A 200,640-nucleotide genomic window follows, 5' to 3' on the forward strand; every position below is an offset into this window, starting at 1 on the left:
TGTCGGACTTCATGTGGCAGGAGACGCGCACGGTGCAGGAGCGCATCGACACCGCGCGGCACTTCCGGGTGTTCCCCGGCGAGGGCGTGCACAGCCAGGCGCTGGCCGAGCTGGTGCGCACGCTCGACGGCATGGGCTACCAGGGCGACTACAGCTTCGAGGTCTTCAACGACGACTACCAGCAGTTGCCGCTGCCCTTCGTGGCGCAGCGTGCGTGGGACAGCGCAGTGTGGCTGGCCGAAGGCGTGCTGCAGCGCGCGGTGCCGCTGCCCGGCCACTCGCGGCTGCGGGCGCGGGGCTGACCGCTATCAGCCCCGGGCCGTGCAAGGGGGTCTGCGTTAGGCCGTTCACACCCGACCGTTCGGGCTGAGCCTGTCGAAACCCTGCGCGGCGCGGGGACAGGCTCAGCGTGAACAGATTTGGAACTATCGAACGCTCTGGATCAGCTGTTCGCGCGCCGCTTGAGCCAGCGCATCAGCCCACCCACCACAGGCAGCTTCTCGTACAGCTCTTCGGCCGCATCCCAGTAGTCGCGGTGCAGCGTGACCAGCCCCTGGCTGTCGAACACCAGGTGCGACGCGCCCCGCACCGTCTGCTGCACGCTTTGGTGGAAATTGCGGAACGCGAACACGAAGTCCCACGTGAGAAAGCACTGGTCGCCCTGCACCACCTGGCCGGTGACGACGAAGCGCGGCGCCTGCAGCGACGTGAACATGTGCTCGAAGATGCCCTGGATGGCGGGCACGCCCTGCACATCGTTGAACGGATCCTTGAACCGCGCGGCGGGGCCGTACAGCCGGCCGATGTGCGCGACATCGGCGGGGGACAGCTGCTCGAAGAACGCCACGACGCGGGCCACGGCCTCGGGTGTGGCGTTGGGCGCGCCGCCGGCGGCCTCGGGCTGTGGAGGGGTCGAGAAACTGGTAGTCATAGTCCCGTGAAGCGGCGGACCGCCGGAAAGTAGCAACCATACGGCAACAGCCGCAGCGCCTTCATCACGCGCGTGAAGCGCTTGGGGAAGTGGATGTCGAACTGGCCCTCGCCCCACCCCTGCAGGATGGCGGCGGCGGCCGCGTCGGGCGTGATGAGTGCGGGCATGCGAAAGTCGTTCCCCGCGGTGAGCGGCGTGGACACGAACCCGGGGTTGATCACGCTCACCCCCATGCCCAGGTCGTGCAGGTCCAGGTACAGCGTCTCCGCCAGATTGATGAGTGCCGCCTTGGTGGGCCCATAGGCCAGGCTCTTGGGCAGGCCCCGAAAGCCCGCCACGCTGCTGATCACGCTCAGGTGCCCGGGCTGGCCGCGTGCGGCGGCGGCCAGCATGGCGGGCAGCACGGCGCCCAGCACGTGGAGCACGCCGGTGTAGTTGGTCTGCTGGTGGCGCAGCATGTCGGCCAGGTCGAACTCGGTGGCGCGCATCTCGCGGTAGGTGCCTGCGCAGTAGCACACCAGGTCCACTGCGCCGCCGGCCAGCACCTGCGAGGCCACGTCCTGCACCTGCTGGGGTACGGCCACATCGAGCGGCCAGGCCTCGCTGCCGGGGTGCTCGCGCACGAATTCCTGCAGCGCCTTGTCGTCACGGGCCGACACCACCACGCGCGCACCCCGCGCATGCAGCGCCGAGGCCGTGGCCCGGCCGATGCCGGTGGAGGCGCCGATGAGCCAGGCCCGGCGGCCGTGCCAGTCGCGCTGGGGCGGGTTCAGGCTCATGGCGCGCGCCGGGTGAAGGACAACGTGACCTCGCCCAGCCGCACGCCCAGCTTGCGCATGGTGGCGCGGTTGAGCATGACGCGGTCGTCCATGAGGTACATCCAGTCGTCCATATCGACGTGGTAGATCGAGCCGCCCACCGGCAGCGCGAGCGTGTAGTTCCACTGGAAGGCGTTGCCCCGCGTCTGGCCCCGGGCCTCGCCGATCACGTCGTCCGCCGTGCCGGTGTAGCGCCCGTCGGCAAGGCGCGTGAGGCGCCAGACGCGCCGCTGCGTGGTCCCGTCCGAATAGGTGAAGGCCTCGTCCAGCACGCCCTGGTCGCCCGTCCAGGTGCAGACCATGACCACGGTGAAGCGCTTGACGATCTGCCCGCTGCGGTCCTGGAAGATGCCGTGCGCATCGATGGTGCCGTTGAAATACCGGGCCAGGTCGAGCACCGGCTTTTCGCTGGCGTAGCCCTCCAGGTTCTGGCTGGCGCAGCCTGCCAGCAGCACGGGGCTGGCGGCGGCGGCGGCGAGGATGTGGCGTCGGTTGATTGTCATGGGGTACCTCGCAGGGGAAGGGCTGCGCCCGCCGGGGGGCGGCGCAGGATCAGGGCATACAGGGCGATGGCGGCCATCAGCTTGAGCGCGCAGGGCAGCACCGCGTAAGCCAGGCTCAGGGTCTGCAGGCCGGCCTCGCTGCGGGTGCCGGGCGTGTAGCCCAGGCCCCCGAGCAGGGGCAGCGCCAGGCCGGCCGCCAGCGCCAGGTTGAGTTTGGTGGCCAGATTCCACCAGCCGAAGTACGCGCCTTCGTGCCGGCCGCTGTCGCCCTCGGCGGCGATCACGCCGGCCAGCAGAGCGCTGGGCAGGGCCAGGTCGGTGCCCAGCGCCACGCCCGAGAGCGCGCACACCAGCGCAAACGGCCACACGTCGCCTGCGCCCAACAGCGCCGTGCCGCTGAACGCCGCAATGGCCAGCAGCATGCCCACAAGCCACGTGCGTGCCAGCCCGAAGCGCGCCACGGCGCGCAGCCACAGCGGGATCGACAGCGCGGCACACACAAAATACGTGCCCAGGAACAGCGGCTCCTGCGCGGGCGGGGCCTGCAGCAAGTCCTGAACGAAGAACAGCACCAGCGTGGCCGGTATGGCGCTGGCAATGCCGTTGAGCACGAACACCGCCAGCAGCCGTCGAAACGCCGGGCGCTGCAGCGGACGCCACAGGGCAGCCGGTGGTGCCTGCGGCGCGGTCTGTCCGACCGCGGCGGCATGCATCGCAGGCCGTGGCGCCCGGCTCCAGGCCCACCAGCCCAGGCCCAGCGCCAGCGCAAACACGCCCAGCATGGCCGGCAGCCCCGCCAGCGCGGGCAGCAGCGAGGCCAGCACCACGCCCACCAGGGCCGCGCCTTCGCGCCAGGCCACGATGCGGCTGCGCTGTAGCTCGTCCCCACCCAGGCGCGCGCCCCAGGACTGGTGCGCGATGCCCAGTTGGCTGTAGGCGAGATAGGTCACCACCAACGCCGCAAAGGCCCAGACGGTGAGAGAACCCGCCGCCTGCACCGGCGGAAAGAACAGGCCCGTGAGCCCCAGCGCCATCACGCCCGCCGATACGGCGCCCACCGCCAGCACACCGCGCGCGGAGCGGCCGAACAGGTGGTCTGAAAGCCGTCCGAGCAGCGGGTCGGACACGGCGTCGAGCAGCCGCGCCGCCAGCAGCAGCGCGCCCAGCGTGGCCAGCGACATGCCGAACTCGCGCGCATAGTGGTTGGGCAGCAGCACGTACAGCGGCAGCGCCACGAACGCGAGTGGCAGCCCCAGCAGACCATAGGCCAGGCCCTGGCTGGCCCGCAGCGGCGGTGCGCCCTGCGTCGTGGTCACGGTGGTGACCCTGCGTTGCGTGCCGATGCGATGAGCGCCTGGCGCAGCGCTGGCTCGGACGTCTGGGGCGACAGCCAGATGCCGAAGAACAGCCGCGCAAATTCAGCGTCCGCCACCTCGCCCACCACCCGGCCGCCCATGCGGAACACCGCGCCGGTGCCGGGCTGGTACACGCCCAGCAGGCGGTCGCCGGACTTCACGTCGGGCAGCGCAGCCTGCAGCGCCTGCTGCCAGCGCGCGGCCTGCTCCGGCGTGAAGCTGCCCACGCGGCGCATCTCTTCGAGCGAGCGCTTGGCAATCGCCTCGCCCGAAAAGCCGCGGTGGTAGGTGAGCTCCAGCGCCAGCGGACGGGCTGCATAGTCGTTGGCATCGAACCCGGGTGCCACCCACAGGCGGGCGCGGTAGATGTCGAAGCCCAGGAAGCGCAGCGTGCCCTGGCCCACCAGGCGGGACCCCGCCAGCGCAGTGGCGGCTTCAGGCTCCTGCGCCCAGCTGGTTTGTGGAACAAAAATGGCCGTACCGCTTGCCAGCAAAGCGGCAGCAGCTATATTTTTAATAGCATTCATCGGTAGTGCCCTCGGTACGGCTGCGCTTCAGCCTTTGACCAGCGTGTACTGCACCAGGTCGATGTTGCCCATGGCAAAGGCGGCCTCGCAGTACGCCAGGTAGAACTCCCAGATGTGCATGAAGCGCTGGTCGAACCCGAGCTGCAGGATCTGCGTGCGCTGGGCCAGGAAGCGCTCGCGCCAGCGCTTGAGCGTCTCGGCGTAGTCCTGCCCGAACGCGAACTCGTCCACCACGCGCAGGCCGGCGGCCTCCGCCTCGCGGCGGAATTCGCTCGGGCAGGGCAGGCAGCCACCGGGGAAGATGTACTGCTGGATGAAGTCGGTGGAGCTGATGTAGCGCGCAAACAGGCTGTCGTCGATGACGATGCTCTGCACGCAGGCACGGCCGCCGGGCTTGAGCAATCGCTGCACGGCCTGGAAGTACGTGGGCCAGTATTCGCGGCCCACGGCCTCGATCATCTCGATGGAGCACACGGCGTCGTACGGGCCGTCCGTGATGTCACGGTAGTCCTGCAGGCGCAGGTCGGCCTTCTGCGCGCGGTCGCATTGCGCCATGCGGTTCTGGGCGAATGCCAGTTGCTCCGTGGACAGCGTGACCCCGGTGACCGACGCGTCGAACTCGGTCACCGCCATCTCGGCCAGAGCTCCCCAGCCGCACCCGATCTCCAGCACGCGGTGGCCAGGCTGCACGCCGGCCATGCGCAGCGCGCGGCGCACCTTGGCGTGCTGGGCCGCGCGCATGTCGCCCCCGGCCTGCCCTTCGAACCAGGCGGACGAGTAGTTCATCGTGTCGTCCAGCCACAGCTCGTAGAACGCGTTGCCCAGGTCGTAGTGGGCGTGGATGTTCTTCTGGCTGTTGGCGCGCGTGTTGCGGTTGAGCAGGTGCTTCATGCGGTACAGCAAGCGCCCGGCCCAGGTGCCGTAGATCACGCCTTCGACCTGCTGCCGGTTGGCGATGAAGACCTTGAGCAGGTCGGTGAGGTGCGGCGTGGTCCAGTCGCCGGCGATGTAGCTCTCGGCAAAGCCGATGTCGCCGGACTTGAGCGCGGCGCTGCACACGTTCCAGTTCTTGAGCGTGATGGCCGCGGTGGGCCCGCCCCCGTGGCCGAAGTGCTGCAGCGTGCCGTCGGGCAGCTGCACCGTCAGGCTGCCGTGCTGCAGCCGCTGCAAGAGCTTCAGGGCCGTGCGGGCGGCGGCGGGCGTACCCTGGGGCAGGTCGATGGCCGGGCGGCGGGCGGTGGTGCTGGAGGTGTTCATGGCGTTCATCTCGTGCGGTTTGCGGTGGGTGCGTTCCAAGGGCCGGCGATTCGATGGTTCGGTGGTCAACGTTTCAGCAGTTCAGCGGGTCACGGTGGAGGCAGGCGCTGCGGGCTTGCTGTGAAAGCGCACGCGCTTGAGCCACAGCTGCAGGGCCTGCCAGTGGATGCGGGCGATCACGGCCAGCGTCATGGCCGGGTAGCCCCACAGGGCCCGGCGCAGCGTCTTGTCGGTGATGGGGTGCAGGGTGCCGCTCACGCTGGTCTGCAGCAGCGGGCCCGCAGCGTCGTCGTAGTCGATGCGCACCACGGTGCGGCCAGCGGCATCGGAATCGGTGACGGTCTCGGCGGGCGCTCCGGCCCCCGCGGCCAGGGTGCGCATGAAGCGGAACCGGTAGCCGCCGCTCACCTCGCAGAACGGCGACACGTGGAACACCTTGCGCGCTGCAAGCTCCACGCCGTAGCGCGGCGCATCGAGCAGGTAGCAGTGGCGCTCGCCGAAGGTGTTGTTGACCTCGACCACGATGGCGCGCAGGCTGCCGTCGGCGCGGTGGCAGTACCAGAAGCTCACGGGCTTGAAGGTGTAGCCCAGCACGCGCGGGTAGCAGTGCAGCCAGACCTCGCCGTCCGCGTCTGCGATGCCCTCGGCGCGCAGCAGCTCCTGCACCCAGGCGAGCGCACCGCCCTGCGCGGCACTGCGGCCGTCGCCGTGGTCGGCATCGTGAAAGCTGATGAGGCCCCGGCGGTTGACCGCGAGCGGGCCGGGTGCGCCCGCAGCCGCGCCGGCCCCGCCCGCCAGGCTGCGCAGCGGCAGCATCAGGAAGAACGTGGGGTAGGCGAACGCGTGCCGCTGCGGGCGCAGCCGGGTGTGGCGCACCTGGCCGAAGCCGATCAGGGGTGCGGAAGCGCCCGGCGTGCTCATCAGGCCGCCTTCGCCCATGCGGTGGGCAGGTTGGCGCGCAGTTGCCTGGCCACCGCCAGGCCCGACTGCAGGCCGTCTTCGTGAAAGCCGTAGCCCGTCCAGGCGCCGCAGAACCAGGTGTGGGACTGGCCCTGCAGCTGCTCCACACCCCGCTGGGCGCGGATGGCCGCCAGGTCGAACACCGGGTGGGCGTAGTCGTAACTGCCGATCACGTGCTCCGGCGCAATCTCGCGCAGCGGGTTGAGCGACACGACCACGGGCTGAGCGAACGGCACGGGCTGCAGCTGGTTGATGAGGTAGTGCAGGCACACACGGGCGGATTCGCGGTGGCCTTCGGCGGCGCGCTCGTAGTTCCAGGCGGCCCAGGCACTGCGCACGCGGGGCAGCACGGCCGTGTCGGTGTGCAGCACGGCGCGGTTGGCCTGGTAACGAATGGCGCCCAGCACGGTGCGCTCTTGCACCGTGGGCTGCTCCAGCAGTGCGAGCGACTGGTCCGAGTGCGTGGCCAGCACCACCTTGTCGAAGTGCTCGGTATGCCGGTCGGTGACCACGCGCACGCCGGCTGCGTCGCGCTCCACACGGCGCACGGGGGTGGACAGGCGCTTGTCGGCAATGCCCGCCACGATCTTTTCCACGTAGTGCCAGGCACCGCCCGACACCGTCCACCACTGCGGCCGCTGGCTCACCTGCATCAGCCCGTGGTTGTGGCAGAACCGGATCATCGTCGCCACGGGGAATTTCAGCATCTGGTCGGTCGGGCAGCTCCAGATGCAGCCGAGCATGGGCAGGAAGTACCAGTCGCGGAACGCGTCGCCAAAGCCGTGCTCCTTCAGGAAGTCGCCCAGCGGCTGCATCAAGGCCGCTTCGGCATTGGCTTGTGCGATGCCGGTACACAGCTGGTTGAAGCGCAGCAGGTCGCGCAGCATGCCCCAAAAGCGGGGGTTCAGCAGGTTGGACCGCTGCGCGAACACGGTGGACAGGTTGGTGCCGCTCCACTCCAGCGTACGGCCGCGCAGCGCGCCGGGCACCTGCACCGAAAACGACATGTCGGACTTGGAGGTTTCGACCCCCAACTCGGCCAGCAGGCTGATCAAACCCGGGTAGGTGCGCTCATTGAAGACCAGAAACCCTGTGTCCACGCCGTGCGTGACCGGGTTGCCCCAGGCATCGGGCAGCGTCACGTCGACCGTGTGGGTGTGGCCGCCGAAGTAGTCGCCGGCCTCGAAAAGGGTGATGTCCGCATGCCCGCGCAGCTGGTGCGCGACAGCCAGCCCGGAGATGCCGGAGCCGATGATGGCGATTTTCATGGCCGGCTCCCTCTGGCCGGGTCACGGAATAAAAAGGTTGCGAAGCGTCCCGAAACGAATAAGAGAGGGAGGGAGGAGAAGCGCTCCAGGAGGTCAGTCGGAACCCGGGGGCCCGAAAGGCTTCGCAACACTAAAACTGTACGTCGCGCAATCGTGTTGCGCAAGAAATAGAGTGGGGCTGTCCCGCCGAAGTTCCAGCCTTCGGACAGGTTTTTTTTAAAGAAACGTAAAGAAAGCATGTCAATCACCGTGCGGGGGCCACCGCCAGTTGCTGCTCGATGGCGCGCACCAGGCCCTGGTTGTCGGGCGCGGTCAGGCTGGAGTACTGGTCGACCAGCTTGCCGTCGCGGCCCAGCAGGTATTTGTGGAAGTTCCAGCGCGGGGCGGTGCCCGAGAGCTGGGCCAGTTGGCGAAACAGCGGCGAGGCCTCGGCGCCCTTCACGCTGCTCTTGGCGAACATGGGGAATTTCACGCCGAAGGTGCTTTCGCAGAAGTCCGCGATCTGCTGGTTGCTGCCGGACTCCTGCGAGAAGTCGTTGGACGGAAAGCCCAGCACGACGAGGCCCTTGTCCTTGTAGCGCGCATACAGCTCTTCAAGCCCCTTGTACTGGCCGGTGAATCCGCAGAAGCTGGCGGTGTTGACCATGAGCACGACCTTGCCGCTGTACTGGCACAGGGATTGCGGCTTTTCGTCCTGCAGGCGCAGGAAGGTGTGCTGCAGCGTGGCGGGACAGGCGGCCGGCGCCGCCGCTGCAGCCGCACCGGGCACCGGCTGCGCCGCTGGCTGGGCCCAGGCCCCGGGCCCGAAGGCAGCGGCCAGCACCAGGGCGGCGGCAGGGACGGGTCGTAGCAAAAAGGTGGTCATAGGACTTCCAGCACAGGTCGGTGTGGCCAATTTAACCGCTCCATTATTTTTTGTCCACATGAGTTTTTATTTATACCGATTGGTTACGTCTGGGTGCGGATCCCGGAATCGGTGTGGATCACGCGGCACCTGCATCATGTACGCAGCAGCCGGCCCCATGGATGCGGCCACCATGCCGCAAGGGGATCAAAGTCTGTGGAGAGGGCGCCGCGCACCGCGGCGTACCGGCGCCGCACCGCATGAGCACGAGTGGCGCTGGCCGATGGCGCAGGCCGCAGGTGTATCTGTCCGTCCGTCGGCGCCGGCGGGTCAGCCCAGGCTCAGCAGGCGGTCGAGCGAGAGCTTGACCCGCACATCCTTGAAGGCCACCACGCCCGTGACCTTCCAGGGTGGCATGCCGGTGTCGCGGGGAATGGGCTCGCCCGTGGGCATGCCTTCGCGGTTGGTCACCACGGCCACCTTGGGCGTGGTGGCCGTGGCGCCGCGGCGGATGACGACGCCCACCTCCTGGCTGGCCAGGCGCACGAAGGCACCGGGGGGGTACACGCCCAGGGTCTTGACGAGGGCCGCGCCGGCTTCGTCGACCTGGTGCTCCTCGTCGTAGTAGCTCGCCTGCATGGCGGCGGTGGCCGGCATGGGCGGGCGGGCCGCACGGGGCGCCATGCGCGCGCCGAAGATGTCGGCGCGCTGCAGCAGGCGCGCCATCTGCTGGGCTTCGGTCTTCTTGGCCAGGGGGCCGGGGGTGCGGTGGTGGTGGCAGCGCACCGCCTCCAGCCACAGCGGGTCGGACACGCCCAGGCTGCGCAGCAGGGCCTCGGAACGCGCCGCGTGGTCCTCCACCGCAGAGATCTGTTCGGCGGTGAGCGGGTGGGTCTGCTGGGCGAGCTGGTCCTGCAGCTCGGTCATCGCGATGTTCATGCTCAGCGCCGCCTGCCCCAGCTGCTGCACGCGCACTTCGGGCCAGCGCAGCATCTCGCGCGCGACCACCATGCACACGCAGCTGACCAGCATCGAATGGGTGCCGCTGTACAGGTGGGTTTCCTGCGCCGACAGGTAGATCATGGCCAGCAGCGTCGCGTCCGGCGTCTGCTCGCAGTGGCGCGATAGCTCGTCGTGCAGGGCCTGGAACCGGCCGCCGAAGTCCGTGGCCGACGGCGACCGCAGCAGCTGCGTGGCCCGCAACTGCAGCTCGGGCCAGTCGGGCAGCAGCCGGCCGCCCCGGGCGCGCGCGGCCGAGTCCTCGGCCGCCGTCATCTTCATCGCCGCGATCTCGCCCAGGTTGGTGTCGGCGTTCAGCATGCGCTGCAGCTGCGCCAGGTAGGCGCGGTGGCTGCCGCCGGACTCGTCGGTGTCCACGCACAGCTGGCGGCCCCGGGACACCATCTTGGCCAGCTCTTCGCGAGTGCGGATGATGTACCCCTTTTGTGCCAGCAGGGTGCCGTCGGCGCCGCGCAGCACAAAAGGCAGCGGCTGGCCGAGCTGGATCGATTCGATGTTGAGGCTGACGAGGTTCATGGTGCTCGTTACATTATCTAACGCCCGTCCCCCATCAAACGCATCGCCTGCCGGGTGATTTCCCGGCTTTTCTGCCGAAAGAACCACCCGGAATGTAAGTGCGTGCTATCAACGCGTGGCTGGTGGCGTTTGCGGCGCTGCGGGCGGTGTGTCGTGGTGCCCGCCGCGCAGCCGGCGCATCGTGCGCCCGAACCACTGGCCCACGTCGTCCACACCGGTGAACACGGCCGGGATGACCAGCAGGCTCAGCAGCGTCGAGGTGATCAGGCCGCCGATCACGGCCACCGCCATCGGCGAGCGAAAGCTCGCGTCCGCAGCGCCAATGCCCAGGGCGATGGGCATCATGCCCGCGCCCATGGCCAGCGTGGTCATGATGATGGGCCGCGCCCGCTTGTGGCAGGCGTCGATCAGCGCCTCGAAGCGCGTCAGGCCGTGCTCGCGCCGCGCCAGGATGGCGTACTCGACCAGCAGGATAGAGTTCTTGGTGGCGATGCCCATGAGCATGATCAGCCCGATGAGCGAGGGCATGGAGAAGCTCTTTTGCGCGATTAGCAAGCCCACGAACGCGCCGCCCAGCGACAGCGGCAGCGCCGCCAGAATCGTCACCGGGTGCAGGAAGTCCTTGAACAGCAGCACCAGCACGATGTAGATGCACAGCACGCCGGTGAGCATGGCCAGACCGAAGCTGGCGAACAGCTCGCCCATCATCTCGGCGTCGCCGATGGTGATCTGGCGCACGCCGGCCGGCAGGTTCTTGATGGAGGGCAGCGCCTCCACGGCCTTGGTCACGTCGCCCAGCGGCTGGCCCGACAGCTCGATCTCGAAGTTCACGTTGCGCGCGCGGTCGTAGCGGTCCACCACGGCCGGGCCGCCGCTGAACTCCAGCGTGGCCACCTGGCCGAGCATCACCGGGCCCTTGCTGCCCGGCACCGACAGGCGCTCGAGCAGCGACAGGTCCTGGCGCGCGTCGTCCTGCAGCTTGACCACGATGGGCACCTGGCGGGATGCCAGGTTGAGCTTGGGCAGCGACACGTCGTAGTCGCCCACGGTGGCGATGCGCAGGGTCTCGGCAATGGCGCTGCTGGTCACGCCCAGGTCGGCGGCGCGGGCGAAGTCCGGGCGCACCGCAATTTCAGAGCGCACCAGGCTGGCGGTGGACGAGATGCTGCCCAGGCCGGGGATGGTGCGCAGGTCTTTTTCGACCGCGAGGGCCGCCGTGGTCAGCGCCTGCGGGTCGTCGCCCGAGAGCACCAGCACGTACTTCTCGCCCGAGCCGCCCAGGCCCACCTTGCTACGCACGCCCGGCAGCGTCTCCAGCGCGGCGCGGATGTGGTTCTCGATGCCCTGCTTGCGCGGCCGGTCGCCGCGCTCGGCCAGCAAGATGGTGAGCGTGGCCTTGCGCGTCTCGGCGCCAGCGCCGCCCATGAAGGGGTCGGCACCCGCCGAGCCGCCGCCGATGGTGGTGTACACGCTTTTGACATGCTCGACCTTGGCGATGCGCGCGCGCGCGTCTTCGGACACGACGCGGGTCTGCGCCAGCGTGGCGCCGGGCGGCAGCTCCAGGTACACCTGGGTCTGCGAGTTGTCGTCCGGCGGGATGAAGCCCGTGGGCAGCAGCGGGATCAGCGCGAGCGAGCCGATGAAGAACGCGCCGGTGGCCAGGAAGGTGATCCAGCGGTGCTTGACGCACCAGGACGCCCAGCGCAGGTACACCGTCATCCAGCGCGGGTCCTTGTGCTCGTCCACGATGGGTTTGAGGATGTACGCCGCCATCATGGGCGTGAGCACCCGGGCCACCACCAGGCTCGCGAACACCGCGAGCGACGCCGTCCAGCCGAACTGCTTGAAGAACTTGCCCGCGATGCCGCTCATGAAGGCCGTGGGCAGGAACACCGCAATCAGCGTGAACGTGGTGGCCACCACCGCCAAGCCGATCTCGTCGGCCGCCTCCATGGCCGCCTGGTAGGGCGTCTTGCCCATGCGCAGGTGGCGCACGATGTTCTCCACCTCCACGATGGCATCGTCCACCAGAATGCCCACCACCAGCGACATCGCCAGCAGTGTGATCACGTTGATCGAAAAGCCCAGCAGGTGCATGCCGATGAACGCGGGGATCACCGACAGCGGCAGCGCCACGGCCGACACGAACGTGGCACGCCAGTCGCGCAGGAAGAGCCACACCACCAGCACGGCCAGCAGGGCGCCTTCGTACAGCAGGTGCATGGAGCCGTCGTATTCCTCCTGCACCGGCTGCACGAAGTTGAAGGCCTCGGTGATTTCGAGGTCGGGGTGCTGCTCGCGCAGCTCCTTGAGCGCGGTCTGCACCGCGCCGCCCACTTCCACCTCGCTCGCGCCCTTGCTGCGCGCCACCTCGAAGCCCACCACGGGCTTGCCGTTGAGCATGGCCAGCGCGCGCGGCTCGGCAATGGTGTCGGAGACCGTGGCCACCTGGTCGAGCCGCACATGGCGGCCGTCGGACAGCGCGAGCGTGAGGCCCGCAAGTTCCTGCGCCGACTGCACGGTGGCCAGCGTGCGCACGGGCTGCTCGCTGCCGCCCAGGTCGGTGCGGCCGCCGGCGCTTTCGGTCTGCACCAGACGCAGCTGGCGCGACACGTCGGCCGCCGACGCGTTGAGCGCCTGCAGCTTCACCGGGTCGAGCGACACGTTGACCTGGCGCTGCACACCGCCCACGCGGTTGACCGCGCCCACGCCGCGCACGGCCAGGAGCTTCTTGGCGACGGCATCGTCCACGAACCACGACAGCGCCTCGTCGTCCATGCGGGTGGAGGCCACGGTGAAGGCCAGCACCGGCTGCGCGGCCAGGTCCATCTTGGTCACGATGGGGTCGCGCACGTCGCCAGGCAGGTCACCGCGCACGCGGGCCACGGCAGAGCGCACATCATCGAGCGCCTCCTGCGTGGTCTTCTCCAGCCGGAACTCGGCCGTGATGGTGGCGCCACCGTCCTGCACCTTGGTGTAGATGTGCTTCAAGTCCTGCAGCGTGGCGATGCTGTTCTCGATCTTGCGCGCCACGTCGTTTTCGAGCTGCGCAGGCGAGGCGCCCGGCAGCGCCACGGTCACGGAGATCGTGGGCAGGTCGATGTCCGGAAAGTTCTGCACCTTCATGGCGTTGAACGACAGCAGGCCGCCGAACGTCAGCAGCACGAACAGCATCAGCGCCGGTATCGGGTTCTTGATGGACCAGGTGGATACATTCATGAAGAACGCTCCTTAATTGATAGCTGCTGGCGCTTGATCAGCAAGCGCCAGGTGCATTTTTGGCTTGAATTCCCGCGCCGAGGAGGTGCGCGCGGGCTGTGCAGGTGCCGCGGGCGAAGACGGCGCAGCCGCCGGGGCCGCCACGCGCACCAGGTCGCCGTCGTTCAGGAAACCCGCCCCGCGCACGGCCACCGACGCATTGGCCTCCAGGCCCGACACCACCTCGACCCGGTCCGCCACGCGGCGGCCGGTCTGTACCTTGCGCATCTGCACGCGCTGCTCGGCGCCCACCACGAACACGTAGGAGAACCCGTCGCGCACGACCAATGCCTCCTGCGGCACGGTGAGCGCATCGCTCTGCCCCAGCGCGAACTCGCCGCGCGCGAACATGCCCGCGCGGAAATCGCTGTTCGCCGGCAAATCGACGTACACCAGCGCATTGCGCGTCTGCGGGTCCACCGTGGGTGCGACCATGCGCACCGTGCCTTCGGCCGTGGCACCACTGGCTGCCGTCACGCTGACCTTGGCGCCCGGCGCGATGCGGCGCAGCTCGGTCGACGTGACCTCGGCACGCCACTCCAGCCGGCCCTTGCGCACCATGCGGAACAGCTCGGTGCCCGCGCTCACCACCGCACCCACGGTGGCGGTGCGGGCCGAGATCACGCCACTGTCGGGCGCCACCACCTGCGTGTACTTCAGACGCAGCTGCTGCGCGTTCAGCGTGGCCTTGGCGGCCTCCACCCGGGCCTGCGCCGTCTTCTCGGCGGTGGTGTATTGCTGGATCTGCTGCTGGCTCAGTGCACCCGTGGCCTGCAGCGAGCGGGCGCGGTCGGCATTGGCCGCCGCCTCGGCCGCATTGGCCTGGGCTTCGAGCAGGCTTGCGCGCATCTGGGCCACATCGGCCTGCACCGTTTCGGCCGAGAAGGTGGCCAGCACCTGGCCGGCCTTGACCACGTCACCCACGTTCACGCGCACATCGGTCAGCCGCAGGCCGTTGCTTTCGGCGCCGATGCTGGCCTCTTGCCAGGCGGCCACATTGCCGTTGGCGGCCAGGCGCAGCGGCACTGCCGTGCGCTGCGGCTGGGCCGTGCTCACGGTGAGCGCGGGGCGGGGCTGGTTGGCCTTGGGCTCATCGGCAGCGCGCGACGCGCCCGAGAAAACCAGGGCCCCGCCCGCGGCCAGCACACAGGCGGCGATCACGGCGAAGGCCGTGGGAGAAAACGTGAAACGTTGCGTTGGCGTTGTCATTTTTGTCTGTCCGTTCATCCAGTCGGTGTCAGGAAAAGGAGGCTGGCGATCGGCCGGCCTCCCCGTGGTTTCAGTCACTCAGCGCGCGGCGGTGGCCGCAGCAGTGGGTGGGGCTGCGGCGAGGGCTGTTTGCCCGTCCCACCCTCCGCCTGCGGCGCGGTACAGCGCGATCCAGGCCACCTGGCGTTCATGCTGCAGCGCGACCAGCGCGTTCTCGGCCGCGAGCGACGTGCGCCGCGCGTCCTCCAGCTCCACGAGGCTGGCCAGCCCGCCGCGCCAGCGCGCCTCGGTCGCATCGAACGAGGTGCGGTAGCCCGCCGCCGCCGTGCGTGCGCTGGTGTTGCGTTCGGCCGTGCTCTGCAGCCGCACCAGCGCCTGCTCCACCTCGCTCACGGCCTGGCGCACCTTGGCGCGGTACAGGGCCGCGGCCTCGTCGTAGCGAGCCTGCGCCGCATCGACCTGCGCGCCACGCCGGCCGCCGTCGAACAGCGGCACGCTCAGCGCCAGCGGGCCGATGGTCCAGGTGTTCAGGTCGGTGGTCACGCCGCCGGTGCGCACCCAGGCCGTGCCCACGGAGCCGCTGAGCGACAAACGCGGGTAACGCTGCGCCTGCGCGCTGCCCACCTCGGCGCTGGCCGCCGCCACTTCGCGCTCGGCGTTGTACACGTCGGGCCGCTGGGCCAGCACCTGCGCGGGCAGGGCCGCGATGCTGAACAACGTGTCGGGCGCCGCAGGCGCGGCGGTGGACAGGCGTGCGCGCAGCGCGGACTCTTCCCAGCCGGTCAGGGCCACCAGGGTCTTCACGTCCACATCGCACAGCATGCGCTGCTGCGATGCGCGGGCCTGGGCTTCGGCGGCGCTGGCGCGGGCCAGCGCTGCGGTGGCGGGGGCGGTGAAGCCCGCGCGCTCGCTCAGGTCGGACAGGCGCGAGGTCTCGCCGCGCGACTGCGCGTCGCGCTCGGCCACGCGCAACTGCTCCAGGCAGGTGCGCAGGCTGCTCGCCTGCAGCGCGACCTCGGCGGCCACGCTCACGCGGGCCTCGTGCCACAGCGCCTGGGCACCCGCCAGCCGCTGGTCGGCCGCAGCCTTGGTGGCGCGGTTAGCGCCAAACACGTCGATCTCCCAGCTCGCCTGCAGCCCGGCCTGCGCCGTGGTGGCAATGCCCGCGAGCTGTTCATTGAAGCCCCGGCTGGCATTGCCCTGGCCGTCGAGCGACGGCAGCAGCGCAGCGCGGCTGCTGACCTGCGTGGCCCGGGCCTGCGCGATGCGCGACTGGGCCTGCGCGACGCCCGGGCTGATGGCCTGTGCCGCGTCGATCAGCTCGACCAGCAGCGGGTCGCCCAGCTGCGTCCACCACTGCGCCAGGTCCCCAAGCGAGCCCTGGTGCGGCAACGGGGCCTGCCACGCCACAGGGGGCGGTGCGGGCACTTGCGCCGGCGGTGGCGAGATGGCACAGGCGCCCAGGGCCAGGGGCAGGCAGGCGGCCCATAAAAGTCGGGTCTTGCTGGTGGTCATGTGTTGGATGCCTTCTTGTGCGAAGTCCTCGGAGTCTGTGAAGTACCGCGGCGTGCAGGGCGCACCGGGGGTGCGTCGGCCTGCCGCCGTGCGATGTCGCCGCGCACCATGTCCAGGGCGTAGCCGGTCAGCCGCTCCACCCACTGCTCGACGGCCGCCTCCGTGGCCAGCTGCGGCGTGATGCCCTGCAAGGCGTCGCGCTGCGTCCACATCTGCATCACCAGGCCGGCCAGCGAAAAAGCGAGCCGGTGGATGTCGTCGTCCACCTCGGTCACGCCCATGTGGCGGCGCAGCACCTGCACCAGGGCCAGGTGGGGCGCGCGGCACTCGCGCTCGAACAGCTCGGGCCAGACGTGGGTCGGGTCCAGCAGCTCGCGGATGTGCAGGCGCACCGACTGGGTGACCAGATCGTCGTGCTTGAGCGGCTCCAGAAACCCTGCGAAGTAGCGGCTCAGGGCCTCGCCCAGGTCCAGCGCCGGGTCGGCAAACACCGGGATCAGGTCGCTGCCGCTGCCAAAGGGTTCGTAAAACGTGGCGGTGTACAGCTGCGCCTTGTCACCGAAGTGGTAGGCAATGGCCGCAACGTTGGTGCCGGCAGCCTCGGCAATGGCGCGCACCGAGGTCTGGGCAAAGCCCTTTTCAGAAAACAGCTGCAGGGCCGCGCGCAGCAGGCGCGCACGCGTGTCTTCGCCGTCGCTGCGGGCGGCGCGCTGGGCTGCAGGAATGACGTGGGCACCAAAACTCATGGCCCCGGATTAAACCACCAGAATTCAAACAGTTGTTTGAATTAATGAATTTTTCAGGCCGGCGGCGCCCCGGCAACTTGCAACCATTTGTCACCGCCCGCTGTCGCTGGGGCAACGCCGGGGTCGGCGGTCTACATCCCCAGGCCCGCGCCGAACACGGCCAGCCAGAGGGCGAACACGGCGTCGCGCTCGGCCTGCAGCGCGGGCGGCGCGACCTGCGTGGGTGCCTCGTCCAGGCGCGCCACATGCTGGACGCGGCGCAGTTCGCGGTACGCATCGGCCGCGGCCGTGCCCACGCCCGGTGGCAGCAGCCCCACCTGTTCGGCGTGCCGCAGCAGCGCGATATTGCCCACGTTGCCGCGCAGCTCGGGGTGCGCAGCCGACTGCGACAGCACCAGGTACTGCACCGCAAACTCGGCATCCACCATCCCACCGGGGCTGTGCTTGACGTCGAACCGCCCGTCCTTGGCAGGGTGGGCCGAGCGCACGCGCTCGCGCATCAGCACGATCTCGTCGCGCAGGGCCACCGGGTCGCGTTCGGAAGTGATGACGGCTTCGCGCACCGCGTCGAAGCGCTCGCGCAGCGCATCGCTGCCCATCACGAAGCGCGCGCGCGTCATGGCCTGGTGCTCCCAGGTCCAGGCGGTGTTGCTGCCGCGGCGCTGCTGGTAGTTGGCGTACGCCTCGAAGCTCGTGACCAGCAGGCCCGAGCTGCCGTTGGGGCGCAGCGCGGTGTCGATCTCGTACAAATCGCCTTCGCTGGTCTTCACAGTGAGCCAGTTGATGAGCTTGCGCACGAAGGCGGCATACACCTCGGGGGCGCGCTCGTCGTCGTCATCGAACACGAAGACGATGTCCAGGTCGCTGCCGTAGCCCAGCTCCTTGCCGCCCAGCTTGCCGTAGCCGATGATGCCGAACTGCGGGCTGTCGCGGTGGCGGTTCTTGACCCGGCTCCAGCACCAGTCGGCGGTGATGCGCAGCACGCTGTCGGCCAGCGCGGACAGGTCGTCCGCCACCTGCTCCACCGTGATGCGCCGCTCCACGTCGCGCGCGAGGGTGCGGAAGGTCTCGGCGTGCTGCGCGCGGCGCAGCAGGTTGAGCAGGGTCTCGTCGTCGTCTTCGCCGGTGGACTGCAGCGAGGCCAGGCGCACGGCCAGCTCGCGCTCGAAGTCTTCCACCACGAAGCGCTCGGACAGCAGCGCGTCGCCCGCCAGCTCGTCGATCACGCCGGGGTGCTGCAGCATGTAGCGGGCGGGCCACTTGGCGGCGCCCAGCAGGTGCAGCAGGTGCTCGTGCACCGAGGGGCGCTCCAGCAGCAGGGCGAGGTAGCTCTCGCGCCGCAGCAGTGGCTCCAGCCAGCCGACCAGGCGCACCGCCGCGTCTTCGTTCACCTTGCCTTCGGCCAGCCAGCGCGCGGTGCGCTGCACCAGGCGGAACAGGCGCGTGCGCGCTTCGTCGCGCAGGCCCTCGACCCGCGGGTGGTTGCGCCATTCGGCCACGCGCTCCCGAAAGCCGGGGGGCAGTTGTTCGAGCAGGCCTTCCAGTTCAGGCGGCGGTGGCGCAGCCGCCCGGGGGCCGCCGCAGCCGCCGCCGTTGCACTGCTTCTTGCCGCTACCGCCCAGCAGGGTGTCGAACTCCTGCGCCACCAGTTCGCGGTGCGCGTCGAGCTCGTGCAGGAAGGCGCAGCAGTCGGGGTAGCCCAGGGTGTAGGCGATCCAGGCCAGGTCGTCGTCGCGCGTGGGCAGCACGTGGGTCTGCTGGTCGTCCAGGTACTGGATGCGGTGCTCCACGCGGCGCAAAAAGACATAGGCGCGGGCGAGCGCATCGGCCGTCTCCTGCGGCATGAGGCCGGCCTGCGCGATGCGCGGCAGCGCGTCCAGCGTGGGGCGGCGGCGCAGCTCGGGGAACTGCCCGCCGCGCACCACCTGCAGCAGCTGCACGGTGAATTCGATCTCGCGGATGCCGCCGCGCGAGAGCTTGACGTCGTTGGCGCGCTCGGGGTGGCCGGCGCTGCGCTTGGCGGCGTGGTCGCGGATCTGGCGGTGCAGGGACCGCAGGGCGTCGAACACGCTGTAGTCGAGGTACCGGCGGAACACGAAGGGCAGCACCACGCCACGCAGCGCCTGGACCTCGGTGCCCCCGATGCAGTCGCGCGGAGCGACCACGCGGCTCTTGAGCCAGGCAAAGCGCTCCCATTCGCGGCCATGCAGTTGCAGGTATTCCTCCAGCGCCGGCAGCGAGACCGCCGACGGCCCCGAGTTGCCGTTGGGCCGCAGGGCCAGGTCCACGCGGAAAACGAAGCCATGCTCGGTGGTGTCGCCCACCAGGCTGTAGATGGACTTGACGGCCCGCGCGAAGTATTCGTGGTTGGAGATGCGGCCGCGGCCCTCGGGCGTGCCGGCGGTTTCGCCATCGTGTTCGTACACGTAGATGAGGTCGATGTCGCTCGACACATTGAGCTCGCGCGCGCCCAGCTTTCCCATGCCGATGATCCACAGCTGCACGGGCTGGCCCTCGGGCCCGCGCGGCGCGCCGTGGCGCTCATCGAGTTCCTGGCGGGCCTGATGGCAGGCGCGGTCGAGCGCCAGTTCGGCCAGCTCGGTCACCGCGCGGGTGACGTCGGCGAGCGAGGCCCCCTCATCGCAATCGAGCTGGATCAGCCGCTCCATGACCAGCTGGCGCACCACGCGCAGGGCGGTGCCGGTGTCCGCGCCGCGGGCGCGCAAGGCGTCGTAGGCCTGCTCCATCGTGGCCAGCACCGGCGGGCCAGGGGGCAGCAGGGGCAGGTCGTCGGCGTAGCGGCGGTGCAGGCGCTGGTAGAAGCGGGAATGGCTGGCCAGCGGCCCCTCGGGGCGGGCCAGGCAGCAAAGGTCAGCGGCGGGCGATGGCATGGCAGACATGGCCGGGGACCACATACATAAGGACACTCGTTGGTAAGGAACCCACGCCGGGGCCGCGGGTCATAATTCCTGCCACATTCAATTCCAACATGATTGCTCCCACCACGCACCCCACCCGCCTGCTGAAATTCGTGGCTGGTCTCGCACGGTGGTCACTGGGTTTGCTGCTGGCCTTCTGGCTGCTGGTGACCATCGCGTGGGGCGCACTTCATGGCTGGATTGTGCCGCGAATCGGCGAATTCCGCCCACAGCTGGAGGCGCATGCCGCACGGGCTCTGGGGGTTCCGGTCAAGATCGGCGCGATCTCCGCCAAGACCGAGGGGCTGATCCCGTCCATCGAACTGTCGGACCTGGCGTTGCTCGATGCCGCTGGCCGCACCGCACTGCGGCTGCCCCGGGTGGTGGTGGCGCTGTCGCCGCGGTCGCTGCTCAAGGGCGGTTTCGAGCAGCTCTATGTCGAACAACCCGAGCTCGATGTGCGGCGCGACACCCAGGGACGTATCCATGTGGCGGGCCTGGACTTTACGCAGGAGCAGGGCGACAGCAGCGCCGCGGCCGACTGGATCTTTTCGCAGGGCGAAGTGTTCATCCAGGGCGGCACGGTGCGCTGGACCGACGAGCAGCGCGGCGCCCCCGAGCTGGCTTTGGAGAAGGTGGACCTGGTGCTGCGCAACGGCAACTGGCACCACCACATGCGGCTGGATGCCACGCCACCCGCAGGCTGGGGCGACCGGTTCACGGTGGTGGGCCTGTTCCGCGCGCCACTGCTGAGCGCCCGCGACGGCAACTGGAAGCACTGGAACGGGCAGGTGTTCGCCCACTTCGCGCGGGTCGATGCGTCGCGGCTGCGCCACTATGCCGACGTGGGCGTCGAGGTGGCCCAGGGCCGCGGCGCGCTGCGCGCCTGGGCGGATGTGCAGCGCGGGCAGATCGTGGGCGGCACGGCCGACCTCGCGCTGGCCGACGTCAACGCCACCCTGGGCCCGCAGTTGCAGGCGCTGGTGCTGCCATCCATCCAGGGGCGGATGGGCGGGCGCCGGCTCAACGGCGGGTTCGAGTTTTCCACGCAGTCCCTGCAGTTTGAGACCGACGACGGCCTGGCCTGGCCCGGCGGCAACCTGCGGCTGGTCTACACCGATGCCACGGCCAAGGCACCGGCCCAGGGCGAATTCCGCGCGGACCGGCTGGACCTGGCGGCTCTGGCGCAGATCGCCAGCCGCCTGCCCCTGGGCGAGACGGCGCACACCGCGGTGCGCACCTACACGCCGCAAGGGCAGGTGGACGAGATCCAGGCCACCTGGAAGGGTCCACTCGAGAAGCTGCAGCAATACCAGGTGCGCGGACGCATCCGCGGCCTGGCCTTGGCGGGCGACACCAGCAGCGGCGCACCCACGCACCTGGGCCTGCGCGGCGCCACGGTGGACCTCGACATGACCCAGGGCGGCGGCAAGGCGGCGCTGACCATTGCCTCGGGCGCGCTCCTGCTGCCCGGGGTGTTCGAAGACCCGGTGCTGCCGCTGGACCGCCTGAGCGCCGACGTGCGCTGGCAGCTCGAAGGCAGCCGCATCGCGGTGCAGGCCAACGACGTGCAGTTTGCCAACGCCGACGCGCAGGGCGAGGCCCGCGCCACCTGGCACACCAGCGACGCGGCCAAGGTGTCGCACCAGTCGCGCTTTCCGGGCGTACTGGACCTGAGCGGCACGCTGCACCGCGCCGACGGCACGCGCGTACACCGCTACCTGCCGCTGTCCATCCCTCCCGACTCGCGCCACTATGTGCGCGACGCAGTGGTGGCGGGCAGTGCCAGCAACGTGCAGTTCCGCGTGAAGGGCGACCTGCACCACCTGCCCTTCAACGACCCCAAGCTGGGCGAGTTCCGCATTGCCGCCCGGGTGAAGGACGTGACGTACGCCTACGTTCCGCCCAGCCTGCAGCCCGCCGGCACCCTGCCCTGGCCAGCGCTGACCGACCTGTCGGGCGAGCTGATCTTCGAGCGCTCGTCCATGCAGGTGCGCAGCGCCACCGGCACGTTTGCCGGGCGACAGGGCCTGAAGCTGTCCAAGGTGGACGCCAAGATCCCCGACTTGGCCCACACCGTGGTCGCCGTGAGCGCCGATGCCCGCGGACCCTTGCCTGAAATGCTGGCGCTCATGGCCACCTCGCCGCTCGGCCGCATGACCGGCGGCGCGCTCGACCAGGCCAGCGGCACGGGCACTGCGGACCTGCAGCTGCGCCTGTCGCTGCCCATCAGCGACATCAACAAATCCAAGGTGCAAGGCAGCGTCACGCTGGCGGGCAACGACGTGCGCATCACGCCCGACACCCCCACGCTGAGCCGTGCGCGCGGCGCGGTGCAGTTCACGGAAACGGGCTTTTCATTGCAGGGCGTGCAGGCGATGGCGCTGGGCGGCAACGTCAAGCTCGAAGGCGGCATGCGGGCGCTGCCGCCCAACGCACCCGCCACCGAGTCCGCCGTGCAGTTGCGTGCGCAGGGCACGGCCACGGCCGAAGGCCTGCAGCAGGCGCCGCAGCTCGGCCTGCTGTCGCAACTGGCGCGGCGCGCCACGGGCAGCGCGCCATATGCGATGGCGCTGTCGTTTCGCCGCGGCGTGCCCGAGGTGCAGGTGACGACCAGCCTGCAGGGCCTGGCGCTGGCGCTGCCGCCGCCCCTGGGCAAGGCGGCAGACGCGAGCCTGCCCCTGCGGTTTGAAACCCAGGTGATGCGCGAGTCGCTGGTGGGCCTGACGCAGGGCAGCCACGGCCATGGCACCAACGGCAGCAGCAATGGGAGTGGCAGCACCAACACCGGCACCAACGCCAACGCCAACGGTGTGGACGCCCCGCCGCTGCGCGACCAGATCACCGTGGACCTGGGCGCGGTGGGCTCGGCCATGTATGTGCGCGACATCAGTGGCCCCCAGCCCCGGGTGCTGCGCGGCACCATCGGGGTGGGCCTGTCGGGCGGCGAATCGGCCCCCATGCCGGCGCAGGGCGTGGCCGCCAACATCAACCAGGGCAAGCTCGATGTGGACGCCTGGGAGGATGTGCTGACACAGGCCACCTCGGGCCCCTCCAACACATCCCCCACCGCCGGCACTGCCGGCACCGACACAGCAAGCCGTTCGGCCACCGCAGCAACCGCCGCGGCCCCCAGCGCCCAGACCGCCACGCAGGACTACATGCCCACCACGCTCGCCCTGCGCGCGCGCGAAATCACGCTGCAGGGCCGCACGCTGCACAACATCGTGGCCGGGGCTTTGCGCGACGGCACCACCTGGCGCGCCAACCTGGATGCCACCGAACTCAACGGCTACCTGGAGTACCGCCAGCCCGGCTCCGCCGACCACCCCAACGGCCGCCTGTTCGCGCGGCTGTCGCGGGTGAACATGCCGCAAAGCGACGTGAACCAGGTGGAGTCGCTGCTGGACGAGCAGCCTGGCGCCCTGCCGGCGCTCGACATCGTGGTGGACGACTTCGACCTGCGCGGCAAGCGGCTCGGGCGGGTGGAGATCGAGGCGCAGAACCGCGGCGGCGATGGTTCGCAGCGCGAATGGCGCCTGTCCAAGTTCAACATCACCGCGCCCGAGGCCGTCCTGACCGCCAGCGGCAACTGGGCGGTGCTCAACGCGGCGGGCTCGGGCCCGCGCGAGGCCGATCGGCGCACGGTGCTCAACTTCCGGCTGGACATCCGCGACTCGGGCGACCTGCTGACCCGCATGAGCATGCCCGGCGTGATCCGGCGCGGCAAGGGGCGGCTGGAGGGCCAGGTCGCCTGGGTGGGCGCGCCTTTCAGCCCCGACTACCGCTCCATGACCGGCCTGATCAACGTGAACATCGAAACCGGCCAGTTCCTCAAGGCCGACCCGGGGCTGGCCAAGCTGCTGAGCGTGCTGAGCCTGCAGTCGCTGCCGCGGCGCCTGACGCTCGACTTCCGCGATGTGTTCAGCGAGGGCTTCGCGTTCGACTTCGTGCGCGGCGACGTGCGCATCGAGCAGGGCGTGGCCACCACCAACAACCTGCAGATGAAGGGCGTGAACGCCGCCGTGCTGATGGAAGGCAGCGCCAACATCGACCACGAGACGCAGGACCTGCGCGTGGTGGTGGTGCCCGAGATCAACGCCATGACAGCGTCGCTGGTGGCCACCGCCATCAACCCGGTGATCGGCCTCGGAAGCTTCCTCGCGCAGGTGTTCCTGCGCGGGCCGCTCATCGAGGCCGCCACGCAGGAGTTCCGCATCGACGGCACCTGGTCCGACCCGCGCGTGGTGCGCGTGCCGCGCCGCGCGCGCGATGCCTTGCCCGGTGCTGAGGCCCCGCCGCGCAGCAGCCCCCCGGCAAAACCAGGAGAAGTGTCATGATGCAAGTTGCAGCGATTCAGATGGTGTCCGGCACCCGGCTCGAGGACAACCTGGCCGCCGCGCGCGCCCTGCTGGAGCAGGCGGCGCACGGCGGTGCCGAGCTGGCCGTGCTGCCCGAATACTTCTGCGTGATGGGCCACAAGGACACCGACAAGCTGGCCCTGGGCGAAGCCGCCGGTGAAGGCCTGATCCAGCGGTTCCTGGCCACCGCGGCGCGCGAGCTGAAGCTGTGGGTGGTGGGCGGCACGCTGCCCCTGCAGACGGCCACGCCTGAGCGCGTGCGCAACACCACGCTGGTGTTCGACCCCAGCGGCGCCTGTGTAGCGCGCTACGACAAGATCCACCTTTTCTATTTCGACAACGGACGCGAGCAGTACCACGAAGGCCGCGTGATCGAAGCGGGCGACAGGCCCGTGCAGTTCGACCTGCCATCGCGCGGCGGCCACACCTGGCGCGTGGGGCTGTCGGTGTGCTACGACCTGCGGTTTCCGGAGCTGTACCGCGCGCATGCCAGCGCCGGGGCCGACCTGCTGCTGGTGCCCAGCGCCTTCACCCACACCACGGGCCAGGCGCACTGGGAGGTGCTGCTGCGCGCCCGCGCGGTGGAGAACCTGGCTTATGTGCTGGCCCCCGCGCAGGGCGGCGTGCACGAGAACGGACGCCACACCTGGGGCCACACCATGCTGGTGGACCCCTGGGGCGTGGTGCTGGCCGAACAGGACCAGGGCGCGGGCGTGGTGCAGGGCACGCTGGACCCTGAGCGCCTGCGCAGCGTGCGGCTGCAGCTGCCCTCCCTGTCGCACCGCGTCCTGTGAAGCTGGGGCCACGCACCCTGTTGCGGCGCTGGCGGGGCGCCTGGCGGCGCTGGTCGCTGTGGACGCTGCTGGTGCTGCTGGTGATCTCCATGCTGGCCACCATGGTGTGGCTGGCGGGGCGCTATGAGGCCAGCCAGGTGCAGAGCCGGCTGGAGCGCGACACGGCCGACGCGGTGTCGGACATCCGCGTGGCGCTCACGCGCAACCTGCAGAGCCTGCAGGCCCTGCACGCGGGCGAACCAGGCCAGCTGGCCTGGGAGGTGGATGCGGCCGAGCTGCTGCGCAGCCGGCGCGAGCTGGTGCGCATCGAATGGCGCGACGCCAACCTGCGGATGCGCACCCATGCGCAGTCGCCCTACCGGCCCGTGGCCTGGGATGCGCGCATCCGCGAAGGCCACCAGTCCGACGCTGCCATCGCCTGCACCAACGCGCGCCGCCTGAGCAGCCCTTCGTACTCCAGCAGCTACTTCCAGCCCCACGGCGACGGCCTGGGTTCGGAAATGATGGAGCTGTGCCTGCCGCTGACCGGCGGGGGCAGGCACACCGGCTTTCTGGTGGCCACGTATTCGCTGCAGGACGTGCTGGTGAACCTGGTGGCGCACAACCTCACGCGCAGCCAGGAGGCATCGTTCACCGAGGCCGACGGCACGCGCCTGGCGGTGCTGGGTGCGGCGCGCAGGGGCTCGCGCATGTTCACCGCACAGCACCTGCTGGACCTGCCCGGCACCACGCTCGTTCTGCGCATGGACACCTGGCACAGCGCGCCCAGCCTGTTCCCCAACGTGCTCACCGCGCTGGTCACGGCCATGTCCATCGCGCTGGTCACGGTGATGGTGGTGCTGGTGCGCGACAACCGCCGCCGGCTGCGCGCCGAGCGCGACCTGGCCGATGCGCTGGCGTTTCGCAAGGCGATGGAAGACTCGCTCGTCACCGGTCTGCGCGCGCGCGACCTGGAAGGCCGCATCACTTATGTGAACCCCGCGTTCTGCGCCATGGTGGGTTTCAGCGCGCAGGAGCTGCTGGGCCAGAGCGCGTCCGCCCCCTACTGGCCGCCCGAGCTGGTGGACGAGTACCGCCAGCGCCAGGCCATCCGCCTGTCCGGCCAGCACATACCGCCGCGCGAGGGGTTCGAGTCGGTCTTCATGCGCAAGGACGGCACGCGCTTCCCGGTGCTCATCATCGAGGCGCCGCTCATCAACGCCCAGGGCCAGCACACCGGCTGGATGAGCGCGTTCCTCGATATCAGCGAGCAACGGCGGGTGGAAGAGCTCTCGCGCGCATCGCAGGAGCGCCTGCAGGCCACGGCCCGCCTGGCCACCGTGGGCGAGATGGCCTCGCTGCTCAGCCACGAGCTCAACCAGCCGCTGGCCGCCATATCGAGCTATGCGACGGGGTCGATGAACCTGCTGGAAGCGCCCGCCGGGGCCGGCAGCACGCCAGCGCCTGAAAGCCTGCAGGACGTGCGCATGGCCATGCAGCAGATCGCCCGCCAGGCCGAGCGGGCCGGCAAGGTGATCAAGAGCGTGCACGACTTCGTGCGCCGCCGCGACCAGGCGCGCGAGGCCGTGTCGGCCCAGCAGCTGATCGACGCCATCCTGCCGCTGGCCATCTTGCAAGCCCGCAAGCTGGCCGTGCGCGTGAACACCACGGTGGAGCCCGGCCTGCCGCCCGTGCTATGCGACCGCACCATGGTCGAGCAGGTGCTGCTCAACCTGGCGCGCAACGCCATGCAGGCCATGGACGACCCCGAGATCCGCCACCGCGTGCTCGACATCCGCGTGCGTCGTGCGGCCTCCAACCAGCACAGCGGCTGGATCGAATTCGCCGTGACCGACGTGGGCACCGGCATCCCGCCCGACGTCGCGACCCGCCTGTTCACGCCGTTCTTCACGACCCGGCCCGAAGGCATGGGCCTGGGCCTGTCGCTGTGCCGCACGGTCATCGAGCAACACGGCGGTTTTCTCGGCTTTGCCCCCCATGAGCCGCGTGGTACGGTATTCACTTTCACGCTCCCCGTCTCCCAACCCGCGCCCCCACCCTGATGGAACCCATCACCAACGCCACCGTGTACATCGTGGACGACGACGCCAGCGTGCGCGAGGCCCTGGCCTGGCTGCTGCGCTCGCGCAGGCTGCCCAGCGAGTCGTTCGACAGTGCCGAAGCCTTCGACGCGATGCTCAAGACCCGCCCGGTGCAGCGCCAGCCCTGCTGTCTGCTGCTGGACGTGCGCATGCCCGGCATGAGCGGGCTGGCGCTGTTCGACCTGCTGGCAGTGCGGGGCGACCTGGCGACCATGCCGGTGATCTTCCTCACCGGCCATGCCGACGTGCCCACGGCGGTGGACACCGTCAAGCGCGGTGCATTCGACTTTTGCGAAAAGCCGTTTTCCGACAACGCGCTGGTCGACCGCATCGAGCAGGCCCTTGCCCAGTCGGCCGCACGTCTGACCCAGCTGCGCGAGCGCAGCGACCTGCAGGTGCGGCTCGCCGACCTGACCGAGCGGGAACGCGATGTGATGGACCTCGTGGTCGCGGGCCTGCCGAACAAGCTGATCGCCGATCAGCTCGACATCAGCGTGCGCACGGTGGAAGTCCACCGCTCGCGCGTGTTCGACAAGATGCAGGTGAAGTCAGCGGTCGAGCTGGCCAACCTGCTGCGCGCAGGTCAATGAAGCCGCCGGCCCTGCACTGAGCTGCTGCGGCGTGCGCAACCCCAGGCTGGTAAGCCTGGGTCGTTGCGCCTGGGGCTGTCAGCCCCGGGGATCAACCGCGGGGGCGTTCGCCCACGAAGATCTCGACGCGCCGGTTGCGGGCCCGGCCGTCGGCCGACTCGTTGGTGGCGATGGGGTAACGCTCGCCCATGCCATCGATGGCGATGCGGCGGCCGTCCACGCCCCGCGCAGCCAGGTAGCTGCGTGTGCTGGCCGCGCGGTCCACCGACAAGGGGTTGTTGATGGCATCGCTGCCGGTGTTGTCCGTGTGGCCCACGATGCGCACGTCCGTATTGGGGTTGTTGCGCAGCCCGGCGGCGAACTGGTCGAGCACCGGTGCGAAGTTGGGCTGAATGTCCGAGCGGCCCACGGCGAACGAAATATCGCTCGGGATGTTGAGCATGAGCTGGTTGTCGGCGGTCTGGGTCACGGCAATGCCGGTGCCCTGGGTCGCACGCTCCATCTCGCGCTTTTGGCGCTCCATGTTCTGCGACCAGATGTAGGTGCCCAGTGCGCCCACGCCGGCACCCACCACGGCACCGGTGCCAGCGCTGCCGCCGGTGGCCGAGCCGATCACGGCACCCGCCAGAGCCCCCACGCCTGCGCCCGTAGCGGTGCGGCGTTGGGTATCGTCCATGTTGGCGCAGCCGGTGGCCAGGATGACGACGGCGGCGGTGGCGCCCCAAAGAATGTTTCTGCGCATGTGTGTGCTCCTTGAATGATCAACGGGAGCTGGGCGCTGCGGGAGTTCCGGTCGCGGGCTGCAGCCTGTTTTTGGCGGCAAGCCTCGGTAGCGCCCAGCTGATCCGCCATCTTGGAGTGGCGCGCGGAGGCACACCATCGGCACAGGGGCCCCTTGGTTGTAGGACTGCGTCGCCTGCCTCCCCGCAGGGGTCAGCGCAGAGCGTTAGGAAGAACCGGGCGGCGGCGCAGGCGGCTTGGGGCCGGGCGCCTCACTCGGTGCAGGTGCAGGTGCAGACGTGTCCTGACCCGGTGGCTTGAGCTCGCCCCCCTTGCGCCCCGAAAACATGGTCCACCAGACAATTGCCCCCAGCAGCACCAGCGCAAGCAGCGCTTCAAGCAAAATCAGCCCCATGACATTGACACTCCTGCGCCTTGTATCGACGGCGCTGATTGTAGGAACGCTGGTGGCCTGCTCCAGCCCTCCGCCCGCAAGCCCCTCCCGCACCCCGGCCATCCCGGCGCCCTTTCCGTCCTTGCCGCCCGGCGCGGTGGTGCTGCCGGGCGACAACGGCCCGCTGCCCCCGCCCATGGCCCAGCCCAAGAGCCGCTGGGTGCCCGTGCGCTGGGCCGAGCTGCCGGGCTTTACCGACGACGCGCTGCACGAGGCCTGGAACGCCTGGATCAAGAGCTGCGAGCGGCCCGCGCCGCCCTTCACCGCGCTGTGCAGCGACGTGCGCCAGTTGAGCATCGCCACCGCCGAAGAGCAGCGCGCGTGGCTCATCGCGCGGCTGCAGCCCTACCGGGTGGAGGCCGCGGATGGCAATGCCGACGGCCTGCTCACCGCCTACTACGAACCGATGATGGACGGCACCCGCCAGCCCGGCAACGGCTTCAACGTGCCCATCTACCGCACGCCCGCCGGGTTGGCCGCGCGCAAGCCTTGGTACACGCGCCAGCAGATCGAGTCGATGCCCGAAGCGCAGGCCGCGTTGGCCGGCCGGGCCATCGCCTGGCTGCGCGACCCGGTGGAATCGATGGTGCTGCACATCCAGGGCTCGGGCCGCTTGCGCATCACCGAGGCCGACGGCTCGGTCTCGCTGGTGCGCGTGGCCTATGCGGGCACCAACGACCAGCCCTACCAAAGCATCGGCCGCTGGCTGCTGGACCAGGGCTACACGCGCGACGCGACCTGGCCCGGCATCCGCGCCTGGCTGGCGGCCAACCCGCAGCGCACCAACGAGCTGATGTGGACCAACCCGCGCTATGTGTTCTTCCGCGAGGAGCCCTTGAACCCGCTGGACGCGGGCTTCGGCCCGCGCGGCGCGCAGGGCGTGCCGCTCACGCCCGGCCGCTCCATCGCCGTGGACCGCCAGAGCATCCCGTACGGCACGCCGGTGTGGCTGGCCTCCAGCGGCCCCCAGGTGCAGCTCAACCGCATGGTGATGGCGCAGGACACCGGCAGCGCGATCCTGGGCGCGGTGCGGGCCGACTTCTTCACGGGCTGGGGCCCGGAGGCCGGAGACATTGCCGGGCGCCTGAAGCAGAACCTGCGGCTGTGGGCACTGTGGCCCAAATAATGGTCAAAAATGCCTCTATCGCTTGTCTGACAAGCGTCAGCAGCTATTGAAACAGGAGCATCCGTGCGCGTGACCCTGCCCCAGCTGTGCACCGTGCTGCTCGCCCAGTCCATCGAGCAGGTGGATGCCGGGCGCACCCTGGTCAGCCAGGCCGACTGGGACGAGGCCACGCGCACGGCCGTGGCTGCCGCTCGCCAGCGCGGCGCGCAGCGCGTGGGTGCGGGCGACGTGGTGCTGGAGCGTGCCGACACCGTCGCCCGGCGCGCCAGCGGCCGGGATGCCGTCATCGCCGCCCTGCACGAGCCCGGTGCCGCCGGGCGCTGGCTGGCACGCGGCCTGCCGCTGCTGGCCCTGGTGATGGGCCTGGCCATCGACCGCATCGCCAACGCCCACCGGGTGGACCTGCTGTCGCCACCGCTGCTGATCGTGCTGGCCTGGAACCTGTGCGTGTACCTGCTGATGGGCTGGCGTGCCTGGCGCCCGCCCGCCACGGGGCTGCCGCTGCTGCAGGGCCTGGGGCAGCTCACCCGCCGCCTGGGCTCGGGCCGGGGGCGCGGGCTGGCAGCGCGCATCGCGGCGGACTTCCATGCGCGGTGGTGGGCCCACACGGCCGACCTGCAGGTGCAGCGCGCCGCCCGCGTGCTGCACCTGTGCGCGGCAGCCTGGGGCGCGGGCATTGCGCTGTCGCTGCTGCTGCGCGGGCTGGTGGTGCGCTACCAGTTCGGTTGGGAGAGCACTTTTCTCGACGCCACGCAGGTGCATGCCATCGTGTCGGTGCTGTTCTGGCCGCTGGCTGTGCTGTTCGGCACGGCTCCCTTCACGCTGCAGGAGATCGCGGCCACGCAGAACTTTGCCGGCGAGGGCGCGGGCGGCAGCCGCTGGGTGTGGATGTACGTGGGCCTGCTGGCCCTGGTGGTGGTGCTGCCGCGCCTGGCGCTGGCGGCCTGGGCGCGCTGGCGCGAGGCCCGCTGGCAAGCCCGCATCGACCCGGGCGACGCCGCATTCGACGCGCTGCGCGCCGCCCTGCCGGGCGACCTGCTGATCGGCCTGCACGGGCCCTTGGCCGAGGTGCTGCAAACCGCCGCGGTGCAGACCCCGCAGGGCGACCGCCTGCAGTTCGGCGATGCCCGCCAGCCGGTGGACGCGGTGCTGGCGTGGACCACCGACGCCCCACCGCCCGCCTGGCAGGGCGCGCCCCTGCTGGCAATGCGGTGGGAAGCCTTTGGCGCCAGCTGGGTGCTGGAGCCCGCACTCTTTGACCGGCTGGCCGCCGCGCTGCCCGCGCAGCAACACGCCCTAGGCCGCCTGCGTGCGGCCTGGGTGGAGCGCAACGAGCTGCGCTTTCGCCAATCGCTGCAAGCCCTGGCCCGGCACCTGCGCGAGGTTGCGCAACCCGCACCAGGCGGTGAGACGGGCGACGCCACCGCCCAGTCCGCGCTCTACGCCCAGCAGGTGCAAACGCTGGACGCCGCGCTGCGCACGCTACACGGCCAGCCGCCTGCGCCCAGCCTGCACGAATCCAACGCCCCGCACGGCCAAGCGCTGCTGCCCGCCATGCGCCGCACCAGCAACACCGCCCTGGCCGTAGGCACATCCGCCGGCGCCGCAGCGGGCGCGGCGGCAGGCGCCAAGGCCGGTGCGCTGATCGACATCGGCACCGGCGGCCTGACGCTGGGTGCGGGCACCGCCCTGGGCGCGCTGCTGGGGGGCACCACCGCCTGGGTGCTGCGGTCCCTGCAGAAGAAGGACGATGGGGACGCGCTGCTGCGCCACGCGGTGGAGGCGGCCTGCACGCACTACCTCGTCATCGCGCACCTGGAGCGGGTGCCGCCGGCCGATGCCGCCCGGCTGGCCGAGCGCTGGCGCGCCGAGGTCACCGGCACGGTGGCCGCGCACAGCGATGCATTGGCTGCAGCGCTGCGACGCACGGGGCCGGGGGATGACGCGATGCAAGCGGTGCAGGCGCTGCTGCACACCATGCTGACCGGGATACTGCGGCGCAGCTTTGCAGCCGGAGGTGACAGTACTGCGGCCACGGTGGTGCCGGGCAACACGGCCTGAAATTCAAGCCTTTTTGGCTGCTACCGCTGGGTAGGCAAGCGCTACCAGCTATTAATTCAGTAGCAAACGGAAACCATCCCTCACGGGCATGGAGTTCTGGCGGCCTCTGTCTCCACGCGCGGTGCCGCCACGGCCGGCGGCTCGGGCGGCTTGGCGGGCGGCACGCTCACGGTGCGCAGCTGGTCGCCGTCGATGCGGTATTCGTACTCGCGGGTGGAGCCGATCATGTCCGTCTTGAAGGTGCTGCTGGCCATGGTGGCCGCGTACACCTGGGGCCGCACGACCTGGTAGCGGTACACGGTGGTGGAGCTGCCGGTGGAGGTCTTGCAGGTGGACTCCAACAGGGTCTGCTTGAACTGCAGGGTGCAGCGGCCCGAGGTGTCCTCGGCTTGGGTGCCGTCCTGCACGTACAGAACGATCTTGGTGGCGCGCCAGCAGCCGAGCAGGCCGGCGGCGCTGGGGGCGCTCTCCGAACTTGCGGCACTTGCAGCACTTGCAGCGGTCGCGGCTTGGGGCGTTTCGGTGGCCTGTGCGCACGATGCGGCAACGACCAGACACAGCAGCAGGCTGGGCGTGAAGCGCTTCATGCGGCGCTCCCCGGGGTCGAGGCATTGGCGCTGAGCGCCAAATACGCACCCATGTCGTCCACCGCACTGCGCTCCAGCACGCCCACCGACACCTCCACGCCCGCGGCCTTCAGGATCTCGATCCCAGCGCCGGCATTGCGCGGGTCGGGGTCGAGCATGGCCACCACCACCCGCTGAATGCCGCGCGCCACCAGCGCCTTCGCGCACGACGGCGTGCGGCCATGGAACGAGCACGGCTCCAGCGTGACGTAGGCGGTCACGCCGGCCAGATCGCCGGGCGACTGGGCCAGCGCCATGGCCTCGGCGTGGTGCTGGCCGGGCGGCTGGGTGAACCCGCTCGCCATCACCGCTCCGTCCTTCACGAACACGCAGCCCACGGGCGGGTTGGGCAGGCAGGCTGGCAGGGCTTTGCGGCCCTCGGCCAGGGCAAGGCGCATGAAATCTTCGTCGGATGCGGACATGGTCGAAAGCGTTGGACAAGGAAGGCGGGCCCGCATGCCGGGGCCGCGCCGCTCAGGGTAGGTATTGTGAGTCAGCCGCGGTTCGGGCCTTGCCGAGCCGTCACGACTCGACCGCCCAGCGCGTCACCCGCGGCGGCGCGTCGCCCACATGGAACGCGAGCTTGCGGTCGCGCAGCGCCACGTCGGACGCCGTCACGCGGTCGAAGCGCCGCAGGTGTTCCGTCCACGACTCGTCCTCGATGCGCTCCACATAGCGCGCGGGCTGGCTGATGTCGTGCAGCAGCTGCCAGGCCAGCGCGCCCTGGCGCAGGCGGCTGCGGCGGCTCTCTTGCATCACCGCGCGGAATTCGGCGGCACGCGTGGGGTCGATGAAATACTCGATGGTGACCACCACGTGGCCGGTGCCGGGCGGCGCGTCGGCCACGGGCGCCTTGAAGGCGCGGGAGGGGCTCAGGTCCTCCTCCATGCTGCGGTCGGCCACCAGGCGCTGCACCAGCAGCATGGCCACCACGCCGGTGCCCGCGGCGATGCCCAGGCTCACGTGCACGTCGCTGAGGGTGGCCACCTGGCCCCACACCGCGGCGCCCAGCGCGGTGGCGCCCATGATGGCCATCTGGTAGATCGACATGCCGCGTGCGCGCACCCAGTTGGGCAGTGCGAGCTGGGCCGATACGCTCAACGAATTGGCCGTGGTGATCCACGCCATGCCGGCCACGAACATCGCGGGCACGGCCACATACACGTTGGGCGCCACGGCCATCACGCCCGTGGCCGCGGCCTGCAGGGCCGTGCCGCGGATCACCAGCACATCGCGCGCCATGGCCTGGCGCAGGCGCGGCAAGAACATCGCGGCGGTGATGGCCCCCGCACCCATGCTGGCCAGCAGCAGCGTGAAGGTGCCTGCACCGCCGCCCTCCAGGCCGCGCGCCAGCAGCGGCAGCAGGGCCAGCAGCGCGGTGGCGTGCAAGAAGAAGATGGAGATGCGCCACAGCACGGCGCGCATGCGCGGCGACTGCCGCACGAACTGCAGGCCCACGCGCATGGCGCTGGGCAGCCTTTCGCGGCCCAGCGGACTGGGCACGTGGGTGCGCTTCCAGCGCATGATGACCAGGCCCGAGATGATCGACAGCACGGCATTGAGCACGAACACCCAGGCGCTGCCCGCACTGGCGATGATGGCGCCGGCCAGCAGCGGGCCGATGATGCGCGACGCGTTCATCGCCACGCCGTTGAGGGCCAGCGCGGCCGGCAGCTGCGGGCGGCTGACCAGCTCGGGCACGATGGCCGCGAACACCGGCCAGCGCATGGCCAGGCCGATGCCGTTGGCAAAGGTGAGCATCAGCAGCAGCGGCGCCGTCATGCCGCCGGCCATGACGAACACGCACAGCACCAGCGCCACGGCGGCCACCCAGAACTGCGTGGCGATGAAGTAGCGCCTCCGGTCCAGGATGTCGGCCAGCGCACCGCTGGGCAGGCCCAGCAAAAAGACGGGCAGGGTGGAGGCCGACTGCACCAGGGCCACGAGGATGGGCGAGCTGGTGAGCGTGGTCATGAGCCAGGCGGCTGCCACGTCGTTCATCCACATGCAGGTGTTGGCCGCCACCCAGGTGAGCCACAGCATGCGGAACACCGGCACCGACAGCGGCGCCAGGGGCGACAGCGAGGCCGCCTGGCTCAGCTGCGCGGCGGCGCTCTGGTCGAGCTGGGCGGCAACGGATTCTTCGGTGCCCTGCGCGGTCGCGGCGTGGTCTGCGGCGGCCGCGTCGTCGGTCGGCCCGCGCGCTGCGGCATCGGCAGCGGGGGTCAGGTCAGGAGCGGGGGTGGGCGCAGTACTGCGCGTGCTTTCGTGGGACGGCAAAGGTGGCATGTCCTGCCATTGTGCGACGGTTGGCGCGGCCATGGTGCGTGCGGCGCCGAATAGCCACCTTGGCAGAGCGCCGCACGGTCACCACACGGCACGGTCACACCGCATCGCGCGGCGAATCCGGCGCACTGCTCGCGGGCTCCATCGCCGGTTGGCTCGCCGGTTTTGTCTGCCGCATCAGCAGCCAGGCCATGAGCCCCAGCGCGCCGACGCCGGCCAGCAGCACACCCCAGAGCACCCAGCTGCGCGTGGGCAGGCCGTCGCTGGCTGTGGCAGCCGCCACCAAAGGGCCGTCCGCGGGCTTGCCGCCGGTGATGTCGGCGCGGGCCACATCGGCCATCGCCAGGGGCAGGGTGTTCTCCTGCTGGGGCTGGTAGCCCGGTACCAGGCTCGCCAGGGGCAGGAACGCGCTCGCTGCCGCACTGGCGCCGGGTAGGCCAGCCGCCAGGGTGAACGGCCCCTGCCCGCTGGCCAGGAAGACCAGTTGCGCTGGCTCGAACTGCAGCGCGATGTCGGGCGCGGCGGCAAAGCCGGCCGATTTGGCGTCGGCCTCGATCTTGACGTCACGCACCGAGGCGCCGCCCAGTTCGACCGGTGTGTTGGTCTGCTCCTTGCCGCCCGTGGACATGCGGTAGACCGTGGCGCTGGCCAGGTGCGCCCAGGGCCGTTCGCGGTCGTTGCGGCCCAGCACGCGCACCGGCACCAGCACGTTGCTGCCCTGCAGCGTGATCTTGAGCGCAGCGACCGGTGTGGCGAACGGCAGGGCGAACACCAGCTCGCGCGGGTTGTTGCCCAGCGGCGGCACGGCCATGCTGGCGCTGACGCGCTCGCGCGGGCCCGCGCCGCGCGAGGTGACCAGCGTCGCACCGCGGAATGTCACCGCGGCATCGCCCCAGGTCACGCGCAGGTAGTGGTCCTTGAGGTCGGCCCGTTGCAGGTCGATGTGCTCGCTGCCCAGGCGGCCCGGTGCCGCTGGGGATGGGGTTGTGCCCGCCGCGTCGGCGCGGTACAGCACCGTCTCGGCCAGCGGCCGCCAGTTCTTCAGGTCCCGGCTGGCCTGCACCGTGAAGGTCACCGGTTGGCCGGCGGGCAGATCGGCGTCCAGCGCCATGCGCGCCACGGGCAGTGGGATGCTGCGTGCGTCCAGCAGCGCGCCGCGCACGGATTGCGCACCGCCAGGGGCAGCCGTGCCCGCCGTGTCGATCTGCACCACGCGCCGGCCCTGCTGCTCCTCGATGCGCAGCGACAGGCCTTCCAGCCCGGCCTGCCCTGGTGTGCCGGGCCCGCCCAGGATGGGATAGGCCGGCAGCACCACCGATTCCTCCGGCGCACTGGCGGCCGCCACGCCGGCCAGCGCCATGGGCACCGGCTGACCTGCGCCGTTGAAGAGGCGCACGTCGGCATAGCCTGGGCTCTGCAGGCGCACCAGCACCTCGGCGGGCAGCATGACGCGCTGCAGCGGCGCATCGGCCGCCAGCGTGACAGGGATGCGGATGGCGTAGGCGGCCGGGCTGTTGGCATCGGCCGCCGCCTGGGTCGCGCCCGCGGCCAGGCACAGGGCGGCAGCGGCCAGCCAGGCGGCTACGGGCCGCGGCAGGTGGTGACGGGGAGACTTCATGACAGTGATTCCTCTTGCGCCGGGGCCACAGGCGCCGCAGGCGCGACCGGGGGGACCGGCGCGACCGGCGGAGCATCGGGCGCCGCACGGGGCGCGGCCTTGGGCGGCAGCGGCGCGAAGTAGCCCACCACCAGCATCAGCACACCCACCGCGATGAAGGCAATGATGCGTTCGGCACCACCGGCGTTGGACAGGTCGATCAGCAGCAGCTTGACCACCACCAGCCCCAGCAGGCCTGCGCCCACCAGCCACAGCGGCCGCTGCACGCGGCGGTGCGCCAGCACCATCATGCTGAGCGCCAGCAGCGTCCACAGGATGGCGTAGCCGGTCTGCACGACGAAGCTGTCGAACAGCGCCGAGGCATCCCAGCGCACGCCGAAGAAGTGGTGGGCCACGCGCAGCCACACCGTGTTGATCGCGATGAACACCAGCAGCGCCAGCGCCACCAGCGCATGGCGGCCGACGACCCAGCCCGCGTGGGCAGGCTGCGGCTGCGCCGACACCAACACCCGCCGCCAGAACACCAGGCCGCCCAGCGCGAGCGCCAGGGTCAGGTCCGTGGGGTTGAGCAGCGGGATGTAGGGCAGTGGCGCGGTGTGGCCCGACGAATGCACCGCGGCCAGCAGCGAGCCCCAGAACACCAGCACCGCCAGCGGCAGCGCTGCCAGCCAGTAGTAGGCCTCGGCATGCGGGTTCAGCGGCCAGGGCAGCGCTGCGCGTGCCGCAGGCCGGTTGCCGCGGCCGGCCCACAGCGCCAGCGCCATCAGCACCGCAATGGCGCTGACCAGCATGACCACGCCAGCCCACGAGGTGCGCCACAGCTCGGCCTTGCCGATGCCGGACCACAGGCAGTCGGCCAGCAGAAAGGTCACCAGCCACGCCGTAGCGGCATGGAACCAGCCGAAGGCCGACATGCGCACTGCGGGCTTGCCGTCCCCAGCGGCCGCCGCCTGCAGGCGGTCGGTCTGCCGCAGCATCCACACATGCAGCGCCAGCACCACCGGCCACACGGCCCAGGCGGGCGTGGCCAGCACGCGGTAGCCGTCGCCCACCTGCGCGACAAAACCCAGCGCCAGCACGGCGATGGTGCCGCGGGCGGGCCAGGTGGCCACAGCCCAGCGCGTGCGCAGGCCCAGCACCATCGACAGCGCAGCGCTGAGCACGATGGCCAGCATGGCCAACAGTTCGGTCACGCGGTCGGAGAACACCGGCACGGGCCACTGGCCCGCCTCCAGGCTGGGCACGCGCCGCGTGATCTCGAACAGCCAGGCCAGGCACCAGAAGGCAAAGCCGTAGAGGTATGCGGGGCTGGAAAGCCGCGATTCGATACCCGCATAAGCCTTGGCCCAGGCCGAGCCACTGTGTGGCAGCGGCTTGCGCAGCCACCAGGCCAGCAGCAGTGCCGGCAGCGCGATCAGCAAGGCGCCCAGGAAGGCCGGGTTGATCAGCGGCAGGGCCGATACGCTGGAGACGCCGTCCATGAAGGCCAGCATCGCCACGCCCTGCAGCACCAGGCCGAAAGCGCGCGGCATCCAGCGGGCCTGGCGCATGCCGACCCAGAAGGCGCCAGCGCCCTCGAGCGCCCACACCGCCGACGTCCATTGCGCGTCCAGCGCCAGCGGCACGGCCAGCGTGGCAAAGCCCACACCGATGGCGATGAAGCATTCGATCAGCAGGCGGTAGCTGCCCTGCGCGCGGCGCACCAGCACCATGGCGGCCAGCAGGTACAGCGCGGCAAAGGCCAGCGCCGAGAAGGCGGTGCCCAGCTCGAACGGTTGCGCCAGCCCGGCCTGCAGGCCAAAGCCCACCAGCGGCGTGCCGAAGACCAGCATGGTGTCGACCGCGTTGCCCAGCCTGGTCGGCGTGCTGCGGGCATACAGGATGGCCGCGAACAGGTAGATGAGTACGAAGACCGCGAGGAAGGGCTGGGTGCTGGCGTACTGGTCGGGCACGTACTTGAGCACGCCCCAGGCCGAGGCCACGCCGAAGGTCGCCACGAAGCCCACCACGTTCAGCACGCGCCACGAGCGCTTGTAGGCGATGAACAGAATGGCCAGGTTGAGCAGGGTGTAGTAGCTGAACAGGCCGACGTGGCTGCCTTGGCCCGTGGACAGCAGGATGGGCGCCGCGAAGCCACCGGCGAACGCCGCCACCGCGAGCGAGCGCGAGTCCTGCAGCAGCGCCAGCGCGCAGCTGGTGGCGCAGACCGCGATCATCAGCGCGAAGGCCAGCGTGGGCGGCAGCAGCCCGTAGAGCCGGAACGCCGCGAACACCGTGAGGTACATCACCGCCACGCCGCCGCCCTGCAGGGCCAGCGCGAACGCGGGCTTGTCGGTGCGCTTGCGGAAACCGACTACCAGCAGCGCGATGGCCACGCCGGCAATCGCGGCCAGGCGGAATTCGACCGGGAACAGGCCCGCCGAGGCTGCGTACCGCGCCAGGAAGGACAGGCCGATGAACAGGATCACCAGCCCGACGCGCACGATGGTGTTGCCGCCGAGGAACCAGTTCTTTGCGGCCAGCACGGCCAGCTCGATCGGGTTGGGCTGGGCGGGCGGCGCGGGAGGACGGGGGCGGGTGGCGGCAGGCGAAGGGGGCTGCGCGAGCGGCGGCGGATTGGCGGGCAGGCCTTGCGGCGTGAGACCGCCCCTGCGGGGCGCGTCGTCCACCTCCAGCAGTTCGTCGTCCGCAGTGGGCGCGGCCGCGACCGGGACGGGGATTTGCGACGGAACAGGCGCGGGGACCGGCACCCTTGCCGTGGCAGCAGGCGCCCGCTCCAGCTCAGCGATAGCCGATGCCGCCGATGCCGCCGATGTGGCTGGCGGCGCAGGGCTGACGACGGGCTTCGCGGCGTGCGCCTGCAGCTCGCTGCGGATCGCAGCGCGGATGGCCCAGCGCAGCGACAACCCGGCAAAAAAGCCCAGGATGCCGCCGATGTACGGCCCCAGCTCACCGTAGCCGTAGCCCGGCAGCACGGAGCCCAGCACCGCGCCCCAAAAAACGCCCCAGAAGATCATGCCGACCCCTCCCTCGTTGGCGCCCCGGTCGACAGGCTGGCGGCCTGTGCTCGAAGGGAGCCGTAGTTATTGATTGATGGACCCACCAGAAAAAACCGCCGTCACTGCGGTGCCACGGCCCCGCGCCCCCGGCCGTGGGCACGGGGCAGGCCGCTGGCGGGGCGTGGTGGTGGTGGATGCAGCGCGCACGAAGCCTGGCTGGCTCCGCGATGCTTCAGCAGGCTTATACAGCACACCATGCTGCGGGAGGGCGCCTTAACGCCTTGTTACGTGGGCGGTACCGGCGGCGCGCGTGGCCGGAGCGCTGCCGCAGCGGCAGCACGCCGGTACGGGATCAAAACTGGCCCTACCGCCTGTCTGGCAAGCGCCAGCAGCTACCAAATACATAGCAAACGTCATTTGGCACGCGCCAGGTGCGTGAGCGGCAGCGCGCTGCTGGCCTTGACCTCGCCCAGCGAGAAGCTGGTGTGCATGTCTTTCACGTTGGGCAGGTTGAGCAGCACCTCGCGCGCGAACTGCGAAAAGCTGTCCAGGTCGCGCGCCACCACCTGCAGCTCGAACGTGCCGGTGCCGCTGATGTAGTGGCAGGCCACCACCTCGGGGATGCGTGCGATCGCGGCCTCCATCTCGCGCGTCAGGTTGCCGGTGCTGCGGTCGGCATCGAGCCGCACGAAGGCCAGCACCCCCAGGCCGATCTTGTGCCGGTCGATCTCGGCGCGGTAGCCCTTGATGAAGCCCTGCTCCTCCAGCGCCCGCACCCGGCGCCAGCACGGAGCCGCCGACAAGCCCACGCGCTGGGCCAGTTCGGCGTTGGTCAGCCGGGCATCGACCTGCAGCTCGTTCAGGATCGCGATGTCGAATTTATCCAAATTGTTCATATCAGCGCGATTTTAAGAAAGATCCTTTCCAAATCAAGGGTAAACCTAGCATGAAAACGAAAGGACATATCCCTTCGGAGTGCATAAACTGTGCTTCAAACCGTTGAAACTCCCTCTGCGCTGCCCACAAGGCGGTGACAGCAGGCCGTCACCCCACAGGAACTACCCATGAACGCCCCGTTGCCCGAACACATTCGCAAGGCCCTGGAAACCGTCACGCTCGATGACAAATATTCTTTAGACAGTGGCCGGGCGTTCATGAGCGGGGTCCAGGCCCTCGTGCGCCTGCCCATGCTGCAGCGCCAGCGCGACGCGATGGCCGGCCTCAATACGGCGGGTTTCATCAGCGGCTACCGCGGCTCGCCGCTGGGCACGTATGACCAATCTTTGTGGGCGGCCAAGAAGCACCTGGCGGCCAACAACATCGTCTTCCAGCCCGGGGTGAACGAGGAACTCGGCGCCACGGCCGTCTGGGGCACGCAGCAGCTGGACCTGTACCCACAGTCCAAGAAGTTCGACGGTGTCTTCGGCATCTGGTACGGCAAGGGACCTGGCGTGGACCGCTGCTCGGACGTGTTCAAGCACGCCAACATGGCGGGCACCGCCAAGCACGGCGGCGTGATCGCGATTGCGGGCGACGACCACATCAGCAAGAGCAGCACGGCCGCGCACCAGAGCGACCACATCTTCAAGGCCTGCGGCACGCCGGTGTTCTTCCCGAGCAGCGTGCAAGAGATTTTGGACATGGGCCTGCACGCCTTTGCCATGAGCCGCTTTTCGGGCGTGTGGTCGGGCATGAAGACCATCCAGGAAGTGGTGGAGTCGTCGAGCAGCATCTCGGTGGACCCGGACCGCGTGAAGATCGTGATGCCCGAGGACTTCGTGATGCCGCCCGGCGGCCTGCACATCCGCTGGCCCGACGCGCCGCTGGAGCAGGAAGCGCGCCTCATGGACTACAAGTGGTATGCGGCCCTGACGTACATCCGCGCCAACAAGCTCAACTACAACGTGATCGAAGGCCAAAACGACCGCTTCGGCATCATCGCCAGCGGCAAGGCCTACAACGACACGCGCCAGGCCCTGGTGGACCTGGGCCTGGACGACGACACCTGCCGCCAGCTGGGCATCCGCGTGCACAAGGTCAACGTGGTCTGGCCGCTCGAAGCCACTATCACGCGCGACTTCGCCCAGGGCCTGCAGGAGATCCTGGTGGTCGAGGAAAAGCGCCAGGTCATCGAATACCAGCTGAAAGAAGAGCTGTACAACTGGCGCGCCGACGTGCGCCCCCACGTGCTGGGCAAGTTCGACGAACCTGAAGGTGATGCCACCGGCGGCGAATGGTCCATGCCCAACCCCAGCCAGAACTGGCTGCTGCGCGCCAAGGCCGACCTGACCCCCGCCATCATCGCCAAGGCGATTGCCAAGCGCCTGAAGAAGCTGGGCGTGTCGAGCGACATCATCGCGCGCATGGATGCGCGCATCGCCGTCATCGAGGCCAGCGAGCGCGCGATGACCGAGCTGAAGGTGGACACCGGCGAGCGCGCGCCCTGGTTCTGCAGCGGCTGCCCGCACAACACCAGCACCCGCGTGCCCGAAGGCTCGCGCGCCGTGGCCGGCATCGGCTGCCACTACATGGCCAACTGGATGCCCGACCGCAACACGTCGACCTTCACGCAGATGGGCGGCGAGGGCGTGACCTGGGTGGGCCAGGCGCCGTTCACCACCGATCAGCATGTGTTCGCCAACCTGGGCGACGGCACGTACTTCCACAGCGGGCTGCTGGCGATTCGCCAGAGCATCGCGGCGGGCACCAACATCACCTACAAGGTGCTCTACAACGACGCCGTGGCCATGACCGGCGGCCAGCAGGTGGGCGAGCGGCCCGAGGGCCACTCGGTGCTGCAGATCATGAACAGCCTCAAGTCCGAAGGCGTGGCCAAGCTCATCATCGTGACCGACGAGCCGCAGAAGTACGACGGCGTGGCACTGGCCGAGGGCGTGACGGTGCACCACCGCGACGAGCTCGACACGCTGCAGCGCCAGTTCCGCGAGATCAAGGGCTGCACGGTCATCATCTACGACCAGACCTGCGCCACCGAAAAGCGCCGCCGCAGGAAGCGCGGCACGCTGGCCACGCCCGACAAGACCGTGGTCATCAACGACCTGGTGTGCGAGGGCTGCGGCGACTGCTCGACCAAGTCCAACTGCCTTTCCGTGGAGCCGGTGGAAACGGAATTCGGCCGCAAGCGCCGCATCAACCAGAGCACCTGCAACAAGGACTACTCGTGCGTCAACGGCTTTTGCCCGAGCTTCGTCACGGTGGAAGGCGGCAAGCTCAAGAAGCCCAAGAAGGAAAAGAAGGGCGACCTGTCGGCGCTGCCGTCCCTCCCTGAACCCGTGCTGCCGGTGGCCGAAACCGCCTGGGGCATCGTGGTCGGCGGCGTGGGCGGCACGGGCGTGATCACCATCGGATCGCTGCTGGGCATGGCCGCGCACCTGGACGGCAAGGGCGTCATCACGCAGGACGCAGGCGGCCTGGCGCAAAAGGGCGGTGCCACCTGGAGCCACATCCAGATCGCCAACCGGCCCGAGGCCATCTACACCACCAAGGTCGACACCGCCAAGGCCGACCTGGTGATCGGCTGCGACTCCATCGTGGCGGCGCACAAGTACACGCTGGCCGTCATGCAGCCGGGCCGCACCTTCGTGGCGCTGAACACGCACGGCACGCCCACGGCGGCCTTCGTGACCAACCCGGACTGGCAGTTCCCCGGTGCCAACTGCGACAGCGCGATTGCCGCCGCAGTCGGTGCGGGTGGCGTGGGCAGCTTCGACGCCGAGCAGGTGGCCACCCAACTGCTGGGCGACAGCATCTACACCAACCCGCTGATGCTGGGCTACGCCTGGCAAAAGGGCCGCGTGCCTTTGAGCCTTGCATCGCTGATGCGCGCCATGGAATTGAACGGCGTGCAGGTGGACAACAACAAGGCCGCCTTCGAATGGGGCCGCCGCTGCGCGCACGACCTGGCGTCGGTGCAGGCACTGTTCCAGGCCGCGCAGGTGATCCAGTTCGTCAAGAAGCCGTCGCTGGCCGAGACCATCGCCAAGCGCGTGGACTTCCTCACCGGCTACCAGAACGCGGCCTATGCGGCCGAATACCACGCCTTCGTCGAGAAGGTCAAAGCCGCCGAGTCCCGCCTGAACATCGGCACGCGCCTGAGCGAGGCCGTGGCCCGATACCTGTTCAAGCTCATGGCGTACAAAGACGAGTACGAGGTCGCGCGCCTGCACACCGACAAAGCCTTCACGGACAAGATCGCCAACATGTTCGAAGGCGACTACAAGCTGGTGCACCACCTGGCGCCCCCGCTGACGGCCAAGAAGAACGACCGCGGCGAACTGGTCAAGCAGCCCTTCGGCCCCTGGATGCGCAGCGCCTTCGGCGTGCTGGCCAAGCTCAAGGGCCTGCGCGGCACGGCGTTCGACGTGTTCGGCAAGACCGAAGAGCGCCGCATGGAACGCGCGCTGATCGTGGAGTACCGGGCCTGCATCGAAGAACTGCTGGCGGGCCTGACGGCCGACAACCACGCCCTGGCGGTGGAAATCGCGCGCATCCCCGAAGAGATCCGCGGCTACGGCCACGTGAAGGAGCGCCATCTGAAGACCGCGCGGCCGAAGTGGGACGGGTTGATGGTGCAGTGGCGTGGCGGCGCGACTGCCTCCACCGAGCGCCGGGCGGCTTGAAGTTCGGCCCGCGGGCTGCATCTGTGACCTGAGGCCCGCGCACCCCGCGGGCCTTTTGCTATGAATTAAGGAGCTGCCAGCGCTTTTCCATCAAGCGCTAGCGGCCATTTTTATTCATATCGATGCAACCACCCTGCCTGCAGCGCCTGTGCAGCAAACACCCGGCGCGGGCTTGGGTCTTCGCCCTTGGGGCGCAGGCGGGGGGCCGCATACAATGTCCTGTTCCGCCTTGGCGGGCGCCCAGGCGCCTGCGTGGGCGGTTTTTGTGTATTTTGACCATCCGTTGTGGAGTGCCACCCGTGTTTATTTCTTCCGCTTTTGCCCAGACCGCACCCGCCGCAGCCGCTGGCGGCGGCGGCATGATGTCCTCGCTGACGAGCATGCTGCCCCTGGTTCTCATGTTCGTGGTCTTGTACTTCGTCATGATCCGGCCCCAGATGAAGCGCCAGAAGGAGCACCGCGCCATGATCGACGCCATCGCCAAGGGCGACGAAGTGGCCACCTCGGGCGGCATCGTCGGCAAGGTGACGCGCCTGTCCGAAGGTTTCCTGCACATCGAGATCGCCAGTGGCGTGGAAGTGCAACTGCAGCGCAGCGCTGTCGTGCAAGTCCTGCCCAAGGGCTCGGTGAAGTGAAGAAGAACAACCCCCTGAGCGACTGCGCTGCCTCCCTCTTCGTCTTGCGCGCTGCGCGCAAGGAGGCGGGCGATGCCGGTGGTCTGGCCACGCCAGCGCCACGGCATGTCTGGCATGGCCAGGCGCAGGCTCATGGGGCTGCTGGCGCGCATGGCGCCATGGACAACTGAGGTAAGAGCGCGATCATGAACCGTTATCCGGTCTGGAAGTACGCGATCCTGGTGATCGTGCTGCTGGTGGGGGCCCTGTACACCCTGCCCAATTTCTTCGGTGAGGCACCTGCAGTGCAGGTCTCGTCGGCCAAGGCCACCATCAAGGTGGACGCCGCCATGCAGCAGCGGGTGGAAGAGACGCTCAAGGCCGCTGGCGTGACGCCCGACTTCGTGGCGCTGGAAGGCAACTCGGTGCGCGCGCGCTTCGACACGCCCGACAACCAGCTCAAGGCCAAGGACGCGCTGCAAAAGGCGCTGGTGCCCGACGCCAACGATCCGTCCTACATCGTCGCGCTGAACCTGGTGTCGCGCTCGCCACTGTGGCTCAAGGCGCTGCACGCCAACCCGATGTACCTCGGCCTGGACCTGCGCGGCGGCGTGCACTTCATGCTGCAGGTGGACATGCAGGCGGCTCTGACCAAGAAGGCAGAGTCGTACGCCGGTGACATCCGCACCGCGCTGCGCGACAAGAACATCCGCCACGGCGGCATCAGCCGCGACGGCCAGAACATCGACATCCGCGTGCGCGACGAGGCCACGCTCACGGCCACGCGCAACCTGATCACGGACCAGTTCACCGACCTGCAGGTCACGAGCACGCCGGACGGCAGCGAATTCAAGCTGCGCGCCGCCATCAAGCCCGAAGCCACCCGCAAGGTGCAGGAGCAGGCGCTCAAGCAGAACATGGTCACGCTGCACAACCGGATCAACGAGCTGGGCGTGGCCGAGCCGGTGATCCAGCAGCAGGGCCTGGACCGCATCGTGGTGCAGTTGCCCGGCGTGCAGGACACCGCCAAGGCCAAGGACATCCTGGGCCGCACCGCCACGCTGGAAGTGCGCATGGTGGACGAAGGCACCGAGGCCCGCTCTGCGGAAACCGGCCGCGGCCCCGTGCCGTTCGGCTCCGAGCGCTACCTGGAGCGCAGCGGCCAGGCCATCATCGTGAAGAAGCAGGTCGTGCTGACCGGCGAGAACCTCACCGACGCCCAGCCCGGCTTCGACGGCCAGACCCAGGAGCCCACCGTGAACCTCACGCTGGACGCCAAGGGCTCGCGCATCTTCAAGGACATCACGCGCGAGAACGTGGGCAAGCGCATGGCCATCGTGCTGTTCGAAAAGGGCAAGGGCGAAGTGGTCACGGCCCCCGTGATCCGCAGCGAAATCGGCGGCGGCCGGGTGCAGATCTCCGGCCGCATGACCACGGCCGAAGCCAACGACACCGCGCTGCTGCTGCGTGCCGGCTCGCTGGCCGCGCCCATGGAAATCATCGAGGAATACACCATCGGCCCGAGCCTGGGCGCCGACAACATCGAGCGCGGCATCCACAGCGTGGTCTGGGGCATGGTGGCGATCGCCGTCTTCATGTGCATCTACTACGCGCTGTTCGGCGTGTTCTCCACGATATCGCTGGCCGTGAACGTGCTGATGCTGCTGGCCATTTTGTCGATGCTGCAGGCCACGCTCACACTGCCTGGCATTGCCGCCATGGCGCTGGCGCTGGGCGTTGCGATCGACTCCAACGTGCTGATCAACGAACGCATCCGCGAAGAACTGCGCGCGGGCGTGTCTCCGCAGGCGGCCATCCATGCGGGCTACGAGCGCGCCTGGGCGACGATTCTCGATTCGAACGTGACCACGCTGATCGCGGGCCTGGCCTTGCTGGCCTTCGGCTCCGGCCCGGTGCGCGGCTTTGCCGTGGTGCACTGCATCGGCATCCTGACCAGCATGTTCTCGGCCGTGTTCTTCTCGCGCGGCCTGGTGAACCTCTGGTACGGCCGCCAGAAGAAGCTCAAGAGCGTGTCGATCGGCCAGGTGTGGAAGCCTGAACCTGACACCGCTGTGGCCAAGACGAACTAAAGGAGGAAGACATGGAATTCTTCCGCATCCGAAAAGACATCCCTTTCATGAAGCACGCGTTGATCTTCAACGCGATCTCCTTCCTCACCTTTGCGTTGGCAGTGTTCTTCCTGCTCACGCGCGGGCTGCACCTGTCGGTGGAGTTCACGGGTGGCACGGTCATGGAAGTGGCTTACAGCCAGCCGGCAGAACTCGCCAAGGTCCGCGAGACAGTGGCGGGCCTGGGCTACCCGGACGTGCAGGTGCAGAACTTCGGCACTGCGCGCGACGTGATGATCCGCCTGCCCGTGCAAAAGGGCGTGACGTCGGCACAGCAGAGCGAGCAGGTTCTGGGGGCGCTGAAGGCAGCCAACCCCGAAGTCACGCTGCGCCGCACCGAGTTCGTGGGCCCGCAGGTGGGCGAAGAACTGGTGCATGGCGGCCTCATGGCGCTGGCCATGGTGGTGGTGGGCATCGTCATCTACCTGGCTTTCCGCTTCGAGTGGAAGTACGGCGTCGCGGCCATCATCGCCAACCTGCACGACGTGGTGATCATCCTGGGCTTCTTCGCGTTCTTCCAGTGGGAGTTTTCGCTCGCCGTGCTGGCGGGCGTGCTGGCGGTGCTGGGGTACTCGGTCAACGAGTCGGTCGTGATCTTCGACCGGATCCGCGAGGCCTTCCGCAAGTACCGCAAGATGACCACCCACGAGGTGATCGACCACGCCATCACCAGCACGATGAGCCGCACGATCATCACCCACGCCTCGACCGAGGCGATGGTGCTGTCGATGTTCTTCTTTGGCGGCCCCAGCCTGCACTACTTTGCGCTGGCGCTGACCATAGGCATCCTGTTCGGCATCTACTCGTCCGTGTTCGTGGCTGCGGCCATCGCGATGTGGCTGGGTGTGAAGCGCGAAGACCTGATCAAGCCCGCCAAAAAGGACGAGGATCCGAACGATCCCCATGCCGGAGCTGCTGTCTGAGCCGCTAATATCTGTCCATGCAGCCCACACCGTCGTCCGTCCCCCAGCGCCGCCTGGCCCGGCAGGCGCGCCAGCGGTTCGTGGAGGGCATTTGCGGCGGACTGCCCGAGCTGCACAAGATCGTCCTGGACTTTCTGACCACGCTGATTTCCCAAACCGGTACGGCCCGCGAGATGCAGGCCCACCGGGACACCTGGATGCTCTACCAGCAGCGGCATGCGGTCTGGACAGACCGCGCCGCCAAGGCCTGGCGCGAGGCGCTGGCACCGCACACCAGCACCAACCGCGGCCAGCTCGCGCCCAACGGGCTGGGCAATCAGTTCGAGCTGCTGAGCGACGATGTGGTCGAGAACAAGATCCTCGCCTCCCGCATGGCGCTCACGCTCAACGAGCAGGTGGGCCCCCAGTTCGATACCCTGCGCCAGCGCACCCAATCGCTGGAAGGCCAGGACCTGGACGGCAACGACATCCTGCGGCCTGAAACGGTCTGCGTGCTGCTGGTGGAGCAGTGGGTGGAAGCCGGCATGCCGCGTACCGACCTGCAGGTGGTGGTTGACCCGCTGCAGCGCGAACTGGCCAACCTGCTGCAAAAGCAGTACCAGGCGGTCAATGTGTTTTATGTGGAGCAGGGCGTCACGCCACAGGCGGACCTGAAGTCGCGCGTGCGCCGCACGGCCAGCGGTGGTGTGGCTGGCGTGGGCAGCGAATCCGGCGCGGGCGGCCTGGCCTCGCAGGCACTCGCCCAGACACGCGACGCCATGGCGGCAGCCGCTGCGGCGCGGGGCGGCATGATGGCCCCGCCCGGCCGCCACATGGGGGGCATGGGAGGTATGGGACCTGCGGGCTCCATGGGTCAATACCCGCAGCAGCGCATGCAGCAGCAGCCCCCCGGTTATCCGCAGCATGGCATGCCCACGGGCTTTGCCACGGGCATGACGCCGCTGGCACGCGCCCGGCAGCGGGCCCAGGGCGTGATGGGCCAGCTGCGCAGACTGCTGACTCAGCCGGCCACCGGCTTTGACATGGTGAACGCGCCTCCGGCCTCGGCCGCGTTGGCCCATGCATTGACCGCGCACCGCGTGCAGGCAGACACGTACTACAGCGGTGTGGCCACCCTGATGGAAGACTACAGCCCCGCGGGCGTGGTCCAGGTGGCCGGCGCGGTGCGCGAGCGTTCCACGGAGCTCAAGAAGAAGGCATCGTCCGCGGGCGAGAAAGCCATCATCGAAGTCGTGGCCCTGATGTTCCAGAGCATCCTGGCCGAAGACCGCATTCCGCCCGCCGTGCGCGTGTGGTTTGCGCGGCTGCAGGTGCCGGTGCTGCGCGTGGCGCTGGCCGAGCCCGAGTTCTTCAGCAACCTGACCCATCCGGCGCGCCAGTTGATCGACCGCATGGGTGCCTGCGTGATGGGCTTTGACGCGACCAGCATCAACGGCAGCGCGCTGGAGGCGGAGATCCGACGTGTGGTGCAGGTCATCGAGCAGTACCCCGAGACCGGCCGCCGCGTGTTCCAGCTGGTCTACGACGAGTTCGAGAAATTCCTGTCCAAGTTCCTGACCGAAAAACAGGCGACATCGCGCCTGGTGAGCGTCGCCCAGCAGGTGGAGCAAAAGGAAACGCTGGCGATCCAGTACACCATTGAGCTGCGCACCATGCTCAAGGACATGCCGGTGCGCGACGAGATCCGCGAGTTTTTGTTCAAGACCTGGGCCGAGGTACTGGCCCTGTCGGCCGTGCGCGACGGGGCCCAGCATGCGGACACCATTGCATTCAAGCGCACCGCCGCCGACCTGGTCTGGGCCGCCAGTGCCAAGCCACACCGCAGCGACCGGGCGCAGGTCATCCAGAACCTGCCCGGCCTGCTGCAGCGGTTGCGACAGGGTTTGGAGCTTCTGGGGGTGAACGGCGCCACGCAGGATGCGCAGATCAAGACCCTGACCGACACGCTGGCCGACGCCTTCTTGTCCAAGACCGCATCGATCCCGCAAGCGCACATCGACGCGATGGCCAAGCGGCTGTCAAATCTGGAAGATTTCATCGGCGACGCGACGCTGGGCGAGATGCCGCTCAATGCCGACAACATCGAGATGATGCTCGGCATCGACGCATCGTCCATCCACGTGGTGGCCGACAACGGCGCCCCGGTGGAGGACAACATGGTGGCCTGGGCCCAGGAGCTGCAACCTGGCACCTGGTACACGCTGGACCACAACGGATCCTCGGCGCAGGTGCAGTACGCGTGGCAGAGCCAGCGCAAGCAGCTGCACCTGTTTGCTGCCGTGGATGGCAGCAGCTACCTGATCCAGCTGCGCCGGCTGGCCGCGTATCTGCAGGCGGGCCTGCTGGTTCCGCAGGACGAGGAAGGCCTGACAGTGCGCGCTACGCGGGATGCACTGGCCAAGCTGGATGCGAACCCGGAGAGGTTGCTGGGCTGATGATGCTGGGGGCAGGGCGAAGTCGCCGCCTTTGCAGGACCTGGAGTGGCTGCCTGTACTGACTGACGGTCAGGCGCAGGCAGGATTTCAGCCAGTCATACCATTGACTGTAAGAGCACGGCGCTGGCGCCTCACATGAACGAACGTCACCGCAGCGATCAAGCAGCGGCCAAACGCTGAAACAAACCGCCCGGCAAGCGCGCTACCCGGCCATCAAGTTCCAGCTCCAGCAAGCCCACCTGCACAGGCGCGGCAGCCATTCCAGTGCGCGCCACCAGCGCATCCACACTGATAGGGTCGAAGCCCAGAGCCTGCAGCAGCGGAGTCTCGGGCGCCACGGTGCTCATCGTGCCACCCACCCCATCGTTGCCGGCGATGTCCGCATCCGTGGATTGTTCAGGTGCCACTGACGCTGCAGTCACAGGTACGGAAGCGGTAAAGCGCAGTTCCTCGAGCACATCCTGGGCAGATTCCACCAGCTTCGCGCCCTGGCGAATCAGCGCGTGGCATCCCCGTGATTGCGGGGCATGGATGGAACCGGGAATCGCGAACACCTCGCGGCCTTGCTCCACGGCCATCCGCGCTGTGATGAGCGACCCGGACGCCAGCGCAGCCTCCACGACCAGGGTGCCCTGCGACACGCCAGAGATGATGCGGTTGCGTTTGGGGAAATTGCCGGGCAACGGCGGCGTGCCCAGCGGGTACTCGCTGACGAGCAGTCCGTTTGCCGCAATGCGGTGCGCAAGATCGAGGTTCCTGCGGGGGTAGACACGGTCGAGCCCAGTGCCCACCACGGCGATGGTGGCCGCAGCGGGAGCCCCTTTAGATGCCACATCCAGCGCACCTTCGTGCGCCGCAGCATCCACACCCAGGGCGAGGCCCGAGACGATGGTCAACCCGGCGCCATGGAGTGCCCGCGAAAACAGCCGTGCGTTGTCTGCGCCCTGGGCCGTCGGGTTGCGGCTTCCAACCACTGCCAGGCAGCGTCCTGCAGGGAACGGGCTTTGCGCCAACAGCCGGGCCGGTCCCATGAGGTAAAGCAGCAACGGGGGGTCTTCGGTCTCCAGCAGGGCCTGCGGGTACCGGCTGTCCCCCAGCGTGACCACCGCGCGGGCAGGCCCTTGTGGATCAGCTTCGTGCAGCCAGCGCCAAGTCAACTCCACCAGCGCGGCCCAGGTGTCCGGCACCGTGCAGAGCGCGCGCGCCTGGGCGGCACTCACATGCTGCCGCAGGTCCGTGTCGGTCTGCTGAAAGATGGTTTGCGGAAGCCCAAAACGCGCCAGCAGGCTGCGCGCAGTGCTGTTGCCCACGCCTTGGCTGAGCGTCAGGCGCAACCATGCGCCGAGTTCTTCACGGTCCATGAAAGGAAGAGGAGGAGGAGCAGCCACTGCTCACCGGCTGCGCACAAAGGCGGCCGGTGGTCGCAATGAAGTCAATCAGCGAGGGTTGACCAGACGGTCTCCAACGCGCACGCCACTGTTGATCTCCAGAAGGAGAGCGTATGAAACGCGATCGAAAGTCCGAAACACCATGGCTGTCCCATTGCTTTCACTGGGAAGCTTGATCACGGTCTTCGAGCTGTCGGTCATGTCCTTGATGCGGTCGCCCTTGGTCAAGAGCGAGAGCACATGCCCTGGCTCGATACCGTGTTCTGTACCCACGTTGATGGCTACCACTTGGTTCTGTGCCGCATACGCCGCAGAAAAACTGCCATAGATGGACACTATGCGCGCCTCGACCTCGATCTCAGGCGCGCGAGGGGTGTAGCTGGTGAAAGCCCGTGCTGGTGCGGGCAGAAGACGATCCCCTGCGCGAATTTCTTCCTTGGTACCAGACAAATCCACCGTCGCAGGAATGTATTCGGACAAACGCCCGCCCTTGCCGTCCGGAATCTCTTCAAACGTCTCTCCGCGTACGAGCTCTGCCTTACCCAGATACTGCGCTTCATAACCCAAGATTTCGCCGGTCTGTGGGTCCTTGAGTGCCACCGCGTCACGGAACACCCGGTAGAAGCGAGGCTCTCCTGCCTCGGCGCGTACCGGATCGGCAGGGTCTCCACGCACATAGGCGCGGTCACCGCTGGACATCAATACACGGTCTTCGGTAGTTGCCACGATTCGGGGCGCGCGCTGCAACATCTGCGCATCCACGATGAGAGGCTCGACCAGGAACGGCTCGATCAGGTGGGGCTTAAGCGTTGGCAATGCCGTGTCAGCCAAGGTGTCGCTGCGTGTACGGGGAGACACGCGCACAGTCTGAGGCTCAGCCGTGGAAGCACCTGGTGGAGTTGTCCTCAGACGTGCATACCCATTACTCTGATCAAGGTACAGAATTTGTCCGGGAAAGATCAAATGGGGATTGCGAATATCTTTCAGATTCATGCCCCAAAGCTCAGGCCAGCGCCATGGCCGCTTGAGGTACATGCCCGAAATGCCCCACAGCGTATCGCCGCGCTTGACGGTATAGGTGTCCGGCGCGTTGACTGCAAGTTCCGCCAGGGAGATGCCCCGCTCGGACACCTGCTGTGCGGTGGCACGCTGCTCTCCGGAAATGGGGTAGTTCTGCGCCTGAGCCGGCAGGGCCACCAAAACAGCGCCAGCAACGATGGTGAGCGCGCCTAGGGCGGTCCGCCGCACGCTGGTGAATGCCGTCATGTTGTTCCTTTTCTCATGCATTGTGAAACGCCCCCCCGCTGACGCCTTGGCCTTCGCGCATGCGAACAACCAGGCAACTAAGTTACAAACCTTTTTAGATTCTCTGCTCAAGCCCTTGATTCGGCAACGATTATTGGCTTGCAATACTGCAGCTGGCCGCAAAAGTGGCGAAAATAGCGACATCTCTTACCTGCATCCATGGCAATCCTTCCCATTCTCTGTTACCCGGACCCCCGGCTTCACAAGGTCGCAAACCCTGTCCAGGCGGTCGATGACCGCATGCGGTCGCTCGTGTCCGACATGCTGGCGACCATGTATGACGCCCAGGGCATTGGCCTGGCAGCGACGCAGGTCGATGTGCACGAACGCCTTGTGGTGATCGATGTGTCCGAGGGGCGCGACCAGCCGCTGGTGCTGATCAACCCCGAGATCGTCTGGGCCAGCGCCGAGAAGCACCTCAATGACGAAGGCTGCCTGTCCGTCCCCGGAATCTATGACGGCGTGGAACGTTTCGATGCCGTGCATGTGCGCGCGCTCGACGCCGACGGCCAGTCGCGCGTGATCGAGGCTGAGGGCCTGCTGGCCGTGTGCATCCAGCACGAGATGGACCACCTCATGGGCAAAGTCTTCGTGGAATACCTCTCCCCGCTCAAACGCAACCGCATCAAGACCAAAATGATCAAGCAGCAGCGGGGTGCCCGCGAGTGACAGGCTGGGCGCTTCGCTTCCTGCGGGGCAGCGGAGTGCTGGCGCTGGCCGCGCTGGTGGGGCAGCTTGCGGGCTGTGCACTGGTAGCCAGCGAAAAGCCTGGCGCGCTGCGTGCCGAGGTGATTGCCCGGCAAGGGCCGCCCACCGCGGTGGTGGCGCTGCCCTCGGGCGAGCGGCTGATCTATTCCGAGCTTCCTGCAGGCTTTGCCGCTTACAACCTGGATTTCGACCCATCCGGCCGTCTGGTGCGCAATGAACAGGTCCTCACGCAGACGCGTTTCGAGACCATTCCCGTCGGCATCTGGTCCGTCCGCGATGTGCAGGGCACTTTCGGCCCGCCCCTGCGCGTTGAGCGGGTGGCACGCTTTGACGGCGACATCTGGACCTACCGCTTTCGGCAGCAATCGGACCCGCGCCTGGCCCACGTCCACCTGGACCGCCAGGGCGTGGTGCGGATGGTGATGTTCACCGACGAGCTGCCCAACTTCGACAACACACGCGACTGACGCACAGCGGCTTCAGCGGCTCCAGCCAGCGCGTACGACCCCTTCGTTTCCATGAGAGTCATCTTTGCCGGCACCCCCGAGTTCGCCCGCGTGGCGCTGGAGCGGCTTCTGGCCGCCGGCTTCACCGTGCCGCTCGTCCTGACCCAGCCGGACCGCCCCGCCGGGCGCGGCATGAAGCTGCAGGCCTCGCCAGTCAAGCAGTGTGCCCAGGCGCATTGCATTGCGGTCGCGCAGCCGCGCAGCCTGCGCCTGGACGGCAAGTTTCCGGAAGACGCTGCGGCGGCGCGGGAAGCCATCTTGGCCGTCCAGGCCGATGTGATGGTAGTGGCCGCCTACGGCCTCATCCTGCCGCAGTGGACGCTGGACCTGCCGCCCCAAGGTTGTCTCAACATCCATGCCAGCCTGCTGCCCCGGTGGCGCGGCGCGGCGCCCATCCACCGCGCCATCGAAGCGGGCGATGCCGAAACCGGTGTCACCATCATGCAGATGGACGCGGGCCTGGACACCGGCGGCATGCTGCTGACCGAACGCACAGCCATCGCGCCTGACGACACCACCTCCACCCTGCACGACCGGCTGGCGGCCCTGGGCGGGCGAATGATCGTCGAAGCACTTGAATTGGCGGCCTGCGGCGGTCTGCAGGCCGAACCGCAGCCCGCCGAAGGCATCACCTACGCGCACAAGATCGAAAAGTCCGAGAGCGCCATCGACTGGTCGCTGCCCGCACAGGTGATCGGCCAGCGCATCCGCGCCTTCGACCCGTTTCCCGGCGCCAGCACCGACTGCGCGGGCGAAGCCATCAAAGTCTGGGACTACAAAATTGATAGCGCCCAGGGTACGCCCAATGCGCGCCAGGGCCAAGTTTTGTCGGTCAGCGACGACGGCGTGACCGTGGCATGTGGTGAAGGCACGCTGCGCCTGACCACCCTGCAGCGCGCCGGCGGCAAGCGGCTGGCCGCCGCAGACTTCCTGCGGGGTTTCGAGTTGACACCGGGCATGGTGCTGGGCGCGGCGCCTATGGCGGCTGCGGCAGCAGCACCCGGATGAGCCGCAGCGCGCGCATTCGCCACACGCTGCGCCACCCCTCCTTTCGCATGGCCGTCGTCGACATGGCCGGCACGTCGGTGGGTATTGCGGCCTGGGGCCTGGTCACTGGCGTGGTCATGGTCAAGAGCGGGCTGTCGGTCAGCATGGCCCTGTTCATGTCGCTGGTCGTCTACGCTGGCAGTGCGCAACTGGCGGTCATCCCGCTGATCGCCGTGGGGGCGCCCTTGTCGGTGGTGTGGCTCACGGCCAGCTGCGTGAACCTGCGCTTCGTTATCTTCAGCAGCATGTGGCGCAACTACTTCGGCCACCTGCCGCTGCGCCAGCGGCTGGCGGTGGGCTACTTCAGCGGCGATGTGATCTACGTGGGCTTCATGAAGCGCTTTCCGGAGCCCCGGCCGCAGCCCGAGCAAGTACCGTATTTCTGGGGAGCGGCCTGTACCAACTGGCTGGCCTGGCAGGTGCCTTCGATTGCGGGCATCCTGCTGGCCAACGCCGTTCCGCTGTCGTGGGGCCTGGGGTTTGCCGGCGTGCTGGCGCTGCTCGGCGTGCTGCTGTCGCTGCTGTTCGACCGCGCGACCTGGCTGGCGACAGGGGTGGCGGCCACCGCAGCCGTGGCGGCATTCGCCCTGCCGCTCAAGCTCAACATCCTGGTGGCCATTGCGGCGGCCGTGGCGGCCGGACTGCTCATGGAGGCCGTGGACCGCCGCCGCCACAAACCCGAAGTGGTGCTACTGCCGGCCGACAGCGTGCTGCCGCCCGAAGAGCTTGAGCACGCGAAGGCGGGCGACATCGTGCCGCTGCGCGAGGAGCGCCACCCATGAGCTTCACCTGGATCGAGCCAGCCATCGCCATCCTGGGCCTCGCGGTTATCACCGTGGTCTCGCGCGCATTCTTCATGATCCCGGACCGCGAGCTGCCCCTGCCCGACTGGCTCAAGCGCGGACTCAAGTACGCGCCGCTGGCCGCGCTGGCCGCCGTCATCGCTCCCGAGATCCTCATGACCCAGGGCGAGTTCATCGACACGTTCATGGACGCCCGCCTGCCGGCGGTGCTTTGCGCCAGTGGCTACTACTTCTGGAAGCGGGGCATCCTCGGGACCATCGTCGTGGGCATGGTGATCTACCTGCCGCTGCACATCGGGCTGGGCTGGTGAAGATAGGCGCCCCCTGAGTCGCTGCGCGACTTCCCCTAGGGTGACGCACCCGGTGGCCTGGCAAAGCCAGATCCACGGGTGCACTGGCACAGACAGGAGTGCGCCCCTCAAGCGCGGTTACTAAAATGGCCGCCGCGAGCCCCCTTTCCTCCTTCCAAATCTCTGCCATGAACATCCTCCGCTTCTCCGATCTGTGCGCCCAGGGCAAGGCCCAAGGCCAGCGCGTCTTCATCCGTGCCGACATGAACGTGCCGCAGGATGACGCCGGCCGCATCACCGAAGACACCCGCATCCGCGCCTCGATCCCCTGCATCCGCATGGCGCTGGACGCCGGTGCCGCCGTCATGGTGACCAGCCACCTGGGCCGCCCGACCGAAGGCGAGTTCAAGCCTGAAGACTCCCTGGCACCAGTGGCGGCGCGCCTGTCGGAACTGCTGGGCCGCGAGGTCACGCTGGTCGCCGACTGGGTCGACGGCGTGACCGTGGCGCCCGGCCAGGTCGTGCTGCTGGAGAACTGCCGCCTGAACGTGGGCGAGAAGAAGAACAAGGAAGACCTGGCACGCAAGCTGGCCGCCCTGTGCGACATCTTCGTGAACGACGCGTTCGGCACCGCCCACCGCGCCGAGGGCACCACCTACGGCATCGCCCAGTTCGCGCCCATCGCCTGCGCAGGCCCGCTGCTGTCAGCCGAGATCGACGCCTTGACCAAGGCCCTGGCGCAGCCCCAGCGCCCCCTGGCCGCCATCGTGGCGGGCTCCAAGGTGTCGACCAAGCTCACCATCCTGAAGAGCCTGGCCGACAAGGTCGACCAACTCATCGTGGGCGGCGGCATTGCCAACACTTTCATGCTGGCCGCCGGCCTGCCCATCGGCAAGAGCCTGGCCGAGCCGGACCTGCTGGACGCGGCGCGCGAGGTGATCGCCGCCATGAAAGCACGGGGCGCGGATGTGCCGATCCCCACCGATGTGGTCACCGCCAAGGCGTTCTCCGCCGACGCACCCGCCACCGTCAAAGCCGCTACAGACGTGGCCGAGGACGACCTGATCCTGGACATCGGCCCACAAACCGCAGCCCGACTGGCCGCCCAGCTCAAATCGGCCGGCACCATCGTCTGGAACGGCCCGGTGGGCGTGTTCGAGTTCGCCGCCTTTGAAAACGGCACGCGCGAGATCGCCAAGGCCATCGCTGAATCCCCCGCGTTCAGCATCGCCGGTGGCGGCGATACCCTGGCGGCCATTGCCAAGTACGGCATTGAAAAGCAGGTGGGCTACATCTCTACCGGCGGCGGCGCGTTCCTGGAAGTGCTAGAGGGAAAGACACTGCCTGCATTCGACATTCTTCAAAAACGAGCCGTTACCTCAAATTGATTTTTGTTACGTATGAAGTCGCAAGCGCATGCGACTGCACGTAAGCAGTCACACGGAACTGTGACCAAAAACAACGAATTGCGAGCGGCAGGGCGCAGTTACCTCAATTTTTTCTTGTTTTTGTTGAGTATCCCGCCCAGAATTATTTTTCAATCGCGTGGGATGTATCTGTTCATGTCCCCGCCTCTCAAAGTCCGTAGGAGGGAATCATGAAATTTTCAAAAGCAGTCAGCTTGGCGGTACTCGCTGGCGCCGTGGCTACGTTGGCGGGTTGCGCCTATCGTTCGCCCATCCCTCTCGCAGAGAACTTTGAACTGACGGTTCAACCGAAGGTGCGCTCCGCAGGCCACTGGGAACTGCTTTCCAACGACGTCGTGGCGCAGACGCTGAGCACGCTCGACAAGGCGGGCACAGCCCCCGGCACCGCGCTGTACGTGGCCCAGCCGCCCAACCCCAGCCCGTTTGACCTGGCGTTCCGCGAGTTCCTGATCACCCGCTTTGTGCAAAGCGGCGCGCCCGTCCTGCAGGACCCTGGCCAGACGCTCACCGTCACCTACAACACCCAGCTCGTGCGCCACAACAGCGCCCGTCCTCACTTCATTCCCGGTCAGTTCACGATGATCGCGGCCGGCCTGATGGCCGCCTACGGCCTGCGCCACGAGCACATCGACACGCAGCTGCTGGCCACGCTGGGCTTTACCGGCCTGGCAGATTACGGCTCCAGCATCAACTCCGGCGGCCCGACGAACACCGAGCTGATCCTGACCACCACCGTCACGCGCGGTGGCCAGTATGTGGCCCGCAAGACCGACGTCTACTACCTGGAAAACGCGGACACGCCGCTGTTCCTGCGTCCGTCTTACTACAAGTACGTCAACATGAAGGTGGTCTCGCAATGAAATCCGCTGCACTTCTGACCGCACTGGCCGCAGCAGCTCTGCTGGCTGGTTGCGCCAACAATGGCACGACCGTCCGCAACGAGCCGACCTACCAGGAAGCCTCGAACAACCAATTCCTGAACAGCAGCCGCGACGCTGTGTCCAAGCTGACCGCAGGGTTTGACCTCACCGCCACCGGCACAGGTCCCGTCCTGGTGGCCACGGTGGTCAACGTGAACGACCTGAGCCGCTCTGCGCCTCTGGGCCGCACCTTGTCCGAGCAATATGCCTCGCACATGGCGGCTACCGGCTTCGATGTGAAGGAAGTCAAGTTGCGCGGCGACGTGTTCGTGCGCGAAGGCGCCGGCGAGCTGCTGCTGTCGCGCGAGATCAAGGACATTGCACGCAATCACAGCGCCTCGCTGGTGCTGGTGGGTACGTACTCGGCTGCAGCCAACTACACCTACGTGAGCCTGAAGCTCGTGCGCACCGAAGACAGCCGCATCATCCGCGGCTATGACTATGCCCTGCCGAACGACCGCGACGTGCAGCGCTTGCTGGCAGTGCAGCGCTAAGCCGCAGCCCGCTGTTCGCTATTCAAAAAGGCCGTTTCGACGGCCTTTTTTATTGCCTGCTCAGCAGGGGCCAGCGCATGCATGACAACGTCGCACACGGGCAGCCGCCAGAAAACCGGCAGCTGCCAGCAGCCCCCACTTAAAATCACGCCCCATGACCTTCACCGACATGCTGCGCGACTCCACGGCGCAGAACAACTCCCTGCTGTGCGTGGGCCTGGACCCGGAGCCCACGCGGTTTCCTGCGGGGTTGCAGGGCGATGCGCACAAGATCTACGACTTTTGCGCCGCCATTGTGGACGCCACGGCCGACCTGGTCTGTGCCTTCAAACCCCAGATCGCCTACTTTGCCGCGCACAGCGCCGAAGATCAGCTCGAGCGCCTGATGCAGCACATGCGGGCCAACGCACCGCACGTGCCGGTGATCCTGGATGCCAAGCGCGGCGACATCGGCTCCACCGCCGAGCAGTACGCCAAGGAGGCCTTCGAGCGCTACGGCGCCGATGCGGTCACGCTCTCGCCCTTCATGGGCTTTGACTCCATCGAGCCCTACCTGGCCTACCACGGCAAGGGCGCCTTCCTGCTGTGCCGCACCTCCAACCCGGGTGGCGACGACCTGCAGACCCAGCGCCTGGCCAGCGTGGAGGGCCAGCCGCTGATGTACGAACACGTGGCGCGCCTGGCGCAGGGGCCCTGGAACAAGAACGGCCAGCTCGGCCTGGTGGTGGGCGCGACCTACCCGCAAGAGATCGAGCGTGTGCGCGCCATTGCGCCCACGTTGCCGCTGCTGATCCCCGGCGTGGGCGCGCAGGGCGGCGACGCGGCAGCCACCGTGCGTGCCGGGCTGCGGGACGGCGGGCCGATCATCGTGAACTCGTCGCGCTCCATCCTGTACGCCTCCAAGGGCGACGACTTCGCGGACGCAGCGCGCACCGAGGCCCAGCGCACCCGCGCCGTGCTCGAAGCCTCGCGCAGCCGCTGAGGCACCGCAATTGGGGGGCCGACGCATGATGAGCACCCGCCCCACCCACCGGCCGACGCCGCACCGCCATGCAGCTTAAATGGCTTGAGGACTTCATCGTCCTCGCGCAGGAACGCAGCTTCACCCGCGCGGCCGAGCTGCGGCATGTCACCCACCCGGCTTTTGGCCGCCGCATCCGGGCGCTGGAGGCCTGGGCGGGCACGCCGCTGGTCGAGCGCACGGGCGGCCCGGTCACGCTGACGCCAGCCGGGCACAGCTTTCTGGAAACCGCAGGCCAGCTGGCCCGCAACCTCGCCCAGTCGCACGAGGAACTGCAAAGCCTGGCCGGCCGGCAGGCCCGCACGGTGACGCTGGCCACGGGCCGCACGCTGGCGCGCACCGTGGTGGCCGACTGGCTGGTGCGCCTGCAGCCGCTGCTGCAAGGCGGCGAGCTGTGCATCCGCACCCGCGCGCTGGCCGACACGGTGGCGCTGCTGGAGCGCAACGAGGCCGACTTCTCGCTGGTGTACCACCACCCGGCGCTGGCCATCCGGCTCGATGCGCGCCAGTTCCTGCACATGACCGTGGCCTCGGACCGGCTGGTGCCGGTGTCGCGCGCCACGGCGCAGGGCCACGCGATGTACCGATTCGGCCCACCAGGCACCACAGATGCCGTGCCCTACCTCGCCTACGCACCGCAGCTGGCGCTGGGCCGGCTGGTGGAGGACCACCTGGCGCACAACCCGCACGCCCCGCGCCTGCAGCGGGTGGTGGAGTGCGATTCGGCCGACGCGCACTACGAATACGTGCAAAAGGGCTTGGGCGTGGCCTGGCTGCCCTGGTCCATGGTGCATGCCGACTGCAAGGCACGGCGCCTCGCGCCTGCCGGGGATGCGCGGATGGAGGTGCGGTTCGACGTGCGCCTGTACCGGCCCAAGCGCCGCCTGGGGCCGCTGGCCGAGGCACTGTGGAAGGCCCTGTCACAGCGGTGATGCCCCGCCGATGCAGCACGAATGCAGCATCGATGCGGCCTAGGTGCCGCTCAGGTACTGCTCAGGTCCGGCGTGGATGCGACACATGCATTGGTGGATTCATCCATCACGCAGGGGTTTTCCCTGCACGCCCGGTACGGATTGGCAATGGTTGGTGCCGTTTCAGCACCAACACAGCAGATCGTATTTTCGACAATGGGTTACGCCGCAGGAAGTTTTACGGCACCACCCGCCCTGGGTGGCCTCGTAATCCTGACCCCGTGGCGGTTTGCAGCAGCCCACAACACCACCGACCCGGACCTCACACCATGCACCACCCGTCTTTGTCCTCCCCCCTGCGCCGCACCGCGCTGCTGTGCACCCTGGCGGCCCTGGCCACCGCCCCCGCCTGGGCGCAGCAGGACGCCTATCCCTCCAAGCCCATCACCATCGTCGTGGGCTACCCGCCGGGCGGCAGCACCGACCTGACCGCGCGCACCGTGGCGACCGAGCTGGGCAACAAGCTGGGCGTCCCGGTGGTGATCGAGAACATCGGCGGCGCGGGCGGTGCCATTGGCGCGCAAAAGGTGGCCAGCGCGGCGCCGGATGGCTACACGCTGCTGGTGGGCGCCAGCAATGAGATCGCCATCAACAAGCTGGTGACCAAGAAGGTGAAGTACGACGTGAAGGACTTCACCGCCATCGGCCTGATCGCCTCGCAGCCGCTGGTGCTGGTGGCGTCCGCCGGCTCGGGCGTGAAGAACGTGGCCGAGTTCACGCAGAAGGTCTCGAAGAACCCCGGCAAGTTCAGCTACGGCAGCTCGGGCGTGGGCACGTCGCTGCACCTGGCCGGTGAGATGGTCAAGGAGCAGGGCAAGCTGTTCATGACGCACATCCCCTACCGCGGCGTGGCGCCGCTGACCAACGACCTCTTGGGCAACAACCTCGAATTCGGCGTGTTCGTGCTCTCGAGCGGCCTGCCGCACATCAAGAGCGGCAAGGTGATCGCCCTGGGCACGACCGAAGCCAAGCGCTCGCCCACCACGCCGGACATCCCGGCCCTGGCCGAGTCGCCCCAGTTCAAGAACGTGGACATCGGCGTGTGGTTCGCGCTGCTGGCGCCCGCCAACCTGCCCAAGCCCGTGTTCGACAAGGTGAAGAAGGCGCTGAACGACAGCCTGCAGTCGCCCGACTTCCGAAAGAAGATGGAAGCCACCGGCTCCACAGTGGCGGCCACCAACGTCAACATCGACCAGTACCTGGCTGCCGAAGTGGCCAAGTACAAGAAGATCGTCGAATTCGCCAAGATCGAAGAATGAACCGCAACGACGACCTCCACCACGGCGCGGTGCCACCGCTCACCTTCGCGCTGCCCGCGCCCGACATCAGCGCCTGGCGCGCCGGCAACACCGGCACCGAAGGCGTGTGGCACTTCGACTCGGGCCAGCCCGGGCGCCACGTGATGATCAGCGCGCTGGTGCACGGCAACGAGCTGTGCGGCGCCTGGGCGATCCAGGGCCTGCTCGAAGCCGGCGTGCGGCCGGAGTCCGGCACGCTCACGCTCGCGTTCTGCAACCTCGAAGCCTTCGACCGCTTCGACGCCGCAAGCCACGATGCCTCGCGCTTCACCGACGAAGACCTCAACCGCCAGTGGCTCGACGAGCGCATCGACGCGGCCGACACCGCGGAACGCCGCCGCGCTGCGGCCTTGCGGCCCTTCGTGGCGCGTGCGGACTGGCTGCTCGACATCCACTCCATGCACGAGCCGTCGGCACCACTGCTGCTCACTGGCATCCAGCCGCGCAATCTGGCGCTGGCGCGCGCCATGCGCTCGCCCGAGCACGTCGTGGTCGACGCGGGCCACAAGGACGGCGTGCGCATGCGCGACTACGGCCGCTTCGGCCTGCCGGGCAACGACGGTGAGGGCGCCGGTGGGGGCGAAGCCGCCGACACCCGCTCGCTGCTGGTCGAATGCGGCTTTCATGGCGACCCCGCCAGCCGCGCCGTGGCGCAGGACCAGTGCGTGCGCTTTCTGGAGCAGTCCGGCGTGATCAGTCCCGCCGCGCTGGCAGCGCAGCTACCCGGCTGGCGCCTGCCCGATGCACCCCGCCAGTGGGCGCTGGATGTGACCGGCCCGGTCGTGGCCACCAGCAGCGCGTTCCGGTTCGTGGCGCCTTACACAGGCCTTGAGGTGTTTGAAAAAGCGGGCACCGTCATCGGCGACAACGACGGCGTGCCGGTGACCACACCGTACGACGACTGCGTGCTGGTGATGCCCTCGGTGCGCCAAGCCCGTGCGGGCGTGACGGTGGTGCGCTTTGCGCGCCGCAAGGCACTGACCTAGCTGTCCCCCCGGCGCCGTCCGTGCGCCTGGGCGCACAGGCGCTCTCGCACACCCCATGGCTGGCGCTTGGCAACGCCTGGCCAGCGCCATCGCCCCGCCGTGCAGCTTCAGGCTGCACGGCTGCCAACCCACCCGCACGCGCCCACGCTGCGGGCGACCTCACCCCATCCCATGCCCGCTGCATGACCCGCTGTGATGAACAGCCCGGCGTCATGGGGACCACTGTTTTCCATGAATACAAGGACATCGCCATGAAAGTCTGGTTGTTGATCTGGGCACTGCTGCTGGCCCCCTTGCATGCCGCTGCCCAAGAGGTGTCCAAGGACGAAATCGTCCTCGGCCAGTCGGCGTCCTTCACCGGCAGTTTTGCCAGCCAGGCGGCGGCGTACCGCGACGGCGCGCTGCTGTACCTGAACGAGGTGAATCGCCGCGGCGGCATCCATGGGCGCAAGATCCGCCTGGTGTCGCTCGACGACCAGTACAAGCCCGAGCTGGCGGTGGAGAACACCCTCAAGCTCATCGAGCAGCACGGTGCCTTCGCGCTGACCCACTACACCTGGACGCCGGTGGCCCGCGCGGTGATTCCGGTGGCGACGAAGTACAAAGTGCCCTTCTTTGCGCCGTACACCGGTGCCAGCGACGTGTACCGCTCCAGCAGCCCCATGGTCTTCACCGTGCGCGCGAGCTTTCATGCCGAGCTGGAGGCGATCATCCGGCACGTCACCACCCTGGGTATCCGCAGGATTGCGTTCGTGCGCTACACCAGCAAGACGGGCGACGAGCTGCTCGCCGAGCTGGAGCCTTTGCTGAAGAAATACGGCGCCACCCTGGTGGGCACCGGCAGCATGGCCAACAACTCTGCCCAGCCGAAAGACGCCATCCGGCAGCTTGCGCCCATCGAGGCCCAGGCCGTGCTGCTGGGCGTGTCCGGCACCGACGCGGTGTCGTTCATCAAAGGCTACGAGGCTGCCACTGGCCGCAAGGCGCAGTACTACGCTCGCAGCCTGGTTGGCGCACGGCAACTGGCGCAGGAGCTGGGCGACCAGGCTTTCGGCATCTCGGTCACCCAGCTGGTGCCCAACCCCTTCAAGCAGGTGGTGGAAGTGAGCAAGGAGTACAACCGCCTGCTCAAGAGCGGTGGGGCCGGCGCCCAGCCCGACTACATCTCGCTGGAGGGCTTCATCGCCGCCAAGGTGTTCTGCGAAGCGCTGAAGCGCACCGGCCCGACACCGACGCGCGCGGGCTTTTTGCAGACGCTGTCCCAGATGAAGGTGGATGTGGGCGGGTTCGAAGTGACCTTCAGCCCCGGCAACCACAACGGCTCCGACTTCGTGGACATGACCATGATCGGGCGCCAGGGCAGGCCTATCAACTGACCGGGCAGGCGGGGGCAGGTTGCGCCGCCACGACGGCACGACGACGCGCCCAATCCGATAGCAAACACGGGGCGGTGCGATGGGTGGCGGGCTATCTTCTCTGGAGCCTGGGCCCCAGCACCACACAGGCAAGCGCCGCCACGATCAGCGCAATGCCCGCCCACTGCCAGGGCGCCACGCCTTCGCCCAGCAGCAGCATCCCCGCGGTGAGCCCGACCACCGGCACCGCCAGGCTGAAAGGCGCCACGCGGTTGGCAGGGTAGCGCTGCAGCAGGTTCGTCCACAGCGCATTGCCCACGGTGTTGGCCGCCCAGCCCAGGTAAGCGACGGCAGCCCAGGCCGACAGCGGCACGCTGGCGAGGGTGTCCCACTGCAGCCAGCGCGCGGCGTCGGGGTCGAACACCGCCGACAGGGCGATGAACGGCACGATGGGTACCACGCTGCTCCAGATCACGAAGGCCAGTGGGTCGTAACCCGGGCTCGCGTTCTGCGCCAGCCGCGCCACGATGTGCGATGCGGCCCACATCGCAGCAGCACACAGCGTCAGCAACAGGCCTGCCAATGTGGTGGCCTGTGCGGCGCTGACTACGGTGCCGTGACCGAGGTGGTTCATCGCAAAACACGCCAGGCCCAGCGCCGCCAGCGCCAATCCCCACAGCAGCGGACGCCCCGGCTTCTCGCGCAGCAGCGCAAATGCGAACAAGGCCGTGAAGAACACCTGGGTCTGCAGCAGCACGCTGGCCAGGCTGGCCGTCATGCCCGTCTTCATCGCAATGAACAAGAACCCGAATTGCCCCACGCCCTGGAACAGACCGAACCACAGCACCCAGCGCCAGTGCACGCGCGGCGGCCGGATCGTCAGCAACAGCGGCAGCGCCGCAAACACATAGCGCGCCACACCCAGCTGAAAGGGGCTGAAGCTGCGCAGCCCCCATTTCATGGCCACGAAGTTCACGCCCCACAACACCACCACGACCAGCGCGATGAGCAGGTCTCGCGCCCGCAGCGGCGGCGCCCCCTGCGCCGTGCCGTGCCCCGTCACTGCGCGCTGCGGGCCGCGTCGATGTGGGCCTGCACGCGCTGCGCCAGCGCGATATCGCCGGGGGTCTCGGGGCTCCATTTGTCGATGGTGCGGGGCTGCTCGTCGGAGTCCACCGCTGTGTAGACCGCCACGCAGTGCAGCACCTCGTGCTGCGGCTCGCCGTGAAGGCCGCCGCTGCGCACCTCCACCGCCAGCTGCATGGCCGTGTCCGTGGTCGCCGCCAGGCGGGCATGCACTTCGACCAGGTCTCCGGGCCGGATGGGGTGCATGAACTGCGCGCCGCCGACGAACTCGGTGATGCACGGCCCCTTGGCCCAGGCGCTGGCGCAGGCAAAGCCGGCTTCATCCACCCAGCGCAGCACGGTCCCGCCGGGCACGCGGCCGGCCTGCGGCAGGGTGCTTTGGGACGCCAGGAAACGCAGGGTGATCGATTGCATGCGGGTGCTCCATCAAAACGGTGCAGGGGGTATGAAGCCATTATCACCAGCCACCCGGCGCGCTGCAGGGGGCGCCGCGTCAGTGCAGCCCGCGCGCGAACGTAGGTGCAGCGCCGGTGGTGCGCAGGCCCGGGGCCGGCGCCACAGCTTGACCTGAGTCAACACCCTGCAGGCCGCACTTGCCTACATTGCGTAGCAACCCTGCGGCCCCGGCCTGCCGCGCCGCCCACCGGCGATGGCCGACCACGCCAGAGCCGGTTTTCACCTTGCACGCCCCGGCGTGCCGCCCTGCCATGTCACTGCTTCACCGACTGAACCTGCTCGAAAAATTCCTGATCCTCGGAACCCTCGGGCTGATGATGAGCGCGCTGCCCACGTATGTCTATGTGGCCGACGCACTGCGCGGCATCGGCCACGCCCGGCAGGAGGCCCGCGGCGTGCCGCCTGCGCAGGCCGTCACGCGGCTGGTGCAGGCGGTGCAGGTGCACCGGGGCCTGTCGGCCGGCATGCTGGGCGGCGACGAGTCGCTGGCGGCACGCCGCCCCGCTGCGCGCGAGGCGGTCGAGGCCGCACTGCGCGACGTGACCGAGCGCTTTGCCAGCGCACAGGTGCCCGCGGCCCAGGCTGCGGCCTGGAGGGACGCACAGCAGGCCTGGCGCACGCTGGAGCAGGCGGTGGCCGCGCGCGGCATCGAGCTGGCGCAGAGCACGGCGCAGCACACGCAGCTCATCGGCACGCTGCTGCAGCTGAGCGCGTCGCTGGTGCACGCCTACGGCCTGCAGATCGATCCCGAAGCGCCCACGCATGCGCTCATCCAGTCGTCGCTGATCCAGGCGCCGCTGCTCGGCGAGAAGCTGGGCCTGCTGCGCGCGCAGGGCGCGGGCGCGCTCGGCCGCGGCCAGCTCAGCCCCGAGGCCAAGGGCCAGATGCTGGTGCTGCAGCAGCGCGTGGGCGAACTGCAGGGCGACACCTTCGGCGGGCTGGACCGCGCGCTGCAAGGCGATGCAGAGCTTCGGCAGGCCCTGGGCAGCGGCACGCAGGACATCCAGGCGCAGATCCAGCAATCGCTGCAGCTGGCCGAGCGCGAGGTGATCAACGCGCCCGAACTCAAGATGGCCTCCAAGGACTACTTCGACGCGCTCACCCGCACCATCGATGCGCTCAACACACTCAACACGCAGTCGCTGGCCAGCCTCGCCCAGGCGCTGCAGGACCGCGTGGCGCGGCTGCAGCAAAGCCTGCTGTGGGTGGCGGTGGCGCTGGCGGTGACGCTGTCGGCCACCTGCGCGATGGCCCTGGTGTTCGTGCGCTCGATGACACAGCCCCTGAAGCAGGCCGTGGGCCTGGCGCGCGCGGTGGCCCAGGGCGACCTGGGCGGCGCGCCCATCGCCCACGGCACGAACGAAGTGGGCCAGCTGCTGCAGGCGCTCCTGCAGATGCGCACGCAGCTCACCGGGGTGGTGCGCCAGGTGCGCAGCGGCTCCGAAAGCGTGGCCACGGCCAGCGTGCAGATCGCGCAGGGCAACACCGACCTGTCGGCCCGCACCGAGAGCCAGGCCAGCGCGCTGGAGGAAACCGCGGCGTCCATGGAGCAGCTGAGCTCCACCGTGCGGCAGAACGCCGACAGTGCGCGCCAGGCCAGCCAGCTGGCCGACAGCGCCAGCACCGTGGCCGTGCAGGGCGGCGAAGTGGTGGCCCAGGTGGTGCACACCATGCAGGGCATCAACGCGTCGTCGCAGAAGATCTCGGACATCATCGGCGTGATCGACTCGATCGCCTTCCAGACCAACATCCTGGCGCTCAACGCCGCGGTGGAAGCAGCGCGAGCAGGCGAGCAGGGCCGCGGCTTTGCCGTGGTGGCCAGCGAAGTGCGCAGCCTGGCCGGCCGCAGTGCCGGGGCCGCCCGCGAGATCAAGGCCCTCATCAGCGCCAGCGTGGAGCGCGTGGAGCACGGCACCGCCCTGGTGGACCGCGCTGGCAGCACGATGAACGAGGTGGTCAGCGCCATCCGCCGCGTGACGGACATCGTGGGCGAGATCAGCACCGCCAGCCACGAACAGTCCTTGGGCGTGGCCCAGGTGGGCGAGGCCGTGACGCAGATGGACCAGGTCACGCAACAGAACGCCGCGCTGGTCGAAGAAATGGCCGCGGCCGCCGGCAGCCTGCAGCTGCAGGCCGAAGACCTGGTACAGGTGGTGTCGGTTTTCAGATTGGGCGACGAAGGCAACGCGCACCTGCCGGCCACCGCGCCTGCATCTCAATTGCTGCAAATTCGATAGCTGCCAGCGCTTCATGGACAGGCGTTAGAGGCCGATTTACCTCAAAATCCGCCCCCTCAACCGCCCGCCACGCCGCGCTCGATGCCTAGCGCGGCCAGCTCCGCATCGCTGAACACCCGCGACCGCGTGTGGAACGCCTTGCCCTCGGGCCCCTCCAGCGAAAAGGTGCCGCCCGTGCCCTCGATCACGTCGATGATGAGCTGCGTGTGCTTCCAGGTCTCGTACTGCGCGCGGCCGATGTAGAAAGGGCAGCCGCCGATGTCGCCCAGGTACACATCGCCCGCGCCCATCGTGATCTCGCCGGGCAGATAGCAGTTGGCCGCGCTGTTGTCGCAGCAGCCCCCTGACTGGTGGAACATGAGGTCAGGCCCGTGCTTGGCTTGCAGAAAGGCCACCAGCTCCAGCGCGGCGGGGGTGGCGATGACTTTGTCGACCATGGGTGTCTCCTTGTTTTGTCACAAGCAATGGGAGCCGTAGCCAGCCCCCACCCCTTGCATAGATTCCATAGTTCTGCACCCACCAGTCCGTTCACGCTGAGCCTGTCGAAGCGCGGCGCAAGGCTTCGACAAGCTCAGCCTGAACGGTGGGGAAGTTTCGGCCAACACCTGCAGCGCTCTGTCGTCGGCCGATCCCGTCGGCGACCGCTGTACCGTCTGCGGCTGCTTTAGGGCCACGGCTGCTACACAAGCCCTTCAGCACCACCCGCAACCCGTTCACGCTGAGCCTGTCGAAGCGCCGCGCAAGGCTTCGACAGGCTCAGCCCGAACGGTGCGTGCCTGTGCCATGTCGATGGGCCTCAGAAGAAGCCGAGCTTGTTCTCGCTGTAGCTGACCAGCAGGTTCTTGGTCTGCTGATAGTGGTCGAGCATCATCTTGTGCGTCTCGCGCCCGATGCCCGACTCCTTGTAGCCGCCGAACGCCGCGTGCGCCGGGTACGCGTGGTAGCAGTTGGTCCACACGCGCCCGGCCTTGATTGCGCGGCCCATGCGGTAGGCGACGTTGCCGTTGCGGCTCCACACGCCGGCGCCCAGGCCGTACAGCGTGTCGTTGGCGATCGCGAGGGCCTCGGCCTCGTCCTTGAAGGTGGTCACGGCCAGCACGGGGCCGAAGATTTCCTCCTGGAAGATGCGCATCTTGTTGTGGCCCTTGAACAGCGTGGGCTGCACGTAGTAGCCGCCTTCCAGGTCGCCGCCCAGGTGGGCCTGGCCGCCGCCGGCCAGCACCTCGGCGCCCTCCTGCTTGCCCAGGTCCAGGTACGACAGGATCTTGGTGAGCTGCTCCTTGCTGGCTTGCGCACCCATCATGCTGTCGGTGTCGAGCGGGTTGGCGTGCTGGATGGCGGCCACGCGCTTCAAGACGCGCTCCATGAACTTGTCGTAGATGCTTTCCTGGATCAGCGCACGCGACGGGCAGGTGCAGACCTCGCCCTGGTTGAAAGCGAACAGCACCAGGCCTTCGATGGCCTTGTCCAGGAAGGCGTCGTCCTTGTCCATGATGTCGGCGAAGAACACATTGGGGCTCTTGCCGCCCAGCTCCAGCGTGGCGGGGATGAGGTTGTTGGCAGCGGCCTGCGCGATCACGCGGCCGGTGCTGGTGGAGCCGGTGAACGCGATCTTGGCGATGCGCTTGCTGGTGGCCAGCGGCATGCCCGCCTCGCGCCCGTAGCCGTTGACGATGTTGAGCACGCCCGGCGGCAACAGGTCGGCGATCAGCCCGGCCAGGATCAAAATGGAAATCGGCGTGGACTCCGCGGGCTTGAGCACCACGCAGTTGCCCGCGCCGATCGCCGGGGCCAGCTTCCACGCGGCCATCAGGATGGGGAAGTTCCACGGAATGATCTGGCCCACCACGCCCAGCGGCTCCTGGATGTGGTACGCCACGGTGTTCTCGTCGATGTTGGAAAGCGCCCCTTCCTGCGCGCGCACGCAGCCCGCAAAGTAGCGGAAGTGGTCCACGGTGAGGGGGATGTCGGCGTTCAGCGTCTCGCGGATGGCCTTGCCGTTGTCCACGGTTTCGGCATAGGCCAGCAGCTCCAGGTTCTGCTCGATGCGGTCGGCGATTTTGAGCAGGATGTTGCTGCGCGTGGCGGCGTCCGTCTTGCCCCAGGCATCGGCAGCGGCATGGGCGGCGTCCAGCGCCAGTTCGATGTCCTCAAAGGTGGAGCGCGCGGCCTGGGTGTAGACCTTGCCGTTCACCGGCGAGATCACGTCGAAGTACTGGCCCTTGACCGGGGCCACGAACTGGCCGCCGATGAAGTTGTCGTACCGGGGTTGGTAGGCGATCTTGGCGCCGGCGGCGCCGGGGGCTGCGTATACGGTCATGTGCGTTGTCTCCAGGGATGTTGTGTGTGGCATCGGCCGGCCGGGCGGGCCGCTCCGATGCACTCCCCTACTCAAGACGCATGCCAGCGCCTGGCACGCAGCGGACCGTTGATTCCATGGGGATTTTTCTGTCGGAGCACTGTCCGGACCGTCACACCGTGCCCGCCCGCCGTGTTCCGCAACGCCACACCTGTCACGAAATGGAACACCCGCACCGCGCGGCACGCCGGCGCCCTTGCCCCGGCCGGGTGGGGGCGCCATACTGGCCGCAGCGGGTGCACCAGACGCCTGCACAGGAGACCAGCGCGTGCGTTCTTCCGCCACCATTCCACCCCTTGTGGCCTTGCGACAGGCCCGCCAGCACCTGCTGGAGTTCGGCCAGTGCCCCAGCGGCCTGCTGGACGAGCGCCTGGCCCGATCGTGGAGCCGCAGCATGGCCGCTGGCCTCGCGCCCACGGGCCGGGCACCGGGCGTGGAGCACGCGAGCAGCGGCACGCTGCGCCATGCGCTGGCCAGCAACCCCGAGCTGCTGGCGCATTCACGGCCGGTGATGGAATACCTCTTCGAGCAGGTGCGCCACAGCCAGAGCGTGGTGGTGCTGGCCGACCGCCGCGGCATGCTGATGCACACGCTGGGCGACCCGGGCTTCGTGGGCAAGGCCGAGCGCGTGGCGCTGACGAGCGGCGCGTCGTGGCACGAAGCGCACCGGGGCACCAACGCCATCGGCACCGCGCTGGCCGAATGCACGGCCGTGGAGGTGCACGGCGGCGAGCACTTTCTGGAGCGCAACAGCTTTCTCACCTGCGCGGCCTCGCCCATCCTGTCGGCCACCGGCGAGCTGCTGGGCATTCTCGACATCTCGGGCGACTACCGCCAGGGGCACGCGCACACGCTGGGCCTGGTCAGCACCGCGGCCCGCATGATCGAAAACCGCCTGCTGGCCGCCGCCTGCAAGCGCAACATCCGCCTGCACCTGCACCGCGACCCCGAAGGCATCGGCAGCGTGGCCGAAGGCATCGTGGCCGTGTCGGGCGACGGCTGGATCGTGGGCGCCAACCGCGCAGCCCTGGCCCAGCTGGGCCTGAGCGCCAGCGATGTGGGCGCCACCGAGCTCGAGCGCGTGGTGGACGCGCGGCTGGACGACCTGCTGTCGCACCACCAGCGCCGCCCGCAGCAGCCGCAGGCCGTGCGCCTGCCCGGCGGTGCCCTGCTGTTCGCGCAGGTGCAGAGGGACCCCGCAGCGTGGCCGGGCACCGCGCTGGCGTCGGCCCGCGGCGCAGTGGCAGCCCCCGAGGCCGCGGCACCGGCACAGGCCGCGGATGCCCTCGCGCAGCTGGACACGGGCGATGCCCGCTGGCGCAGCGCCGCCGACAAGGCGCGCCGCGTGGTGGGCAAGCCGATCCCGGTGCTGATCCAGGGCGAGTCGGGCGTGGGCAAGGAAGTGTTCGCCCGCGCGCTGCACGCCAGCGGGCCGCGGCGCGACGGCCCTTTCGTGGCCATCAACTGCGGCGCCATCCCCGAGAACCTCATCGAGGCCGAGCTGTTCGGCTATGTGGGCGGCGCCTTCACCGGAGCGCGCAAGGAGGGCAGCGCGGGCCGGCTGCGCGAGGCCCACGGCGGCACGCTGTTCCTCGATGAAATCGGCGACATGCCCCTGGCCATGCAAACCCGCCTGCTGCGCGTGCTGCAGGAGCGCAGCGTGACGCCGGTGGGCGCCGGCAAGTCGTACACGGTGGACTTTGCGCTGGTGAGCGCCACGCACAGCCAGCTGATGCAGGCCGCCGAACAAGGGCGCTTTCGGCAAGACCTGTACTACCGCATCAACGGCCTGACGGTGCAGCTGCCCGCGCTGCGCGAGCGCACCGACTTCCTGGCGCTGACGCAGCAGCTGCTGAGCTCGCTGGCCACACCGACCACAGGACCCAGCCCCTGCCCCGGCCGGCCGCGCAGCCTGCAGCTGGCCCCCGACCTGCTGGCCCGCCTGGCGCGCTACCCCTGGCCCGGTAACCTGCGCCAGTACGCCAGCGTGCTGCGCACCGCCTGCGCCATGCTTGACGACGGCGAAGACACGCTGCGCTGGGACCATCTGCCGGACGACCTGGCGCAGGCGCTGGCGGCGCGGGAACAGAAAGAGGAACACGCACACGCAGGCAGCGGGCCCACGGCCTGGCCCACCGGCCAAGCCACCGCAGACGACGACGGGCCCCCGCCCGCGCCACTCAACCTGCGGCAGCTGTCCCACACCGCCATCGACCAGGCCCTGCAGTCCACCCGCGGCAACATGTCCGAGGCCGCGCGCCGCCTGGGCATCAGCCGCCAGACGCTGTACCGCAAGCTCAAGAAAACGCCTGGGTGAGCGGGGCAGCGGGGCTTGCGGAAGAAGCGGCACCGGAGACCTGCAAGCGCGGTAGCGCGGCGACCGCCAGCGGGCGCGTGGTGCGGCGGGCCGGGGCGTACTCGGATGCGCTTGCAAATAGCTACTGTTTTGATAGCTGGTTAGGGCTTATCCAACGATGGGCCTACAACTCGGCATTCTGAACCACCGTGTTGTCGCTCCGTGCACCATCCGGCCGAGTACCGACTTTTCGGTTCGTCTGCTCAACTGAGCGCCTGGGCCACCCTGCCTGCCTGCTCAGGACATCGCCTGCCGCGTCCAGCAACTGGGCAGCCGCGCAGAGATCCCGCAGCGGGCGCTGACTCGCCGCTAGATCAATGCCTTTTTACCTCTACAGCTTCTGTTTGAGATTCGCGACTTCTATGGTGTCTCTGCCGTAGTTCGAACGTGGGCACTGTATTGCACACTGCGCTGAACCAGGGTGGTGGGGTTACCGGTCTTCTGGTCAATGATGGGTTCATGTATAGGACAGGCCAATCGTTAATGGCAGATAAATAACCACTCCCTAGTTACTCACCCTTTGGACAAGTCGGCATTGTGGATGTGGAGTTGCACTCAGGAGGGATGTTGTGAAAAACGGCATCCTGACCTGCCCATACCTTGCCTAAAGCGTGCGGCTCGTCGATAAGCCACATAATCTCTGCGCCCCCTTCGAGATCCACCACTGGGCTCTCACCCAACAAAGATTTTGGCTCAACCCGGTAAAGCCGAACAAAGGCCGGATCCCGGAAGTTAATATGAACCATACGCTGCCATAGTGATGGGCGATGAAATTCCAACTCATAAACTCGATGAGGACTATAATGGACCGATTGAAATTGCGACCGCGCAAAGTAACAACCCATCAAAATTGCAAAGGTCGCAAAAAAGATCCAAAAAACTTTTTGTTTTTTTAAATATCTCAAACAATCCTTAGTTTAATATTTTTAAATTAAAAAATAGTCACCATGAATATTTTATGGTTTGGGGCAAGCGTACCCTATGCAAGTCAGAAACCACCACAAAATCCCCTCCCCGACCATGCTGTTCGCGCCATAACCTGAAGTGCTTGTTATGGACCAAGTAGGTACGCCCTCGCACTTCCTCAATATCCGTAGAATTGACAAATCTCGGCGTCGTAAAAACATCTAGAGTAAACCGAGGAGTCCGTTCTACGCCTTTAAAACCCCAAAAACCAAGTGGCTGAGACAGGAATAAATCATCATTAAAATCATATGCATCTTTTAGATAAAATCCGAGCTCATCTATTTCAATGGAAAATTTTGTACTACTATCAGATGTGACAATGCCTGAGACCGCTACCTTCAGCGTAGATTGTCCCATTGCGGCATAAAAGTCATCCATAGGATCACTAAGTGCCCCTATCGGCTCTTTATTAACCTGGCAAATATTGTCGATTTCTTTGACTGGCCGACTAAGATTCCCAAAGCGCCAGCAAGATTGTGATTTTCCAAAACCCTGCCTACTAATTCGCCCATGAAGCAACTCTAAACCGGCCTTACTCGACCAATTAGTTTGTAAATTACGCAAAGCGGTTTGCACCCTTGCAAATCCAAGCGCCCATTTCATCTTAATCAGCTTTTCGTCTAGCCTCTCTTCATGCAGTTGGTGCAACAGACAGGGAGGTTCCGTACTTCGTTTCATCTCCAGACTCATTTCGAACTTTGAACTTCTGAACCAGCGGTCCATCATTGCTGCCGCCACTGGCCAGCCCATTCGCGAGCGCATAACGTCCGGGATATCACTGAGTTCAAAGAGTGGCACAGAAGGCAATCTTTGCTCTAGTTGTGTTCGCAGTTTGGCCACATCTGTTTTAACAATTTCACTCACGAAAACATTCCCAGTGTAATAAACAATATGGGGAGCGATTGTTAAAGCATTTGCAGAATAATTCCGTTTCCAAAGGTGTTTGTTGTTACTCGGCGTAATTTCGAGGTCAAAACGAAATTAAATATGGCCGCAGATATTTGCCCGTGTGACTATTCTGGTTGGCCGCCAGGTCCTCCGGCGTGCCCACGCCCACCACGGTGCCGCCGCCCGCCCCGCCCTCGGGGCCCATGTCGATGAGCCAGTCGGCGGTCTTGATGACGTCGAGGTTGTGCTCGATGATGACGATGGTGTTGCCCGCATCGCGCAGCTGGTGCAGCACCTTGAGCAGCAGGTCGATGTCCGCAAAATGCAGGCCGGTGGTGGGCTCGTCCAGGATGTAGAGCGTGCGGCCCGTGTCGCGCTTGGAAAGCTCCTGCGCCAGCTTCACCCGCTGCGCCTCGCCGCCTGACAGCGTGGTGGCCGCCTGGCCCAGGCGGATGTACGACAGGCCCACATCCAGCAGCGTCTGCAGCTTGCGGGCAATGGTCGGCACGTCCTTGAAGAAGGCGGCGGCGTCTTCCACCGTCAGCTCCAGGATCTGCGCGATGTTCTTGCCTTTCCACAGCACTTCCAGCGTCTCGCGGTTGTAGCGCTGGCCGTGGCAGATGTCGCAGGGCACGTACACGTCGGGCAGAAAGTGCATCTCCACCTTCACTACGCCGTCGCCCTGGCAGGCCTCGCAGCGGCCGCCGGCCACGTTGAAGCTGAAACGCCCGGGGCCGTAGCCACGCTCCTTGGCGGTGTTGACCTCGGCCATCAGCTCGCGGATGGGGGTGAACAGGCCGGTGTAGGTGGCCGGGTTGCTGCGCGGCGTGCGGCCGATGGGGCTCTGGTCGACGTTGATGACCTTATCGAAGTACTCGATGCCCACGATCTCGTCGTGCGCGGCGGGCTCTTCGTGCGCGCGGTACAGCTGGCGGGCCACGGCGGCGTACAGCGTGTCGTTGACCAGCGTGCTCTTGCCCGAGCCCGACACGCCCGTCACGCAGGTGAGCAGCCCCACCGGAAAGTCCACCGTCACGTTCTTCAAGTTGTTGCCCGTGGCGCCTGCCACGCGCAGCGCCTGCAGGGCGCCCTGGCGCGCGTGGTGCTCGGCCATGCGTTCGGCGCGGCGCTTGCTGGCTTCGGTCTGCGGAAAGCGCGATTTGGCCTTGGCCTCCACCACCGGTGCAGCCTGCTCGAGCACCGGCAGCCAGGGCGTGCGGCGCGGGGGCACGGCAATCGAGCGCGCGCCCGACAGGTACTGGCCGGTGAGCGACTGCGTGTTGCCACGCACTTCGTCGTACGTGCCCTGTGCCATCACGCGCCCACCGTGCACGCCCGCACCGGGGCCCATGTCGATCACATGGTCGGCGGCGCGCATCATGTCTTCGTCGTGCTCGACCACGATCACGCTGTTTCCGATGTCGCGCAGGTGTTTGAGCGTGGCGATCAGGCGGTCGTTGTCGCGCTGGTGCAGGCCGATGCTGGGTTCGTCCAGCACGTACATCACGCCCGTGAGGCCCGAGCCGATCTGGGACGCGAGGCGGATGCGCTGCGCCTCGCCGCCGGAGAGGGTCTCGGCGCTGCGGTCCAGGCTCAGGTAGCTCAGGCCCACGTCGTTCAGGAACTGCAGGCGCGTGGCGATCTCGCGCACCACCTTGTCGGCGATCTCGGCCTTGGCGCCGGTGAGCCTCAGGTCGTTGAACCAGGCATGGGCGGTGTTCAGCGTGGCGTGGCTCACTTCAAAGATGGCACGGGCCTGCTCGCCCTCGCCCAGCCGCACGTGGCGGGCTTCGCGGCGCAGGCGGGTGCCGTGGCATTCGGGGCAGGGCTGGGTGCTGCGAAAGCGCGCCAGGTCCTCGCGCACCACCACCGAATCGGTCTCGCGGTAGCGCCGCGCCATGTTGGGGATGATGCCCTCGAACGGGTGCTTCTTGGCATACACCTTGCCCTTGGAGGCCCCGCTGTCCATGATGTAGCTGAAGGCGATTTCTTCGTCGCCTGAGCCGTGCAGGATGGCCTGCTGCACCGGTGCGGGCAGCGACTCGAACGGTGCCTCGATGTTGAACGCGTAGTGCTTGGCCAGGCTCTCGAGCATCGCAAAGTAGTAGCCGTTGCGCCGGTCCCAGCCCTTGATGGCACCGCTGGCCAGGCTCAGCGTGGGAAAGGCCACCACGCGCGCCGGGTCAAACACATCGCGCTGGCCGATGCCGTCGCACGCGGGGCACGCGCCCATGGGCGAGTTGAACGAGAACAGGCGCGGCTCCAGCTCCGGCAGCGAGTAGCTGCAGACGGGGCAGGCGAACTTGCTGCTGAACAGGTGCTCCTGCCCCGTGTCCATCTCCAGCGCCAGCACGCGGCCGTTGCCCTCGTGCCCGCCCACGCGCAGCACCGACTCGATGCTCTCGGCCAGGCGCTGCTGCAGGTCGGCCCGCACCTTGATGCGGTCGATCACCACGTCGATGTTGTGCTTCTCGGTTTTCTTGAGCGCGGGCAGGTTCTCGTGTTCGTAGATCTGGCCGTCCACCCGAAAGCGCACGTAGCCCAGCGCCTGCATCTGCGCGAACAGCTCGGTGAACTCGCCTTTCTTCTCGCGCGCCACGGGCGCGAGCAGCATGAGCTTGGTGTCTTCCGGCAGGGCCAGTACGGCATCCACCATCTGGCTCACGGTCTGCGCGGCCAGCGGCAGGCCGTGGTCGGGGCAGTAGGGCGTGCCGGCGCGGGCGTAGAGCAGCCGCAGGTAGTCGTGGATCTCGGTCACCGTGCCCACGGTGGAGCGCGGGTTGTGGCTGGTGGCCTTCTGCTCGATGCTGATGGCAGGCGAGAGGCCCTCGATCAGGTCCACATCGGGCTTGTCCAGCCGCCCCAGGAACTGCCGGGCATAGGCCGACAAACTTTCCACATAGCGGCGCTGCCCCTCGGCGTACAGCGTGTCGAACGCCAGGCTCGACTTGCCCGACCCCGACAGCCCCGTGATCACCACCAGCTGGTTGCGCGGGATGTCCAGGTCGATGTTCTTGAGGTTGTGCGTGCGCGCGCCGCGGATGCTGATGCGCTGCTCGCGCAGGGCGCGGGCGAGGTACGTGCCGTCATCAGGTGTGGCGGGTGACGGGGCGGTGTGGTCGGTCACGGGGAGGGGCCTGGTGCAGGAAAACCGACCATGATAGGTCACGGCACTCCTACCTGCGCGGGGGAGTCTTGAGATTGAGAAGGACGTAGCCTCCACCGCATCGACGCGTGTATCAACGCGATCCATCGGTGCATGGGCCGGACGAGAAAGTAACACCTGTCATTTTTTTCTTGTGCGTGCAAGTGGATTCGCACATATTCACGCACAAAACCCGCCTGCACCCTTGTTTGCAAGCCCCGCAATACCTGTCCAGCTTTCATGCCCCTCCAAGATTTTTGCAGTCAGTCCGCAGTAGCACCTCAGTCCTTCACCGTCCAGCGTGAAGATCGCGAGCGGTTGGCCGGGCATGGCGGGCGCGTGATCTGGTTCACGGGGCTGTCAGGGGCTGGCAAATCCACTCTGGCCAATGCGCTGGACGTGGAACTGCACCGAACGGGGAAGCGCACTTACGTCCTCGATGGCGACAACATCCGGCGCGGCCTGTGCAAGGACCTGGGGTTTTCAGATGCGGACCGCGTGGAAAACATGCGCAGGGTGGCCGAGGTGGCGCGCCTCTTCGTCGACGCTGGCGTGGTGGTGCTGGTGGCTTTCATATCCCCGTTCCGCGCCGAGCGCCAGGCTGCACGCGAGCTGTTTGCCGATGGTGATTTTCTCGAAATCTTTGTGGATGTGCCCCTGGCCGTGGCAGAGCAACGTGATACCAAAGGCCTGTATCAGAAGGCGCGCAGCGGCCAGCTGTCCCACCTGACCGGCATCGATTCGCCCTACGAGGCCCCTACCGCGCCAAACTTGGTGCTGCGCACCGACCTGCTGTCGATCCCGGCGTGTGTGGCCCGCATGCTGGAGCTTCTGGAGGCCCGTCCGGCCCACCACTTTTCAGCGCCAAGCGGGTTGGAGCCTGTGCCGCGGAACGCTGACCGGGTACCTCTGCCATGACCATGCCGCGGGATGTTGCGAGCCTTCCCACCGACGAGCCCATGGTGCGTGGGCCGCTGTTTTCGCGCCTGGATATTCCGGTGCCGCTCGCCACGGTGCGGGCGGAGGTGTCACAGCTGATGGCGCGCGCCTGGTTGCCCCATGTCAACCGCGGTGACTACGACGGTGGGTGGGATGTGATGCCGCTGCGCTGCCAAAAGCAGCACGTCGACGCGCACCCGATCCTGCAGGGATTTTCCTTGGCCTCTGCGACCGACCTTTGGGACGATCTGCCAGCGCTGCAGCCGTGCACCGCCATTCGACAGCTGCTGGGCACCATCCGGTGCCCGCTCAAGTCCGTGCGGCTGATGCGGCTGCATGCGGGCGCCAGCATCCGGCCCCACCGGGACCACGGCCTTCACCTGGGCTGCGGCGAGGCCCGCCTGCACGTCCCCGTGTGGACGAACCCTGACGTGCACTTCATCGTCGCGGGCCACGAAATGCCCATGCACGAAGGCGAGATCTGGTACTTCAATGCCGATGAAGAGCACGAGGTCGTCAACAACAGCCGGGCCACGCGCACCCACCTGGTGATGGACTGCGTGGTCACACCGTGGCTGTTGGAGCGCATTCAGGAGGGCGCGCTCTGTGCATGAACTACGGCCGGCTTATCACGCCTTGCTCTGCTCACAGGCAGAGCTGGCGTTGTGCCGCCAGGCGCACTCGGTGGCTGGCCTGCTGGACGCGCTGCGTGCGCTCTGGGGCGTGGCCGAACAAACCGACGCATGGCTTGTGCAGGCCCTCGATACGCTCAACCGCGAGGCTCTTCCCGACGAAGTGGTGGCCCAGATGGCAGGGCTCTGGCTGCCGCACCGTTACCACGCGCGCAGCGGACGCCTGCACTGGTGCCTGCCCGACGGCCCGCCCACCGAACCTTTTCACGACGAGTACCTGAGCCGTTGCTGGCAACGCAGCGCGCTGGACCAGCTCGTCACGCCCCAGTCGTCTCTGCGCGCGTTGGCGGCCTGTGACGGGCGGGTGCCCAGGGCGCTGCCCGCGGGTTTCATTTTTCACCTGTCGCGGTGCGGCTCCACGCTGCTGTCGGGCTGCCTGTCGGAACTGGATGACGCGGTGGTGTTTTCAGAGTCTCCCGTGCTCACCGAGGTGCTGGTGGACCCCGCACTCAGTCCGCAGGACAGGCGGGCGCATCTCCAGTGCCTGATCGACCTGAAAGCGGGTCTGTTCCCCGGCCGCCGCATGGTCGTCAAATGGAATGCATGGGACATCTTTCAGTGGGATCTGCTGCGTGGCCTGTACCCCGCCGTCCCGGCAGTCGCGCTGGTGCGAGACCCTGTGGAGATCCTGGCATCCCACCACGCGCTGGCGGGTCGGCACATGTCGGGCGACCCCTCGCTGGCCTGGGTTGACCGGGTGTTCTCTACGTCCAAAGCAGCCTCGGTGCTGGAGCATCGCATAGGCGTGCTCGAAGGGATGATGCAGGCCATGGGGGCCCTCGAAGGGTCGCCCGCTCTGGCCCGCATCGACTACGCGCAGTTGGACGGCCAGACCATCCGGCAGGTGGCTTCCCTGTTCGGCCTGCGATGCGGTGCAGAGGACTGGTCGCGGATGGAGCAGCGGATGCAGAGCAACGCCAAGTTACCGGGCACCCGCTTTGCGCCTGACCGTGCCCGCAAGGCGGCGGTCTTCAGTGCGGACGAGAGCCTGAGCATTCGGCAGCGGCTGTCTGGATTGCACCGGTCGCTGGTGCCGCAGCCAGAGCAGCGCGCGCCGCAGCGGGAGGTGGCACATGCCTTGTGACATCGACAGCGAGGCGCCCGTGCGCACCCGCCTGAGCCATCCGGACGATGCTGCCTTTCTGTTCGCGCTCTTCGCCGCGAACTGCACGCACCTTCATGCGCTGGGCCTGCCCACCGCAGCCCTGGATGCGATGCTTGCACAGCAATACGCCTTTCGGCAGGCCGACTACCGCCGCCGCTTCCCTTCCGCCCAGACGCTCATCGCACTGGCCGACGAGACGCCTGTCGCCCAGATGATCGTCCACGACGACGGCACCGCCCTCCACATCGTCGACGTCGCGGTGGTGCCGCCTCTGCACGGGCGAGGGTATGGCGCGGCCATGGTCCGGCAAGTTCAAGCCCAGGCACACAGGGATCGTCGTCAATCGGTCACGTTGGCTGTGGACCCTCAAAACCAACGGGCGCTGCGCCTGTACCTGGCGCTGGGTTTCGAGACCGTGGAAACGCACCCGGTTCAATGGCGCATGGCTTGGCACCCCGGCATGTCTTCTGCGGACAGACCAGCGAGCGCGGGCCCCCTGTCAATCTTCCCCACCACGAAAGGCTGAAACAATGGCAAACCCTTACCTCGGCGAGATACGCCTGCTGCCCTATGCCTGGCCCCCCAAGGGCTGGATGCTGTGCCAGGGGCAGACGCTCGCCATCAACAGCAACCAGGCCTTGTTTTCCTTGCTGGGCATCACGTACGGGGGCAACGGCAGCACCACTTTCCAGCTGCCGGATCTGCGCGGACGCTCGATCCGGCATGCCACGCCAGACGAGCCGCCCGGCACGGTGGGGGGACAGGAGTCAGTCACGCTGATGTCGGGCCAGATGCCTCAACACGGCCACAACTTGATGGCCAGCACGGGCAATGGCAACTCCGCCACCTTCGCTGACGCCGCCGTGGCCTGCGCAGTGGCAGGCGGCAACCCTGTCAACCTCTACGCGGATGCTGCAAGTCCTTTGCAGGCCCTTGCGCCCGACTCGGTGAGCGCGCAAGGCGCAAGCCAACCGCATGACAACTGTCAGCCCTCGCTGGTGATGAACTACTGTATCGCCATCTCAGGGATTTTCCCTTCCCGCAACTAACTCATCGAGAGACCGATCATGGATTCCTATGTCGGAGATATCCGTCTTTTTGCCGGAAACTACGCGCCCCGCGGCTGGCTGCTGTGCAACGGTGCCGTGCTCAACATCAGCGAGTACGACACACTGTTCACGCTCATCGGCACGGCCTACGGAGGCGACGGGCAGAACACCTTTGCGCTGCCGGACCTGCGTGGCCGCGTGCCGGTGGGCCAGGGTACGGGACCCGGCCTGACCCCGCGGGTGCTGTCGCAGGTGTACGGCAGCGAGAGCGTCACGTTGTCCACGGCACAGCTGCCGCAGCACACTCACACGCTCAATGCCACTGCCGCGACCGCCACCAGCGCAAAACCGGAAGGCATGCTGCTCGCACAGACCGGCGCGGACAACCTCTACGGGCCCCTGCCCTCCAGCGGTCCACTGCCGGAAACCATGACGGCAAGTACCGTATCGGCCGCTGGCGGCAACCAGGCGCACGCCAACATCATGCCCACCATGGCCATGAACTACATCATTGCCTATGTGGGCATTTTCCCAAGCCGCAATTGAACTAGAAAGACCGTATGGAACAGTTCATCGGAGAGATCAGGGCATTCCCTTACAGCTTCCCGCCCAAGGATTGGGCCTATTGCAATGGTCAAGTCATGACCATCATGAGCAATACGGCCCTGTTCTCGATTTTGGGGGCGACTTATGGCGGAGATGGCAAAACCACGTTTGCTCTGCCCAATCTGCAAAGCCGCGTGGTGGTCGCGCCCGGCCAGGGCCCAGGCCTCAGCACGTGGGTGCTGGGTGAAATGCCAGGGACTGACAGCGTCACGCTGATGCCGACCGAGATGCCTTTGCACAACCATCTCATCACAGGCATGAACAATCCAGGCACTGAGCCGGCGCCCAAAGGCGACGCTTACCTGAGCCGCGATGTGCGCGGAGGCACTGGTGTCATCCAGTACATGCAAACGGGTGCAGCGCCCTCCACGCCCATGTCCTCCAACAGTATCGCTGTCAACGGCGGGACGCAGCCCCATGAGAATCGACAGCCCTTCCTGGTGCTGAGATATTGCATCGCGCTGCGGGGCGATTTCCCCGCCCGCAACTGACGCGGCCTCCCGTACACAGTACCAGTACGCCCTGTGCGCCCCGGCAACGGCCGGGTGCACCCGCCGCCACATTCACATGCCCCAGACCCTGCATTTCATTTCCGGCCTTCCCCGTTCGGGCTCCACCCTGCTCGCAGGCATCCTGCGCCAGAACCCGCGCTTTCACGCGGCCATGAGCAGCCCTGTGGCAGGCCTTGTCAACGGCGTGCTGGAGCAGATGGGGGCAGGCAGCGAGTCCTACGCTTTTTTCGACGCGACCAAGCGAAAGGCCATCTGCCGCGCATTGATCGATGCCTATTACGCTGACAAGACCGAGCCCGTCATCTTTGACACCAACCGCCACTGGACGGCACGCATGCACCAGTTGGCCGAGCTGGTGGGCGGCTTCAAGATGGTCTGCTGCGTGCGCAACCCCGCCTGGGTGATGGACAGCTTCGAGGTCATCCACCGCAAGAACCCGTTCGACTACAGCCGCATGTACAACGCGGGGAGCCGGCACACGGTCTACTCGCGCTGCGAGGTCATGATGTCTGCGGGCGGCTCCGTGGGCAGCGCTTGGACCGCGCTCAAGGAGGCCTACTACGGCGAGTTCTCTGACCGGCTTTTGCTGGTGGATTACGACCTCCTCACGCAGCACCCCCAGCGCACCCTGGAGCTGATCTACCGCTTCCTCGGCGAGGAGTCGTTCCAGCACGACTTCGACAACGTCGAGTATTCCGAGAACGAGTTCGACCAGCACCTCGGCGTCAAGGGCCTGCACGATGTGAAGAAGAAGGTCGCCTTCAAGCCGCGACGCAGCATCCTTCCCCCGGACCTGTTCGCCAAATACCAGGACATGGACTTCTGGCAGGACCAGACCGGTACCTCGGCCAGCATCGTCGCCCCCCGCCGGGCCAACGTTCCCAATACGCACACTACCAAGGACACCCCATGAACCGTGCCCTGCTCAGCGGCCTTTCGACGCTGCTGTTTCCCTTTGCAGCCCACGCCGCGGCCACCTCGGCCGGGGGATACCTGATGCGTGGGGGCTATCAGCCGCGCAGCCATGCGCGCCTGCAGATAGACGCCTTGAGCCCCGCCGTCACGGCGCCCCAAAAGGCCAAGCCATCGGCCCGGCATGCCGCTGCACCGACCGACGTCGCCACCCTGGATATCCTGCAGCAGCCGGTGGCCACCGAACTGGTGGTCATCGACGGCTCCGTCGCCGACAAAGCCACGCTGTACCGGGGCCTGAAGCCCGGCGCGGTGGCCGTGGAGATCGATCCAGCACTGCCCGGCCTGCCCCAGCTGGCCGATGCCTTGCGCGGCCACCGCAACCTGGCAGCCATCCACGTGGTATCGCACGCCAGCGCCGGCGTGCTGCTGCTGGGCAACAGCCGCATCACACCCGAAAACGCCCACGAGGAACTGGCTGCTCTGTCCGCGCTGCGCGAGGCGGTACGGCCCGGTGCCGATCTGCTTTTCTATGGCTGCGATCTGGCGGCTAGTTCGGAGGGCAGCGCCTTGCTGGACATCGTTCGGCAGCAGACCGGCCTGGATGTGGCTGCCTCCAGCAACCCCACAGGCAGCCTTGCGCTCGGAGGAGACTGGGACCTGGAGGTGGTGCGCGGAAGCATCGAAACCACCGTGGCGTTCTCGGACAAGGCTTTGAAGGATTTCTCGCATGTGCTGGTGGCATCGAGCGGCACCAAGACCTTCTCTTCGGGCTGGACGGACAACAACACCAGCCTGAACTCCACGGACTTCATCGTCACCGGCAAGGACAGCGGCGGAAGCCTCATCACCAACATCAGCATCTACGTTGGGCCCCCCAATCCTGCCTACCTGCAGACCGGGTACAACGCAACCACCACAGGCACTTACTTCCAGGTCGCAGCGGACGGCGTGAACACCGGGGCTTTCGAACTCACGGGGCTGGTGGCAGGGGAGTACGGCACAGGTCCTACCGCAGGGCAATTCACCAATGTGCACATCGTCGGCATCAAACCCGACAACACGACGGTGACTTCGACCTCGATCAATGGGACAGCAACTCCGCAGGAAACGTTTTCGTTCGGGGCAGGCCAACTGGCGAACTTCGCTGGCGTCAAGCTCAAGGCTTTCAAGCTGGTGTTCGATACCAGCGGCGCTTCCACTACCAAGCCCTATTTCGAATTCCGCAACTTCACCATCCAGGGGGCCATCGGGCCCGTCCCCTTCGTGTCCGACGGCCGCATCAGCATCTCAGGCGGCTCGGGTACCGGCGGCGCGTACAAGATCGGCGACACCGTCACCGCCACCTGGAACAACACCGCCGGTGGCGACAACAACAGCGGCATCACGGGCGTCACGGTGGACTTCAGCCAGTTCGGCGGCGGCTCTGCCGTGCCGGCCTCCAACAGCGGCAACACCTGGACAGCCACCTACACCATCACGGCGGGCTCCATTGACGCCACCAACCGCAATGTCAGCGTCACCGCCACCAATGCCGGCGGCAGCACCACCACGGCCGACACCACCAACGCCACGGTGGACAGCGTTGCCCTCACCGTTACGGACGGCAGTATCAACATCAGTGGTGCTTCGGGCATTGGGGGCGCCTACCGGATCGGCGATACCGTCACGGCCACGTGGGACAACACGGCCGGCGGCGACAACAACACCGACATCATCAACAGCGTGACGGTGAACTTCGCCCAGTTCGGCGGCGGTGCCGCGGTGCCGGCCACCAACAGCAGCGGCACCTGGACGGCGACCTACACCATCGTGGCAGGGGGCATCGCTGCCAACAACCGCAACGTCGTCGTTACCGCCCAGGACAACGCCGGCAATGCGACAACTACGGGTGACACCACCAACGCCGCCGTGGACAACATCGCGCCGTTCGTCAGCAGCATCGCGGTGAACGGGTCGCCCGGCAGCGGCGCCACCAGCATGGCTTTCACGGTGAGCTTCAGCGAGTCCGTGGCCAACGTTTCCACCGACGACTTCACGCTCGTGGGGACGGGGTCGGCATCCGGCAGCATCGCCAGCGTGTCCGCAAGCACCGGGTCAACCGTCAACGTGAACATCGCCGGCATCAGTGGCACAGGCACCCTCAAGGTCAACCTCAATGGGGGCACCAACATCATTGATGGTGTGGGCAACTCCATACCCGCGTACAACGGCGGCAGCACGCACACGGTGAACGTCCTCACCGCGCCAGGCGCCCCCACGATCGGCACCGCCACGCCGGGCGATGCCCAAGCCTCCGTGACGTTCTCCGCGCCGGCCAGCAATGGCGGCTCCGCCATCACGACCTACACCGCCACGGCCAACCCGGGAGGGGCCACTGGCACATGCGCGGGGCCGGCAGCCTGTACCGCGACAGTCACCGGGCTCAACAACGGCACGGCCTATACCTTCACCGTCACGGCTACCAACGGCGTGGGCACCAGCACGGCGTCTGGCGCATCCAACTCCGTGACGCCCAAGGGCAACCAGACGATCACCTTCGCGAACCCAGGCCCGCAGAGCTTCGGCACCTCGCCCACATTGACGGCGACCGCCTCCTCCAGTCTGGCACCGACGTTCACTTCGTCCACCACAGGCGTATGCACGATCACGGGTGGCGGCACGCTGACGTTCGTGACGGCTGGCTCCTGCACCATCAGCGCAGACCAGGCCGGCAACGGCACCTGGAACGCGGCCACCACGGTGCCGCGTACATTCACGGTCAACGCCATCGTGCCCGGCGCACCTACCATCGGTACCGCCACGGCGGGCGACACCCAGGCATCGGTCACCTTCAGCGCACCGGCCAGCAACGGGGGGGCCGCCATCACAGGGTATACCGTCACCTCCAGTCCGACGGGGATAACGGGCACCGGCGCAGGCTCACCCATCACCGTGACCAGTCTGACCAATGGCGTGGCCTACACCTTCACCGTCACCGCGACGAACAGCGCGGGCGCGGGGCCGGCCTCGGCGGCCTCCAATTCGGTCACGCCGGCATCGCCACAGACGATCACCTTCGCCAATCCGGGGACGCAGACCTACGGCACCAGCCCGAACCTGTCCACCCTGGGCGGGGGCGCTTCCTCCACCTCGGGGCTGCCGGTAACCTTCACCTCGTCCACGACGGGTGTGTGCACCATCACCTCCGCAGGGGTGTTGACCTTCGTCACGGCCGGCACCTGCACCATCAACGCCAACCAGGCGGGCAACAGCAGCTTCCTGGCGGCCACCCAGGTCTCTCGGTCGTTCACGGTCAGCCCCGTTGTGCCGGCCGCCCCCACATCCGTGGTCGCCACGGCGGGCGACACCCAGGTGTCGGTGGCGTTCGTAGCGCCCACCAATACCGGCGGTACGGCCATTACGGGGTACACCGTGACCGCCAACCCGCCCGACGTGGCACCGGTCGGCGGAGCATCGTCGCCCATCGTGGTCACGGGCCTGACCAACGGCCAGGCCTACACCTTCACCGTGACGGCGGACAACGCCGCTGGCACGGGCGCGGCTTCCGCGGCATCCAACTCCGTCACGCCCAAAGCCGTCCAGACCATCACCTTCACCAACCCGGGCACGCAGAACTTCGGGACCACCCCCACGCTGACAGCCACCTCCGACTCTGGTTTGTCACCGACATTCACCTCCGGCTCGCCGGGCTCGTGCTCCATCACTCCCGGCGGTGCGCTGACCTTCTTGACGGCGGGCAACTGCACCATCAATGCAGACCAGGCGGGCAACGGCAGTTATCTGGCAGCGGCACAGGTCACCCGTACCTTCTCCGTGAATGCGCAGTTGGTAGTGTCCGGCGCGGTCCCGGGCATGGCAGGCTTGGCCACTGCCACCCTGTCGGGCGGCGGCGCCGCTTGTACGCTCAACAGCGGCGGCACAGCGTTCATCACGCCTGGCAGTACGCCGGGAGGCTATACGCTTCCCCATGGTGGCTTCCAATTCCTCGCCACGGGCTGCACGAGCAATGTCACCCTCACGCTGAACTATCCGGATCCCCTCCCGGCAGGTGTGCAGTTCTGGAAGCTCGGGCCAGCCACGCCCGGCGCGCTCACCTCCACCTGGTTCGCCTGGACCGGCGCCACCTTGAGCCCCGACCGCCGTACGGTGGTCTACACAGTGACCGACAACGGCGTCGGCGATTCCGACTCTGCGCTGGGCACCATCCGCGACCCGTTCGCGCCCGCCCTGGCCGCACCCGGAAGCGGCGCTGTGGGAATTCCTGTCGACAACCCTTGGGCGCTGGCCCTCATGGCGTCCATCGTCGGCTGGCTGGGAGTGAGATACCGCCAACGCCGCGCCGGCTGAGGCGCTGCACCATTGCCGCACCCATCCTGACAGCCAAGGGGGTGCGGCATGGAGGGCCGGCAACCGGACGCGCATGCCGCCTGAAGAGACGCCGACACGCAGGCCAGCGGGCCGCATTGCTCGGCACGGGCCCGCCGCGCGGATGCGGTGCTTGAGAGGATGCTTGCGGCCACCGCCACAGCACACGTCTGTCACCAGCCCCGCACGCAGCAGCGGGCATTTGGGGCACATAACCCGCGTGAATCAGCCCCGGTCCAGACCGGTTTGGGAGCCCACCGAGGCGATGGGCGAAAATCGCGGCTTCGCTTGCTTTCACCCACGCCCCCATCCGTGCGCCCCGACGTGCCCCAGCCCTTGCCAACCGCCGCTTCCGCGCCCGTGTCTCCCTCCGCCATGACCCCGCTGGAGCGCCGCTCCAGCCTCAGCCTGGCACTCATCTTCGCGCTGCGCATGCTGGGCCTGTTCCTGGTGTTGCCCGTGTTCGCGCTGGAGGCCCGCAAATATCCCGGCGGCGACGACCCGGCGCTGGTGGGCTTGGCGATGGGCATCTACGGCCTCACGCAGGCGATGCTGCAATTGCCGCTGGGCATGGCATCCGACCGGTTTGGCCGCAAGCGCGTGATCGTGCTCGGGCTGCTGGTGTTCGCTGCCGGCAGCCTGCTGGCGGCGCTGGCCGACTCCCTCACCGGGCTGCTGGTGGGCCGTGCGCTGCAGGGCGCTGGTGCCGTGTCTGCCGCCGTGACGGCGCTGCTGGCCGACCAGACGCGCGACGCGGTGCGCACCAAGGCGATGGCGCTGGTGGGTGGCAGCATCGGCCTGATGTTCGCCGTGGCATTGGTGGCGGCACCTGTGCTGACGGCACATATCGGTCTGGGGGGCTTGTTCGGTCTGACCTGCGCCCTGGCCCTGGCAGGCATTGCGGTGGTGCTGTGGTGGGTGCCGCCCGAGCCGCTGCAGCACAAGAACGCTCCCCGCGACCGTCTGGCCGATGTGTGGGCGCACCCCGATCTGCTGCGCCTGAACCTGGGCGTCTTCGTGCTGCACACGGTGCAGCTGTCGATGTGGGTGGCCGTGCCGGCCATGCTGGTGCAGGCGGGGCTGGCCAAGGACCACCACTGGCAGGTATACCTGCCCGCCGTGGTGCTGTCTTTCGCGGCGATGGGCGGGTTGTTTGCGATGGAGCGGGCGGGGCGCTTGCGTGCCGCGCTGCTGGGCGCCATTGCGCTGGTGCTGCTGGTGCAGGTGGGCCTGGGTGCGCTGGCCGCCAGCGGCATGCAGGCCACCCTGTGGGTGCTGGGGCCGCTGCTGTTCGTATTCTTTTGCGGGTTCAACGCACTGGAGGCCAGCCAGCCCAGCCTGGTGTCGCGCATGGCGCCGCCGCTGCTGCGCGGTGCCGCCCTGGGCAGCTACAACACCTTGCAGTCGCTCGGTCTGTTTGCCGGTGGGGCCCTGGGCGGCGCGCTGGTGAAGTGGGCGGGGGCACCGGGCCTGTTTGCGGTGACGGCGGGGCTGACGGCCCTGTGGCTGGTGCTGACCTGGCCTTTGCGGCCCGTGGGGCGCTGACCGGCCCCTCCGGCCGGGCGTTTCGCGTTGTGGCCCGGGCTGGCGACGTTGCGGCACAATGGAGCGTTTGGCGCCTGGACTCCTTCTCAACGACGGGCGCCCTTTAACTTCAAGGTAGGTAGAGCAGCATGGCATCCGTGAACAAAGTCATCATCGTCGGCAACCTGGGCCGCGACCCTGAAATGCGTACTTTCCCCAGTGGCGATCAGGTGGCCAACGTGACGATTGCCACCACCGACAAGTGGAAAGACAAGCAAAGCGGCGAGATGCGCGAAGCCACCGAATGGCACCGCGTGGTCTTCAACGGCCGCCTGGCCGAGATCGCCGGCCAGTACCTGCGCAAGGGCTCGCAGGTGTACGTGGAAGGCTCCCTGCGCACCCGCAAATGGACCGACCAGAGCGGCGTGGAAAAGTACAGCACCGAAATCCGTGCCGACCAGATGCAGATGCTGGGCAGCCGCCAGGGCATGGGCGGCGGTGGCGGTGGCGGCCAGCAAGGTGGCGGCGGTTATGACGACGGCGGTGGCTACGGTGGCGACCAGGGCGGCGGTTACGACCAGGCCCCCCCTCCACGGCGTGCAGCCCCTGCACCGCAGCAGGCAGCCCGCCCACCGGCTCCGGCACAGCGCCCCGCACCTGCGCCCGCAGCGCAGGCACCCCGCGCGGCGTCGGGCTTTGATGACATGGACGACGATATTCCGTTCTGACGACAGACAGGCACAGAGCCAGCAGCCAGTAGGTGGGTGAGTGGCCGGGCGCAACAGCCGCGGCCCTCCCTGCTCTGCTGACTGCAGCGTTTCGCCCCGCAGCTGGGCTCTGACGCAACCGCCAGACGTGCGCGCTGTGCAACGCAGCGCCGGGCAGACCATTTTGCAGGTTCTGCACCCAGCCCCGCTCCCCCTGAAACCTTGACTTTGACCTTGCGTTTGCAGGCCTGGCGCTGCCATGGATGGGGCGGAGCATTGCGCTGCGGGCCTGCGGCCGGGCTACCTGCGTGCGCGGACCGGTCTGTACTGTGGACGTGCTGAAGTCTCACTGAGCTGAGCGGACCAGCCGTGGCCGCTCGGGCCTCAGCAACTCAGTACAAAAACTGACCCACTCCTTACACGAATTCCACTCGCCGCGAAAGGGCATGTTTGTCAAGTTGCGGCAACCATGCTACGCGCGCAACACTTTGAAACATCCCTCACACCTAACTCGCAGATCATCGCGGCCTTGGCGTTTTTATCGCCAATGCGCGCTCCGTTGCAGCCTGAACGGCGAGCCGGCGGACCAAAAAAACACACACAACACACACAGGGAGTTTTCATGGGATTCGTCCGCAAAATCTTGATTTTCATCACCGGCTACGCATGGCTGCTGTTGATTGCAGGCCCCGGCTTGATCGGCATGTCCGTCTGGAGCCAGTGGAAGGCCGACGGCGACCACGCCTACAAGGCGCGCGAGCAGCTCACCTCGGTCGCAGGCACCGTGACGGGCGCTTCTGAAGTCACCGTGACGCGCAAGCGCCGCACCACCAAGAAGTACTACGAAATCACCGTGAAGCCCGAGGCCGGCGGCGAAGACCGCAAGCTGCGCATCGACCACAGCACGCAGCCTGCCCTGGTGGGCAACCTGATCGATGAAAAGGTGACCGCGCTGTTCGACTCCAGCGACAACGACCTCGTCTATGAAATCGTGACGGGTGGCCAACCCGTGATCGCGTACGAAGCCAGCAAGCAGCGCCTGCTGGCCGACGCCCAGTCCAGTGCCAAGTCGTTCAGCGGTGCAGGCATGTGGATCCTGGCGGTCTTCCTGACCCTGGTGGGCGCCGGCGGCGTGTGGGCCAACCGCAAGCTGCGGCGCAGCGAAGACCAGCAAGACGCGCAGGCTGCATCCGCCTGACGCTTTCAGGACGTGGCGGCCCGCACCGGTGCCGGCACCCCGCAAGACACACGAGAGGGAGGGAGGGGGAGCGCCCGGCGCGCGCCCCTCTCACACAGCGTGATCACAGCAACCATAAGTTTCATCACCGGAGGACCTACACCATGAATCCCAACGCACTGTCGCCTCAGACACCCGCCGGCGCACCGCTGGAGCGGCGCGATTTCATCGTCTCGACGTACAAGCACCTGGGCGCCGCCATCCTGGCTTTCGTCGTGCTCTCCGCCGTTCTGATGATGAGCGGCTTTTCGACCACCACAGCGAAGATGCTGATGAGCAGCGGCAACAAATTCATCTGGCTGGGCGTCATGGGCGCCTTCATGCTCGTGGGCTGGCTGGCATCCCACCTGGCCGACAACGCCGAGAACCCGCAGACCCAGCTGATGGGCCTGGGCCTGTACGTGCTGGCCGAAGGCCTGATCTTCGCGCCGATGTTCGGCATCGCCCAGCTGCTGGTGCCTGGCGCCATCGGTGCGGCTGCGTTCATCACGCTGCTGATGGTGGCGGCGCTCACCTGGACGGCGTTCACCAGCAAGTCCGACTTCTCGTTCCTGGGCGGCATCCTCAAGGTAGGCGGCCTGGTGGCGCTGGGCACCATCGTGGCCGGTGCGATCTTCGGCTTCAAGCTGGGTATCTGGTTCTCCGGGATCATGGTGCTGTTTGCCGGCGCCTGCGTGCTGTACGACACCTCGCGCATCATTCACGACTACCCGGCCGACCGCCCTGCAGGCGCTGCGCTGCACCTGTTCGCCTCCATCGCGCTGATGCTCTGGTACGTGCTGCGCATCCTCATCAGCCTGGCGACCAACGACGATTGATACCCCCAGCCGAGCCCGCGCCAGACACGGTGCGGCACCACAGGCTGACAAGGCCGGACACCTGCGAGGGTGCCCGGCCTTTTCTTTTGGCGGCGGTGGACACGCCAAAAATGCCCCTGCCGCTTGTTGTGATTGCCTTTATTGCTACACATTTCATAGCTACCACACCGTAGCCATCGATCACGTCGGCCTGGGCCCACGGCAGTCATTCCCGCCGGGGCCGCCGCTACGCCTGGAAGCGATTTTTAGCAGGCCTTTTTACCCATAGCTGGCACAATTGGATACAGCAGCCCGGCCCCGCACGCAGTGTTTTGGCCGGGCGGTCTCTCGGGCTGGACGGGCATTGCTCTCGCTGTCTTTTGCGCTGGCCTCGGCCACCAGGCGGCTGACAAGTCCACGCTGCCGCAGAGTGCCACGCCCCGAACTCCCGTCATTTCCAGCATCTTCTTTCCAGTCCATCATGCGCAAATTCTCCTGGCTCTCCCTGACATGTGCGGCATTGCTTGCCAGCTGCGGCGGCGGCTCCTCCGACGGGGGGGACGTGGGCCCCGCACCCGGCGTGCAGCAGTACCCGGGCGGCGTCTGGTCCGGCACCGTGGGCACGGGCGCGCTGCAGCGCCAGGTGTTTGGCTACATCGACCCCGGCCCGCTGGGAACTGGCGGTGAGTTCTACCTGGCGCGCGAGGCGGCCAGCTCTGCAGGGTATGACGGCCTGTACGGGCGCCTCAGCGTCGACCGCACCACGGTGCTCGCCACCGGCGTGACCTACTTTTCGGTGCGCGACGGCAAGTTCGCCACCAACGTGACGCTGCGCGGCACCGCATCGGCCAGTGCGGCCACCGGCCGCACCAATGCCATCAGCGGCAACTACAGCGACCCCATCGCCACCGCGGCAGCCACCGGCGCCACGACCACGTTCAAGCTCAACTACAGCGATCTGAACAACCACCCCGCACGCCTGTCGCTGATGGAGGGCACCTACCGCGGCGGCGGCGTGTTCGGGGGCAGCTGGGTGCTGTCCATCACCGCGCAGGGCGCGCTCACGGGCTCCGTCGGAGCGTGCACCGTGACGGGCACCGTGATCCCGCGCGCCAGCGACTCGGCCGTGTACGGCGTGTCCATGAACCTCTCGGGCAACGAGACGCTGTGCGCCGGCGCAGGCACCACGCAGGCGGGCGTGGCCGTACTCAAGTTCGACACGAGCCCCACGGAGCGCAGCGGCATCTGGATGATGACCCGCAACGCCACCGGCCCGTCCAACACCTTCGTGCTGGAAGGCAAGGCCGACGGCCCGAACAACCCCACGCCAGCCCCCACCGCCCAGAGCGCAGCGGGCAACTGGACGGGCACCGTCAGCGGGTCGGGCGCCACGTCGGTGTCCGCTTCGGTGCTGCCCGACGGCGGCTACTTCTTCTACCGCCCGATCGGCGCGGGCTACGACTCGCTATACGGCACGCTGCTCGTCACCGCCGGCAGCAGCCTCGTGAGCTCCAACGATGGTGCGTACTTCAATCACCAGAATCCGCTGGAGACGCAGTACACCGAGTCGATGGTGCTCAGCGGCGATGCACGCACGGGCGTGAGCTTCACCGGCACATATGCCAACCCTGCCCAGGGCAGCGCTGCGACAGCGTTCTCGATGGTGCCGGACACCACCTTCCCGTACAACGCGCTGTTGTCCTCGTCGGTTGCGCGCTTGGCGGGCACGTACAGCAGCCCCTCCATCGGCTTTGGCGGCACCAGCATGACCCTCACGCTCAACGCGCTGGGCGAGATCAAGGGCACCACCAGCAGCGGCTGCGCGCTCACGGGCGTGGTCAGTGCGTATGAAGGCGGCGGCAACAATCTCTACCGCGTGCAGAACCTGGCCTATACCGGTGGCGGCTGCCCGTTCAACAGTTCGCCCAACCAGACGGGTGTGGCATCTGCCCGCTTCGATGCGGCAGGGCAGACCGTGACGGGCCTGCGCGTCCTCACGGCCGCGCGCACATTGACGGGCGTGCGCTTCCAGACGGTCTTCATCGGTACGCGCTGAGCATGGATGGACCGGGGTGGTGGTGCCTGACGTACCCTGCCCCCCAAACTACCACGCCATAAAAAAGACCCCCCATGCTTCGGCGTGGGGGGTCTTTTTTTATTCTGCCTTGACCGGGCCAGTGGGCCATTTGACCCATGGGCTGGCGGCTGGTGTGTCGGCTCGCTGCTCTGAATCGTCGGCCCGACGAGCCAGAGCAGCCTCGCAACCTGCTTGCGCAGAGCAGTGCAGTGCGATGCGACGCGGTGCTCAGTTGCTGGCGTACGGCGAGCGCAGCGGGCTGACCGGGAAAGCCTGCAGGCCGTTGTAGGGCTGGAAGGCGTAGCGCACATACAGCCCGCCGGCGAACTCGCGGTAGTTGCGGGCGTTGTTGAGCGACAGGTGGCCGCCCAGGAACACCTGCGGGTGCATCTGGTACTCCATCGCAGCGCCCAGGTTGTAGCCCAGGCCCGTGCGGGATTGGCCCGGGTAGACGGCGGTGGCACCGGTCTCGCCGAACGCCAGCGCGTCGCTGGCGGCGGCTGCAGCAGCGGTCTGGCGCGACGGGCTGTTGGGGAAATACGGCGCCGCGTCTTCCTTGAAGTACTGCACGCCCACCGAGCCCTTGAGCTGATAGGACAGGCGGCCATTGCGCTGCGCCCATTCGATGGGAATGCCGAAGGACAAGAACTGCTGCGGGCTGAAGTACCCGCCATGGCCGACCGTGAAGTAACGCAGATTGCGCTGGTAGGACAAGCCCGAGAAGCTCAGGCCGGCGGTCAGGTCGGCATTGGACGTGCGGTGCACGTGCCAGTACATGCCGCCACCGGCTTCCACGCGTGCGTTGCTGCGCACGCGGGTGCCGGTCACCCCGTGCAGCGAGCCGTAGCCGTACACGCCCAGTTCGCCGTCGTCCCAGGTCACGTCCAGACGCCCGCCGGTGGCGGACACCCCGCCCCAGCGGTCGCCCGTGCGGGCATCGCGGGCACCCGCGAACGACAGCAGGCTGTCGGTCACCGGCCTGCGCGACAGATCCACGGCCATGGTCAGGTCGTCGTTGATGGGCATGCGGTAGCGCACGCCGCCCGTCACATCCGCCTGGCCGAAGCCCAGGGGCGTGGTGCCGATGTCGACCTTGAGCGCGCTGGTCTCGTAGCCCACGCTCAGTCCGATACCGCTGTCGCTTTGCGAACCTGCAGCGCGCTCGGGCATATCGAGTGCGGTCACGGGACCACCGCCGAACCGGCTGATGGTGCCGTACGGCGAGCCCGGCGATCCGGCGCTGGCACCGGTGGGCGTCACACCCAGCACGACATGGCCGTCGCCCACGCTCATCTTCAGCTGCACCGGTGCCTCGATCTCGGACAGCTGGCTCATGCCCGCCTCGCCCTGGCGGGCACGGGCCGTGGCGCCCACCGAGAAGCTGCTGATCTGGCTTTGCTGGACCTCGCGCAGCTCGTCGCGCGCGGTGCGCGGACGGGTGGGGTCTGGCACCGCGTTCAAGCCGCCCGCGGTGGCCCATGCCGACGGCTGGGTGGCGGCGGGTGCGCGCTGCTGCTGCGGGGCCGCCGGCTGCATGCCAGGGTAGCCGGCATAGCCTTGTGCGGGCGGAATGTAGCCTGCACCAGCATTCGGCTGCGCGGGCACTGCCGCGGGGGCATACGAAGGGAGGTAGGCAGGCGCGGTGCCGCCGCCGGGTGCTGCCGCGGCCGACAGGGAAGACGCCGGTGCCTGGCGCTGCGCTGGCGCGGTGGCCGTGCGGGCATTGGCCGCCGTGGTGTTGCGCCGTGCGCTGGCAGGCGGCGACGCGGTGGTTCTTTCAGCCGCCGGTGCTGCACTGGCCACGTCCGGGTAGTAGCTCGCAGGGGTCATGGGCGGCGCCTGGACCATCATCTGCGCGGGCGGCGCAAACCGGCTGGCGCCTGCGGGATCCGGAATGTAGAGCCCGGCAGGCACATTGCTGCGCGCCACCGGCTGCGGTGCGTACTGCATGGGCGTGTAGCCCACCGGCGAACGCGCCACGGAGCCGGACCCTGCGGCGACAGGCACCGACAAACCGTTGCTGGTGCGCTGCAGGCCTGCACGCTGGGCAAACGGATTGCCCGACCGGGCGGGCCCGGCGGACACGCCGCTGGCAGCCAGCACGGCATCGCGCTGGGCATTCTCTGCAGCGACCGCGGCGGTGAAGAATTCGGTGGCCTTGCTGTTCTTGCCCTGGGCCCGGTACAGCCGCCCCGCAGCGGTCAGCACCTCGGGGTCGCGCGGCGCACGCGCCAGCGCCACGGACAGCAGCGACTCCGCGTAGCCGTAGTCCTTGGCACCGGTGGCCATGGCCGCGGTCTGCAGGATCAGCGGCACGTCGTTGGGCGACTTCTCCAAAAGCCGCGCATACAGCGCCTGCGCCTGCGCATAGTCGTTGTTGGCCGCGTACATGCGGGCCAGCGCGGCCATGGCCAGCGGCTCTTCGGGCTGCTCGGCCAGCAGCGGGGCCAGCGTGTCGTACGCAGCGGCCAGGTCACCGGCTTCACGCAGGCCATCGGCCTGGCGCACGATGTACGCGCGGCGGATGTCGGCAAAGCTCTTGCGCTCGCGATCGTTCATCGGTGCGGTCTGCAGCTGGCGCAAGATGCCGGCCAGCTCCACGTCCTGCTGCGTCTTGAGCAGCGTGGCGGCGTATTGCAGGCGCAGCCCCACATCGGGACGCGGGGTGCGTGCCAGCACTTGGCGCACCATGCCCAGCGCGCGCTGGGGCTCGCCTGCGTCGGCATAGGCCAGGGCCAGTGCACCCAGCAATTCGGTGTCCTGTGTGGCAAACGACTCGGCTTGGGCCAGCGTGGCCAGCGCTTCCGACTGCCGCCCCTCCGCGGCCAGGGCCGAGGCGGCCGACGACTGCACGTGCACCCACACCCGCTTTTGCAGCGCGGCGATGTCGCGTGTGCGGTGCTTCTCGGGAATGCGGTCCAGCAGCGCCAGCGCACCCGGCCAGTCACTGGCTTCAGAGGCCAGCAGCGCGCTGGCATACAGCGCCTCAGGCATGTTGGGGTTGGAAATCAGCAGGCCGTCCATCACGCCGCGGGCTTCCGCCACGGCGCCCATGCGCAGGTACAGGCGTGCCAGGTCCAGTCGCACCCACGGGCTGGCCGGGTCGTTCAGCAGCGCGTCTTCCAGCGCCGCGCGTGCGGCCGCAGTGTCGCCGCGCTCGGTGGCGGCACGGGCCTGGCCCAGTGCCTGCGCTGCGCGCAGGCGGCCCAGGGCGCCGACCTTTTCCTGCTGCGAGGGCGAGAGCTTCTCGACCAATGCCAGCGCTTCGGCCGCCTTGTTGTTCTGGGCCAGCACACCGACCAGGCCGCGCACCGCGTCGGGGTTGTCGGCCTGGCGTGCCAGCACTCGGCGGTAGGCGGCCTCGGCGGCGTCGTACTGCCCGGCCTCGACCAGCAGGTCCGCCAGGTCGGTCTGTGCCGTGACCTCGGCCGGGTTCAGGCGCACCGCCTGCTCCAGGGATTTTTGGGCGGCTGCCGTGTCGCCGCGCTCACGCTCGCTGGTGGCCTGCTCGACCAGGCTCCAATACGTGGCGCTATCGAGCGCCTGCTTCCAGCGGCTGGCCGAGCCCGCACGGGAGGCGCGCTCCAGCAGACCGCGCGCGTCGGCAAAGCGCTCCTGGCGCAAGCGCAGGATGCCCAGGCCGCCCAGCGCATCGCCGTCAGCAGGGCGGGCTTCGAGAACGCTTGAGAAAGCTGTCTCTGCCGCATCGAGCTCGCCGTCGTCCAGCGCCTGGAATCCGGCCGTGGTGCGCTGGCGCAGCGGGTCGGCCCCCGCACCGGGCCGTGCGGTGGTTTGCGCTTGCTTTTGCAGGTTCTGCGCCTGGGTCAGCCGCGTCTGCACGGCCGTGTCGCCGGGGTTGGCACGCAAAAAGTCCTGGTACAGCGGGATGTCGGCCGAGCGCGTGCCCGTCCAGGCCAGCGCCTTGCGCCAGCTTTCGGTGGCGGTCTTGCCCACGTCGGGGCGGCCCGCCAGGCGCGCCAGCTGGCCGATGCCCTCGCGGCGCGTGGCGTCGCGGTAGGTCAGGTGCTGTGCCAGGGCCAGGGCGATCTGCGGGTCTTCGGGCGACTCCTGCGCCAGGCGGCTCAGGCCGCGGCGCGCTTCGTCCCAGCCGCCGGCCGTGGCGCCCAGGGTCTGGTAGTACTCCAGCGCCAGCGGACCGGTGGGCGCGCGGTCGCCCAGCGCGGCCTGGTAGGTGCTCAGCGCCTGGCTGGCCTGGCCGCTACGGGCCTGCTGGCGTGCGGTTTCGATCTGGGGTGCGCTGCGTCCGCTGCGGATGGAATCCTGCAGCCGGCTCACCAGCGGGCTGCGCGGGTGGGCAGCCTGCAGCTGGGTCAGGTAGCGCTGCGCACCCTCGGGACGCTGGGCGTTCAGCTCGACCAGCGCCATGCCGTACAAGGCCTGGGCGTTTTGCGGGTTGATGCGCAACAGCTTTTGCCAGGCCTCGCCCGCACGCTCCGTGTCGCCGCGCTCCTGCCAGTACTGGCCCTGGTCAAGCAGGGTCTGCTCGGCGCCCGTCTGGGCCCAGGCTGCGGGCGCCATCAGCGAGGCCATCAGCCCCAGCGCGAGTGTGTGGTGACGACGGTTTTTGGAGGACATGCCTTCCTTCTCCCATGTGGCCCCGGCCCACAAAGGGGCCGGGAACCAATTGCTTGTTTCAGAACATCAGGGCGGGCATCGGTGCACCGCGCGGCTTCATCATGCCTTTTGCTTCAGGCGTGCCCTGGCGCGTGCGCGCAGTGACAGGTACATGACGATGGCCACCAGCACCGCAGCAGACACCCCCAGCAGGATCAACAGCAGCGGATTGCGCGACAGAAACCACTGCGCGTACAGCACCGGCCCCAGCTGGCCCACATAGTAGTTTTTCTCGGCCAGCAGGCTGTCGACCTGCTTGCCACGAATCACCGTGGTGCTGCCCTGCACCTGCGTGAGCGCATCGGCGTCGAGCAGCGCGTCTACCACCTGCGACAGCCCGGCGGGCTGGTTGCTGGCCACCAGTACCACGCTGCGGCCGCTCTTGAGGGGCGACTCGAAGCCCGCGATGAAGGCGTCGGTGCTGCTGCTCGAGAACGCGACCTGGTTGCGGCGCGTCTGCACACCGGCCTCATCCTCGAAGCCCCACCAGCGCATCAGACGGTGGGCCACATCGGCCAGCTGAAAGCTCTTGGTCTCACCCTGCAGCGCAGCCGGAATGGAGCTGGCCCACTGCTTGAGCAGGGGCTGATTGCCGCCGCCCGACGAGATGACCAGCAGGTCCTTGTCGGAGAGCTTGTCCACCTGCTGGGCCTGCGCCACCGTCACGCCCATCGCGGGGTGGCCGGTCACACGGCCCATGATGCCCATCAGGCCCAGGTAGGTGCCGTACTCCGCCAGGCCCGGCTTGTCCGGCATCACCACCGCGGTGTCCGACAAATCGGCCATGCGGGTGAACGGAAAGCCCGCGTTGCCAAACGCTGCCAGGTCCGGCATGGCGATGAAGTGCTTGAAGCCGGAGATATCGATGGTCGAGTCTGCCTCGACCGAGCCGCGCACGTTGTCCAGCGGGACGTCCTTGCAGGCGCCCTGCTTGACCACGTCGTAGTAGTAGTGCAGCTGCAGTTGCGATTGCGAGGGCAGCTTGAACAGGGGGATGTGGAACTTCTCGCGCTCCGGCCCGGTTTCGCTCAGCGGCATCACCTTGGTCAGCAGGCGGTCCAGGGCGCCGGGCTCCTCGTGCGTCGCGGAACGCAGCGGCAGCGACCGCAGGAACTGCTGGTTCACGTTGATGTTGAGCGTGGACTTGTCGGCGTTGGGGCGCGGGGTGTACCGGTAGCGCAGGTCGACCGGAATGCCCTTCTGGCGCCACGCGAACAGGTCGGGCGGCAAGAAGAAGTTCACGCGGATCAGGTCGGGCGAGTAGCCGGTCACATTGAGCGTCGGGGCCTCGACCAGCTCGCCGAACTTGACCGGACGGTCATTGGCCAGCCAGTGGGGTGCGTCGTAGGGCTTGCGGGGCTTGAGTTCGGTGACGTCGGTGATCCGCGCGACCGAGCCGGACAGGGCCGAAGACCCCACCGCCAGCGCCTTGGCCGCCGTGGCCAGTTCAGCATCGTCCCGGCCCATCACCAGCAGCAGCTTGCCGTTGCGGTCCGCAGGGTGGCTGACCACCGCCACGGTGGGGCCTTGGATGTCGGGCAGCGACAGGCCGGCAGGGACTTGCGCGCGGCCGGCCACCATCACCACGGCGTTGCCGCGTGCCGGCAACTCGCCGACCAAGGACGGAAACTTGGCGCCGCGAAAGCCCGCCAGCGCACCGAACCACGACGACATCGTGCCCGCGGCCTGCAGGGCGGCGGTGTTGGGCGCTGCGTTGAACACGATGGGCAGCTCCAGCGGGCGCACATCGCGGCGGTCGAAGAACGGCTGGGGCAGCAGTGCCAGGTCGTTGGTCTGCGCCACAGGGGCCACCGTCAGCTCCAGCACGCTGTCGTTGCCGATGTTGGCCCACAGGCTCGAGTGCAGCGGGTCCTCGCACTCCATCGTGTAGTGGCCGATGAGCTGCAGGTTCAGCCGGTTGAACTCGGTGATCAGCCGCGGGGGAATGGTGATCTCGCGCTGCAGGTTCTCGCCCGCCTGCTGCGTGGTGACCGGAATGGTCGCGGCCACCTGCTCGTTGACCATCACCTTGATGTGCGACAGGTTGGTCAGCAACGCGGGCGAGTACGAGTAGTTGAGCTTGAGCTTCGCGCCCGTGACCACCTCGTCGTTGCGCACGCTGAAGGCTACGCCGCTGGTGCCGTCCACACCGCGCAACTGCAGCGGGAACAGGGCGCCCAGGTCCTTGAAGCTGTTGCGCTGCACACGCACGCCACCTTCGGACGGCAGCGACCCGGCGGTCGTCTCCGCAGCCGGGGCGGGTGCAGGTGCCGCAGCGAGCTGCGAGACGGGGGCTGCCGTGCCTGCCAGCGCCAGGGCCAGCATGGCGGGGAGCATGCGCTGGCGCGGCAGCCGATCTGTCGGTTGTCGTGTGGAGGTCATGTGTGGAATCTTCGGATACAGAAAACGGGGCGCCTATCGGGGCTTGAGCGACTTGACAGCGGTGGAGGCCAGCTGCCCCATGCCGCGCAGCCCGATGGTGATCACGCTCCCCAGCGAGCGCAGCGGCTTGTCGCGCTGGCCGGTGCCCCAGGTGGCGATCCAGGCATCGGCACGCGCAAACGTCAGCGATGCGAGCTCTGCCTGCTGGGGCAGGGTGAGGTTGTCGAACTTCACGCCCAGGCGGCCTTTGCCGTTGAAGGTGACGACCGCGGGGAAGACACCTTCCTCGTCGGAGCGGAACAGCGACACCGACAGCTTGCTGCCCATGGGGATGTCGCTCTCGGGCGGCACCGTGAGCCCCAGGCCATGCTGGGAGAAGTCTTCGGTCTTGCACACCAGGGTGCGGCCATTTTCAAAGCGGATCACGGCCGGCAGGGCTGCCGCCACGCGCGGCGTGCCGCGGATCTGACGCGTTTCGCTGGCCACCGCCACGCTCGCGCCCAGCAAGATGATGTTGTAGACCGTCCAGACCATGTTGATGACCAGCGTCGTGGTCTCGTCACCGTCCGCGGAGAACAGCTTCCAGATGCCCACCGCGATGCCCACCAGGTTGACCAGCAGCAGCACCACATAAGGCCGCGCGATGGTCCAGTCGAAGTAGGCCTTTTCGATCACGCCGCCCTTGGCCGTTACGTTGAACTTGCCCAGCTTGGGGTTGATGAAGGCCACGATCACCGGGCGCATGATGTACCAGGCCAGCACGGACTCGTACACCTCGTTCCAGAACGAGTGCCGAAAGCGGCCCTGGATGCGGGAGTTGGTGACGCTGGCATGCGCCAGGTGGGGCAGCGCGTAGGCAGTGATCATGAGCGCGGTGGCCTGGAACACATGCGCGTCGAAGAACAGGTACGCGAGAGGCGCCGTCAGGAACACCAGGCGCGGCAGCCCGTAGAAGAAGTGCAGCATCGCGTTCAGGTAGCACAGCCGCTGGCCGAACTTGAGCCCCTTGCCAAACAGCGGGTTGTCGGTACGCGCGATCTGCGCCATGCCGCGCGCCCAGCGGATGCGCTGGCCCACGTGGCCGGACAGGCTCTCGGTGGCCAGGCCCGCGGCCTGCGGCACTTCGAGGTAGGCGGTGTTGTAGCCCAGGCGCGCCAGCTTGAGCGCGGTGTGCGCGTCTTCGGTCACGGTCTCCACCGCAATGCCGCCCACCTCCAGCAGCTCCTTGCGGCGGATGATGGCGCAGGAGCCGCAGAAGAACGAGGCGTTCCACAGGTCGTTGCCGTCCTGCACGATGCCGTAGAACAGCTCGCCCTCGTTGGGCATGCGGTGAAAGGTGTCCAGGTTGCGCTCGAACGGGTCGGGCGAGAAGAACACGTGCGGCGTCTGCAGCATCACCAGGTTGGTGTCCTTGAAGAACCAGCCCATGCAGACCTGCAGGAACGAGCGCGTCGGGATGTGGTCGCAGTCGAAGATGGCGATGTATTCGGAGCTCGTGACCTTGAGCGCCGCGTTGATGTTGCCCGCCTTGGCGTGGTGGTTGTTGTCGCGGATGATGTAGCCCACGCCCAGCTCTTCGCAGAACTCGCGAAAGTCCGGGCGGCGGCCGTCGTCCAGCACGTACACGTGCAGGCGGTCCTGGGGCCAGTCGAGGCTCATGGCCGAGAACACCGTCTGGCGCACCACTTCCAGCGGCTCGTTGTAGCTGGGGATGAAAACGTCCACGCTGGGCCAGGTGCTCACGTCCGCGGGCATGGGCACCGGGCGGCGCTGCAGCGGCCAGGCGGTCTGCAGGTAGCCGATGAGCAGCACGGCGAACGCGTACAGCTCGGCCAGCACCAGGCCGTAGCCGAAGGCGGCGTCCACCCAGTTGGTGAAGCCGATGGTGTCGGTGAAGCGCCAGTAGATGTAGCGCGACGAGGCCGAGATCGACAGCACGATCATCGCCAGCGTCGACAGCCGCCCCGGGGTCTTGCTCAGCAGCAGCGCGGCGCCGAACGAGCCCAGCGAGAACAGCACCTGCCCCTGCAGGTCCAGCGGCACGCTGATAACGAGGCCCATCAGCAGCGCACTGAACACCACCGCCGCCACTCGCGCCAGGGGATGCGTCCAGATCTCCCAAGCCGTGATGGCATGCACCACCGTGCGCCAGTGCGCCTGGGGGCTGTGCGAATCGGCGTCGGCGACTTCGTCCGCCTGGGGGCGCTGGTCGACGCTCATCGCGTTGCTCCCGGCAGCATCGGCAGGCGCAGACGCTCGGCCAGCACCCGGGCGCATTTGCGCAGATCGTCTGCGGCCTGCCCGTGGGCGTCGTACTGCAGCACGCTCTGGTCGTAGGCGAGTGCTTCGCGCACCGCCTGGTCTTCATGGATCACACCCACCAACCGCTCGCCCAGGCCGTCCTGCATGACGCGCGTGATGTCCTTGGCCAGCTGGCGCGCGCTGTCGACCTGATTGACCACATAGAGCGCATCGTCGAAATCGGGGCGGGGCGTGCAGTAGGTGCTCACCAGCCGCTGCATGAGCGCCAGGGCCGCATAGGAGGCCGCGTCGGGCAGGCTGACGATCACCACGGCCTGCGCTGCCGACAGCGCCTGCTGCATGTACACCGACGGGCCGGGCGGCGTGTCGATCAGCACCACGGCATCGGCCGGCAGCTCCAGGCGCTGCAGTTGCTCGACCAGCCAAGTCGGGTGGGCGTCCAGGTGCCGCTCGAAGGCCACCCGGTCCGACTCGTTCACGATGCCGAAGGGCAGCACGTTCACGCCCGACAGGCTGCGCACGCACACGGCGCCCCAGTGCTCACCCTCCAGGCTGGCGCGGGACACTCCGCCCAGCGCGCGCGGGTCGGCGCCGAAATGCAGGCCCAGCGCGTTCTGCGGGTCCATGTCCACCACCAGGAGCGTACCCACGCCCTGGGCTTGCAGGGCCGTGGCCAGGTTGGCCGTCAGCGTGGTCTTGCCGACACCGCCCTTGGCAGAAACGATAGCAATCACCTTCATGGGTACGGGCCTCGGCGCGGTTGCCATACCGGGGCAGCAGGCTCTGGAGCTGGTGCAGCTGCGGCGGGTCCTGCCAGGCGGGCAAACACCGAGGGCAGGTCGGAAGGCAGTGCGCCGGAGTCTGGCGCCGCGGGCTCGGCGGCTGGCGTGGACGAGCGCAGGCCGGCCAGGCCCGCCAGCGGCGAGCGCGATGCCAGCGAAGGCGCAGCCGCGGCTACCGGAGCTGGCGCCACAGGGGCTGCGGCGCGGTAGGCGGGGGCCGGTGCAGCGGAAGCCACAGGCGCCGCGAACACTGCGGTCGCCGTGGGGACGGCAGCAGCCAACGAGGGGCGCGCGTTGAAAGAGGTGAAAGGCGCCACGGGTGCCGTGGGTTCCTGGGGAGCAGCGGTGATGGCGGGGGCCACATGGGCAGCCGCCAACGGAGCAGGGGCGGGTGCAAAGACAGGTGCAGGTGCCGCTACGGGCGAAGGCGACAGTGAAGGTGCCGGCGCACGCTGCACCCACACGGCAGGCTCGGGCCGCTCAGCGGCGGCTGGCTGCGGGGCGTCTTGCCGGGCGGCGGGCGCGGGCGCGTCCGCGGGCACACCGTCACCGCGGCGCACCACGGACGGGATGTCCCCGGCCACAGCGCCCTGGATGGCCGTTACCAGCGGCCAGCGGTCGCGCGACTGCTGGTGCTCTTGCTGGCGGGCCAGTTCCTGGTAGCGCCCTGGCTTGGCACCGAACTGCTGGAAAAGGTTCACGACGTCGTCGGAGGGCTTCATAAGTCAATCACCGTCAATCCGTTGTACATGCCGGGTGGACGAGAGGGTCAGCGCGCCAGCTGGAACTGCACGCAGCCCCAGGCGTCTGCCGGAGCCACCTGCACCACACGCAGCGACCCGGAGCCGGCCTGCTCCAGCCAGCTCTGGTACACCCCCTCCAGAAACCCGCCCGACCATTGGACGTGGTTTACCCCAAATGCAGCAGATACGGGCGAAAGGCTGTGTTGGATGTTCAAGCGCGCAGTTTCTTGCGAAAGCTGCACCCAGCCCCAATCGATCCGCTCCCACACGGCCGTCATGCTGCGCTGCAGTTCTTCCAGCGTGGCCGACGGCGCCAGCGGGTTCGCCGCCGCAAAGCGCGTACCCACACGGAGCATCAGCGCGTGCAAGTCTTCCGGCGACAGCGACGACGCGAATTCATCAGTGAGCGCCTGCAAAAACCCCCTCCACTGCACGGCGCATTGCTGCGCGGCCAGATGCTGGGCGATCTCGGGACTGGGGGCGGAAACGGCGGTAAAGGACATGGCGCAGGCAGAGCATCGGGCCAGCGGGACGCCAGCGCGGGGATTGATCAACTAAGGGTTAACCAGAACTTGTGATTGATACACATGGTTTCAAACACGTCCCGGAATTCTAGAAGCCTGCACAGTGGAATGTGCTTTTTGGCACGCATCCAAAGGTTAACTTGTGCGAACTGCCGTCAACCTTGGCGGGTTTGTAGGTACCAAACCACACGAAAATATGTAAAAACTATTGACTATCAAATTTAATAGTTTTCTACATCGCCCGCAGTATGCAGATGTTTCAGTCCGACGCGCCCGCTATCACCCCGCCGCCCAAGCACACCTCGCCGTCGTACAGCACGGCGCTCTGACCGGGAGTCACAGCCCACTGGGCGTCCTCGAACCGCAGTTCGAACCCCTGCGCGGCAGCGCTGTTCACGCTCAAACCGCAGGCTGCGTCCTGCTGGCGGTAGCGGGTCTTGGCAGCGTAGGCGCCGGGGGTGGGTGCGTGCCCCGCTGTCCAGCTCACGTCCTGGGCGGACAGCTGGTGCGACAGAAGCCAGGGGTGGTCATGCCCCTGCACCACGCGCAGGGTGTTCTTGGCCAGGTCCTTGCGGGCCACGAACCAGGGCTCGTGCTCGCCGCCGCCGCGCTGGGCGCCTTTTTCCTTGATGCCGCCAATGCCCAGGCCCTGGCGCTGGCCCAGCGTGTAGAAACTCAGGCCCACGTGCTTGCCCAGCGTGCGGCCCCGGTCGTCCTGGATCGGGCCGGGCGCATGGCTGATGTAGCGGTTCAAGAACTCGCGAAACGGCCGCTCGCCGATGAAGCAGATGCCGGTGGAATCCTTCTTCTTGGCGTTGGGCAGGCCGATCTCCTCGGCGATGCGGCGCACTTCGGTCTTGTGCAGCTCGCCCACCGGGAACAGCGTCTTGGACAACTGCGCCTGGTTCAGGCGGTGCAGGAAGTAGCTCTGGTCCTTGGAGGGGTCCAGCCCCTTGAGCAGCTCGAACAGGCCAGATGACTCGTTCTGGCGCACGCGGGCGTAGTGGCCGGTGGCGATCTTCTCGGCGCCCAGGCGCATGGCGTGGTCGAGGAAGGCCTTGAACTTGATCTCTGCGTTGCACAGCACATCGGGGTTGGGCGTGCGGCCGGCCTGGTACTCGCGCAGGAACTCGGCGAACACGCGGTCCTTGTAGTCGGCCGCGAAGTTCACATGCTCGATTTCGATGCCGATCACATCGGCCACGGCGGCCGCGTCCACGAAGTCGATGTTGGACGAGCAGAACTCGCTGTCGTCATCGTCTTCCCAGTTCTTCATGAAAATGCCGACCACCTCATGGCCCTGCTGTTTGAGCAGGTGGGCGGTCACGGCGGAGTCCACGCCGCCGGAGAGGCCGACGACGACGCGCTGCTTGGGGGATGCTGTCATCCCTGCGATTGTATTTTTGCCGACGCCTGGGCGCTGCGCGGGCGCGCAGTACGCGTAGCCACCAGCAGGTCATAGAGCTGCTGGGCCGCCGGAGACAGCGACCGCCCCCGGCGCTTGATGAGCCCCATCTGCCGCGTGACCACCGGGTCCACCAGCGGAATGCTGACCAGCGTGGGGTGGTCCTTGCCCGGCATCGCCAGGCTGGGCACCGCCGCCACGCCCAGGCCCGCCTCGACCAGGCCGAGCAGCGTGGTCACGTGTTTGGCCTCGTACAAACACTGCGGCCGGTCGGGCACGTTGGCCAGCGCCAGGTCCATCAGCAGGCGATTGCCCGAGGTCTTGCCCACCGACATGAAGTCGTGCTGGCCCAGCTCCGCCCAGGTGACCTTCTTGCGCCGCGCCAGCACATGGTCGCGCCGGCAGGCGGCCACGAAGCGCTCGGCCAGCACCGGCTTGAACTCGATCTCGGCCTCCTGGCTGCCGATGAAGTTGAGACCGAAATCCGCATCGCCCTGCGCCACGGCCACCAGCACCTCGTTGGCGCTGGCGTCGTGCACCTTGACGCGGATCTTCGGAAACCGCTCGTGGTAGCGCTTGACCACCTGCGGCAGAAAGTAATACACGGCCGACGGCACGCAGGCAATGGTCACCTCGCCCATGCGCCGCGCCGCCACGTCGCCCAGGCCCATGAGCATGCCGTCCAGGTCGTCGAGCCACACGCGCGTCTTGCGCGCGAAGTCGCGGCCCACGGCCGTGAGCGTCACGCGGCGCGTGGTGCGGTCGAGCAGGCGCACACCCAGCGCCTCCTCCAGCTTGTCGATGCGGCGGCTGAAGGCGGGCTGCGACAGGTGGATGGATTCGGCCGCGGCCCGAAAGCTCTGCAGCTCGGCCACGGCGGCAAAGGCCTGGATGTCGGCGAGATCGAATTTCTGGTTCATGGCGGTCCTGCGGTACTGGGCGTTCTGGCGGTAATGGAAAGAGGTGCAGTGGACGCGTTCTGTGTGCCCGAAACCATTGCTCCGTGTGCATCAATGCTTCGCAACATTGCAATTTACAGATGCCATTTCAGCACGTAAAAGGACGCGGCATCTATTGCACAGCATGCATCAATCGTTGCCAACAATGCAATTCACAAACAAGTCGCGGCGCCGCACCATGCGGACCCATGAGCTACAACCTTCCTTGCGTTCTGATGCGCGGCGGCACCTCCCGGGGCCCTTTCTTCCTGGCCGACTGGCTGCCGCAGAACACCGCCCAGCGTGACCGCACGCTGATAGCGGCCCTGGGCTCGCCGCACGAGCTGCAGATCGACGGCCTGGGCGGCGGCAACTCGCTGACCAGCAAGGTGGCCATCGTCTCGCGGTCGGTGCACTCCGACTGCGATGTGGACTACCTCTTCGCCCAGGTCAGCGTGGACGAGGCCCGCGTGGACACCCGCCCCAACTGCGGCAACATGCTTGCCGGCGTGGGGCCCTTTGCCATCGAGCAAGGCCTGGTGCCCGCCAGCACCACCGGCGACGTGACGCGGGTGCGGGTTTACAACGTGAACACCCGCTCGCGCATCGACGTGCAGGTGCAGACGCGCGGCGGCCGGGTGCACTACGAAGGCGACGTGCACATCGACGGCGTGCAGGGCACGGCCGCCCCGGTGCTGATGAACTTCCTCGATGCCTGGGGCGCCGTCACGGGCCAGATCTTTCCGACCGGCCAGCGCATCGACACCATCCACGGCCTGCCAGTGACCTGCATCGACGCCGCCCAGGTGATGGTGCTGGTGCGCGCCGCCGACCTGGGCCTGCGCGGCGATGAAACGCCTGCAGAGCTCGATGCCGACACCGCCCTGCTGGCCCGGCTCGAAGCGCTGCGCTGCGAAGCGGGGCTGCGCATGGGCATGGGCGATGTGTCGGACAGCGTGCTGCCCAAGCCGGTGATCGTCTCCGAAGGCACCGCCCCCGGCAGCATCACCTCGCGCTACTTCACGCCCCGGCGCTGCCACCGCTCGCACGCAGTGACCGGTGCCATCGGTGTGGCCGCCGCCATGGTGCTGCCCGGCACCGTGGCCACCGACACCCGCACCGCGCCCAGCGCCGGCACGCGCAGGGTGGAGGTGCTGCACCCGGCCGGGCGCATCCACGTGGACGTGGAGCTCGCGCTGGTGGACGGCCACTGCACGCTGGTGCAGGCCGCCCTGGTGCGAACGGCCCGAAAGATCCTGGAGGGCACGCTGTTCGTGGCGCACCACACGCTGGAGCCGCACGACTGACGCCCCCCGGCTCCCCCCCCCCCCGAGACCGTACTGCCGTACGGCGGGCATATCGATACGCAACGCGGCGTACCGCGGGCACGTCCCGCGCCGCCCTTCTTCAACCCTCAACCCTTCCGCTTTCCGCTTTCCGCTTTCCGCTTTTCCATACCTACATCCCAGGAGACAAGACATGACTCGCCACACTGCACCCACACAGCCCTCTGCACCCCTTTCACGCCGGCGCACGCTGGCCGCCGGGCTGGCCCTGGCCACCCTCGCAGCCGGCACGCCGCTGGCCGCGCACGCCGCCTTTCCCGAGCGCTCGATCACCCTGGTAGTGCCCACCGCGGCGGGCGGCGGCAACGACGGCATGGCCCGCGTGGTGGCCCAGAAGATGTCCCAGCTGCTGGGCCAGTCGGTGATCGTGGAGAACAAGGCGGGCGCCAACGGCGCCATCGCGGCGGAGTTCGTGGCCCGCGCCGCGCCCGACGGCCACACCATCCTGTTCGGCTACATCGGCACGCACGGCATGAGCCCCGCGCTGCAAAAGTTGCGCTACGACCCCATCACCCAGTTCGAGCCCATCGGCATGGTCTGCTACTCGCCCACGCTGATGGTGATCAACCCCAAGGTGCCCGCCAAGACGGTGGCCGAGTTCGTGGCGCTGACCAAGGCGAACCCCACCGCCTACAACTATGCATCGGCCGGCAACGGCACCGCGCCGCACTTCTCGGCCGAGATGTTCAAGCTCGAAAGCGGCGCGCAGATGGCGCACGTGCCCTACCGCGGCTCGGCCCCGGCGATGAACGACACCATGGCCAACCAGACGCAGGTCATGTTCCCCAGCCTGTTCTCGGCCTCTTCGCATGTGAAGAACGGCAAGCTGCGCGCGCTGGCCCTGGCCGGCCCCAAGCGCTCGTCGCTGATGCCCGACGTGCCCACGATGGAGGAGGCGGGTATCAAGGGCGTGGAGATCACGCAGTGGTACGCGCTGTTCGCCCCGGCCAAGACTTCGAAGGCGGTGGTGGAGCAGCTCAACAAGACGCTCAACGCCGCCCTGGCCGACAAGGACGTCGCGCGCCGCATCGAGGAGCAGGGCGCCGTGGTGGACAGCAGCACGCCCGAAGCGCTGGCCATGACCGTGCGCCAGGAGCTCGCCAAGTGGCGCGGCGTGGTGCAAAAGGCCCAGCTGACTGCCGATTGACCCCGCCCCCAAAAGAACACACCGATCCGAGGAGACACCATGACAACAACGACTAGGGCGCCGTACGCTTTGTCCGCGCCCTTCACACTCTGCGCCCTGCTGGCGTGCGCGCCCGCCTTCGCCCAGACGACGCCTGCAGCCTCCACCCCATCCTCCGCGCTCACGCTCTACGGCGTGGTGGACCTGGGCGTGCGCCAGGCCAGCGGCCTCTCGGCCGCCAACGCGCCTGCGCCGGGGTCGAGCCGCAGCCTGGGCAGCGGCATCCACACCACCAGCCGCTGGGGCGTGCGGGGTACCGAAGACCTGGGCGGCGGCCTGCGTGCGCTGTTCAACCTGGAAAGCGGCCTCAACGCCGACACCGGCGCGCCCGCCAACAGCAGCAAGTACTTCGACCGCGCCTCGTGGGTGGGCCTGCAGGGCGGGTGGGGCACGGTGGCGCTGGGGCGGCAGACGACCACGCTGGCCGACGCCATATCGCCCGTGGACCCGCTGGCCATGCGCTTTGCCAGCTTCAACCCCAACATCGGCGTGACCGCGCTCAGCCAGCACGGCCTGGGCATCGAGTACGGCAGCGCGGGCGCCAACTCGGGCTCGTACCGGCTGGACAACTCCATCAAGTACACCGGCCGTTTTGGCGGCTTCACCGCTCGGGCCATGCTGGGCCTGGGCGAAGTGGCATCGCAGACCTCACCGTTGTCCTCGCGCGGCGTGGGCCTGGCCTATGCGGATGGCGGTTTCACCGTGTCGGGCGCGGTCCAGAACTTCAAGGACGCCAACCTGCGCTCGCTGGACGGCGCGACGCTGGGCGCGGCCTACCAGTGGGGCACCGTGCGCCTGGCGGCCAACGCCGGGCGCAGCAAGGCGCAGACCGGTGCGGCCACGCACACCGAGCAGCGCGTGCTCTCGGCCGGTGCCACCTGGGCGGCCCTGCCGCTGCTGGACCTGACCGCCACCTACTACAAGGTGGACCGCGAGCGCACCGGCTCGGCCGACGATGGCTACGGCCGCATGGTCGCGTTTGCCGAATACAAGCTGTCGCGCCGCACCCGGGTGTACGCCGAGCTGGACCACACGCGCTGGCGCAATGGCTTTCAGGGCGCGGCCAACAAGCGCACGGCCAGCGGCGTGTCTGCCGGTGTGATGCACAGCTTCTGAGGTCGCCAGGTCCGGCTGCGCAGCGTCTGGTGGGGCTGCGCAGCCTGCTTCTTTTCTGGCCCATGCGGGCGGCATGGCACCCGCGCGCCGTCGTTTCTTTCCCTGACGGCACCACGCTACAAAAACAGTAGCTACCAGCGCTTTTCTATCAAGCGGTAGGGCCCGCTTTTTCCCCAAAATCAGCGCCGCCCGAGTGTGCGAACATCCGCCCCATCACACACCGTGATGGCATTCGCCCACGAGGCCCTGCGATGGAACTGAGACAACTGCGCTATTTCGTGCGCGTGGTGGAGCGTGGCTCCATGAGCCGCGCCGCCCTGGACCTGGACGTGGTGCAGTCCGCGCTCAGCCAGCAGATCACCCGGCTGGAGGGCGAGCTGGCCACGCGCCTGCTGCAGCGCACGCCGCGCGGCGTGACGCCCACCGAAGCGGGCCTGGCGTTCTTCCGCGAGGCGCAGCTCACCCTGCGCCATGCCGACCAGGCCGTGCGCGCCGCGCAGCAGGCACGCCTGTCGGGCACCGTCACCGTCGGGCTGGCGCCCACCACCGCGGGCGTGCTGGGCCTGCCGCTGATGCAGGCCATGCGCACGCGCTACCCCGACGTGCGGCTGCACATGGTCGAGAGCATGTCGGGCCACCTCACGGCCATGCTCAACGCGCGCGAGCTGGACCTGGCCGTGCTGTTCGACACCCGCCTGCACCAGGCCCGGCAGGCCGCGGGCGCGCGGCGCTGGGAGATGGCGCCGCTGCTGGAAGAAGACCTGTTCCTCATCTGCGCGCGCCGAGGCCCTGGCAACCCCGGCGGCCGCGCCTTGCCCGACACCCTGACCGTGGCCGAGCTGGGCGACGAGCCGCTGATCCTGCCCACCGGCCCGCACGGCCTGCGCAGCACGCTCGACACCGCCTTTGCGCGCGACCGCGTGGCGCCGCACGTGGTGCTGGAGGTGGACTCGCTGGCCATGGTGATGGCCGCCGTGGACGCGGGCCTGGGCTCCACCGTGCAGCCCTGGGCCGCCATGGGCCGCTACCCGGACGCGGCCGAGCGCTTTCAGTGCGCGCGCCTGACCGACGCGCCCGCGCGCCGCGTGAACCTGCTGTGCAGTTTGCCGGACGAAGAACTCTCGCCCGCCGCGCTGGCCACGCGCGTGGTCATGGCGGACTGCGTGCGCGAGCTGGTCGCCAGCGGCCAGTGGTTCGGGACGACGTGGATCGGTGACACCGGGGCGTCTGCCTGATGTCCATGTGCTTTCAGACATGCAAAGCCCGTTCACGCTGAACCCTTCGACGGGATCAGGACAGGCTTGCCGAAGCGCCGCGCAAGGCTTCGACAGGCTCAGCCCGAACGGGATGGAATGATCATCGCGCGCAAATCCGCAGACGTCGCCCTGCACAGACGCCGCCACCACCTATCTCGATCCGTGATACCCCCATGACCTGAGCCCGCTGCACGGCGGCCCGCCGTCTCCCTACAGTCGCCGTCACACGATGAACGACACGGCGACCCCGCCAGGAGACACCACCATGGGCCCCACACCCCATTCCACCACGCCTGCCTGCAGCAGGGGCTGCACCCACCGCACCCGCACGGGCCCACGGCCATGAGCGTGGATGTCCTGGTCATCGGCGGCGGCAATGCCGCGCTGTGCGCCGCACTCATGGCGCGCGAGGCAGGCGCCAGCGTGCTGCTGCTCGAATCGGCCCCGCGGGCCTGGCGCGGCGGCAACTCGGCCCACACCCGCAACCTGCGCTGCATGCACGATGCGCCGCAGGACGTGCTGGTCGGCAGCTACCCCGAAGAGGAGTTCTGGCAGGACCTGCTCAAGGTCACCGGCGGCCTCACCAACGAGCACCTAGCGCGCCTGGTGATCCGCGCGTCGGCCACCTGCCGCCCCTGGATGCGCAGCCACGGTGTGCACTTTCAGCCCGCGCTGGCGGGCACGCTGCATGTGGCGCGCACCAACGCGTTCTTCATGGGCGGCGGCAAGGCGCTGGTCAATGCCTACTACCGCAGCGCCGAGGCGCTGGGCGTGCAGGTGCGCTACGAGTCGCCCGTGGAGCGCCTCGATATCGACAACGGCCGCTTCGTCGCAGCGCACTTGGCAGGCGGCGAGCGCATCACGGCCAGGAGCTGCGTGCTCGCGGCCGGCGGGTTCGAGTCCAACCGCGAATGGCTGCGCGAAGCCTGGGGCCAGAACGAGCGCGGCGAGTGGCCGTCGGACAACTTCCTGATCCGCGGCACGGCCTACAACCGGGGCGTGCTGCTCAAGCACCTGCTCGACGACCACGGCGCGGACCGCATCGGCGACCCCACGCAGGCCCACATGGTGGCCATCGACGCGCGCGCGCCGCTGTACGACGGCGGCATCTGCACGCGCATCGACTGCGTGTCGCTGGGTGTGGTGGTCAACCGCGAGGGCGAGCGCTTCTACGACGAGGGCGAGGACTTCTGGCCCAAGCGTTATGCCATCTGGGGACGCCTGGTGGCGCAGCAGCCGGGGCAGATCGGCTACTCGGTCATCGACAGCCAGGCCATTGGCCGCTTCATGCCACCCGTGTTCCCGGGCGTGAAGGCCGACACCCTGCCCGAGCTGGCCGCAAAGCTCGGCCTGCCCGTGGACACCTTCATGCACACGCTCGATACCTACAACGCTGCCTGTCGCGTGGGCACCTTCGACCACACCACGCTGGACGACTGCCACACACAGGGCATCGCGCCCGCCAAGACCCACTGGGCGCGATCCATCAATAAAGGGCCGTTCTATGGCTATGCGCTCAGGCCCGGCGTGACCTTCACCTACCTGGGCCTGCACACCGACGACACCGCCGCCGTGCGCTTTGGCAATGCGCCCAGCCCCAACCTGTTCGTCGCTGGCGAAATGATGGCCGGCAACGTGCTGGGCAAGGGCTACACGGCCGGAGTGGGCATGAGCATCGGCACGGCCTTCGGGCGCATCGCGGGCGCACAGGCCGCTTTGGCATCAAAACAGGGCCTACCGCTTGCCCACCCAGCGCGACCAGCTACAAAAACAGGAGTACCCCATGCAAGCGCTTGAAGCCCTGACACGCGATGCCCGGGCGCTGGCCAACGGCGACGTGGTGCCTGCACTGACCTTGTCGGGCGCCGAAGCCGAGGTGGCGCGCCAGCTGCAGATCTGCAACGCCTGCCGCTACTGCGAAGGCTTTTGCGCCGTGTTCCCGGCCATGACGCGCCGGCTCGAATTCCCGAAGGCCGACATCCACTTCATCGCCAACCTGTGCCACAACTGCGGCGCCTGCCTGCACGCCTGCCAGTACGCGCCGCCGCACGAATTTGCGGTGAACATCCCGCAGGCCATGGCGCAGGTGCGCGGCCAGACGTATGCGGACTACGCGTGGCCCCCGGCGCTGGGCGCGCTATACCAGCGCAACGGCCTCACGCTGTCGCTGGCGCTGGCATTAGGCCTGGCGCTGTTCCTGGTGCTGGCCGTGGCGCTGCACGGGCAGGGCGCGGCGGCGCTGTGGAGCACGCCCCAGGGCGGCTTCTACGGCATCTTTCCGCACAACCTGCTGGTGGGCCTGTTCGCGCCGGTGTTCCTGTTCGCCACGCTGGCCCTGGCGCTGGGCGTGCGCCGCTTCTGGCGCGACGTGACGCCCGCCACCAGCGGTGCGCCGCTGAGCGCCCCCGCCACGGCCGAGGCCACCGATGCCGTGCTGCGCCTGAAATACCTGGACGGCGGCCACGGCGAGGGCTGCCACAACGAGGACGACGCGTACACCCTGTCGCGCCGGCGGTTTCACCACCTCACGTTCTACGGCTTCATGCTGTGCTTTGCCGCCACCAGCGTGGCCACGCTGTACCACTACCTGCTGGGCCAGGCCGCACCGTACGACCTGCCCAGCCTGCCCAAACTGCTGGGCGGCGTGGGCGGCGTCAGCCTGGCCATAGGCACCGCGGGCCTGTGGTGGCTGAACCTGCGCCGCCACCCCGCGCAGGGCGATGCCGCGCAAAAGCCCATGGACCGGGGCTTCATTGCGCTGCTGTTCCTCACCGCGACCAGCGGCCTGCTGCTCTGGGCCGCGCGCGGCACGCCGGCCCTGGCGCTGATGCTGTGCCTGCACCTGGGCGCGGTGATGGCCCTGTTCGCCACGCTGCCCTACGGCAAGTTCGCGCACGGCATCTTCCGCACCGCGGCGCTGCTGCGCCATGCGGTGGAAAAGCGCCAGCCCCATCCCATCGGGCTGGGCGCCGATTGAGACTTGCAGCGGCGAAACGCCATACGGGTCCGCAGAGCGCCACCCCCACGACAACACGAATCCACAACACCACGATGAAGGAGACAACCATGAAAAAACGCGCTGCCCTGCACGCCCTCGCCACGGCCACCGCCCTCCTGCTGGGTGGCGCCAGCCATGCCCAGGACTTTCCGCCCAAAAAGCCCGTGACCCTGGTCGTCGGCTTTGCCGCCGGCGGCGCGGCCGACGCCGCCGCGCGCCTGATCGCCAAGAAGCTGGGCGAGAACATCGGCCAGCCGGTGGTGGTGGACAACAAGGGCGGGGCGGGCGGCAACATCGCCCACCAGTTCGTGGCCAATGCCGTGCCCGATGGCACCGTGCTGCTGCTGGGCTCGGTGGGGCCGCTGACCATCGCGCCGCACCTCATGAAGCTCACCTACGACCCGTTCAAGGACCTGGCGGCGGTGTCGGGCGGGGTGAACTTTCCGAACGTGCTGGTGGTGCACCAGGACGCGGGCGCCAAGACGCTAGCCGAGTTTGTGCAGCTGTCAAAAAAGAAGCCAGGGAGCGTGGACTTTGCGTCCACCGGTGCAGGCTCGGCGTCGCACCTGGCGGGTGAGCTGTTCAACCAGCGTGCGGGCATCGACATGACCCACGTTCCATACAAAGGGGGTGCTCCAGCCCTGCAGGACCTGCTGGGCGGGCGCATCACCTCGTACTTTGCCGCGCCGCCCACGGCCATGCCGCATGTGGAGACGGGCAAGCTGATCCCCCTGGCCACCACGGGCCTCACGCGCCCGGCGTACCTGCCGAACATCCCCACCGTGGCGGAGTCGGGCTACCCCGGCTTCGAGGCGCTGAACTGGTATGCGTTTGTCGCGCCCGGCAAGACGCCGCCTGCCATCCTGGACCGCTGGAACCAGGAGATCGTGAAAGTGCTCAACGATGCGGGCGTGAAAGAGGCGCTGAACAAGCACGGCCTCACGCCCCAGCCCACCACGCGCGCCCAACTCACGGCCTTCATGAAGAAGGAGTCCGCGCAGTGGGCCACCATCATCAAGGAGCGCAAGCTGACGGCGGAGTGAGCGCTGCGCTCCACAGGCCAGCCACAGAGCAGCCCTGTGGGCGGCCTGCAGAAAGGCCCGGGCCTAGCCCTGCTGCGACGCCGGCTCGGTGACCGAGATGTCGGTGTGCACCAGCGACAGCGGAAAGCGCTGGCCCGCCAGGTAGTCCTCCAGGCAGCGCAGCAGCAGCGGGCTGCGGTGGCGCTCCGGGCAGGCGCGGATCTCGTCGGGCGTCATCCACACCGTGCGCACGATGCCGGTGTCCAGCGCGCGCCAGTCGTGGTGCGTGCCCAGCGTGCCCGCGAACGCAAAGCGCATGTAGGTGATGTCGTCGCCGGTGCGCGTCTTGGTGAAGCGGTTCAGGTACACGCCGATCAGGGCCGTGGGCTCGAAGTCGTGGGCCGTCTCCTCCAGCACCTCGCGCGCGCAGGCCTGGATGGGCGACTCGCCCGGGTCCAGGTGGCCCGCGGGGTTGTTGAGCTTGAGGCCGTCCGTGGTCTCTTCCTCGACCAGCAGAAAGCGGCCATCGCGCTCGACGAGCGCGGCCACGGTGACGTTGGGTTTCCAGCGGTGGGGCATGGCGCGCATTATGACGAGGCAGCATGACGTGCTGCCAATAGCCTCTGTAGCACGCCACATGCTGCTGTCGCGCAGGGGCCACGGCAGCGCTGCCTTGGCGCCAGTTGCCTACAGCGTTCGCACCATGTACACCGCGCCTTCGCCATAGCTGGCCAGCCGCGCGCGCTGCACCGCATCGGCCAGCGGCTGCACGGCGTAGCCCTGGCGCTCCCAGTAGCCTTGCGAGCCCTGCACCGACACCAGCGCCGTGTGCTGCAGGCCCTGCGCCCGCGCTGCGTCCCACATCGGCTGCAGCAGGGCGCGGGCCAGGCCCTGGCCCGCGCAGTCGGGCAGCACGGCCATGTCGTGCAGGTAGAGCGTGTCGGGCTGCGGCACCGCCTCGAAGCTGCCGTGCAGGGGCGTCACCTTGTGCCGCACCGACCGGTAGGCGGCCAGGTAGGCACACACCACGCCCGCGCGCTCCAGCACCAGCGAGCAGTTGGCGGGGCTGGCCAGGCGGCGGGCAAAGACCTCGCCGCTTTCCACAAAGCCCTCGCCGTAGCAGGCCAGCTGCACCGCCAGCAGGCCGGGCAGGTCCTGCAGTGAGAGGGGGCGAACGTGAGGTGGGGTTGAGCGCATCAGGGCACGGTGGTCAGCAATGGCCAGGTCCTCAATGATAGGGACGTGCATGACCTGCCGGGTCATCGACGCCGTTCACGCCCTTTTGAACAATGACCCCAGGCCGCACGCGCATGTCCTGTGCGGCCGACCCACCTGTATCCACACCCTCAAAAGGAGCCTTGCCATGAACACCGTCGAAACCCCGGAGCACGCCACGACCATCCCCACCGCCGCCACGGTTGCCCCCGAGCTGGCCGCGCGCTACATCGCCGCCTGGAACGCCACCGACGGCGCGCAGCGCGACCATCTGGTGCGCAGCACTTTCAGCAGCGATGTGCAGTACCGCGACCCCATGATGGAAGGCCAGGGCCACGATGGCCTGGCCGCATTGATCGCTGGTGCGCAGCAGCGGTTTGCGGGTCACCGTTTCACCCTGCTGGGCACGCCCGAGGGGCACCATGATGTGGTGCGCTTTTCGTGGGCGCTGGCCGCCGATGGCGCAGAGCCCGTGGCGCGCGGCACGGATATGGCGGAGGTCGACGCACACGGCCGCCTGCGCAAAGTGACCGGTTTTCTCGACTATGTCGCCGGGGCCTGACTGCGACACGGCGCAACGCGAAGCACGGCGGCGTCAGGCCTGCACTGCAGGCCCTCACCCTCACCACGTCACTTCAGCACCGGCGCCTGCACGAAGTCGTCGAGCGACAGGCCCTTTTCCTTGAGCAAGGCTTCCAGCACGGGCTGCAGGCGGCCCAGGCTTTCCTGCACCGCCTCGCGCACGGTGTCCACCACCACCTGGGTGCTGCGCTCGATCTCGATGTTGAGCGCATCGCCCTCGCGTTTGCCCTCGAACACGGTGGCGCGGCGCGTCTCGGGGATCATCCAGATTTCGAACCAGCCCTCTGGCCGGTTCACCTCGGCCACCGTGAGGCTGGCGCCGTGGATGGCGATGTAGCCCTTGGCGAAGATATAGCGGCGAAAGGCCTCGGGCACCGCCACGCGCCACACCAGGTTGTTGTCGAACTCGCGGCGCTGCACCAGCGTGCCGGTGAAGTCCACGTGGCCCGACAGCGGGTGGCCGCCGATCTCGGCCCCGTCCTTGGCCGCGCGCTCCACGTTCACGCGGTCGCCCTCGGCGTAGCTGCCCAGCGTGGTGATGTTCAGGCTTTGCAGCATCACGTCGAAGTTGGCCTGCGTGGGCGACAGGATCTCGGTCACCGTGAGGCACACGCCGTCGGTGGAGACGCTGGCGCCGATGGCCAGGTCCTGGCAGAAGCCTGGGGGAAAGTCGAGCGTGAAGGTGCGCAGGCCTGCGCGGTCTTGGATGGCGGCAATGCCTGCCGTGGCCTGGACGATGCCTGTGAACATGGTGGCGCGGCTTCCGAATGCGTTGAATTGGAAACCGGGAATTTTGCCACCCACAGCTATTGCAGGTTGCACGAGGGTTGATACCCGTCGGCATCGGGTATTCATGCGCATCGCACAGCAGACATCGCCTGCAACACGCGCAGCCCAGACCAGGGCAGCCAAGCAAGGGCCGCCCCGCAGCGAGGGCTGCGTCCCCCTGCCCGCATCGCGCAGCGGTGCGAGAGCGGGGGGAAGACGCGAAGCGTCTCAGGGGGGTGTCACTTCATTTCGCTCGCAGCAGCTCGCCCACTTCCAGCAGCACCAGCTCGTTGTCGTCCGCCTTGTTCGGCTCGCGGCTGCTGCTGAAAGGCAGGTTGTTGTCGTTGCCCACGACGATGTGCGTGCCGTCCACCACGTCCACGTTTTCGATCGTGAAGAACGGGAAGGTGAGCACGCCGTTGGTCAGCGGCTTCTTCGACAGGCGCTTCGGGTCCTGGATGTTCATGAGGTCGATGTAGCCGACCTTGCGGATCTCGCCGCCCACGTTCGCGTCGCTCATCTCGACCTTGTACACGCGCTTGAATTTGGCCAGGTCGTGGAAGCAGTCGGTGCGCTTTTGGTCTGCGGGACAGGCCTTGTCGGCCGTGCCTTCGCCGTTGTCGCGCTCGATGATCAGGCCCGTGCTGCTATCGATCATGTTGAAGTCGCCGATGGCGTGGTGGTTGGCCTCCAGCACGTACTTCCAGTGCCTACCGGTCCATTGCTCGCTCTTCACGTCGAACTCCAGCACGCGCAGGTATTGTTTGCCGCCCACGTTCTCGTACGCCTTGGCGTCCTCGTTCCACAGCGCGCCTTCGAGCAGGGCGTAGAGCTTGCTGCCGTCCTTGCTGGAAGCCATGCCTTCGTAGCCCTTGGAGCGCTTGACCTCGAACGGCGTGGGCTTGGCGTCTGGCGCGCCGGGCATCAGCACGCCGGGGGCGTCGGGCGAGCGCACGACCTTGCCGTCGACCTTGGTTTCGAACACGCCCAGCACCTTGCCGTTCAGGTCCGCCTTGATGAGGAAGGGGCCGAACTCGTCGCCGATCCACAGTGCGCCACCGGCGAACTGGAAGCTCTCGGGGTCGAAGTCGGCGCCGGTCAGGTAGCGCTGGTCCGTGCCTTCGTGCGTGATGCGGAACGGCACCTTCTTGTCGGGGTCGTGCAGGAAGACGGTCTTCTGGCGCTTGAACTCGCCGCCCTGGAAGTCCACCGTGTAGTGGTTCAGGTACAGCATGAAGTCGGCCGAGTTGGCCTTGGCGCCAGCGCCGTTGTCGGTGAGGATCCAGAACGATCCGTCGGCCATGCGCTTGATGCCCGAGTGGCCCTGCAGGGGCTGGCCCTTGAAGGGCAGCGAGACGCCGGTGTCGCGCCCGCCCGACTGGCCCATCACCGTGCCGATGGCCTCCACGCGGCGCGGGGTGGTGAACTTGCCACTGACCTGCAGGTCCTGCGGTGCGTCCTTGGGTGCGGGGATGACGGTGAACGCCGGCAGCACGGCGTGGCCGGCCAGCGTGGCGGGGTAGGCCTGCTGGGCCAGGGCAGAGGTGGAGAAGCAGGCGGCGGCGGTGCACGCCAGCAGGGCGCAGGCACCCAGGGTGGAGAGTCGGGACATGGTCGCTCGGGGCAGTGAAAGCAGATGAAGCGGCGACGATGCCGCCTGCCCGTGACGAGGGTGTGACCGTGGGGCGCCGGTGCGGCAGGCCCGGGGCGCTGCGCGCTGACCACACCGACCGCACCGACCGCACCGACCACCGCGGCGGCGGCGGCGCGGAGAGCGTGGCCAGTGCGGGCCGCCGCTTACAGCGGCACCAGTTCCACGCGCCGGTTCTTGGCGCGGCCGCCTTCGTCGCCATTGCTGGCCACCGGGGCCAGGTCGGCCACGCCGAAGGCGGACAGGCGCGCGGCCGGAATGCCGTACTGGCTGGTGAGCGCGGCGTTCACCGCCTCGGCCCGGCGCTTGGACAGCGCGATGTTGGAATCCAGCGAGCCCTGGTTGTCGGTGTGGCCCACCACGCGCAGCTTGAGGGTCGCCTCGGCCTTGAGCAGCTTGGCGATCTCGTCTAGCGCGGGCTTGGACTCGGGCTTGATGTCGGCCTTTGCCGTGTCGAACAGGATGCCGTACAGGGCCACGCGGCCGGTGGTGGCGATGGCCTTGGACATGTCGCTCGCGTTCACCGTGACCATGTTCTGCTGCAGGGCGCCGGTCTCGATGATGTCGACCGCCGCGTAGGCGCCCTTGACGGCCTTGTAGTCCTTGCTGGCGTTGGCCCAGCTCACGGCTTCGACCACGATGTAGATGTCGCCCTGCGGGCGCGGGATCTTGAAGCTGGCGATGCGCGCGGTGGCCGTGTCGGCCTGGGTGAAGGTGTAGGTCGAGCGCGTGGTGTTGATCTTGCGCCAGCCGTAGGTGCACAAGAAGCAGGTGCGGTCGCGGAAGGCATCGTCCTTGCCCGAGTCGTACAGCACCGTGCCGCCCGCAGCCTGCACCTCGTTCTGGTAGTTGCGCACCAGCTCGGCGGGCGATGCGTCGCCGGCCGCTTCGTACCACAGACGGGTCACTGCGCCTTCGACCGGCAGGGTGCTGGCCCACGAGCGCTTGGTGGTGGTGGTGTCGTACTTCTTGTAGGTGCCGGTGGGCACCAGGTATTCGTCAAAGCGCTTGTAGTCGTAGCCCACGATGGTGGAGCCGGCGAAGCGTTTGACCAGGGGGTTGTCCTTGGACCCGGCGATGTCCTGGGCCGAGGCGGGCGAGACGAGGACCAGCGCGGACACCGCGGTGGCAAGCGATACGAGCAGGCGGCGCATGAGCGTCATGGCGTCTTTTCTCCAAAAAAGTGGGCGATGCGCGAGTGTCTCCGGTTTGCCGCGGCCAGCGCGCCCCTGCGCCCGCAGGCAGGGGCCGGAGCGTGAACAATTGGGCAAAAAACCGCACCAGGGCGTGGCCGCACGGCGGCCGCCGCGCCGCAGCCCCGCCGGGCCTCAGGCCTGCATGAACACCGGCGTCCCCACGGGCACCCGCTCGAACAGGTCGATCACATCCGCATTGGCCATGCGCACGCAGCCGTGCGACGCGGGCACGCCCAGCGGCGTGCCGTCCGGGCAGCCGTGGATGTAGATGAAGCGGCGCAGCGTGTCCACGCCGCCGCCCCGGTTGAAACCGCGCTCGCAGCCGGTGAGCCACAGGATGCGCGCCAGGATCCAGTCGCGCCCGGGGTGCTGCGCGGCCAGGTCGGGCGAATACACCTCGCCCGTGGGCCGGCGCCCGACGAACACTGTGCCGGGTGCGCAGCCCGCGCCCACCTTGGCCCGCACGCGGTGCTGGCCGCGGGGCGTGCAACCGCTGCCGTGGGCCTCGCCAGCGCCATTGAGCGCGGTGGACACCGGGTAACGGGCCAGCACCTCGTCGCCGTCGAGCAGGCACAGCTCGTGCCGCCCGATGTGGATTGCGATGTGGATCGCCGCGCCCACGGCCCGCCTACCCCGCAGCCGCCACGAGGCCAGCCCCATGCCCGCGCGTGAAGGCTTCTTCAAACACCGAGTAGCCCGACCAGTCGCTGTGCGCGAACGCCAGGCGCGCCGTGGCGGGCGTGGGCAGGGCCAGTGCACGCTCTGCTTTTGATAGCTGGTTGCGCTTGCCAGGTGCGCGGTAGAGGCCGATTTGGCTCAAATACGTGACCAGCCCCGGCGTGGGGATGGCCATGGCGTGCCCGTAGCGCGTGACCTCGACCCGCGTGACGCGGCGGCGCAGGTCGGGGTGGGGCACGGACAGGGCGGCCAGCGCGCCCTCGGCCCAGTGCTGCCAGGGCTGCTGCGCCAGTTGCTGACGGCCGTCGGGCACGCTGCCCAGGGCCTGGTAGTACGTCAGCACGGTGGGGCCGGCCAGTGTGGCGCGGGTGTCCAGGCGCTGGTGGCCTGCGTCCACGTAGCCCAGGCCGCCGGGCGTGGCGTCGGCGTAGAGCACGTTGTCCCAGGCGGGCGCGGCGCCGGGCCGGTCGGTCAGCGGGCTGTCGATGTGGAGGTTGGCCACCAGCCAGGGCGCCCAGGTCAGGCGCTGCGCCGCGCCGGTCAGGAACGCGGGCGGGTTGCGCACCACGCGGGAGGCGATGTGCACCGGCAGCGCCACGATGCAGCGCGGCGCCTGCCAGCGCTCCACGCTGTCGGTGGCATGGTTGTACGCGTCCACCTCCACCCCGTGGCGGCCTTCGGTGATGCGCAGCACGCTGGTGGCGGTGCGCAGCTGGCCGCCGCCCTGGGCATTGTTCTGCAGCGGGGCCGCCAGGCGCTGGGTGATCCAGCCGTTGCCTTCGGGCCAGGTGAGCACGCTCTCGCGCGACTCATCGGCCGCCTCGCCCGGCGCATGAAAGCCATGGCGGCTGGCGAAGTAATGGATGCCCGCCCAGGCTGACACCACGGCCGTGCCTGCGCCGTAGTCGTCGCGGCAGCTGTAGTCGAGGTACCACCGCAGGTGCTCGTCGTCGAAGCCCTGCTGATCCAGCCAGGTGGCGAACGTGACGGCATCGAGCGCCTGGTGGGGCTGGGGCAGCGGCTGGCCGGGGCCCAGGGACCGCATCATCGGCATGGTGAAGCGCGCGGCCTGGGTGGCATCGTCCACCGCCTGCGCAAACCGGCGGTACTGCGCGATCGTGGTGTCGGGCACGCCGTGCACGGGCAGCAGGCCCTCCTGCCATTCACCCTGGAAGAACAGGCGCTCCTGCGGGCTGTGGCACAGGTGGCGCTCGTCGTAGCGCCAGCGGCCGGCCACGCGCTGGCGCAGGCCCAGTTCTTCCAGCAGGTTCTGCACCTCGGGCGCATCGTCGCCCGGCACCGGCAGGTAGTGCGCGCCCAGCGGGCAGGCGATGCCGCCCACCGCGCCACCCCGGCTGTTGCCGCCGGCGCTGTCTTCCAGCTCCAGCAGCGCAAAGTCGTCCACGCCCGCGAGCCGCAGCGACCGCGCCGCCGCCAGCCCCGCCACGCCGCCGCCCGCGATGATCACCTGCGCGCGCCGCAGCACCGTGGGCTCGGGCAGGGTGCCGGTCTTGAGCAGATCGCGCAGCGCATGGCCGCGCTGCATGTCGATGCCGGCAAAGCCGCCCTGCAGCGTGCGCGGCGCCTCGTCGCAGCCCGGCAGCAGAACTGCGGATGTCGCAATAGCACCCGTGGCTAGAAAATGGCGGCGTTGCATGGTGTCAGTGTGTTGGATTCGGGTCTGCAGTCAACCATCCACACCGTTCGGGCCGAGCCTGTCGAAGCCTTGTGCGGCGCTTCGACAGGCTCAGCGTGAACGGTTCTTTCATTGGCAAAACTTGCTGGGCCGCTAAGCCGTGGGGTGCAAAAAGGGAATAGGCATCTAGTGCTTTCCCCATTCGCGCTCGTAGGTGTGGACCAGCGCCTGGTTCGACAGCCGGTTCACCTCCGTCGGCACCCGTGCCATGTCGCGCGGAAAGTCGAACAGCAGCGGCAACGAGTCCAGTGTCAGAAAGCGCAGGTGGTCCGGCAGCGTCTCGGGCAGGCGCCAGGGCCGGCGGCTGGCGATGACGAAGCCCCATTCGCCGAAGCTGGGCACATGGGCGTGGTACGGCGCAGTCTGCAGGCCCACCGATTCCATGGTCTGCACCACCGTCCAGAAGCTCTTGCGCGCCACCAGCGGCGAGGTGGTTTGCACCACCGCATAGCCGCTGGCGGCCAGGCGGTTGGCCAGCAGCGCGTAGAAGCTGTTGGTGTACAGCTTGCCGATGGAAAAATTGGTGGGGTCCGGGAAGTCCACCACGATCACGTCGAAGGTCTCCAGCGCCGCAGGGGTTGCCGCTGGACTTGCTGGACCGCGCGGTGCAGTCCCAGTGTTGCTGGTGCCTGAGGCGCTGGCGGCTGGGGGTTGCGCTTCGGCACCCGGCTCGGCCGTGTTGCCCTGCAGCCACCCGAACGCGTCGGTGTTGATGATCTTCACCTTGGGGTCGCGCAGCGCGTTGCCGTTGAGCTGCGCGAGCATGGGGTTCTCGCTGAAGATGCGCGTCATGGCCGGGTCCAGCTCCACCAGCGTGACGGATTCGACCGAGGGGTACTTCAAGATCTCGCGCACGGCCATGCCGTCGCCACCGCCCAGCACGGCCACGCGCTTCGGATGGCCGTGGGCCGACATCGCAGGGTGCACCAGGGCCTCGTGGTAGCGGTACTCGTCGGCCTGCGCGAACTGCAGGTTGCCGTTGAGGTACAGCCGGTGGCCCAGCCGCCCCTGCGTGACGACGATGCGCTGGTAGGGCGATGCGGTGCTGAAGACGATGCGGTCCTGGTAGAACTTGTCCTCGGCAAAGCTGGTGATGTGGTCTGCCCCGGCAAAGCCCGCGATCAGCAGCGCAAGCACCATGGCACAGGCGGCCACGTGCGCGCGAAGGCGGCGCAGCTCGTGCCGAAAGAGCCACACGGCCCACAGCGCCACGGCGGCGTTCATCACCCCGAACAGCAGCCCTGTGCGGATCAACCCCAGGTGCGGCACCAGCAGCAGCGGGAAGGCCAACGACACCGCCAGCGCGCCCAGGTAGTCGAACGTGAGCACCTGCGAGACCAGGTCCTTGAGCGCCACGTTGCGCTTCAAGATGCGCATGACCAGCGGGATCTCGAGCCCCACCAGCGTGCCCACCACCATCACCATGCCGTACAGCAGGAACCGGAACGCCCCCGGCGTGTACGCATTGGCCAGGAACAGCGTGGCCGGCAGCGCCCCGCCCACCAGCGCCACCAGCAGCTCGATGCGCAAAAAATGCGCAGGCAACTGCCGCTCGAAGTAGCGCGACAGCCACGAGCCCACGCCCATGGCGAACAGGTAGGTGCCGATGATGGTGGAGAACTGCAGCACCGAGTCGCCCAGCACATAGGACGCGAGCGCCCCGGCGGCCAGTTCGTACAGCAGGCCGCAGGCGGCCACGACGAAGACGCTGATGAGCAGCGCGATGTCGATGGGGCGGGCACCCTGCGACGGGGCTTGCTCTGCCGGTCGTGCGGGTGACGGTTGCACCATGGTCAATCCGCTACCCCAGCGAGTTGCGGTTGCGGGAGGTTGGTGCCGCGCCTCTGGGCATCAGGCATGCCTGTCACGCTATGGCGTAGCTGCTCGGCAGCATGTTCGTGATGAATGACGATGTGGAGTGATTTCATGAATCGCGATGAATAGCCGACTGAGACTGATTGGGACTGATTGGGGAGCCAAGTTCAACACAACCAATTGATGCCCAAGACTTATTTGAAGCCCATTGGGAAAAAATCCATTGTGTTTGGGATCAGTCCGGGTTTTGGAAGCTCTGCGGAGCATGAATCGTGGCATCACGTGGCGAGAGCGAAAGCTTCGAAAGTCGAGCCCAGCGCCCGCCGCCGCCTTGGTTTTCCCGCCGACATTCCGAATGCCCTTTCTTGGACACCTCGTTGAGTAACGCCTTCACATACTCCTTGCGATACGCCAACTCAAGAATGAGCAGTTGGGGGAGCAACAAGGCATAAACCGGCAAGGGCGTGGACGCCAGATCGTCGCCTTTGCGGCCGGTCACGCTGTGTGTCAGGTGCGCTATTCCTTCCACTCATGACGCCCGTCCTCCGTGGGAGAGTGTGCTTGCAACCAGGCCTGCAATTCGATGGGCCGTGAGCTCCGCAGAGGACATGTCACAACGCATTCGCGTCCATACATTGAATTTCTATTGCGGCTGCCAAGGCTGTTCGCGTGGACCGCGCGAGTGTGTTCGCTGCGGGTGCGGACGGCACGCCCGGTACGGCACTGCCGAATTCAATGAATCGCAGCCGCCACGATGATGCTGATGCCCAGGCACATCGCTGCCACCACCATGGCCAAGGCCCTGTTCTGCTTTTCGACGATTTCGCGCCACAGGTCGTACGGCGTGATCTTGTCGACGATGACGAAGCACACCCAGAAGATGACCACGCCGATCAGTGCGTACAGGATGGACCCGAGGAACGCCGCGGGCTTGAGCCATTCGATTCCCATCATGATGTGTTCTCCTTGGAACGGTTGTCTGTCTGTCGATTGAATAAAAAAGAGGGGCGGTGCGCCAGCCGTGGCCTCCAGCGCCGCACCTACTTGTGGCTGCCGCCCGAGGAGTACCCGCCGTACGAGCCCCCCGAGCTGCGGTAGCTGGACGAGGACGAGCAGTTCTCCCGTTGTGGATCGCAGCTGGAGCAGCGGCTGAGCAGCACGAGCAGGATCAAAATCACCACCGCGATGATGATGATGGTGCCGCAGCCCAGGCCCGACTTGGCCACGAACGGGCCCGGGTCGTCGCGTTTGAGCACGTCCTGCTTGTCTTCGAGCTTGAAGGCTTTGGCCACCGTGTCGCTGGCCAGCTTGTCGCCGGCGGACCAGGTGATCTCGTTGGTGCTTTGCTCCATCGACAGCACGCCCTTGCTGCCCTCGAAGTCGCGGTTGAAGGTCTTCTGGCCGCGCGTGACCTGCCAGTAGAACTCGCCCAGCACGTAGGTCGTCTCGGCCTCGTAGCTGTATTTGAGCTTGTAGGTCGTGCCCAGGTAGGTGGCAGTGCTGCCGGTGCCGGCCAGCTGCGGCGCGCCGGTGGTGGGGCGCACCATGCTCCAGCCTTCTTCCGAATCGACCAGGAACGCGAAGCCGCGCTTCTGGTTGTAGAGCAGGTATTCGCTCCAGCCGAAGTGTTCGTCGTCGCCCGGCTCTACGCCCATGCGGTGCTGAAAGCCCACCACCTGCCAGTGCACACCCTGCAGCTGGCCCTTGCTGCCCAGCGGGATGATGGGCTGCACCGGCTCGTCCTGCTCGGCCGAGCGCAGCTCACCGCCCACGCCGCCACTCAGGTCGATGATGCTGGCGCACGAGCCGCAGGTGAGGCTCTTGGTGCTGGACAGCTGCACCTGCACCGGCGCGCCGCAGTGCGGGCAGCTGAACTGGCGGCCTTTTTCTTCCTTGGCGGACTCGTCCTTCAGGCCCTGCAGCTGCAGGTCTTCGAGCAGCACAGACTTGCCGCGCTCCACATTGGGCGGGGTGTGGCCGTAGTCGATGCTGACCACTTCGCCGTCGGCGCTGCGCAGCTCAACCATGCCGAACGGGTGCCCCAGCGGCGGCAGCTTGGGCAGCTCGCCCTGGGCGGAGATGAGCGATGCCTGGCCGGTGTAGGCCACGCTGTAGGGCTTGCCGTTGATGGCGGTGGTGGTGCCGACGCGAAAGCGCTCGGCCGCGGGCATCTCGCGGCCCGGGTCGATGGGGCGGGTGAAGACGTAGGCGCCGTTGTCCTCGCCCAGCGTGGCCAGGGTGCCGTCGTTGAGGAACGCCGCCCATTCGGTCCACACCCCCGCATCGCCCTTGTACTGCAGGCGGCCCACCAGCGTGAAGGGGATGTCCTTGCCATCGAGCTGAATCCGCCCGCTGGCCATGAGCTGCAGCGGGCTGTGGTCGTCGAACAGCTCGGCCATCTTGCCCAGGCGCTGCAGCACGTCGCCATTGCGCACCACGGTGCTCTGGCAGTAGCCGCAGACGGCGTGCGTGGACTGCGCGCTGCGGAATTCAACCGGCGCGCCGCAGCCCGGGCAGGGCGCGCGGTAGGTACGCTGTGTGGGGTCGGCGGTGGCCATCGTGCTGTGTTGGTGCTGCGCCGTTCAGCGCGATGCAGGGCCGGTGAAGGCCCTGGCGCTTGTCCCTCGTGCGCAGGCAGCTATTATTATGATAGCAACCGGGTCAGATCAGCTTCTTGAGCAGCTCGGCCTTCTTGGCGTCGAACTCTTCCTGGGTCAGGATGCCCTTGGACTTGAGCTCGCCCAGCTTCTCCAGCGTGGCCATCACCTCGTCGGGCCGCACGCCCGCGGGCGCAGCCGCCGCCTGGGCCGCCGCTGCGGCAGCAGGCGCCACCGGCGTCTGAAGGCCTTGCTGCAGGTTCTGCGCCAGCACCTGGCCCAGCGCCACGCCGGCCCCGAGGCCCATGGCGTCGCCCGCGATGCCGCTGCCGCCACCGCTGTTTTCGGCGAACTTGGGGATGGCCTGCGCCGTCTGGTATTGCATGAACTTGGCCATGTCGTTGCCGACCATGCCCATGCCGATCTTCTGGTCGAGGATCTTCTGCAGCTCTTCGGGCAGCGAGACGTTCTGGACCGTGAGGTTTTCGATCAGCAGGCCCAGCTTGGCGAAGATGGGCGCGAGTTCCTTGGTCAGCGCATCGGCGAACATGACCTGATTGGCCGCCAGGTCCAGGAACGGCAGGCCGCTGCCGGCAATGGCGTTGCTGATGTTCTGCAGCACCAGGCCGCGCAGCTGGCCTTCGAGGTCCGCCACGGGGTAGGACTCGCGCGTGCCCGAGATCTCGGTGTGGAACAGCTTGGGGTCGGCAATGCGGAAGGAGTAATTGCCGAACGCGCGCAGGCGCACCGCACCGAAGTCCTTGTCGCGGATCGTGATGGGCTGGGGCGTGCCCCACTTCTGGTCGATCTGCTGGCGCGTGCTGAAGAAGTAGACGTCGCTCTTGAAGGGGGACTCGAAGAGCTTGTCCCAGTTCTTGAGGTACGTCAGCACCGGCAGCGTCTGCGTGGTGAGCTTGTAGGTGCCGGGCGTGAACACGTCGGCCACCTGGCCTTCGTTCACGAAGATGGCCATCTGCGACTCGCGCACCACCAGCGTGCCGCCGTTCTGGATTTCCATGTCGCGCATGGGGAAGCGCCAGGCCAGGGTGCCGTCCCCCTCTTCGGTCCATTGAATGATGTCAATGAACTGTTTCTTGATGAAGTCCATGAGGGCCATGTCTGCTCCCAAAGCAAAGAGAAGGGGGTTGAAGAGAGCGGCCATCATAGCAACGGGGCTGCAGGCCTCCGGCGCTTTTTTCAGGGTGCGGCCGTGAAGTAGTTCACACCCTGCGCTGTCCTCGTACCGGCCAGCACAGGCTCGGCACGGTGCATAGCGGCTATCTCTGCATTAGCGGCAATCAATTGGTGTTCGCTATTGAGAATGCCTACCATTCACTCCATGCCTTCCCGAGCCGTTCCACACCCGGGATCGGCGTTGCCACTGACAGGAGCCCCACCATGACCCGCATCCGCCAAGCCGCTCACCAGAACAAGACCATGCTGATGAAAACCGGCAGCTATTACCTGGTACACATCTGCGTCGCCGCGATGGTGGCCTACGCGGTGACGGGCAATTTCTGGGCGTCGCTCACGTTGAGCCTGCTGGAGCCTACCGTGCAGGCGGTGGCGTTTTTCTTTCACGAAAAGGCCTGGGACCGCAAGCTGCGCAAAGCCGCAGGCACAGCGCCCGGTGGTGCGCATGCAGCGCTTGCGGCACAGCCCGGGTGACGAGAGTCCGAGCCCTTCCTTCATCCATCAGCAACCGACCCCGCAAGGAGCCCACCATGTACAAGATCCCGCTTCACAGCCGTTCGACCGCTGGCCTGGCGTTTCAGCGCTGGCTGGTCGACCGCTTGGCCCGCATGGCGTTGACGCACTGACGCCATCGTCGGAAAACTCGGCGCAGAAACGACGATGCCCCGCAATCGGGGCATCAGGTGATACAGAAGGGGCCAGAAGCAACTGCGCCCGCCACGGCGGTTTGCTTGCCGGTCAGGCCCGGGTGTCCAGCAGCGATCCCATCATCTGATCCTGCGTCTTGATGGTCTGCAGGTTGGCCTTGAACGCATAGGTGGCCGACATCTGCTCCACCGCCTCCTGCTCCAGCGCCACGCCCTTGGCGTCCTGCTCGCGCTGCACCGTGGCCTGCACGCCCGCACTGTCCTTGGCCTCCTGCTGCGCCACCACCTCGCGGCGGTAGCCGGGGGTGTTCATGTTGGCCACGTTGTTGGCCGAGGCATCCAGGCGCAACTGGGCGGCCTGCAGGCCGGAACTGCCGATGGAGGAAATGCTGGCCATGGTGTGCTCCGCGATAAGGGCCGATAAATAAGTTGGTAGCCGAATTGCCATTGTTCTCGCAACTGTTGCAGCACGCAAGGCCAAACGGTTCTAGCAGGTAGGCACTGTGATGATCGGCGTACAGACCAGAACGCGCACCGGAAGTGCGAACACGTTTTGCTACATAAAATCGCACGATCTTTACACATCAAGAAGAGGGAAAATGAACAAGTTCGTGTTGATGCTTGCTGTACTACTTTCTGCTTGCGGAGGAGGTGGGGGGGGCCACGATGCCCCATCAACTCCTGCTCCTGCTCCTGCTCCTGCTCCTGCTCCTGCTCCTGCTCCTGCTCCTGCTCCTGCTCCTGCTCCTGAGCCAGTTCCGCCCACTTCGCCAGCCCCTGCTGAGAACACTGGTTCTATAGCGTTGACGCCTTCGGTACTTGACGTTTCCACTGTCGAAGGCGAATCACAGAATGTCACACTGACAGTCAAGTTAGCCAAGCCAGTGTCAGGCGCTGTATTTGTCGATCTGTCACTACCCCCTCCGTTCGAATCAAGAGGCACTACCGAAAAGATCGACGCTTTAACCTACAGTAGGACTCTGACAACTTTCAGCAACCTCAGCGCAGGAACTAAATCCGGACTCCTGACCGTATCGATAGTTGTTTGTCCTAACGGCTGTGGGGATGCCCAGGTGATTCACGAATCGAAGCATCCGTATCGTGTCGAGGTATTACCCGCCCAGCCAAACTTAACGCCATTGCAGCGCTTGGATGGCGCTGGTGCTTGGTCCTCTCGTTATGGCAATGGAGCCAATTCAAGCTACGTGCCAACTACAGTAAAACTGAACCCCGCGTCGTTCAAATTGCGATGGAAAACGGCGGACACTCGATTTATATCAAGCCCATTGACTGCCAACGGCTACATAATCGCGCACACGGGATCAAAATTGGAAGCTCTACGTGAGCATGATGGAGCACGCATATGGAGCATCAACTCCAATCCCACTTCAGCAGATGAACCCGTCATTCTAAAAAATAAAGTATTTACACCAGAATATTTGGGATTTGACAGCGCAATAACCGGCTATGAAATTTCAACAGGGCAAAAATCGCTCTCCATTCTTGGTTCATCCTCTAAGCTTCGCACTGATGGAGAATCATTGTATTTCGACTACTTAAAAACCATAGCCGGCCAAACATTTTACCAATTGACGCGTACTGATTCAGCGACCGGAGCCGCTGGATGGCAAATCCAGCATGATCTCTTCAGAGCAGATCGCAGGGTGGCGATTGATGATCAGTATGCTTATGCTTATATGTTCAATAAGCTCCGTGTTTTTCGCAAAAGTGATGGAGTTGAGGCATTTTCCTTAGATCATGAACTCGGGGACAACGCGACATCCCGCCCACTGACGGCCATGGTTGATAGTTCCCAGCGCATTATTGGGGGCTGGTATAGCTTAAGTCACGCGTACCTCACTAGTTTCTCGATTGTCACAAAGAAGCAAATGTGGTCTGTCAAGGATGGCTTTAGAAGCTTACCTAGCCTTGCGCACAACATGCTCTACACAGTGGCTACACAAACCAACAGCGCTGAGCGACCATCCCTGCAAGCGCGTTCTGGAGACACAGGCGCCGTCATCTGGAGTGTCTTGCTGCCGGATACTGTTAATTCAAATCAAAACGTGATGTACGAGGTCATTACCGTCGGGGATATTATTTTTATATCTTCAAATCGACTAGTTGGAGGCGCGACCTACGCGGTCGACCGCAACACGCGACAGATCGTTTGGACTTATCCGGTGACAGGTAGGATGGGTATATCCGAGAACGGATCCCTACTAATTCAATCGTCGAGTGGCAACTTGTTGGCATTTAACCTTCGATGACATAGATATCGATCCAGCACCGCAGATGGGACGCACTCCGCGCGGTGTCTTTCAGCAAAGCTTAGTCAGCGAAGACTGAGGACAGGTAATAATTAGAACAGCACAGCACAAGCACATCGCATCTGGCTGATCTATATGCCTACTCGTCTGGCTGCTCAGGCAGTGGCATGCAGCAACGATTACCTGATTTCGCCTTGACGGGGTAGAGAGCAGATGTTTGCCACTGCACCCGTAGCGCTCGTGTGCAGCCAAGACATTCTGAGGCAGCATCGCGGGTCCATCGCAGAGTTGCCACTGGAAGAGGGAGAAACTCAGCTCGACGGAATGACCCGAGCGAAGATGAGAAGAGCTGCAATCTTCAAGAGCACAAGGAATGCAAGCCGGCTTCATCATCCATGTGTCTGCACCAGGCACTGCGCAAACGCCTGCGCGGCCCGCGGCGGCTGGGGCGACTTGCGCAGCACGCTCACGAATTCGCAGCGGTAAAAGAACTGCGCGGGCGACACCGCCTGCATCAGCCCCTGGCGCTCGAAGCTCTCCGCATAGTGGTCAGGCAGAAAACCCAGGTAGCGCCCGGACAGGATCAGCGTCGCGATCGACTCCTGGTCGAACCCCGTCGCCTTGCGCGGCAGGCGGGCGCTGTGGCTGAGTTCCATGTTGGGCGAGTGGTAGCCCAGGCCGGCGAACTGGTAGGCGCGCAAGGCCTCCCAGGTCAGGCTGGCATGGTCGGTGCCGAACAGCGGGTGCCGGGCGCCGCAGTACAGCAGCATGGTCTCGGTGAACAGGTTGGCGTACACCAGACTCTGTGACGCGCGGTGCGCCGGGATGATGCCCACGTGGAAGCTGCCGTCGATGAGCCCGCGCTCGATGGCGTTGATGCTGGCCACGTGCATCTGCAGGCTGACCTCGGGCGCCTGAGTGGCGAAAAGGGCGATGGCGTCGCCGATGTGCGCGGCGGGGTTGCTGGCCGTCTTGTCGAACACGGCCACCTCCAGCCGCCCGCCCATGCGGCGGTGGATGTCGTCGATGCTGCTGCGAAAGGCGTCCACGGCGGACAGCAGGCGCAGGGTTTCGTCGTACACGCGCTGGCCTTCGGCCGTGAGCGCAAAGCCCGCGCGGCCCCGGCGGCACAGGGTGAGGCCCAGGCGGGTTTCCAGGTCCTTCATGTGGCGGCTCACGGTGCTGGTGCCGATGTTCAGCTCCAGTTCGGCCGCGGACATGCCGCCGCATTCGACCACGCTCTTGAACACCTGCAGCAGGCGCAGGTCCATGTCGCTGAGTTGGCCCAGCACGGCGCGGTGCCGGGCGTTGGGGCTGGACAGTGATGTGGCCGGGGGAACGGAGGATGGCTTGGGGGTGTCTTTTACTTGCATAAATCGTCAAGTAAACATTGATATTGCACTATTGGAGAGATTAACAGGCGGCACAACAATGCGCTGTCGGCCGGGCTTTGCCACGCAAGGCCCTGCGCTGCCCCCTTACCGTCATCATTCACCCGACGTTCACCGCCGCCCTGGAGACCGCCATGAGCTTTGTCCACATCGAAAAACCCGCCGCTGGCCCGGACAGCCCTCGCATGGATGCCGAATGGCTCGATGCGCACTGGATGCCCTTCACCGGCAACCGCAACTTCAAGGCCAAGCCGCGCATGATCGTGAGCGGCCAGGGCGCCTACTACACCGACGCCGAAGGCCGCAAGATCTTCGACGGCCTCTCGGGCCTGTGGTGCTCCGGTCTCGGGCATGGCCGCAAGGACGTGGCCGAAGCCATCGGCAAGGCCGCGGCCACGCTGGACTACTCGCCCGCGTTCCAGTTCGGCCACCCGGCCTCGTTCGCGCTGGCCAACAAGCTCAAGGAGCTGACGCCCGCAGGCCTGGACTACGTGTTCTTCACAGGCTCCGGCTCCGAGTCGGCCGACACCTCGCTCAAGATGGCCCGTGCCTACTGGCGCGCCAAGGGGCAGGCGAGCAAGACCCGCCTGATCGGCCGCGAAAAGGGCTACCACGGCGTGAACTACGGCGGCATCTCGGTGGGCGGCATCGTGGGCAACCGCAAGACCTTCGGCCAGGGCATCGAGGCCGACCACCTGCCCCACACCCAGCCACCGGCCGGCACCTTCCAGAAGGGCATGGCCGAGGACGGCGGCCGTGCGCTGGCCGACAAGCTGCTGGACGTGATCGCGCTGCACGACGCATCCAACATCGCCGCGGTGATCGTGGAGCCGTTCTCGGGCTCGGCCGGCGTGGTGATCCCGCCCAAGGGCTACCTGGAACGCATCCGCGAGATCTGCACGCAGAACAACATCCTGCTGATTTTTGATGAAGTGATCACGGGCTTTGGCCGCTGCGGCGCCTGGACAGGGGCCGAAGCCTTCGGCGTGACGCCGGACATCCTGAACTTCGCCAAGCAGGTGACCAACGGCGCGCAGCCGCTGGGCGGCGTGATCGCCACCAAGGAGATCTACGACACCTTCATCAGCCAGGGCGGGCCCGAGTACATGCTGGAGTTTCCGCACGGCTACACGTATTCGGCCCACCCCGTGGCCTGCGCCGCCGGCAATGCGGTGCTGGACATCCTGCAAAAAGAAGACATGCCCGGCCGCGTGAAGGCGCTGGCTCCGTTCTTCGAGAACGCGGTGCATGGCCTCAAGGGCGCGAAGCACGTGGCGGACATCCGCAACTACGGCCTGGCCGCGGGCATCACCATCAGCGCCCTGCCGGGCGAGCCAGCCCGCCGCCCGTACGAGATCGCGATGAAGTGCTGGGACAAGGGCTTTTACGTGCGCTACGGCGGCGACACCATTCAGCTGGCGCCCCCGTTCATCAGCACCGAGGCCGAGATCGATCGCATGGTCAGTGCGCTGGGCGACGCGCTCACCGAGACCGCGTAAGCGCTGGGCCCGGCCACCGACGCCCACACCCAATACTCCTAAATCAATAGCTGCTGCCGCTTGACCATCCAGCGGTAGCGGCATTTTTTACTTGAAACCAGCCATGAACCACGACAAGAACGTCACCACCACCGTCGGCCATCTGATCGACGGCCAGCTCGTTGCCGACACCGAGCGCACCCAGCCCGTGTTCAACCCCGCCACCGGCCAGTCCACCACCAGCGTGGCGCTGGCCAGCAAGGCGACGGTCGAGGCCGCCATCGCATCGGCCGAAGCCGCCTACCCCGCCTGGCGCAACACGCCGCCGCTCAAGCGCGCGCGCGTGATGAGTAAGCTCAAGGTCCTGCTGGAAGAGAACGCCGACAAGATCGCCGCCCTGATCACCGCCGAGCACGGCAAGGTGCTGAGCGACGCGCACGGCGAGCTGCAGCGCGGCATCGAGAACGTGGAATACGCCAGCTACGCGCCCGAGCTGCTCAAGGGCGAGCACAGCCGCAATGTGGGCCCCAGCATCGACTCGTGGAGCGAGTTCCAGGCGCTGGGCGTCACGGCAGGCATCACGCCGTTCAACTTCCCGGCAATGGTGCCGCTGTGGATGTGGCCCATGGCCGTGGCCTGCGGCAACACCTTCGTGCTCAAGCCCTCCGAGCGCGACCCCAGCAGCACGCTGTTCATCGCCCAGCTGGCGCTGGAAGCCGGCCTGCCACCGGGCGTGCTGAACGTGGTCAACGGCGACAAGACAGCCGTGGACACGCTGCTGCAGGACCCGCGCGTCAAGGCCGTGAGCTTTGTCGGCTCCACCCCCATTGCCGAATACATCTACGCCGAAGGCTGCAAGCACGGCAAGCGCGTGCAGGCCCTGGGCGGTGCCAAGAACCACGCTGTGCTGATGCCCGACGCGGACGTGGGTAACGCCGTGAGCGCGCTGATGGGCGCGGCGTACGGATCGTGCGGCGAGCGCTGCATGGCCATCCCGCTGCTGGTGGCCGTGGGCGATGCCGTGGGTGACGCCGTGATTGCGGGCCTGAAGACCGAGATCGCCAAGATGAAGGTCGGCCCCGGCACCCAGACCGACAACGGTGGCAACGACATGGGCCCGCTGGTCAGCAAGCCCCATTTCGAGAAGGTGACTGCCTATGTGGACAGCGGCGTGGCCGAAGGCGCCACGCTGGTGGTCGATGGCCGTGGCATGAAGGTGGCGGGCCATGAAGAGGGCTATTTCCTGGGCGCCTGCCTGTTCGACAACGTCAAGCCCGGCATGAAAATCTACCAGGAAGAAATCTTCGGCCCCGTGCTCGGCGTGGTGCGCGTGAAGACGCTGCAGGAGGCCATGCAGCTCATCAACGACCACGAATACGGCAACGGCACCTGCATCTTCACCCGCGACGGCGAAGCCGCCCGCTACTTCACCGACCACATCCAGGTCGGCATGGTGGGCGTGAACGTGCCCCTGCCCGTGCCCGTGGCGTACCACTCGTTCGGCGGCTGGAAGCGCAGCCTGTTCGGCGACCTGCACGCCTACGGCCCCGACGCGGTGCGCTTCTACACCAAGCGCAAGACCATCACGCAGCGCTGGCCCAGCGCCGGTGTGCGCGAGGGCGCGGTGTTCGCCTTCCCCAGCAGCCGGTGATGCCGGCAGATAAGCGCAGATACCCGCTGATTTGACCCTGCAGCGCCCCCAGCCCCTCGGCTGCGGGGCGTTTTTCATGGGGGCGCCGATTGCAGCGGCGCAGGTCATCACTGATCCACCCGCATAAGCAGATTCGCTTACTAGGGTTTTTACCGGCATCGTCCTACAATCGCGGACCCTTACAAAGCTGACAGCCCGCGCGGAGCCGCTGCAGCCCGGTTTTTTTGCACCCACCCCTGAGTTGGAGACATTGAATGCCCGAGAACACCACGGCCCAGACCGAGAACAACAACAACGAATCCGACAAGCGCGCCCAACTGCGCCGTGCCGCTCTCGAGTACCACGAGTTTCCCAAGCCCGGCAAGATCGCCATTGCCGCCACCAAGCAGATGGTGAACCAGCACGACCTGGCCCTGGCCTACTCGCCCGGCGTGGCCGCCCCCTGTGAAGAGATCGTCAAGGACCCGGCCAACGCGTTTCGCTACACCGCACGCGGCAATCTGGTCGCCGTCATCACCAACGGCACGGCCGTGCTGGGCCTGGGCGACATCGGCGCGCTGGCTTCCAAGCCGGTGATGGAGGGCAAGGGCGTCCTGTTCAAGAAGTTCGCGGGCGTGGACGTGTTCGACATCGAGATCGACGAGAAGGACCCCGCCAAGCTGGTGGAAGTGATCGCCGCGCTCGAGCCCACCTTCGGCGCGATCAACCTCGAAGACATCAAGGCGCCCGACTGCTTCTACGTGGAGCGCGAGCTGCGCAAGCGCATGAAGATCCCGGTCTTCCACGACGACCAGCACGGCACGGCCATCACGGTGGCGGCGGCCATGGTCAATGCGCTCAAGGTGGCGGGCAAGAAGATCGAGGACGTGAAGCTGGTGACCAGCGGCGCGGGCGCTGCGGCGCTGGCCTGCCTGAACCTGCTGCTCAAGGTGGGCGTGCAGCGCAAGAACGTGTTCGTCACCGACCTGGCCGGCGTGGTGTACGAAGGCCGCGAAGAGCTGATGGACGACGACAAGCGCCAGTTCATGCAAAAGACCGACGCGCGCAAGCTGGCCGAGGTGATCGCCGGCGCCGACGTGTTCCTGGGCCTGTCGGCCAGCAACGTGCTCAAGCCCGAGATGGTGGCCACCATGGCCGAGCGCCCGGTGATCTTCGCGCTGGCCAACCCCAACCCCGAAATCATGCCCGAGCTCGCGCACAGCGTGCGCAGCGACATCATCATGGCCACGGGCCGCTCGGACTACCCGAACCAGGTCAACAACGTCCTGTGCTTCCCCTACATCTTCCGCGGCGCGCTGGACAGCGGCGCCACCACCATCACCGATGAGATGGAAATCGCCGCGGTGCACGCGATTGCCGAGCTGGCCCAGGCCGAGCAGAGCGAAGTCGTGGCCGCAGCGTATGTGGGCGAGAAGCTGTCGTTCGGCCCCGAGTACCTGATCCCCAAGCCGTTCGATCCCCGCCTGATGATGAAGATCGCCCCGGCCGTGGCCCAGGCTGCTGCCGACAGCGGCGTGGCGCAGCGCCCCATCACCGACATGGATGCGTACCGTGACCGCCTGCAGGCCTTCGTCTACGCCTCGGGCACGACGATGAAGCCCATCTTCGACGCCGCCCGCAGCGCCGCACGCAAGCGCGTGGCGTATGCCGAGGGCGAGGAAGAGCGCGTGCTGCGCGCCGCGCAGATCGTGGTGGACGAGCGCGTGGCGCGCCCCACGCTGATCGGCCGCCCGGCCATCATCGCCCAGCGCATCGAGAAGTTCGGCCTGCGCCTGAAGGAAGGCGTGGACTACGACGTGGTCAACACCGACTTCGACCACCGCTACCGCGACTTCTGGCAGACCTACCACCGCATGACCGAGCGCAAGGGCATCACGCAGCAAGTCGCCAAGATCGAGATGCGCCGGCGCCTCACGCTGATCGGCGCGATGATGCTGCACAAGGGCGAAGTGGACGGCCTGATCTGCGGCACCTGGGGCACCACGGCCAACCACCTGCTGTACATCGACCAGGTGATCGGCAAGCACGCCGGCGGCGCCGACAGCACCGAGCAGGACGTGCCGGTGTACGCCTGCATGAACGGCCTGATGCTGCCCGGCCGCCAGGTGTTCCTGGTCGATACGCACGTGAACTACGACCCCACGCCTCAGGAGCTGGCCGAGATCACCGCGCTGGCCGCGGAAGAAATGATGCGCTTTGGCTTCAAGCCCAAGGCCGCGCTGCTGTCGCACTCCAACTTCGGCACCAGCAACAGCCCCAGCGCCATCAAGATGCGCCAGACGCTGGAGCTGCTGCGCCAGCAGGCTCCGTGGCTGGAGGTGGACGGCGAGATGCACGGCGACGTGGCGCTGGACGGCAAGGCCCGTGCCGCCGTCATGCCCGGCAGCGAACTGACGGGCGACGCCAACCTGCTGGTGTTCCCCAACATCGACGCGGCCAACATCGCCTACAACCTGCTCAAGACGGCCGCCGGCGGCGGTATTGCCATCGGACCGGTCCTGCTGGGCGCCGCCAAGCCGGTCCATATCCTGACGCCGAGCGCCACCGTGCGCCGCATCGTGAACATGACCGCACTGACCGTGGCCGATGCCAACGCGTTGCGGTAAGTCACCAACCGATAGCAAGTGCTAACTTAAGGCGCCTGCACCCCCTTTCAGCGTCTGCCCAAGTTTTGTGCAGACGCTTGCTTTTTGGGGGCCATTGAGTCACACTAGCGGGTCGAAATTTCGGGTTAACCCGTAGGTTTCTGGAGTCTGGACTTATGCAAACAAGAGTGCATGAAGTGCGTTTTCAGGGATAGGCGATTTGCCTGCCCAGGATTGCATAAGTCGTGTGAAAGGTTTCGTTGATGCTGAAGGCTGTAGCCACCCGGGCGCGCAAAGCAGGGGTTTTGTGTGTTCTGGGTGTTGCGTTCGTGCTGTCCCCGGTTGCGGGGCACGCCCGTAAATCCCCGTCCCCAGACGGGTCCATCACCCCCATTGCACTGGCCGAGTTGCCGCCCCAAGGGCGAGCGACGTATGCGCTGATTCATGAGGGCGGGCCGTTTCCGTACGACAAGGATGGATCGGTTTTCGGCAATCGCGAGCGGCTGTTGCCCGCCCACCAGCGGGGCTACTACCGCGAATACACCGTCAGAACGCCAGGATCGCGTGACCGGGGAGCCCGGCGCATCGTGTGCGGTGGCAAGCCCCGGACGCCGGACGCCTGCTACTACACCAGCGACCACTACGCCAGTTTTCGCGAAATCGCCAAATGACACCCGTTGCGGTGCACACCTGCCAAATGAAACTTGGCAACCTGCACCGTATCCCATTGAATTCACCCATCGCAGGCTGGCCCTCGCAGCTCTGCGAGATGCCAGAAGTTTGTGGACTTTCTAAAGAAAGAGTAGCGGAGATGCAGACGCCACTTCGTAAAGACCTGGAAACGCCACTGCGTGGCGTGCGCACCAACATCGTGCAGTCCATCCGCGCCTTCCGCGTGCAGGACCTGCAGGATGCAGCCACTTCCATGGGTCACCATTTCTTGTACGCCAACCTGGCCCACGCGCAATCCAAGCAGGATGTGCTGGACCTGATTGCCGGGCAATTCACCTTCCCGTCGCACTTCGGCAAGAACTTCGACGCGTTGTACGACTGCATGACAGACCCCTTGCACAAATCAGGCCCGCAGCCTGGTTTCATCGTGGTGCTGGAGCAGATCCCCGCCACCGGCAAGTTCGACAAGGAAGCCCGCGAGCAACTGCTCGACATCTTCCGGGACGCCGCAGACTACTGGGGTGACCGCAAGATCCCCTTCCGGTGTTTCTATTCTTTTCTGTAGCCCGTTCTGCATCCACCAGCCAAGCAGAACGGGCGAACGAGGCTCACGGCACCCCGGGTGTCGAGGTCATAGACATCGGTAGCGCAGCAGCAGCTGTTGCCACAGATCCTTCCGGCGAGAAGATGCCCACGGACAAGCTCGTGGACGTCTCGCCCATGGCGCTGCGCATGAGCAGCCCCTTCAACTCCGGGTACTGGCTCAGCGCGGCTTGAATTCGGGGCATCCCCCTGAGCCGCTGCGCCTCGGTGCCACCGCCAGAGGCGGCGGCTCTTCGGGCTCGTCCAAGCCTGCGCAGGCAGGCTTGGAGCCGCGGCCCTCAGCCCCTTCTCTCGCACGGCTGCGCCGTTCGGGAAGGGGGACGACACCAGCGCGGCGGGGCGGCCCTTGCGCGGTGCCTCTCGCCTTGGCCGCGCCAGTTTCGTTGTAAGTGACGAAATCAGCGCAGGCGACTGCAGCGCAGTGCCTACTTCAAACCTGTTTCACATCTGTTGATGTTTGACCGACGGGTTTAGCCCGCACCGCACCGCACCGCACCGCACCGCATCGGGTCGGGTCGGGTCGGGTCGGGTCGGGTCGGGTGCGACGTTGGCAGGCGTGCTTGCAGCTCCACCGTGCAGCCAGCCTGAGCCCTCAGACTCCCCTTAGCACTGATCAAATTGACCGCTACCGCTTGCCCAGCAAGCGCCAGCAGCTATCAATTCAAGAGCAAGCTTGCGCCAGGGCCACGTATTCGGCCACGGGCACTTCTTCGGCGCGGCGTTGGGTGTCGAAGGTGCCGGGGAACTGGCGGGCTTCGAGCCAGCGGCCCAGGGTGTGGCGCAGCAGCTTGCGGCGCTGGCTGAAGGCCACCTGCACCAATTCTTCCAGCAGGGGCACCGACAGCGCTGCGGGCTCGGCGTGCGGGACCATGCGCACCACGGCGCTGTCCACGCGCGGGGGCGGGTCGAAGCTCTCCGGCGGCACGAACAGCACGTTCTCCATCGCATAGCGCCACTGCAGCATCACCGACAGGCGGCCGTAGTCGCTGGTCGATGGGCGGGCCACCATGCGGTCGATCACTTCCTTTTGCAGCATGAAGTGCTGGTCCTGGATGACCTCCACATGCTCGAGCAGATGGAACAGGATGGGCGTGGAGATGTTGTAGGGCAGGTTGCCCACCACACGCAGCCGCAGGTCGGGCTGGCCCGCCTTGGCGCGAAAGTCCTGCGCCAGCTGCGTGAAGTCGACCCGGAGCACATCGGACTCGATCACGTCGAGCTGCCCGTGCAGCCTCAGGCGCAGCGCCAGGTCGCGGTCCAGCTCGATCACCGTCAGGCGGCCCAGGCGCTCCACCAGGGGCTGCGTGAGCGCCGCCAGCCCGGGGCCGATCTCGACCATGGGGTCGCCCGGCTGCGGGGCGATGGCCTGCACGATGTCTTCGATGATGCTTTTGTCGGACAGAAAATGCTGCCCAAAGCGCTTGCGGGGGATGTGTTTCATGCCGTGGGCTCGCGTGTGTGGTCGATGTGCGAGCTGTGACGAGGGCGCGCAGACCAGCGGCCGCCGAGCAAGGGCCGCCTGGCAGCGCAGGCTGCGCTTCGCTGGCGTGCGCTGGCGGTGTCCCCCTTCCCGAACGGCGCAGCCGTTCGAGAGAGGGGCTGAGGGCCGCGGCTCCAAGCCTGCCTGCGCAGGCTTGGACGAGCCCGAAAAGCCGTCGCCTCTGGCGGTGGCACCCAGGCGCAGCGCCTCAGGGGGATGCACTTATTCCTCATTGCGGCGGGTCGCGGTATTCCACGTACGCCCGGCCGCGCAGTTCCTGCGCCCAGGTGGCGTAGGCCTCGTCCAGTTTTTTCTCGCGCACGGTGTCGCGCGCCATCTCGCGCTGCTCGCGCTGGGTGAGCTTGGCCTCGCGGCGCTCGATCAGCTGGATCAGGTGCACGCCGAAACGCGACACCAGCGGCTCGCTGATGTCACCAGGCTTCAGGGCGTTCATCGCCTGCTCGAACTCGGGCACGTAGCGGCCCGGGTTGGCCCAGCCCAGATCGCCGCCCTCCTTGGAGCTGCCGTCCTGCGAATGCTCGCGTGCCAGCACCGCAAAGTCGGCCTGGCCTGCCAGCACGCGGCGGCGGTAGTCGGCCAGGCGCGCAGCGGCGGCGGTCTCGGTCAGTTGGGGGCTGGTGCGCAGCAGGATGTGGCGTGCGTGGCTTTGCGTCACGGTGGTGGGCACGCCCGCGGTCACGCGCTCGACCACCTTCAGGATGTGAAAACCTGCAGGCGAACGCACGGGGCCCACGATGCCGCCCACCGGCAGGCCCAGCGTGGAGTTCACGAACAGTTCGGGGTAGCGGTCGGCCGGGCGCAGGCCCAGCAGGCCGTTGTTGCGCTGGCCTTCGGGTGCGTCGGAGAGTTCGCGCGCGACGGTGGCGAAGTCCTCGCCGCCGCGCACGCGGTCGGCGGCGCGCTGGGCGCGTGCCTGGCGCTCTGCCACCTGCACGGGGCTGGCGTTCTCGGGCACCAGCACCAGAACGTGACCCAGGTTGATTTCCATGGACGCGACGTCCATGCCCTTTTGCTGCTCGCGCAGGTACTGGTCGATGTCCAGATCGCTGACCTTCACGCGGGCTTCGACCTCGCGCTCGCGCAGGCGCTGCTGCAGCAGCTGGTTGCGCAGCTCTTCGCGAAAGCGTTCCTTGCCCATGCCGTCGCGCGCCAGGCGCTGGTACAGCTCGTCGGTGGTCATGTTGTTCTGGCGGGCCACGCCCTGCTCGGCCTGCGACACGGCGAAGTCGTCCACCTTGACGCCGGACTCCTTGGCCTGCTGCAGCTGTGCGCGCTCGACGATGAGGCGCTCGAGCACCTCGCGCGCCAGCACGTCGCGCGGGGGCATGGCGCCGCCTTGCTGCGCCAGCTGGGCCTCGGCGCGGGCCAGGCGCGAGCGCACTTCGTTGTTGGTGATGGGCTCGGAGTTGACGACCGCCACGATGTAGTCCGCAGCGCGCGGGGCCGTGCTGTTGTTGCCGCTGCTGTTTCGGTTTTCAGGCGGCAGCGTGACCGACGGTGTGGCAGATGGGCGCGACAGCCCCGTGCCCGCAGCAGCCCCGGACGGCCGCAGGCCCTGCGCGGCGGCGCTTTGGGCCATGAGGGAAACCAGGGCGGCCGCCAAGGCCAGGGCAAATGCACGTTGGTTCATGGTGTGGAGCGTGTGAGGTACTGGGGCGCGCGAGCGCCTAGTCGTAGTTGGTGAAACGGCTGGGCGTACTGACCTGCTCGCGCAGGTACTGGTAACGCGGCACATGTTGCTTGAAGGTTTCCAGCGGGCTGGAGCCCAGGCTCAGGCGGGAGAAGCCCACGAACTCCACCTGGAACAGCAGGCGGGTGTTGGAGGTGGTCACGCCGCTTTGCAGGCGCTCAAGCACCACGCGGCCGATCCAGCAGCAGCTGTCGTATTCGAGGCCCACCACGGTGTCCACGAGCTTCCTGTCCTGCAGGCTGTAGTTCAGGCGGCCCACGGTGTACCAGCGGTTGCCGCCCTGGCCCCGGCCAGGGCCCAGGTCCTTGCCCTTGTCGCCCCACAGGTCGTTCAAGGGCCACTGCCAGCCGATGTCGATCTGCTCGCTGGTGCCGCGCTGCAGCCGGTAGGCGGCGCTCACGGTGCGGTAGTTGCCGGGGCTGTAGCGCGCGCCGATGGTCGATCGGATCGAGCGGCCGGTCTTGGGGTTGTACTGCACCGTGGAGTCGAAGCCCCACTGCGGCGTCCAGGTGATACCCGCGCCCAGCAGTACGTCCGACAGGCGCTCGCTCACCGGCGCACCGCCCGGCAGCGTGACTTGCTGGTCGGAGAAGCGCACGCGCTGCGCAATGCCGAAGCGCGCGGCCTCGGCCCCGGTGTTCGGGTCCAGCAGGCGCGTGGTCACACCCAGCGTCAGCAGGTTGTTGTCCGCGATGCGGTCGTTCCCGCCGAACGCGTTCTCGGTGTAGATGGTCGCGAAGTTGAAGTCGTTGGCGGCCGTGTCGTACACGGGCAGGCGGCTCTGGTCGCGGTAGGGCGTGTAGGTGTAGAAGGCGCGCGGCTCCAGCGTCTGCAGGAAGGACCGGCCGAAGTACGCTGCGTCGCGCTCGAACACCAGGCCGCTGTCCAGGCTGAACGTGGGCAGCGTGCGGCTGGCCGAGCGGTCGCCGTTGCTCAGGCCCGTGTCGAACTGGTACGTGGTGGCATGCAGCTGCAGCCGCGGCGTGACGAAGCCGCCGGGCGCCAGAAACGGCCGGCTAATCGCCGCCATGGCATAGCTACGGTCGGCATTGGGCTGGTTGGTCAGCGCCCGGGCCGCCTGAAAGCGCGTGGTGTCGAGCTCCACCGTGGCATCGAAGCCGCCGCCCAGTTGCGACGGCACGTAGCGCCACTGCATCTGGGGCATGCGGTCGTACGGCGGCACGATGGGCGAGTTCACGTCCTGCAGCGTCTGCCACTTGAGCGTGCGCACCGTGGCGCTCATGTCGTTGGCACCCCACGACAGGCTGGCATCGTTGGGCAGCAGGCGCTGGCGCAGAGGCTCGGACGCGCGGCCGAAGTCGCGCCAGTAGTTGTCGTCGCTCACGCGGTTGACGTTGATGTTGAGCCCCACGCCGCCGATGCCGGTATCGAGTATCCCCTGGTGCTGGCCCGAATAGCTCCAGCGCATGCGGTCGCGCAGCCGGTCGCCGGGCATCACGTCGCCGCTGATCTGGCCCTTGTAGCTGGGCTCCAGGTAGCGGAACTCGCCGCCCAGGTTGGCGCCGCGCTTGGTCATCAGCGCTGCGCGCAGCGTGGCGTCGCGGTTGGGGGCGATGTTCCAGTAGTAGGGCTGCGAATAGGCCACGCCGTCGCGGCTGTCGAGGCCGATGGTCGGCGGCAGCAGCCCCGACTTGCGCTTGTCCGACAGCGGAAAGCTGATGTACGGGATGGGCGGCAGCGACACGCCCTTGAACTCCAGCACCGCGTTCTCGGCCGTGCCCACCGACTCTTCGTTGTCGATGCGGATCACGCTGGCGCGCAGCACCCAGTCGGGCTGCCAGCTGGCTTCATCGCCCACCTGGCAGGTGGTGTAGGTGGCGGCGTGCACCACCGCGCGGTCCTTGTCGATGAAGTCCACCCGCTTGGATTCGCCATGCGCCTGCGTGGCCAGAAAGCGGTAGCGCGCGTCGCTGAAGAAGCCCTCGAACGCATCCACGCGCAGCTCGAGCGCCGTGCCTTCGTACACGTTGCCGGCGCGGTTCACGCGCACCTGGCCACGTGCCTTGGCCAGGTCTTCGGGCACGTCGTAGTCCAGCCGGTCCGCGCGGATCACGGTGTCGCCCCGGCGCAGCTCGGCATTGCCTTCGATGACTGCGTTCAGGTCCGTCTGGCCGCTGATGTGGTCACCCTTCACGAAGACGGGCAACTGGGACCGCACCGCGTCCGGGATCTTTTCCTGCAGCAGGGGCGAGCTGCGCAGCGCGGGCGGCGCATCCCAGGCGCTGGCGGCAGGTGCCGTGCCGGCCTGGGCCAGGGCGGACAGGGGCAGGCCGCACCAGGCGAGCGCCACGCCATAGGCCACGGCCCGGGGCACGGGCGGGCGCAGCCGAGCGGCCTTTGCCGAGGCGGGCCGGGTCCGGAGGGAAGGGGTCTGCGCGGGAGAAGACTGGCTGCGTGGCACGTGGGACGGTGGGCAGAGGGCGGACAAAAGGAAGACCGCGGCGGGAGGCCCGCAGCGGTTTGTAAAATCGGATTATCCATGAGCCACCCATCCCCCTCCTTGCCCGCCGTTCCACCCGCCTCGCCGGGCGGCTCAGCCCCCGCTGCCACGGCCGTCACCTGGCCTGACGCGACCCGCCACAGCGCCTTCGATGCGTGGCTCGCGCCGCTGGTGGAGCACCACCAGTTGCTGCCCCACACGCTGCGCCCCGCCTCGGCGGATGCGAGCTTTCGGCGCTACCTGCGCATCGACAGCGCCAGCGGCGTGAGCCGCATCGTGATGGACGCGCCGCCGGACAAGGAAAACTGCCGCCCCTTCGTGCAGGTGCAGGCCCTGCTGGCTGCCGCGGGCCTGCACGTGCCGCAGATCCTGGCCTGGGATGAGGCGGGCGGCTTCATGCTGCTGTCCGACCTGGGCCGCCAGACCCTCATCGAACTGCTGGACCCCGCCCGGCCCCAGGACGCGTACGCCTGGTACCAGCAGGCCACCGATGCGCTGCTGGACTGGCAAAAGGCCTCTCAGCCCGGCGCGTTGCCCGTCTACGACGAAGCCCTGCTGCGCCGCGAGCTGGCGCTGTTTCCGGACTGGTACCTCGGCAAGCACCGCGGCGTCACGCTCGATGCCACCCAGCAGGCCACGCTCCAGAGCGCGTTCGATGCGATCGTGGCGCACAACCTGGCCGCCCCCAGCGTGTATGTGCACCGTGATTTCATGACCCGAAACCTGATGGCGCCCAAGCCTGCGGCGGGACGGCCCGCCCACAGCCCGGCCACGCCCGCCGACGGCCCCCTGGGCGTGCTGGACTTCCAGGACGCGGTCTACGGTCCCATCACCTACGACATCGCCAGCCTGCTGCGCGACGCGTTCATCAGCTGGGAAGAAGAGTTTGTCATCGACATTACCGTGCGTTACTGGGAAAAGGCGCGCAAGGCCGGCCTGCTGGGCGCCAACAGCGCCAGCGGCTGGGGCAACGACTTCGGCGAGTTCTACCGCAGCGTGGAGTGGATGGGCCTGCAGCGCCACCTCAAGGTCGCGGGCATCTTTGCCCGCCTGACGCTGCGCGACGGCAAGCCCAAGTACCTGGCCGACACGCCACGCTTCATGGCCTACATCGGCGCCACGGCCAACCGCTACCGCCAGCTCGGGCCGCTGCTCAAGATGCTGGACGAGATCGAAGGCACGCAGCCGGTCGTGGGCTTTGCCTACGGCCGCATGTAGGCCAGCCGTCCTCACCATCAAAACAGCCTCTGCCGGTCATCCAGCAAGCGCCAGCAGCTACCAAATCAATAGCATATGCCCCGTTTCCACTGCCCGGAGGTCCTGATCACCGGGGCCGAACTGGACCTGCCCCCCGGCGCCGCGCGCCATGTGCAGGTGCTGCGCCTGCAGCCGGGTGACGGCATCACGCTGTTCAACGGCGGGCAGGGCGCGGGCGACCCCGGCGGCGAGTTCGACGCCACCGTGCTGCGCATGGGCCGCAGCGACGTGCGCGTGGTGGTGGGCGCGCACCATGCCGTCGAACGCGAAGCGCCCCGCGCCGTGCACCTGCTGGCGGGCATCACCGCCAACGAGCGCATGGACTGGCTGGTGGAGAAAGCCACCGAACTGGGCGTGGCCAGCATCACCCCGCTGGTGGCCGAGCGCAGCGTGCTCAAGCTCAAGGGCGAGCGCGCCGAAAAGAAGCTCGCCCACTGGCAGGCCGTGGCCGTGGCCGCCTGCGAGCAGTGCGGCCGCAACCGCGTGCCCGTGGTGCACGACGCGGTCGACCTGGCGGGTTGGGTGCGTGCGCACGGCGCGGCCACCGGCCTGGCCGGCGCACCCGCCAGTCCGCAGCGCCTGCTGCTGTCGCTGCGCGCCGGCACGGCACCCCTGCGCGGCGCGGTCGAGCCGGGGAGCGAAGGGGCCGTGATCTTCCTGTCGGGCCCCGAGGGCGGGCTCAGCGCCGCCGAGGAAGATCTTGCACTGCAGCATGGCTTTGCCCCCACCACGCTCGGCCCGCGCGTGCTGCGGGCCGAAACGGCGCCGCTGGCCGCCCTGGCCGCGCTCACCCTGTAGGCGGCCACCCGCACCCGGCGTCATCCCGCCCTGTGGGCCTGTACGCCCCGCGGGCCGAGGCCTAGAATGAACCGACTTCAGGCCCAGGCCCTCCCGGGGCGGCCTGCTGCTCCGTGCCTTGCGCGGTGATTGGTCCAGTCAGGAGCTTCGATTTGCGCGCACCGTCACGCTGGAAACGCTTGAGGGACGTGGTTCTCTCCACCGACCCCCGTCGGCGCACGCTGATGAGCGTGGCGCTGCTCGCGCTGGTGCTGATGAGCGCCAGCTCGGGCGTAATGCTGCTGGTGGCCGGTGCCAGCGATGCGACGAATGCCCCCGCCGTGCAGTGGTGGGCTGCCATCTCGGTGGGCGGGCTGGCCGTGATGACCGCGTTCATCCGGTCCGGCCAGACCGCACGCCTGGCCGACCCGTCCCTCACCGTGCCGCAGATGGTCTGGACCATCACCAGCGGCGCCGTGGCGTACGTGCTGGCCGGCGAAGCGCGGGGCATCGTCCCCAGCGTGCTGGCCATGATCCTATTCTTTGGCACCTTTGGTCTCAGCGTGGCCGAGGTGATCGGCATCGGCGTCTACGCGCTGTTGGCCTTCAGCTGCGCGGTGGCGGCCACCACGCGCTTCAGCACCTCTCCGTTTGGCTACCTGGACACGGCCTACGCGCTCATGGTGCTCATCGTGCTGGGAGGCAGCATTGCGCTGAACCTGCGCATCCAGCGCATCCGCGCGCGGCTGAGCGAGCAGCGCCAGGCGCTGGCCCAGGCCCTGGCCGTGAACCGCGAGCTGGCCACGCGCGACGAACTCACCGGCCTGCCCAACCGCCGCGCCATGCAGGACCTGATGGACCTGGAGCACCGCCGCAGCCTGCGCAGCGGCCGCCCCATGCTGCTGGCCGAGCTGGACATCGACCACTTCAAACGCATCAACGACAGCCACGGCCACGCCACTGGCGACCGCGCGCTGCAGGCCTTTGCCGGCGTGGTGCGGGCCAGCGTGCGCGACACCGACGTGCTGGGCCGCTGGGGCGGCGAAGAATTCGTGCTGCTGCTGTCGGACACCCAGAGCGACGACGCGCGCGAACTGCTCGAACGCGTGCGCCTGGCGGTGGCCGGCATGGAGATCCCGCACCCCTCAGGCAGCCTGCACATGACGCTGTCGGCAGGCCTGGCGCTGCACCTGCCGGGCGACACGGTGGAGCTGACGCTCGAGCGCGCCGACCAGGCGCTGTACACCGCCAAGTCGCTGGGGCGCAACCGCATCGTCGTGGCACCCGCCGGATCGCGCATCGGCAAAAGCGCCGGGCCATCGGCCAGCGCCCGGGCCTGAGGCCAACGCCCGGGCTTCACAACAACGCGCGGCCGCAAAGGGCTTGGCGCATGCCACGGGCGCTGCGGGCGCTGGCTGCGTTGAACAAAGCCGCAGGCCGCAGCGCATGAATACTCCTGTTTTGATAGCTGCTCGCGCTTGCCAAGCGTGCGGTAGAGGCCATTTTTAATGCTAAACCTGCGCACGACCCGGTACCATCGCACCATGAGCACGCACTACGAAACCCTGCACCCCGCCGACACCTACCGCGAGGCGTTCGGCGTGGAGCCCCCCGCCGAGCTGGGCGAGCGGCACCTGTGGCCCCGCAAGCCGGGCGCCTTCATCGTCCACGCAGCCACGGCCGCAGCGATCGCCGACCCTGCTGCTGCTGCAAACGCGGAAGCGGAACAGCAAGCGCAAGCGCAATCACCCACCAACGCAGAAGGCGAAGCAACACAACCCACCGCGGACGACCACCAGGCCGAAGGCAATGCCGCCACCACCCGCGTGCTGGTCCCCGCGCAGTGGGGCCTGGTGCCGCACTGGGTCAAGTCCGCATCCGACGCCAAGCTGCGCGCGCCCAAGCTGGTCAACGCCAAGTCCGACCTCGCCTCCACCGGCACCGCGTTCCGCGACGCATGGCTCAAGGGCCAGCGCTGCATCGTGCCCATGCAGGCGTTCTACGAAGACGACTACCGCGCCGGCAAGGCCCTGCCCACCCGCATCTCGCGCGTGGACGGCAAGCCCATGGGCGTGGCGGGCCTGTGGGCGCGCTGGCAGGGCAGCGACGGCGAAGTCATCGTGAGCTACTGCCTGCTGACCGTGAACGCCAACAACCACGCGCTGCTGCACCGCTACCAGCAACCCGGCAGCGAAAAGAGCATGCCCGCCATCCTGAACGAAGGCGCCTACGACGCCTGGCTCACGGCCCGGCAGGACAAGGCCAAGGAGTTCATGCGCCAGTACGCGCCGCAGTGGCTCACGGCCAACCCGGTGGAGAAGAAGGCGGACAAGGTGCCCAAGGGATTGTTGGGCTGAAGCTGGGTGCGGCCCCGGTTGCCGTCGCACCCCACAGAGCCCAGCAAACCTAACCCAATCTCACCCAACCTCACCTCGCCCAACCCAACCCACCCACCCACCCACCGTTCACGCTGAGCCTGTCGAAGCGCCGCGCAAGGCTTCGACAGGCTCAGCCCGAACGGTTGCGAGAGTGAGAGATGGTGGGATGCCATGACCGAGTGATCGAAGTAAGGCGAAGTGGAACGAACAGCGAACCGAAGTGGCCCGCCCCATAGGTCCGAAACCGATCACCCAGCGAAGGGGAGATCGATCCGCACCCTCGTCAGACCGCAGCCGCAGCCTGCTGCTGCGGCTCCCCCAGCGACAGCATCAGCCGATTCGCCCAGTTGAAGAACGCCGCGCCGTGCAGCGCATCGGAGATCGCAAAGTCGTCGAGCCCGGCAGCGCGCAGGCCCTCGATGTGGGTGCCGTCCAGCGCCGTCGGCGTGGCGGTGAGGGCCACCGAAGCCCCGACGATGGCATTCCAGCGCGGGTCGAGATCGGCCCCGACACCCTCGTCCAACAGGCGCTGCACATCCGCCCCACGGTGCGAGAAGTGCGCGGCAAAGCGCGCATGCACCGACGCACAGTAGATGCAGCCGTTGGCCCGCGAGGTGGCCGTGGCCGACAGCTCGCGCTCCGCCCGGGGCAGCCCTGCATCCGGGTTGTAGAAGATGTCCTTGTCGGTGCGGGTGCGCGCGCCCAGCGTGTCCGGGTCGCGCGCCAGCAGGCGAAAGTAGGGCGACTTGGCACGTGCCGCGTCCACCAGGCCGGCGTAGTGGCGCTCGGTCAGCTCGTCCTCGGCCAGCGGGGGCAGCCAGGGCAGCCATTCGAGCTGCGCCTGCGTGAAGGCCGTGGGCTCATGGTTGCCGGGGTGGGTGATGACGGCGGTATCGCTCATGGCTGGGCCTCTGCGGTGCGGGGGGTGGACGACGACGCGGCAGGTGCCGGATGCGCTGCAAGCAGGCGCAGGCCCACCACCACGCGGATCTGGAACGACAGGAACGCCACCAGCTGCGACAGGATCACGATGTCGGTGGCCGACCAGCCTGCGTCCAGCAGAGCCTGCAAGGCCTCGGGGCTCGCGTCGCGCGGGTGGAAGGTCAGCAGGTGCGCATGCGCCAGGCCTGCCGACAGCCGCGCGCCCAGCACGGTGCGCTGCGCCTCGCCCACGGCGTAGGCGGGGCCGTCGGTGTTTTCGCGGCTCAGCGGGCCGGCGGGGTAGTGGCCGTACGGGCCCTGCGTTGCGCCCCGGCTGACCTCGGCCGAGATGGCCTGGGCCAGGCCTGCGCCGGCATCCTGCGCCACCAGCGCGGCAGCATAGAACGCCGCTGTATCGGGCTGCTGGTGCAGGCCTGCGACAAAGGCCGCGACCGCCAGGCGCTCGGCCAGCGTGACAGTGCCCGGCGCCGGAGCGGTGGGCGCGAACAACGCGCGGTAGCTCGCTTGCGCATGCGTGCGCGCCTCCAGCCGGTGGCGGCGGATGGTGTCCAGGGGGTCGCCGGGTTCGATGCCGGCGAGCAGGTCGATCACGTCGGGCAGCGCCGCAGCGTGCGGCGTTGCGCCGGGGGAGGGAATGGGGGCAGGAGTGCTCATGCGATGGCCTCGGTGCGGGTGGAGGAAGCTGTTGGTGTGGGTGCCGTTGTGGTTGCGGCTGCAGTGGTGGGAGCGGTGGTGGCAGCGCCGGTGTGCTTGCGCACCCAGCCCAGCGCCGGCGCGACGCGCGTGGCCGTGAGTTCGATGGAGCGCAGGATGTGCGCGTGCGGCGGGTCCACCGAATGCACCTGGAACACGATGTCGGTGGCGCGCGCCAGCGCCGTGTCGGCTTGCAGCGAGGCGATCACATCGTCGGGCGTGCCCACATGCACGTCGTACGCGGCGATCAATACCTCCAGCGGCGCATCGGGCCCGGGGCGCGACGCCTGGCCGGGTTGCAGTGCGGCCGCGGCAAACCGCGCGGCGGCGCGGCGCAGGCCCACATCGGCCAGGCGCAGCGCCTCCTTGCGGTCGTCGGCCACGAACAGGCTGCGCGAACCAACGATGCGTGGCGTGGCGCCCCCAGGCAGCGCGGCCAGGTAGGCGTCGATGATGGGGTGCTGCAGGTCGTGCAGCGCCGCACCCGGCGCCTCGGCCGTGCGCGGCTGGGTGCGCGACAGCATCAGCCCGTCGCCCGCCTGCCCCGCGCGCTCGCCGCCCGCCACCGAGAACGTGGCCTGCCAGATGCGGCCCAGCAGCTGCTCGGCGGCAGGATACAGCCGGTCGCCACCGGGCAGGGGCCTGCCGGCCCATGCGTCCCGCACCAGGGCCAGGTGGCGCGCATAGACCGCGCTGCGGTCATCGCCGGTGATGCCGAACGCGGCGAACGACTCGGGCGTGCCGCCCGTGCCCACGCCCAGCTCCAGGCGCCCGCCCGAGAGCAGGTCGAGCACGATGGCGTCCTCGGCCACGCGCACCGCGTTCTCCATGGGCAGGGTCACGATGCCGGTGCCCAGGCGGATGCGCCGTGTGCGCGCCGCCACGTGGGCCAGGAAGACGAAGGGCGAGGGCAGGCCGCCTTCGTGTTCATGAAAGTGGTGCTGCGCCACCCAGGCGGAGTCGAAGCCGAAGGCCTCGGCATGGGCGATCTGCTCGGTCACCAGCCGGTAGCGTTCGCCCGCAGGCGCGTCGTCAAGCAGCCTGCTGAAGAAGCCCAGGCGCTTGGGTAGTGTGGATGGTGTGGTTGCTGTGGGTGTCGAGAAGGTCATGGTGAAGATGGATGTTTTTCTTGCCGGGGATGGCGTCGATGAGTTCGCGCGTGTAGTCGCTGCCGGGGCGCAGGAACACGTCTTCCACGCGGCCCGCATCCACCTGCCGGCCGCCCTGCAGCACCGAGACGGTGTCCGCGATCTGGCGCACCACGGCCAGGTCGTGCGAGATGAAGAGGTAGGTCAGGCCCAGGTCGCGCTGCAGGGTCTCCAGCAGCGCCAGGATCTGCGCCTGCACGGTCACATCCAGGGCCGACACCGCCTCGTCGAGCACCAGCACGCGCGGCTGCAGCACCAGGGCGCGCGCAATGGCCACGCGCTGGCGCTGGCCGCCCGACAGGGCCCGCGGGCGGCGCTCCAGCACGGCGGGCGGCAGGCCCACGCGGGCCAGGATGTCGTGCACGCGGCGTGCGCGCTCGGCAATGGGCAGCGGCGCGAAATTGAGCAGGGGCTCTTCGATGATCTGGAAGATGGTCTGGCGCGGGTCCAGAGAGCTGAACGGGTTCTGGTAGACCAGCTGCACCGTGCGGCGGAACTGCCGCAGCGCCTCGCCACGCAGGGTGGTGAGGTCCGTGCCCTCGATGACGATGCGGCCCGCCGTGGGCTGGCGAAAGCCCACCACGTCGCGGATGGTGGTGGTCTTGCCCGAGCCCGACTCGCCCACGATAGCGTGTGTGGTGCCGCGCCGCACGCGGAACGACACGCCGTCCACCGCGCGGAACGGCTCCTTGCGCCCGGCCACGTCGAAGTCGTGCACCAGGCCGTCCACCACGATGGCGAAGTCTTCGGGCCGCTCGGGCGCGTCGTTGGCCGCGGTGGCACGGGCCGGGCGAAACGCGCCCTGCGCAAGCGACGGCGCATCGGCCAGCAGCTTGCGCGTGTAGGCGCTGTGCGGGTTGCGCAGCACGCTGGCGGTGTCGCCCTGCTCCTGGATGCGCCCGCCCTGCAGCACCACGAGCCGGTTGGCGCGGTCGGCCGCCACGCCCAGGTCGTGCGTGACCAGCAGCACGGCGGTGCCGAACTCGCTGCGCAGCTCGTCGATGAGGTCGAGGATGCGCCGCTGCACCGTCACGTCGAGCGCGCTGGTGGGCTCGTCGGCAATGATGAGCGCGGGCTGCAGCGCAATGGCAATGGCGATCAGCACGCGCTGCTTCATGCCGCCCGACAGCTCGTGCGGGTACTGCCGCGCACGCAGCTCGGGCTGCGACAGGCCCACCTTGGCCAGCAGCTCGACCACGCGCCGCGCGATGGCCAGGCGGTCCCCGTAGCGGTGGATCTTCAAAATTTCGCCCACCTGCTCGCCCACCGTGCGCACGGGGTTGAGCGAGCTGGTCGGGTCCTGCGGGATGAGGCTCACCACGCGGCCGCGCACCGTGTCGAAGCGGTCGGGCGACCAGCCGGCGATGTCGGTGCCGTTGAGCCGTATCGCGCCTTGCTCCACCCGGCCGTTGTCGGCGAGCAGGCCGATGAGGGCCTGCGCGGTGGTGGTCTTGCCCGAGCCGGACTCGCCCACCAGCGCCACGACCTCGCCGGGCGCAATGGCGAACGACACGCCGTGCACCACACGCTGTTCATGGTCCTTGTCGCGGTAGGCGATGGAGAGGTTCTCCACCTCCAGCACCGGCGGCTGCGCCACGGCCTGGGCGATGGTGGTCATGCGCGCCCCTTCGTCAACGCCGCGCTGATGCGGTTGGCCGCCAGTACCACGGCCACCACCACCAGCCCCGGCACGGTGGTGAGCCACCAGGCCGTGGAAATGTAGTTGCGCCCTTCCGCGATGAGCAGGCCCCACTCGGGTGTGGGCGGCGGCGCGCCGTAGCCCAGGAAGCCGAGCGTCGAGATTGACAAAATGGCCGAACCGAACTGCAGCGCCGCCATGGCAATCACCGAGGTCAGCGAGTTGGGCAGCACATGGCGCCACAGCACAGCGCCAAAGCGCCCGCCGCTGCCGAAGGCTGCCTCCACATAGTCGGAGCGGCGCACGCGCACCACCTCGGACCGGGTCAGCCGCGCAAAGCTGGCGACCGACGCCACGCCCACCGCCACTGCGGCGTTCAGCGTGCCAAAGCCCAGGATGATGATGATCGACAGCGACAGCAGCAGCGCAGGCACCGACAGCAGCACATCGACGATGCGCATGATCACGTCCTCCACCCAGCCGCCGATGGAGCCCGCCAGCACGCCCAGCAGCGTGCCCAGCACCAGCCCCACGGACACCGCCAGGAACGCGCCCGACAGCGAATGCACCGCACCGAACACCAGCCGCGCGTATCCGTCGCGGCCCAGTGCATCGGTGCCCAGCCAGTGCGCGGCCGACGGCGCCTGCAGCTGCTGGCCGGCCACGCCCACCGTGGCGCTGTAGCTGGTGAAGACACCGGGCGCGACCGCCCACAGCGCCACCAGCGCGATCACGCCCCAGGCCAGCCACAGGCTGATGGGTGCGCTGCGCGCGCGCTGCAGCAAGCGACTGCCCCACGTGCCACCGTGCGCACGCGGCGATGGGGCGGCCGGGATGGGCGCCGTGGGCACCACGACAGCGGCAGGCGCCGCCACGGCGCGCTCGAAGCGGTGCGGGGCCGGCTGCGCGGTGCCCGTAAAAACGCCCAGGTCGGCGGTCGAAGACGTGGTGGTCATGCGGGATCTCCTCAAGTGCCCAGGCGCGAACGCAGGCGGGGGTCGAACACGGGGTAGAGCAGGTCCACCACCAGGTTGATGAACACGAAGGCCGTGGCCGAGACCACCACCACCGCCTGCAGCACGGCGGTGTCCTGGTTGCCCACCGCCTGCTGCGTGAGGCTGCCCAGGCCGTTGAGGCCGAACACCGCCTCGGTCACCACGGCGCCCGCCAGTAGCTCGCCGAACAGGACGCCCGCGATGGTCAGCGTGGGCAGCACCGCGTTGCGCGCCACGTGCTTCCACAGCACCCAGGGGCGCGTGGCACCCTTAGCGCGCGCCACGGCCACAAAGGGCTGCGTGAGCACTTCGTCGATGTTGCGGATCAAAATCTGCGCCAGCGGCGCGGCGATGGGAATGGCGAGCGTGAGCGTGGGCAGCACCAGGCCCTGCCACTTGCCGGGGTTGATCACCGGAATCCACCCCAGGCGGAACGACACCACCTGGATCAGCATGATCCCCAGCCAGAACACCGGCACCGAGATGAACAGCGAAGGCAGCGACTGCAGCGCAGAGCGCAGCCAGCCCCAGCGCGTGAGCTGCGAGGCAAACGCGAGCACCACCGCCAGCAGCAGCGCCGCCGCAAAGCCCAGCCCCGCCAGGCGCAGCGTGGGCGGCAGGTTGGTGGCCAAGCCCTGGCTCACCGGCACGCCCGCCTGCACCGAATACCCGAAGTTGCCGCTCAAAAAGCCCAGCAGCGTGTGCAGGTACTGCTGCCACACCGACGTGTCCGCGCCATAGGCCGCACGGATGTCCGCGATCTCCTGCGGGCCCAGGCCGAACTCAGGGTTCAGGAACTTGATCAGGATCGCATCGCCCGGCAACAGCTGCAGCAGCACGAACGACGCGGTGAACGCCGCCCACAGCACCAGCAGGGCCTGGCCCGTGCGATGGGCAAGGTACTTGAACATGGAAGTCACTCCTTCAGCAAAAGCAGTAGCAGCAATGGCGGCGGCAGTAGCACAACGTTTGAAACCGGCGCAACGCCAATGCCAGTGCCACCGTGGACCCGGCTCCGCCGGTCCACCGGTGGCGTCCCCCCAGGGGGAAGGCGCGCAGCGACTCAGGGGGAGTCAGTGTCTTGCGGCGATCCACGTGCCGTAGAAGCTGGGTCGGCCGACCGCCTCGAACTCCACGCCCTTCACCGACGGCGATCCTGCAAACGCCTGCGGCTCTTCAAACACCGGGATCACGTATGCCTGGTCGATCAGGTAGTTCTGCACATCGGCCGTGAGCGCCAGGCGCTTGGCCGGGTCGGTCTCGGCGGCGATGGCGTCGAGCAGGCCGTTGAGTTTCGTGTCCTCGAACGCCTTGACCTTGCCGCTCACGCCGCCCTTTTGCAGCAGCACGTTGCGGTTGGTGGGGTAGTAGTTGCTCTTGATCACGTCGGGGTCGGCGCGGCCCACCATGCCGGGGGATACGGGGGTCTTCTCGGGGTCGAGGTTGTCCACCACGCGGCTGCCGGCGTCGCCCGCCAGCACGTTGAGCTTCACGCCCACCTTGGCCCACTGCTGCGCCACGAGCTGCAGGGTTTCCTTGTTCTGCGGCTGCGGCAGCGACTCGTACGCGGCCAGCACCAGCTCCTTGCCATCCTTCTCGCGCAGGCCGTTGGCATTGAGCTTCCAGCCGGCGTCGTCGAGCAGCTGTTTGGCTTTGGCCTCGTCGTAGCCCAGCTTGGCCGACAGGTTCACATAGCCCAGCGCGGTGGACGCGATGACCGAGGTGGCCTGCGGGTAGTTGGCCGAGAACAGCGTCTGCACGATCTCCTTGGTGTTGGTGGCGTGCAGCAACGCCTGGCGCACCTTCACATCGGCCACCAGCGCGTTGTCGGGGCGAAAGACCACGCTGTTGTTCACGCCGCGCGTGGACGGTGCATAGATCTCGAACTTCTGGTCCTGCACGCGCTTTTCGTCATAGGCCTGCACCTGGCGGATGAAGCCCGCCTGGCCCGACAGCAGCGCGCCGATGCGCACGCTGTCTTCGGGCGTGACGATGAGCTTGATCTCATCGAGCCGCGCACGGCCCTGGTGGGCGTGCTGGGCGGGGCCCCAGGTGTATTCCTTGCGGGCGGTGAGCGTGAGCTCCTTGCCCAGCGTCTCGGCCGTCACCACGAAGGGCCCCGAGCCGATGATCTTCGTCGCATCGCCCAGCTCTTCAAACGGCCGTGCCAGCGTGGCCAGCGACACCAGGCCTGAGCCAATGACGGACGTGCCCTGCAGAAAGCCCGGCGAGGGCTTCTTGAAGTAGAACTTGACGGTGAGCGGGTCCACCACCTCGCTCTTGTCGTAGTTGTTGATCACCTCGGACACCGGCAGCTTGAGCTCCTTGTTGCCCAGGCCGTAGGTGTCGTAGTTCCTGGCCACAGCGGCGGCATCGAGCGGGGTGCCGTCGGAGAAGGTCACGCCGCTCTTGAGCTTGAAGGTGTACTCGGTGGCGGTGTCGTTCACGGTCCACGACTCGGCGATCCAGGGCTGGATCTGCAGCGTCTTCGGGTCCTGGTAGGTGAGCTTGTCGGTGATCTGGTTGAGGATGCCGCCGTTCGGGTAGAAGCCCCCCGCTGGCGGGTACAGGTTGGTGTGCGCCTGCTGCTCCAGGTAGACCAGCGTGCCGCCCTGCACCGGCTGGTCGGCGCTGGCACCTGCGGTCGCGACAGGCTCGCTGCCCTGCTTGGAGCAGCCAGCCAACAGCACCCCTACCGCCACGGCGACCGCACCCGCGGCCCACCATCCCACCGACTTCTTTTTTGCGAAAAACACGTGATGACCTCGTCGCCGTACCGGCATTGGAATAACACATCCGGCGCCGTCCTTGCGGACCTGTTGTCACAGGCTGCAGCGCGGTGTGCGCACTGCAGCGGGGCCAGTTCATATGCATTCATGCTATCGGTGCAAGAGCGGTTGCAGGCATGTATTAAGTAGCATCGATATGCGCAAAACGATGCAGTCGACACTGCCTGCGCACTTATCCGGAACGCGCATATGCGAGCGCGGTTTTCTTTGTTGGCATGGGGGTGCGTGGCTTCCCACAATGGCAGCAACACGCTGCTTGTATTGCGCCCGATGTCCGCGGCGGCAAGCAGCAGAAAGCACACCGCTATGCCCCAGCTTCATGCCCACCTCAACGACTACCTGGCCGAAAAGCGCGCTGCCGTGCTGGCGCGCGACGCAGCCATCGAACGCGGCACCGCACAGCCGGCGGCCCTGAAGGCCCGCGTGAGCGCCGAAGGCCGCAGCGGCGTGCGCCGCATCCGCATCCGCGACCACCAGGTCATCAGCGACAGCCCGCCCGACTTCGCGGGCTACAACCTGGGCCCCAGTTCACCCGAGCTGCAACTGGGTGTGCTGGGCAGCTGCGTGACGCACATCTTCTTGATCCAGGCCGCCTCGCGCCAGGTGCCGTTGACCAGCCTGGAGGTCGAGGTCACCGGCGTGATCGACCCGCGCGGCGGCAAGCCCGGGCACGAGGAAACGCCCATCTGGCCGCACGACATCGCCTACACCGTGCACATCGACTCGCCCGCGAGCCGGGCCGACATCGACGCACTGTTTGAAGCGGTGGAGCGCACCTGCCCCATCCTGAACCTGCTGCGCAACCCGCAGCAGGTACGCGCCAGCGTCGCGCTGACCAACTCCAGCGCCACCGCACCGCAGCCAGCCGCACAGCCCGCCGAAGCCGTGCCCGCGTGACCACCGACTGACCGCACATCGACCATTCACCACCCATTGACCCCGCAAGGAACACAGCCCCCATGGCATTGACACTCGACCACATCGTGATCGCGGTGAAGGATCTGGAGCAGACCATCGCCGACTACCGCGCCCTCGGATTCAACGTGCTGCAGGGCGGCGACCACCCCGGCCGGCCCACCTACAACGCGCTGGTCGTCTTTGCGGACGGCTCCTACTTCGAGCTGATCGCGTGGCGATCCCCATCGCCCGGCGAGCGCTGGTGGGAGCTCTTGAACGCGCACGGCGACGGCATCGTGGACTTTGCGCTGCTGCCGCCCGACACCGCCACCACCGTGGCCGGCGCCAAGGACCGGGGCCTGGCCTACAGCGGCCCCCACGACGGCGGCCGCGTGCGGCCCGACGGCGAGCGCCTGCAGTGGCAGACGGCACGCCCCCCGTCGCACGACCTGCCCTTCCTGTGCGGCGACCAGACCCCGCGCGCCCTGCGCGTGCCCGAAGGCGACGCCCGCGTGCACCCCAACGGCGCCCGCGGCGTGGCCAGCCTGGCCCTGGCCGTGAAGGACCTGGACGCCAGCCTGGCCCACTACCGCGCCCTGCTGGGCCAAGCCCAGGCCGCCAATGTGAGCGCACCTTTTCTGCAGCCCGGCACGGGTGCGCGGGTGGGTACGGTGACGCTGGGACGCAGCACGCTGGTGCTGACGCAGGAAGGGCCGCTGCGCGGTGCCGCAGGGCAGTCGGCGGGAGCGCAGCTGGGCACGCGCGGCGAAGGGCCGTATGCGCTGGTACTGGCTACTGAGGGCGCTGCGCCTGCAACGCCGCACACCGCGCGTACGCACGGTGCTGCCATCGAGTTCGCGGTGGCCTGAGTTCTGTTAGAGATCGACCCCGCCAACAGTTGCCCGGTATTCAACCGGTTTGGCTCGTTGGGACATTTTTTGTGACGTCGATCACGTGTACGCCGTACTTCCAAGCCCGGCATATAAGCCGCCTTACTAAGTAAAGCGCCTGGGCGCGCTCAGATATTTCGCATGCTCTACGCACTAAATTCTTTATTCAGTAAGATCATGTCCGCAATTCAAGCATTTCTTCCGAACAAAACCTGCGTATATTGACATCTTTCCCAATCTCCCTTGATACGCGACAGGAGTTTTACATTTTGGGCATCGAATTTTAAGCAGGCAAAACGAGCCAATGACAATCCATGCCAAAAATATCCACTTCAGCGAATAAATTTTAATTTCTGCAGCTGCAATTCCTATTGCAATTCCTACCAATATAAATAGAACCATTCCGCACGCAAATATTTTTCGAGGTGAAGTATTCATTTAAGTCCACCCATCCTGTCAAACAATCGATCGAGAAGTCCTCGAAGCCCCCAAGTTTCTGTTTGCGCATGTGTCATAGAGGCGCCAAGCCTACCTGCTGGCCCCAGGGTCAAGCCAGCAAAGTTTCCTGTATTTGGATCGGTCATCCACGTCCCACTTCCAACACCACAAGATAAGTTTGTATTCTGCGTTTTTCCAGAGACATTGGATAATGCACCAGGAATATATCCAATTTGAGCACTTAAGCCTACATTTGCACCTACACCCATGCCTCCCGACACAACAATTCCAATATCATTTGGTTTTGTGCTTATGTAAAATCCAAAACTCCCCTCCCCGCCACCGAGAATTACCGCGCTACCGCCGCCGGTTAACGTAAGGGTAGCTAGACCATGTGGGTCAATCGCCAAGAGCGAATTTTCGCCCACGTAGGAGAACCGATTCCACCCACCCTCCAGCCCGATAGGATCAGCCTGCGTATACCGCCCGCCGTTCTTCGGGTCATAGCTGCGGAAGTGGTTGTAATGCAGCCCACTCTCCTCGTCAAAGTACTGCCCCGGATACCGCAGGTTGTACTGCACCAGCGGAACCGCCGTTGACCCCGTGTTCGGGCTCGTTGTTTCGCTCGTGAACCGCGTGGACGCCGTCGTCGGCGCATCTTCTCCAAACGCGCTGTATGCCCACTGCCACGCCACCTTGCCGTCTTCCTGCGTCAGGCGCCGCGGGGTGTTCAGGTGGTCCGCATGCACTGCGTACTGCCGGCCTTCACCCACCACCGCAATCGGCATCGGGCCGTTGGCCGTGGGCAGCCAGATGTGCTGCGCTCCCTTTGTCGGTGCCGTCGTCGGGTTGGCCTCCATGGGGTATTCGCCCAGCAGGCTGCCGTCTTCCGCGTACACGAACGCCCGGCCCTGGGCCTGGGTGCTGTCGGTCTGCGGGCTCCACAGGCGCAGCCAGAAGTTCTGCAGGTCCTGCAACAGACCCGTGGACTTGAGGCCGGTTGCGGATTGCTCTTCGCCGTCGTCACCCAGCAGGGTGATCCGAGGCTGATCGGCTTTGGTCGTGGTGGTGTTCGTGCTGCCCTGGCTGGTGCTGGTGCTCGCGCCTGCCAGCACGTCGGTCTTGAACACGCGCAGCCCCAATGCGCTGTGCGCGTACTGCACGCTCGACGCTCCCGCCCCAGTGCCCAGGGTCACCCGCTCCAGCCGGCCTTCGCTGTCGTACTGGTAGCCGTGAAGGCCGTCTCCCTGCTGGTTGCCCGCCGCGTCGTAGTTGTAGGCCACGCTGGTGTTGGCGGTGCTGACCTGGCCGGTGGCTGGGTCGGTGGCACTTTGGGTTTGCGCAAAGCCCAGCAGCCGGTTGTCGCTTGCGCTGGTGCTGTAGCTGCGGCTGGTGACCGTGGGCTTGCCCGCCAGGGTCTGTTGGCTGGTGCTGCCCGTGCGGTTGCCGTTGGCGTCGTATTGGTACGTGGTGCTGTCCGCCCCAGCTCCGGCAATGGCTTGGCGGGTAAAGCCCGTGATGCGGCCCGTGCTGCTGTATTGCACGTTCCAAGTCACGGGGGACTCTTGCACTGTCTGATCTAGCGGGTTGGCGCTGGTCGGGGCCCACAGGTTTTGTGTGAGGCTCTGGATGCGGCCCGCCGCGTTGTACTGGTAGCTGGCGATCTCGCTGTTCGTAAGCTGGCCTGCGGTGTTGTAGCTGCGCGCCACGCTCAGGCTGGTGCTGCCCTGGCTGCCTTGCAGGTTCCAGGTCCAGCCGGTGGGCTGGCCCAGCGGGTTCCAGGTGATGCCGCTGACCAGTGGCTGGTTGTTCCATACCAGCCCTGTGAGCAGACCTGTGCTGTCGTACTGGTGCTGCAGTACCTTGCCATCGGGATAGGTGATGCTGGCCAGCAGGCCGCTCGGGGCGTAGCTGTAGCCCACGGTGCTGGTGTGGCCGTTCTTCAGTTGCTGGGTTTTGCGCACGATGCGGCCGTGCCAATCACGCTGGTAGCTGGTGGTGCCGCTGGCGTCCACGATCTCGCTCAGCGATCCCTTGCTGGCGTTGGGCTGGCCGCTCTGGTTGTAGTCGTTGCCCGGCAGGTCGTAGCGCAGGGTGGTGGTCTGGCTGTCTTGGCTGGGAGCGTGGAGGGCGGTGCTGTAGATGATACGGATGGGGCGGCCCACGCTATCTCGCACGATATTGGTCACACCACCCAGAGCGTTGGTGATGCTGCCGGGCAGATCCAGTCCGTCGTACTGAATAACTTGTGTCCCCGAATCAGCGCTGGTTTCTGTCTTGGCAGTGCCCACTTCGTTGCGTTCATAGTGGGTGGCCACGCCCTTGAAGTCGCTGGCCTGGGTGACGCTGTCCAAGGCGTCGTACGTCAGGCTGGCGGTGGCGCTTTGCGCATCAGCGATGGCTTGCACGCGGCGCAGGGCATCCAGTCCGTACTGTGTCGACTCTCCCAAGCCGTTGGTGGTGCTGGTCAGGTCGCCATTCGCGTCGTAACCGTACGTGGTGGCGGCCTGAGGCCCCACCGTAGTGGTTTGCGCGCGGTTCAGGCTGTTGATGCTGCGGGCCAGCGTCCACGCGGTTTGGCCCTGGGCATTGCGCACCACTTCAGAAGTGCGGTTGCCCATGGCGTCCAGCACGTAGGTGCCTGAGGCGTCCCGGTTGTCGCTCCAGCCCGTCAGGCGTTGAGCCGCGTCGTACTGATAAGCGATGGTGTAGCCGCTGCTAACAGCAATGCTGGCCAGTTGGCCGCTGGCGCGGTAGGTGTATGTCGCGCCAAGCCCGTCGCGCTGCAAAGTGAGCATGCGCCCGCGAGCGTCGTAGGTGTACTCGGTCAACAAACCACTGGCCGATGTATGGCTCAACATGCGGCCAGCTACATCGTAGGTATAGCTTTCTGTATGCCCCAGAGGACTCGTGCGGCTGGTGAGATTGCCAGCAGTGTCGTACAGGTAGCTGGTAACTGCTCCAGTGGGCGTGGTGCTGGTGGCAACCAGCGCCTGGGCGTTGTATGTCCAACTCCAGGTCCGGCTGGCAGTGCCCTCGACGGTCAAGGTGAGTAAGTTACCTTGGCTGTCGTAGGTGTAGTCAGTCCTGCGGCCTTGCTCGGTGGTTCTGGTCGGTAGATTCCATTGGGGATGCCATGTGGTAGCCACGGTGCGTTGCTGAGCAGTTCCTGTGGCCTCCACCTGGCTCACAGGGACGCGACGGTTGGTATCCCAACTCGTGACAGTGCTGTTGCCCCTAAAATCGGTTTCTGACTCGATCAAACCCAGCGTGTTCTGCACGCGGCTTGCTGCATCGGGCTGACCCAGTGGGTCGGGGCTGCTTGCGCCCAGCACGGCCAGTTTGCCGGAGCGTGTGCCGTAAACAAAGCTGCGAATGGCGCTCAGCGGGTCGGTGACCGAGACGGGACTGGTACCGGTGGTTGGATACGCGACCTGATAGCGCTGTACTCCGCCAGCCAGCTCAGTGCTGATTGCACGGCCCTGCGCATCGTAGGCAAAGGTGCCCCAGCGCTCGCCGTTCTCGTCCTGGATGCCCGTCAGTGCGTGCGGAAAGCTGGCGTTCTCGTACAAGAACACACGTGATGTGCTGTCTGGGTAGGTGACCTGTTTGAGGCGGCCATCGTCGTAGCCCAATGCGATGACTTGGCCGTCGGGCGCCGCCACAGACACCAGTTGGCCACTGCTGCTGTAGGAGAACGCCAGCACCTGGCCCAGCCAATCGGTCACGGTGGTCAAGCGCCCGGCCGTATCGTAGGCATAGTCCGTTTTCCAGCCATTGCGTGCAGTGGTGGACAGCAGCTTGCCGGTGGCATCGAACACGAGTGTGGTGTCTGTGTCGGCACGGCGGTAGGTCCACTTTCCCGATGAATCCAGGGTCAGTTGATCGTTGTGTGCCCTAGGAGTCCAGGTGCTTGAGCCTGCGGTGCGGGCGAACGAACGCACATGCCCGTCACCTGCAAGGATACGAACGGTTGTCCCGGTAGCGGTGGCGTGCTGTGACAACTCGATGTCGTGGTTGTGCCTCCAAGCCTTGCCCATTGTGGAGAAATGGGATGAGGTCGTCAGTCCCCAGGAACTCAGGTAGTAGCGGGTGAAGTGCAAGCCCGTAGGCTTGTTAGTGGCCCAATCGGTTTCTGTCCGCACCTTGGCCGCAATGGCCGGCATGATGGGTGCGCCAACACTGGTACCGCTCTTGCTGCAATTGTCTGGATTATTTGGACCGCTTGGACGGTTCGGGCCGTTATCAGGCGGAGTGGGGGGAGACGGAGGCTCCGGCGGCATGGGAGGCACTGGTGGCGGCGGCTCTGTAGGAGGCGGTGACTCAGGCGGCGGTGGATTAGCCGGTGGAGTGCAACTGCCATCGTCAGTATCTCCCGGCTCGCATTCCGGTTTCTTGACGCACTGCCCGTCGACGCGGATTTCATCGGCCTGGCAATCGTTTGGAACACAAACGCCGCCCTCTTCATGCTGGCCTGCAGGACAGGGATTCTTAGGCCTGCACTGGTCATCCAATGCGTTGTAGCCAGCGGCACAGGTGCAGGTTTCGCCTTGAAGCACGCTGTTAGCGGGACAGGACAGTGTTCGCTGCGTCGATATAGCGGCGGATTGGAGGATGCTGCCGTAGTACACCTGATCGTAGAAGCACCTGCCAGTGGTCAGAGTATCCTGACTGGTGCTGGTAATGACGTGAGCAATCGCGCCGCCCGTGTTTGCGGTCGCTGCAGATCCGAAGTTGGCGCAAACCTCACCCACGCTTGCACCCGTGACAAGCTGTCCAATTCCGAATCCGATGGTCCATGCCGAATGCACGGGCACCGTACCGTCAGCGAAGGCCGAGGAGGCCAAGAACAGAATGAACGACGCGATCAGGCGCTGAAAATTAGCCATGCGACCCCCAGGATTGCGACGATGACGAAAAGGCCCATGCGGCTGGTCAGGGACACATACTCAGCCGTGCTTAGCTTGGGGGCAAGAAGCGCGCTCGTTTTAAGCATGAAATACCAACTTGAATTGATCTGATGAAATATCGGATACCCGCTGTTGAGCGAAGATCGCCGAAGTGGCTGACTATTCGCGAGGCCCGAGGCCTTTAGCATGGGGGCGAAAACGATTGATTGAGCGAGATGCGAGCTTACCTTGCGTCAGACTCTCATAATTAATAGTTGCCACCATCATCTGCAAGCTGCAATACAGCAAAGCAAAGCAGGTTCAAACTGGCAATCATTGACACGCTGAGGGGCTGAGCCTATTTCCACGGCCTTTGGTTATCCGCCCCACGTAGCCTGCGGACGGCCCGCCCACTCCCCGTCACACCACGGCCATCGCGAGTTTGGCCCTCGCATGGCTGGCGGTGCAGCGGCAGAGCGCTATCCGGTCGGGCCCTGGTCCTGCACCGCGGCCATGAGCCACTGCACGAAGGCATCGACGGCCGCGTCCTCCCGCCGGTCGGGCGCGACGAACAGGCTGTAGCCGCGCGCGTCGCTGTCGTGATGCGGGTGGGCCAGGACCAGTTCGCCCGACTGCAGCTCGCGCTCCACGAAGTAGCGCGGCACCAGGCCCACACCCAGGTCGGCGCGCACGGCCTCGACCAGCATGGAGAACAGATCGAAGCGGTGGCCGCCCAGGCTGTGCGCAGGCACGCGGGTGATGCCGGCGCGGCTGAACCATGCGTCCCACGCGCCCAGCCGCGAGCTCAGCTGCAGCAGCGGCACGGCGCGGAAGTCCTTGCGCTCCATGGCGCGGCGGTGGCGCGACGCGGGTGCGCACACCGCCACGCAGACCTCGCTCATCAGCGGCACGGGCTGCGCGCCGGGCCAGGCCGCATCGCTGTACTGCACGGCCACGTCGAAGGGGACCTCCTGCATGTAGGTGTGCGTAGGGTAGACCTGCAGGTGCAGGCTGCAGGCCTTGTGCGCGGTCAGGAAGGTGGGCAGGCGCGGCAGCAGCCAGCGCTCGGCGAACACGGGCACGCAGCCCACCAGCAGCCGCGCGCCGTCGGGCCGCTGGGCCATGGCTTCGAGCGTGTGGTTCTGCAGGCGCAGCAGGTCGCCCACGATCTGCGCGTGGTAGCGGCGGCCCACGTCGGTGAGCGTGGAGCCGCGCGCGCCGCGTTGCACCAGCTGAAGGCCGAGCTGCCCTTCGAGCAGGCGCAGCTGCTGGCTGACGGCGCTGTGGGTGATGCACAGTTCTTCGGCGGCCTTGCTCACGCCGTGGTGGCGTGCCACCGCATCGAAGACGAGCAGGGCACGGGTGCTGGGGATGTGGTGGCGCATGCGATGAGGTGTAAGAAAAACTGCCGGCTCGGCAGAATAAAGCAGAACCGGCGGGTGTGAATCGGTCCAACAATTGCATGGCATTTTGTGCTGCGTCACGGGCTTCATCGAGGGAGCCATGCTGGCCTGCATCCCTTGTCTCGCCCTCTTTTGTCTGACCATGAAGAACCCTGCCCGCACCCTTCGCTTCACTCCTTTGGCTGGCGCCGTGGCCCTGGCCGCTGCCGCGATGCTCGGCCCCGTGGCCGCCCATGCCCAGGGCGCCGTGGCGCCCACGCCCACCACGCTGCGCCCGGCGGTGGACAAGGCCTACACCCAGCTCATGGCCGCGCCGCAGGTCGCACGCCTGCTAGACGCCGTCAAGGCCGACCATGACCGTGCGACCGACGACCTCAAGATGCTGACCGAGATCGAGGCGCCGCCGTTCAAGGAGCAAAAGCGCGCCGAGGCGTTCCTCGCGCGCCTGAAGGCCCTGGGCCTGACGAGTGCCGCCATCGACGCCGAAGGCAACGTGGTGGGCATCCGCAAGGGCACGGGCCACGGCCCCAAGCTCGTGATCTCGGCGCACCTGGACACGGTGTTCCCGGCCGGCACCGACGTGAAGGTCAAGGAGCGTGACGGCAAGCTGTACGCGCCCGGCATCTCGGACAACACGCGCGGCCTGGCCGTGCTGTTGTCGTGGCTCAAGGTGCTGAACGACCAGAAGGTCGCCACCGTGGGCGACCTGGTGTTCGTCGGCAATGTGGGCGAGGAAGAGCTGGGCAACCTGCGCGGCATGAAGCACCTGTTCAAGGAGCACCTGGACATCGACGGCATGGTGGCGCTGGAGCCCGCGCCCGACGGCACGGTGCTGGTGCTGGGCACCGGCAGCCACCGCCACGAGGTCACCTTCAAGGGCCCGGGCGGCCACAGCTACGCGGCCTTCGGCCAGGTGCCCAGTGCCATTCACGGCATGGGCCGCGCGATCGCCAAGATCGCCGAGATCCGCACGCCCGCCACACCCAAGACCACCTTCACCGTGGGCACGGTGGGCGGCGGCACGTCGGTGAACACCATTGCGCCCGATGCGCGCATGGCGGTGGACATCCGCTCCGACGAGATGGCGCCGCTGCTGGCCACCGAAAAGCAGGTGCTGTCGGCCATCGACGCCGCCGTGGCGGAAGAGAACGCGCGCTGGAGCGTGAACACGCTGTCGGCATCGACCAAGCTCATCGGCGACCGGCCCGGCGGCCGCACGGCGGCGGACTCGGTGATCGTGGAGGCCGCCGTGCGCGCCAACACCGCGTTCGGCCGCACCACGGTGCTGGGCGGTGCGAGCACCGACGCCAACGTGCCGATGTCGCTGGGCATCCCGGCCATCGTGATCGGCGGTGGAGGCAAGACGGGCGGCTTTCATGCGCTGTCGGAGTGGATTGATCTGACCGATGCCTGGAAGGGCGCGCAGACCTCGCTGGTGACGGTGCTGGGCCTGGTGGGCGTGCAGGGCGTGAGCGAGCCGCTGCTGGAAAAGCGCCAGAAAAGGTAGCCCCCCTGAGCGGCTTCGCCGCTTCCCCCAAGGGGGACGCCGCCAGCGCGGCGGGGCGGCCCTTGCGCGGCGGCACTGGCCTGGGGCCGCGCCAGTATCGGCAGGTTGGGCGCACGGCGGCGATCCCTCCCATCCGTTCGGGCTGAGCCTGTCGAAGCCAGGGCGCGGCGCAGCCAGCAATGCAGGGCCATGGAGCGCTGAATTCACCTTTGTTGACACAGGGGGTGCCCCCGACTGCGTAACATCTGCCTTTTGTTGTCTTGCGCAGGAGATCGCCATGGGCTTGCTCGATTCCGTTTTGGGTGCCGTCATCAACAACGCGTCGCAGGGCAGCGCCAATGCCGCCAGCCACGGCGGTGCAGCCGGTGGGCTGGGCGGGCTCATCAGCCTGGCGGCGCAGAACCCGCAGCTCATCCAGGCGGTGATGTCCCTCATCAGCAACGACGGCCCGGTGGGTGGCCTGCCGGGCCTGATGGCCAAATTCCAGCAGGCGGGGCTGGGCAATGTGATTGCGTCGTGGCTGGGCTCGGGGCCCAACCAGGCGATCTCGGGCGATCAGCTGTCGCAGGTGCTGGGCAGCGGCCCGCTATCGCAGATTGCGGCGCAGCTGGGTGTGGGCTCCGGCGCCGCAGCCGGGCAACTGGCCCAGGTGCTGCCAGGCCTGGTGGATCAGTTGAGCCCCCAAGGCCAGGCACCGCAAGGCGGGTTTGGCAATGCCAACGATCTGTTCGGCATGCTGGGCGGTTTGCTACAAAAAATAGAAGCACGTAGCGCTGACTGAACAAGCGCTGCAGGGTTCCCCGGCATGTGGGCCGCTGTGCGTCTGTGTGTGCCGGTGCGCAAGGTTACCTTTCTTCACAGCTCAGAGAAGTTCTCACAGCCCTCCCCAAGGTGGTGCGCTTAGCATCTTGTGCCGCCGTCTCTGCCACTGCGCAGCCGCGTCGCGTCACAACACCAACGAGAGGGATTTTCAGCATGAGCCAACCCAACGCCGACCACACCGGCACGCCGTCTTTCCAACCCGCAGCCCCGGCCAGCGCCACCGACACGGTGGAGTTGTCGGAGGCCTGGCAAAAGCGTTTCGCGTTGATCGAACGCGCAGGGGGCGTGAAGATGCCCAAGCTCAAGGAACTGAACTTTCGCGAGCGCATGGCCTGCAACTTCAATTTGCTGGCAGCCATCTTCGGCCCGTTCTACTACGCCGCCAAGGGCATGTGGAAGCGCGGGCTGGCTTACTGGGGAATGGCATTTGCAGGCATTTTGCTGCTGGAGTTGATCATCACGCTGGCCGGGTTCGGGCATGTTCTCAAAGGTGTGCACTACACCGGAGCCTGGGCTGCACTGTTCGGCATGATGGCCAACCGCGACTACTACAAGAAGGTCGTGCTCCATGACAACGGGTGGTTTTGACCTGCCTGCGCCGGCAACGTCCCACCCACCGCCACAGCAGTCCGCGCAGCCAGCGCCAGCGTCACCGGCCTTGCGAAGGGCGCAGCGCTGCATCCGTGCGGCGGCGGCCACCGGGCTGCTGACCACCGTCCTCACCATCTCCGTCACTGCAGGCGCGGCCATGGGCACGAACGGTGTGCCTTTCAGCTGGCCCTTGCTGCTGGAGGTGTTGATCCCTGCGGGCCTCACGGCGGGCATCCATTGGCGCAGCCGTATCGCGGCGGCATTGATGCTGGCTTACTTTCTGCTGTCCAAGGCGCTTTGGGTGTGGAACGACCTCTTGCTGCACGATGACGATGGCGGCGTGGCCTGGGCCGATGTCATGGACAGCCTGGACGCCTGCCTCAGCGGCGGTTTGTACGTGATGGTCGTGCTGGTGTGTCTTTATGCAGCAGGGGTTTACGGCACGGTGGCCTGGCACCGGCTCCACCGCAGGCAGTGACGCGGCGCCCACCCGCAGTGCTGGCGCGGCGGCCTCAGGCCGCCGCGGGGTGCCGCGCCACCAGCCACCGCTGCAGCCGTTCGAACACGGGCTCGGCCAGCTCGGGGCATTCATTGAACAGCTCGTGGTACAGCGGCTCGAAGCAGTGCGACTGCACCACGGCCGCGGGTGCCGCGGCGGCAAGGGCGCGGCTGCCGGCGGGGTTGACGAGCTTGTCAGCGCCAGCCCAGATCAGCAGCGTGGGCACCGTCCAGTGCGCCGCGCAGGCCACGGTGGCCGGGCCGCCTTGGGCGATGAAGCGCGCCAGGCGTGCGCTGATGCGGTCATGGCACAGCGGGTCGGCCAGGTAGGCGGCCACCACGGCCGGGTCGTGCGAGAGGTACTGCGCATCGAGCCCGTTGCCCACGCGAAGGTTGGGTGCCAGGCGCGGCAGCGTGGCCAGCAGCAGCTTCTGCACGGGGCCGAGCCCTGCGTCCAGCGCGGGCGACGACAGCACCAGCGCATCCACCGGCCGCAGGTTCAGCGACACGAAACGCGACGCGACCAGCCCGCCCATGCTGTGGCCCAGCAGCACCAGCGGCTGGCCTGCCGGCATGCGGGCGCGGGTGGCGTCCACCATGTCGGCCAGGTCGGCCAGCAGGCGCATGTCGCTGGTCAGCCCGCCGCGCGGCCCACCGGACTCGCCGTGGCCGTACTGGTCGTAGCCGCGCACGGCAAAGCCCCAGCTGTTGAGCCGGCGCGCGACAGGGTCGTAGCGGCCCACATGCTCACCCAGGCCGTGCACCAGCAGCACCGTGCCGCGGCAGGGTTCGCCGGGTGCCAGGGCCCAGTCCTGCATGGCCAGGTTTTCGCCATCGGCGGCGGTGAAGGTGCGCAGGGTCGAGACGGCGAGTTCGGACATAGGGGAGCAGCGATGAGGGGGCAATAAAAACAGGCAGGAGCAGGGTGGGGGCGGGGACAGGCGCGGACGCGGCAGCGCACCGGGATGTGCCCTTCTTCCATCCGCCCACCCGTGCGCACCCCGGACAAGGCCTGCGCGGCGCTGGGGCGGCTCGGCGTGAGCGGGGTTTATGGGATCGAAGGCGCGCGGGTAGGCCGGTATCAGGCCGACGCCACCGGCAATGCCGCGATCACCTGTGCCACGGCGGCGGTGAGCTTCTTGGCATAGGGCACGTGCAGGAACTCGTTGGGGCCGTGCGCATTGCTCTTGGGGCCCAGCACGCCGCAGACCATCATCTGCGCGGTGGGAAAGCCTTCGCTGAGCATGTTCATGAGCGGGATGGTGCCGCCCTGGCCGATGTGGCCGCAGGGCGCGCCGAAGTGGGCCTGCGATGCGTCGTTGAGCGCCTGCTCGAACCACGGCGTGGCGCTGGGCGCGTTCCAGCCGGTGGCGCCGCTGGTGCCCTGGAAGGTGACCTTGGCCTGGTAGGGCGCGTTGTCTTCGAGCAGGGCTTTGAGCTCCTGCACGGCCTGGCCGGCATCCACCAGGGGCGGCAGGCGCAGGCTGAGCTTGAACGCGGTGTAGGGGCGCAGCACGTTGCCGGCGTCCTGCAGCGCGGGGAAGCCCTCGGCGCCGGTCACGCTGAGCGTGGGCTCCCAGGTGCGCTTGAGCAGTGCCTGCAACGGGTCGGTGGTGGTGGGCAGCGCAAAGGTGGTGGCGCCGCCGCAGTCGTAGTGCGCCCAGGGGAAGCGCTTGTACACCTCTTCACCCAGGATGGCGGCCGTGGCGCGGGCCTGGGCCAGGCGGTCGGCAGGCACTTCGCAATGAAAGCTGTGCGGCAGCAGGCGGCCGGTGGCGCTGTCTTCCAGCCGGTCGAGCACCTGCCGCATGATGCGGAACGACGAGGGCACCAGGCCCGAGGCGTCGCCGGAGTGGATGCCTTCGGTCAGGATCTCGACCTTGAGCGTGCCGGTGGCCATGCCGCGCAGGCTGGTGGTGAGCCACAGCTGGTCGTAGTTGCCCGCACCCGAGTCCAGGCACACCACCAGCGCGACGTTGCCCATGCGGGACTTGAGCGCATCGATGTAGGGCAGCAGGTCGCGCGAGCCGCTTTCCTCGCAGGTCTCGATCAGGCCGACGATGCGCGGGTGGGGCACGTTCTGGCGCTTGAGTTCCTGCACGGCCGCGATGCTGGCGTAGACCGCGTAGCCGTCGTCGGCGCCGCCGCGGCCGTAGAGCTTGCCGTCCTCGTACTTGGGCGTCCAGGGGCCCAGGTCGTTGCGCCAGCCGCTGAATTCGGGCTGCTTGTCGAGGTGGCCGTACATCAGCACGGTGTCGGTGGCGCCGGCCTGGGTGGATTCGATCTCGAAGAACAGCACGGGGGTGCGGCCTGGGAGGCGTACGACTTCGAGCGTGAGGCCTGCGACCTTCTGCGACTCGACCCACGCGGCGGCGTTGCGCACCACGGCATCGAGCAGGCCCTGCTCGGCCCAGTCGGGCGAGAACATGGGCGACTTGGCAGGGATGGCGATGTAGTCGGTCAGCTGGCGGACGATGTCGTTGTCCCACGCCTGGCTCACCCGTTCCAGGGCCAGGTCCGGTTGCAGTGCGTGGGCGGGAATGCGGGCGTTCATGGGCGGCTCTCCTCGAAGGTGGGATGGGTCTCGTGGACCAAAACCACCATTCCAACACAACACCCGCGCGGGCGCCATGGCGCAAAGGCATGTCCCTGGACTGCCCCGCCATGCGGCACCGCGCAGGCGGGAGCGCGCAGGCGGCAGCGCCCGCCGGGAACCAGGAGCCCTTCAGTACCGCGAGGCGGGCTGGGTGTCGGGGCTGCTGCGCGGGCCCGGGTCCGCCGGGCGGCGCAGCGACGTGGCCACCTCGACGCGGTTGCGCCCTTTTTCCTTGGCCTCATAGAGCGCGCGGTCGGCGGCGGCGATCAGCATGTCCCAGCTGTCGCCGGGATCGAGCCGCCCGCCGAACACGCCGATGCTCACGGTGACGGCGATGCTCACCCCATCGCTCGCCTCGGTGCCGTCGGCTGCGCGGATGCGGCAGCGCGAGTCCGCCACCTCGCGGCACAGCTCGCGCGCCAGCTGCTCGGCGCCCAGCAGGGTGGTGTCGGGCAGCAGCACCATGAACTCTTCGCCGCCGTAGCGGCCCACCAGGTCTTGCGCGCGCACGCGGGCCTGCAGCACGTTGACCACATGGCACAGCACCTGGTCGCCGGCGGGGTGGCCGTAGCGGTCGTTCACCCGCTTGAAGTGGTCGATGTCCACCATCATGAGTGCGATGGACTCGCGCGTGCGCACGGCGCGCGAGGCATCGCGGTCGAGCGCGGCGATGAGCGAGCGGCGGTTGGCCACGCCGGTGAGCGGGTCGACCGCGGCCATGATGCGGTTGTTTTCATCGGCGCGGTCGCGCGCCATGAAGACGAAGCCCATGGTGCTGATGAGCACCACCGAGAAGGTGCCCATGAACGTGAGCGTCTGCAGCACGCTGCCCTGCAGGATGCTCATGGCGGTGGAATGGCTGCTGAGCGCCAGCAGCGCGCGGCCGCCGAGCACGGCCGCCTCGATGCCCAGCCCCGCCACCAGCAGCCACTGCCCGCGCCCCACCGTGGCGTGGCGGCGCTCGAGCGCGGAGACCAGCGTCCACACGGCCTGCAGGCCGATTACCAGGCTGACGAAGCTCACGCGCGCGGCGAAGTTGTCGATGAAAACGATGACGACCCCGGCGACCAGCGCGGGCGGCGCCCACAGCAGCATCCAGCGCACCGCCCGCCCCTGGAACTGGTAGATCGCCGCGATCATGCCCACGAACACGCACGACAGCAGGACGTTGCCCACCACCACCGACAGGACGTCGGGCACCACGCCGCGCAGCATGATGAGGCTGTGCCCGATGGCATTGACCAGGAGCGCCCCGGCCCAGCGCGCCAGGCCGTCGCGCCGGCGGCCCCAGCCCACCACGGCCATCGAGGCCGCCATCATGAGGGAGCTGACAATGATCATTGCCAGCATGGTGGGTACGTGGGCAGCCATGGAGCGCTGGAGGCGGTGCTTGTGGTGGGTCGGCCCAGCATAAACCAAGGACCGCGGCGCAGGAAACGGCAAATGTGCAGGCCTGCGGCGCAAGGCGCCCGGCGGTGCGCCGCGCTCAGGCCGCCGCGGCGGCCCGGGCGAGGGCGCGGTCGCGCCAGCCCAGGCCTTCGGTGGTGCCCGCCGCCGGCCGGTATTCGCAGCCCACCCAGCCGCGCCAGCCCAGGGCGTCGATGGTGTCCAGCAGGTAGGGGTAGTGCAGCTCGCCCTGGTCGGGCTCGTGGCGGTGCGGCACGCCCGCGATCTGGATGTGCGCGACGCGGCCGGTGGGCAGGTAGCGGCGCAGCTTGGTGGCCACGTCGCCTTCCACGATCTGGCAGTGGTACAGGTCCATCTGCACCTTGAGGTTGTCGGCCTGCACGGCGTCGAGCAGCTCGTGCGCGTGGTCCTGCCGGTTCAGGAAGTAGCGCGGCACGTCGCGCAGGTTGATGGGCTCGATCAGGATCTCGCGCCCGGAGCGCGCGGCTTCGTCCGCCGCCCAGCGCAGGTTGCCCGCGCACAAGGCCTTCAGCGATTCACGCTCCACGCCCGGCGGCACGATGCCCGAGAGCACGTGGATGCGGGGGCAGCCGAGCACGTCAGCGTAGCGCAGGGCCTCTTGCACACCGGCGCGGAATTCCGCCTCGCGCCCGGGCAGGGCGGCGGTGCCGCGTGCGCTCTGGTCCCAGGCCGCGGCCATGGCGGCGGGGTCGGCGCCACCGGCCGGCGCGTTGAACAGCACCAACTGCAAGCCGTTGTCCTGCAGCCGCGCCGCGATGTCGCCCGGGGCCCAGGCATATGGGAACTGGAACTCCACCGCACTGAACCCGTCGCGCGCCGCGGCGGCAAAGCGGTCCAGGAAGGGCAGCTCGGTGTACATCAGCGTCAGGTTGGCGGCAAACTGGGGCATGGCAGCGGGGTGCAGTGGCGTTCAGGACCCGGCAGCTTATCGTGCAGCAGGCAGGCTGCAGCGCGGCACACCGGCACACACAAGCCAAAATGGCCGCTACCGCTGGATGGACAAGCGCCAGCAGCTCATAAATTCATAGCACTGCTATTTCCACACCATGACCAGCCACCGTGAAGGACCCTCGATGCGCATCGGAGAACTCGCCCAACGCACCGGCACCACCCCCAAGGCCGTGCGCCTGTACGAAGCACGCGGCCTGATGGGCGCGGTGGCGCGGGCGGGCAGCTACCGCAACTATGGCGAGGCCGATGTGGCGCGGGTGCTGTTGATACGGCGGGCGCAGGCGCTGGGGTTTCGGCTGGCGGAGCTGGGCGGCCTGCCTGCGCTCGATTCCGCCACGGGGTGGGACAACGTGGGCCAGCTCATCGCCGAGCGCCGCGCGGCCGTGGCCGCCGAGCGTGCGCGCCTGGCCCTGCTTGATGCCGAACTGGCGCAGCTGGAGCGGGAGCTGCTGCAGTGCGATGCCCAGGCCGTGCCCGCGAGCGCTGCGGCCTGCGCGGTGGAGCCTGCCTCGCCACCGCCCCCACCTCCATCGGGGCCCGCCACCAAGTCTGCGCGCACCAACCCGCCACGCGGCTTTGTCGCCAGGGTTTGATCCCGCTGCTTGACTCTGCCCCACGGGGCAAGGTGACCATGCCAGCATCGACAACCAAGAGCCCGAGCAGGCTCTCACGCCGTGCAGGCGAATGGAGGTTTTGTGGCAGAGCAGCAGCGCATTCTCATCATCCTGGGCCACCCGTCGGCCGACAGCCTGTGCGCCGGCATGGCGCAAGCGTATGCCGATGGCGCGCGCGATGCGGGCGCCGAGGTGAGGCTTCTCAACGTGGGGCAACTGGCGTTCGACCCGCGGTTCCAGGGATACGGCGCGGCCCAGCCGCTGGAGCCCGACCTCGCGGCCGCGCAGGCCGACATCGTCTGGGCGGGGCACCTGGTGTGGATCTATCCGATCTGGTGGGGCGCGATGCCGGCGCTGCTCAAGGGCTTCATCGACCGGGTGTTCCTGCCGGGCTATGCGTTCAAGTACCGCACCGGTTCGTCGCTGTGGGACAAGCTGCTGGCCGGGCGGTCGGCCGAGCTGCTGGTGACGATGGACTCGCCGCCGTGGTACTTCCGCTGGGTCACGCGCATGCCGGGGCACCACCAGATGAAGAAGGCCGTCCTGGAGTTCTGCGGCATCCGGCCGGTGCGCGTGCACAGCTTCGGCCCGGTGCGCAGCGCCAGCACTGGGCGGCTGGCGCAGTGGGTGGAGGCGGCGCGCCAGTTGGGCGCACGGCAGGCGCGGCGCGCGCCGCAAGGTCGGAGCACGGGGCCCGGCCTCGCGCCCGCAGCTACTTCTTCGCCGACGACGACGCCGTGAAGGCCTGCACCGCCGCACGGCCCACGGCCGGGTCGTCGGTGAAGAATCCGTCGATGCCCGCGCGCAGGTAGGCGGCGATCTCGGCCGCGCTGTCGCCGCGCTGCGTGCCGTCTGTGGCGGGCGCCTTCTTCAGGCCCGCGGGCAGAAACGCGTTTTCGGGCCGCAGCGTCCAGATGTGCACGGCCAGGCCGGCGGCGCGGGCGCGCTCCACCAGGCCCGTGGGCTCGCCGGGCAGGCCGTCCTTCACCGGCACCACCAGGGTCTTGAACGGGCCGATGGCGTTGGCATACGCGGCCACCTGTTGCAGGCCGCCCGGCGTGAGCAGGTCGGCATAGCTGCGCGTATTGGCCGCGCCCTGGGCCACGAAGTCGTAGGGCCGGCCCGACGGCGCGACCAGTTGCACCAGGCGCACGGTGCTGAGCTTGCGGATGGCCTGCAGGTTGGCCACTTCGAAGGACTGCACGAACACGGGTGCGTCCTGGTGGTTCCAGCCGTTCTTCTCCAGCACCGCCAGCAGCGGCGCCTCCAGCGGCTGGCCGATGGACTGGAAGTAGGTGGGGTGCTTGGTTTCGGGGTAGATGCCGATGGTCCTGCCCGTCTTGGTGCTCTGGGCCTTGGCCAGGTCGATCACTTCCTGCAGCGTTGGGATCTCGAACTGGCCGTTGTAGGCCACATTGGCCGGGCGCTGCGCCGGGATGCGTTCGCGGGCGCGCAGGGTTTTCAGCTCCGCCAGCGTGAAGTCCTCGGTGAACCAGCCGGTGATGGACTGGCCGTCGATGGTCTTGGTGGCTTTGCGCGCAGCGAACTCGGGGCGGTCCACCACGTCGGTGGTGGCTTCCTTCACCGCGCCGTCGGCACCCAGGATGGCGATGGCGTTCTCGTGCCGGGCCACCAGCACGCCGTCCTTGGTGATCACGAGGTCAGGCTCGATGATGTCGGCGCCGTCGTCGATAGCCTTCTGGTAAGCGGCCAGCGTGTGCTCGGGCCTCAGGGCCGAGGCGCCGCGGTGGGCGATGACGGTGGGCGTGGGCGGCCAGGCCTGTTGCGCCACGGCGCCCAGGGCCCAGGTGGCGAGCAGCGCGGCGGCGGCCACGGTGCGCAGTGCAATGCGGTTCATGCGGGTCTCCTTCAGTCCTTGCGGGGAGAGCGCACCTTAGCCGATGCGGTTGACAGTGCCATGTCGCTTCGCGCCCGTCTAGAGCCGCCATGGCGTTGGCCTCCTTGCACTGACACCCACCGTTCGGGCTGAGCCTGTCGAAGCCTTGCGCGGCGCTTCGACCGTGCTCAGCGCGACAGGCTCAAGCCGATGGACGCCGAATTGCTACGCATGTTCAAAATGAAAGACCGCGGTGCTGGCCCGCACGTTGGGCAGCCAGCGCACTTCCTGCCCGTCCTGCAGGCCGAAGGACTCCAGGATTCGCAGGCTGTTCTTGGTGGCCAGCACCTCGAAGTCCTTGTACGTGCCTACGCGGATGTTGGGCGTGTCGTACCACTGGTAGGGCAGCCGACGCGTGACAGGCATGCGCCCGCGCAGGATGGACATGCGGTTGGGCCAGTGCGCGAAGTTGGGAAAGGCCACCACGCCGGTGCGGCCCACGCGGGCGGTCTCGCGCAGCATGACCTCGGCATTGCGCAGGTGCTGCAGCGTGTCGATCTGCAGCACCACGTCGAAGCTGTTGTCGCCGAACATGGCCAGCCCTTCGTCCAGGTTGAGCTGGATCACGTCCACCCCGCGCTGCACGCAGGCCAGTACGTTGGCATCGGCGATCTCTACGCCGTAGCCGCTGCAGCCGCGCTCGCGCTGCAGGTAGTCGAGCATGGCGCCGTTGCCGCAGCCCAGATCGAGCACCCGGCTGCCCTGGGGCACCAGGCGCGCCAGCGCCTCCATGGCGGCTTTGTCGGTCATGGCTGCACCTCCTTGGCAATGCTATCGAAGTAAGAGCGCATCACGCCCATGTAGCGGGCGTCATCGAGCAGGAAGGCATCGTGGCCGTGGGGTGCGTCGATCTCGGCGTAGCTCACGCTGCGGCGGTTGTCGAGCAGGGCCTTGACGATCTCTCGGCTGCGCTGGGGCGAGAAGCGCCAGTCGGTGGTGAAGCTCACCAGCAGGAACCGCGCCGTGGCCCGCGCGAGGGCCCGCGTGAGGTTGCCGGCGTGCGCGCGGGCGGGGTCGAAGTAGTCGAGCGCGCGGGTGATCAGCAGGTAGGTATTGGCGTCGAAGTAGTCGCTGAACTTGTCGCCCTGGTAGCGCAGGTAGCTCTCGATCTGAAATTCGATGTCCTGGGTGCTGTATTTCAGCTCCAGGCCTTCGCGCAGCTGCCTTCCAAATTTCTCGTTCATCACGTCATCAGACAGATACGTGATGTGCCCGATCATCCGCGCGATGCGCAGGCCGCGCTTGGGGATCACGCCGTGGCGGTAGAAGTGGCCGCCGTGGAAGTCCGGGTCCGTCACGATGGCGCGGCGGGCGACCTCGTTGAAGGCGATGTTCTCGGCCGTGAGGTTGGGCGCGCTGGCCACCACGACGGCGTGGCGCATGCGGTCGGGGTACTGCAGCGTCCAGCTCAGGGCCTGCATGCCGCCCAGGCTGCCGCCCAGCACGGCGGCCAGTTGCCGTATGCCCAGGCGGTCGAGCAAACGGGCCTGGGCGTTGACCCAGTCTTCCACCGTGACCACCGGGAAGTCCGCGCCGTAGACCTCGCCCGTGTCCGGGTGCGTGTGCATGGGGCCGGTGGAGCCGAAGCACGAGCCCAGGTTGTTCACGCCGATCACGAAGAAGCGGTCGGTGTCCACCGGCTTGCCCGGGCCGATCATGTTGTCCCACCAGCCTTCGCTCTTGTCCTGGCCCGCGTAGACGCCCGCCACGTGGTGCGAGGCGTTGAGCGCGTGGCACACGAGCACGGCGTTGGAGCGGTCGGCATTGAGCGTGCCGTAGGTCTCGTAGGCCAGGTCGAAGGCGCGGATGGTCGCGCCGCTTTGCAGCGGCAGCACCTCCGCAAAGTGCATGGTCTGGGGTGTGGCGATGAACGACATAGTTGGAACTGGTGAGCCCTCACGTTCCACCGCTTGCATTCGCCGACTGCTCCCTGCAGGAGCCGCTTTGGCCGGGGCTGGCTGGCAGCCCACGGCAAAAAAATACCCGGCGTCGCTAAAAACGAGGCCGGGCAGGTACGTCGGACGGGTCTTTAGCAGAATTTATAGAGCGCCCGCAAGCTGTGGCAAATCGGCGCTGGCGGCAAATATACCAAAGCGCCTGCCACTTCGTCCATCCATCAGGTGCCGGCGGGCACAAAGATGGCCAGGGCGCCCAGCACCAGGAAGATGATGGCCGACACGATGTGCACCGCGCGGATCGGCACCCGGCGGGTGATGCGCTCGCCCAGCCAGACCACGGGTGCGTTGGCGATCATCATCCCGAGCGTGGTGCCGGCCACCACCCACACGTAGGCGTTGTACTGCGCGGCCAGCATGACGGTGGCGATCTGCGTCTTGTCGCCCATCTCGGCCAGAAAGAATGCGATCAGCGTGGTGCCGAACACGCCCCAGCGCGGCGAGCCGTCGGCCTCGCCTTCGTCGAGCTTGTCGGGGATCAGCATCCACACGGCCATCGCGATGAACGATGCCGCGAGGATCCAGCGCAGCACCTGCGGCCCGACGAACGTCGTCACCCAGGAGCCGACGGCACCGGCCAGGCCGTGGTTGACCAGCGTGGCGACCAGGATGCCCAGAACAATGGGCCAGGGTTTGCGAAAGCGGGCGGCGAGAACGAGCGCCAGGAGCTGCGTCTTGTCGCCCATTTCGGCGAGCGCGACGATGGCGGTGGAGATGAAGAACGGTTCCATGTGGGGGGCTATCCGGCCGGATAGTTATAGACAACGCATTGACTGCACCCCGACTCCGGCCATTGGATCGGCATGCAGTCAATGGTCTCGCCCAGCTCAAAAACCGCATGCGCCATAGGCCCACAGGACCCAAGTTTGTTGACGCATGCTCCCGGCGCGTTGCGCACCGGGCGGGCTACTCCCCAAAGACCGGCGGATTTTACCAGAGTGAGGCGGCCCGCCGTTTCGGGTTTTGGACGGCGGCGCGTGGCGCTGTGGCAAAGCAGCCCCAGCTTTTACGGGTTTCCCCGCAGATTCAGCGAAAAAACACCCCAATGCCTTCAACTTTCTGCGGATTCAGTCGACCGATGACCAAATAAACACCCACGGGGCCCATAAAGTGATTGATAATGAATCCGCTCCTCTGCTTTGCAGGGGGCAAATAGCTTAGCGGTGTATGGTCAGTTTCGCGTCTCTGAAGTCGTCACAGGTTTGTTGATTGCGTCGGACTCCATCGCGTTTTTGTGTTTTTTGAGGAGTCCTTCATGGGCAACAAACTTTACGTGGGCAACCTGCCCTATTCGTTCCGCGACCAAGATCTGGAACAGACTTTCGGCCAATTCGGCTCCGTTGGCAGCGCCAAGGTCATGATGGAACGTGACACCGGCCGTTCCAAGGGTTTCGGCTTTGTGGAAATGGGCAGCGATGCCGAAGCCCAAGCCGCTATCCAAGGCGTGCATGGTCAAAACTTCGGCGGCCGTGACCTCGTGGTCAACGAAGCCCGTCCTATGGAGCCACGCGCTCCACGTAGCGGCGGCTTCGGCGGCGGCAACGGTGGTGGCGGCGGCTACGGCGGTGGTGGCGGCGGCGGCGGTTACGGCGGTGGCCGTAGCGGTGGCGGCGGCGGTGGTGGTTACGGCGGTGGCCGTGAAGGTGGTGGCGGCGGCTACGGCGGTGGCCGCAGCAGCTACTAAGCTACTACTACTACTGAAAGACCTCGTCGGCAGACCCCTCACGGTGTCTGCTGAAGGCAAAACAAAGGAGCCCTTGGGCTCCTTTTTTCATGGCCGCACCTTCCTGTCGCCTGGTGGCCACCCCCGCAGCGACCTCTCCATGCAGCAGCATCTGCTGTAGCCAGCCCTTGCCTTCGCGGCAAACTCGCTACAGCTTGCAATTACGCTTGCAATTTCATCCAAAGTGTGGAGCATAGTGTGCTGGCGGGGTTTTCCCCGTTCTCCCAAGTCTGCGGTGTCCGTCAGTTTCGCGCTAACAATGTCATTGAGATCAGCTGGCTGCGTTTTCGGGACTCCCTTCGCTTTATCCATGTGTTTTTGAGGAGTCCCTCGATGGGCAACAAACTGTATGTCGGCAACCTGCCGTACTCGGTGCGCGACAGCGATCTGGAACAAGCTTTTGGCCAATTTGGTGCTGTGACCAGCGCCAAGGTCATGATGGAGCGCGACACGGGTCGCTCCAAGGGCTTTGGATTTGTGGAGATGGGCAGCGACGCAGAAGCCCAGGCTGCCGTGAACGGCATGAACGGCCAGCCCCTGGGTGGCCGCTCGATCGTGGTGAACGAAGCCCGACCCATGGAAGCCCGCCCACCCCGCACAGGTGGTTTTGGCGGCGGTGGTGGCGGCGGCTTCGGCGGCGGTGGCCGCAGCGGTGGTGGTGGCGGCGGTTACGGCGGTGGCCGTGACGGCGGCGGCGGAGGCTACGGTGGCGGCGGCGGTGGGCGCGACGGCGGTGGCGGCGGGTATGGCGGTGGTGGTGGTGGCCGCGGCGAAGGCGGCTTTCGCAGCCCCTACGGCTCGGGCTCCCGCAATGGCGGCGGCGGCGGTGGGCGCAATGGTGGCGGCGGCGGTTACGGCGGCGGCGGCAACAGCGGCTACTGAACCTCGCGGATACTGCATTCTTGAGAAAAGCTCCTTCGGGAGCTTTTTTCATGGCCGGAACGCTTCAGGGAGCGGGGACGTCCGTCATGTCACTGCGCCACAGGCTCGTCCTGCGCGGTGCCGTGGCCACAAGGCGGAAGAAAGGCGACTACCCACCACCTGGCGCGGCACAGCAGTGCTCCTGCGCAAGGCCGTCGCCGGGAGCGCCCCCCTGCGGGGGAAGGCGCGAAGCGCGACAGGGGGCCGCGAGGGAGGCTATTCGTCCATTCGGCGTTTGCGCGGGCGCCCTGCCAGCAGCTTGTCGAACACTGCATTGGGCAGCAGGCGCAGCAGCTTGGCGACCACGCCCATCTGCCAGGGAATGACGCGGTAGCTCACCCCTGCAGCAATGGTGCGGTACGCGCGGTCGGCAAAGTCGCCGGGCTGCATCAGGAACGGCATGCCGTAGCGGTTTTGCTGCGTGAGCGGGGTGTCGATGTAGCCGGGCGAGATGGTGACGACGCGCACCCCGTGCGGGCGCATCTCGCCGCGCAGGCTTTCGCAGTAGCTGATGACGGCCGCCTTGCTGGCGCAGTAGGCGCCGTGGCCGGGCAGGCCGCGGATGCCCGCCACGCTGCCGATGCCCACCAGGGTGCCGCTGCCGCGCTGCACCATGGCGTCCACGAACGGATGGAACGTGGCGGCCAGGCCCAGGTTGTTGGTGGCGAAGGTGCGGGCCATCACGTCCAGGTCGTCCCGCACGGCGGTGTCCATGCCCACGCTGATGCCGGCGTTGGCGATGACCACGTCGGGAACGCCCTGGCGCTGCAGGCAGTCGCGCCCCGCAGCGACGATGCTGTCGGTCTCTGCGACGTCTGCGCTATAAATTTCATAGCTGTCAGCGCTGATCCCTTGCGCGGCAGCCCAGGTTTTGACCTCAGACGTGCGGCGTGCGGCCAGGGCCAGGCGGTAGCCGGCCTGGTGAAAGCGCAGCGCCAGCGCCTGGCCGATGCCGCTGGAGGCGCCGGTGATGAAAACGAGAGGGGTGGTCATGCAGGCTCCGGCGAGGGGCAGGGTGGGGGACTCAGCGCAGAAAAAAAGCTGCGGCCTAAGCCTACTTGGCGGGGCCAGGCTGCAGCACGCCGCGCACACGGCCGCGCATCTGCATCACCTGGTCCAGGTTGTCATAGTCCATGCCGTCGGCCGTGAAGCGGTCGTTGCCCCGGGTGAGGACGACGGGCTTGTCCGAGCGCACCCGCTCGGTGTTGGTGTAAGCGTGCAGGAACTCGCTGCGGAACTCCAGGCGGGGCTCGGCCGGTTTGCCCGGCTTGGCGGGCAGGGGCTCGCGGGTGACGATGGCGTTGCCGAAGAGCTGCACCTCGGAGCCGTCGGCATTGGACAGCGCCCGCTCGGCCGTGGCCACGGTGATGCGGCCGTCCAGGGCGACCGAGCGCATGCGGACCTTGTCGATCTCCAGCGTGTCGGTGTCGGGGTAGTGGCGGCCCACCTCGCCCTGCACTTCGCTTTGCAGCCGGCCGGAGGCGTCGAAGCTCTTCACCGAAAAGCCTTTCATGAAGTAGTCCGGCTGGTGGCCCTGCGTTCGCTCGATGGTGGGCAGCACCGGCGCGGGCGCGTTGCGCACCAGCCACCAGGTGCCCAGCGCGAGCAGGCCCATCAGCACCACGGGCAAATACAGCGAGAACTGGTCCCAGCCCTGGCGCACCACGCGGTTCACAGGCAACCCTCCGCGCGCGCCGGGCGGGCGGTCTGCAGCCATTGGCTCATCGGTGCACCCTTCTTCATGCGGTGTATTCCGCCAGCAGCGCTGCATAGCGGCCCGAGGCCACCAGCAGCAGGTCGCACAGCTCGCGCGCCGCGCCGTCGCCGCCGCGCGCCTGGGTGACGAAGTGCGCGGCATGGCGCACCTCGGCCTGGGCGTTGGCGGGTGCACACGCGAACGCGCTGCGCCGCATCACCGGCAGGTCCGGCCAGTCGTCGCCCATGGCCGACGCCTGGGCCCAGGTGAGCCCCAGCCGCGCCAGGATGTCTTCGGCCGCGGGGCGCTTGTCCTCGGTGCCGAACACCGCGTGCTCCACACCCAGGGCCTTCAGCCGCACGCGCAGCGGCGCCGAGTCGCGGCCCGTGATCACGGCGGGCGTGATGCCCGCCTTTTGCAGCAGCTTGAGCCCATGCCCATCCAGCGTGTTGAACCGCTTGATCGTCTCGCCCGCCTCGCTGAAGTACAGGCTGCCATCGGTCAGCACGCCATCGACATCGAAGAACGCCACGCGCACATCCTGTGCGCGCAGCAGCAGCTCGGGCGGAAATTGCAGCACAGGAAAGGTCACGTCAGATGTCATCACACAGCGTTTGAACAGGCACGGCCGATGCCAGCGCACCCGTGGAACCGGCTTAGCCGGGCCACGGGGTGGGTCCCCCTTGGGGGAAGGCGCGAAGCGACACAGGGGGTCATATAACTTTTGCTCGCATCAGGTCGCCGATGTGCACCACGCCCACCAGCAGGCCGGCGGCATCCACCACCAGCACGCTGGTGATGGCATGGGCCTCCATCAGTTCGGCGGCGTCCACGGCCAGCGCGTCGGGTGCGATGCGGCGCGGGCCGGCGTGCATCACCTGGGCAGCCGTGGCGGTGCGCAGGTCGGCACCGGCTTCGATGCGACGGCGCAGGTCGCCGTCGGTGAAGATGCCCAGCACCTGGCCCGCCGGGTCGACGATGGCCGAGGCACCCAGGCCCTTGGCGCTCATCTCGCGCATGAGGTCGCTGAACGATGCTTCGGGCGCAACGCGCGGGATCTCGGCGCCAGTGCGCATCACGTCGCTCACGTGGGTCAGCAGCTTGCGGCCCAGCGCGCCACCGGGGTGCGAGCGGGCGAAGTCTTCGGGGCGAAAGCCCCGGGCGTCCAGCAGGGCCACGGCCAGCGCGTCGCCCATGGCCAGCTGGGCGGTGGTGCTGGCGGTGGGCGCCAGGTTCAGGGGGCAGGCTTCGCGCTCGACGCTGGTGTCCAGCACCAGCTCGGCGTGGCGCGCCAGGGTGGATTGCAGCCCGCCGGTCATCGCGATCAGCGGGGCGCCCAGGCGGCGCAGTACGGGCAGGATGGCGGTGAGCTCGCCGCTCTCGCCGCTGTTGGAGATGGCCAGCACCAGGTCGTCGCCGGTGACCATGCCCAGGTCGCCATGGCTGGCCTCGGCCGGGTGCACGAAGAATGAGGGGGTGCCGGTGGACGCCAGCGTGGCGGCGATCTTGCGGCCCACGTGGCCGCTTTTGCCCATGCCCATGACCACCACACGGCCCCGCGTCTGCAGCGCCATCAGCACGGCCTGTGCAAACACGCCATCGACGCGCGCGGACAGGCCGTTCAGGGCGGCGGCCTCGATGTCGAAGGTCTCGCGGGCCAGGCGCAGGGCCTGTTCGGCATCGAAGGGGGGCAGCGCGGCGGGTGCGGGAGTCATCCGGCGATTCTATCGAGCGGGGCAGGCCCGGCTGCGGCGGCGGCATTTTGTCCTTCGGTGGCATGGCGCATGCTTGCGGAGCCTAAAAAACTGTAACCACGCCCCACGCCTCGGATAGCATCGAAACCATGTCTTCGCTCGCCCTCACCTTGCTGTATTTGCTGGCCGCCGTGCTGGGGGTGGTGACGTGCCGCAGCCTCAAGCTGCCGCCCATGCTGGGGTATCTGGCCGCGGGTGTGCTGATCGGCCCGCACGCACTGGCGCTGGCGCAGAACTCCGAGGGCGTGCGCCACCTGGGCGAATTCGGCGTGGTGTTCCTGATGTTCGCCATCGGCCTGGAGTTCAGCCTGCCCAAGCTGCGGGCCATGCGCCGGCAGGTGTTTGGTCTGGGGCTGATGCAGGTGGTGCTGACCATGGCCATCGTGGCCGGCGCGGCCTTGCTGCTGTCGCGCTTTGTGGGCGGCGTGTGGGACATGGGTTGGCAGACGGCGCTGGCGCTGTCGGGCGTGATCGCCATGAGCAGCACGGCCATCGTGGTCAAGCTGATGGCCGAGCGCGCGGAGCTCGAGAGCGAACACGGCCGCCGCGTGATGGGCATCCTGCTGTTCCAGGACCTGGCCGTGGTGCCGCTGCTGGTGCTGATCCCGGCGCTGAGCTCATCGCCCGACCAGCTGCTCACGGCCCTGGGCTGGGCGCTGATCAAGGCCACGGCGCTGGTGGGCCTGCTGCTCACCGGCGGGCAGCGGGTGATGCGCTGGTGGCTCACGCTGGTGGCGCGGCGCAAGAGCGAAGAGCTGTTCATGCTCAACCTGCTGCTGATCACGCTGGGGCTGGCCTGGCTGACCGAGGTGGCGGGGCTGAGCCTGGCGCTCGGGGCCTTCATCGCGGGGGTGCTGGTGTCCGAAACGGAGTACCGCCACCAGGTGGGCACGGACATCCGGCCCTTTCACGACGTGCTGCTGGGCCTCTTTTTCATCACCATCGGCATGATGCTGGACTGGCACATCCTGGTGGACCGCTGGGCCATGGTGCTGGGGCTGCTGGCCGTGCCGCTGGTGCTCAAGCTCGTGGTCATCCTGGTGTTGGCGCGCGGCATGGGGGCCACCACCGGCATCTCGCTGCGCACGGGGCTGTACCTGGCGCAGGCGGGCGAGTTCGGCTTCGTGCTGCTGTCGCTCACGCAGGCCAACGGCCTGGTGCAGCCGGCGCTGATGAACCCCATCCTCGCGGCCATGGTGCTGTCGATGCTGGCCACGCCGTTCCTCATCATGTACAGCAACCGCATCGTGATGAAGCTGGTGGCCAGCGACTGGCTGCAGCAGTCGCTGCAGATGACGTCCATTGCGCGCAAGTCCATCAATACCAGCAAGCACGTGATCATCTGCGGCTACGGCCGCTGCGGCCAGAACCTGGCGCGCATGCTGGAGCACGAAGGCATCCCGTACATGGCGCTCGACCTGGACCCGGACCGCGTGCGCCAGGCCGCCGCTGCCGGCGACTCGGTGGTGTACGGCGACGCCACCCGGCTGCAGGCGCTGATGGCCGCCGGCCTGGTGCGGGCCAGTGCCGTGGCCGTGACCTACATCGACGTGCCTGCGGCCCTCAAGGTGCTGGCCAACACGCGGTCCCACGCACCCCACGTGCCGGTGGTGGTGCGCACGCAGGACGACGCCAACCTGGACAAGCTGCAGGCCGCCGGCGCCACCGAGGTGGTGCCCGAGGCCATCGAAGGCTCGCTGATGCTGGCCAGCCACGCGCTGGCGCTGGTGGGCGTGCCCATGCGCCGCGTGCTGCGCCTGGTGCAGGACCAGCGCGATGCGCGCTACAACCTGCTGCGCGGCTACTTCCACGGCGCCGACGACGACACCGCCAACGAGCGCGACCAGGAGCGCCTGTCCACCATCAACCTGCCGCCCGGCTCCACCGCGCTGGGCCAGAGCCTGGGTCAGCTGGCGCTGTCGGCCATGGGCGTGCGGGTGGTGAACCTGCGGCGCAGCAGCGGCCACATGAGCTCGGCCGTGGACGACGCGCTGCTGGCAGCGGGCGACACGCTGGTGCTGTCGGGGCACCCGGCGGCACTGTCGCTGGCAGAGGACAAGCTGCTGCGCGGTTAGGGTCTGATAAAAAGGCCGCTACCGCTTGCCTATCAAGCGTAAGCAGCTATCTTTTTTATAGCAATCTACAGCAGCTCCGCCGGTCCGGGCCGGCCGAACAGGTAGCCCTGGAAGTGCTTGCACCCGTTGCGCAGCAGGAAGGCGTGCTGCCCCTGTGTCTCCACGCCTTCGGCGACCACGTCCAGGCACAGACTGTGGGCCAGGGTGATGATGGTGCAGGCGATGGTGGCGTCGTTGGGGTCGGTGAGCACGTCGCGCACGAAGCTCTGGTCGATCTTGAGCTGGTCGAGCGGCAGGCGCTTGAGGTAGGACAGCGACGAGTAGCCGGTGCCGAAGTCGTCCAGCGAGAACCCCACGCCCAGCGTGCGCAGGGCCTGCATCTTGCGGATGCTGTCCTCCACGTCCTGCAGCAGCAGGCTTTCGGTGAGTTCGAGCTTCAGCTTGCGCGGGTCGGCGCCCGAGCTGTTCAGCACCGCCAGCACCTCCTGAACGAAGTCGGCCTGGCGGAACTCGTGCGCGCTCACGTTGACGGCCACGCTCCAGTGCGCGGTGTGCGGTGTGCCGGCCCACCGCGCCAGCTGCGCACAGGCCATGCCCAGCACCTGGCGGCCCAGGGGCAGGATCAAGCCGGTCTGCTCGGCCAGCGAGATGAACTCGCCCGGAGGCACCATGCCGCGCTGCGGGTGGTTCCAGCGCACCAGGGCCTCGGCGCCCAGCACCTGGCCGGACTCGTTCACCACGGGCTGGTAGTGCAGCACGAACTCGCTGCGCAGGATGCCCTGTCGGATGTCGCCCTCCAGCGCCGACCGCGCCGACGCCGCGGCCTGCATGGCGGGGTCGAAGAAGCACATCGTGTTGCGGCCCTGGGCCTTGGCCTGGTACATGGCCAGGTCGGCGCGCTTGAGCAGTTCCTGCACCGGCAGCTCCACGTCGCGGAACAGCGCGATGCCGATGCTGGGCGTGCTGTGCACCTCGCTGCCCTGCACCAGGTAGGGCTGGTTGAGCGAGGCCAGCACCTTCTGCGCCACGGCCTCGGCTTCGGCGGCGGCTTCGTCCGCGTGCGCGTGCAGGCCCTGGATCACCACCACGAATTCGTCGCCGCCCAGCCGGGCCACGGTGTCGGTGGCACGCACGCAGGCACTGACGCGGTGGCCCACCTGCACCAGCAGCCGGTCGCCCCACTCGTGGCCCATGGTGTCGTTCACGCCCTTGAAGTTGTCGAGGTCCAGGAACAGCAGCGCGCCGTGGCAGCCCTCGCGCGCGCAGGCGGTGACGGCGCGCTCCAGCCGGTCCATCAGCAGGCGCCGGTTGGGCAGGGCAGTGAGTTCGTCGTAGAAGGCCAGGCGCTGGATCTCCGCCTCGGCCAGCTTGCGTTCGGTGATGTCGCGCGCCACCCCGCGGTAGCCGGTGAAGCGGCCTTCGCCGTCGAAGATGGGCTCGCCGCTGATCGACACCCACACCGGATTGCCGTCCTCGGTCAGGCGGTGCATCTCGAAGTCGTGGAACACCCGGTGCGCTTCGAGCGCCTCACGGTGTTCGCGCCACTGGCCGTCGGTCACGAAGGTGTCGGGCAGCTCCCAGCGGGTGCGGCCGTAGTGCATCTCGTCCGGCACGCCCGCTTCGCGGTAGGTGTTGCCGTCGAGCCGCACGAAGCGAAACTGCGCGTCCTGCTCCCAGTACCAGTCCGACGACAGGTGCGTGAGGCTGCGCCAGCGCGCCTCGCTCAGGCGCAGGGCCTCCAGCGTGCTCAGGTAGTCGGTCACGTCGGTGAAGGTGCGCACCCGCCCGCCTTGCTCCAGGCTGCGCGTGCGCACCTCGATGTAGCGGCCGGTGTGCGTGCGCCGCACATAGGTGGCGGGCATGTTGACGTGGCCGTCGGGCGTCTCGGTCTGCGACGCCACATAGCCGCGCGCCATGGGTTCGATGTACTGAAAGCCCGGCCCGAAGTCGCCGCGTGCGGTCTGAAAGCGCACCACTTCTTCGAACTGCGGCTGGCTCTGGAGCAGCGCTTCGGGCAGGTCCAGCAGCTCCAGGTAACGGCGGTTGTAGACCCGGATGCGCCCCTCGGCGTCCACGTTGGTGATGCCCTGCGACACGCTGGCCAGCGTGGCCTCGAGCGCCCGCGTCTTGTCCGCCAGCAGCATGCTGGTGCGCTCGAGCTCGGCCTCCACCTTGCGGCGGGCCAGCTCGGCGCGGCGGGCCATCTCCAGCTGGCCGATGGTGTTGAGCAGCGGCTGCAAGAACTCCACGTCGGCCGCGGTGTAGCCCTCGCTACGGTTGGCCAGGCCCACCAGCGCCACCAGCTCGCCCGCGGCATGGATGGGCAGGCCCAGGTACGTGCTCAGCGGCGGATGGCCCGGCGGCGTGCCGGCGCTGCGCGGGTCCTGGAGCGCATCGTTGGTGAGCACGGGCTCGCCCGACACCAGCGCCGCGCCCAGCAGTGAGTGCGGGTTGTCGAACACCATGCCTTCGTCGGCGTGCTGGGCGTAGCGGGCGCGGGAGGTCTCGTCCCAGCTGATGTCCGTCATCGCATGCACGCGCAGGAAGGGGTGGCCGTCGTCCGCACGCACCACCTGGCCCACCAGGCCGAAGGCGCTTTGCGTGAGCGACATCAGCTCCTGCAGCAGCGCGTCGAACGCGGCCCGCGGGCCCGAGCTGGCAATGAACATGGCCTGCGCGCGCGAGATGGCCTGCAGCAGGCGGTGCTGGCGGGCCAGCATGGCCTCGGCCACCTGGCGCGCCCGCGCGCTGGAGCAGCGCTCGAGCACGGTGTCAATCTGCGCGGGCAGGGCCAGCAGGTATTCGAGCGCGGCATCCTGCACCGCGAAGTCTTCAAACCCGTACCGCATCGCCTGCGCGGCATGGGTCTCGGCGCCCATGCGCACCAGGATCATGGCGGGAACGCCGTCCAGCGACTGCAGCAGGTCGTAGGCCGACCCGCCCACCGTGCGCTGCGCGGCCAGCACGATGTCGGGCCGCTTGCGCCGCAGGTAGTCGATGGCTTCGGCCTGCGACTGCACCACGTCCACACGCCACCCCGACCACGGGTCCGCCAATGCGTCCGCCACCGCCTGCGCATGGGCGTGGTCGTTTTCAATCAGCAGGACGGTGATGGGCATGTGCCGATCTTTGGTCTGGAGGGGTGCAGCATAAGATGCTGGCCAAGGTTGTAACAGCAAAGAAACATTATGGCGGTTGACAGCCCCGCGTGCGACGTTCAACGCCGAGCGTTGTCCCGTGTTTACACTCCAGCCTTTCTGTGCCGCCTGGCGCGCACGTCCCACGCTGGCTTTTTCTGCCGGCCCACGGCGGCACCGGCGCACGGTCCGGCGGCATCGCCCGGGTGCCGCTGTCGCCTGCCGTCCCGTACCGTCACGTCCCGTCTCACCCTGTTCGATACCCCCGCTCATGCAGCCACTCAGCGTCAACGACTTTCTTCGCCAGCACATCCGCACCGTGCCCGACTGGCCGGCGCCGGGTGTGCAGTTTCGCGACATCACGCCGCTGCTGCAGGACCCGAAGGTGTTCCGCGTGCTGATCGACGCGTTCGTGCACCGCTACATGGACAAGGCGCTGCGCCCCGACGTGGTGGCCGGGCTGGACGCGCGCGGCTTCATCCTGGGCGCAGTGGTGGCCTATGAACTGAACGTGGGCTTCGTGCCCATCCGCAAGAAGGGCAAGCTGCCCTACACCACGGTCGAGGAGACCTACGAGCTGGAGTACGGCAGCGCCACGGTCGAGCTGCACACCGACGCGGTGAAGGCGGGCGACCGTGTGCTGCTGATCGACGACCTGATTGCCACCGGGGGCACCATGATGGCCGGCAAGAAGCTGCTGGAAAAGCTGGGCGCCACCGTGACCGAAGGCGCTGCCATCGTGGACCTGCCCGAGCTGGGCGGCTCGCAGCGCCTGCGCGACGCGGGCTTGCCGCTGTTCACGCTGGTGGACTTCGCAGGGCACTGAGACTGCGGCATTGATGCCGCGGCGCCGGCATGGTGGCAGCGGGCGGGTGTGCGGGGATATGAGGCGTGCGGAGCATGGCAACCGCACAGCGTGAAAAAGAAAGCCCTCCGCAGGGAGGGCTTGCATCCATCACCGGCAGGGTCCGGGCGCTAGCGCGAAACACCGCCGATTCGCTCGATTCAACTCGGCTCAGTTCAAAACCTAGTTCAGTTCGCCGTACTGCGTGCTGCTCAGGTCGGGCGATGGGCCGTCCGAACCGGGCATCTCCGTGTCTTCGAAACCCGTGGGGTGGGACGCTGGCAACAGCGGGCCCGAGCGCACCGGCACACCGGGCTTGGCGGCAGCAGCTGCAGGCGCTGCGGCAGCGCTGGCGCCTGCCGCATTGGCCAGTGCGCGCTTGAAGGCCGCGACTTCGTCCGCCTCGATGGGCTCGTACCGCGGTGCGGGGCGCGCTGCAGGCGCCGGTGCAGCGACGGGGGCGGGTGTGGCCGGCAGCAGCGGCGCGGGCGCGGTGGCCTGGGATGCCAGGGTGGGTGCCGCGGGCCGGATCGGAGGGAACGCCGGGGCGGCAACAGGTGCAGCAGCAGCTACCGGTGCAGATGCCGCCAGCACTGGCGCCGCGGGGCGGGCCAAAGGCGCTGCGGCAGTCGCCGCTGGCGCTGCGGCGGCCACGCGTGCGGGCGCCAGGGTCGGCGCAGAATTGGCTGGCGGTGTGGGCGAGGCGACCACAGGCGCGGGCCGGCGCACGGCAGGCGCTGGGGTGCCCTGCAGCGAGGCACCCAGCGGCGCCACGCCCTTTTGCGGAATGCCTACCGCCACATGGTCGTTGATGCGCCAGTACACGGCGGTGACCAGGATGTCGTAGCGGGTCTTGGCCGTCTGGGCGATCAGCGCCTCGATCTCGGACAGGCGCACCGTCTCGCCGCCATATTCGCGGGCCAGGTCCATCATCACCAGGAACTGGCGGCCGCGCTGGTCCAGCGACAGCACCTTGAACTTGTAGCTGGCCGACAGCACGCCGGCCCGCACCATCGCATCGCGCACCACGGTGTACAGCAGCTCGCGGCGCTCCATGCGCTCGTTCTTGCGGTTGGCAGCATGCTCGGGCGGCACGGGTTCGAGCAGCGGTTTGCCCAGGCGGCCCGGGGACAGCGGCACGGTGGCATCGGCATTCAGCAAGCCCGAAGGCTCGGCGGCCGGGCGTGGCTTGGGGGGGGCAGGTTTGCGGCTGAACCAGCTGAACAGGGACATGACTAGCTTTCTACAGATGGCGCCCGGGGAAATCCAAAATTGAGTGTAACGCGGTGTACACCCGATACCGCCCCTCGACAGCCCGCAGGCCCGTCTGGACCACCCGCCTGTCAGGTGGCCGCAACGCGGCGGCGGCGATTGCCCAGCCGCTTGGCCAGCACGGACCCTGCTGCCATCACCAGGCCGAGCGCAATGGCAGGCTGGCGATTGGTCAATTCCGTGAACCGCAGGGCCGGCAGGCTCCACAGTTTGCACGGCGCGCTGGCCTGCACGGTGGCGCTGCGCGAGCGGTGCGAGAAGAAAGCGCCTTCACCCACCACGGAGCCCGCGCCGACGATGGCCAGGCGCAGCCGTTCTTTCTCGTCCTGGTAGTGCACGCTGAGGCTGCCGCTTTCCACGAGGTACAGCGTGCGGTCCGTCGCGCCTTGCGAGAAAAGCACCTGACCGGCGGGCATGACCACGGGCAGCAGGTACGACGACAGGATTTCCCACTGCGCGGGGGTCAAGGGGTTGGTCATGCTGTCATCGGCGCTGGCCTGCGCGATGGCATCGATCAGGCCCTGCAGATCAACCTTGGGGGCCAGTGGGGAGGAAACATTCATGGGGCGCGAAGCTACCCCTGTTACAGGTTGGACACAAGCGCTGTTTACGTCCGTTTACAACATTAGCGACAGGCGGCGGCCTGGGGCTGTTCTACGGGGCGCAATCGGGGCGGCGCCGTGGGGACAGCATGCTTTTTGGCACTGCGCGGGCGATGGAAAGGCCGGCCTCAAAAAACCGCCATCAACCGGTCATTTGCCGATGCAGAAGCTGGAGAAGATCACGCCCAGCAAATCGTCGGAGGTGAACTCCCCGGTGATCGCGCTCAGCGCGTTTTGGGCCAGCCGCAGCTCTTCGGCCAGCAGGTCGAGCGCCGGGCCCCGGGCGCCGAGCTGGTCTGCGGCCTCTTGCAGGTGGGCGCCGACGGCCTGCAGCGCCTCCACATGCCGGGCGCGGGCTATGTAGATGCCCTCGGGCGCCGACTGCCACCCGGCCACGTCCAGCAGAATGCGCCGCAGGGCGTCCAGGCCCTCTCCGGTGCGGGCGGACAGGCGCACGCTGGGCCGCGCGCCGGCATCGGCAGGGGCGGGCAACGCAGTGGCAGTGGACGCAGCCGCCGTGGTGTGTGCAGGCAGCGCAGCGGCCGGTGCAGTCGGTGCAGTCGGTGCGCGGTCCAGCTTGTTCCAGACGTCGATAACGGGGATGGAAGCGGGCAATTTTTGGGCGATAGCGCTTGCTATGTCAGCGTCAGCAGCTATGTATTCGATAGCACCCGCACGCTCCAGGTCGTGCAGGAACAGCACGGCATCGGCCCCGGCGATCTCGTCCCACGCGCGGGCAATGCCGATGCGCTCCACCTCGTCGTCGCTGTCGCGCAGGCCGGCGGTGTCGATGATGTGCAGGGGCACGCCCTCGATCTGGATGGTCTGCTGCACCTTGTCGCGCGTGGTGCCGGCAATGGGCGTGACGATGGCCAGCTCGGCCCCCGCCAGCGCGTTGAGCAGCGAGCTCTTGCCCGCATTGGGCTGGCCCGCGATGACCACCTTGATGCCCTCGCGCAGCAGCGCGCCCTGGCGCGCACGCTGCATGACGGACGCCAGTGTTTGCTGCAAATTCGATAGCTGCCCGTGCGCGTCTGCCTTGCGCAGGAAGTCGATTTCTTCTTCCGGAAAGTCGAGCGTGGCCTCCACCAGCATGCGCAGGTGGATGAGCGCGTCGCGCAGGCCATGGATCTCGGCCGAGAACGCGCCCGTCAGTGACCGGCTGGCGCTGCGGGCCGCCGCCTCGGTGCTCGCGTCGATCAGGTCGGCGATGGCCTCGGCCTGGGCCAGGTCGATCTTGTCGTTCAAGAAGGCGCGTTCGGTGAACTCGCCGGGCTGCGCCACGCGCAGGCCGGGCAGGCAGGGCTGACCGGTGGCGGCGTCGGTTGCGCTGCCCGCCTGCAGGCAGCGGGCCAGCAGCAGCTGCAGCACCACGGGGCCGCCATGGGCCTGCAACTCCAGTACGTCTTCACCGGTGTAGCTGTGCGGGCCGGGGAAGTACAGCGCCAGCCCCTGGTCGATGGCCTGCCCTTGCGCATCCCGAAACGGCAGGTAGGTGGCCTCACGGGGCTTCAGCACCCGGCCGCACAGCGCCTGCACCAGCCCACCGATGGCGCGGCCCGACACCCGCACGATGCCGACGGCACCCCGGCCCGGAGCGGTGGCGATGGCAACGATGGGGTCTTGGTGGCGGGCAAGCATGGGGGCGACTTTACAAGGGTGGGGTGCAGGTGGAATGAAAAAGGCCGCTTGCGCGGCCTTTGGGGTTCGTGCTGTCTCAGCGACTCAAGGTCACTTGAAGCTCGGCAGGTTGAACTGGGGTGGCACGCCCATGCGGGTGTTGATGAGCCACTGCTGCGCAATCGACAAGATGTTGTTGGTCAGCCAGTACAGCACCAGGCCGGCCGGGAAGAAGAAGAACATCACGCTGAAGATCAGCGGCATGAACCACATCATCTTGGCCTGCATCGGGTCTGGTGGCGCGGGGTTCAGGGCCGTTTGCAGCAGCGACGACAGCGTCATCAGCAGCGGCAGGATGAAGAACGGGTCCGGGGCCGACAGGTCGTGGATCCAGCCGATCCAGGGCGCGTTGCGCATTTCCACGCTGGACAGCAGCACCCAGTACAGGGCGATGAACACGGGGATCTGGATCATGATGGGGAAGCAGCCGCCCATCGGGTTGACCTTTTCCTCGCGGTAGATGCGCATCATCTCTTGCTGCATCTGCTGCGGCTTGTCCTTCAGGCGCTCGCGCATCTCCATGATCTTGGGGTTGATGGCCTTCATCTTGGCCATGCTGGCGTAGGCCTTGGCGTTGAGCCAGTAGAACGCGATCTTGAGCAGCAGCACCAGTGCCACGATGGACCAGCCCCAGTTGTTCAACAGCTTGTGCAGCTGGTCCAGCAGCCAGTACAGCGGCTTGGACAAGATGGTGAGCCAGCCGTAGTCCTTGACCAGCTCCAGACCGGGGTACAGCTTTTCCATCATCGTTTCGACCTGCGGGCCGGCGAACAGGCGCGCATCCACGGTCTTGGTAGCGCCGGGCTCGATGGGGCCCAGCGACGTGAGCATGCCCACGGAGTACAGGTTGGTGTCGACCTTGCGGGTGAACAGCTCGCGCTGCGTGCCGTCGGCCAGCAGCCAGGCCGTGGCGAAGTAATGCTGCACCATGGCCACGTAGCCGTTGGGCGAATCCTTGGGGATGTCGACCTTGCCGTTTTCGATGTCCTTGAACTCGATCTTCTGGTACTTCTTGGCTTCGGTGTAGACCGCAGGGCCGGTGAAGGTGGAGTAGAACGACGACTCGCCCGGCGGCTTGTTGCCGTCGCGCACCAGTTGCAGGTACAGCTGAGGCGACACGGCCGCGGTGCCGGTGTTGACCACTTCGTGCTTGACGGCGATGTCGTAGATGCCGCGCTTGATCGTCCAGGTCTTGGCCAGCTTCAGGCCGCCCAGGTCGGGTGATTCGAAGCGGATGCTGAGCTCATCTTGGCCGTCCTTGAGCTCGCGCGGGCCGGGCACCACCGCCATCGGGGTCTTGTGCGTGGGGAAGTTGCCGCCGATCAGGCCCGTCTGCGCCACGTAGACGCGCTGTGCGCTCTCGTCGAGCAGCAGGAAGTTGCGGGCCTTGTCCGCCATGTCGGCGTGCTTGAGCAACTCGGCATGCGTGAGCGAGCCGCCTTCGCTGTCAAACGTCAGGCGGTACACATCAGTGGTCACCTGCACGCGTTCACGCGCGGCCGGGGCTGCGGGCAGCGCAGCGGGCGCCTGCTGGCCAGGCACTGCAGACGCGCCCGCAGAGGCAGCGACCGGGGTGCTGGACGAAGACGGCACGCTGGCCGAGCCCGCCGCACCGGAGGCCGTGCCCACGGGAGCAGGTGCCGCGGCTTCGGTGGCGCTGGGGAAAAACGTGGCCTTGTTGCCGTTGTGCAGTTGCCACTTGTCCCACAGCAGAACCATGGAAAAGCCAAAAATCACCCACAGGATGGTGCGGCGAATGTCGTTCATGAAGACTTCTTTGGTGAGGATGGTTGGGTGTTGGAATCGGAGAGCCGCGAAAACAGCCGCAAACTGCGCGGCAGATCGTGCGGACCCGGAGGCACCGGATCGAGGCCTCCGTCACACCAGGGGTGGCAGCGTACCAGCCTGCGCACCGTGAGGTAGCTGCCCTGGGCGGCGCCATGCAGCTCCAGCGCCTTGAGCGAATACACCGAGCAGGTCGGCTCGAACCGGCAGGCCGAACCCAGCCAGGGGCTGAGGAACAACCGGTAGCCCTTGACCACGCCGATGAGCAGGCGCTGCATCAGCATGGCGCAGGCACCTCGGCCGGGGGCTGGGGCGGGGCCATGGCGGCAGCAGTCACAGTCGTCGCGTCCGCAGCCGTGACGGCAGCGCTGGCCGCCGGCGCACTACCGCCCGCACGCCGCGTGGCATAGCCAAACAGCTGCAGCAGCTCGGCGCGCACTGCGGCCTTGAGCTGGTCGGACGTGGCGCTCACGAACTGCTTGCGGTCAAACCCCGAGCGCAGGCGCACCACATGGGCAGACTGCGGCGCGACCTGTTCCAGCCGCGCCTCGAAGGTGTCGCCCACGGTGTAGATCTGCCGCTTGATGGTGTTGCGCGTCACGGCGCGGCGCGCCCAGCGCTTGGGCACCATGGCACCCAGCCAGACGCCCTGCACGGCAAACAGGGCCTGCGGCCCTTGCGTTGAAGGCAAGGAGCCGGGCCCTGTGGGTGCCGCGCTGGCGGAGTCGGCAGCGGCTACGCTGCTTTCAGCCCCCAGCACCAGGCGGTGCAACGCAAAATGCGCAGTGCGGGAGACGGTGCCCCCCGCCATGGCGGCTTGGAACTGCGGACGGGTTTTCAGCCGTTGCATGCAAGCGCCCCGTTTGGAACCTGACGGTACAAACCGGGAGCAGGCGGCGTGCAGGCCGTAGACCGGGTCTGCCTTAGACGGCCAGACGCTTGCGGCCCTTGGCGCGGCGTGCGTTGATGACGGCACGGCCGCCGCGGGTCTTCATGCGGACGAGGAAACCGTGGGTGCGCGCGCGGCGCGTCTTGGAGGGCTGATAAGTACGTTTCATGGTGCTATTCCTTGAGGTTCAGTTCCGGACTGCTGCTCTTGAACCCCGTCGAACCTGCGCTCTACGCACTGGTCTGGAAGACTCCAGACAGCACCTTGGCAGCAGACTCACGGGGCAGAAATAACGGCGCGCCGGGTCAAATCACCCTGAACACATTCAGGGAAACCCAAAATTATCGCAGGCTTGGAGGCGGCTGGCAATGCCTTTCAGCTGGGCGGGCCTTGTTGGAGCGATCTGGCGGGGGTCTGGCGGTGGCTATGGCCGGCCCTTGGACGCCGAGCCGCGTCACGGCAGCCAGCCTGAACAGGCCGCAACAGCACCTCCAGCCAGCACAGCCACCGCCGGAATTCAACCCCGGGAATCACCCGGCTGCGGGCAGGCCGGAAATTGTGGATAACTCCTTGACAAGGTACAATCCCACGCCCAGCCCCGTTCCTCCTATCCACAACAAGAATTCCCCAGAAATGACCGAGGAACCCTCCCACAGCCCCCATTCATCGTCCGGCTCCGACGCCGGCCAGGGC

General features: G+C 67.6%; 157 protein-coding genes and 1 riboswitch (1 of these 158 cut by a window edge). Of the genes, 73 read left to right on the forward strand and 84 right to left on the reverse strand.

Going from position 1 to position 200,640, the window contains the following annotated elements; all coding sequences use genetic code 11:
* A protein-coding gene (locus tag ACSQ3N_RS25485) for a sugar phosphate isomerase/epimerase family protein (RefSeq protein WP_436147799.1) crosses the window boundary here: on the forward strand, positions 1 to 302 show its 3' portion. Its footprint begins 604 nt before the window's first position; only the last 302 of its 906 coding nucleotides appear in the window; the start codon falls outside the window, past its left edge; it ends in the stop codon at positions 300 to 302.
* A 140-nt stretch (positions 303 to 442) separates the two neighbouring features.
* On the opposite strand, the gene ACSQ3N_RS25490 is transcribed toward ACSQ3N_RS25485, so the two are convergent.
* The 15 genes from ACSQ3N_RS25490 to glnE all read right to left on the reverse strand — a co-directional run bounded on the left by ACSQ3N_RS25490 (position 443) and on the right by glnE (position 19,618).
* Positions 443 to 931 carry a nuclear transport factor 2 family protein gene (locus ACSQ3N_RS25490; protein WP_436147800.1) on the reverse strand — a complete coding sequence of 163 codons (489 nt, stop codon included), beginning with the start codon at positions 929 to 931 and terminating at the stop codon, positions 443 to 445.
* Positions 928 to 1,710 carry an SDR family NAD(P)-dependent oxidoreductase gene (locus ACSQ3N_RS25495; protein WP_436147801.1) on the reverse strand — a complete coding sequence of 261 codons (783 nt, stop codon included), beginning with the start codon at positions 1,708 to 1,710 and terminating at the stop codon, positions 928 to 930. Before ACSQ3N_RS25495 ends, ACSQ3N_RS25490 begins: the two co-directional genes overlap by 4 nt.
* Positions 1,707 to 2,252, reverse strand: coding sequence for a DUF3833 domain-containing protein (locus ACSQ3N_RS25500; protein ID WP_436147802.1), 546 nt, complete (start codon positions 2,250 to 2,252; stop codon positions 1,707 to 1,709). Before ACSQ3N_RS25500 ends, ACSQ3N_RS25495 begins: the two co-directional genes overlap by 4 nt.
* The gene (locus ACSQ3N_RS25505) at positions 2,249 to 3,568 is read right to left on the reverse strand and encodes an MFS transporter (protein WP_436147803.1); all 1,320 of its coding nucleotides are present in this window, start codon (positions 3,566 to 3,568) and stop codon (positions 2,249 to 2,251) included. The genes ACSQ3N_RS25500 and ACSQ3N_RS25505 overlap by 4 nt, the downstream gene beginning before the upstream one ends.
* Entirely contained in the window at positions 3,565 to 4,134 is a 570-nt protein-coding gene (locus tag ACSQ3N_RS25510) for a chalcone isomerase family protein (RefSeq protein ID WP_436147804.1), read from the reverse strand. The genes ACSQ3N_RS25505 and ACSQ3N_RS25510 overlap by 4 nt, the downstream gene beginning before the upstream one ends.
* A 27-nt stretch (positions 4,135 to 4,161) precedes the next feature.
* Positions 4,162 to 5,391 carry a class I SAM-dependent methyltransferase gene (locus ACSQ3N_RS25515; RefSeq protein ID WP_436147805.1) on the reverse strand — a complete coding sequence of 410 codons (1,230 nt, stop codon included), beginning with the start codon at positions 5,389 to 5,391 and terminating at the stop codon, positions 4,162 to 4,164.
* Between the two features lie 81 nt (positions 5,392 to 5,472).
* Entirely contained in the window at positions 5,473 to 6,330 is an 858-nt protein-coding gene (locus tag ACSQ3N_RS25520) for a DUF1365 domain-containing protein (RefSeq protein ID WP_436147806.1), read from the reverse strand.
* On the reverse strand, positions 6,312 to 7,619 hold the full coding sequence (locus ACSQ3N_RS25525) for an NAD(P)/FAD-dependent oxidoreductase (RefSeq protein WP_436147807.1): 1,308 nt from the start codon (positions 7,617 to 7,619) through the stop codon (positions 6,312 to 6,314). The genes ACSQ3N_RS25520 and ACSQ3N_RS25525 overlap by 19 nt, the downstream gene beginning before the upstream one ends.
* A 244-nt stretch (positions 7,620 to 7,863) precedes the next feature.
* Positions 7,864 to 8,484 carry a glutathione peroxidase gene (locus ACSQ3N_RS25530; protein WP_436147808.1) on the reverse strand — a complete coding sequence of 207 codons (621 nt, stop codon included), beginning with the start codon at positions 8,482 to 8,484 and terminating at the stop codon, positions 7,864 to 7,866.
* Positions 8,485 to 8,793: 309 nt separating this feature from the next.
* Positions 8,794 to 9,999: an HD-GYP domain-containing protein gene (locus ACSQ3N_RS25535; RefSeq protein WP_436147809.1), complete on the reverse strand. Its 1,206-nt coding sequence runs from the start codon at positions 9,997 to 9,999 to the stop codon at positions 8,794 to 8,796.
* Between the two features lie 108 nt (positions 10,000 to 10,107).
* Complete coding sequence (locus ACSQ3N_RS25540; protein ID WP_436147810.1) at positions 10,108 to 13,218, reverse strand: efflux RND transporter permease subunit; 3,111 nt, start codon at positions 13,216 to 13,218, stop codon at positions 10,108 to 10,110.
* Between the two features lie 12 nt (positions 13,219 to 13,230).
* Positions 13,231 to 14,466, reverse strand: coding sequence for an efflux RND transporter periplasmic adaptor subunit (locus ACSQ3N_RS25545; protein WP_436147811.1), 1,236 nt, complete (start codon positions 14,464 to 14,466; stop codon positions 13,231 to 13,233).
* Positions 14,467 to 14,544: 78 nt separating this feature from the next.
* Positions 14,545 to 15,981, reverse strand: coding sequence for an efflux transporter outer membrane subunit (locus ACSQ3N_RS25550; protein WP_436147812.1), 1,437 nt, complete (start codon positions 15,979 to 15,981; stop codon positions 14,545 to 14,547).
* Positions 15,978 to 16,727, reverse strand: coding sequence for a TetR/AcrR family transcriptional regulator (locus ACSQ3N_RS25555; RefSeq protein WP_436147813.1), 750 nt, complete (start codon positions 16,725 to 16,727; stop codon positions 15,978 to 15,980). Before ACSQ3N_RS25555 ends, ACSQ3N_RS25550 begins: the two co-directional genes overlap by 4 nt.
* Before the next feature lie 131 nt (positions 16,728 to 16,858).
* Positions 16,859 to 19,618 (reverse strand): bifunctional [glutamate--ammonia ligase]-adenylyl-L-tyrosine phosphorylase/[glutamate--ammonia-ligase] adenylyltransferase, encoded by a 2,760-nt coding sequence (gene glnE / locus ACSQ3N_RS25560; RefSeq protein WP_436148010.1) that lies wholly within the window; start codon positions 19,616 to 19,618, stop codon positions 16,859 to 16,861.
* A gap of 98 nt (positions 19,619 to 19,716) precedes the next feature.
* Between glnE and ACSQ3N_RS25565 the strand changes: the two genes are divergently transcribed.
* The 4 genes from ACSQ3N_RS25565 to ACSQ3N_RS25580 are packed head-to-tail and all read left to right on the forward strand — an operon-like array spanning position 19,717 to position 27,471.
* The gene (locus tag ACSQ3N_RS25565; RefSeq protein WP_436147814.1) at positions 19,717 to 23,985 is read left to right on the forward strand and encodes a YhdP family protein; all 4,269 of its coding nucleotides are present in this window, start codon (positions 19,717 to 19,719) and stop codon (positions 23,983 to 23,985) included.
* A complete protein-coding gene (locus ACSQ3N_RS25570; RefSeq protein WP_436148011.1) occupies positions 23,985 to 24,800 on the forward strand; it encodes a carbon-nitrogen hydrolase family protein in 816 nt (271 codons plus the stop codon). The genes ACSQ3N_RS25565 and ACSQ3N_RS25570 overlap by 1 nt, the downstream gene beginning before the upstream one ends.
* Positions 24,797 to 26,842, forward strand: coding sequence for a two-component system sensor histidine kinase NtrB (locus tag ACSQ3N_RS25575; protein WP_436147815.1), 2,046 nt, complete (start codon positions 24,797 to 24,799; stop codon positions 26,840 to 26,842). The genes ACSQ3N_RS25570 and ACSQ3N_RS25575 overlap by 4 nt, the downstream gene beginning before the upstream one ends.
* Positions 26,842 to 27,471 carry a response regulator transcription factor gene (locus tag ACSQ3N_RS25580; protein ID WP_436147816.1) on the forward strand — a complete coding sequence of 210 codons (630 nt, stop codon included), beginning with the start codon at positions 26,842 to 26,844 and terminating at the stop codon, positions 27,469 to 27,471. Before ACSQ3N_RS25575 ends, ACSQ3N_RS25580 begins: the two co-directional genes overlap by 1 nt.
* 91 nt (positions 27,472 to 27,562) lie before the next feature.
* Here the strand turns inward: ACSQ3N_RS25580 and ACSQ3N_RS25585 are convergent, their stop codons facing one another.
* Positions 27,563 to 28,213, reverse strand: a complete 651-nt coding sequence (locus tag ACSQ3N_RS25585; protein ID WP_056171279.1) for an OmpA family protein — start codon at positions 28,211 to 28,213, stop codon at positions 27,563 to 27,565.
* 325 nt (positions 28,214 to 28,538) lie between these two features.
* Between ACSQ3N_RS25585 and mltA the strand changes: the two genes are divergently transcribed.
* Both mltA and ACSQ3N_RS25595 read left to right on the forward strand, forming a co-directional pair.
* Positions 28,539 to 29,771, forward strand: a complete 1,233-nt coding sequence (gene mltA / locus ACSQ3N_RS25590; RefSeq protein WP_436147817.1) for a murein transglycosylase A — start codon at positions 28,539 to 28,541, stop codon at positions 29,769 to 29,771.
* Positions 29,772 to 29,834: 63 nt separating this feature from the next.
* Positions 29,835 to 31,832: a DUF3482 domain-containing protein gene (locus tag ACSQ3N_RS25595; RefSeq protein ID WP_436147818.1), complete on the forward strand. Its 1,998-nt coding sequence runs from the start codon at positions 29,835 to 29,837 to the stop codon at positions 31,830 to 31,832.
* Between the two features lie 80 nt (positions 31,833 to 31,912).
* Here the strand turns inward: ACSQ3N_RS25595 and ACSQ3N_RS25600 are convergent, their stop codons facing one another.
* The 6 genes from ACSQ3N_RS25600 to ACSQ3N_RS25625 form a co-directional block, all read right to left on the reverse strand.
* Positions 31,913 to 32,419 (reverse strand): hypothetical protein, encoded by a 507-nt coding sequence (locus ACSQ3N_RS25600; protein ID WP_436147819.1) that lies wholly within the window; start codon positions 32,417 to 32,419, stop codon positions 31,913 to 31,915.
* Positions 32,416 to 32,880, reverse strand: coding sequence for a bifunctional diaminohydroxyphosphoribosylaminopyrimidine deaminase/5-amino-6-(5-phosphoribosylamino)uracil reductase RibD (locus tag ACSQ3N_RS25605; RefSeq protein ID WP_436147820.1), 465 nt, complete (start codon positions 32,878 to 32,880; stop codon positions 32,416 to 32,418). Before ACSQ3N_RS25605 ends, ACSQ3N_RS25600 begins: the two co-directional genes overlap by 4 nt.
* 100 nt (positions 32,881 to 32,980) lie before the next feature.
* Positions 32,981 to 34,747: an MFS transporter gene (locus ACSQ3N_RS25610; RefSeq protein ID WP_436148012.1), complete on the reverse strand. Its 1,767-nt coding sequence runs from the start codon at positions 34,745 to 34,747 to the stop codon at positions 32,981 to 32,983.
* A 94-nt stretch (positions 34,748 to 34,841) separates the two neighbouring features.
* Positions 34,842 to 36,362: a DUF3999 domain-containing protein gene (locus ACSQ3N_RS25615; protein ID WP_436147821.1), complete on the reverse strand. Its 1,521-nt coding sequence runs from the start codon at positions 36,360 to 36,362 to the stop codon at positions 34,842 to 34,844.
* Positions 36,359 to 39,379, reverse strand: coding sequence for a DUF2339 domain-containing protein (locus ACSQ3N_RS25620; RefSeq protein ID WP_436147822.1), 3,021 nt, complete (start codon positions 39,377 to 39,379; stop codon positions 36,359 to 36,361). The genes ACSQ3N_RS25615 and ACSQ3N_RS25620 overlap by 4 nt, the downstream gene beginning before the upstream one ends.
* A gap of 395 nt (positions 39,380 to 39,774) precedes the next feature.
* Positions 39,775 to 40,257, reverse strand: coding sequence for an Lrp/AsnC family transcriptional regulator (locus ACSQ3N_RS25625; protein WP_056171295.1), 483 nt, complete (start codon positions 40,255 to 40,257; stop codon positions 39,775 to 39,777).
* 168 nt (positions 40,258 to 40,425) lie between these two features.
* On the opposite strand from ACSQ3N_RS25625, the gene ACSQ3N_RS25630 reads away from it, so the two are divergent.
* From ACSQ3N_RS25630 to ACSQ3N_RS25655, 6 genes are all read left to right on the forward strand, one after another.
* Positions 40,426 to 44,001, forward strand: a complete 3,576-nt coding sequence (locus ACSQ3N_RS25630) for an indolepyruvate ferredoxin oxidoreductase family protein (RefSeq protein ID WP_436147823.1) — start codon at positions 40,426 to 40,428, stop codon at positions 43,999 to 44,001.
* 299 nt (positions 44,002 to 44,300) lie between these two features.
* A complete protein-coding gene (gene yajC, locus ACSQ3N_RS25635; protein ID WP_056171299.1) occupies positions 44,301 to 44,636 on the forward strand; it encodes a preprotein translocase subunit YajC in 336 nt (111 codons plus the stop codon).
* The gene (locus ACSQ3N_RS25640) at positions 44,633 to 44,806 is read left to right on the forward strand and encodes a hypothetical protein (RefSeq protein ID WP_436147824.1); all 174 of its coding nucleotides are present in this window, start codon (positions 44,633 to 44,635) and stop codon (positions 44,804 to 44,806) included. The genes yajC and ACSQ3N_RS25640 overlap by 4 nt, the downstream gene beginning before the upstream one ends.
* 15 nt (positions 44,807 to 44,821) lie before the next feature.
* Complete coding sequence (secD, locus tag ACSQ3N_RS25645; protein ID WP_396506986.1) at positions 44,822 to 46,705, forward strand: protein translocase subunit SecD; 1,884 nt, start codon at positions 44,822 to 44,824, stop codon at positions 46,703 to 46,705.
* A gap of 11 nt (positions 46,706 to 46,716) precedes the next feature.
* The gene (gene secF, locus ACSQ3N_RS25650; protein ID WP_056171303.1) at positions 46,717 to 47,667 is read left to right on the forward strand and encodes a protein translocase subunit SecF; all 951 of its coding nucleotides are present in this window, start codon (positions 46,717 to 46,719) and stop codon (positions 47,665 to 47,667) included.
* A gap of 17 nt (positions 47,668 to 47,684) precedes the next feature.
* On the forward strand, positions 47,685 to 50,102 hold the full coding sequence (locus ACSQ3N_RS25655; RefSeq protein WP_436147825.1) for a DUF1631 domain-containing protein: 2,418 nt from the start codon (positions 47,685 to 47,687) through the stop codon (positions 50,100 to 50,102).
* A 158-nt stretch (positions 50,103 to 50,260) separates the two neighbouring features.
* Here the strand turns inward: ACSQ3N_RS25655 and dprA are convergent, their stop codons facing one another.
* Together dprA and ACSQ3N_RS25665 are read right to left on the reverse strand one after the other, a co-directional pair.
* Positions 50,261 to 51,463 (reverse strand): DNA-processing protein DprA, encoded by a 1,203-nt coding sequence (gene dprA / locus ACSQ3N_RS25660; protein WP_436147826.1) that lies wholly within the window; start codon positions 51,461 to 51,463, stop codon positions 50,261 to 50,263.
* 75 nt (positions 51,464 to 51,538) lie between these two features.
* Positions 51,539 to 52,756 (reverse strand): LysM peptidoglycan-binding domain-containing protein, encoded by a 1,218-nt coding sequence (locus ACSQ3N_RS25665; protein WP_082517073.1) that lies wholly within the window; start codon positions 52,754 to 52,756, stop codon positions 51,539 to 51,541.
* A 198-nt stretch (positions 52,757 to 52,954) separates the two neighbouring features.
* On the opposite strand from ACSQ3N_RS25665, the gene def reads away from it, so the two are divergent.
* From def to ACSQ3N_RS25730, 13 genes are all read left to right on the forward strand, one after another.
* Positions 52,955 to 53,464: a peptide deformylase gene (gene def / locus ACSQ3N_RS25670; protein WP_056171309.1), complete on the forward strand. Its 510-nt coding sequence runs from the start codon at positions 52,955 to 52,957 to the stop codon at positions 53,462 to 53,464.
* Positions 53,461 to 53,970 carry a hypothetical protein gene (locus ACSQ3N_RS25675; protein WP_082517045.1) on the forward strand — a complete coding sequence of 170 codons (510 nt, stop codon included), beginning with the start codon at positions 53,461 to 53,463 and terminating at the stop codon, positions 53,968 to 53,970. Before def ends, ACSQ3N_RS25675 begins: the two co-directional genes overlap by 4 nt.
* A gap of 51 nt (positions 53,971 to 54,021) precedes the next feature.
* Positions 54,022 to 55,017 carry a methionyl-tRNA formyltransferase gene (fmt, locus tag ACSQ3N_RS25680; protein ID WP_056171311.1) on the forward strand — a complete coding sequence of 332 codons (996 nt, stop codon included), beginning with the start codon at positions 54,022 to 54,024 and terminating at the stop codon, positions 55,015 to 55,017.
* Positions 55,014 to 55,838, forward strand: coding sequence for an AzlC family ABC transporter permease (locus tag ACSQ3N_RS25685; RefSeq protein ID WP_056171312.1), 825 nt, complete (start codon positions 55,014 to 55,016; stop codon positions 55,836 to 55,838). The genes fmt and ACSQ3N_RS25685 overlap by 4 nt, the downstream gene beginning before the upstream one ends.
* Complete coding sequence (locus ACSQ3N_RS25690) at positions 55,835 to 56,170, forward strand: AzlD domain-containing protein (RefSeq protein WP_056171314.1); 336 nt, start codon at positions 55,835 to 55,837, stop codon at positions 56,168 to 56,170. Before ACSQ3N_RS25685 ends, ACSQ3N_RS25690 begins: the two co-directional genes overlap by 4 nt.
* Positions 56,171 to 56,337: 167 nt before the next feature.
* Positions 56,338 to 57,537 carry a phosphoglycerate kinase gene (locus ACSQ3N_RS25695; protein WP_436147827.1) on the forward strand — a complete coding sequence of 400 codons (1,200 nt, stop codon included), beginning with the start codon at positions 56,338 to 56,340 and terminating at the stop codon, positions 57,535 to 57,537.
* Between the two features lie 209 nt (positions 57,538 to 57,746).
* Positions 57,747 to 58,436 carry a hypothetical protein gene (locus tag ACSQ3N_RS25700; protein ID WP_056171317.1) on the forward strand — a complete coding sequence of 230 codons (690 nt, stop codon included), beginning with the start codon at positions 57,747 to 57,749 and terminating at the stop codon, positions 58,434 to 58,436.
* Complete coding sequence (locus tag ACSQ3N_RS25705) at positions 58,433 to 58,990, forward strand: FlgO family outer membrane protein (RefSeq protein ID WP_056171319.1); 558 nt, start codon at positions 58,433 to 58,435, stop codon at positions 58,988 to 58,990. The genes ACSQ3N_RS25700 and ACSQ3N_RS25705 overlap by 4 nt, the downstream gene beginning before the upstream one ends.
* Before the next feature lie 154 nt (positions 58,991 to 59,144).
* On the forward strand, positions 59,145 to 59,972 hold the full coding sequence (pyrF, locus tag ACSQ3N_RS25710; protein ID WP_436147828.1) for an orotidine-5'-phosphate decarboxylase: 828 nt from the start codon (positions 59,145 to 59,147) through the stop codon (positions 59,970 to 59,972).
* Positions 59,973 to 60,040: 68 nt separating this feature from the next.
* Positions 60,041 to 60,943, forward strand: a complete 903-nt coding sequence (locus tag ACSQ3N_RS25715) for a LysR family transcriptional regulator (protein ID WP_056171323.1) — start codon at positions 60,041 to 60,043, stop codon at positions 60,941 to 60,943.
* A 308-nt stretch (positions 60,944 to 61,251) separates the two neighbouring features.
* Entirely contained in the window at positions 61,252 to 62,241 is a 990-nt protein-coding gene (locus ACSQ3N_RS25720; RefSeq protein WP_436147829.1) for a Bug family tripartite tricarboxylate transporter substrate binding protein, read from the forward strand.
* Positions 62,238 to 63,266: a succinylglutamate desuccinylase gene (locus tag ACSQ3N_RS25725; RefSeq protein ID WP_436147830.1), complete on the forward strand. Its 1,029-nt coding sequence runs from the start codon at positions 62,238 to 62,240 to the stop codon at positions 63,264 to 63,266. The genes ACSQ3N_RS25720 and ACSQ3N_RS25725 overlap by 4 nt, the downstream gene beginning before the upstream one ends.
* 251 nt (positions 63,267 to 63,517) lie before the next feature.
* Positions 63,518 to 64,642: an ABC transporter substrate-binding protein gene (locus tag ACSQ3N_RS25730; RefSeq protein ID WP_436147831.1), complete on the forward strand. Its 1,125-nt coding sequence runs from the start codon at positions 63,518 to 63,520 to the stop codon at positions 64,640 to 64,642.
* A 91-nt stretch (positions 64,643 to 64,733) separates the two neighbouring features.
* Here ACSQ3N_RS25730 and ACSQ3N_RS25735 read toward each other — a convergent pair whose 3' ends face one another.
* Both ACSQ3N_RS25735 and ACSQ3N_RS25740 read right to left on the reverse strand, forming a co-directional pair.
* Positions 64,734 to 65,684, reverse strand: coding sequence for an EamA family transporter (locus ACSQ3N_RS25735; protein WP_436147832.1), 951 nt, complete (start codon positions 65,682 to 65,684; stop codon positions 64,734 to 64,736).
* Entirely contained in the window at positions 65,681 to 66,121 is a 441-nt protein-coding gene (locus ACSQ3N_RS25740) for an acyl-CoA thioesterase (protein WP_056171332.1), read from the reverse strand. The genes ACSQ3N_RS25735 and ACSQ3N_RS25740 overlap by 4 nt, the downstream gene beginning before the upstream one ends.
* 293 nt (positions 66,122 to 66,414) lie before the next feature.
* Between ACSQ3N_RS25740 and ACSQ3N_RS25745 the strand changes: the two genes are divergently transcribed.
* Positions 66,415 to 68,400, forward strand: coding sequence for a methyl-accepting chemotaxis protein (locus tag ACSQ3N_RS25745; RefSeq protein WP_436147833.1), 1,986 nt, complete (start codon positions 66,415 to 66,417; stop codon positions 68,398 to 68,400).
* A 56-nt stretch (positions 68,401 to 68,456) separates the two neighbouring features.
* Here the strand turns inward: ACSQ3N_RS25745 and ACSQ3N_RS25750 are convergent, their stop codons facing one another.
* Entirely contained in the window at positions 68,457 to 68,837 is a 381-nt protein-coding gene (locus ACSQ3N_RS25750; RefSeq protein WP_436127993.1) for a DUF779 domain-containing protein, read from the reverse strand.
* A gap of 359 nt (positions 68,838 to 69,196) precedes the next feature.
* The gene (exaC, locus tag ACSQ3N_RS25755) at positions 69,197 to 70,720 is read right to left on the reverse strand and encodes an acetaldehyde dehydrogenase ExaC (protein WP_436147834.1); all 1,524 of its coding nucleotides are present in this window, start codon (positions 70,718 to 70,720) and stop codon (positions 69,197 to 69,199) included.
* A gap of 307 nt (positions 70,721 to 71,027) precedes the next feature.
* On the opposite strand from exaC, the gene ACSQ3N_RS25760 reads away from it, so the two are divergent.
* Positions 71,028 to 73,076, forward strand: coding sequence for a sigma-54-dependent Fis family transcriptional regulator (locus ACSQ3N_RS25760; RefSeq protein WP_436147835.1), 2,049 nt, complete (start codon positions 71,028 to 71,030; stop codon positions 73,074 to 73,076).
* Positions 73,077 to 74,057: 981 nt separating this feature from the next.
* On the opposite strand, the gene ACSQ3N_RS25765 is transcribed toward ACSQ3N_RS25760, so the two are convergent.
* Positions 74,058 to 74,945, reverse strand: a complete 888-nt coding sequence (locus ACSQ3N_RS25765) for a DUF6402 family protein (protein WP_436147836.1) — start codon at positions 74,943 to 74,945, stop codon at positions 74,058 to 74,060.
* 106 nt (positions 74,946 to 75,051) lie between these two features.
* Positions 75,052 to 78,033, reverse strand: coding sequence for an excinuclease ABC subunit UvrA (gene uvrA, locus ACSQ3N_RS25770; RefSeq protein ID WP_200926947.1), 2,982 nt, complete (start codon positions 78,031 to 78,033; stop codon positions 75,052 to 75,054).
* Positions 78,034 to 78,354: 321 nt separating this feature from the next.
* On the opposite strand from uvrA, the gene cysC reads away from it, so the two are divergent.
* The 14 genes from cysC to ACSQ3N_RS25840 all read left to right on the forward strand — a co-directional run bounded on the left by cysC (position 78,355) and on the right by ACSQ3N_RS25840 (position 94,618).
* Positions 78,355 to 79,032 carry an adenylyl-sulfate kinase gene (gene cysC / locus ACSQ3N_RS25775; protein WP_082517048.1) on the forward strand — a complete coding sequence of 226 codons (678 nt, stop codon included), beginning with the start codon at positions 78,355 to 78,357 and terminating at the stop codon, positions 79,030 to 79,032.
* Positions 79,029 to 79,667: an aspartyl/asparaginyl beta-hydroxylase domain-containing protein gene (locus ACSQ3N_RS25780; protein ID WP_235507445.1), complete on the forward strand. Its 639-nt coding sequence runs from the start codon at positions 79,029 to 79,031 to the stop codon at positions 79,665 to 79,667. Before cysC ends, ACSQ3N_RS25780 begins: the two co-directional genes overlap by 4 nt.
* A gap of 22 nt (positions 79,668 to 79,689) precedes the next feature.
* Positions 79,690 to 80,829, forward strand: coding sequence for a sulfotransferase family protein (locus ACSQ3N_RS25785; protein ID WP_156372142.1), 1,140 nt, complete (start codon positions 79,690 to 79,692; stop codon positions 80,827 to 80,829).
* Positions 80,819 to 81,376 (forward strand): GNAT family N-acetyltransferase, encoded by a 558-nt coding sequence (locus ACSQ3N_RS25790; RefSeq protein WP_056171347.1) that lies wholly within the window; start codon positions 80,819 to 80,821, stop codon positions 81,374 to 81,376. The genes ACSQ3N_RS25785 and ACSQ3N_RS25790 overlap by 11 nt, the downstream gene beginning before the upstream one ends.
* 4 nt (positions 81,377 to 81,380) lie before the next feature.
* The gene (locus ACSQ3N_RS25795; RefSeq protein ID WP_056171349.1) at positions 81,381 to 81,899 is read left to right on the forward strand and encodes a phage tail protein; all 519 of its coding nucleotides are present in this window, start codon (positions 81,381 to 81,383) and stop codon (positions 81,897 to 81,899) included.
* A gap of 18 nt (positions 81,900 to 81,917) precedes the next feature.
* Positions 81,918 to 82,445, forward strand: a complete 528-nt coding sequence (locus ACSQ3N_RS25800) for a phage tail protein (RefSeq protein ID WP_056171351.1) — start codon at positions 81,918 to 81,920, stop codon at positions 82,443 to 82,445.
* Between the two features lie 14 nt (positions 82,446 to 82,459).
* Positions 82,460 to 82,996, forward strand: a complete 537-nt coding sequence (locus tag ACSQ3N_RS25805; protein ID WP_056171352.1) for a phage tail protein — start codon at positions 82,460 to 82,462, stop codon at positions 82,994 to 82,996.
* A 76-nt stretch (positions 82,997 to 83,072) separates the two neighbouring features.
* Positions 83,073 to 83,930, forward strand: a complete 858-nt coding sequence (locus ACSQ3N_RS25810; RefSeq protein ID WP_056171355.1) for a sulfotransferase family protein — start codon at positions 83,073 to 83,075, stop codon at positions 83,928 to 83,930.
* A complete protein-coding gene (locus tag ACSQ3N_RS25815) occupies positions 83,927 to 88,279 on the forward strand; it encodes a DUF4347 domain-containing protein (protein ID WP_436147837.1) in 4,353 nt (1,450 codons plus the stop codon). The genes ACSQ3N_RS25810 and ACSQ3N_RS25815 overlap by 4 nt, the downstream gene beginning before the upstream one ends.
* A gap of 393 nt (positions 88,280 to 88,672) precedes the next feature.
* Positions 88,673 to 89,842, forward strand: a complete 1,170-nt coding sequence (locus ACSQ3N_RS25820) for an MFS transporter (protein ID WP_056171360.1) — start codon at positions 88,673 to 88,675, stop codon at positions 89,840 to 89,842.
* A gap of 128 nt (positions 89,843 to 89,970) precedes the next feature.
* The gene (gene ssb / locus ACSQ3N_RS25825) at positions 89,971 to 90,549 is read left to right on the forward strand and encodes a single-stranded DNA-binding protein (RefSeq protein ID WP_056171362.1); all 579 of its coding nucleotides are present in this window, start codon (positions 89,971 to 89,973) and stop codon (positions 90,547 to 90,549) included.
* A 601-nt stretch (positions 90,550 to 91,150) separates the two neighbouring features.
* Positions 91,151 to 91,726 (forward strand): hypothetical protein, encoded by a 576-nt coding sequence (locus tag ACSQ3N_RS25830; RefSeq protein ID WP_436147838.1) that lies wholly within the window; start codon positions 91,151 to 91,153, stop codon positions 91,724 to 91,726.
* A gap of 143 nt (positions 91,727 to 91,869) precedes the next feature.
* Entirely contained in the window at positions 91,870 to 92,583 is a 714-nt protein-coding gene (locus tag ACSQ3N_RS25835; RefSeq protein ID WP_436147839.1) for a Bax inhibitor-1/YccA family protein, read from the forward strand.
* A gap of 460 nt (positions 92,584 to 93,043) precedes the next feature.
* Positions 93,044 to 94,618 (forward strand): hypothetical protein, encoded by a 1,575-nt coding sequence (locus ACSQ3N_RS25840; RefSeq protein ID WP_235507446.1) that lies wholly within the window; start codon positions 93,044 to 93,046, stop codon positions 94,616 to 94,618.
* Positions 94,619 to 94,867: 249 nt separating this feature from the next.
* On the opposite strand, the gene ACSQ3N_RS25845 is transcribed toward ACSQ3N_RS25840, so the two are convergent.
* The 8 genes from ACSQ3N_RS25845 to ACSQ3N_RS25880 form a co-directional block, all read right to left on the reverse strand.
* Complete coding sequence (locus ACSQ3N_RS25845; protein WP_436147840.1) at positions 94,868 to 99,235, reverse strand: cellulose synthase subunit BcsC-related outer membrane protein; 4,368 nt, start codon at positions 99,233 to 99,235, stop codon at positions 94,868 to 94,870.
* 99 nt (positions 99,236 to 99,334) lie between these two features.
* On the reverse strand, positions 99,335 to 101,656 hold the full coding sequence (gene bcsB / locus ACSQ3N_RS25850; protein ID WP_056171367.1) for a cellulose biosynthesis cyclic di-GMP-binding regulatory protein BcsB: 2,322 nt from the start codon (positions 101,654 to 101,656) through the stop codon (positions 99,335 to 99,337).
* 33 nt (positions 101,657 to 101,689) lie between these two features.
* The gene (gene bcsA, locus ACSQ3N_RS25855; RefSeq protein WP_436147841.1) at positions 101,690 to 103,876 is read right to left on the reverse strand and encodes a UDP-forming cellulose synthase catalytic subunit; all 2,187 of its coding nucleotides are present in this window, start codon (positions 103,874 to 103,876) and stop codon (positions 101,690 to 101,692) included.
* The gene (gene bcsQ / locus ACSQ3N_RS25860) at positions 103,873 to 104,658 is read right to left on the reverse strand and encodes a cellulose biosynthesis protein BcsQ (RefSeq protein ID WP_056171371.1); all 786 of its coding nucleotides are present in this window, start codon (positions 104,656 to 104,658) and stop codon (positions 103,873 to 103,875) included. The genes bcsA and bcsQ overlap by 4 nt, the downstream gene beginning before the upstream one ends.
* Complete coding sequence (bcsP, locus tag ACSQ3N_RS25865; RefSeq protein ID WP_436147842.1) at positions 104,655 to 105,422, reverse strand: cellulose biosynthesis protein BcsP; 768 nt, start codon at positions 105,420 to 105,422, stop codon at positions 104,655 to 104,657. Before bcsP ends, bcsQ begins: the two co-directional genes overlap by 4 nt.
* Positions 105,423 to 105,469: 47 nt before the next feature.
* The gene (gene bcsD, locus ACSQ3N_RS25870) at positions 105,470 to 105,946 is read right to left on the reverse strand and encodes a cellulose biosynthesis protein BcsD (RefSeq protein ID WP_436147843.1); all 477 of its coding nucleotides are present in this window, start codon (positions 105,944 to 105,946) and stop codon (positions 105,470 to 105,472) included.
* Between the two features lie 280 nt (positions 105,947 to 106,226).
* Positions 106,227 to 107,354 carry a tRNA 2-thiouridine(34) synthase MnmA gene (gene mnmA, locus ACSQ3N_RS25875; RefSeq protein WP_436147844.1) on the reverse strand — a complete coding sequence of 376 codons (1,128 nt, stop codon included), beginning with the start codon at positions 107,352 to 107,354 and terminating at the stop codon, positions 106,227 to 106,229.
* Positions 107,351 to 108,292: a LysR family transcriptional regulator gene (locus tag ACSQ3N_RS25880; protein ID WP_436147845.1), complete on the reverse strand. Its 942-nt coding sequence runs from the start codon at positions 108,290 to 108,292 to the stop codon at positions 107,351 to 107,353. Before ACSQ3N_RS25880 ends, mnmA begins: the two co-directional genes overlap by 4 nt.
* A 227-nt stretch (positions 108,293 to 108,519) precedes the next feature.
* On the opposite strand from ACSQ3N_RS25880, the gene ACSQ3N_RS25885 reads away from it, so the two are divergent.
* The 7 genes from ACSQ3N_RS25885 to ACSQ3N_RS25915 all read left to right on the forward strand — a co-directional run bounded on the left by ACSQ3N_RS25885 (position 108,520) and on the right by ACSQ3N_RS25915 (position 117,255).
* Positions 108,520 to 109,617 (forward strand): 4-oxalomesaconate tautomerase, encoded by a 1,098-nt coding sequence (locus ACSQ3N_RS25885; protein ID WP_436147846.1) that lies wholly within the window; start codon positions 108,520 to 108,522, stop codon positions 109,615 to 109,617.
* Positions 109,618 to 109,789: 172 nt separating this feature from the next.
* Positions 109,790 to 110,803 carry a Bug family tripartite tricarboxylate transporter substrate binding protein gene (locus ACSQ3N_RS25890; RefSeq protein WP_436147847.1) on the forward strand — a complete coding sequence of 338 codons (1,014 nt, stop codon included), beginning with the start codon at positions 109,790 to 109,792 and terminating at the stop codon, positions 110,801 to 110,803.
* Between the two features lie 39 nt (positions 110,804 to 110,842).
* On the forward strand, positions 110,843 to 111,958 hold the full coding sequence (locus ACSQ3N_RS25895; protein ID WP_436147848.1) for a porin: 1,116 nt from the start codon (positions 110,843 to 110,845) through the stop codon (positions 111,956 to 111,958).
* 251 nt (positions 111,959 to 112,209) lie between these two features.
* Positions 112,210 to 113,193 carry a LysR family transcriptional regulator gene (locus tag ACSQ3N_RS25900; RefSeq protein ID WP_436147849.1) on the forward strand — a complete coding sequence of 328 codons (984 nt, stop codon included), beginning with the start codon at positions 112,210 to 112,212 and terminating at the stop codon, positions 113,191 to 113,193.
* Between the two features lie 363 nt (positions 113,194 to 113,556).
* Entirely contained in the window at positions 113,557 to 115,011 is a 1,455-nt protein-coding gene (tcuA, locus tag ACSQ3N_RS25905; protein ID WP_436147850.1) for an FAD-dependent tricarballylate dehydrogenase TcuA, read from the forward strand.
* A complete protein-coding gene (gene tcuB, locus ACSQ3N_RS25910; protein ID WP_436147851.1) occupies positions 114,998 to 116,191 on the forward strand; it encodes a tricarballylate utilization 4Fe-4S protein TcuB in 1,194 nt (397 codons plus the stop codon). Before tcuA ends, tcuB begins: the two co-directional genes overlap by 14 nt.
* Positions 116,192 to 116,280: 89 nt before the next feature.
* A complete protein-coding gene (locus tag ACSQ3N_RS25915) occupies positions 116,281 to 117,255 on the forward strand; it encodes a Bug family tripartite tricarboxylate transporter substrate binding protein (RefSeq protein ID WP_436147852.1) in 975 nt (324 codons plus the stop codon).
* 63 nt (positions 117,256 to 117,318) lie between these two features.
* Here ACSQ3N_RS25915 and ACSQ3N_RS25920 read toward each other — a convergent pair whose 3' ends face one another.
* Both ACSQ3N_RS25920 and ACSQ3N_RS25925 read right to left on the reverse strand, forming a co-directional pair.
* A complete protein-coding gene (locus tag ACSQ3N_RS25920; protein WP_436128019.1) occupies positions 117,319 to 117,813 on the reverse strand; it encodes an NUDIX hydrolase in 495 nt (164 codons plus the stop codon).
* 108 nt (positions 117,814 to 117,921) lie between these two features.
* Positions 117,922 to 118,431 (reverse strand): GNAT family N-acetyltransferase, encoded by a 510-nt coding sequence (locus ACSQ3N_RS25925; RefSeq protein ID WP_436148013.1) that lies wholly within the window; start codon positions 118,429 to 118,431, stop codon positions 117,922 to 117,924.
* 166 nt (positions 118,432 to 118,597) lie between these two features.
* On the opposite strand from ACSQ3N_RS25925, the gene ACSQ3N_RS25930 reads away from it, so the two are divergent.
* Positions 118,598 to 119,011, forward strand: coding sequence for a nuclear transport factor 2 family protein (locus ACSQ3N_RS25930; protein ID WP_156370415.1), 414 nt, complete (start codon positions 118,598 to 118,600; stop codon positions 119,009 to 119,011).
* A 68-nt stretch (positions 119,012 to 119,079) separates the two neighbouring features.
* Here ACSQ3N_RS25930 and ACSQ3N_RS25935 read toward each other — a convergent pair whose 3' ends face one another.
* The 10 genes from ACSQ3N_RS25935 to ACSQ3N_RS25980 all read right to left on the reverse strand — a co-directional run bounded on the left by ACSQ3N_RS25935 (position 119,080) and on the right by ACSQ3N_RS25980 (position 130,549).
* On the reverse strand, positions 119,080 to 119,781 hold the full coding sequence (locus tag ACSQ3N_RS25935; RefSeq protein ID WP_056410973.1) for a riboflavin synthase: 702 nt from the start codon (positions 119,779 to 119,781) through the stop codon (positions 119,080 to 119,082).
* A 262-nt stretch (positions 119,782 to 120,043) separates the two neighbouring features.
* Complete coding sequence (locus ACSQ3N_RS25940) at positions 120,044 to 121,411, reverse strand: esterase-like activity of phytase family protein (protein WP_436147853.1); 1,368 nt, start codon at positions 121,409 to 121,411, stop codon at positions 120,044 to 120,046.
* 185 nt (positions 121,412 to 121,596) lie between these two features.
* Positions 121,597 to 122,613 (reverse strand): OmpA family protein, encoded by a 1,017-nt coding sequence (locus tag ACSQ3N_RS25945; RefSeq protein WP_056171395.1) that lies wholly within the window; start codon positions 122,611 to 122,613, stop codon positions 121,597 to 121,599.
* 165 nt (positions 122,614 to 122,778) lie between these two features.
* Entirely contained in the window at positions 122,779 to 123,330 is a 552-nt protein-coding gene (locus ACSQ3N_RS25950) for a L,D-transpeptidase family protein (protein WP_436147854.1), read from the reverse strand.
* Positions 123,275 to 124,981 (reverse strand): NAD(P)-binding protein, encoded by a 1,707-nt coding sequence (locus ACSQ3N_RS25955; protein ID WP_056171398.1) that lies wholly within the window; start codon positions 124,979 to 124,981, stop codon positions 123,275 to 123,277. Before ACSQ3N_RS25955 ends, ACSQ3N_RS25950 begins: the two co-directional genes overlap by 56 nt.
* Positions 124,982 to 125,146: 165 nt before the next feature.
* A complete protein-coding gene (locus tag ACSQ3N_RS25960; protein WP_436147855.1) occupies positions 125,147 to 126,811 on the reverse strand; it encodes a polyamine aminopropyltransferase in 1,665 nt (554 codons plus the stop codon).
* A 259-nt stretch (positions 126,812 to 127,070) separates the two neighbouring features.
* Positions 127,071 to 127,334 carry a hypothetical protein gene (locus ACSQ3N_RS25965; protein WP_436147856.1) on the reverse strand — a complete coding sequence of 88 codons (264 nt, stop codon included), beginning with the start codon at positions 127,332 to 127,334 and terminating at the stop codon, positions 127,071 to 127,073.
* A gap of 233 nt (positions 127,335 to 127,567) precedes the next feature.
* Entirely contained in the window at positions 127,568 to 127,789 is a 222-nt protein-coding gene (locus tag ACSQ3N_RS25970; protein ID WP_056171400.1) for a DUF350 domain-containing protein, read from the reverse strand.
* An 86-nt stretch (positions 127,790 to 127,875) separates the two neighbouring features.
* Positions 127,876 to 129,393: a DUF4178 domain-containing protein gene (locus ACSQ3N_RS25975; protein WP_436147857.1), complete on the reverse strand. Its 1,518-nt coding sequence runs from the start codon at positions 129,391 to 129,393 to the stop codon at positions 127,876 to 127,878.
* A gap of 103 nt (positions 129,394 to 129,496) precedes the next feature.
* Positions 129,497 to 130,549: an SPFH domain-containing protein gene (locus ACSQ3N_RS25980; protein WP_436147858.1), complete on the reverse strand. Its 1,053-nt coding sequence runs from the start codon at positions 130,547 to 130,549 to the stop codon at positions 129,497 to 129,499.
* Positions 130,550 to 130,830: 281 nt separating this feature from the next.
* Between ACSQ3N_RS25980 and ACSQ3N_RS25985 the strand changes: the two genes are divergently transcribed.
* Positions 130,831 to 131,100: a DUF2061 domain-containing protein gene (locus tag ACSQ3N_RS25985; protein WP_056171405.1), complete on the forward strand. Its 270-nt coding sequence runs from the start codon at positions 130,831 to 130,833 to the stop codon at positions 131,098 to 131,100.
* A gap of 264 nt (positions 131,101 to 131,364) precedes the next feature.
* On the opposite strand, the gene ACSQ3N_RS25990 is transcribed toward ACSQ3N_RS25985, so the two are convergent.
* Positions 131,365 to 131,670 (reverse strand): flagellar basal body protein, encoded by a 306-nt coding sequence (locus ACSQ3N_RS25990; RefSeq protein ID WP_056171407.1) that lies wholly within the window; start codon positions 131,668 to 131,670, stop codon positions 131,365 to 131,367.
* Between the two features lie 202 nt (positions 131,671 to 131,872).
* Between ACSQ3N_RS25990 and ACSQ3N_RS25995 the strand changes: the two genes are divergently transcribed.
* Positions 131,873 to 133,543 (forward strand): outer membrane protein assembly factor BamB family protein, encoded by a 1,671-nt coding sequence (locus ACSQ3N_RS25995; protein WP_436147859.1) that lies wholly within the window; start codon positions 131,873 to 131,875, stop codon positions 133,541 to 133,543.
* A 389-nt stretch (positions 133,544 to 133,932) separates the two neighbouring features.
* On the opposite strand, the gene ACSQ3N_RS26000 is transcribed toward ACSQ3N_RS25995, so the two are convergent.
* Positions 133,933 to 134,835 carry a LysR family transcriptional regulator gene (locus ACSQ3N_RS26000; protein WP_436148014.1) on the reverse strand — a complete coding sequence of 301 codons (903 nt, stop codon included), beginning with the start codon at positions 134,833 to 134,835 and terminating at the stop codon, positions 133,933 to 133,935.
* Between the two features lie 233 nt (positions 134,836 to 135,068).
* On the opposite strand from ACSQ3N_RS26000, the gene ACSQ3N_RS26005 reads away from it, so the two are divergent.
* The 5 genes from ACSQ3N_RS26005 (at position 135,069) to ACSQ3N_RS26025 (ending at position 141,885) form a co-directional block, all read left to right on the forward strand.
* The gene (locus ACSQ3N_RS26005; RefSeq protein ID WP_056171412.1) at positions 135,069 to 136,433 is read left to right on the forward strand and encodes an aspartate aminotransferase family protein; all 1,365 of its coding nucleotides are present in this window, start codon (positions 135,069 to 135,071) and stop codon (positions 136,431 to 136,433) included.
* Between the two features lie 103 nt (positions 136,434 to 136,536).
* Entirely contained in the window at positions 136,537 to 138,063 is a 1,527-nt protein-coding gene (locus ACSQ3N_RS26010; RefSeq protein WP_436147860.1) for a CoA-acylating methylmalonate-semialdehyde dehydrogenase, read from the forward strand.
* A 254-nt stretch (positions 138,064 to 138,317) separates the two neighbouring features.
* Complete coding sequence (locus ACSQ3N_RS26015; protein ID WP_436147861.1) at positions 138,318 to 140,669, forward strand: NADP-dependent malic enzyme; 2,352 nt, start codon at positions 138,318 to 138,320, stop codon at positions 140,667 to 140,669.
* Positions 140,670 to 140,911: 242 nt separating this feature from the next.
* Positions 140,912 to 141,319, forward strand: coding sequence for a ribonuclease domain-containing protein (locus ACSQ3N_RS26020; RefSeq protein WP_436147862.1), 408 nt, complete (start codon positions 140,912 to 140,914; stop codon positions 141,317 to 141,319).
* A 140-nt stretch (positions 141,320 to 141,459) separates the two neighbouring features.
* On the forward strand, positions 141,460 to 141,885 hold the full coding sequence (locus ACSQ3N_RS26025; protein WP_010464776.1) for a barstar family protein: 426 nt from the start codon (positions 141,460 to 141,462) through the stop codon (positions 141,883 to 141,885).
* A 699-nt stretch (positions 141,886 to 142,584) separates the two neighbouring features.
* On the opposite strand, the gene rsmA is transcribed toward ACSQ3N_RS26025, so the two are convergent.
* From rsmA to ACSQ3N_RS26040, 3 genes are all read right to left on the reverse strand, one after another.
* Positions 142,585 to 143,364, reverse strand: a complete 780-nt coding sequence (gene rsmA / locus ACSQ3N_RS26030; protein WP_436147863.1) for a 16S rRNA (adenine(1518)-N(6)/adenine(1519)-N(6))-dimethyltransferase RsmA — start codon at positions 143,362 to 143,364, stop codon at positions 142,585 to 142,587.
* 268 nt (positions 143,365 to 143,632) lie between these two features.
* Positions 143,633 to 145,054, reverse strand: coding sequence for a peptidylprolyl isomerase (locus ACSQ3N_RS26035; RefSeq protein WP_436147864.1), 1,422 nt, complete (start codon positions 145,052 to 145,054; stop codon positions 143,633 to 143,635).
* Positions 145,055 to 145,091: 37 nt separating this feature from the next.
* Entirely contained in the window at positions 145,092 to 147,449 is a 2,358-nt protein-coding gene (locus tag ACSQ3N_RS26040; RefSeq protein WP_436147865.1) for an LPS-assembly protein LptD, read from the reverse strand.
* Positions 147,450 to 147,614: 165 nt separating this feature from the next.
* Between ACSQ3N_RS26040 and ACSQ3N_RS26045 the strand changes: the two genes are divergently transcribed.
* The 4 genes from ACSQ3N_RS26045 (at position 147,615) to ACSQ3N_RS26060 (ending at position 151,966) form a co-directional block, all read left to right on the forward strand.
* The gene (locus ACSQ3N_RS26045) at positions 147,615 to 148,793 is read left to right on the forward strand and encodes an aminoglycoside phosphotransferase family protein (RefSeq protein WP_436147866.1); all 1,179 of its coding nucleotides are present in this window, start codon (positions 147,615 to 147,617) and stop codon (positions 148,791 to 148,793) included.
* 75 nt (positions 148,794 to 148,868) lie between these two features.
* Entirely contained in the window at positions 148,869 to 149,630 is a 762-nt protein-coding gene (locus ACSQ3N_RS26050) for a 16S rRNA (uracil(1498)-N(3))-methyltransferase (protein WP_436147867.1), read from the forward strand.
* A 188-nt stretch (positions 149,631 to 149,818) separates the two neighbouring features.
* Positions 149,819 to 150,949, forward strand: a complete 1,131-nt coding sequence (locus tag ACSQ3N_RS26055; RefSeq protein ID WP_436147868.1) for a diguanylate cyclase domain-containing protein — start codon at positions 149,819 to 149,821, stop codon at positions 150,947 to 150,949.
* 204 nt (positions 150,950 to 151,153) lie between these two features.
* Positions 151,154 to 151,966 (forward strand): SOS response-associated peptidase, encoded by an 813-nt coding sequence (locus ACSQ3N_RS26060; protein WP_436147869.1) that lies wholly within the window; start codon positions 151,154 to 151,156, stop codon positions 151,964 to 151,966.
* Between the two features lie 304 nt (positions 151,967 to 152,270).
* Here ACSQ3N_RS26060 and ACSQ3N_RS26065 read toward each other — a convergent pair whose 3' ends face one another.
* The 7 genes from ACSQ3N_RS26065 to ACSQ3N_RS26095 all read right to left on the reverse strand — a co-directional run bounded on the left by ACSQ3N_RS26065 (position 152,271) and on the right by ACSQ3N_RS26095 (position 160,187).
* Positions 152,271 to 152,888: an alkylhydroperoxidase domain protein gene (locus tag ACSQ3N_RS26065; protein WP_436147870.1), complete on the reverse strand. Its 618-nt coding sequence runs from the start codon at positions 152,886 to 152,888 to the stop codon at positions 152,271 to 152,273.
* Positions 152,885 to 153,583 carry a CMD domain protein gene (locus tag ACSQ3N_RS26070; protein WP_436147871.1) on the reverse strand — a complete coding sequence of 233 codons (699 nt, stop codon included), beginning with the start codon at positions 153,581 to 153,583 and terminating at the stop codon, positions 152,885 to 152,887. The genes ACSQ3N_RS26065 and ACSQ3N_RS26070 overlap by 4 nt, the downstream gene beginning before the upstream one ends.
* The gene (locus ACSQ3N_RS26075) at positions 153,580 to 154,731 is read right to left on the reverse strand and encodes a putative FMN-dependent luciferase-like monooxygenase (protein WP_436147872.1); all 1,152 of its coding nucleotides are present in this window, start codon (positions 154,729 to 154,731) and stop codon (positions 153,580 to 153,582) included. Before ACSQ3N_RS26075 ends, ACSQ3N_RS26070 begins: the two co-directional genes overlap by 4 nt.
* Complete coding sequence (locus tag ACSQ3N_RS26080) at positions 154,655 to 156,388, reverse strand: dipeptide ABC transporter ATP-binding protein (protein ID WP_436147873.1); 1,734 nt, start codon at positions 156,386 to 156,388, stop codon at positions 154,655 to 154,657. Before ACSQ3N_RS26080 ends, ACSQ3N_RS26075 begins: the two co-directional genes overlap by 77 nt.
* A complete protein-coding gene (locus ACSQ3N_RS26085) occupies positions 156,385 to 157,365 on the reverse strand; it encodes an ABC transporter permease (RefSeq protein WP_436147874.1) in 981 nt (326 codons plus the stop codon). The genes ACSQ3N_RS26080 and ACSQ3N_RS26085 overlap by 4 nt, the downstream gene beginning before the upstream one ends.
* A gap of 11 nt (positions 157,366 to 157,376) precedes the next feature.
* Positions 157,377 to 158,315 carry an ABC transporter permease gene (locus ACSQ3N_RS26090; protein ID WP_436147875.1) on the reverse strand — a complete coding sequence of 313 codons (939 nt, stop codon included), beginning with the start codon at positions 158,313 to 158,315 and terminating at the stop codon, positions 157,377 to 157,379.
* Between the two features lie 162 nt (positions 158,316 to 158,477).
* Positions 158,478 to 160,187: a TIGR04028 family ABC transporter substrate-binding protein gene (locus ACSQ3N_RS26095; protein ID WP_436147876.1), complete on the reverse strand. Its 1,710-nt coding sequence runs from the start codon at positions 160,185 to 160,187 to the stop codon at positions 158,478 to 158,480.
* Positions 160,188 to 160,499: 312 nt separating this feature from the next.
* Here ACSQ3N_RS26095 and ACSQ3N_RS26100 point away from each other — a divergent pair, with 312 nt between their 5' ends.
* Together ACSQ3N_RS26100 and ACSQ3N_RS26105 are read left to right on the forward strand one after the other, a co-directional pair.
* Positions 160,500 to 161,090, forward strand: coding sequence for an OsmC family protein (locus ACSQ3N_RS26100; protein WP_056171443.1), 591 nt, complete (start codon positions 160,500 to 160,502; stop codon positions 161,088 to 161,090).
* 62 nt (positions 161,091 to 161,152) lie between these two features.
* Complete coding sequence (locus ACSQ3N_RS26105; RefSeq protein WP_056171445.1) at positions 161,153 to 161,959, forward strand: VOC family protein; 807 nt, start codon at positions 161,153 to 161,155, stop codon at positions 161,957 to 161,959.
* A gap of 455 nt (positions 161,960 to 162,414) precedes the next feature.
* Here the strand turns inward: ACSQ3N_RS26105 and ACSQ3N_RS26110 are convergent, their stop codons facing one another.
* Both ACSQ3N_RS26110 and ACSQ3N_RS26115 read right to left on the reverse strand, forming a co-directional pair.
* On the reverse strand, positions 162,415 to 166,584 hold the full coding sequence (locus ACSQ3N_RS26110) for an RHS repeat-associated core domain-containing protein (protein ID WP_436147877.1): 4,170 nt from the start codon (positions 166,582 to 166,584) through the stop codon (positions 162,415 to 162,417).
* 1,202 nt (positions 166,585 to 167,786) lie between these two features.
* The gene (locus ACSQ3N_RS26115) at positions 167,787 to 168,692 is read right to left on the reverse strand and encodes a LysR family transcriptional regulator (RefSeq protein WP_436147878.1); all 906 of its coding nucleotides are present in this window, start codon (positions 168,690 to 168,692) and stop codon (positions 167,787 to 167,789) included.
* Between the two features lie 160 nt (positions 168,693 to 168,852).
* On the opposite strand from ACSQ3N_RS26115, the gene ACSQ3N_RS26120 reads away from it, so the two are divergent.
* From ACSQ3N_RS26120 to ACSQ3N_RS26135, 4 genes are all read left to right on the forward strand, one after another.
* Positions 168,853 to 170,217: a M20/M25/M40 family metallo-hydrolase gene (locus ACSQ3N_RS26120; RefSeq protein WP_436147879.1), complete on the forward strand. Its 1,365-nt coding sequence runs from the start codon at positions 168,853 to 168,855 to the stop codon at positions 170,215 to 170,217.
* A gap of 277 nt (positions 170,218 to 170,494) precedes the next feature.
* Positions 170,495 to 170,998 carry a YidB family protein gene (locus ACSQ3N_RS26125; RefSeq protein WP_436147880.1) on the forward strand — a complete coding sequence of 168 codons (504 nt, stop codon included), beginning with the start codon at positions 170,495 to 170,497 and terminating at the stop codon, positions 170,996 to 170,998.
* Between the two features lie 194 nt (positions 170,999 to 171,192).
* A complete protein-coding gene (locus ACSQ3N_RS26130; protein ID WP_396506336.1) occupies positions 171,193 to 171,627 on the forward strand; it encodes a DUF2628 domain-containing protein in 435 nt (144 codons plus the stop codon).
* Complete coding sequence (locus ACSQ3N_RS26135) at positions 171,608 to 172,108, forward strand: hypothetical protein (protein ID WP_436147881.1); 501 nt, start codon at positions 171,608 to 171,610, stop codon at positions 172,106 to 172,108. Before ACSQ3N_RS26130 ends, ACSQ3N_RS26135 begins: the two co-directional genes overlap by 20 nt.
* A gap of 34 nt (positions 172,109 to 172,142) precedes the next feature.
* Here the strand turns inward: ACSQ3N_RS26135 and ACSQ3N_RS26140 are convergent, their stop codons facing one another.
* The 4 genes from ACSQ3N_RS26140 to otnI form a co-directional block, all read right to left on the reverse strand.
* Complete coding sequence (locus ACSQ3N_RS26140) at positions 172,143 to 173,009, reverse strand: lysophospholipase (protein WP_436147882.1); 867 nt, start codon at positions 173,007 to 173,009, stop codon at positions 172,143 to 172,145.
* Positions 173,010 to 173,209: 200 nt separating this feature from the next.
* On the reverse strand, positions 173,210 to 174,682 hold the full coding sequence (locus ACSQ3N_RS26145) for a M20 family metallopeptidase (protein WP_396506330.1): 1,473 nt from the start codon (positions 174,680 to 174,682) through the stop codon (positions 173,210 to 173,212).
* Positions 174,683 to 174,853: 171 nt separating this feature from the next.
* A complete protein-coding gene (locus tag ACSQ3N_RS26150; protein WP_436147883.1) occupies positions 174,854 to 176,095 on the reverse strand; it encodes a GGDEF domain-containing protein in 1,242 nt (413 codons plus the stop codon).
* Positions 176,096 to 176,210: 115 nt separating this feature from the next.
* Positions 176,211 to 177,041: a 2-oxo-tetronate isomerase gene (gene otnI / locus ACSQ3N_RS26155; RefSeq protein WP_436147884.1), complete on the reverse strand. Its 831-nt coding sequence runs from the start codon at positions 177,039 to 177,041 to the stop codon at positions 176,211 to 176,213.
* Positions 177,042 to 177,198: 157 nt separating this feature from the next.
* Here otnI and ACSQ3N_RS26160 point away from each other — a divergent pair, with 157 nt between their 5' ends.
* Together ACSQ3N_RS26160 and ACSQ3N_RS26165 are read left to right on the forward strand one after the other, a co-directional pair.
* Positions 177,199 to 177,696: a MerR family transcriptional regulator gene (locus ACSQ3N_RS26160; RefSeq protein ID WP_436147885.1), complete on the forward strand. Its 498-nt coding sequence runs from the start codon at positions 177,199 to 177,201 to the stop codon at positions 177,694 to 177,696.
* Positions 177,697 to 177,798: 102 nt separating this feature from the next.
* Positions 177,799 to 178,458: an NAD(P)H-dependent oxidoreductase gene (locus tag ACSQ3N_RS26165; RefSeq protein WP_436148015.1), complete on the forward strand. Its 660-nt coding sequence runs from the start codon at positions 177,799 to 177,801 to the stop codon at positions 178,456 to 178,458.
* Here the strand turns inward: ACSQ3N_RS26165 and ACSQ3N_RS26170 are convergent.
* The 4 genes from ACSQ3N_RS26170 to ACSQ3N_RS26185 all read right to left on the reverse strand — a co-directional run bounded on the left by ACSQ3N_RS26170 (position 178,430) and on the right by ACSQ3N_RS26185 (position 182,300).
* Positions 178,430 to 179,575 (reverse strand): glycerophosphodiester phosphodiesterase, encoded by a 1,146-nt coding sequence (locus tag ACSQ3N_RS26170; protein WP_436147886.1) that lies wholly within the window; start codon positions 179,573 to 179,575, stop codon positions 178,430 to 178,432. The genes ACSQ3N_RS26165 and ACSQ3N_RS26170 overlap by 29 nt on opposite strands.
* A 204-nt stretch (positions 179,576 to 179,779) precedes the next feature.
* On the reverse strand, positions 179,780 to 180,364 hold the full coding sequence (metW, locus tag ACSQ3N_RS26175; protein WP_056171469.1) for a methionine biosynthesis protein MetW: 585 nt from the start codon (positions 180,362 to 180,364) through the stop codon (positions 179,780 to 179,782).
* The gene (metX, locus tag ACSQ3N_RS26180; RefSeq protein ID WP_056171471.1) at positions 180,361 to 181,491 is read right to left on the reverse strand and encodes a homoserine O-succinyltransferase MetX; all 1,131 of its coding nucleotides are present in this window, start codon (positions 181,489 to 181,491) and stop codon (positions 180,361 to 180,363) included. The genes metW and metX overlap by 4 nt, the downstream gene beginning before the upstream one ends.
* Positions 181,492 to 181,730: 239 nt before the next feature.
* The gene (locus ACSQ3N_RS26185; protein WP_436147887.1) at positions 181,731 to 182,300 is read right to left on the reverse strand and encodes a TMEM165/GDT1 family protein; all 570 of its coding nucleotides are present in this window, start codon (positions 182,298 to 182,300) and stop codon (positions 181,731 to 181,733) included.
* Between the two features lie 22 nt (positions 182,301 to 182,322).
* A riboswitch (yybP-ykoY riboswitch) is annotated at positions 182,323 to 182,496 on the reverse strand.
* Positions 182,497 to 182,824: 328 nt separating this feature from the next.
* Here ACSQ3N_RS26185 and ACSQ3N_RS26190 point away from each other — a divergent pair.
* Entirely contained in the window at positions 182,825 to 183,253 is a 429-nt protein-coding gene (locus ACSQ3N_RS26190; RefSeq protein ID WP_056171747.1) for an RNA recognition motif domain-containing protein, read from the forward strand.
* A 372-nt stretch (positions 183,254 to 183,625) separates the two neighbouring features.
* Positions 183,626 to 184,174 (forward strand): RNA recognition motif domain-containing protein, encoded by a 549-nt coding sequence (locus ACSQ3N_RS26195; protein WP_436147888.1) that lies wholly within the window; start codon positions 183,626 to 183,628, stop codon positions 184,172 to 184,174.
* 255 nt (positions 184,175 to 184,429) lie between these two features.
* Here the strand turns inward: ACSQ3N_RS26195 and ACSQ3N_RS26200 are convergent, their stop codons facing one another.
* The 4 genes from ACSQ3N_RS26200 to ACSQ3N_RS26215 form a co-directional block, all read right to left on the reverse strand.
* Positions 184,430 to 185,206 carry an SDR family oxidoreductase gene (locus tag ACSQ3N_RS26200; RefSeq protein WP_436147889.1) on the reverse strand — a complete coding sequence of 259 codons (777 nt, stop codon included), beginning with the start codon at positions 185,204 to 185,206 and terminating at the stop codon, positions 184,430 to 184,432.
* 61 nt (positions 185,207 to 185,267) lie between these two features.
* Entirely contained in the window at positions 185,268 to 185,930 is a 663-nt protein-coding gene (lptC, locus tag ACSQ3N_RS26205) for an LPS export ABC transporter periplasmic protein LptC (RefSeq protein WP_056171480.1), read from the reverse strand.
* A 22-nt stretch (positions 185,931 to 185,952) separates the two neighbouring features.
* A complete protein-coding gene (locus ACSQ3N_RS26210) occupies positions 185,953 to 186,513 on the reverse strand; it encodes a KdsC family phosphatase (protein ID WP_056171482.1) in 561 nt (186 codons plus the stop codon).
* 109 nt (positions 186,514 to 186,622) lie between these two features.
* On the reverse strand, positions 186,623 to 187,624 hold the full coding sequence (locus ACSQ3N_RS26215; RefSeq protein WP_436147890.1) for a KpsF/GutQ family sugar-phosphate isomerase: 1,002 nt from the start codon (positions 187,622 to 187,624) through the stop codon (positions 186,623 to 186,625).
* 128 nt (positions 187,625 to 187,752) lie between these two features.
* On the opposite strand from ACSQ3N_RS26215, the gene ACSQ3N_RS26220 reads away from it, so the two are divergent.
* Positions 187,753 to 189,738 carry a monovalent cation:proton antiporter-2 (CPA2) family protein gene (locus tag ACSQ3N_RS26220; protein WP_436147891.1) on the forward strand — a complete coding sequence of 662 codons (1,986 nt, stop codon included), beginning with the start codon at positions 187,753 to 187,755 and terminating at the stop codon, positions 189,736 to 189,738.
* 65 nt (positions 189,739 to 189,803) lie between these two features.
* Here the strand turns inward: ACSQ3N_RS26220 and ACSQ3N_RS26225 are convergent, their stop codons facing one another.
* Complete coding sequence (locus ACSQ3N_RS26225; RefSeq protein ID WP_436147892.1) at positions 189,804 to 192,857, reverse strand: EAL domain-containing protein; 3,054 nt, start codon at positions 192,855 to 192,857, stop codon at positions 189,804 to 189,806.
* Positions 192,858 to 193,146: 289 nt separating this feature from the next.
* Here ACSQ3N_RS26225 and ACSQ3N_RS26230 point away from each other — a divergent pair, with 289 nt between their 5' ends.
* On the forward strand, positions 193,147 to 193,701 hold the full coding sequence (locus ACSQ3N_RS26230; RefSeq protein ID WP_056171491.1) for an adenine phosphoribosyltransferase: 555 nt from the start codon (positions 193,147 to 193,149) through the stop codon (positions 193,699 to 193,701).
* A gap of 201 nt (positions 193,702 to 193,902) precedes the next feature.
* Here ACSQ3N_RS26230 and ACSQ3N_RS26235 read toward each other — a convergent pair whose 3' ends face one another.
* The 7 genes from ACSQ3N_RS26235 to rpmH all read right to left on the reverse strand — a co-directional run bounded on the left by ACSQ3N_RS26235 (position 193,903) and on the right by rpmH (position 200,116).
* Positions 193,903 to 194,952, reverse strand: a complete 1,050-nt coding sequence (locus ACSQ3N_RS26235; protein ID WP_436147893.1) for a hypothetical protein — start codon at positions 194,950 to 194,952, stop codon at positions 193,903 to 193,905.
* A gap of 110 nt (positions 194,953 to 195,062) precedes the next feature.
* Positions 195,063 to 195,554, reverse strand: coding sequence for a Crp/Fnr family transcriptional regulator (locus ACSQ3N_RS26240; RefSeq protein ID WP_436147894.1), 492 nt, complete (start codon positions 195,552 to 195,554; stop codon positions 195,063 to 195,065).
* A gap of 189 nt (positions 195,555 to 195,743) precedes the next feature.
* A complete protein-coding gene (gene mnmE / locus ACSQ3N_RS26245; RefSeq protein ID WP_436147895.1) occupies positions 195,744 to 197,234 on the reverse strand; it encodes a tRNA uridine-5-carboxymethylaminomethyl(34) synthesis GTPase MnmE in 1,491 nt (496 codons plus the stop codon).
* Positions 197,235 to 197,324: 90 nt separating this feature from the next.
* Positions 197,325 to 199,040: a membrane protein insertase YidC gene (gene yidC / locus ACSQ3N_RS26250; protein ID WP_436147896.1), complete on the reverse strand. Its 1,716-nt coding sequence runs from the start codon at positions 199,038 to 199,040 to the stop codon at positions 197,325 to 197,327.
* The gene (gene yidD, locus ACSQ3N_RS26255; RefSeq protein ID WP_436148016.1) at positions 199,037 to 199,339 is read right to left on the reverse strand and encodes a membrane protein insertion efficiency factor YidD; all 303 of its coding nucleotides are present in this window, start codon (positions 199,337 to 199,339) and stop codon (positions 199,037 to 199,039) included. Before yidD ends, yidC begins: the two co-directional genes overlap by 4 nt.
* On the reverse strand, positions 199,336 to 199,908 hold the full coding sequence (locus ACSQ3N_RS26260; RefSeq protein WP_436147897.1) for a ribonuclease P protein component: 573 nt from the start codon (positions 199,906 to 199,908) through the stop codon (positions 199,336 to 199,338). The genes yidD and ACSQ3N_RS26260 overlap by 4 nt, the downstream gene beginning before the upstream one ends.
* Before the next feature lie 73 nt (positions 199,909 to 199,981).
* Positions 199,982 to 200,116 (reverse strand): 50S ribosomal protein L34, encoded by a 135-nt coding sequence (gene rpmH / locus ACSQ3N_RS26265; protein ID WP_005798102.1) that lies wholly within the window; start codon positions 200,114 to 200,116, stop codon positions 199,982 to 199,984.
* Between the last annotated feature and the right edge of the window lie 524 nt (positions 200,117 to 200,640).

This window comes from Acidovorax sp. LjRoot194 (genome assembly GCF_964253015.1).
Classification (GTDB): domain Bacteria; phylum Pseudomonadota; class Gammaproteobacteria; order Burkholderiales; family Burkholderiaceae_C; genus Acidovorax.

Bases quoted from the DNA above. Each gene is read 5' to 3' on its own strand.
- ACSQ3N_RS25490 (WP_436147800.1), bottom strand. From the start codon at position 931: ATGACTACCAGTTTCTCGACCCCTCCACAGCCCGAGGCCGCCGGCGGC.
- ACSQ3N_RS25495 (WP_436147801.1), bottom strand. From the start codon at position 1,710: ATGAGCCTGAACCCGCCCCAGCGCGACTGGCACGGCCGCCGGGCCTGG.
- ACSQ3N_RS25500 (WP_436147802.1), bottom strand. From the start codon at position 2,252: ATGACAATCAACCGACGCCACATCCTCGCCGCCGCCGCCGCCAGCCCC.
- ACSQ3N_RS25510 (WP_436147804.1), bottom strand. From the start codon at position 4,134: ATGAATGCTATTAAAAATATAGCTGCTGCCGCTTTGCTGGCAAGCGGT.
- ACSQ3N_RS25515 (WP_436147805.1), bottom strand. From the start codon at position 5,391: ATGAACACCTCCAGCACCACCGCCCGCCGCCCGGCCATCGACCTGCCC.
- ACSQ3N_RS25520 (WP_436147806.1), bottom strand. From the start codon at position 6,330: ATGGGCGAAGGCGGCCTGATGAGCACGCCGGGCGCTTCCGCACCCCTG.
- ACSQ3N_RS25525 (WP_436147807.1), bottom strand. From the start codon at position 7,619: ATGAAAATCGCCATCATCGGCTCCGGCATCTCCGGGCTGGCTGTCGCG.
- ACSQ3N_RS25530 (WP_436147808.1), bottom strand. From the start codon at position 8,484: ATGACCACCTTTTTGCTACGACCCGTCCCTGCCGCCGCCCTGGTGCTG.
- ACSQ3N_RS25535 (WP_436147809.1), bottom strand. From the start codon at position 9,999: ATGAACCTCGTCAGCCTCAACATCGAATCGATCCAGCTCGGCCAGCCG.
- ACSQ3N_RS25540 (WP_436147810.1), bottom strand. From the start codon at position 13,218: ATGAATGTATCCACCTGGTCCATCAAGAACCCGATACCGGCGCTGATG.
- ACSQ3N_RS25545 (WP_436147811.1), bottom strand. From the start codon at position 14,466: ATGACAACGCCAACGCAACGTTTCACGTTTTCTCCCACGGCCTTCGCC.
- ACSQ3N_RS25550 (WP_436147812.1), bottom strand. From the start codon at position 15,981: ATGACCACCAGCAAGACCCGACTTTTATGGGCCGCCTGCCTGCCCCTG.
- ACSQ3N_RS25555 (WP_436147813.1), bottom strand. From the start codon at position 16,727: ATGAGTTTTGGTGCCCACGTCATTCCTGCAGCCCAGCGCGCCGCCCGC.
- glnE (WP_436148010.1), bottom strand. From the start codon at position 19,618: ATGCCATCGCCCGCCGCTGACCTTTGCTGCCTGGCCCGCCCCGAGGGG.
- ACSQ3N_RS25565 (WP_436147814.1), top strand. From the start codon at position 19,717: ATGATTGCTCCCACCACGCACCCCACCCGCCTGCTGAAATTCGTGGCT.
- ACSQ3N_RS25570 (WP_436148011.1), top strand. From the start codon at position 23,985: ATGCAAGTTGCAGCGATTCAGATGGTGTCCGGCACCCGGCTCGAGGAC.
- ACSQ3N_RS25580 (WP_436147816.1), top strand. From the start codon at position 26,842: ATGGAACCCATCACCAACGCCACCGTGTACATCGTGGACGACGACGCC.
- ACSQ3N_RS25585 (WP_056171279.1), bottom strand. From the start codon at position 28,213: ATGCGCAGAAACATTCTTTGGGGCGCCACCGCCGCCGTCGTCATCCTG.
- mltA (WP_436147817.1), top strand. From the start codon at position 28,539: ATGGTCCACCAGACAATTGCCCCCAGCAGCACCAGCGCAAGCAGCGCT.
- ACSQ3N_RS25600 (WP_436147819.1), bottom strand. From the start codon at position 32,419: ATGAAGCGCTTCACGCCCAGCCTGCTGCTGTGTCTGGTCGTTGCCGCA.
- ACSQ3N_RS25605 (WP_436147820.1), bottom strand. From the start codon at position 32,880: ATGTCCGCATCCGACGAAGATTTCATGCGCCTTGCCCTGGCCGAGGGC.
- ACSQ3N_RS25610 (WP_436148012.1), bottom strand. From the start codon at position 34,747: ATGCCACCTTTGCCGTCCCACGAAAGCACGCGCAGTACTGCGCCCACC.
- ACSQ3N_RS25615 (WP_436147821.1), bottom strand. From the start codon at position 36,362: ATGAAGTCTCCCCGTCACCACCTGCCGCGGCCCGTAGCCGCCTGGCTG.
- ACSQ3N_RS25620 (WP_436147822.1), bottom strand. From the start codon at position 39,379: ATGATCTTCTGGGGCGTTTTTTGGGGCGCGGTGCTGGGCTCCGTGCTG.
- ACSQ3N_RS25625 (WP_056171295.1), bottom strand. From the start codon at position 40,257: ATGAACAATTTGGATAAATTCGACATCGCGATCCTGAACGAGCTGCAG.
- ACSQ3N_RS25630 (WP_436147823.1), top strand. From the start codon at position 40,426: ATGAACGCCCCGTTGCCCGAACACATTCGCAAGGCCCTGGAAACCGTC.
- secD (WP_396506986.1), top strand. From the start codon at position 44,822: ATGAACCGTTATCCGGTCTGGAAGTACGCGATCCTGGTGATCGTGCTG.
- secF (WP_056171303.1), top strand. From the start codon at position 46,717: ATGGAATTCTTCCGCATCCGAAAAGACATCCCTTTCATGAAGCACGCG.
- ACSQ3N_RS25655 (WP_436147825.1), top strand. From the start codon at position 47,685: ATGCAGCCCACACCGTCGTCCGTCCCCCAGCGCCGCCTGGCCCGGCAG.
- dprA (WP_436147826.1), bottom strand. From the start codon at position 51,463: ATGGACCGTGAAGAACTCGGCGCATGGTTGCGCCTGACGCTCAGCCAA.
- ACSQ3N_RS25665 (WP_082517073.1), bottom strand. From the start codon at position 52,756: ATGACGGCATTCACCAGCGTGCGGCGGACCGCCCTAGGCGCGCTCACC.
- def (WP_056171309.1), top strand. From the start codon at position 52,955: ATGGCAATCCTTCCCATTCTCTGTTACCCGGACCCCCGGCTTCACAAG.
- fmt (WP_056171311.1), top strand. From the start codon at position 54,022: ATGAGAGTCATCTTTGCCGGCACCCCCGAGTTCGCCCGCGTGGCGCTG.
- ACSQ3N_RS25685 (WP_056171312.1), top strand. From the start codon at position 55,014: ATGAGCCGCAGCGCGCGCATTCGCCACACGCTGCGCCACCCCTCCTTT.
- ACSQ3N_RS25690 (WP_056171314.1), top strand. From the start codon at position 55,835: ATGAGCTTCACCTGGATCGAGCCAGCCATCGCCATCCTGGGCCTCGCG.
- ACSQ3N_RS25695 (WP_436147827.1), top strand. From the start codon at position 56,338: ATGAACATCCTCCGCTTCTCCGATCTGTGCGCCCAGGGCAAGGCCCAA.
- ACSQ3N_RS25700 (WP_056171317.1), top strand. From the start codon at position 57,747: ATGAAATTTTCAAAAGCAGTCAGCTTGGCGGTACTCGCTGGCGCCGTG.
- ACSQ3N_RS25705 (WP_056171319.1), top strand. From the start codon at position 58,433: ATGAAATCCGCTGCACTTCTGACCGCACTGGCCGCAGCAGCTCTGCTG.
- pyrF (WP_436147828.1), top strand. From the start codon at position 59,145: ATGACCTTCACCGACATGCTGCGCGACTCCACGGCGCAGAACAACTCC.
- ACSQ3N_RS25715 (WP_056171323.1), top strand. From the start codon at position 60,041: ATGCAGCTTAAATGGCTTGAGGACTTCATCGTCCTCGCGCAGGAACGC.
- ACSQ3N_RS25720 (WP_436147829.1), top strand. From the start codon at position 61,252: ATGCACCACCCGTCTTTGTCCTCCCCCCTGCGCCGCACCGCGCTGCTG.
- ACSQ3N_RS25725 (WP_436147830.1), top strand. From the start codon at position 62,238: ATGAACCGCAACGACGACCTCCACCACGGCGCGGTGCCACCGCTCACC.
- ACSQ3N_RS25730 (WP_436147831.1), top strand. From the start codon at position 63,518: ATGAAAGTCTGGTTGTTGATCTGGGCACTGCTGCTGGCCCCCTTGCAT.
- ACSQ3N_RS25740 (WP_056171332.1), bottom strand. From the start codon at position 66,121: ATGCAATCGATCACCCTGCGTTTCCTGGCGTCCCAAAGCACCCTGCCG.
- ACSQ3N_RS25745 (WP_436147833.1), top strand. From the start codon at position 66,415: ATGTCACTGCTTCACCGACTGAACCTGCTCGAAAAATTCCTGATCCTC.
- ACSQ3N_RS25750 (WP_436127993.1), bottom strand. From the start codon at position 68,837: ATGGTCGACAAAGTCATCGCCACCCCCGCCGCGCTGGAGCTGGTGGCC.
- exaC (WP_436147834.1), bottom strand. From the start codon at position 70,720: ATGACCGTATACGCAGCCCCCGGCGCCGCCGGCGCCAAGATCGCCTAC.
- cysC (WP_082517048.1), top strand. From the start codon at position 78,355: ATGCCCCTCCAAGATTTTTGCAGTCAGTCCGCAGTAGCACCTCAGTCC.
- ACSQ3N_RS25780 (WP_235507445.1), top strand. From the start codon at position 79,029: ATGACCATGCCGCGGGATGTTGCGAGCCTTCCCACCGACGAGCCCATG.
- ACSQ3N_RS25790 (WP_056171347.1), top strand. From the start codon at position 80,819: ATGCCTTGTGACATCGACAGCGAGGCGCCCGTGCGCACCCGCCTGAGC.
- ACSQ3N_RS25795 (WP_056171349.1), top strand. From the start codon at position 81,381: ATGGCAAACCCTTACCTCGGCGAGATACGCCTGCTGCCCTATGCCTGG.
- ACSQ3N_RS25800 (WP_056171351.1), top strand. From the start codon at position 81,918: ATGGATTCCTATGTCGGAGATATCCGTCTTTTTGCCGGAAACTACGCG.
- ACSQ3N_RS25805 (WP_056171352.1), top strand. From the start codon at position 82,460: ATGGAACAGTTCATCGGAGAGATCAGGGCATTCCCTTACAGCTTCCCG.
- ACSQ3N_RS25810 (WP_056171355.1), top strand. From the start codon at position 83,073: ATGCCCCAGACCCTGCATTTCATTTCCGGCCTTCCCCGTTCGGGCTCC.
- ACSQ3N_RS25815 (WP_436147837.1), top strand. From the start codon at position 83,927: ATGAACCGTGCCCTGCTCAGCGGCCTTTCGACGCTGCTGTTTCCCTTT.
- ACSQ3N_RS25820 (WP_056171360.1), top strand. From the start codon at position 88,673: ATGACCCCGCTGGAGCGCCGCTCCAGCCTCAGCCTGGCACTCATCTTC.
- ssb (WP_056171362.1), top strand. From the start codon at position 89,971: ATGGCATCCGTGAACAAAGTCATCATCGTCGGCAACCTGGGCCGCGAC.
- ACSQ3N_RS25830 (WP_436147838.1), top strand. From the start codon at position 91,151: ATGGGATTCGTCCGCAAAATCTTGATTTTCATCACCGGCTACGCATGG.
- ACSQ3N_RS25835 (WP_436147839.1), top strand. From the start codon at position 91,870: ATGAATCCCAACGCACTGTCGCCTCAGACACCCGCCGGCGCACCGCTG.
- ACSQ3N_RS25840 (WP_235507446.1), top strand. From the start codon at position 93,044: ATGCGCAAATTCTCCTGGCTCTCCCTGACATGTGCGGCATTGCTTGCC.
- ACSQ3N_RS25845 (WP_436147840.1), bottom strand. From the start codon at position 99,235: ATGTCCTCCAAAAACCGTCGTCACCACACACTCGCGCTGGGGCTGATG.
- bcsB (WP_056171367.1), bottom strand. From the start codon at position 101,656: ATGACCTCCACACGACAACCGACAGATCGGCTGCCGCGCCAGCGCATG.
- bcsA (WP_436147841.1), bottom strand. From the start codon at position 103,876: ATGAGCGTCGACCAGCGCCCCCAGGCGGACGAAGTCGCCGACGCCGAT.
- bcsQ (WP_056171371.1), bottom strand. From the start codon at position 104,658: ATGAAGGTGATTGCTATCGTTTCTGCCAAGGGCGGTGTCGGCAAGACC.
- bcsP (WP_436147842.1), bottom strand. From the start codon at position 105,422: ATGAAGCCCTCCGACGACGTCGTGAACCTTTTCCAGCAGTTCGGTGCC.
- bcsD (WP_436147843.1), bottom strand. From the start codon at position 105,946: ATGTCCTTTACCGCCGTTTCCGCCCCCAGTCCCGAGATCGCCCAGCAT.
- mnmA (WP_436147844.1), bottom strand. From the start codon at position 107,354: ATGACAGCATCCCCCAAGCAGCGCGTCGTCGTCGGCCTCTCCGGCGGC.
- ACSQ3N_RS25880 (WP_436147845.1), bottom strand. From the start codon at position 108,292: ATGAACCAGAAATTCGATCTCGCCGACATCCAGGCCTTTGCCGCCGTG.
- ACSQ3N_RS25885 (WP_436147846.1), top strand. From the start codon at position 108,520: ATGAGCTACAACCTTCCTTGCGTTCTGATGCGCGGCGGCACCTCCCGG.
- ACSQ3N_RS25890 (WP_436147847.1), top strand. From the start codon at position 109,790: ATGACTCGCCACACTGCACCCACACAGCCCTCTGCACCCCTTTCACGC.
- ACSQ3N_RS25895 (WP_436147848.1), top strand. From the start codon at position 110,843: ATGACAACAACGACTAGGGCGCCGTACGCTTTGTCCGCGCCCTTCACA.
- ACSQ3N_RS25900 (WP_436147849.1), top strand. From the start codon at position 112,210: ATGGAACTGAGACAACTGCGCTATTTCGTGCGCGTGGTGGAGCGTGGC.
- tcuA (WP_436147850.1), top strand. From the start codon at position 113,557: ATGAGCGTGGATGTCCTGGTCATCGGCGGCGGCAATGCCGCGCTGTGC.
- tcuB (WP_436147851.1), top strand. From the start codon at position 114,998: ATGCAAGCGCTTGAAGCCCTGACACGCGATGCCCGGGCGCTGGCCAAC.
- ACSQ3N_RS25915 (WP_436147852.1), top strand. From the start codon at position 116,281: ATGAAAAAACGCGCTGCCCTGCACGCCCTCGCCACGGCCACCGCCCTC.
- ACSQ3N_RS25920 (WP_436128019.1), bottom strand. From the start codon at position 117,813: ATGCCCCACCGCTGGAAACCCAACGTCACCGTGGCCGCGCTCGTCGAG.
- ACSQ3N_RS25925 (WP_436148013.1), bottom strand. From the start codon at position 118,431: ATGCGCTCAACCCCACCTCACGTTCGCCCCCTCTCACTGCAGGACCTG.
- ACSQ3N_RS25930 (WP_156370415.1), top strand. From the start codon at position 118,598: ATGAACACCGTCGAAACCCCGGAGCACGCCACGACCATCCCCACCGCC.
- ACSQ3N_RS25935 (WP_056410973.1), bottom strand. From the start codon at position 119,781: ATGTTCACAGGCATCGTCCAGGCCACGGCAGGCATTGCCGCCATCCAA.
- ACSQ3N_RS25940 (WP_436147853.1), bottom strand. From the start codon at position 121,411: ATGTCCCGACTCTCCACCCTGGGTGCCTGCGCCCTGCTGGCGTGCACC.
- ACSQ3N_RS25945 (WP_056171395.1), bottom strand. From the start codon at position 122,613: ATGACGCTCATGCGCCGCCTGCTCGTATCGCTTGCCACCGCGGTGTCC.
- ACSQ3N_RS25955 (WP_056171398.1), bottom strand. From the start codon at position 124,981: ATGCAACGCCGCCATTTTCTAGCCACGGGTGCTATTGCGACATCCGCA.
- ACSQ3N_RS25960 (WP_436147855.1), bottom strand. From the start codon at position 126,811: ATGGTGCAACCGTCACCCGCACGACCGGCAGAGCAAGCCCCGTCGCAG.
- ACSQ3N_RS25970 (WP_056171400.1), bottom strand. From the start codon at position 127,789: ATGATGGGAATCGAATGGCTCAAGCCCGCGGCGTTCCTCGGGTCCATC.
- ACSQ3N_RS25975 (WP_436147857.1), bottom strand. From the start codon at position 129,393: ATGGCCACCGCCGACCCCACACAGCGTACCTACCGCGCGCCCTGCCCG.
- ACSQ3N_RS25980 (WP_436147858.1), bottom strand. From the start codon at position 130,549: ATGGCCCTCATGGACTTCATCAAGAAACAGTTCATTGACATCATTCAA.
- ACSQ3N_RS25985 (WP_056171405.1), top strand. From the start codon at position 130,831: ATGACCCGCATCCGCCAAGCCGCTCACCAGAACAAGACCATGCTGATG.
- ACSQ3N_RS25990 (WP_056171407.1), bottom strand. From the start codon at position 131,670: ATGGCCAGCATTTCCTCCATCGGCAGTTCCGGCCTGCAGGCCGCCCAG.
- ACSQ3N_RS25995 (WP_436147859.1), top strand. From the start codon at position 131,873: ATGAACAAGTTCGTGTTGATGCTTGCTGTACTACTTTCTGCTTGCGGA.
- ACSQ3N_RS26005 (WP_056171412.1), top strand. From the start codon at position 135,069: ATGAGCTTTGTCCACATCGAAAAACCCGCCGCTGGCCCGGACAGCCCT.
- ACSQ3N_RS26010 (WP_436147860.1), top strand. From the start codon at position 136,537: ATGAACCACGACAAGAACGTCACCACCACCGTCGGCCATCTGATCGAC.
- ACSQ3N_RS26015 (WP_436147861.1), top strand. From the start codon at position 138,318: ATGCCCGAGAACACCACGGCCCAGACCGAGAACAACAACAACGAATCC.
- ACSQ3N_RS26020 (WP_436147862.1), top strand. From the start codon at position 140,912: ATGCTGAAGGCTGTAGCCACCCGGGCGCGCAAAGCAGGGGTTTTGTGT.
- ACSQ3N_RS26025 (WP_010464776.1), top strand. From the start codon at position 141,460: ATGCAGACGCCACTTCGTAAAGACCTGGAAACGCCACTGCGTGGCGTG.
- rsmA (WP_436147863.1), bottom strand. From the start codon at position 143,364: ATGAAACACATCCCCCGCAAGCGCTTTGGGCAGCATTTTCTGTCCGAC.
- ACSQ3N_RS26035 (WP_436147864.1), bottom strand. From the start codon at position 145,054: ATGAACCAACGTGCATTTGCCCTGGCCTTGGCGGCCGCCCTGGTTTCC.
- ACSQ3N_RS26045 (WP_436147866.1), top strand. From the start codon at position 147,615: ATGAGCCACCCATCCCCCTCCTTGCCCGCCGTTCCACCCGCCTCGCCG.
- ACSQ3N_RS26050 (WP_436147867.1), top strand. From the start codon at position 148,869: ATGCCCCGTTTCCACTGCCCGGAGGTCCTGATCACCGGGGCCGAACTG.
- ACSQ3N_RS26060 (WP_436147869.1), top strand. From the start codon at position 151,154: ATGAGCACGCACTACGAAACCCTGCACCCCGCCGACACCTACCGCGAG.
- ACSQ3N_RS26065 (WP_436147870.1), bottom strand. From the start codon at position 152,888: ATGAGCGATACCGCCGTCATCACCCACCCCGGCAACCATGAGCCCACG.
- ACSQ3N_RS26070 (WP_436147871.1), bottom strand. From the start codon at position 153,583: ATGAGCACTCCTGCCCCCATTCCCTCCCCCGGCGCAACGCCGCACGCT.
- ACSQ3N_RS26075 (WP_436147872.1), bottom strand. From the start codon at position 154,731: ATGACCTTCTCGACACCCACAGCAACCACACCATCCACACTACCCAAG.
- ACSQ3N_RS26080 (WP_436147873.1), bottom strand. From the start codon at position 156,388: ATGACCACCATCGCCCAGGCCGTGGCGCAGCCGCCGGTGCTGGAGGTG.
- ACSQ3N_RS26085 (WP_436147874.1), bottom strand. From the start codon at position 157,365: ATGACCACCACGTCTTCGACCGCCGACCTGGGCGTTTTTACGGGCACC.
- ACSQ3N_RS26090 (WP_436147875.1), bottom strand. From the start codon at position 158,315: ATGTTCAAGTACCTTGCCCATCGCACGGGCCAGGCCCTGCTGGTGCTG.
- ACSQ3N_RS26095 (WP_436147876.1), bottom strand. From the start codon at position 160,187: ATGCCGGTACGGCGACGAGGTCATCACGTGTTTTTCGCAAAAAAGAAG.
- ACSQ3N_RS26100 (WP_056171443.1), top strand. From the start codon at position 160,500: ATGCCCCAGCTTCATGCCCACCTCAACGACTACCTGGCCGAAAAGCGC.
- ACSQ3N_RS26105 (WP_056171445.1), top strand. From the start codon at position 161,153: ATGGCATTGACACTCGACCACATCGTGATCGCGGTGAAGGATCTGGAG.
- ACSQ3N_RS26110 (WP_436147877.1), bottom strand. From the start codon at position 166,584: ATGCCGGCCATTGCGGCCAAGGTGCGGACAGAAACCGATTGGGCCACT.
- ACSQ3N_RS26115 (WP_436147878.1), bottom strand. From the start codon at position 168,692: ATGCGCCACCACATCCCCAGCACCCGTGCCCTGCTCGTCTTCGATGCG.
- ACSQ3N_RS26120 (WP_436147879.1), top strand. From the start codon at position 168,853: ATGAAGAACCCTGCCCGCACCCTTCGCTTCACTCCTTTGGCTGGCGCC.
- ACSQ3N_RS26125 (WP_436147880.1), top strand. From the start codon at position 170,495: ATGGGCTTGCTCGATTCCGTTTTGGGTGCCGTCATCAACAACGCGTCG.
- ACSQ3N_RS26130 (WP_396506336.1), top strand. From the start codon at position 171,193: ATGAGCCAACCCAACGCCGACCACACCGGCACGCCGTCTTTCCAACCC.
- ACSQ3N_RS26135 (WP_436147881.1), top strand. From the start codon at position 171,608: ATGACAACGGGTGGTTTTGACCTGCCTGCGCCGGCAACGTCCCACCCA.
- ACSQ3N_RS26140 (WP_436147882.1), bottom strand. From the start codon at position 173,009: ATGTCCGAACTCGCCGTCTCGACCCTGCGCACCTTCACCGCCGCCGAT.
- ACSQ3N_RS26145 (WP_396506330.1), bottom strand. From the start codon at position 174,682: ATGAACGCCCGCATTCCCGCCCACGCACTGCAACCGGACCTGGCCCTG.
- ACSQ3N_RS26150 (WP_436147883.1), bottom strand. From the start codon at position 176,095: ATGGCTGCCCACGTACCCACCATGCTGGCAATGATCATTGTCAGCTCC.
- otnI (WP_436147884.1), bottom strand. From the start codon at position 177,041: ATGCCCCAGTTTGCCGCCAACCTGACGCTGATGTACACCGAGCTGCCC.
- ACSQ3N_RS26160 (WP_436147885.1), top strand. From the start codon at position 177,199: ATGACCAGCCACCGTGAAGGACCCTCGATGCGCATCGGAGAACTCGCC.
- ACSQ3N_RS26170 (WP_436147886.1), bottom strand. From the start codon at position 179,575: ATGAACCGCATTGCACTGCGCACCGTGGCCGCCGCCGCGCTGCTCGCC.
- metW (WP_056171469.1), bottom strand. From the start codon at position 180,364: ATGACCGACAAAGCCGCCATGGAGGCGCTGGCGCGCCTGGTGCCCCAG.
- metX (WP_056171471.1), bottom strand. From the start codon at position 181,491: ATGTCGTTCATCGCCACACCCCAGACCATGCACTTTGCGGAGGTGCTG.
- ACSQ3N_RS26185 (WP_436147887.1), bottom strand. From the start codon at position 182,300: ATGGAACCGTTCTTCATCTCCACCGCCATCGTCGCGCTCGCCGAAATG.
- ACSQ3N_RS26190 (WP_056171747.1), top strand. From the start codon at position 182,825: ATGGGCAACAAACTTTACGTGGGCAACCTGCCCTATTCGTTCCGCGAC.
- ACSQ3N_RS26195 (WP_436147888.1), top strand. From the start codon at position 183,626: ATGGGCAACAAACTGTATGTCGGCAACCTGCCGTACTCGGTGCGCGAC.
- ACSQ3N_RS26200 (WP_436147889.1), bottom strand. From the start codon at position 185,206: ATGACCACCCCTCTCGTTTTCATCACCGGCGCCTCCAGCGGCATCGGC.
- lptC (WP_056171480.1), bottom strand. From the start codon at position 185,930: ATGGCTGCAGACCGCCCGCCCGGCGCGCGCGGAGGGTTGCCTGTGAAC.
- ACSQ3N_RS26210 (WP_056171482.1), bottom strand. From the start codon at position 186,513: ATGACATCTGACGTGACCTTTCCTGTGCTGCAATTTCCGCCCGAGCTG.
- ACSQ3N_RS26215 (WP_436147890.1), bottom strand. From the start codon at position 187,624: ATGACTCCCGCACCCGCCGCGCTGCCCCCCTTCGATGCCGAACAGGCC.
- ACSQ3N_RS26220 (WP_436147891.1), top strand. From the start codon at position 187,753: ATGTCTTCGCTCGCCCTCACCTTGCTGTATTTGCTGGCCGCCGTGCTG.
- ACSQ3N_RS26225 (WP_436147892.1), bottom strand. From the start codon at position 192,857: ATGCCCATCACCGTCCTGCTGATTGAAAACGACCACGCCCATGCGCAG.
- ACSQ3N_RS26230 (WP_056171491.1), top strand. From the start codon at position 193,147: ATGCAGCCACTCAGCGTCAACGACTTTCTTCGCCAGCACATCCGCACC.
- ACSQ3N_RS26235 (WP_436147893.1), bottom strand. From the start codon at position 194,952: ATGTCCCTGTTCAGCTGGTTCAGCCGCAAACCTGCCCCCCCCAAGCCA.
- ACSQ3N_RS26240 (WP_436147894.1), bottom strand. From the start codon at position 195,554: ATGAATGTTTCCTCCCCACTGGCCCCCAAGGTTGATCTGCAGGGCCTG.
- mnmE (WP_436147895.1), bottom strand. From the start codon at position 197,234: ATGCTTGCCCGCCACCAAGACCCCATCGTTGCCATCGCCACCGCTCCG.
- yidC (WP_436147896.1), bottom strand. From the start codon at position 199,040: ATGAACGACATTCGCCGCACCATCCTGTGGGTGATTTTTGGCTTTTCC.
- ACSQ3N_RS26260 (WP_436147897.1), bottom strand. From the start codon at position 199,908: ATGCAACGGCTGAAAACCCGTCCGCAGTTCCAAGCCGCCATGGCGGGG.
- rpmH (WP_005798102.1), bottom strand. From the start codon at position 200,116: ATGAAACGTACTTATCAGCCCTCCAAGACGCGCCGCGCGCGCACCCAC.